This window comes from Halostagnicola bangensis, assembly GCF_054653435.1.
On record NZ_BAAIGG010000002.1, the window covers coordinates 2,864,257 to 3,094,942 of the forward strand.

At 57.4% G+C, this 230,686-nt stretch carries 193 protein-coding genes, 3 tRNA genes and 9 pseudogenes (2 of these 205 running past the window's edge); 107 read left to right on the forward strand and 98 right to left on the reverse strand.

Translation table 11 applies throughout. The annotated features are described in order from the left end of the window. Positions 1 to 2,254, reverse strand: partial view of a tRNA(Met) cytidine acetyltransferase TmcA gene (gene tmcA, locus ACYQ14_RS16115; protein WP_459889378.1) — the 5' portion only. Its footprint begins 74 nt before the window's first position; only the first 2,254 of its 2,328 coding nucleotides appear in the window; it begins with the start codon at positions 2,252 to 2,254; the stop codon falls past the left edge of the window. A gap of 300 nt (positions 2,255 to 2,554) precedes the next feature. Between tmcA and rpl7ae the strand changes: the two genes are divergently transcribed. The 8 genes from rpl7ae to ACYQ14_RS16155 all read left to right on the forward strand — a co-directional run bounded on the left by rpl7ae (position 2,555) and on the right by ACYQ14_RS16155 (position 6,981). Next, complete coding sequence (gene rpl7ae / locus ACYQ14_RS16120) at positions 2,555 to 2,917, forward strand: 50S ribosomal protein L7Ae (RefSeq protein ID WP_049952968.1); 363 nt, start codon at positions 2,555 to 2,557, stop codon at positions 2,915 to 2,917. Positions 2,918 to 2,928: 11 nt separating this feature from the next. Further along, the gene (locus ACYQ14_RS16125; protein WP_050050710.1) at positions 2,929 to 3,153 is read left to right on the forward strand and encodes a 30S ribosomal protein S28e; all 225 of its coding nucleotides are present in this window, start codon (positions 2,929 to 2,931) and stop codon (positions 3,151 to 3,153) included. A 2-nt stretch (positions 3,154 to 3,155) separates the two neighbouring features. Continuing rightward, positions 3,156 to 3,587 carry a 50S ribosomal protein L24e gene (locus tag ACYQ14_RS16130; RefSeq protein WP_459889379.1) on the forward strand — a complete coding sequence of 144 codons (432 nt, stop codon included), beginning with the start codon at positions 3,156 to 3,158 and terminating at the stop codon, positions 3,585 to 3,587. After that, on the forward strand, positions 3,584 to 4,048 hold the full coding sequence (ndk, locus tag ACYQ14_RS16135; RefSeq protein ID WP_283835362.1) for a nucleoside-diphosphate kinase: 465 nt from the start codon (positions 3,584 to 3,586) through the stop codon (positions 4,046 to 4,048). Before ACYQ14_RS16130 ends, ndk begins: the two co-directional genes overlap by 4 nt. Positions 4,049 to 4,345: 297 nt before the next feature. After that, the gene (locus ACYQ14_RS16140) at positions 4,346 to 4,705 is read left to right on the forward strand and encodes a DUF7344 domain-containing protein (RefSeq protein ID WP_459889380.1); all 360 of its coding nucleotides are present in this window, start codon (positions 4,346 to 4,348) and stop codon (positions 4,703 to 4,705) included. Between the two features lie 280 nt (positions 4,706 to 4,985). Further along, on the forward strand, positions 4,986 to 5,588 hold the full coding sequence (gene sod / locus ACYQ14_RS16145; protein WP_283835365.1) for a superoxide dismutase [Mn]: 603 nt from the start codon (positions 4,986 to 4,988) through the stop codon (positions 5,586 to 5,588). A 154-nt stretch (positions 5,589 to 5,742) separates the two neighbouring features. Further along, positions 5,743 to 6,009, forward strand: a complete 267-nt coding sequence (locus ACYQ14_RS16150; protein WP_283835367.1) for a DUF5827 family protein — start codon at positions 5,743 to 5,745, stop codon at positions 6,007 to 6,009. A gap of 135 nt (positions 6,010 to 6,144) precedes the next feature. Beyond that, positions 6,145 to 6,981, forward strand: coding sequence for an ATPase (locus ACYQ14_RS16155; protein ID WP_459889381.1), 837 nt, complete (start codon positions 6,145 to 6,147; stop codon positions 6,979 to 6,981). An 11-nt stretch (positions 6,982 to 6,992) separates the two neighbouring features. Here the strand turns inward: ACYQ14_RS16155 and ACYQ14_RS16160 are convergent, their stop codons facing one another. Beyond that, positions 6,993 to 7,577 (reverse strand): MBL fold metallo-hydrolase, encoded by a 585-nt coding sequence (locus tag ACYQ14_RS16160; RefSeq protein WP_283835371.1) that lies wholly within the window; start codon positions 7,575 to 7,577, stop codon positions 6,993 to 6,995. A gap of 244 nt (positions 7,578 to 7,821) precedes the next feature. Between ACYQ14_RS16160 and ACYQ14_RS16165 the strand changes: the two genes are divergently transcribed. The 3 genes from ACYQ14_RS16165 (at position 7,822) to ACYQ14_RS16175 (ending at position 10,528) form a co-directional block, all read left to right on the forward strand. After that, the gene (locus ACYQ14_RS16165) at positions 7,822 to 9,021 is read left to right on the forward strand and encodes a helix-turn-helix transcriptional regulator (protein WP_459889382.1); all 1,200 of its coding nucleotides are present in this window, start codon (positions 7,822 to 7,824) and stop codon (positions 9,019 to 9,021) included. A gap of 84 nt (positions 9,022 to 9,105) precedes the next feature. Beyond that, positions 9,106 to 9,180: transfer RNA gene (locus ACYQ14_RS16170), tRNA-Glu, on the forward strand. A gap of 220 nt (positions 9,181 to 9,400) precedes the next feature. Further along, the gene (locus ACYQ14_RS16175; protein ID WP_459889383.1) at positions 9,401 to 10,528 is read left to right on the forward strand and encodes a tyrosine-type recombinase/integrase; all 1,128 of its coding nucleotides are present in this window, start codon (positions 9,401 to 9,403) and stop codon (positions 10,526 to 10,528) included. Here ACYQ14_RS16175 and ACYQ14_RS16180 read toward each other — a convergent pair. Then, entirely contained in the window at positions 10,525 to 11,841 is a 1,317-nt protein-coding gene (locus ACYQ14_RS16180; RefSeq protein WP_459889384.1) for a site-specific integrase, read from the reverse strand. The two genes, ACYQ14_RS16175 and ACYQ14_RS16180, sit on opposite strands and share 4 nt — an antisense overlap. Positions 11,842 to 12,480: 639 nt before the next feature. On the opposite strand from ACYQ14_RS16180, the gene ACYQ14_RS16185 reads away from it, so the two are divergent. After that, positions 12,481 to 13,653: an MFS transporter gene (locus ACYQ14_RS16185; protein WP_459889385.1), complete on the forward strand. Its 1,173-nt coding sequence runs from the start codon at positions 12,481 to 12,483 to the stop codon at positions 13,651 to 13,653. Between the two features lie 56 nt (positions 13,654 to 13,709). Then, positions 13,710 to 14,279: pseudogene (locus ACYQ14_RS16190) on the forward strand (DUF7983 family protein); the annotation flags it as partial. Between the two features lie 151 nt (positions 14,280 to 14,430). Here the strand turns inward: ACYQ14_RS16190 and ACYQ14_RS16195 are convergent. From ACYQ14_RS16195 to ACYQ14_RS16215, 5 genes are all read right to left on the reverse strand, one after another. Continuing rightward, positions 14,431 to 14,871, reverse strand: coding sequence for a hypothetical protein (locus ACYQ14_RS16195; protein ID WP_459889386.1), 441 nt, complete (start codon positions 14,869 to 14,871; stop codon positions 14,431 to 14,433). Positions 14,872 to 14,999: 128 nt separating this feature from the next. Further along, a complete protein-coding gene (locus ACYQ14_RS16200) occupies positions 15,000 to 15,545 on the reverse strand; it encodes a winged helix-turn-helix domain-containing protein (RefSeq protein ID WP_459889387.1) in 546 nt (181 codons plus the stop codon). A 225-nt stretch (positions 15,546 to 15,770) separates the two neighbouring features. Continuing rightward, positions 15,771 to 16,244 carry a hypothetical protein gene (locus tag ACYQ14_RS16205; protein ID WP_459889388.1) on the reverse strand — a complete coding sequence of 158 codons (474 nt, stop codon included), beginning with the start codon at positions 16,242 to 16,244 and terminating at the stop codon, positions 15,771 to 15,773. A gap of 525 nt (positions 16,245 to 16,769) precedes the next feature. Further along, the gene (locus ACYQ14_RS16210; protein WP_459889389.1) at positions 16,770 to 17,222 is read right to left on the reverse strand and encodes a hypothetical protein; all 453 of its coding nucleotides are present in this window, start codon (positions 17,220 to 17,222) and stop codon (positions 16,770 to 16,772) included. A gap of 532 nt (positions 17,223 to 17,754) precedes the next feature. Continuing rightward, positions 17,755 to 18,108 (reverse strand): hypothetical protein, encoded by a 354-nt coding sequence (locus tag ACYQ14_RS16215; protein WP_459889390.1) that lies wholly within the window; start codon positions 18,106 to 18,108, stop codon positions 17,755 to 17,757. Positions 18,109 to 18,641: 533 nt separating this feature from the next. Here ACYQ14_RS16215 and ACYQ14_RS16220 point away from each other — a divergent pair. After that, a complete protein-coding gene (locus tag ACYQ14_RS16220) occupies positions 18,642 to 20,681 on the forward strand; it encodes a phospholipase D family protein (protein ID WP_459889391.1) in 2,040 nt (679 codons plus the stop codon). 95 nt (positions 20,682 to 20,776) lie between these two features. On the opposite strand, the gene ACYQ14_RS16225 is transcribed toward ACYQ14_RS16220, so the two are convergent. The 5 genes from ACYQ14_RS16225 to ACYQ14_RS16245 all read right to left on the reverse strand — a co-directional run bounded on the left by ACYQ14_RS16225 (position 20,777) and on the right by ACYQ14_RS16245 (position 28,643). After that, positions 20,777 to 22,420 carry an ATP-binding protein gene (locus tag ACYQ14_RS16225; RefSeq protein ID WP_459889392.1) on the reverse strand — a complete coding sequence of 548 codons (1,644 nt, stop codon included), beginning with the start codon at positions 22,418 to 22,420 and terminating at the stop codon, positions 20,777 to 20,779. Further along, a complete protein-coding gene (locus ACYQ14_RS16230) occupies positions 22,420 to 23,085 on the reverse strand; it encodes a DUF8166 family protein (RefSeq protein ID WP_459889393.1) in 666 nt (221 codons plus the stop codon). Before ACYQ14_RS16230 ends, ACYQ14_RS16225 begins: the two co-directional genes overlap by 1 nt. 73 nt (positions 23,086 to 23,158) lie before the next feature. Continuing rightward, entirely contained in the window at positions 23,159 to 24,424 is a 1,266-nt protein-coding gene (locus ACYQ14_RS16235) for a DNA double-strand break repair nuclease NurA (protein WP_459889394.1), read from the reverse strand. After that, the gene (locus tag ACYQ14_RS16240; protein ID WP_459889395.1) at positions 24,424 to 27,135 is read right to left on the reverse strand and encodes an AAA family ATPase; all 2,712 of its coding nucleotides are present in this window, start codon (positions 27,133 to 27,135) and stop codon (positions 24,424 to 24,426) included. Before ACYQ14_RS16240 ends, ACYQ14_RS16235 begins: the two co-directional genes overlap by 1 nt. Next, entirely contained in the window at positions 27,132 to 28,643 is a 1,512-nt protein-coding gene (locus tag ACYQ14_RS16245) for a metallophosphoesterase family protein (RefSeq protein ID WP_459889396.1), read from the reverse strand. Before ACYQ14_RS16245 ends, ACYQ14_RS16240 begins: the two co-directional genes overlap by 4 nt. A 233-nt stretch (positions 28,644 to 28,876) precedes the next feature. Between ACYQ14_RS16245 and ACYQ14_RS16250 the strand changes: the two genes are divergently transcribed. From ACYQ14_RS16250 to ACYQ14_RS16260, 3 genes and pseudogenes are all read left to right on the forward strand, one after another. Then, positions 28,877 to 29,824 carry a DUF4268 domain-containing protein gene (locus tag ACYQ14_RS16250; RefSeq protein WP_459889397.1) on the forward strand — a complete coding sequence of 316 codons (948 nt, stop codon included), beginning with the start codon at positions 28,877 to 28,879 and terminating at the stop codon, positions 29,822 to 29,824. A 169-nt stretch (positions 29,825 to 29,993) separates the two neighbouring features. Further along, positions 29,994 to 31,079: an endonuclease NucS domain-containing protein gene (locus ACYQ14_RS16255; RefSeq protein WP_459889398.1), complete on the forward strand. Its 1,086-nt coding sequence runs from the start codon at positions 29,994 to 29,996 to the stop codon at positions 31,077 to 31,079. Between the two features lie 62 nt (positions 31,080 to 31,141). After that, a pseudogene (locus tag ACYQ14_RS16260) lies at positions 31,142 to 31,473 on the forward strand (DUF7961 domain-containing protein); the annotation flags it as partial. A gap of 134 nt (positions 31,474 to 31,607) precedes the next feature. On the opposite strand, the gene ACYQ14_RS16265 reads toward ACYQ14_RS16260, so the two are convergent. After that, entirely contained in the window at positions 31,608 to 32,240 is a 633-nt protein-coding gene (locus tag ACYQ14_RS16265; RefSeq protein WP_459889399.1) for an HNH endonuclease, read from the reverse strand. Beyond that, the gene (locus ACYQ14_RS16270; RefSeq protein WP_459889400.1) at positions 32,221 to 32,379 is read right to left on the reverse strand and encodes a DUF7563 family protein; all 159 of its coding nucleotides are present in this window, start codon (positions 32,377 to 32,379) and stop codon (positions 32,221 to 32,223) included. Before ACYQ14_RS16270 ends, ACYQ14_RS16265 begins: the two co-directional genes overlap by 20 nt. A 425-nt stretch (positions 32,380 to 32,804) precedes the next feature. Between ACYQ14_RS16270 and ACYQ14_RS16275 the strand changes: the two genes are divergently transcribed. Continuing rightward, on the forward strand, positions 32,805 to 33,080 hold the full coding sequence (locus ACYQ14_RS16275; protein WP_459889401.1) for a PadR family transcriptional regulator: 276 nt from the start codon (positions 32,805 to 32,807) through the stop codon (positions 33,078 to 33,080). Between the two features lie 93 nt (positions 33,081 to 33,173). Continuing rightward, positions 33,174 to 33,482 (forward strand): hypothetical protein, encoded by a 309-nt coding sequence (locus tag ACYQ14_RS16280; RefSeq protein WP_459889402.1) that lies wholly within the window; start codon positions 33,174 to 33,176, stop codon positions 33,480 to 33,482. 251 nt (positions 33,483 to 33,733) lie between these two features. Here ACYQ14_RS16280 and ACYQ14_RS16285 read toward each other — a convergent pair whose 3' ends face one another. After that, positions 33,734 to 34,204, reverse strand: a complete 471-nt coding sequence (locus ACYQ14_RS16285; RefSeq protein WP_459889403.1) for an ArsR family transcriptional regulator — start codon at positions 34,202 to 34,204, stop codon at positions 33,734 to 33,736. A 63-nt stretch (positions 34,205 to 34,267) separates the two neighbouring features. Between ACYQ14_RS16285 and ACYQ14_RS16290 the strand changes: the two genes are divergently transcribed. After that, positions 34,268 to 35,098 (forward strand): DUF8170 family protein, encoded by an 831-nt coding sequence (locus ACYQ14_RS16290; RefSeq protein ID WP_459889404.1) that lies wholly within the window; start codon positions 34,268 to 34,270, stop codon positions 35,096 to 35,098. Between the two features lie 457 nt (positions 35,099 to 35,555). Here the strand turns inward: ACYQ14_RS16290 and ACYQ14_RS16295 are convergent, their stop codons facing one another. The 3 genes from ACYQ14_RS16295 to ACYQ14_RS16305 form a co-directional block, all read right to left on the reverse strand. Further along, positions 35,556 to 36,677, reverse strand: a complete 1,122-nt coding sequence (locus ACYQ14_RS16295) for a competence protein CoiA family protein (protein ID WP_459889405.1) — start codon at positions 36,675 to 36,677, stop codon at positions 35,556 to 35,558. A 217-nt stretch (positions 36,678 to 36,894) separates the two neighbouring features. Beyond that, positions 36,895 to 37,137, reverse strand: coding sequence for a DUF8139 family protein (locus ACYQ14_RS16300; RefSeq protein ID WP_459890098.1), 243 nt, complete (start codon positions 37,135 to 37,137; stop codon positions 36,895 to 36,897). Positions 37,138 to 37,889: 752 nt separating this feature from the next. Continuing rightward, positions 37,890 to 38,069: an HNH endonuclease gene (locus ACYQ14_RS16305; protein ID WP_459889406.1), complete on the reverse strand. Its 180-nt coding sequence runs from the start codon at positions 38,067 to 38,069 to the stop codon at positions 37,890 to 37,892. A 67-nt stretch (positions 38,070 to 38,136) separates the two neighbouring features. Between ACYQ14_RS16305 and ACYQ14_RS16310 the strand changes: the two genes are divergently transcribed. Next, a complete protein-coding gene (locus ACYQ14_RS16310; protein ID WP_459889407.1) occupies positions 38,137 to 39,903 on the forward strand; it encodes a homing endonuclease associated repeat-containing protein in 1,767 nt (588 codons plus the stop codon). Between the two features lie 26 nt (positions 39,904 to 39,929). Here ACYQ14_RS16310 and ACYQ14_RS16315 read toward each other — a convergent pair whose 3' ends face one another. Further along, the gene (locus ACYQ14_RS16315; RefSeq protein ID WP_459889408.1) at positions 39,930 to 40,151 is read right to left on the reverse strand and encodes a hypothetical protein; all 222 of its coding nucleotides are present in this window, start codon (positions 40,149 to 40,151) and stop codon (positions 39,930 to 39,932) included. Between the two features lie 525 nt (positions 40,152 to 40,676). On the opposite strand from ACYQ14_RS16315, the gene ACYQ14_RS16320 reads away from it, so the two are divergent. After that, on the forward strand, positions 40,677 to 41,066 hold the full coding sequence (locus tag ACYQ14_RS16320) for a DUF7344 domain-containing protein (RefSeq protein ID WP_459889409.1): 390 nt from the start codon (positions 40,677 to 40,679) through the stop codon (positions 41,064 to 41,066). 362 nt (positions 41,067 to 41,428) lie between these two features. On the opposite strand, the gene ACYQ14_RS16325 is transcribed toward ACYQ14_RS16320, so the two are convergent. Both ACYQ14_RS16325 and ACYQ14_RS16330 read right to left on the reverse strand, forming a co-directional pair. After that, a complete protein-coding gene (locus ACYQ14_RS16325; protein ID WP_459889410.1) occupies positions 41,429 to 42,055 on the reverse strand; it encodes a DUF8108 domain-containing protein in 627 nt (208 codons plus the stop codon). Positions 42,056 to 42,316: 261 nt separating this feature from the next. After that, positions 42,317 to 42,673: a DUF429 domain-containing protein gene (locus ACYQ14_RS16330; protein WP_459890100.1), complete on the reverse strand. Its 357-nt coding sequence runs from the start codon at positions 42,671 to 42,673 to the stop codon at positions 42,317 to 42,319. Between the two features lie 31 nt (positions 42,674 to 42,704). Here ACYQ14_RS16330 and ACYQ14_RS16335 point away from each other — a divergent pair, with 31 nt between their 5' ends. After that, positions 42,705 to 43,292 carry a DUF3267 domain-containing protein gene (locus ACYQ14_RS16335; protein ID WP_459889411.1) on the forward strand — a complete coding sequence of 196 codons (588 nt, stop codon included), beginning with the start codon at positions 42,705 to 42,707 and terminating at the stop codon, positions 43,290 to 43,292. Between the two features lie 317 nt (positions 43,293 to 43,609). Here the strand turns inward: ACYQ14_RS16335 and ACYQ14_RS16340 are convergent, their stop codons facing one another. From ACYQ14_RS16340 to ACYQ14_RS16360, 5 genes are all read right to left on the reverse strand, one after another. After that, complete coding sequence (locus ACYQ14_RS16340) at positions 43,610 to 46,456, reverse strand: DEAD/DEAH box helicase (RefSeq protein ID WP_459889412.1); 2,847 nt, start codon at positions 46,454 to 46,456, stop codon at positions 43,610 to 43,612. A 363-nt stretch (positions 46,457 to 46,819) separates the two neighbouring features. Continuing rightward, positions 46,820 to 49,360 (reverse strand): DEAD/DEAH box helicase, encoded by a 2,541-nt coding sequence (locus tag ACYQ14_RS16345; RefSeq protein ID WP_459889413.1) that lies wholly within the window; start codon positions 49,358 to 49,360, stop codon positions 46,820 to 46,822. Positions 49,361 to 49,542: 182 nt separating this feature from the next. After that, positions 49,543 to 51,789 (reverse strand): DEAD/DEAH box helicase, encoded by a 2,247-nt coding sequence (locus tag ACYQ14_RS16350; RefSeq protein ID WP_459889414.1) that lies wholly within the window; start codon positions 51,787 to 51,789, stop codon positions 49,543 to 49,545. Next, the gene (locus ACYQ14_RS16355; protein WP_459889415.1) at positions 51,764 to 53,107 is read right to left on the reverse strand and encodes an ATP-binding protein; all 1,344 of its coding nucleotides are present in this window, start codon (positions 53,105 to 53,107) and stop codon (positions 51,764 to 51,766) included. Before ACYQ14_RS16355 ends, ACYQ14_RS16350 begins: the two co-directional genes overlap by 26 nt. Then, positions 53,104 to 55,608 carry a TerB N-terminal domain-containing protein gene (locus ACYQ14_RS16360; RefSeq protein WP_459889416.1) on the reverse strand — a complete coding sequence of 835 codons (2,505 nt, stop codon included), beginning with the start codon at positions 55,606 to 55,608 and terminating at the stop codon, positions 53,104 to 53,106. Before ACYQ14_RS16360 ends, ACYQ14_RS16355 begins: the two co-directional genes overlap by 4 nt. 358 nt (positions 55,609 to 55,966) lie before the next feature. On the opposite strand from ACYQ14_RS16360, the gene ACYQ14_RS16365 reads away from it, so the two are divergent. Next, positions 55,967 to 56,179, forward strand: coding sequence for a KTSC domain-containing protein (locus ACYQ14_RS16365; RefSeq protein WP_459889417.1), 213 nt, complete (start codon positions 55,967 to 55,969; stop codon positions 56,177 to 56,179). 52 nt (positions 56,180 to 56,231) lie between these two features. Further along, entirely contained in the window at positions 56,232 to 58,118 is a 1,887-nt protein-coding gene (locus ACYQ14_RS16370) for an ATP-dependent nuclease (protein ID WP_459889418.1), read from the forward strand. Between the two features lie 111 nt (positions 58,119 to 58,229). Here the strand turns inward: ACYQ14_RS16370 and ACYQ14_RS16375 are convergent, their stop codons facing one another. Next, positions 58,230 to 58,451 carry a hypothetical protein gene (locus tag ACYQ14_RS16375; RefSeq protein WP_459889419.1) on the reverse strand — a complete coding sequence of 74 codons (222 nt, stop codon included), beginning with the start codon at positions 58,449 to 58,451 and terminating at the stop codon, positions 58,230 to 58,232. Between the two features lie 534 nt (positions 58,452 to 58,985). Here ACYQ14_RS16375 and ACYQ14_RS16380 point away from each other — a divergent pair. Beyond that, a complete protein-coding gene (locus ACYQ14_RS16380; protein WP_459889420.1) occupies positions 58,986 to 59,375 on the forward strand; it encodes a DUF7344 domain-containing protein in 390 nt (129 codons plus the stop codon). Positions 59,376 to 59,408: 33 nt separating this feature from the next. On the opposite strand, the gene ACYQ14_RS16385 is transcribed toward ACYQ14_RS16380, so the two are convergent. Then, entirely contained in the window at positions 59,409 to 60,212 is an 804-nt protein-coding gene (locus ACYQ14_RS16385) for a DUF429 domain-containing protein (protein ID WP_459889421.1), read from the reverse strand. 132 nt (positions 60,213 to 60,344) lie between these two features. Between ACYQ14_RS16385 and ACYQ14_RS16390 the strand changes: the two genes are divergently transcribed. The 4 genes from ACYQ14_RS16390 to ACYQ14_RS16405 all read left to right on the forward strand — a co-directional run bounded on the left by ACYQ14_RS16390 (position 60,345) and on the right by ACYQ14_RS16405 (position 66,860). Continuing rightward, a complete protein-coding gene (locus ACYQ14_RS16390) occupies positions 60,345 to 61,544 on the forward strand; it encodes a homing endonuclease associated repeat-containing protein (protein WP_459889422.1) in 1,200 nt (399 codons plus the stop codon). A 635-nt stretch (positions 61,545 to 62,179) separates the two neighbouring features. Next, positions 62,180 to 64,972, forward strand: coding sequence for a UvrD-helicase domain-containing protein (locus ACYQ14_RS16395; RefSeq protein WP_459889423.1), 2,793 nt, complete (start codon positions 62,180 to 62,182; stop codon positions 64,970 to 64,972). Between the two features lie 493 nt (positions 64,973 to 65,465). Continuing rightward, positions 65,466 to 66,455 (forward strand): hypothetical protein, encoded by a 990-nt coding sequence (locus ACYQ14_RS16400; RefSeq protein WP_459889424.1) that lies wholly within the window; start codon positions 65,466 to 65,468, stop codon positions 66,453 to 66,455. 186 nt (positions 66,456 to 66,641) lie between these two features. After that, positions 66,642 to 66,860, forward strand: coding sequence for a hypothetical protein (locus ACYQ14_RS16405; RefSeq protein WP_459889425.1), 219 nt, complete (start codon positions 66,642 to 66,644; stop codon positions 66,858 to 66,860). On the opposite strand, the gene ACYQ14_RS16410 is transcribed toward ACYQ14_RS16405, so the two are convergent. After that, positions 66,857 to 67,063, reverse strand: coding sequence for a hypothetical protein (locus tag ACYQ14_RS16410; RefSeq protein ID WP_459889426.1), 207 nt, complete (start codon positions 67,061 to 67,063; stop codon positions 66,857 to 66,859). The two genes, ACYQ14_RS16405 and ACYQ14_RS16410, sit on opposite strands and share 4 nt — an antisense overlap. Before the next feature lie 99 nt (positions 67,064 to 67,162). On the opposite strand from ACYQ14_RS16410, the pseudogene ACYQ14_RS16415 reads away from it, so the two are divergent. The 5 genes and pseudogenes from ACYQ14_RS16415 to ACYQ14_RS16435 form a co-directional block, all read left to right on the forward strand. Continuing rightward, positions 67,163 to 67,918, forward strand: a pseudogene (locus ACYQ14_RS16415) (RNA-guided endonuclease TnpB family protein); the annotation flags it as partial. A gap of 82 nt (positions 67,919 to 68,000) precedes the next feature. Beyond that, entirely contained in the window at positions 68,001 to 68,954 is a 954-nt protein-coding gene (locus ACYQ14_RS16420; protein WP_459890102.1) for a hypothetical protein, read from the forward strand. 428 nt (positions 68,955 to 69,382) lie between these two features. Continuing rightward, positions 69,383 to 70,063, forward strand: coding sequence for a hypothetical protein (locus ACYQ14_RS16425; protein ID WP_459889427.1), 681 nt, complete (start codon positions 69,383 to 69,385; stop codon positions 70,061 to 70,063). Positions 70,064 to 70,279: 216 nt separating this feature from the next. Beyond that, positions 70,280 to 70,435: pseudogene (locus tag ACYQ14_RS16430) on the forward strand (HNH endonuclease); the annotation flags it as partial. A gap of 198 nt (positions 70,436 to 70,633) precedes the next feature. Then, a complete protein-coding gene (locus tag ACYQ14_RS16435) occupies positions 70,634 to 71,068 on the forward strand; it encodes a hypothetical protein (protein ID WP_459890122.1) in 435 nt (144 codons plus the stop codon). Between the two features lie 96 nt (positions 71,069 to 71,164). Here the strand turns inward: ACYQ14_RS16435 and ACYQ14_RS16440 are convergent, their stop codons facing one another. Together ACYQ14_RS16440 and ACYQ14_RS16445 are read right to left on the reverse strand one after the other, a co-directional pair. Beyond that, a complete protein-coding gene (locus ACYQ14_RS16440) occupies positions 71,165 to 73,678 on the reverse strand; it encodes a phospholipase D-like domain-containing protein (RefSeq protein WP_459889428.1) in 2,514 nt (837 codons plus the stop codon). Beyond that, on the reverse strand, positions 73,675 to 75,582 hold the full coding sequence (locus ACYQ14_RS16445; RefSeq protein ID WP_459889429.1) for a hypothetical protein: 1,908 nt from the start codon (positions 75,580 to 75,582) through the stop codon (positions 73,675 to 73,677). The genes ACYQ14_RS16440 and ACYQ14_RS16445 overlap by 4 nt, the downstream gene beginning before the upstream one ends. 859 nt (positions 75,583 to 76,441) lie before the next feature. Between ACYQ14_RS16445 and ACYQ14_RS16450 the strand changes: the two genes are divergently transcribed. Continuing rightward, positions 76,442 to 76,792: a hypothetical protein gene (locus ACYQ14_RS16450; protein WP_459889430.1), complete on the forward strand. Its 351-nt coding sequence runs from the start codon at positions 76,442 to 76,444 to the stop codon at positions 76,790 to 76,792. Between the two features lie 747 nt (positions 76,793 to 77,539). On the opposite strand, the gene ACYQ14_RS16455 is transcribed toward ACYQ14_RS16450, so the two are convergent. After that, positions 77,540 to 77,662 carry a hypothetical protein gene (locus ACYQ14_RS16455; protein ID WP_459889431.1) on the reverse strand — a complete coding sequence of 41 codons (123 nt, stop codon included), beginning with the start codon at positions 77,660 to 77,662 and terminating at the stop codon, positions 77,540 to 77,542. 362 nt (positions 77,663 to 78,024) lie between these two features. Between ACYQ14_RS16455 and ACYQ14_RS16460 the strand changes: the two genes are divergently transcribed. Both ACYQ14_RS16460 and ACYQ14_RS16465 read left to right on the forward strand, forming a co-directional pair. Next, entirely contained in the window at positions 78,025 to 78,258 is a 234-nt protein-coding gene (locus ACYQ14_RS16460; RefSeq protein ID WP_459889432.1) for a HalOD1 output domain-containing protein, read from the forward strand. A gap of 415 nt (positions 78,259 to 78,673) precedes the next feature. Beyond that, positions 78,674 to 78,868 (forward strand): DUF8065 family protein, encoded by a 195-nt coding sequence (locus tag ACYQ14_RS16465; protein WP_459889433.1) that lies wholly within the window; start codon positions 78,674 to 78,676, stop codon positions 78,866 to 78,868. 1,150 nt (positions 78,869 to 80,018) lie between these two features. On the opposite strand, the gene ACYQ14_RS16470 is transcribed toward ACYQ14_RS16465, so the two are convergent. Then, positions 80,019 to 80,468 carry a MarR family transcriptional regulator gene (locus ACYQ14_RS16470; RefSeq protein ID WP_459889434.1) on the reverse strand — a complete coding sequence of 150 codons (450 nt, stop codon included), beginning with the start codon at positions 80,466 to 80,468 and terminating at the stop codon, positions 80,019 to 80,021. Between the two features lie 385 nt (positions 80,469 to 80,853). Here ACYQ14_RS16470 and ACYQ14_RS16475 point away from each other — a divergent pair, with 385 nt between their 5' ends. From ACYQ14_RS16475 to ACYQ14_RS16505, 7 genes and pseudogenes are all read left to right on the forward strand, one after another. After that, a complete protein-coding gene (locus ACYQ14_RS16475; protein ID WP_459889435.1) occupies positions 80,854 to 81,060 on the forward strand; it encodes a hypothetical protein in 207 nt (68 codons plus the stop codon). 344 nt (positions 81,061 to 81,404) lie between these two features. Further along, a complete protein-coding gene (locus ACYQ14_RS16480) occupies positions 81,405 to 82,508 on the forward strand; it encodes an IS630 family transposase (protein ID WP_459887771.1) in 1,104 nt (367 codons plus the stop codon). An 18-nt stretch (positions 82,509 to 82,526) separates the two neighbouring features. Further along, positions 82,527 to 82,724 (forward strand): annotated as a pseudogene (locus ACYQ14_RS16485) (DUF8008 family protein); the annotation flags it as partial. 320 nt (positions 82,725 to 83,044) lie between these two features. Continuing rightward, the gene (gene mntA, locus ACYQ14_RS16490) at positions 83,045 to 83,455 is read left to right on the forward strand and encodes a type VII toxin-antitoxin system MntA family adenylyltransferase antitoxin (protein ID WP_459889436.1); all 411 of its coding nucleotides are present in this window, start codon (positions 83,045 to 83,047) and stop codon (positions 83,453 to 83,455) included. Between the two features lie 38 nt (positions 83,456 to 83,493). Beyond that, entirely contained in the window at positions 83,494 to 83,892 is a 399-nt protein-coding gene (hepT, locus tag ACYQ14_RS16495) for a type VII toxin-antitoxin system HepT family RNase toxin (protein WP_459890104.1), read from the forward strand. A 133-nt stretch (positions 83,893 to 84,025) separates the two neighbouring features. Then, on the forward strand, positions 84,026 to 84,394 hold the full coding sequence (locus tag ACYQ14_RS16500; RefSeq protein WP_459889437.1) for a DUF234 domain-containing protein: 369 nt from the start codon (positions 84,026 to 84,028) through the stop codon (positions 84,392 to 84,394). A 283-nt stretch (positions 84,395 to 84,677) separates the two neighbouring features. Continuing rightward, on the forward strand, positions 84,678 to 85,562 hold the full coding sequence (locus ACYQ14_RS16505) for a DUF4330 domain-containing protein (protein ID WP_459889438.1): 885 nt from the start codon (positions 84,678 to 84,680) through the stop codon (positions 85,560 to 85,562). A 74-nt stretch (positions 85,563 to 85,636) separates the two neighbouring features. Here the strand turns inward: ACYQ14_RS16505 and ACYQ14_RS16510 are convergent, their stop codons facing one another. Further along, positions 85,637 to 87,466 carry a PKD domain-containing protein gene (locus tag ACYQ14_RS16510; RefSeq protein WP_459889439.1) on the reverse strand — a complete coding sequence of 610 codons (1,830 nt, stop codon included), beginning with the start codon at positions 87,464 to 87,466 and terminating at the stop codon, positions 85,637 to 85,639. A 227-nt stretch (positions 87,467 to 87,693) separates the two neighbouring features. Here ACYQ14_RS16510 and ACYQ14_RS16515 point away from each other — a divergent pair, with 227 nt between their 5' ends. The 5 genes from ACYQ14_RS16515 to ACYQ14_RS16535 all read left to right on the forward strand — a co-directional run bounded on the left by ACYQ14_RS16515 (position 87,694) and on the right by ACYQ14_RS16535 (position 95,314). After that, entirely contained in the window at positions 87,694 to 88,848 is a 1,155-nt protein-coding gene (locus tag ACYQ14_RS16515; protein WP_459889440.1) for a DUF4330 family protein, read from the forward strand. Between the two features lie 313 nt (positions 88,849 to 89,161). Next, positions 89,162 to 91,663 carry an MFS transporter gene (locus ACYQ14_RS16520; RefSeq protein WP_459889441.1) on the forward strand — a complete coding sequence of 834 codons (2,502 nt, stop codon included), beginning with the start codon at positions 89,162 to 89,164 and terminating at the stop codon, positions 91,661 to 91,663. A gap of 233 nt (positions 91,664 to 91,896) precedes the next feature. Beyond that, complete coding sequence (locus ACYQ14_RS16525) at positions 91,897 to 93,018, forward strand: DegT/DnrJ/EryC1/StrS family aminotransferase (RefSeq protein WP_459889442.1); 1,122 nt, start codon at positions 91,897 to 91,899, stop codon at positions 93,016 to 93,018. A gap of 295 nt (positions 93,019 to 93,313) precedes the next feature. After that, entirely contained in the window at positions 93,314 to 94,063 is a 750-nt protein-coding gene (locus tag ACYQ14_RS16530) for a class I SAM-dependent methyltransferase (protein ID WP_459889443.1), read from the forward strand. A 249-nt stretch (positions 94,064 to 94,312) separates the two neighbouring features. Further along, on the forward strand, positions 94,313 to 95,314 hold the full coding sequence (locus tag ACYQ14_RS16535) for a GNAT family N-acetyltransferase (RefSeq protein ID WP_459889444.1): 1,002 nt from the start codon (positions 94,313 to 94,315) through the stop codon (positions 95,312 to 95,314). A gap of 151 nt (positions 95,315 to 95,465) precedes the next feature. On the opposite strand, the gene ACYQ14_RS16540 is transcribed toward ACYQ14_RS16535, so the two are convergent. From ACYQ14_RS16540 to ACYQ14_RS16605, 14 genes are all read right to left on the reverse strand, one after another. Beyond that, complete coding sequence (locus ACYQ14_RS16540) at positions 95,466 to 96,203, reverse strand: class I SAM-dependent methyltransferase (protein WP_459889445.1); 738 nt, start codon at positions 96,201 to 96,203, stop codon at positions 95,466 to 95,468. Positions 96,204 to 96,370: 167 nt separating this feature from the next. Then, positions 96,371 to 96,550: a hypothetical protein gene (locus tag ACYQ14_RS16545; protein ID WP_459889446.1), complete on the reverse strand. Its 180-nt coding sequence runs from the start codon at positions 96,548 to 96,550 to the stop codon at positions 96,371 to 96,373. Positions 96,551 to 96,552: 2 nt separating this feature from the next. After that, positions 96,553 to 97,626, reverse strand: a complete 1,074-nt coding sequence (locus ACYQ14_RS16550) for a glucose-1-phosphate thymidylyltransferase (protein ID WP_459889447.1) — start codon at positions 97,624 to 97,626, stop codon at positions 96,553 to 96,555. A gap of 228 nt (positions 97,627 to 97,854) precedes the next feature. Then, on the reverse strand, positions 97,855 to 98,805 hold the full coding sequence (locus tag ACYQ14_RS16555) for an NAD-dependent epimerase/dehydratase family protein (RefSeq protein WP_459889448.1): 951 nt from the start codon (positions 98,803 to 98,805) through the stop codon (positions 97,855 to 97,857). Between the two features lie 277 nt (positions 98,806 to 99,082). After that, a complete protein-coding gene (locus tag ACYQ14_RS16560) occupies positions 99,083 to 99,817 on the reverse strand; it encodes a hypothetical protein (RefSeq protein WP_459889449.1) in 735 nt (244 codons plus the stop codon). A gap of 1,223 nt (positions 99,818 to 101,040) precedes the next feature. Continuing rightward, entirely contained in the window at positions 101,041 to 101,901 is an 861-nt protein-coding gene (locus ACYQ14_RS16565; RefSeq protein WP_459889451.1) for a hypothetical protein, read from the reverse strand. Between the two features lie 2 nt (positions 101,902 to 101,903). Next, the gene (locus tag ACYQ14_RS16570) at positions 101,904 to 103,067 is read right to left on the reverse strand and encodes a glycosyltransferase (protein ID WP_459889453.1); all 1,164 of its coding nucleotides are present in this window, start codon (positions 103,065 to 103,067) and stop codon (positions 101,904 to 101,906) included. 222 nt (positions 103,068 to 103,289) lie between these two features. Next, on the reverse strand, positions 103,290 to 104,237 hold the full coding sequence (locus ACYQ14_RS16575) for a glycosyltransferase (protein ID WP_459889455.1): 948 nt from the start codon (positions 104,235 to 104,237) through the stop codon (positions 103,290 to 103,292). A gap of 328 nt (positions 104,238 to 104,565) precedes the next feature. Continuing rightward, positions 104,566 to 104,907, reverse strand: coding sequence for a hypothetical protein (locus ACYQ14_RS16580; RefSeq protein WP_459889457.1), 342 nt, complete (start codon positions 104,905 to 104,907; stop codon positions 104,566 to 104,568). Between the two features lie 147 nt (positions 104,908 to 105,054). Further along, positions 105,055 to 105,834, reverse strand: a complete 780-nt coding sequence (locus ACYQ14_RS16585; RefSeq protein ID WP_459889459.1) for a hypothetical protein — start codon at positions 105,832 to 105,834, stop codon at positions 105,055 to 105,057. Positions 105,835 to 105,968: 134 nt separating this feature from the next. Beyond that, on the reverse strand, positions 105,969 to 107,012 hold the full coding sequence (locus ACYQ14_RS16590; protein ID WP_459889461.1) for a glycosyltransferase family 4 protein: 1,044 nt from the start codon (positions 107,010 to 107,012) through the stop codon (positions 105,969 to 105,971). A gap of 169 nt (positions 107,013 to 107,181) precedes the next feature. After that, positions 107,182 to 107,688 (reverse strand): glycosyltransferase family 4 protein, encoded by a 507-nt coding sequence (locus tag ACYQ14_RS16595; protein WP_459889463.1) that lies wholly within the window; start codon positions 107,686 to 107,688, stop codon positions 107,182 to 107,184. Between the two features lie 138 nt (positions 107,689 to 107,826). Next, positions 107,827 to 109,275: a sugar transferase gene (locus ACYQ14_RS16600; protein WP_459889465.1), complete on the reverse strand. Its 1,449-nt coding sequence runs from the start codon at positions 109,273 to 109,275 to the stop codon at positions 107,827 to 107,829. Between the two features lie 280 nt (positions 109,276 to 109,555). Next, positions 109,556 to 111,370 (reverse strand): ABC transporter ATP-binding protein, encoded by a 1,815-nt coding sequence (locus tag ACYQ14_RS16605; protein ID WP_459889467.1) that lies wholly within the window; start codon positions 111,368 to 111,370, stop codon positions 109,556 to 109,558. Between the two features lie 365 nt (positions 111,371 to 111,735). On the opposite strand from ACYQ14_RS16605, the gene ACYQ14_RS16610 reads away from it, so the two are divergent. Beyond that, the gene (locus ACYQ14_RS16610; RefSeq protein ID WP_459889469.1) at positions 111,736 to 112,284 is read left to right on the forward strand and encodes a VanZ family protein; all 549 of its coding nucleotides are present in this window, start codon (positions 111,736 to 111,738) and stop codon (positions 112,282 to 112,284) included. 115 nt (positions 112,285 to 112,399) lie between these two features. On the opposite strand, the gene ACYQ14_RS16615 is transcribed toward ACYQ14_RS16610, so the two are convergent. Continuing rightward, positions 112,400 to 112,639 carry a hypothetical protein gene (locus ACYQ14_RS16615; protein WP_459889471.1) on the reverse strand — a complete coding sequence of 80 codons (240 nt, stop codon included), beginning with the start codon at positions 112,637 to 112,639 and terminating at the stop codon, positions 112,400 to 112,402. A 343-nt stretch (positions 112,640 to 112,982) separates the two neighbouring features. Here ACYQ14_RS16615 and ACYQ14_RS16620 point away from each other — a divergent pair. The 6 genes and pseudogenes from ACYQ14_RS16620 to ACYQ14_RS16645 form a co-directional block, all read left to right on the forward strand. After that, positions 112,983 to 113,594 (forward strand): annotated as a pseudogene (locus ACYQ14_RS16620) (ABC transporter permease); the annotation flags it as partial. A gap of 211 nt (positions 113,595 to 113,805) precedes the next feature. Next, the gene (locus ACYQ14_RS16625) at positions 113,806 to 113,958 is read left to right on the forward strand and encodes a DUF2080 family transposase-associated protein (RefSeq protein WP_459889473.1); all 153 of its coding nucleotides are present in this window, start codon (positions 113,806 to 113,808) and stop codon (positions 113,956 to 113,958) included. A gap of 3 nt (positions 113,959 to 113,961) precedes the next feature. Next, positions 113,962 to 115,254, forward strand: a complete 1,293-nt coding sequence (locus ACYQ14_RS16630) for an RNA-guided endonuclease InsQ/TnpB family protein (protein WP_459889475.1) — start codon at positions 113,962 to 113,964, stop codon at positions 115,252 to 115,254. Positions 115,255 to 115,325: 71 nt separating this feature from the next. Then, positions 115,326 to 115,490: pseudogene (locus ACYQ14_RS16635) on the forward strand (ABC transporter permease); the annotation flags it as partial. A gap of 287 nt (positions 115,491 to 115,777) precedes the next feature. Further along, positions 115,778 to 116,281, forward strand: a complete 504-nt coding sequence (locus tag ACYQ14_RS16640) for a hypothetical protein (protein WP_459889477.1) — start codon at positions 115,778 to 115,780, stop codon at positions 116,279 to 116,281. Between the two features lie 215 nt (positions 116,282 to 116,496). Then, complete coding sequence (locus tag ACYQ14_RS16645) at positions 116,497 to 116,868, forward strand: hypothetical protein (protein ID WP_459889479.1); 372 nt, start codon at positions 116,497 to 116,499, stop codon at positions 116,866 to 116,868. Between the two features lie 78 nt (positions 116,869 to 116,946). Here ACYQ14_RS16645 and ACYQ14_RS16650 read toward each other — a convergent pair whose 3' ends face one another. Beyond that, positions 116,947 to 117,564, reverse strand: coding sequence for a DUF2391 family protein (locus ACYQ14_RS16650; RefSeq protein WP_459889481.1), 618 nt, complete (start codon positions 117,562 to 117,564; stop codon positions 116,947 to 116,949). Positions 117,565 to 117,967: 403 nt separating this feature from the next. Between ACYQ14_RS16650 and ACYQ14_RS16655 the strand changes: the two genes are divergently transcribed. Then, the gene (locus ACYQ14_RS16655; RefSeq protein WP_459889483.1) at positions 117,968 to 120,400 is read left to right on the forward strand and encodes a hypothetical protein; all 2,433 of its coding nucleotides are present in this window, start codon (positions 117,968 to 117,970) and stop codon (positions 120,398 to 120,400) included. Positions 120,401 to 120,510: 110 nt separating this feature from the next. Here ACYQ14_RS16655 and ACYQ14_RS16660 read toward each other — a convergent pair whose 3' ends face one another. From ACYQ14_RS16660 to ACYQ14_RS16680, 5 genes are all read right to left on the reverse strand, one after another. After that, positions 120,511 to 120,960 (reverse strand): CBS domain-containing protein, encoded by a 450-nt coding sequence (locus ACYQ14_RS16660; protein ID WP_459889485.1) that lies wholly within the window; start codon positions 120,958 to 120,960, stop codon positions 120,511 to 120,513. A 108-nt stretch (positions 120,961 to 121,068) separates the two neighbouring features. Next, positions 121,069 to 121,401: an AzlD domain-containing protein gene (locus ACYQ14_RS16665; protein WP_459889487.1), complete on the reverse strand. Its 333-nt coding sequence runs from the start codon at positions 121,399 to 121,401 to the stop codon at positions 121,069 to 121,071. 5 nt (positions 121,402 to 121,406) lie between these two features. Beyond that, positions 121,407 to 122,174 (reverse strand): AzlC family ABC transporter permease, encoded by a 768-nt coding sequence (locus ACYQ14_RS16670; protein ID WP_459889489.1) that lies wholly within the window; start codon positions 122,172 to 122,174, stop codon positions 121,407 to 121,409. Positions 122,175 to 122,402: 228 nt separating this feature from the next. Continuing rightward, positions 122,403 to 122,741 carry a DsrE family protein gene (locus tag ACYQ14_RS16675; RefSeq protein WP_283835497.1) on the reverse strand — a complete coding sequence of 113 codons (339 nt, stop codon included), beginning with the start codon at positions 122,739 to 122,741 and terminating at the stop codon, positions 122,403 to 122,405. A gap of 60 nt (positions 122,742 to 122,801) precedes the next feature. Beyond that, positions 122,802 to 123,977, reverse strand: a complete 1,176-nt coding sequence (locus tag ACYQ14_RS16680) for a sensor histidine kinase (RefSeq protein WP_459889492.1) — start codon at positions 123,975 to 123,977, stop codon at positions 122,802 to 122,804. Positions 123,978 to 124,192: 215 nt separating this feature from the next. Here ACYQ14_RS16680 and ACYQ14_RS16685 point away from each other — a divergent pair, with 215 nt between their 5' ends. From ACYQ14_RS16685 to ACYQ14_RS16695, 3 genes are all read left to right on the forward strand, one after another. Then, complete coding sequence (locus ACYQ14_RS16685) at positions 124,193 to 124,768, forward strand: HVO_2922 family protein (RefSeq protein WP_459889494.1); 576 nt, start codon at positions 124,193 to 124,195, stop codon at positions 124,766 to 124,768. Positions 124,769 to 124,967: 199 nt separating this feature from the next. Then, positions 124,968 to 125,141: a DUF7556 family protein gene (locus ACYQ14_RS16690; RefSeq protein WP_459889496.1), complete on the forward strand. Its 174-nt coding sequence runs from the start codon at positions 124,968 to 124,970 to the stop codon at positions 125,139 to 125,141. A 128-nt stretch (positions 125,142 to 125,269) separates the two neighbouring features. Beyond that, a complete protein-coding gene (locus ACYQ14_RS16695) occupies positions 125,270 to 125,782 on the forward strand; it encodes a cupredoxin domain-containing protein (RefSeq protein ID WP_459889498.1) in 513 nt (170 codons plus the stop codon). Between the two features lie 167 nt (positions 125,783 to 125,949). On the opposite strand, the gene ACYQ14_RS16700 is transcribed toward ACYQ14_RS16695, so the two are convergent. After that, positions 125,950 to 126,219 (reverse strand): hypothetical protein, encoded by a 270-nt coding sequence (locus ACYQ14_RS16700; protein ID WP_459889500.1) that lies wholly within the window; start codon positions 126,217 to 126,219, stop codon positions 125,950 to 125,952. A gap of 159 nt (positions 126,220 to 126,378) precedes the next feature. Beyond that, positions 126,379 to 129,168, reverse strand: coding sequence for an AAA domain-containing protein (locus ACYQ14_RS16705; RefSeq protein ID WP_459889502.1), 2,790 nt, complete (start codon positions 129,166 to 129,168; stop codon positions 126,379 to 126,381). A gap of 128 nt (positions 129,169 to 129,296) precedes the next feature. On the opposite strand from ACYQ14_RS16705, the gene ACYQ14_RS16710 reads away from it, so the two are divergent. The 5 genes from ACYQ14_RS16710 to ACYQ14_RS16730 all read left to right on the forward strand — a co-directional run bounded on the left by ACYQ14_RS16710 (position 129,297) and on the right by ACYQ14_RS16730 (position 135,193). Further along, a complete protein-coding gene (locus tag ACYQ14_RS16710) occupies positions 129,297 to 129,968 on the forward strand; it encodes an ABC transporter ATP-binding protein (protein WP_459889504.1) in 672 nt (223 codons plus the stop codon). Beyond that, on the forward strand, positions 129,965 to 130,789 hold the full coding sequence (locus ACYQ14_RS16715) for an ABC transporter permease (protein ID WP_459889506.1): 825 nt from the start codon (positions 129,965 to 129,967) through the stop codon (positions 130,787 to 130,789). Before ACYQ14_RS16710 ends, ACYQ14_RS16715 begins: the two co-directional genes overlap by 4 nt. Positions 130,790 to 130,851: 62 nt before the next feature. After that, a complete protein-coding gene (locus ACYQ14_RS16720; protein WP_459890106.1) occupies positions 130,852 to 131,328 on the forward strand; it encodes a universal stress protein in 477 nt (158 codons plus the stop codon). Between the two features lie 305 nt (positions 131,329 to 131,633). After that, the gene (locus tag ACYQ14_RS16725; RefSeq protein WP_459889508.1) at positions 131,634 to 134,105 is read left to right on the forward strand and encodes a DNA topoisomerase VI subunit B; all 2,472 of its coding nucleotides are present in this window, start codon (positions 131,634 to 131,636) and stop codon (positions 134,103 to 134,105) included. Then, positions 134,102 to 135,193, forward strand: a complete 1,092-nt coding sequence (locus ACYQ14_RS16730; protein WP_459889510.1) for a DNA topoisomerase IV subunit A — start codon at positions 134,102 to 134,104, stop codon at positions 135,191 to 135,193. Before ACYQ14_RS16725 ends, ACYQ14_RS16730 begins: the two co-directional genes overlap by 4 nt. A gap of 10 nt (positions 135,194 to 135,203) precedes the next feature. Here ACYQ14_RS16730 and ACYQ14_RS16735 read toward each other — a convergent pair whose 3' ends face one another. Further along, positions 135,204 to 135,482, reverse strand: a complete 279-nt coding sequence (locus ACYQ14_RS16735) for a toxin-antitoxin system TumE family protein (RefSeq protein ID WP_459889512.1) — start codon at positions 135,480 to 135,482, stop codon at positions 135,204 to 135,206. Continuing rightward, the gene (locus ACYQ14_RS16740) at positions 135,482 to 136,336 is read right to left on the reverse strand and encodes a polysaccharide deacetylase family protein (RefSeq protein ID WP_459889514.1); all 855 of its coding nucleotides are present in this window, start codon (positions 136,334 to 136,336) and stop codon (positions 135,482 to 135,484) included. Before ACYQ14_RS16740 ends, ACYQ14_RS16735 begins: the two co-directional genes overlap by 1 nt. Before the next feature lie 205 nt (positions 136,337 to 136,541). On the opposite strand from ACYQ14_RS16740, the gene ACYQ14_RS16745 reads away from it, so the two are divergent. Continuing rightward, complete coding sequence (locus tag ACYQ14_RS16745) at positions 136,542 to 136,976, forward strand: hypothetical protein (RefSeq protein ID WP_459889516.1); 435 nt, start codon at positions 136,542 to 136,544, stop codon at positions 136,974 to 136,976. A 61-nt stretch (positions 136,977 to 137,037) separates the two neighbouring features. On the opposite strand, the gene ACYQ14_RS16750 is transcribed toward ACYQ14_RS16745, so the two are convergent. After that, positions 137,038 to 137,805 (reverse strand): MBL fold metallo-hydrolase, encoded by a 768-nt coding sequence (locus ACYQ14_RS16750; RefSeq protein WP_459889518.1) that lies wholly within the window; start codon positions 137,803 to 137,805, stop codon positions 137,038 to 137,040. Positions 137,806 to 137,867: 62 nt separating this feature from the next. Next, a complete protein-coding gene (locus tag ACYQ14_RS16755; protein WP_459889520.1) occupies positions 137,868 to 138,605 on the reverse strand; it encodes a fumarylacetoacetate hydrolase family protein in 738 nt (245 codons plus the stop codon). 672 nt (positions 138,606 to 139,277) lie between these two features. Here ACYQ14_RS16755 and ACYQ14_RS16760 point away from each other — a divergent pair. Then, positions 139,278 to 141,530, forward strand: a complete 2,253-nt coding sequence (locus ACYQ14_RS16760) for a PQQ-dependent sugar dehydrogenase (RefSeq protein ID WP_459889522.1) — start codon at positions 139,278 to 139,280, stop codon at positions 141,528 to 141,530. Positions 141,531 to 141,574: 44 nt separating this feature from the next. On the opposite strand, the gene ACYQ14_RS16765 is transcribed toward ACYQ14_RS16760, so the two are convergent. After that, the gene (locus tag ACYQ14_RS16765) at positions 141,575 to 142,423 is read right to left on the reverse strand and encodes a sugar phosphate isomerase/epimerase family protein (RefSeq protein WP_459889524.1); all 849 of its coding nucleotides are present in this window, start codon (positions 142,421 to 142,423) and stop codon (positions 141,575 to 141,577) included. Between the two features lie 257 nt (positions 142,424 to 142,680). On the opposite strand from ACYQ14_RS16765, the gene ACYQ14_RS16770 reads away from it, so the two are divergent. After that, positions 142,681 to 144,984 carry a PQQ-dependent sugar dehydrogenase gene (locus tag ACYQ14_RS16770; RefSeq protein WP_459889526.1) on the forward strand — a complete coding sequence of 768 codons (2,304 nt, stop codon included), beginning with the start codon at positions 142,681 to 142,683 and terminating at the stop codon, positions 144,982 to 144,984. 81 nt (positions 144,985 to 145,065) lie between these two features. Here ACYQ14_RS16770 and ACYQ14_RS16775 read toward each other — a convergent pair. Further along, a pseudogene (locus tag ACYQ14_RS16775) lies at positions 145,066 to 145,308 on the reverse strand (UbiA family prenyltransferase); the annotation flags it as partial. Between the two features lie 193 nt (positions 145,309 to 145,501). Here ACYQ14_RS16775 and ACYQ14_RS16780 point away from each other — a divergent pair. Both ACYQ14_RS16780 and ACYQ14_RS16785 read left to right on the forward strand, forming a co-directional pair. Next, positions 145,502 to 145,576 (forward strand) — tRNA-Glu (locus ACYQ14_RS16780). A 577-nt stretch (positions 145,577 to 146,153) separates the two neighbouring features. Beyond that, positions 146,154 to 146,423: a PadR family transcriptional regulator gene (locus tag ACYQ14_RS16785; protein WP_283835471.1), complete on the forward strand. Its 270-nt coding sequence runs from the start codon at positions 146,154 to 146,156 to the stop codon at positions 146,421 to 146,423. A 128-nt stretch (positions 146,424 to 146,551) separates the two neighbouring features. Here ACYQ14_RS16785 and ACYQ14_RS16790 read toward each other — a convergent pair whose 3' ends face one another. Next, a complete protein-coding gene (locus ACYQ14_RS16790; RefSeq protein WP_459889528.1) occupies positions 146,552 to 148,573 on the reverse strand; it encodes a PAS domain-containing sensor histidine kinase in 2,022 nt (673 codons plus the stop codon). A 152-nt stretch (positions 148,574 to 148,725) separates the two neighbouring features. On the opposite strand from ACYQ14_RS16790, the gene ACYQ14_RS16795 reads away from it, so the two are divergent. Next, entirely contained in the window at positions 148,726 to 148,953 is a 228-nt protein-coding gene (locus ACYQ14_RS16795) for a DUF5795 family protein (RefSeq protein WP_459889530.1), read from the forward strand. Between the two features lie 68 nt (positions 148,954 to 149,021). Here ACYQ14_RS16795 and ACYQ14_RS16800 read toward each other — a convergent pair whose 3' ends face one another. Continuing rightward, entirely contained in the window at positions 149,022 to 149,858 is an 837-nt protein-coding gene (locus ACYQ14_RS16800; RefSeq protein WP_459890108.1) for a UbiA family prenyltransferase, read from the reverse strand. A 417-nt stretch (positions 149,859 to 150,275) separates the two neighbouring features. Between ACYQ14_RS16800 and sucC the strand changes: the two genes are divergently transcribed. Beyond that, the gene (sucC, locus tag ACYQ14_RS16805) at positions 150,276 to 151,427 is read left to right on the forward strand and encodes an ADP-forming succinate--CoA ligase subunit beta (protein ID WP_459889532.1); all 1,152 of its coding nucleotides are present in this window, start codon (positions 150,276 to 150,278) and stop codon (positions 151,425 to 151,427) included. Beyond that, entirely contained in the window at positions 151,424 to 152,293 is an 870-nt protein-coding gene (gene sucD, locus ACYQ14_RS16810) for a succinate--CoA ligase subunit alpha (RefSeq protein WP_459889534.1), read from the forward strand. Before sucC ends, sucD begins: the two co-directional genes overlap by 4 nt. 110 nt (positions 152,294 to 152,403) lie before the next feature. On the opposite strand, the gene ACYQ14_RS16815 is transcribed toward sucD, so the two are convergent. Next, the gene (locus tag ACYQ14_RS16815) at positions 152,404 to 152,895 is read right to left on the reverse strand and encodes a pyridoxamine 5'-phosphate oxidase family protein (RefSeq protein WP_459889536.1); all 492 of its coding nucleotides are present in this window, start codon (positions 152,893 to 152,895) and stop codon (positions 152,404 to 152,406) included. A gap of 168 nt (positions 152,896 to 153,063) precedes the next feature. On the opposite strand from ACYQ14_RS16815, the gene bioB reads away from it, so the two are divergent. After that, a complete protein-coding gene (bioB, locus tag ACYQ14_RS16820) occupies positions 153,064 to 154,230 on the forward strand; it encodes a biotin synthase BioB (RefSeq protein ID WP_459889538.1) in 1,167 nt (388 codons plus the stop codon). A 30-nt stretch (positions 154,231 to 154,260) separates the two neighbouring features. Then, complete coding sequence (bioU, locus tag ACYQ14_RS16825) at positions 154,261 to 155,355, forward strand: (S)-8-amino-7-oxononanoate synthase BioU (RefSeq protein WP_459889540.1); 1,095 nt, start codon at positions 154,261 to 154,263, stop codon at positions 155,353 to 155,355. 77 nt (positions 155,356 to 155,432) lie between these two features. On the opposite strand, the gene ACYQ14_RS16830 is transcribed toward bioU, so the two are convergent. Both ACYQ14_RS16830 and ACYQ14_RS16835 read right to left on the reverse strand, forming a co-directional pair. Next, the gene (locus tag ACYQ14_RS16830) at positions 155,433 to 155,606 is read right to left on the reverse strand and encodes a DUF1059 domain-containing protein (protein WP_283835462.1); all 174 of its coding nucleotides are present in this window, start codon (positions 155,604 to 155,606) and stop codon (positions 155,433 to 155,435) included. A 548-nt stretch (positions 155,607 to 156,154) separates the two neighbouring features. Further along, positions 156,155 to 156,417, reverse strand: a pseudogene (locus ACYQ14_RS16835) (glutathione S-transferase N-terminal domain-containing protein). Positions 156,418 to 156,594: 177 nt separating this feature from the next. On the opposite strand from ACYQ14_RS16835, the gene ACYQ14_RS16840 reads away from it, so the two are divergent. The 3 genes from ACYQ14_RS16840 to ACYQ14_RS16850 all read left to right on the forward strand — a co-directional run bounded on the left by ACYQ14_RS16840 (position 156,595) and on the right by ACYQ14_RS16850 (position 159,427). Continuing rightward, positions 156,595 to 158,229: an ABC transporter permease family protein gene (locus ACYQ14_RS16840; RefSeq protein WP_459889543.1), complete on the forward strand. Its 1,635-nt coding sequence runs from the start codon at positions 156,595 to 156,597 to the stop codon at positions 158,227 to 158,229. 65 nt (positions 158,230 to 158,294) lie between these two features. Next, positions 158,295 to 159,050 carry an ABC transporter ATP-binding protein gene (locus ACYQ14_RS16845; protein WP_459889545.1) on the forward strand — a complete coding sequence of 252 codons (756 nt, stop codon included), beginning with the start codon at positions 158,295 to 158,297 and terminating at the stop codon, positions 159,048 to 159,050. Positions 159,051 to 159,121: 71 nt separating this feature from the next. Continuing rightward, on the forward strand, positions 159,122 to 159,427 hold the full coding sequence (locus ACYQ14_RS16850; protein ID WP_459889547.1) for a hypothetical protein: 306 nt from the start codon (positions 159,122 to 159,124) through the stop codon (positions 159,425 to 159,427). Between the two features lie 16 nt (positions 159,428 to 159,443). Here ACYQ14_RS16850 and ACYQ14_RS16855 read toward each other — a convergent pair whose 3' ends face one another. Together ACYQ14_RS16855 and ACYQ14_RS16860 are read right to left on the reverse strand one after the other, a co-directional pair. Continuing rightward, positions 159,444 to 162,113, reverse strand: a complete 2,670-nt coding sequence (locus tag ACYQ14_RS16855; protein ID WP_459889549.1) for a heavy metal translocating P-type ATPase — start codon at positions 162,111 to 162,113, stop codon at positions 159,444 to 159,446. Between the two features lie 133 nt (positions 162,114 to 162,246). Continuing rightward, a complete protein-coding gene (locus ACYQ14_RS16860; protein ID WP_459889551.1) occupies positions 162,247 to 163,047 on the reverse strand; it encodes a sulfite exporter TauE/SafE family protein in 801 nt (266 codons plus the stop codon). Positions 163,048 to 163,253: 206 nt separating this feature from the next. On the opposite strand from ACYQ14_RS16860, the gene ACYQ14_RS16865 reads away from it, so the two are divergent. Next, the gene (locus ACYQ14_RS16865; protein ID WP_459889553.1) at positions 163,254 to 164,675 is read left to right on the forward strand and encodes an MATE family efflux transporter; all 1,422 of its coding nucleotides are present in this window, start codon (positions 163,254 to 163,256) and stop codon (positions 164,673 to 164,675) included. Between the two features lie 31 nt (positions 164,676 to 164,706). On the opposite strand, the gene ACYQ14_RS16870 is transcribed toward ACYQ14_RS16865, so the two are convergent. Genes ACYQ14_RS16870 through ACYQ14_RS16880 form a run of 3 tightly spaced genes read right to left on the reverse strand, consistent with a single transcriptional unit; the run spans position 164,707 to position 168,678 of the window. After that, positions 164,707 to 165,540, reverse strand: a complete 834-nt coding sequence (locus tag ACYQ14_RS16870; protein WP_459889555.1) for an undecaprenyl-diphosphate phosphatase — start codon at positions 165,538 to 165,540, stop codon at positions 164,707 to 164,709. Between the two features lie 58 nt (positions 165,541 to 165,598). Further along, the gene (gene glmS / locus ACYQ14_RS16875) at positions 165,599 to 167,503 is read right to left on the reverse strand and encodes a glutamine--fructose-6-phosphate transaminase (isomerizing) (RefSeq protein WP_459889557.1); all 1,905 of its coding nucleotides are present in this window, start codon (positions 167,501 to 167,503) and stop codon (positions 165,599 to 165,601) included. Positions 167,504 to 167,505: 2 nt separating this feature from the next. Next, positions 167,506 to 168,678, reverse strand: coding sequence for a sugar phosphate nucleotidyltransferase (locus ACYQ14_RS16880; protein WP_459889559.1), 1,173 nt, complete (start codon positions 168,676 to 168,678; stop codon positions 167,506 to 167,508). A 119-nt stretch (positions 168,679 to 168,797) separates the two neighbouring features. Between ACYQ14_RS16880 and ACYQ14_RS16885 the strand changes: the two genes are divergently transcribed. The 5 genes from ACYQ14_RS16885 to ACYQ14_RS16905 all read left to right on the forward strand — a co-directional run bounded on the left by ACYQ14_RS16885 (position 168,798) and on the right by ACYQ14_RS16905 (position 173,348). Further along, the gene (locus ACYQ14_RS16885; RefSeq protein ID WP_459889561.1) at positions 168,798 to 169,649 is read left to right on the forward strand and encodes a TatD family hydrolase; all 852 of its coding nucleotides are present in this window, start codon (positions 168,798 to 168,800) and stop codon (positions 169,647 to 169,649) included. 131 nt (positions 169,650 to 169,780) lie between these two features. Then, the gene (locus ACYQ14_RS16890) at positions 169,781 to 170,359 is read left to right on the forward strand and encodes a DUF2150 family protein (protein ID WP_459889563.1); all 579 of its coding nucleotides are present in this window, start codon (positions 169,781 to 169,783) and stop codon (positions 170,357 to 170,359) included. A gap of 103 nt (positions 170,360 to 170,462) precedes the next feature. Beyond that, a complete protein-coding gene (locus tag ACYQ14_RS16895; RefSeq protein WP_459889565.1) occupies positions 170,463 to 171,089 on the forward strand; it encodes a GNAT family N-acetyltransferase in 627 nt (208 codons plus the stop codon). A 179-nt stretch (positions 171,090 to 171,268) separates the two neighbouring features. Then, the gene (locus ACYQ14_RS16900; protein WP_459889567.1) at positions 171,269 to 172,951 is read left to right on the forward strand and encodes an acyl-CoA mutase large subunit family protein; all 1,683 of its coding nucleotides are present in this window, start codon (positions 171,269 to 171,271) and stop codon (positions 172,949 to 172,951) included. Between the two features lie 76 nt (positions 172,952 to 173,027). After that, the gene (locus ACYQ14_RS16905) at positions 173,028 to 173,348 is read left to right on the forward strand and encodes a hypothetical protein (RefSeq protein WP_459889569.1); all 321 of its coding nucleotides are present in this window, start codon (positions 173,028 to 173,030) and stop codon (positions 173,346 to 173,348) included. Positions 173,349 to 173,405: 57 nt separating this feature from the next. On the opposite strand, the gene ACYQ14_RS16910 is transcribed toward ACYQ14_RS16905, so the two are convergent. Together ACYQ14_RS16910 and ACYQ14_RS16915 are read right to left on the reverse strand one after the other, a co-directional pair. After that, entirely contained in the window at positions 173,406 to 173,987 is a 582-nt protein-coding gene (locus ACYQ14_RS16910) for a hypothetical protein (protein WP_459889571.1), read from the reverse strand. Between the two features lie 193 nt (positions 173,988 to 174,180). Beyond that, positions 174,181 to 174,765 carry a thymidine kinase gene (locus tag ACYQ14_RS16915; RefSeq protein ID WP_459889573.1) on the reverse strand — a complete coding sequence of 195 codons (585 nt, stop codon included), beginning with the start codon at positions 174,763 to 174,765 and terminating at the stop codon, positions 174,181 to 174,183. A gap of 135 nt (positions 174,766 to 174,900) precedes the next feature. Between ACYQ14_RS16915 and ACYQ14_RS16920 the strand changes: the two genes are divergently transcribed. Continuing rightward, the gene (locus ACYQ14_RS16920; protein WP_459889575.1) at positions 174,901 to 175,557 is read left to right on the forward strand and encodes a hypothetical protein; all 657 of its coding nucleotides are present in this window, start codon (positions 174,901 to 174,903) and stop codon (positions 175,555 to 175,557) included. A gap of 102 nt (positions 175,558 to 175,659) precedes the next feature. Here the strand turns inward: ACYQ14_RS16920 and ACYQ14_RS16925 are convergent, their stop codons facing one another. Continuing rightward, on the reverse strand, positions 175,660 to 176,595 hold the full coding sequence (locus ACYQ14_RS16925; RefSeq protein WP_459889577.1) for an HhH-GPD family protein: 936 nt from the start codon (positions 176,593 to 176,595) through the stop codon (positions 175,660 to 175,662). 108 nt (positions 176,596 to 176,703) lie between these two features. Between ACYQ14_RS16925 and ACYQ14_RS16930 the strand changes: the two genes are divergently transcribed. Beyond that, on the forward strand, positions 176,704 to 177,027 hold the full coding sequence (locus ACYQ14_RS16930) for a ribbon-helix-helix protein (protein WP_459889579.1): 324 nt from the start codon (positions 176,704 to 176,706) through the stop codon (positions 177,025 to 177,027). A 44-nt stretch (positions 177,028 to 177,071) separates the two neighbouring features. On the opposite strand, the gene ACYQ14_RS16935 is transcribed toward ACYQ14_RS16930, so the two are convergent. The 3 genes from ACYQ14_RS16935 to ACYQ14_RS16945 form a co-directional block, all read right to left on the reverse strand. Then, positions 177,072 to 177,431, reverse strand: a complete 360-nt coding sequence (locus ACYQ14_RS16935) for a DUF7344 domain-containing protein (RefSeq protein WP_459889581.1) — start codon at positions 177,429 to 177,431, stop codon at positions 177,072 to 177,074. Positions 177,432 to 177,530: 99 nt separating this feature from the next. Then, the gene (locus tag ACYQ14_RS16940) at positions 177,531 to 177,947 is read right to left on the reverse strand and encodes a HalOD1 output domain-containing protein (protein WP_459889583.1); all 417 of its coding nucleotides are present in this window, start codon (positions 177,945 to 177,947) and stop codon (positions 177,531 to 177,533) included. Then, the gene (locus tag ACYQ14_RS16945) at positions 177,829 to 178,485 is read right to left on the reverse strand and encodes a helix-turn-helix domain-containing protein (RefSeq protein WP_459889585.1); all 657 of its coding nucleotides are present in this window, start codon (positions 178,483 to 178,485) and stop codon (positions 177,829 to 177,831) included. The genes ACYQ14_RS16940 and ACYQ14_RS16945 overlap by 119 nt, the downstream gene beginning before the upstream one ends. A 337-nt stretch (positions 178,486 to 178,822) precedes the next feature. On the opposite strand from ACYQ14_RS16945, the gene ACYQ14_RS16950 reads away from it, so the two are divergent. Next, positions 178,823 to 179,386 (forward strand): DUF7344 domain-containing protein, encoded by a 564-nt coding sequence (locus tag ACYQ14_RS16950; protein ID WP_459889587.1) that lies wholly within the window; start codon positions 178,823 to 178,825, stop codon positions 179,384 to 179,386. Further along, a complete protein-coding gene (locus ACYQ14_RS16955; RefSeq protein ID WP_459889589.1) occupies positions 179,376 to 179,651 on the forward strand; it encodes a hypothetical protein in 276 nt (91 codons plus the stop codon). Before ACYQ14_RS16950 ends, ACYQ14_RS16955 begins: the two co-directional genes overlap by 11 nt. 251 nt (positions 179,652 to 179,902) lie before the next feature. Here the strand turns inward: ACYQ14_RS16955 and ACYQ14_RS16960 are convergent, their stop codons facing one another. From ACYQ14_RS16960 to ACYQ14_RS16970, 3 genes are all read right to left on the reverse strand, one after another. Then, entirely contained in the window at positions 179,903 to 180,739 is an 837-nt protein-coding gene (locus tag ACYQ14_RS16960) for a hypothetical protein (protein ID WP_459889591.1), read from the reverse strand. Between the two features lie 271 nt (positions 180,740 to 181,010). Further along, positions 181,011 to 182,915 (reverse strand): Hef-associated nuclease, encoded by a 1,905-nt coding sequence (gene han, locus ACYQ14_RS16965; RefSeq protein WP_459889593.1) that lies wholly within the window; start codon positions 182,913 to 182,915, stop codon positions 181,011 to 181,013. A 118-nt stretch (positions 182,916 to 183,033) separates the two neighbouring features. After that, positions 183,034 to 185,286: an NADP-dependent malic enzyme gene (locus ACYQ14_RS16970; protein WP_459889595.1), complete on the reverse strand. Its 2,253-nt coding sequence runs from the start codon at positions 185,284 to 185,286 to the stop codon at positions 183,034 to 183,036. A 190-nt stretch (positions 185,287 to 185,476) separates the two neighbouring features. Between ACYQ14_RS16970 and ACYQ14_RS16975 the strand changes: the two genes are divergently transcribed. The 3 genes from ACYQ14_RS16975 to ACYQ14_RS16985 all read left to right on the forward strand — a co-directional run bounded on the left by ACYQ14_RS16975 (position 185,477) and on the right by ACYQ14_RS16985 (position 188,202). Continuing rightward, positions 185,477 to 185,977 carry a Mov34/MPN/PAD-1 family protein gene (locus tag ACYQ14_RS16975; RefSeq protein WP_459889597.1) on the forward strand — a complete coding sequence of 167 codons (501 nt, stop codon included), beginning with the start codon at positions 185,477 to 185,479 and terminating at the stop codon, positions 185,975 to 185,977. Between the two features lie 91 nt (positions 185,978 to 186,068). Then, positions 186,069 to 186,536: an FAD synthase family protein gene (locus tag ACYQ14_RS16980; protein ID WP_459889599.1), complete on the forward strand. Its 468-nt coding sequence runs from the start codon at positions 186,069 to 186,071 to the stop codon at positions 186,534 to 186,536. Between the two features lie 322 nt (positions 186,537 to 186,858). Further along, positions 186,859 to 188,202: a YncE family protein gene (locus tag ACYQ14_RS16985; RefSeq protein WP_459889601.1), complete on the forward strand. Its 1,344-nt coding sequence runs from the start codon at positions 186,859 to 186,861 to the stop codon at positions 188,200 to 188,202. A gap of 298 nt (positions 188,203 to 188,500) precedes the next feature. On the opposite strand, the gene ilvD is transcribed toward ACYQ14_RS16985, so the two are convergent. The 3 genes from ilvD to ACYQ14_RS17000 form a co-directional block, all read right to left on the reverse strand. Next, positions 188,501 to 190,225, reverse strand: coding sequence for a dihydroxy-acid dehydratase (ilvD, locus tag ACYQ14_RS16990; protein WP_459889603.1), 1,725 nt, complete (start codon positions 190,223 to 190,225; stop codon positions 188,501 to 188,503). Positions 190,226 to 190,309: 84 nt separating this feature from the next. Then, the gene (mobA, locus tag ACYQ14_RS16995) at positions 190,310 to 190,930 is read right to left on the reverse strand and encodes a molybdenum cofactor guanylyltransferase (protein ID WP_459889605.1); all 621 of its coding nucleotides are present in this window, start codon (positions 190,928 to 190,930) and stop codon (positions 190,310 to 190,312) included. Positions 190,931 to 191,100: 170 nt separating this feature from the next. Further along, positions 191,101 to 192,681 (reverse strand): oligosaccharide flippase family protein, encoded by a 1,581-nt coding sequence (locus ACYQ14_RS17000; protein WP_459889607.1) that lies wholly within the window; start codon positions 192,679 to 192,681, stop codon positions 191,101 to 191,103. Between the two features lie 538 nt (positions 192,682 to 193,219). Here ACYQ14_RS17000 and ACYQ14_RS17005 point away from each other — a divergent pair. Then, positions 193,220 to 194,185 (forward strand): beta-ribofuranosylaminobenzene 5'-phosphate synthase family protein, encoded by a 966-nt coding sequence (locus ACYQ14_RS17005; protein ID WP_459889609.1) that lies wholly within the window; start codon positions 193,220 to 193,222, stop codon positions 194,183 to 194,185. A gap of 787 nt (positions 194,186 to 194,972) precedes the next feature. Here ACYQ14_RS17005 and ACYQ14_RS17010 read toward each other — a convergent pair. Then, positions 194,973 to 195,057: transfer RNA gene (locus tag ACYQ14_RS17010), tRNA-Ser, on the reverse strand. Between the two features lie 118 nt (positions 195,058 to 195,175). Here ACYQ14_RS17010 and ACYQ14_RS17015 point away from each other — a divergent pair. After that, entirely contained in the window at positions 195,176 to 196,126 is a 951-nt protein-coding gene (locus ACYQ14_RS17015) for an AAA family ATPase (RefSeq protein ID WP_459889611.1), read from the forward strand. A 172-nt stretch (positions 196,127 to 196,298) separates the two neighbouring features. Next, positions 196,299 to 197,957 (forward strand): outer membrane protein assembly factor BamB family protein, encoded by a 1,659-nt coding sequence (locus ACYQ14_RS17020; RefSeq protein WP_459889613.1) that lies wholly within the window; start codon positions 196,299 to 196,301, stop codon positions 197,955 to 197,957. A gap of 104 nt (positions 197,958 to 198,061) precedes the next feature. On the opposite strand, the gene ppc is transcribed toward ACYQ14_RS17020, so the two are convergent. Beyond that, positions 198,062 to 200,752 (reverse strand): phosphoenolpyruvate carboxylase, encoded by a 2,691-nt coding sequence (gene ppc, locus ACYQ14_RS17025; protein WP_459889615.1) that lies wholly within the window; start codon positions 200,750 to 200,752, stop codon positions 198,062 to 198,064. 418 nt (positions 200,753 to 201,170) lie between these two features. Here ppc and glmU point away from each other — a divergent pair, with 418 nt between their 5' ends. The 5 genes from glmU (at position 201,171) to ACYQ14_RS17050 (ending at position 208,784) form a co-directional block, all read left to right on the forward strand. Then, on the forward strand, positions 201,171 to 202,352 hold the full coding sequence (gene glmU, locus ACYQ14_RS17030; RefSeq protein WP_459889617.1) for a bifunctional sugar-1-phosphate nucleotidylyltransferase/acetyltransferase: 1,182 nt from the start codon (positions 201,171 to 201,173) through the stop codon (positions 202,350 to 202,352). A 280-nt stretch (positions 202,353 to 202,632) separates the two neighbouring features. After that, the gene (gene glmM / locus ACYQ14_RS17035) at positions 202,633 to 203,991 is read left to right on the forward strand and encodes a phosphoglucosamine mutase (protein WP_459889619.1); all 1,359 of its coding nucleotides are present in this window, start codon (positions 202,633 to 202,635) and stop codon (positions 203,989 to 203,991) included. A gap of 165 nt (positions 203,992 to 204,156) precedes the next feature. Continuing rightward, positions 204,157 to 205,836 (forward strand): alkaline phosphatase family protein, encoded by a 1,680-nt coding sequence (locus tag ACYQ14_RS17040; protein ID WP_459889621.1) that lies wholly within the window; start codon positions 204,157 to 204,159, stop codon positions 205,834 to 205,836. Between the two features lie 100 nt (positions 205,837 to 205,936). Continuing rightward, complete coding sequence (locus ACYQ14_RS17045; RefSeq protein ID WP_459889623.1) at positions 205,937 to 206,599, forward strand: helix-turn-helix domain-containing protein; 663 nt, start codon at positions 205,937 to 205,939, stop codon at positions 206,597 to 206,599. A gap of 487 nt (positions 206,600 to 207,086) precedes the next feature. Next, the gene (locus ACYQ14_RS17050; RefSeq protein ID WP_459889625.1) at positions 207,087 to 208,784 is read left to right on the forward strand and encodes a right-handed parallel beta-helix repeat-containing protein; all 1,698 of its coding nucleotides are present in this window, start codon (positions 207,087 to 207,089) and stop codon (positions 208,782 to 208,784) included. 71 nt (positions 208,785 to 208,855) lie between these two features. Here the strand turns inward: ACYQ14_RS17050 and ACYQ14_RS17055 are convergent, their stop codons facing one another. Then, positions 208,856 to 209,935, reverse strand: a complete 1,080-nt coding sequence (locus tag ACYQ14_RS17055) for a polysaccharide deacetylase family protein (RefSeq protein ID WP_459889627.1) — start codon at positions 209,933 to 209,935, stop codon at positions 208,856 to 208,858. A gap of 399 nt (positions 209,936 to 210,334) precedes the next feature. Between ACYQ14_RS17055 and ACYQ14_RS17060 the strand changes: the two genes are divergently transcribed. Beyond that, positions 210,335 to 211,975 carry an oligosaccharide flippase family protein gene (locus ACYQ14_RS17060; RefSeq protein ID WP_459889629.1) on the forward strand — a complete coding sequence of 547 codons (1,641 nt, stop codon included), beginning with the start codon at positions 210,335 to 210,337 and terminating at the stop codon, positions 211,973 to 211,975. Positions 211,976 to 212,250: 275 nt separating this feature from the next. Here ACYQ14_RS17060 and ACYQ14_RS17065 read toward each other — a convergent pair whose 3' ends face one another. The 5 genes from ACYQ14_RS17065 to ACYQ14_RS17085 form a co-directional block, all read right to left on the reverse strand. Then, on the reverse strand, positions 212,251 to 212,487 hold the full coding sequence (locus tag ACYQ14_RS17065) for a hypothetical protein (protein ID WP_459889631.1): 237 nt from the start codon (positions 212,485 to 212,487) through the stop codon (positions 212,251 to 212,253). Then, positions 212,484 to 214,466, reverse strand: a complete 1,983-nt coding sequence (locus tag ACYQ14_RS17070) for a sugar-transfer associated ATP-grasp domain-containing protein (RefSeq protein WP_459889633.1) — start codon at positions 214,464 to 214,466, stop codon at positions 212,484 to 212,486. The genes ACYQ14_RS17065 and ACYQ14_RS17070 overlap by 4 nt, the downstream gene beginning before the upstream one ends. A 300-nt stretch (positions 214,467 to 214,766) precedes the next feature. Then, positions 214,767 to 215,843, reverse strand: coding sequence for a glycosyltransferase family 2 protein (locus ACYQ14_RS17075; RefSeq protein ID WP_459889635.1), 1,077 nt, complete (start codon positions 215,841 to 215,843; stop codon positions 214,767 to 214,769). Beyond that, on the reverse strand, positions 215,843 to 216,070 hold the full coding sequence (locus tag ACYQ14_RS17080) for a hypothetical protein (RefSeq protein ID WP_459889637.1): 228 nt from the start codon (positions 216,068 to 216,070) through the stop codon (positions 215,843 to 215,845). The genes ACYQ14_RS17075 and ACYQ14_RS17080 overlap by 1 nt, the downstream gene beginning before the upstream one ends. After that, the gene (locus ACYQ14_RS17085; RefSeq protein ID WP_459889639.1) at positions 216,067 to 217,350 is read right to left on the reverse strand and encodes a polysaccharide deacetylase family protein; all 1,284 of its coding nucleotides are present in this window, start codon (positions 217,348 to 217,350) and stop codon (positions 216,067 to 216,069) included. Before ACYQ14_RS17085 ends, ACYQ14_RS17080 begins: the two co-directional genes overlap by 4 nt. A gap of 260 nt (positions 217,351 to 217,610) precedes the next feature. On the opposite strand from ACYQ14_RS17085, the gene ACYQ14_RS17090 reads away from it, so the two are divergent. Continuing rightward, positions 217,611 to 219,104: a hypothetical protein gene (locus tag ACYQ14_RS17090; protein ID WP_459889641.1), complete on the forward strand. Its 1,494-nt coding sequence runs from the start codon at positions 217,611 to 217,613 to the stop codon at positions 219,102 to 219,104. A gap of 82 nt (positions 219,105 to 219,186) precedes the next feature. Continuing rightward, entirely contained in the window at positions 219,187 to 220,173 is a 987-nt protein-coding gene (locus ACYQ14_RS17095) for a glycosyltransferase family 2 protein (protein WP_459889643.1), read from the forward strand. 123 nt (positions 220,174 to 220,296) lie between these two features. Here ACYQ14_RS17095 and ACYQ14_RS17100 read toward each other — a convergent pair whose 3' ends face one another. Next, the gene (locus ACYQ14_RS17100) at positions 220,297 to 220,440 is read right to left on the reverse strand and encodes a hypothetical protein (RefSeq protein WP_459889645.1); all 144 of its coding nucleotides are present in this window, start codon (positions 220,438 to 220,440) and stop codon (positions 220,297 to 220,299) included. Between the two features lie 242 nt (positions 220,441 to 220,682). On the opposite strand from ACYQ14_RS17100, the gene ACYQ14_RS17105 reads away from it, so the two are divergent. Continuing rightward, entirely contained in the window at positions 220,683 to 221,876 is a 1,194-nt protein-coding gene (locus tag ACYQ14_RS17105; RefSeq protein ID WP_459889647.1) for a PKD domain-containing protein, read from the forward strand. Between the two features lie 87 nt (positions 221,877 to 221,963). Here the strand turns inward: ACYQ14_RS17105 and ACYQ14_RS17110 are convergent, their stop codons facing one another. Continuing rightward, the gene (locus ACYQ14_RS17110; protein ID WP_459889649.1) at positions 221,964 to 223,292 is read right to left on the reverse strand and encodes a polysaccharide deacetylase family protein; all 1,329 of its coding nucleotides are present in this window, start codon (positions 223,290 to 223,292) and stop codon (positions 221,964 to 221,966) included. Between the two features lie 297 nt (positions 223,293 to 223,589). On the opposite strand from ACYQ14_RS17110, the gene ACYQ14_RS17115 reads away from it, so the two are divergent. Both ACYQ14_RS17115 and ACYQ14_RS17120 read left to right on the forward strand, forming a co-directional pair. Continuing rightward, positions 223,590 to 225,284 (forward strand): asparagine synthetase B family protein, encoded by a 1,695-nt coding sequence (locus ACYQ14_RS17115; RefSeq protein WP_459889651.1) that lies wholly within the window; start codon positions 223,590 to 223,592, stop codon positions 225,282 to 225,284. Positions 225,285 to 225,534: 250 nt separating this feature from the next. Then, on the forward strand, positions 225,535 to 225,921 hold the full coding sequence (locus ACYQ14_RS17120) for a hypothetical protein (RefSeq protein ID WP_459889653.1): 387 nt from the start codon (positions 225,535 to 225,537) through the stop codon (positions 225,919 to 225,921). 32 nt (positions 225,922 to 225,953) lie between these two features. On the opposite strand, the gene ACYQ14_RS17125 is transcribed toward ACYQ14_RS17120, so the two are convergent. Continuing rightward, positions 225,954 to 226,544, reverse strand: coding sequence for a DUF7344 domain-containing protein (locus ACYQ14_RS17125; RefSeq protein WP_459889655.1), 591 nt, complete (start codon positions 226,542 to 226,544; stop codon positions 225,954 to 225,956). Between the two features lie 388 nt (positions 226,545 to 226,932). Here ACYQ14_RS17125 and ACYQ14_RS17130 point away from each other — a divergent pair, with 388 nt between their 5' ends. Then, a complete protein-coding gene (locus tag ACYQ14_RS17130) occupies positions 226,933 to 227,925 on the forward strand; it encodes a DUF1616 domain-containing protein (RefSeq protein WP_459889657.1) in 993 nt (330 codons plus the stop codon). An 816-nt stretch (positions 227,926 to 228,741) separates the two neighbouring features. Here the strand turns inward: ACYQ14_RS17130 and ACYQ14_RS17135 are convergent. Continuing rightward, a protein-coding gene (locus ACYQ14_RS17135; protein ID WP_459889659.1) for a hypothetical protein crosses the window boundary here: on the reverse strand, positions 228,742 to 230,686 show its 3' portion. 32 nt of this gene lie beyond the right edge of the window; the window shows 1,945 of its 1,977 coding nt (coding positions 33-1,977); its start codon lies beyond the right edge, outside the window — the gene reads right to left on this strand; it ends in the stop codon at positions 228,742 to 228,744.

Below are 230,686 nucleotides of genomic sequence, written 5' to 3' on the forward strand. Positions count from 1 at the left end.
CGAGGGCACGTCGGCACTGGCTCGCCGAGTGGTACCCGAGTCGATCGGCGACCGACTCCCACGCCAGTCCCTGCAGGACTCGAGCGACGAGCAGCCGTTCGTCGCTCGCAGACAGGTCGTCCGGCCGCGAATCTGAGAGGAGAGAACGAAGGACGAGTTCTCGAAACGGTCCGGGATCGACGTCGAATCGCCCTGGACCGTACGCGGCCCCCGCGACCACCCGCCACTCGTGGTCGGACAGTTCGAGTTCGGGCGACGCGTCGACCGTTCTGAGGACGCCGCGGATAACGTCGGAATCGACGGCGGTGAGCGAATCCGAGCACAGCGCCGGGAATCGTCGGGCGAACCAGCCGGCATGACGTTCGGCGAGCGCCTGTCCACTATCACTCGCGGGCGAAATCATGAGGACCGAATGCTCGCCGCTCGCGTCGTTTCTCGTCGTCGAGACGTGAACCGCGTTGAACCCGTTTTTCGCCCAGAACTCGAGAAGCCCCGGCGTCGCACCGAACGCGGTACCGATCCAATCGATATCGGGCTCGAATTCGTCGCGGATGCATTCGAGAAGTTTCGATCCCAATCCCCGGGAACGCACGGCGTGGTGGGTTGCGATTCGGACGACGCGAACTCCAGCTGGCTCGCCAGCGCTCTCGTCACGAAGCTGGCTGGTGAGGATATCGGGGAGCATGTTCCCGCGAACGCGGCTCCCTTCGTACATTTTCGAACGGGTCTCACTCGAGAGGTTCCCCTCTCGCGCGAGCAGTGCGATACTGACGACGTGGCCCTCGTAGACCAGCGCACGCGCCTCGAGGTTCGGCGCGTCGAGCAGGCGGGCAAGATCGTTGGGCTCCGTCCGATAGTGTGCGAGGACGAGCAGGCCGAACGCTTCGCGGAGCAAGGATTCGTCCGCCAGCAGATCTGCTGGCTCGAGTCGCCGGTACTCGACCGTCTCCGGAGCGGCGTTCGTTACGAGCTGATCGACGGGCGGACGGGCGTCGAGTCCGAGGGCGCGAAACGACCAGACTTCGATCGGATCGCCGGCGGCGTAGCGGATCGGGTCGGCCATCGAGCGGTCGGTTACCTCGTGTCTGCTTTCCTCGAGTCGATCGCGAAACCGAACGGAGAACCCGCGGCCCGCGCCTTCGTAGCCGTGTATCGTGGTCGTAAACGCGACGCGGTCGGCTTCGAGAAATCGCTCGAGCACCGAGACAGGGAGGGCGGCGGCCTCGTCGACGATCGTGATTTCGGGGTGGAAGTCCGTCGGGCGGTCGGCCCCTTTGTTCCGTCCCGAAATCGTTTCGATGGCGGCGTCCGGCTCGAGAAAACGAATGCGACCGCCGACGTTCGTTCGGACCTCGGAATGGTGGCGTTCTTCGCGGGAACTGTCGACGCGATCCTCCTTGTCCCTCGCTCCCCAATCGTCCTGTGATCCGTCGACTGATGCGACGAGTTCCCGCGCCCGGTCGAACAGCTCGGTCGTGTTTCGGGCGTCGGGTGCGGTGACGAGCACGTCCGTTCCATCGAGCGCAAAACAGCCCGCCGCGATCCCCGCCGCGCTGGATTTGCCGCGGCCTCGATTCGCCTCGAGGACGACGGCCCGCTCGGTCTCGAAGAGCGACTCGAGCGCGGCGACCGCATCGACCTGATCACCGGTGAGACAGGCCTCGTAAGCGGCCGTCGGAAACCGTTGATCTGGTGGGTGCTCGATCGGTCCCGATTTCGTAGACCGTTTCGGAGCAGGCTCGAGCAGGCCGTCGTCTTCGACCGTCTCGCTGTCGAGGTTGAGAACGGCGATTCCTGGATGCGCACGTATCGTCTCCGCGAGTCGTTTGATAAAGTGGCCCGTCACGTCCTCGAGTGAGTACGGCGGAACTGCGAGCGAACGGGCGAAGCGACCGCGGCGGTTCGGCCACTCCTCGAGCGTGGGGGTGAGCAGTATCAACAATCCACCGCCGTTGACGGCCCCGACGATCCTCCCGAGGGCGTTCGGCTGAAGATCAGCGTGGGCGTCGAGAACGATCACTTCGTGGGTCGTTCCGAGCAGTTCGTCCGCGCCGACCTGTGGACGGTGTTCGCATCGAAGCCGGTCGTCGGGACCGACGAGGGTGGTCTCGCTGATCCCGACTTCGAGGGCGGCGAGGATCGAGTCGAGCACCTCGTAGCCACGTTCGCGCTCACCGGAGAGAACGATCGCCCGTCGTTCGTCGGTCGCGCTGGCCTCGCGGTGAAGCGCACTCGCGAGGGAGACGCCGTTCATGTATCGAGTGTGACGCTCGCGGGGGTAAAACCTCCCGACCCCGGGTTGTTGTCTCGACCGGCTCAGTGCTTGCGAGTAGCTGGCACAGTCCCGTTCGTTTGAACACGCTTTTAAGGGGGGCTACGCTACTCGAGTGTACACCCTACGCGGGGTTGATGATGCTCCTAGCCCCACAGGACTTTTGCCGGATCGACCGGCCCGGGATGTCAGGGGATCGGATACGAACCGACACACCGACAGCGACCCAGCGCCCGGATGGCAGGGGAGCGAGAGCCCGCGCGTAGGAGAGGTGAACAACCAATGGCAGTTTACGTAACTACAGAAATCCCAGCCGACCTCGCCGACGACGCCCTTGAGGCGCTCGAGGTCGCACGAGACACAGGACGTGTAAAGAAAGGAACGAACGAAACCACCAAAGCGATCGAACGCGGCAACGCCGATCTCGTCTTCGTCGCGGAGGATGTCACCCCCGAGGAAATCGTGATGCACCTCCCCGAACTCGCAGACGAGAAGGGCATCCCCGTCGTCTTCGTCGAAACGCAGGACGACGTCGGACACGCCGCCGGGCTTGAGGTCGGCTCAGCCGCCGCGGCAATCGTCGACGCCGGCGAGGCCGGAGACGACGTCGAGGACATCGCTGGGAAGATCGAGGATCTCGACTGAGGTGACTCAAGATGAGTGCTGAAGAGGGAGAAAGCGGCTCGACGCCCGCCGAAGTTATCGAAGTCGTCGGCAAGACCGGAATGCATGGTGAGGCCATGCAGGTCAAGTGCCGAATCAAGGAGGGCGAGAACCAAGGTCGCATAATTACCCGAAATTGCCTCGGACCGGTCCGCGAAGGGGACGTACTCCAGCTCCGCGAGACCGCCCGCGAGGCCGACTCGATTGGAGGACAGTAACAATGGTCGAGAAACGAACCTGCGATTACACCGGCGAAGAGATCGAGCCCGGAACGGGCATCATGTACGTCCGCAAGGACGGCAGCGTGCTCCACTTCGTCGACTCGAAAGCGGAAAAGAACTACAAGCTCGGTCGCGAACCGCGTGACCTCGAGTGGACCGAGGAAGGTCGTCGCGGCAAGAGTCCGGCACAGGCCGAGACAGCTGCCGACGAAACGACCGAAACCGACGAGGACGGGACGAGCGAGGACGAAGACCTTTCCGAGGAGTCCGAACTCGAGGCAGATGAGGACGACTCCGAGCCCGAAGAGGGCGAAGACGATGAAGCCGAGGCTGGCGAAGGTGAGGCCGAAGAAGCCGACTCGGACGAATCGTCCGCCGAAGACGAGGAAAGCGCCGAAGACGACGGCGCGGAAGACGAGGACGACCAATGAGCGACCACGAACGCACGTTCGTGATGATCAAACCGGATGCGTTCGCTCGCGGTCTCGTCGGAAACGTCGTTTCCCGTCTCGAGGACCGCGGCCTCAAGCTCGTTGGGATCAAGGTCATCAACATGCCCGAGGAACGCGCAAAAGAGCATTACTCCGAACATACGGACAAGCCGTTCTTTGATGATCTCATCGAGTTCATCACGGCCGGTCCGGTCGTTCCGATGGTCTGGGAAGGCCAAGATGCAACTCGACAGGTCCGCCAGATGATCGGCGAGACCGATCCGCTCGAGGCTGCCCCGGGAACGATTCGCGGAGACTTCGCACTCGATCTCGGTCGCAACGTCGTTCACGCGGCTGACCACGAGGACGAGGGCGCAAACGAGAGAGAGATTGCGATTCACTTCGACGACGACGAACTGATCGACTACGAGCAACACGACGCAAGCTGGTTGTACGAATAACCGAGCCGCTCGGTAGCGCCGGTCGTTCGTTTTCCGAGTTTTATTTTTCGGACCACATCCAAATAGAGGGATGTATTGACAAGTCATATTGGACACAGTACACGTCGTCGAAACCGAAAGTAGTTGCCGGACGCGCTATTCGACAACTCACGTGGTCAATTCTTCCAAAACCTCTCTCGACAGGAACTGTCCAAATTTAAATATATAATATTGTCGAATAGCGTAACATCTAATGTGTCGGCTGCAATAGGGGCTAGTGGTGGTTTCGAATGGTAACGTACGGTAGGTGGTTACTGGATGGGTAAGACAGAACGTGAATCAACGGCCGTTGAAACGACAGCAGCACCATCGATAGATCTGGTATTCGATCTACTTTCGGTCCAGCGACGGCGATATGGACTGTATCATCTCGCCGATCAGGACGATGGAATTGCGACGTTCGACGAGTTGGTTGACAATATTTACACACGAGAAGACGATCACGGAGAAGATCACCGGTTGCAGATACAAACATCGTTACAACACGTTCATTTGCCGCGCCTCGAGGATGCGGGAATTTTGGAGTACGATACTCGAAGCGATACCATTCGCTACTGGGAACAGCCGACGCTCGAGGAGTGGCTCGAGCATGCCCGTCACAAGGAGTTCCTCGACTAGGGCGTGTGTGTGTGTGCGTGACGCCGACTCTGCGGCAGACATTGATGTCCAGCCTATAACGTTGCCAGCACGTTGACGTTACCAGTTCTGTCACTCATGGGCCTATCGTACACTGTGTCCGACACGTTCCCTGAAAGCTTTAACAGAACGACCGTCGTTGATTTCGTCAGGAGTGACCATCTGTGATACCGCTACCGAGCTTATCGTGGGATGTGGTATCATTTCACTCCTTAAAACTTAACAGGTGAGCGGCCGACAGACCAGTTAGAGGTGTGCAATTATGACTGATCACGAACTTCCACCACTTCCATACGATTACGACGCACTCGAACCATCGATCTCCGAACAGGTCGTGACCTGGCATCACGATACCCACCATCAGGGGTATGTCAATGGCCTCAATAGCGCAGAAGAAACACTCTCGGAGAACCGCGAGAGCGGTGACTTCGACTCGACGCCGGGTGCACTCGGCAACGTGACTCACAACGGCTGTGGCCACTATCTCCACACGCTGTTCTGGGAGAACATGTCCCCCGACGGTGGCGGTGAGCCAACCGGCGACCTCGCCGACCGCATCGAAGAAGACTTCGGCTCCTACGAGGGCTGGAAAGGCGAGTTCGAAGCTGCTGCCGGCGCAGCGGGCGGCTGGGCGCTACTGGTATACGATCCCGTCGCAAAACAGCTTCGCAACGTCGCCGTCGACAAGCACGACCAGGGCGCACTCTGGGGCTCGCACCCGATTCTCGCGCTGGACGTCTGGGAACACTCCTACTACTACGATTACGGACCGGACCGCGGGAGCTTCATCGACGCGTTCTTCGATGTCGTCAACTGGGACAAAGCAGCCCAAGAGTACGAAACCTGTCTCGACCACTTCGAATAAGTCTCCAGTAACACCATCCATTTTTGTGACGTAGTCCGTTTACCCGTAGCAGGTGGTTCGTCGTATCCAGCCGAACGTTTCGCTCTCGGAACCAACCCGTACTTCTCGGCAACAAACCATACAGTTTACCCGCGAGACTGACCTACGCCGACGTATGCCTGTCCCAAAATCAGAGTTCGACAGCTTACCACCTTGTGACTTTTACACGCCGACGGAGCTCCTCGAGGAGGATCAGATGTATACGATTTACGAAATCGCGCGTCTCCTGCAGGGGCTCGACGCGGACGCGGATATCGACCGAGACACCGAAGATATCCTGCTCGATTGGGCGATTCCGTGGGTTATGACGAACGCCGCCGAACTCGTCGTCGCGGAGCCGCGCGACGAAGACGAACCGGGCTATTACGGACTGAAAGACTGATCACGTCGGCCGACAGAATTCGAGGTACGTACGCTACAGTATGACCCAGTTACGACGACTCGAGTCATCCTCTCGCTGTACCTTCTCGTGTCGAATAGGCGATCAGGAGATGGCAACGGGGTGTAGTCGGCAACGATGATTTTTCTCATCGTTGGCGCGGATCACGTGGACGCAGGAAAAACCACGTTCTCGACCGGCCTCGTCCAACGAACCGGTGGCGTTGCCTTCAAACCTCGAGCGGGCAACGACTACTGGTTCGACCACGACGATTGTCTCGACGCGCTCGTCGACGGCCGACTGTACGGGAAGGATGCGGCGAAACTGTCCAGAGCGGAAGACGACGACAGACCTCCTGAAGCCCTTAACCCCGTTCACAGACTGTGGCAACCAGCTCCTGACGGCTCGGCAGGGATACTCGGACGAACCGATAGAGAGTTCGTCGTCGATCGAGTCAACCGGCCCGATGACGACGAACCGCTGTTCGTTCGCAATGGGACTGCCGACATCCCCGATGCCGTTGCGGAGGCGCTCCCGTTGTCCGATTCGCCGACCGTCGAGTCGGTCGAGGAACTCAACGAACTGATGCAGGGAACCTATACTTCGGCGTTCGAAACGCTGGCGAGCGAAATCGCGTCCGCCGAACTGGCCGTGGTCGAATCCTACGGAGACATCGCCCAGCCGCTCGAGGCGCTCGGCGAGGACCTCGTTTCGGCGGTAGCCGTCGTCGAACCCGGTCGGGCACGGATCTATCGCGGCTCTCGGTTCTGTCGGGCCTGTACGGTGGCCAGTTCGAGTCCGGGCGAAGGAACGCTCGAGAAACGCGTTCCCGACGTCATCGGATCGATCGATCCCGTCGCTCGTGTGCCCTTGTCTCCACTACCGAAGAAACAGCGCCGGGACCCAACGGCGATTGCGACGGCGTACGAGCCGGCTTACAACGCGCTTCTCGAGGCGGCCGAAGATCGTTCGTAAGCGGGCCGGACTCACTCGGCTTCGTCGAGGACGATCCCCGCCGTGAGTTCGACGTGTTTGTACGGCCGGTCGGTGACGCTCGGTCCGTGGCCCGCGTGCATCGCCTGAAGATCCTCGTCAATGCGGTCGAAGACGTCGTGGATGCTCAACACGAGCTTTCCGTGATCTCCTTCCGGCAGGTCGGTCCGTCCGTAGCTCCCTTTCTGAAAGATGAGATCCCCCGCGAAGAGAATCCCCGGCTCTTCTGCGTAGAAACAGAGGTGGTCGTTTTTGTGGCCCGGTGTGTGCATCGCGACGTACTCGTGGTCACCGAGCGTAACGATCCCTTCGTCCTCGATTTCGTGATCGACACCGTCGACCGACGAATCGAATCCCCACGCATCGACCTCGAACGCGTCTTTGATCGCCTCGAGATTTCCGACGTGATCTTTGTGGGTGTGGGTGAGGATGACGGCGTCGAGATCGTCGACGCGAGATTCGATCTCGGAGACGGCGTCGAAGTTTGCACCTGTATCGACCACGACCGTTCGTTCGCCCGTCACCAGGAACACGTTGCTCGTAAATGCGTGTACGCCTTCGGCGAGATTATCGACCATACCGGGAGTATGGGTTGATCCATGTTGTGTATGTCGACATCGGCTGTTCGATTGGGTCACCGATTACGGTCCCGGGCAGACGGGCGGCCGTTCTCGGCTGAATCACTGTCTCGGCGGTCAGTGATGTTTCTGAGCCGGTTCCGAATGGGTCGAGTTGGATACGACGAGCATGAATAGGATACGATGAGTGTACACAGACTGCTATTCACAAGGATTTTTAGCACTGGCACGTAGTAATAGACGAATGACTCGGTCGCCTTTGATTGGACTTCTCGTCCTCTTCGTCGTGGTAGGAACGCTAAGTGGTGGTGGGACGCTGCTGCTGAGCGGTACGACGGCAGCAACGGCCGGAGAGAGCGAACACACGGCGACCGAACAAAGCGTCGAACCGAACACTGGTTCGATGGGGACCAGCCAAGAGTTCGATGACACGGCTTTCGAGGTGACGATTCACGAGAACGGCAGTGCGACCTGGACGTTCAAGTACGAACGCGCACTGGACGAGGACGACGACGAAGGAGACGAGGTTCAGGCGTTCGAAGACTGGGCAGACGAGTTCGAGTCTGAAAACACCAGTCTCTACAGAGGATTTCAGTATCAGGCAGAAAACCTGACCGAATCCGGTGTCGAAAGCTCCGACCGGGAGGGGATGGCGACGAACTTCGAGCGCGAAGCCTACGTCGACCAGGAAGGAATTAGCCAGACCGGAAACAACACGGGCGTCGTCGAAATGTCGTTCGTCTGGGAAGGATTTGCGGCAGTCGACGACGACGGAACCGTCCGAGCAGGCGACGTGTTCGACGAGTGGGTCCTCCTCGAGGATCAGCGACTTACCGTCAGTACCGACGATTCCCTCGAGTTCCAATCGGTGCACGAAGACGGCCGGTACAACCGGGAGTTACTCGCAGATGCGAACAAGGTCACCTGGTCCGGTGAAATGGAGTTCATCCCTGGCGAGCCACGCATCGTTCTCGACAATCCGGAGGAGTCCAACGAAGGCGGATTCTTGAGTTCGTTCGACACGTTCGAAGACGGTACTTTCAGCCCGCTCTTGGCGATCATTATGATTATCGCTGTGCTGGTCGGCATCGGGACATTCGTCCGATTCCGTGATACGGACGACGAAGCGGTAAAATCGACCGCCGGGGAAGAACCAGGGCCGACGGAAGCGGGTGCGACCACCACTGAGCCAACAGAGGAGCTCCAGGAAACGGAACTTCTCACCGACGAGGACCGTGTCGTGAACCTTATCGAGGAAAACGGTGGCCGCATGAAACAGGTTCAGATCGTCGACGAAACTGGCTGGTCGAAATCGAAAGTCAGCATGCTCCTTTCGGAGATGGAAGACAGTGGAACCATCAGCAAACTCCGCGTCGGCCGAGAGAACATCATCAGTCTCGAGGGCCACGAGCCGGAGGCGACGAAGTCGCCGTTCGACGAGTGAGCGAACTCCGTGCATGCTACTTAACGCCACTCCTGTATCGAAACGGAATCCTTAAACAACAGTCGGCAGTAGGAATATGTACGCGCTCCGATGGTGTAGTCCGGCCAATCATATTGCCCTCTCACGGCAATGACCTGGGTTCGAATCCCAGTCGGAGCATCCCCACCTTCCTCCCGTCCGGTAGTTTTCAGCCGTGAACAACTAGTGAATTAACTCATGTTCATGGGCAATGCGGTTCAGAAGACGTATCGAAGTCCACGCCCTCTTGCGATTCGCCTGAAATCCAGGGCAATGAAGTTCACCGGGCACAATCCAACGCCGTCTTGCGATTGGCAAAATCGACGGGCAATGACCTGGGTTCGGAACTGGAGGGCAGGCAATGAATAACGCCGACGAGGCAACTACCCCCCTCGACGGGGTCAAAGTCGTCACGGAACCCTCGGAAAAATTACTCAACCAGCGACAGCTCATAGACTACCGAACGCAGCGCGAACAGTGCCTCGAATGGCTGCTGACGTTCGGCAAAGACCCGTCTCACGCGGAAGGATACGCGAAGACGACGGTCAAGAACCGAACATACCGAATGGACATGTTCTACCGCTGGGTCTGGCAAGAAGAGGGCGGGTACACGTCTGGGCTTACCCTCGATCACGCTGACGGATACCTGAAACACCTTGCTCGCCAAGAAAACTCAAACGCACACAAGAGCGCCTGTCGAAAGGCGGTGATGATGCTGTACAAATGGCGACGACACGAGCGCGGCGGCGAGGAGTGGGAGCCAGAAATCACGTTCTCTCGCAGGAACCAATCGACGACACCGCGGGACTACCTCACTCGGGAGGAACGTCCGAAAATCCGGAACGCAGCGCTCGAATACGGGAGCGTTCCAAGCCGAAAGAACGTGTACGGTGACGAGCGTGACCGGTGGCGATCGTACCTCGCCCAACGGTTCGAGAAACCGAAATCCGAACTCACTGAGGACGATTGGGAACGGGCAAACAGTTGGAAGATCCCAAGTATGGTCTGCGTCAGCCTCGACACGGGGCTCCGTCCGATCGAAGTCGAACGAGCCCGCACGAGATGGGTCGATCTGGAGAACGCAGTACTGCGAATCCCGCGCGAGGAATCGTCGAAAAACGTGGGTAACTGGATCGTCAGCATGCAGGACCAGACCGTCGAGATGTTGGAGAAATGGCTCGAACAACGCAAAATCATCGATAAGTACGACGACACCGACGCACTGTGGCTGACGAGACGGAGCAACCCATACCAGTCAGCGTCATTACGGAGCTTACTCCACAACCTCTGTGAGATCGCCGACATCTCGGTCGAGAACCGACAGATGAGTTGGTACTCAATCCGACACTCGGTTGGCACGTACATGGCCAGAGAGGAAGGGCTCGCAGCGGCACAAACGCAGCTCCGACATCGATCCCCTGAGACAACAATGAAATACGACCAGGCACCGGTAGAGGACCGCAAAAACGCGCTGGATCGAATGGGTTAATCAGCAGTTTCGGGCGAGTCGTCGTCCGACAGTATTTTTCGAGTGATGTCGACTTTTGCCTCGGTCGTATCCTCAATATAAGTGTCTGCGTGCAGTGTCCCCCCGCCGAGATCTGTTAAGACTGCATCCGTGCCACCCGACGTTGTCGATCCTTCATCTGCAGTCGTGGTGTCAGTGTCTTCGGCGTACGGGTTATACTCTGGATCCTCGGCTGCTCGCTTCGCTTTCCGACGGCTTTTATCGAGAGTTTGTTGTCGCTCCTCGGCGGCCGAGTTTCCGTACGTGGATGCGGTCGTCTCGAAGACCTCGTGGCGTAGTTGATCGTTCGTCTGCGTGAGACTTCCATCGGATTTCATGTGCCGACCCAGCGTGTGTCTCAGACTGTACCACCTCACTTCTCGGTCCTCGGTCGGCACGTCAGCTTCTTCACAGAGCTTTCGTAAGAGGTTACAGAGACTCCCCGATTGATACGGGTTCCCCTCCCTGTTGAGCCAGAGTTTGTTGGATCCGTCATACTTTTCGAGATGTCGCCGTTCTCGGATCCATCGACTCATCCCATCGCATGATTCCTCGGAGAGCGAGATTATGTATTTTTCTCGCTCTTTCGCGGCCTGTTCGCGGGGGACCTTCAGAATCTGTTGTTCGGGCTTGTACCAGTTGACCTCTGCCTCCTGGATCTCTGCCGGAATGAGCCCGGCGTCGTATCCGACGCTGATGAGCGTCCAAATCTTGGTACTCTGGTCCGCTCGCTGCCAATCTTGTCGCGTAACATCCGTTTTCGGTTTGCTCAACCGCTGTGCGACGAGACCGTGTATCCGATCACGTTCCTCCGGCGACGTTTCGTAGTACGACGGGAGTTTACCGTACGATTTCGAGACGTTCAGTAACCGGCCAACCTCCTCGTATGTGAATTCGGCTGCTGACGTGTGGGGTCCATCAGAGAATTTAACTCGCGGACGCCACTGGAACTCAAGCGTCCCCTCGTGGTACTGCCACTCAAAGTATTTTGCCAGTGCGTTAGTGAATTTCCGTTTCGAGGCATCGGTGTAATCGCCGCCGTCCACTTTTTGTATTTCGTCGCGCGCCAGTAGTAACAGTAACTCGTCGGCCTGATCAGTGGTGAGACGGGTCTTATCCTCCGGATCGAAAGATTCGATCGCAGTTCGATGTAGCTGGTCGAGACGGCGGTAGTAGTTATCCGCGTTCGCTTTCGACAACGGATCATGTTTGAGCGGAGACTTTCCCTTCTCAATCATCCAATTGTAGAAGGCCTGCCGTTCTTGTTGTACGGACTCCGCATCTTTTCCTAACATTTCGACTAATGGTTCGCTTAGTCCCTTGTTTTGTTGTGATGCACTCATCTGTGGAGTGCATAGGTTAAACTAGTCGTCACTTATAAAGGATTGCCCCTAGAGAGCATGTCATAGAACGCTTTGCACAGACTTCGGAAAGAGCAGCAGAGCCGAAGGTGTTACCGGAGCAGCTACCCAACCTTTGGATAGGCGTCAGAAACAATCTGCTGAATATAGAGGATGGATGCCCACGACGACCCCGTTTGTTTCACGCTGAAGGCGCTGAACCATCCGCTCACTACAGGTGCTTATTGAACGCTGGACGGTTTGTCAGCCCTGATAGACTTTCAAAATCGTGTTGAATACAATGCGCGAATGTTGCACAGCCTGAGTTGGGATCTGCGGGGTTTGCGATCGGTTATCACAGATTAGTTGAGGGACAACATCCAATCAATTTCCATGATGAATGTCTGGAAAGGACTTTATATGCAACAGATGGTTTGAAACAAATGGTTCAAAGTTGTTTTATTGATTGTCAACCTATGTCATGTACTTATTATCTATATCTGTTCAGAAATTTTGATTTTATAGGTGGGAACAATTGAGAATCAAGTAAGATAAGTAGTCTTCTGTTCTTCTCAGATAATAGGCCTGTTAATAATGCAGTGGCGATATCGAGAAACGGTTCTTACTCTATGTACGCTGGCATTTTTTATCACCACGATGGGGCGTTTGGGGATTAGTCCGTTAATTCCCGAAATTTCCGAAACATTTTCTGTCTCAAATACGATCATTGGATTGTCACTGACTGGGATGTGGTTCGCGTATGGTCTTGCTCAGTATCCAAGCGGACTATTCGCAGACCGATTCGGGGAACGCCGAATAATTTTTCTCTCTGTTGGAGGATCAGCAATTGTTATATTTGCCGCTTCAGCGTCGCCTTTCTTTGGATTGTTTTTCTTGGCAGTGATGTTACTTGGTGGAGTCGCAGGACTTCACTACAGTGTTGCAACGACACTGCTCTCACGGACTCACGATGAGGTCGGTACTGCGATTGGCGTTCACAATTCTGGAGCAACGGTTGCTGGTTTACTCGCACCTCTTGTCTTCGTCTGGATTGCGGTCCGATTCGGGTGGCGAGTTAGTATCGCTACTGCTGGGTTACTTGCTGTCCCGATAGCAGTTCTTTTTGCATGGAAAATCCGAGAGATGGAACCACGTCATTCAAAAACACCTTTTCGGGAACGAGTTCTAGGTTCCGAAATTCGAGGAATACTCACACGACCATCAATCTTGTTTACACTCATTATTGCTACAATTTGTGAATTTGTATGGCAGGGGACAGCGACTTTTCTACCAACATTCTTTGTGGAATACCATGATGTTTCTACGACCTTTGCTGGTGGTCTCTTTTCGGTTTATTTTCTCATCCAAGCGTTCGGTCAAATCAGCGTTGGCGCTGTCTCTGATCGAATTGGATGTGACAAAACTATTGCCGGTTGCATGCTGACTGGCGTCATCGGATTCTGTGTTCTCGTAATGAGGTCTGATCTTCTTTCATTTATGATCGGCGTGACGTTTATTGGTGTTGCTATGAGTTTTGCTTCAGCCCTTCTACCCAGGTTTCTAAACGTTTTTGCAGTTCAAGAGGAAAATATTGGTCTTGGTCTCGTTCGGACCATCTACATGATTGTTGCGTCTTTAGGTTCGGTGATGGTAGGACTATTTGCTGATTTGTTTGGGTGGGAAGCTTCGATCACTTTTCTCGTGGTCTTACTAGCAAGCGTGTTTGTTGCACTTTCGGTTAATTGGCTGCTTAGATTCGGATATTAATCTTCTATTGGTGAAATTGATTGCTACTCCGTCACCTCTCCACCTATACTTACCGCGAGTTTTATTCGGATGCGTTACTTCTCATCGACGCGCTCGAACGTCACGACGTATCCGATCTGTCCGAACTGGAGACTGACGCACTCGTGAATCTCTACACGCTGTGCTCTGACGTCCAACGAAACGCCAACGGGTTCCGACAGAACACCGCCGACGTGTTGCTCGACAGACTCCATCACAACCAACCGGTCCACGGCCAGTACGGGTCCGTCCAGCGAACGTCCCGCCGCAACCGTTCGCTCAAGGGCAAAGAGGAAGTACTGGCCGCGCTGGGGAATGAAAGAATCGATCGGGAACGTGTGACGAGCGTCGATTCGAGCAAGGTCGATGAGGCTCTAAAGGTGACGGAACTCCCGGAGTCGGCCGTCTACGAGATCGACGAGAGCGAATACGTCCGGAAAGCCGAGGTCGACGAGGACGTCAAAGAGTCGCGTCTCCAGGGGCTGAAAGACCGCTTGGCAGCGAGCGAAGAAAAAGAGACCGACGATCTCCGACGCGAAATTGAAGCACTCGAAGACCGTATCGATGATCTCACGAGTTTCAGTACCGGATCACAGTTACAGAACTGATTCGATTCATCGATTTGTGCTTGATAGTAATAAACCGGTTCAAATGCCTGCGAGCGTTGCGTGTGCGCAGCAGGAACGGCCAGCTATTCTCTGCTCTGAGCAGAGGCCGTTCGAACCGCGCATCGTTTCGGCAACCGGACCGGTATGTGCGTCATTCAGAGTCGTCAAGCCGGTCGGCGAGCGCGTCCATCAATTCCCACAGGAGACCGGACACCGATCGTGCACCGAACGAAACCGGCTCATGGGTGTATGTGTCATCCGCGTCATCGCGTTCCTGATAGTGGAGGAGTCCATCGACGTGGGGGTTTGGTTCACAGTGGAATCCGCAGTCGAACCCGTCCGATTCGCTGTAATGGATGGTGTAGTACGCCTGTATCGGGGTCCGCATCCAGGCATCGTTCGTACGGTCGGCCGCTTCGGGACCGGGTGACGGATCCGGGATCCACGTCACCCGGAGAGACGCGGTCTCTGCTGTGCGACCGAACCACGATGGACCGAGCGTGGCCCGTAATTCCTGGTACTCGTCCGGTGGTTCCCCCTCAATGGACCGAACGGCAGGGTGTCGCGCCAGTTCGCCACGTAACTCGCGCAAAATGCGGTGTCGATCACGACCCGGATCCGAACCCCCATCGAAGCGAACACGTCCTCGGGAGGAATCAGGCGTAGCGCGTCGGGGGGCGCCAGTGTCGGACTGGTTCTTTGACGCATTCCGGTCGCCGGTCATACGGTGACCGACGACGGGTCAGACGTCCAGGTGTCGTAGTTCTTGATCGCGTCCTGCACGAGCGAGAGGCGATACCGGGCGAGTTCCCAGTCGCTTGCTGCCCGCGTCAGTTCGTATGCGAGCTCAGCAGAGACATCGTCCATGGCTGCTTGTTCACGGAGTGCGTCGGGGGAGTCAGCGTTATACTCGGCTTTCCACTCTGCGATATCTTCTTTCAACGCCGCTGCCTGTTCTGAGAGTTCCCGTTTTGTCGTGTCTTCGAGAAACTCCCGGACGTCTCGGAGTCGCGTGTACAGCGGATCCGGATAGTAGTGGCGGACCCCGTCCTGCTCGGTCGCCATCACGACACCAAGATCGATGAGTCGACGGAGATGGTCCCGCGCGGTATTCGGAGAGACGGCTGCCTCTTCAGCGATCCAAGAGGCGGGTCGGGACTCCGAAAGCGTCATCGTGACCGACTTCACCCGATCAAACGCCGACGCGTGCTCTTTCCACGCCCCTACCCATTCTGTCTCGTCGCCGGACGTATTTTCGGGCGGCATACGCTACAGTAGCCGCTTGAGCATAATAATTCTACCTCTCCTCAAATTATTGCGCACGGCCTGCTAGTGTACTAGTCATGATTTCTGGCTGAGGACCTTGTCAATATTGTCGACTTTCCTTAGCTAAAATCGATAGCCCGACTGGTTCGTCAACGCACGCCATGGCCCAAAAGGAAGGTAGAGAATGCTCATTACTTAACGTGCAACTGGCCTGGTCGTGTTAACTTAGTCGGTGTTTGCGTATTCCGGGCCGAGCACGCGTGCCCAGAGATCCTGTTTGGATCGTTTACCAGTCCCGTCCTCTTTGTCCTCACGGGCAAGTCCAGCAGTCAGCTGCAGCAACTTGAACAACTCCGTTATTGCTTCTTGCCCCAACTCGATTACATCTGGCCCCATGGCGACGTGATGAACGGGTCGTGGATGTTCGTAAAACGTATCGTACACGTCATCGGTGATCCACTTGAGATCCTGCATCGACTCCGGGACGTCACCAAGTATCTGAAGGCCGGATAACCTGGCTGAACAACGCGAGCATCGTTCCTCAATGTAACCGATTTCACAGCAGGTTTGGACAGAGATCAAGCCCTGAACTACCTCCTGAAAGTCATGGTATGCCTCCGGGGCTATGCCCTGTTCGACGAGTTTTTCATGATCAATATCTCTGCACTGCACCGGTTCGGAATCACGTGTGTCTGTCATATTCGCAAACCGTTGTAATCTACACGCTATTTAAAAGGTAAGCCCTCAGCTGGTATCATTATCCGATCAAACCGCCATAATACCGCTACAAATCAAGATTGTCCACTCAATATTCCTCCTTCCGAAATACAATCCAAAAATAGTGGGGTGGAATAAACTAGTGGTGTCTCTAACCGAGAACTCAAAACAGCACCTAGTAGCAGAGCCATCCCCGAGTTTTTCAGATATCATTGAAATTTTCCGGTGAACGAATAGCGCAAAACCCATGCTGATGTATGGGAACGCGCGCGCCAGCACATCGATCGAGAGCAAAAACAATGGAATCCTTGAAATCATCAACAATAACCGAGATTTACCAACTCACAGCCCTCTCCGTCTGAGAAACCAGGGCCACTAGGAAGGACGCTCGAGCAGAGATCACCGCAACTGCTGCGACTGTTTATTCCCTGTCATGCGTAGCTTTGACTTCTTTGGAGCTCCGGTTGTGTTCGTATGTTGCTGACTCGTGGCATTTCCCGCCAGTCGTCAGTAAGGGTAGTACTTCGGCTCGAGATCGTACAGCGAGACGCTACTGTTCTCATCGAAAACCTCAGTCCCTGACTCAGCGTTGTCTACCACACTGCGCTCGTCACTACCCGATGTGGGTTCGTGAAGATCGATCAAACGATAGACGGCTTCCCCAGACCATCCACATTCGCAACTCGCTCGCGCGTGCGCTCCATTGTACGGATCAAGTGCCGGCTCGATAAGCTTCAACTCACTGCTGCACACCGGACACCGATCATCGATTGCTGAGTAGCTGTGGCCGCCGATCGCTCGGAGATGATCCGCATCCAAACCGTGTTCAGTGAGCACAGCCTCAAGAGCGGTTTCGAGATCGTCAAGGAACTGCTCATGATCTGCCTCGTCAGTGGGTACCGCTACTTCCTCGAGTTGGAGGGTTAACTGGCATCCTGTCGCCGATTTGTCGTACCTCATGTAACAGGTTGGTAGTCTCCCTCACTTAATGACTTGCAAAAGGGGGACGCCCCATGGAGTGTGAACAAGTAGACACTCGAGACAGACCGAAGACGATCACCGACCATTCTCAGAGAGGAAAGGTCGCCGAGTTACACGTCTGTTGTAACTAGTTCGATTGCAATTCAATCAACTCAGTCGTTAACTGCTGAAGTTCGTCTTCTTCACCAATCGCGGTTAGCCACCTTCAGGAAGTGCCTCGACTCCAAATCGCGCGCATGCGATTGCACCGACAACGGCACCGATCAAAATTCTCGCTTCAAGCCAACTGCAGATCCTCCTTGATGACGGTCCCAGCAGAGCCAACGAACTCACCTCCTCGTTAGACATCCAGGTATGTATCAAGGGCTCCGTGATACTCAGTTTCCTCCGCTATACACACAGGTATTGTGAATTGCCTCAGGGCTTGACCCCGAGGCACTCGCCTCGACCCGCCTATAGAATTTCAGAAAGAGTCGGATGGCAATTGTTCGGCTGAGGTGGGCGGTACTGTTCAGTACTGATTTTGGACTTTATCGATCTTGCATTGGACACAGAGATCATCAGCAAAGCACGAGACACTGTCGTACGGACAGTCGTATTCCTCTACGTGAACAGACTGACGGCGTTTTTCCTGCCGCCAAACACTTTCCCAGTCGTCGATATTCATATCGGCAGACGTGAAAACGACGTTATCGTCTCGATCCACGATTTTTGCTACCGTCACCGAGTATTGGTTCTCTTTGACGATGTCAATCGCACCCTCGTATGAGCTACAACTGAGTACCTCCGTTCCAGATTCATCATCTAAAAGCCGAACTCGGATTGATCCGTCGTATTCTTCCGTTGGATCCAGCCCAGAAGTCATGGTGCATAGTTTCGAAATAGTGTCTAAAAAGTTGGGATCCGAGCACACCGCAAGGTTGAATCGATGACAGCGTTCCTTCTCGGGACGGCAGCACTCAATCGGAACCACGAGGTTCCGGTATCAGCCGCTCTACTCTGAAATATTCCGGAGGAACGACCGAACGCTGTTGAGGACTTCCGACTGTTCGTCGACAATTGATTGCAGTTTCTGATGTACTTCCGTGTAACGTAATGTTCACCGAGGATGCGGCGGCTCACGTTCATGCGATCGCTCACGATATCTACTAGGATATCTTCGGAGAGAAAATGGATGATGCTCCCATGGCGAATGGCGTGGAGACTGACCGCTTCTGGGCATTTTGCGTTCACCTTCTCTTCACAATCGGGACAGGACTCGTCGCTCTCACTATCAGCAGTAGTGCACAGATTCGAGGTTCCTATTCTGCCTCGTACAGACCCCTATTTACTGGTTTCCGGTAGGATTTTTGTCTTGAGTCCTACTAAGCTATCTCTGCTCGGGACTCATGTTAACGTATGGCAATCGACCTTCAAAATCTCTCTACAGAAGACACTCACCAACTTGTTGAACTGAAGAGCTACCGCACGTTTAAGCAACTCTTCACTGACGTCACTGCACTTCGCATTATCTCATTCTGTACGACACCACAGTATCTCATCGAGACAATCGACGACATCGCACCGAACGCAAAGCTCGAAATAGTCATCGGAGATGCGACGACGTATCGTAAGCAACTCAAAGACAGTGTTGAACTGGCCGATCGCCTCGAGCAGTTCCGTCGAGACGGACAAGTCACGATTTTCGAGTGCCCGAACCGGAACGTCCACGATAAGCTCTACCGACTTTCGTTCCCTGATAACGAAGTCACCTGGCTCATCGGTTCAGTTAATTTTTCGAAGAACGGGTGGAGTCGTCAGCACAATAGCACGACAGTTCTCGAAACGTCGGCTAAGTCACGTATCGATAAAGACCTGACAGCCTATTTCGACAGCATCCAGAGAGCATATGCCGAACCGTTCATGGAAGATTTAACTGCTGCTATCGACGAGACGGATGTTGAGGAGCGTCGAGCGGTCATCGAAACGTGGCTTGACGTCGGAACGACTGAGCAGACACCTGAAGCAGAATTCCTTGCCGAGGTAACCGACCATATCGATGAAACAGTCGACGCTGATTCGATTGCAGTCTCTCTCGATGAAGGTCCCGCTGTGAGTCAGGATGATGAACCGATATCAGATACTGTACCTATTGACGGGCTTCCAGACCACCGTGTCTCGCTCTCACTCGCTCATCTTGACCAGACGGCCCGAGACGAAATTACAAAACAGTTCACCGCCGCTGGTGGGAGCGTTACGAAAAACACGCTCACGCTCACGCCAGGTGTCTTCCAAGACGTCTCTACACGACGGTTTGGCGTTCCTCCAATGCGGTATCGTGATGTTGATGGTCACCCTGAACTCCGGTTCCACGCTGATGGCCGTGTCTACGACCTCTCCGAACCGCTTCCTGACGACCCCGCAGCAGTCGATGCTGCGTTGGCTCACTTAGAATCGTACTTTGACCTCGTTGCCGAGTACGGACGAACGAACAACGCAGATCCCCTCCGAGCAACGCTTTTTGAAGCGTTGCTCTGGATGTTTTGGGCTCCCTTCGCCACGCGCCATGCTGAGTTCTATCGATCTGCTGGGCTTGAGGAACTGGACAAGACCTTACCAATGCTGTACATTCATGGCGACCCATCTTCCGGCAAAGGGACATTCGCCCGATTCGCGCTGTCATTACTTTCCCGTGGGCGCGTTGATCGCCCTATCGACGCTGATGACATCACCGTACGGAAATTGCGTCTGCTACGAGCAGCCGATACGTGTTTCCCACTCATCGTCGACGATATCAAAGCCGATCGAGTGAACTCACTCACCCTCCTCCGGAACTATTGGACCGACCATTGGGAGCCCGATATGCACTTCCCACGATTCTGCTTCATCTCGAACGACAAGCGGCCAGAAGGTCCCGAACGCGAACGGATGCGTCTCCTTCACTTCGATGTCCACTTCGATCCGTCTGATCAGGAGGGACAGGCAAAGGTCAACCGTCTTATTGCGACTGATAATCCGCTGTTCTCCTGGTTTGCGTACCAATACCTCCGTACTGACCTGAGCCTGCAGCCGTCAGGAACGCACGCACCACCAATTGTCGAGATCAGGGACGTCATGCAGGAGCTCTATGCATACGCTGGACGCCCACTTCCTGAGTATTTCCCCGACGTCCCTGCAGAGACAGTGCATGACGTGGGTCGTGATCGGTGGGAAGAATTGCTCACCTCTGACCGAGTAACTGTTTCGACTGTCGATGAAGGACTTCAAATCCGTTTTGATAAGGAAATGCGCTTCGACTACACTGAGTACATCAGAGCAATTCCGCTGTACTGTCGGCCTGACCGGCGTGGCCTTGACGTAATCATTCGTGAACCAGTAGCATTCGAAACCTGGCTGGGAGGTGAACCCTGGGTTCAGCAAACACCGTTCCAACGGATTACCCAGCGTTTCACTAAGTGAACCGCCTCAGGATTACGCCCCAAGGCATTCGGACCGTTCCGCCTGTAGAGTGTCGTGAGTTCGTCGGAATCGCCTATTATTAGGGCCGAACGCGGTTAATCAAGGCTCTGAACACCAGTCGAATCACCTCCACCGAAGTCAGCTTCTTCAGACCGTGAGGGTTCGCGCTGTCGCTGCTCATAAGCTTCACGCCAGTCATCAATTATTGGACGACTCTCGGCACCGTGCTCTGTGCATCGACGCCGGACTTGAACGAGTGCCGGTGTGTTCATGGCGTCGCCGGAGACAATTGCTTGCCCAGGCGTCAATCCAGGTAGTTCACGGGTGACATCCTCACCAGCGGCCTCGACAGACTTCTTGATCGCGTCTTGGTCATTCGGATTCCGAATCTTCATTGAGATCTGTGTCCCGCACTGCGACAGTACGTCCGGGTCAATCTTTGACGGCCGTTGACTGATGATTCCGAGTCCGAACCCGAACTTACGCCCTTCGGACGCGATCGTCCGCATGATCCCAAGCGATGGGGCATCGCCGGACGCAGGGGCGAACCGATGGCCTTCCTCAAACAGCGCGAAGACCGGATGATCGACTTCAGAGTCACGTCCTCGCACGTCGTTGAGGCGCTGTCGGTACAGTCGCCGCACGAGAACCGTTGTGATGAGTTGCTGATCCCGTTTGTCCAGCGTGTCCATCTGAAGGACCGTACACTGACCAGGGTCTACGATTTCGTCCAGGGGAACGTTCTCTTCAGGGTGGAACAAGTCGTTCCGTTGGATCGACCGTCGAAGCCGCCACTCTAACGCTCCGACACTGGCGTCATCCGAACCGAAAATTTGCTCCATCTCGTGGATGAGATCATCGACTCCCCAGGTACGACTCTCTTGGTTCTGTATCGAACGCCACGCTGTCGAGAGCCGTTCTTGCATCCTGTTGCTCGGATTATCCAAGATCGCCATGACATCCCCGATCTTCAACTCGGAAATTCGAACACGGAGCCGATCCGGATCGTAGTACACGACGTCCGGCTGGTACCCGTCTTCTCCCTGGAACGCCTCGTGACCCTGCATTTCGCTCAGCGTATCATATTCGCCGTGTGGGTCAAACACCAGTAATGATGCGCGGGAACTGGGCCGCATCATTTCCTCAATCAGGACGGATGCGGTGTATGATTTCCCGCTGCCAGTCTCTGCGAGAATCGCCAAGTGTGTCGAGACGAATTCCTCAATAGGAACATGGATGTTTGTTGCTTCCTCCGCTCGATTTAGTAACCAGCCAATGTGTGCGACGCCTCCCAACTCAGCCACGTTGGCGCGGTCGGTTTCACAACCGAGGTTTGGCAGCACCGTTTCGAGCTGAGGGTCCGGTGCGATAGACAGTGGCGTTCCCGGATCAGGAAGTTGCCGCGGGTTGGCGAACGTCGTCATATTCGTATCGTAGTACCCGATAACCGTCGCTGTCAAACGGTACAATTCCGTGTCGTCGTTCGGGACACCGAGTGTCGCCGCGACCGTGTCTGGCGCAACTCCTGGATCAGCGAGGAAACCCTCCGGAAGGCCCCTGATTAACTCACGGTTCGTCACGCGAGCAAACACCGATCGGGTTTCGTTCTCGACCGAGACCGAGTACGTGATGAACTCACCTGTCTTGATCGTCCTCTCCGCTGGTGCAACGAAGACAAATTCGTTTGGTCCGTCCCCAGGGCCGGCGACCGTCCCGATGACGTTCGAGCGGGCCGCCATTAGACTACCCCTCGCTGCTGGCGCGCCTGCCATTTCACGTTCTGCTCAACCACGTCTAATACGCGCTGACTCGAATCGTCCTCCGGAAGCATTCTACGCAATCCGTCGATGATCGTCACGACTACTTCTGACCCGAAATCACCTGCAATATCTACGAGTCGATCCATATACGCCAACTGTATTTGCCCGTCGACGCGGTGGAACGCTTCAACGAAGTCCCTCGGACAGTGGTACACCGTGTCGTCGACTTCCAGCGTCCATCGCGGCATTTGGTGACTTGGATCCGTAATCGCCCGGTCGTCAGTGATGACCGCAGTGCCGAGCAACGCAATCCCGACGAGCGTCGTTCGCTCCTCAAGGTATCCTGGAGTGAACTGTGCCTGATCATCTTGAGCTAATCGTGGCCCAGTTCGCCCCTGATCTGGATCTACTAACTGCGTGTCGTAAATCACGCCGACAATCGCGTGTTCAGTCCCGTCCACAGTCTTCTTCATGAAGACCGGTTGCCCAAACTCGCGTTCGTGCAGTTCCGGCGGTCGGTCGCAGTCCCGCTCCTTGTACACCTCCGCGACGTAATCGAGGTGGCTGTTCGAGGATACGATACTCCCAATCCGGACACACGAATCGATGTCCGGTGAATCATTAGGTGTTGATGCGTTCGTCATGGTTTTCGAGAGGTGTTATTGCGTGTTGCTTGCTCAATGTGGGCTACCAAGCCAATGTGATGCACGATCATAGTCATCGGCGGCGGAGTTCCTTGCTGAGTGCTTTGGCGTTCCATTCAAGCGGGACGTCGTTTGAGTCAGCCCACCGCTGGACAATCCGATGGAACTGTTGCCGGTCTTGGTGGTCAAGTACAGCGTCACTATCGGCTTGCTGTAAGATTTCGGGGTATCCACGCCCGACACCAGCCTCAGCCCGTACGATCTCGACAGTATACTCGTACATCGAATCGTACCCCTCAGGCCCGTCGCGGCGGCACAGCCATCCAGGGAACTCGATCCGATCGAGCCCAGCACCAGGTGGGACGTTCAGGTACGAAAATAGGATATCATCTTGGAACTCGTACCGTTTGCCTTCGTATGTCGTCTGTAACGCGTCGATGCTCCCGTCGCGCTTCGAGATGAATGGGATCGTCGTATCGCCCCATGGACTCATCAACTCGGTCAAGGCATGCGCGTCCGGAATGACACGGTCAGTCTCGAACTTATCTTGCAACAGGAGTCGCGTCATCTTCACCAGTTCAGTCGCGCTCGAGCCCGCGACGTACCCGACCAACGGTATCTCATGGTGGTGACTCGCTGCGATCACCCGGCTCAACGTCGAGATGTATCGCTCGCGTGTCTCCGGCTTCAACGGATTCGCAAACGATGCGATCAGCGGTCCGTCATAGAACACGACCGGCGTGTGCTCGATGTCACCGGCATCACGAGCAGCTGCCAGGTCCACGAGTTGTTCGACGAGCAGTGATCCCTCGTATTCGAATCGGTGGTGACCGACGAGTTGCGAATCAACGAACCGGTAATCCCCATCCTCCGATTCCTGTGTGATCTCGTTGGGCGTCAACAGCTGCCCGTCGACACCTCGGTCGAGTCGCCCGTCGGTGTGATGGTAATTGACCGCCCAAGCTGCCTGTACGTACGCCAACGGTACGTTGAACTCCGTAGTCGGCGGGAGTTGCGACCCGTCAACAGCCAACACTGGCACATCACTGAGAATATCGCGCGCCCACTCGTTAATCTCCTCGTGATTTTCCCACCCATCACTTTCGGAATGTGGGGAAACAAGACTACTCGCGGAATTGAACTCGTCGGTCGGGTACGCTCCGGGATATGATGCTCGCTGCAACTTGTCACGTATCTCCTCGCTTGTCCACTCATCAGGAAGCCGCTGGAACACATCCTGATACCGTTCGACGATCCCTGTACCATCGTGCAGATACGCTTCGATCGTCTCAACGCTGGACTCCAACTCGGCAGCAACCCCGTGTTTGTCTATCGTCATTAATTCACGGTCACCTCTGATGACTGCTGGTCCTTCTCCACGGTGACTGTGTAATCCGTCATCGAATCGAACGTCTGATCGTGACTAATGACCGTGAGCTGCTCGAAGCTTTCCAACTGCTTCAATTGCGTAACCAAGTTCCGCTTCTTCTCTCGGTCCAGATTTGCCGTCGGCTCGTCGAGGAACGCCACACCGACCGACGCCAACTGTTCAAGGATGGCGAGTCGCACTGCAAGCGCAGCCGCCATCTTCTCACCACCACTCAGCGTCGAGAACGACTTCCGCACATCTGCATCGTGCACGACGATCTCGTAATCGCTCGTCCACTCCAGTGTCTCCGCGGATGCGCCACGGATCGTCCGGAACAACTCGTTTGCTCGCGTCCCGATCCGGTCCGTGATGATCTCACGCATCTTCGGCCCGGCTTCCCGCACGTTCTCACGCACCCACGTGGCGAACTGCTGATCTGCCTTCAGTTCCTTCAACTGCTGAAGCTTCTCTTGGCGCTCCTCCAACTTCGCTTCTAACTGCTCAATCTCTTCGCGTACTCGCTCCAAATTCTCCTCCTTTTCCTCAAGTGTTCCTTTGGCACGTTGGATCTCGCCATTGAGATCATCGATCTCTGCATCAAGTTCCTCAAAGCGTTCTTCATCAAACGACGTTCGTGTCTCCTCCAGTTCTGCTTCTATCTCTTCGAAGTCGGTTTCGAGTTCCTCAAGATCGTCTTCTAACTCGTCGACTCTCTCCCGACGCTCCGTAACCTGCGATGCCTGCTGCTCGTGCTGCAGATACGTCTGATACGCCGACTCCGTCTTCTCCATCGTTTCCTTTATGTCGTCGATCTCCTCATCCAACCCTTCAAATTCAGCTAACTCATCCTCAATCTCTTCAAGCGCCGACTGTTGTTCTTCTAACTCAGCGCGCTTTTCTTCCAACTCTTCCGGCGCATCCGCATGCTCGCCCACCCGGAACTCTGCCTTCCGATACTCGTCATACGCCTCTTTCAGGTCATCTCGCTCGGCTTCGAGGGCCGGGAGTTCCTCCAAATCATCTTCTAACTCTGATAACTTCTTCTCAGTCTCCTCTTTCTCCTCGCGGAGACTGGCGAGGTCATCTTCTAATGACTCGACCCTATCCCGGTGAACAGGGAGCTTATCAGCGCGCTGTTTGACTTCATTCGCCGCTTCCTGACGCTCACGTAACTCCCCGAGCTCTTCAGTAAGATCAGCGCGCTCCGCTTCAATCTCCTCAATTCGCCCTTCTCGCTGCTCGATCGTCTTCGACCGGTGTTCCTCGGTTAACGGCTGAGTACACGTCGGGCACGGCGCATCAGCATCCGTATCACGCAAGCGCTCTAATTGCTCTTCGAGTCGGTCCTGCTCGCTCTTCAGTTGCTTCCGACGTACCTCTTTCTCGTTAATCTCCTCCCCGATCTCGTCCGGATCAGTCGTCTCCTCCCACTCCTCTTCGATTTCAGAAATCGTTTCTTCTAACGATTCAATCTCCTCTTCCGTCTCCTCGATATCCACAGTGAGACCCTCGATCTCCTGCTGGAATTCTTCGACGTCGTCTTCACGATCTTTCAATGACTCAATCCGGTCATCCAGTTCCTCATACCGTTCCTTCTCAGTTTCAAGTGATTCCAGCGTCTCTTTTGCTTCCTTCAGCGTCTCCAACTGCTCCTCAAGCTGGTCAACTTTGAACTCGATCGATTGAATCTCCTCTCTCTGCTCGTCACGTTGCTCCTCAAGTGCGTCCCGCTCTTTCTCATCCTCTTCTAACTCGTTCAGTCGCTCATTCGCATCCTGATACTGCTGATACCCGTCACGATTAGCCTCGCACTTCTCTTGGGCTTTCTCGGCAGCTTCAAGTTCCTCCTCAGCATTTTCCAGCTGGTCTTCTGTCGCCTCGATTTCCCGATCCAGAGACTCAACCTCGTTTTCAAGAGATTCAATCTCTTCCTGTACAGCCTCTAACTCCTCGTACTCCGCTTCCTTCTCTGACAACTCACTCTCCTTCCGCTCGATACGCGCCTCAATGTTATCGACTTCTTCAGTCAACGATTCCGCTTCTGCTCTCTCCTCTGGCAGGCTCTGCACCTCACCAGTGAGCGTATTGATGGCGCTGCGAAAGTCTTGCTGTTGGTTCTCAATCGCGTCCGGGATGTCTTTGAGTTGCTTCCACGATTCTTCGTACGCATCGAGATTCAGCAACGCGTCAAACGTCGATTTTCGATTCCGGGCCGTCTGCGAAAAGTCAGACAGAAACCGCGTCTGCGGTACCCCGATGCATGATTCCCACAGACTCTGCAACTCATCCCCGTCCTCAATGCTGAACCGAGCGCACACCCAGTCCATCAACTGGCTTTTCGAATCGATGTCAAGGTCTACCCACTCATCACTTTCAGTGTCGTAGCGATGCACCCCGTAGTTCGACCGGCCAACTGACCTCGTTACTCGGAACCGCTCTGTCCCGTTTTCCGTCGGCGTGTCGAACGTGACCTCGACAGTCCCCGAACTCGCGCCTTCTCGAACGAAGTCCTTGTTGTTGAATGGCAGCGAATCAAACAACGCAAACCCGATCGCTTCCTGAATCGTCGATTTCCCTGCCCCATTCTCACCGAGAATCGCCGTTACACCGCCCTCGATCGGTACCTCTGTCCGGCCTTTGTACGACTTGATGTCTTCTAACGCGACTTCCGTGATTCTCATTCGTTCACCACCCCTGTTGCCTCATCAGCCTCAGCAGGTGACTCCTCTCCTGCAGTTCCTGACTCAGTTCCCGCAGCGCCACCATCCGCGAACGGATCCTCATCAATATCGAGGACTACATCGTCGGCTAACTCCGGGAACAAATTCCGGCGCGCCGAACTCACCGAATCTTGAATGTCCTCGACCGCTTCCTCTGCTTGTGCCATCTGATGTGCGTCCCCCAGCACGTCAGCCACATCCGACGCGTTCTCAGCATACATGGACTCCTGTGCAATCGTCTCAAACACGCTATCCTCCAACGCAGCCGTGTTCAACTGCCCGTCTTTGAACACTTCTCCCTCATCAATCTCCGAAATGAGTTGCTGCACGTTCGCAGTCCGAATCCCCGTGTTCACCTGAACGTACAACGCATCACACGTCTCTTCCGCGTATGCCGCCAGCTCATCTGTTCGGAAGTCCCCGCGACTAAACTGCAGCGTCCCCGTGAACCGCAGATCAAGAATCGGATCTCGTGGTTCACCATGTGCTGTATACTTCGACTGCTTACAGAACTCCTTGACCGCTGACTGTTCGCTTTGTACGTGCTCCTGGAACACCGACTCTAATTCGCCTGGTGACTCATACGGCGTCACATCGAACTCAATACGGTAGTACGGCCGGCGCTTCGACTCGTGGTGCACCACTTCGAAGTCAACTAGATTGTCGTCTTCGGACGCGTTGGGACTCAGACTCGCTGAATAGTATCCGTGTTCCCAGTCATTCCGTCCTTCACGCGTACTGTGTGCCTCCGGTGAACCGGGGTTGTAGATCCAGTCACCGGCGTCGTATCGCTTGTGAATATGCCCGAGTGCGAGGTAATCCACGACCTCCTTCACATCTCGCAGCTCCGCGTGCGTCACCGTTCCACCCAACGTCGGCACCTCGTCTTCCATCCCGAAGTGCGCAAGCAACACTGTGAACGCCGGTTCACCATACTTTTCGTTCGTTGCTTGGATCCCGTTCGCCACTTTCTGGAGTGCCTTCCCGGCTTTCGCCCCACGCCACTGCAACCCGAACACACGAACAGGCCCATCAAACCCTTCTGCCTCGATATCGTAGAACCCCGCGTACTCACCCGGATCATCGGGTTCGTACGGTTTGAATCGAGCCGTATCCGGATCTGCGTCCAGATCGGCTTTCAGAAAGACAACCTGACCACGCTGGTGTAGATAATTCAGCCACGTTACGTTACGCGGCGTCAAATTCTCGTCGTGGTTCCCACGCGAAACCAGAACTGGAACATCGTCCGATATCTGGTCAAGTTCTTGCTCGGTCTGATGGAAAACTTTTGGTCGAAGGTCCCGAGAGTGGAATAGATCCCCTGGTAACAGGATCGCGTCCATCTCGCGCTCCTCAACCATTTCTCGAAAAGCGGTGCCTGTAGATGACACCATGTCGTCCTCACGTTGGTTCAGTCCATACTGTCGATGGCCGAGGTGTGTATCCGCTATGTGTCCAAATGTTAACATTGTGGATGAATCCAAGTCAGTCAGTATTCAGTCAAGGCTATTACCAAATCACGTGACTGAGCATCTATGGCTACATGTGTCCGGACACCTATTAAACATCAGACAACCAAAGTGAAAGTGAAAATCAGTATTTGCGATAGAAATGGGGGCGTAGATATTCGTAACGAGTCTATCGAGAGGTTAATAGGAATAAACACCAGTATCCCTATACCGATTTCCGCGAAACAGTCACTATGGATACCAGTGACCTCCAGCAAATTGATGAAGTCCCGTTACGTGAGGTGTGGGACCACGAAGAACAGGATTTCACACCATGGCTCCTCAAAAACGTGGATCAACTCGCGTCGCTGATCGGCATCGAAATCGAGGACGTCAATAGAGAAACGGCAGTTGGAAACTACACCGCTGATCTTGTCGGGACAGAACCCACAACGAGCGATCCGGTCGTGATCGAAAACCAGTTCGGACCAACTGACCACGACCACCTCGGGAAGTTACTGACGTATGCCGCCGGTATTGACGCGGGATTCGTCGTGTGGGTTGCTGAAGGATTCCGAGACGAACATCGATCCGTTCTCGACTGGTTGAACACCCGTGACTCGGCTGGGGCTCGGTTCTTCGGTGTCCGACCCCGCATCGTCAGCGTCGGTACCGACGACGCTACTCTCGGGTTCGAGTTCACAGTCGTCGTTGAGCCGAACGACTGGGAACGAGAACTCCGTGATCCACTTTCCGATCGGGAACAAGGATACCGGGACTTTTTCGCCGCTCTCGTTGAGGCCTATGCAGATCACCGTCCAAGTTGGAATCGGTTAACCCCGCAACCACGGTCGTACTTGACGTTCGGCGCGGGAATCAGTGGCATCTCGTTCGGATGGGTGTTTCACGGTGAGACGGAATTCTCCGTCGAATTATACATCGATGCTGGCGATGCCGAACAGAACGAAACGATCTTCGAAACGCTCAAAGAGGACCGGACGACCATTGAATCGAATCTCGAAACCGACGTCGTCTGGGAACCGCTTCCCGACGGGCGGGCATGCCGAATCAAAGTTCCACGATCAACCCTCGCCCCCGTTGAAGAACTAACTCCACAAGAACAGAATGAACTGATCGACTGGGGAACGACTCAGATGGACGCGTTCCGTGACGTAATCGAATCCCGGCTCACCCAACTCTAACACCACAAATTCAAACCGTTAGTATCGACGACGCACCTGTCGAGAATGAGTACTCGCATTGGTTCGAAACCTCCAGATCTCCTGAGCCATCAACTTCACGTGCACCGCTCACCGTAGAATGACTCGAATAGACGTGAATCACTAAGTGTGACTTATCCGTGGTACACGTATGCCGATTGAGTTCGGGTTATGGCGTATCGACGATGACAAGTTCACTCGCATCCCGAGCGGGAAGCTCGACGAGGAAGCACGACTTGAGAAACTCCTAAAGACAGATCCAAATCTACTCGGCCGGAACTTACTGATCATCGGACAACAAGTTCGCACTGCGAGTGGAAAACGCGTGGACCTCCTTGGAATGGACGCAGATGGTGATCTGCACATCATCGAACTCAAACGTGACCGCACACCACGAGACGTCATCGCGCAAGCACTCGACTACGCCTCTTGGGTCCGAACCCTCACCTACGATGATCTCACCGAGATTTACAGTGACTTTGACGCTGATCGAGAACTCGAAGAAGCGTTCAGCGACAAACTCGGGTCACGACGACCAGACGGTGAATCCGGAATCCCGGAAGACGTTAATCAAGCACACACTCTGACGATCGTCGCCTCCGAACTCGACGCCGGCACGGAGCGAATCATCGAGTACCTCGCTGAAGAATACGGTGTCCCAGTAAACGCTGTCCGATTCAATTACTACGAAGACGATGGCCGCGAATACATCGGGCGCAGTTGGCTCATCGACCCACACGACACCCCCGAACCACCTACGAAACGTGAAGCATGGAACGGACAAGACTACTACGTCTCCTTCGGCGAGGGCGAACACCGTTCTTGGACCGACGCGCAAGAATACGGATTCATCTCCGCCGGACAAGGCGAATGGTACAGTCGAACCCTCGACCAACTCTCCATTGATGACCGTGTCTTCGTCCACATCCCCGGCGAAGGCTACGTCGGCGTCGGAACCATCACGCAAGAGAAAACCGCAGTCACCGACTTCCAAATCGGTACTGACAACGGCCCCATCAACATCCTCAAAACGGACCTCGACGCTCCGCACATGGACGAGAACAAAGACGACAACTCACTCCGAGAATACCTCGTCGGCATCGACTGGATCGACACGCGATCCGCCACAGACGCGTACTGGGAATCCGGCATGTACGCCAACCAAAACACCGTCACCAAACTCCGCAACCAGTACACTATCGAACACCTCCACCAACACTTCGACATCGACGAGTAGCACCGTCAAGCAAACAGTTTGGAACAACCTGTTTGTGGAACTGGCTTCGATAATCTGTCTGAGAGTACCTTCCGGTCGAGATGTGGGAGTGGCAGAACGAAGACGCTATTCGGCGGTGTAATCCTGAGAGTCTCTCCGGGCGCGATTTCGGGTGTTCGGGTACGATGTGGACGTGAAGATGTCGCGGGACGTCTCTGCGTTTCGCCCGGCGAACCTGCTGGATAACGACCCTGACGACGATATCACCGTGATGGTCTGGCATTGAGACAACGAGGACGCGCTGATCCTGTTAGGGTGGGAACATACTGAAACGCTTAAATCAAAGGTCGAAACGCAAGAAGCGTACTCAGGTGACGAACCGGAAAAGCTAGCGCACCTCGCAACGCGACCGATAGTTCAAAAACACGTCGCATTTGACCAATCTCCGGGACTAACTCTCGTGTAAGTCCTTCTGGCCACAAGGTGAAGCTATGACGGGAAGTCGAGTTCTCTGGGTTCTCTACCAAGGCCGAAGAGAGATATCGTCAGTCATGGGCCAAGTCTCGAGAACTTCCGGTACATCCGCTTCCATCGTCGGAAGGCCGTTTTCGCAGACTTGATCCCGGCAAGCACTTCCGTGAGTGTCGAAGGTTCGGCTTCGGCGTCCGTAATCGCCGTCGGTGCGACCGCGTTCCTCGAGTGAACGGCGTCGTGACATGGTTTACACACCGTGACGAGGTTCTCGAGTCGGTGAACCCCACCGCGTGACTTCGGAACGATGTGGTGGGCGTGTAATTCGACGTCACCATACGGGCCGCCTCGGCGACGGCAGTTTTGACACTGATGGTCATCACGGGCGTACACTCGCCGTCGACGGCGGTCCCAATCTGGTGGGTAGTCCTGTGTCGATTGGCGAACGACCCCCGCTGGTGTCTGGTTCTCTTCAACGGTGACAGGGGCATCGAGGACATCCTCCAGGTCGACATCGTCGGGATCAACTGTCTCACCCTCGGTAGAGAGGTCCAGATCGACGACGTCCTGAAGCTCTGCAACACTCTCGAGGTCGGTCGGGTCGACACCCACCTCCTCGAGAAACTCACGTACTGTCGTGGAATCGTCGTCACGAACTCGTTCATCCTCGGGATGACCGCGGGTCGAACCGCTAGACGGTTCGTCGGTCATGGTCCTCGAGTGCCTCACCGTTTACTAGTTCTGTCGTGCCCATACACTCCCGGCATCCGTGTACGACGCCGTCGTTATCGCCGAAAACTCGCTCAAACCGCGCCGTGACGTGTGATCTACAGGTTTGACATTCAGGCATGGTTGTCCCTCCAGACACCCGCGGTGTCTGCTCGTCTGAGTCGATCGTATTCTTCAACGAATTGTTTGAATTCCTTGTACTTACAATTAGTTCACTCCGGGTAACATTCTCTGTGCCGTGAACGACAGGGATTATTCACTATCGGAAGAGAGCTACGCCAGTGTCTCGAGACGTTCGTCATGGTCGAGGATCGCTTGAACAATGTTGGCATCCTGGAATAAACGGTACTTAGAATATAGTTGGGGAGCCACTCCGGTAATGTCGTCCCCTGTCCGTATCGGTAGTTCGAGATCGAAAGCAAGGGGATTTCTACATTATTTTCACCAGAATAAGACCGTTTTCGAACGCTGATTTTCACACAGTAGCTACATATGACCTAATTCGGAAAAGAAGCCAAATACAGCATCGTTGAAGACTCTTGCAGGATGAACGACCTCACTGGTTTCCAACGCGACCTGTTGTACGTGATCGCAGGTGCCGATCAACCGTCCGGTCAAGATGTCAAGGACAATGTCGAGAGGTACTATGAGAGCGAGATCAATCATGGCCGCTTGTATCCGAACCTCGATACGCTGGTCAACAAGGAACTCACTGAAAAGGGGCAGCTCGATCGCCGGACAAACTACTATGCGATCACTGACGCAGGGAGAGAGAAAATCCAAGAGCGACGAGAGTGGGAGAACCAATACACTGATTTCTGAAATACAATCGTATTCGGCCGGGCTGTACGTTCTCCTATACCTACTCTTTTGTTAAAAAGAAGGCTTATAGAGGCAGAATAGATTTATCGATGTATGTCCACCGAGAATGACGAGAGCTTGCCACATCTCGTTACCATCGTCGGTAGAAACGTGCCATCGAACTACGAAATTACCGTTGACGGCAACATCGAACTGGTGGGTACTGACCCACTTGAGGAAGCCACGGTCGTCACAGACCACGCCGCCGAAGGTGCAGTGGATACCGGCGTGATGCGGTTCCGGTTCTCCGGTCAGATGGCGAACGTGCACGTGACCGACTGGAACGCCGTCTCTGCACCGGAATCGTCCAGCACACCAGAAGTCCACATCAACTACGGCGTCCCCGACCGACAAGAGAACTAACCAGCGACGCAGACACCTCTTTTACTCTGCTGTATCTATCCTCTGTATCTTGCACGCCGCTCTTAGCAGATCCCGGATAGATCAGACTACAGTGCGTTCATTCTTTCCCCTGTACTGAGCAATCACTACGGAGTCCAATAGGCCTGTGATCGATCCTATGACACGCTCTTACCAAGGAATTGGACCACTTCCGTTCGAATCGGTTGGTAAGGCGGGAGCGGCGAGACACCCTCTATTGATGGATTTGGGCCCTACTCTAGCTCTTCAGGCGCTGGTTCCTCGAATTGGAGCGCCTCTTGGACGGCATCAGGAAGCGATGGTCGTGGAGCCGTTTCGTGCCGGCGAACCTTCTCTGATTTGCTCGTCTCTTCGTAGACTGCTCGGGCAACCGGAACACCACGAAGGAAGTTATGTTCGTACAGTACTTCGACACCACGTTCGGTCGGTCCCCAAAACCGAGACGGCAGATCACGTGTGGATATGTTCGGCTCGTGGACGTAGACGTCCAAGAGACCGGCCTCTTGAAGCGTCTCGAGTTGATCGAGAATCGCTCCCTCATTTTTCTGGATCATGTAGGTGAGTTCGGCAAGCGACGCAAGATGGTGAGGATGGCCCAGCAGACACTGGACGATCAGATGGCGGGTCTCTTGGGAGAGTAGCTCCCGCATTTCGCGTTGCTCGGCGAAAGGATCGTCGAAGACATCGTCCGCCGTATGGCTCATAGTGGACTGTAGCATAGCTCTGCATTTAACGATTTGGGACAACTAAGTGAGTAGATCGCCAGAATGACTAAGTCAATCAGAAGACGTATCACTGTACCAGTTATTGTGCGAAATATGACGACTCCATCTGTACCGCCGAACGCCGGACAAATCATGGGTGCTGTCCGTCGCGCTCTGCGCAATGTTGATGTCACACCGGCAGAAGCGATGGATATTCTCTCGTGGGCGCAGGACGAACTCCCTGCCATCTACGAGCGGGACCAGACGGCATATCTCGTCTTGGGAAGTTATCGGTCCCCCTATATCCGCCGGGTTCGGTCGGTAAGTGATCGACTCAATCGCCGCTACGGGACCTATGCATTCCTGATCGGTGATCTGGACGATATCGATGTCTCACGACTTCCCGAGTTTCGCGTGAAGTTTCATCTGACAGCGGCACTCGCCGACTACATCACGACCGTTATCGAGCAGGATGCAGGCGGCGAGATTAACGAACTGGGCAAACTTTCGGAGACAGAATATTTCAGGAAGGCGTATGTTCTGCCGCGAGGCTACCGGTGGGACACAGAACCAAATCTTCGAGACAGGGAAAATGTCCTCGCTGCAGCGGCTCAAATCGAGGCCGCAACTGGTGCTGACGAGGAGACGACACAGTCCGAGCTATCGAAACTTGTCGACCGAGCCTCTGCGGCTGGGATCGATGTGACTGTCGAGGACCTCACAGAGTGGCTTGCCGATCATGAATTAGCGGTTCCCACCTACAGTTGGGTTCAGTTGAACGATTTCAGACTGTTCGAGTTACAGGATCGGTGCTACCCGTGGCTAACCGAAGATGAGTTGGTAGAACGAACAGATGAATTACCAGGTTCTCCGAGACCACAGTGGGAAGAATGATTGTGAACTACCCCTGCCTACTCAGCCGCTGGCGCGGCTTCCTTGAGGCAGGGGCTTCCTGTTTCAATGACACGACTTGCAGGCACACAACGAGTGTCCACAGCGGTCGCAGTCTCCACAAGCGTTGCTTTGGAGTGAACGGCTCTGGTGAATCACTAGGCGGCGGTGATTTACCGGGGAAAACCTCATCACTCGAGGCATCACGCTGGAACAATCGAGATCGCGTCTCAAGGTATCTTGTGGTGACCAACCAGTTGACCGATCTCAGAGAGACAGCTAGACACTCTATCTCGACGCAGTATGGCGATTCACCAAAGCCCTATGAAGGTAAGCCGTCCGATTTGCTAATGGTTCACGCCAGAAACCGACCATATTATCGAGTTACACCGTAACGACCACTGAGCGATTTCAAAAAGGAGAAGGTGGGTAGTCCTTTCGCGCTGCCTTGATTCGGTTTTTACTGGGGGTTTGTGACGCCGCAGTCAGGGCAAAATTCGTACCAGGATCCTTTTGTATGGCTTCGATGCTCGCACTGTCTCGGGTCTGCTTCCAGTGTTAGAAGGTCCCAGTCAGGATCTGGGTGTTCACTGAAGAAGAGGTCGGTCCGTCCATATCCGCGGAAGTCTGTGAGCAGATGGACGGGGCAGTGCTGACAACCATGCAGTTCGACCCGAGTATAACCGTCATAGACAGATTCCGATGACTGCCATTCGTGGAATCCTTTCGGCCCTAGACAGGAAGCGACTTCAGGCCGGTCCGCAAGTGCCTTCTCCAGAACCCCATCCACGTACCGTTGCTTCAGCGATTCTTCAAAATAGCCGCGTAGAGATCGGGTAATAAGCGTGTCCCTTAACACTTTGAGTGGAAGGTCAGGAGTCGTGATCTCATCCGAGTCGTAGATGTATTCGTCAGCTTCCTCATCGTAACGCCGTCGAAGGGTACAGGGCCGACTCGTACAGATCTCATAGTCTTCCTCACAGGTTAGGACGTATCCTGGGACGGTTCCCCAGCTGTGTTCCTCGGTATGATTGTAGCTTTCACAGTTCAAAAAATGTCTAGCAGCGTTGTTACGGACGCTGTATCCAGATCCATCCCGTGCGGCGAAGGCATTACTGATAACTGTGTAGTCAAGTTCGTGTTCTCCAAAATCCGCAGAGGAGAGCCAAACAACAGAATATCCAAGTGAGAGATAATCGTGTGTCGTGGTCCGGACGTCCTTGTCATGGTGCTGATGCTGGACCTCGACGGCGAGACCATTCCCGAAGAACGGGTTCTCTCTTGAGAATTCAACCAGTGCGTCTGCCCGGCGAGTACGGTTTCCGCTACCGCTGTCAGAGACATCGATATCGACCTCTGCAGCGCACCGGTCAGCTTGGCCGGCGAATGTTTCTTGAAGTGTTGCGACAGCGAGTGCAACGCACCGGGCATGAGTCGCTGATTCGCCGGTGGACGTAGCTGAACACGAGTTACCAGCGGTCTCATTGAAGTGATAGAAGTGACGGGCCCGTTTTGTGCCACCGCGGGCATACAGAGTGCCACCGCACTCTGGGCACCGGACCGGGACCTGGTTCGGGACCATGGCAGGGACCACGGTCTTCCCATTTCGCAAAGCCCGGAACGGCATGTTACTATATTGTTACACGGTGATAGTATGTAACTGCCGGTCAGGTCAGTGCCCTATACCGGAAAATGATCTTTGGAGACCCGAGGATTACACCCCTCTGCTGGTAGTTTTCCTGTGCTGGTGGGATACAAAGTTTGAGTTCAGCCTCGCCGAGAGATCCAGACATCCCTCCTCACGACCAAGACGTGTCCTTAATCGGCGGCCGTAAATCTCGCCAGCGGAAATCAGCTTCCCCACCGGGATCAAGGGCGACTCGATACAAATGAGAATCCCGCATCTCGGCAGTGACCGACCCAGCATCATCAGCCAGTACTGCAACAATCTGACCGTGTGTACCGTGATACTGTTCGTGATCCGAATCGGTCTCATCAGGAATATCAATCCGGACGCGATCACCTATCGAGAACCGCTGCATGCCCGAAGTAAACGATACCGAAGAGCGTGTCATAGAAAGCGTCACGTACGAAGCAGTAAGGTGCGGAAAGTGTGTCTAACACAATCGCAACCCTGCGAGACGTAAGTGTTCGTTGCTCTGTGTCTCCGGATCCTCATTGCAATCACCAACTACGAGCGAGGAGTTGATCCAGGACGTGAGAAACTCAAGCTATGAGTTAGATTCTATGACACGCTCTTCGTCCGGCTGTTGCACTCTCTAATCATCACCGCGGAAACGATGCCGCTAGCCACAACACCATCTATGAGATTCATTCTACCCCACCGCCTCGCATCAATCAGACGTTCACGGTCGAATTCACTGTCAAGAACGTTGGTAAGCAGATCGTTTGATCTGACCGGGGAATTCGAGCTCGATACACTCAACCAACAAGACGCAGTTGGCAAAATAGCTGATGAACTGAATCGTTTCTATCAGCTCTTCATTTTACCAGGTGATAAGTGAGGTATGGAAAAAACCGGCAGCACATCTTCTATCCGAAACAACCCTCTATTTTGGTGAATAGACGTAGGTTGCCATTCGTTCAGACGGCATGCATCAACAGGTCTCTCGAGGCTGACGATAGAGTGGCCACAAGTTGTAAAGGTCACCGCAGGAACTCACTGTGCTCAAAATACTCCGCGTTCAGGATCGCATCTGGAAGCGCGATTCATTCACCATCTTGCTCAATAACCGTTCCTGCAGCAACTTGCTTTGCGTCTCAAACGACGGATTCACCTGCAACCGGTAATCCCGATCGTGTACAGCCCACGGTCGAATGCAGCATGATGCGTCTTAGTCAGCGGGAGTACGTTCGTCAAATCCGCCCGGTACTCCGGGTAGTCACTCCACGATAACACATGCGCCATGTCCAACAACCGAGACCGTGTCAGGGCCTGTTGAAATCCGATCATGGAGTACACAGAGACCAGAAGAGGCGTTGAATAATTTTATTATGTTCTGACAGGGTTCTCAATTGTAATGGACACGATCCCCTCGAAAAACCGTCTCATTGAAGGACTCCAATCCTTCAACAAGGAAGTAGACGGCGTACCGACTGTTCGCGGAATGAGAAACGAGGGTCCTTATTCGCCTCACTACTACAAAGAGAAGTTCGGTAGTTGGCACGATGCATTACAAGCAGCGGGCATCCAACCGACACACGGAGTTGACCCAGATGTTGACCGAGAAACGCTCATAGAGGAACTCAAGAAGGTTGGCGGGGTAACGAACCGGCCACCGCGTCGTACCGATGTCGATGAGCACGGTAAGTATCCATACACGCTCTACGACGAACAGTTCGAGTCTTTCATTCATGCACTCAAGGCAGCTGGGATAGAGCCTGATGAGAAGCAGTATCGATTCAGCTCGGTCGAAACTCCTGAAGAAAAGAGAGGATCCGAAAACATCAAGAAACTCCGGAACAATGGTCCTACGCCGTCCTCAGAACTACCGCAAGGCCGGAGTACTAAAGATCGACAGCGCGGGGTATGGAAGTTCACCATCAATTCCGGCTCCACACAACCAGCAGACTCGATCTATTACATGCATGATGAACACGCACCCGAGTTGGTTATCCGCCGGTTCTTCCAACACAACCCCCACGTATTGGAATATCGGGATGCCCACGGCATCAAAATGGAAATTAAAAACCACCAGCCATCGTGGAAAGAAACCGGGAGGGAAATCGTCGACGAACTACTAGAAGAAGGATTGATCCCGCAATCTACGTTCGAAAACCTGGTCGTGATACGAGTTCACGAAGAAGACAAACTGAAATACTGTTTCGATAGTTCTGTATCCACATTAGTTGATATAGATCAACTTCCGGTAGCAGAACTGAATCATGCGGGTTCTCACCCAGTCTGGGGATTTTCGAGAGACAATGAACGGCTATGGCAAAAACTCACAGAAGCGGACGGACTATTATTCAGTACCCGGCCAAGTGTGTTCACCCACTACGTCCCGGTTCTCGAAACGCTCGAAAACACGGATGTCATGACGGAACTGTGGGTCGAATATGAAAACGGGGTCCGGAGCGGAGGAATTGACAAGCCATGGCCGTACCTGGTACTCGGGAAGGACGTACAAGAAACCAGCATCCCTGAAGAGGATCTCACCGAGGAAATCGAGACTAACCTCACTGGGGAATCAATACAACGACTCGACAACGAATCCTTGAATCCGCTTTTGAACAAGTACGGGAACTTCGAGTCATACATACGCAACCATGATTCATCGTCAGCTCCTTCCCAACCCAATGGTGATATCGAGGATACTTCGTCAGTCGAAGACGTTCTCAACCTCTTGTTCCAGATAACCCCAAAAGATATCCCCCTCTCCGAGGCAGACATAGACCTTGATGAAGTAAACCGAGAAACGCGTAATACTGCTTTCAAAGAGGGGATTAACGAGGTTTACAGAGGGTGTGCAATTTGCGGTGACTTGTTCGAATCTCCAACCGGCAGTACAGATTTGCAAGCCGTTCATATCCTGCCAACGGACCACGACGGGCCAAACTTACTCCAGAACGGACTCGGACTCTGCTCACATCATCATTGGTCCTTCATCAACGGTTGGTTCGAAATCGATACAGATTACGAAATCCGTGTCCGAGAACATCCCAAACTCCACGGTTACGACGAGTTGCGACAATACGACGGAGCGTACTTGCACGTACCCACAGACGGATCACTCCAACCACACCCATACTACTTACAACAACGAAACCAAATCCACGAACTCTAATTGTATAATTCGTCCTACAGAGACCACTAGGCTTTCGAAGACCAGTACCAGTTGTAAACGACGAACACGTCCGGCCCGGGAGACTCTCGACTCGACACGTTTGCAAACGAACCACGATGCCACCCGACGAGCTCATCTGTCGTTGGGTGTTGTTCGTCGACGTAGTGAAGAATCGCGTTGAGGGTGTTGACGTAGTTCGTTCCGCCGCCGAACATCGGGACGATCGAACGGAGGCGATCTATAGACATACAAAGATAATAATATTAATTGACTATGGCTCTTTCTTTGAATAACAAAATACTTCAGAGGAGACTCAGCGATATGAGCACAGCACCCTAGTTGGCTCCTTATACCTCTATAGACACGGTTGATTTCGGGGAGGTGGATCGGGGTTGATATAGTGTTAATGAGCGCTGGTTGCCCTATCCTAGGTCGCAGCCATACATTTAATTGCTCGGTGAATAAATTCCATGGCCGTATAGTTAGTATTCAGAAATACAAGCGCTTTTTATGATAACTCTCCCATCCCGAGATAGCGCGGTCACCCAAAACGGGTCCGGCGATGCAACGCCGGAACGCCGCGCTGCCAACCATGACAGCAATCAAACCTACGCAGGTCAAGAGTGATAACTCTGTCCGACCGACAGGCAACGACCAACCTCTTGGCTTCAACGAAGAGGGACAAACCGCCCACCGCAGTGTGCGGCAACTCGAACCATCCGCAAGAACGAGCCCACAATCGACTATCGACACTTGGTCACCGGAGGACAGTCATGAGTAACGAGATCAACGATCTCTTAGAGGTCCTCAAATCCGAACGCCGTCGCATCGTCCTCGACGTCCTCTCGGAGATCCAACGAGAGGAATCAAACGACGAAGTGACCGTTCACGCACGCGACCTCGCTCGTCAAGTCGCAGCGATCGAAGCTGGTGTGGACTCCGCTGTAGTCGGTCAGTCGGCCCAACGCAAAGCCAAGATCGGACTCCATCACACGCATCTCCCGGTGCTTGCAGAGCACGAGATCGTCGACTACGATCAACAGAGCAAGAACGTGTCCACGACCGATCGGACACCGGTCGTGGCTCAGGTGATGCAGAGCATTGAGGAGACTATCGAGACCGCTAACAGCGACATGAGTAAACCCCCTGAGATGGATCGCTGATTTCGGGTCAGTCGCGTAGTGTCTCACGCAGAGCTATGGGCCAGGTTCTCAACGTAACTGCGTTTCGCTTCGGTACACCATTTGCATCGGTAACCCACGCGTATCTTCCGGTGGATCCGATGGCAACCGCTGGAACTCATCGTGAGGTGCACACGCAGTGAGCGATAGTGCGATCGCATCCAACACATCATCAATACCGATCTTGTACACTGAACCTTGAAGCTCTCCAGCGATTGTTCGCCAGTCACCAGCCTCGTATTCAGAAACGGACTTCAGCGGCTCTGTTGAAATCCTCAGGAAGTTATAGGTTTTACGTATCGTGCTGCATACAGAGAAGGGATTCCTCACAGTCCTATCCTAGATTATATCCTCTCCAGCAATTCAGCTTTTTTATTCTTGTATTCATCATCAGTTATAACTCCTTCCTCATACAAATCCTTAAGATTTCGAAGCTTCTCAGAAACATCCACTATTTGTTCCAGTTCCTCAGCATCCTCCGCAAGTGCTTCATTTGAGCTTAGCGCGATTCTCTCTTTGTTCTTCTTCTTGGACAACTTCTCATAGGCTATGTTACCAGCACCAAACGTCCATAATCCAGTCACCAGGCCAGTTAATGCATGACCACCTATTGACCCTCCTTTAGAATTTTCCATCACTACTCGGCAATTTTCTTGATCTATCTCCCTGACCTTCCAACCTTCTGCTTGTCTATCTTCAACTTCTTGTCTTAGATCAGACTCATTTATCACACCTAAGTCAGTCTCATTACTTGAATTGACATCTTCTACAAGTTGAGAGAAGGATTTGGTGATCTCATCTTTTGAACCTTCATACCCACAATTATCACAGTAATAGTCGAAAGGAGTGAAAAAGCGCCCGTTTGAAAAGTCGAATATGCTATCTCTTGTTCGGTATATTTGATCTTTTCCACATTTGGGGCAGGGCTTGAACTGATCATGTTCACCGGGGTCACTCTCTAATTCGAACATCTTTATTATGAGATGGTATGATCATATCTAAGGTCTTGTGGTGATCTACTGAGTGGTTGGTTCAGTACAAGCCTCCGGAAAGATCGATTTCGATTTGTCACATACAACAAAATATTTGATATACTATTTACGGCCTGACAATCACCTTGATAACTGTTTATCCTGTAGTGACCGATCACTAACCTTCGCAAATTACCTCTCAATCTGTGCCATATTCGCGCTGTATATTCAGCACGGGGTTTGTATCAGAGTTGAATGATTTCAACAGAGCCACTTCAGCGTAGACAACCGTTCTTCAACGCCGGCAGCGGTATGTTTGCTGTGTTCAAGCGGAACTCCGTTGAAAGCGCGAAAGCAGACCTCCGGGTGGCCTTCGACGAGTGTATCTGCATCACCATTACTCAGAAGTAGGTCCTCAACTTCGACGATCCCATTCGAGATGCTGGCTGCTTGCTGTGTCAACCCTTTCCCAGTGAGGGAGTTGTTTTTCGAACTCACGTCGGCATACTCCGTCCCTTCTGATGCTAATCTCGCGGCTTCACGTGCTGGTGCTGTGAATACTGAGTGAATCTTAATAGATGAGACCAGACTCCAGCGGGTTCTTTTGGCAACTAATATTTGTCATATGGGTTTATTGTTCGGTAAGAGAATGGACTCTCCACCAGACCCACCCGATGGTTACGGTTCTCCTGAGGCCTACGATGAGGGCGACACTTGGGTTCACCTTACAAAGATACTATGTGGAGTGATGCTCGGCGTGATTGCGTGGTGGATGGTTGGATACTCGGTGTATGTAGAAGCGACTATACATAGCGTTTCTTCCCCAATAATCGGCGGCATCATGACGATGCTCGTCTTTCTAACCAGCGTTGTATTTCTTCCAGCACATGAGTACCTCCATGCAGTTGTGAACCGGTGGTACGGGTACAATCCACAGACCACGTGGGAGTTCCCTAATCCGAACGTCACCGTCCGAGGGGAGTTCGTGCAGCGGTCTCACTCGATGGTTGCACTCCTTGCACCGTTGGTTATTATCTCACCGACTAGTTTCGCCATTGCACAGTTGGTCTCGAACCCGTTGATAGCGCTCTTCTTTGGATCAGTTTTCATTTTGAACACAGTGGGGTCAGGTGGTGACCTCTACAACGCGTGGTCACTCTATCGCCAGCCTAGAGGGACCTGTTGGTACATGCCGTCTGAAGGAATGGAAAGCTACGTCTACCCACTGAAGTCTTGATTATTTTGGTCTGGTGACGACCTCCATCGGGTTCTATGATGGTCTCGTGGTGGGCACTGTCGAAGTCCGACCTGCAATAAAGGATCGCGGATCTCGAGATTTGAATCACCAGACAGTGTCGGGATTTCTCCACATGGCAATTTAACTAACTTCAGTTGCTCTTGAGTAGCACATTGTCGATGTAGAGCCATCTTTCGATTCTATACTAAATCAACCGAGAGTAGAACCCGGTCGCTTAGTCGTTAGACTGTTAGTCTCTGTTCTGACGTTGCCGTGGAGAACTGTATCAATAACCTCCTACGGAAGAACGTCAACAGTTATCGAACAAACTCACTCCGGATCGCCTCTGCAACGATCTCTTCAACTGACCCATGTCCCTCGGAATTCTCGGCAAGAGTCGTGGAAACCTGGTAGAGGCCACTTCCAAGGTTTACGGTGAGCATCTTAGATCCAGTGGCCAGATCAAGATGGGTGTAGATTGCTTCCTCGACAAACTGCGTCACTGAATCAGCTCCACTGCCAACGTACTCTTCCTCGATTACACGTTCGATATCTGGTGGGAGGCTCACATCGAAATCATCGTCAGAAGTAGTCTCTGGGGCAGAGCCATCCAATTCAGAGGACACATATTTACCGACGACTTCATCCGTGAACTCGTCGATTGACGTGTAAGCTGCTGTCTCCAGTTCCTGTTCGACCAGATAATTGAGGGCCGGCGAAATCTCGATTTCAATAGCGTGCGTATTCATACTCGACTTTGACGTTTCTGATGATTTTGAAGACTGGGACATCGATTCCGACTTATTCCCTGTCGACACAGTATCCTCTTCCGGTTTTGATGCTGCTGTGCGGGGATGCTTTTTCATCGCTTCAGCGACCGGACGAGCCTGCCGATCAAGAACACTTCCATTAAACGTTTGAAGAACAGGCTGTTCAGTGTTCTCATCCTTGCTAGACGAGATCAAATTGCACAGTTCACGAAGGAACCCTTGCGCTACCTCATCTTCCACGATCTCGTCGATCGACCGGTTATCTCGGAGTACGCCACCGACTCCGTGCTGTTCGAGCATTAAGAGCGTCTCACTCGTTGGTTCGTCTGCAACGTCGTACCCTGGGAGTTGCCGGAGACGAGCCCCGAGTGCCCGGAATTCACTGGCACGTCGCAGTAATCGGCGTCCGTCTTCTCCAGGAAGCAACCCGCGCCGGTCTGACGGGAGCGTCACTACCTGGTAGAACATCGCCTCTTTATCGCCGTGAGGATTTCGTAAGACACGCCCGATGCGTTGGATGAGCGATGCGTTGACACCTCCTTTCGAGAGGTTGATCGCTACCTCTGCGTTCGGTAAGTCCACTCCCGTCCCGAGGACGTTTGCAGGACCCACAATGATTCCGCGGCTTTTCTCCTTAAACGAGGCAATTTCTGCAAACTGCTCCGAAGCCCCGCTTTCTGGAACGAGGACGAGATCCTCGCCGTAGCGATCCTCGAGCACGTCACCGATTTGATCGGCCTGCTCGTAACTCTGAACGAGCACAACACATTGCTGTTCAGGCGCGTGTTGACCAATCAACTCGACCAGCGTCTGGATAGGCGGATGCAACTGCCACCGTTTCGGCCGTCGCGTGAACGCGTCAGTAGCGAGTCTATCGAACGCATCTGATGCGTCTCGAGCATCCGCCCCTTCCTTCGACTGACTGAACGAACGCAGATCCGTCAGCGTTTCAAACCCCGCCGGTACGTTCGACGGCACATCACCGTCGAGCTTATCAACGCGAATCTTGTGCTGCTCCGGGTCGTACACCTTCCTGATCGAAGCTGTCGATTCGACCACTCCGTCTTGAGACGCTGAATCAGCTGCGTGAGCGTAATATACATTCCACCCGAAATCAGCGACAACACCAGCGTCTCTGGCTTCGTCAACGGAGAATCGCTTACACTCGTGTAGGTGCTCTTCTAACACGCGTTTCACCGCAGAGTCACCTTGCCACGAAGTGTCAATTGAACCAGACATAGCGAGGATCGCATCGCTCTTCCCCGCTAATTCTTCCAAGACCGGCTGCCACCCGCCACTTCGCCCTCCACGAGAATACTGATGTGCTTCGTCAAGTACGACTAGATCATACCCACCTAACGTGTCCATCTGAAGCAAGTCAGGAGCTGACCGGAACTCGATCGGCCCCCACGAAAACTCCATCGTCCGTCCCTTCGTCTGCGTACGTTCCCGTGGAATGTTCAGGTGCTCGTCGAACTCACTCTGCCACTGCTCAAGAATCAGTTCTTGTCCAGCAACGACGAGCACCTGAGCATACTCACCATTAGGATCAACTGGGAGTTCGTCAGCGAGTGATTGCTGCTTTGTCTCTGCAGTGGTGTTCGAAAATATCTCCGCTGTATCATCTGGGTGGAGTTCCCCGTAGAGACCCGCAACAGCAGCTAACCCGAGAACAGTCTTTCCCGTCGCCGTCGCCATATCGACGTACCCTTTACAGCCGTGGTTGACCCACTCGCGGAGCGCGTCACGTTGGTGTTTCCACAGTGGTGTCGTCATGTGCGGCGCGTCAAGCCGCTCAAGGAACGATTCCGTCTGGGCGACCTCGTCCATCGTTTCCGTCAATACGTCCGCATACTCGACGATAGCAGGGTCAGAAAAGAGCTGCATCATCGCATCCGTGATGGACTCTGGGTCCCGCAGTGCTTGCCGAGTCACACTCTCAGACATCGACGTCGTAGCAAGCTTGTCAATCAACGCCTCAACAGCCCGATTGAGATTCCGGATCTCACTCTTCGAATCTAGGTGCTGCTCCAACTCGTATCGAAGCTCGTTCAGCCGAAACGCGAGTTCCCCCACCGAATCAGCCCCATTCTCCCGCCGATATTGCTTTACTAAACTCGGCAGGTCAGACTGAGCGTCAGCTAACTCAGTGAGTCCGTTGACATAGTGCTTCCCAGTTGCATCACCGAAATTCAGTTTCCCGATCGTACCGCCAAGATCATCACTCTTGTCTCCCGACCCGATCGAAACACCGAACAGCACGTCAAGCGCCGCTCGATCAATACGCGACGGCCACTCATCACGACTATACGGGACCAATCGTTCATCGTGGAACTGTTCCGAATCATCTACAGTCGACGTTTTCTCATCAGCCAGTTTGTCAATCCTTCTCATATTTGAGTGTTACAGTGCAAGCGTTCTGAAACCGATCACGAACATGGTGGTACACTGCAGAAGCGAGCCCTATACTCGCCCAGAGTTTGTGGTTCACTACCAAACTCTGTGCTGTCAATACAAATACCTTAGTGCCGAGCAAGCCACTTTCAAGCACAACAAATCAGTAGAAAGTGATAATGATTAGATCAGCCGGCATACCGGGAGACTATGACTGATCTCATGTGGTGGCCGTGTGCAACCCAATAGAGTCCTGTTCATTCGTCGGTTCGATTTCAGAAGTAGCGGACCATATCGTAAAACCGGAATCCCTACCCCCTAAGCATCGATCGCCGTCAGCTGCGCGCGAGCAGGGTAGTTTGCCTATTGCAACTCCGACAACAACTGTAGTGCGAGCTGTTTGTTGAGACTTCGATTCGCATTCCCGCAGTGGGGTGAATGAATACAAGATGGACATCCATCCCGGCAGTTACAGTCCTGAAGCAGTTTGAACGTCTTTTCTAACAGTACGTCAAGTTGATCGAATGCTTGTCGTGTCAGCCCGGCTCCACCGGGGTGGCCATCGTGAATAAAGATGGTTCCACCAGTTGTCTGCCCGTGACCGACAGTTGAAAGACCGCCGATATCGCCTCGATCACACAGCACCTCCATGGGAAACAGCGATATCAAAGCATGTTCGATCGCGTGGAGCGCACTGAGATACTCATCTTGTGACTCTGCTTGATCGATAATCCTCGCCTCGACGTCGCTGGGGACGGTGATGAACAGTCCTGTAGTTTCGATAGCTCGTGACTCCAATGGCTCTTCGAACTCACACTCCCGTGGAGTGCCGTCACTGGGATTGCTGTACAGCAAATATCCCGTGACCGTATCCTCTACCGTGAGTTTCCCTAACGTCGCCTGAGCGTCCATTGCATGCGTCTCAACGGATGACTGCCGGTACGTATCCTCAATAGCCACGGACTTCTCTCGAAGCGCACGCGTGTACTCTGCTGTAGACGTTGATTCGAGCAACGCTTGATCGGATTCGAGATCTAAGTCGACAACTCGATAGGTTTGTTTCTGATGGCGATAAATCGCGTCCGGGTGTGCATCCCGCACCGCAGCTCCAAACTCAAGCGATGCTAATTGCTCGTCCCGGTTCCGGTCAATAAGATCAATTTCGCGGTCATCGATCGCTCGAATATTTGTATTCCACTGGACATCTGAATCCGTGGCACGCCATTGAATCCGATCACCACTCTCTACACGGCGAAGGCGGTCATTGGCTTCTGCGTCCGTGACGACACCAGGCAGATCGGAGCCGAAATAGTCCTCGTCATCTGGCGATAAGAAATGGTCACTTGCCGCACAAACAACGTGATCCGGGCGAATCGCATCATTAGTAGGGTTGACAGCAGCCTGTTCAGCACCGGTCTCAAACAATTCCTCGGGCTCTCGGATCGTATACTGGTCCAGTGGATCGTCTGCTCCGACGAAAACAACGAGGCAGGCGTCCTCACCACGCCCAGCTCGACCGGCTCGTTGGAATGTACTCATTGACGTTCCCGGGTAGCCATCGAGCAAGACGACGTCGAGAGTCCCGATATCGATCCCGAGCTCAAGCGCGTTCGTACTCCAGACGCCACGAGCATCGCCGCTGCGAAGCTCCTCTTCAAGTTCGAGGCGTCGGTCCGTATTGAGTGCTGCATGATAGGCGTGGACGCTGTCCGCGAGATCGTGCTGGCCTCGTTCACGCAACATTTTGTCCGACCAGTCAACATACTGTTCCGTCCCCTGTCTGGCAGCAGTGAAGACGAGCGTCTGATAACCCCTGGTCACGAGATCGCTGAACAGTCGCACGGATTCGACGTGATTCGATTGTCGTTCCCCACCAACCACCTCCTGATGGGATGGGAGAGTAATTTCATCGGAAGGCTCCGGTGATCCGTCTCGCTCCGCTTGTGAGTCAGTCGTCGAACTCGGAGCAGTCTCAATAGCGGCTGCGATCTGCTCAGGTGGATGTTCGTCATGGCTAGCACGGACAGTACCGTCTGAGTCGACAGCCGGATCCGGAATCGATCGGTCTTCGTCGCCATCTTGTTTGAGCGGTGGATTCCAGAACAGCCAGTGACGGTCGCCCGATGCACTCCCATCGTTATCAACAAGTCTGAACGTGGTTTCGTTCTGGCCAGTGACAGTTGCTGCATGCTCGACGGGGTTCCCAACCGTTGCTGAACAACAGATGTACTGTGGAGACGCATTATAATGGTCACACAACCGATTGAGCCGTCGAAAAATCAACGAGGCATGACTCCCGAAGACCCCACGATACATATGGACCTCGTCGATGACCACGGTATCCAACTGCTGGAATAACCACCGCCAATGATCCCTCCCGTGAGCATACGGGAGGAGACTAAGATGGAGTTGATCGATCGTTGTGAGAAGAACATCCGGCTGAGAACCCTTGATTTCCTGCCGAACCGTTCTCGATGTTTCTCCTGTTTGAACACCTATATCGATCGAAGCACCAAACCCTAACTCAGTATCGAACGCTTCGAACGTGTCGGCTTGATCATTAATGAGTGCGCGGTACGGGGCGATGTAGAGTGTTTTTCCTGTGTTTTCGATCGCTCTCTCGATACCGGGAACGACGTATGTGAGGGTTTTGCCAGATGCCGTTGGCGTTGCGACAACCACGTTCTCACCAGACTGGACAGCCTCAATGGCCTCAACCTGATGCGAATACAGACTCGAGATTCCGGACTGTCGAAGTGCAATCGATAACGGGTTAGAAACGTCGATATCAGCTGTCTCCGCAGATTGTCCCTTCTCAACCTGTTGATACGTGATCTGTCCTGCGTAATAGCCTCGACCCCGTAACCATTCGACCGTCTCCTCAATACTGGGTCGATCCTTCATCTACCGGTTCTTGTCGATTGCTGCTTGTGAAGTTTAGTGATTTGATCGACGATACCGCAGCTATCACCAGAGGATCGAATCGACGAGAAAGTGAACAGAAATCCATCATCTATAATATTTATTAGAAGGATGAGTAATCTAAAAAGGCGAGATCTGTATGATGCCGATTACTCTGAGAAAAATCAGTTCTTGCTCACAATCGCTTTGACCTGATTCAACGCACCTTCAATATCCAACCGGTTAGACGCATAATTCGAATTTAGGAGTTCTTCTGGCAAGTATCGGTCGTGTTTATCGATAATCTTGTTCTCGACGGTCTCCGCTAACTTAGCTGGTTCAGGAGGCTGTAACGACGCTATTTCACAAAGCTCCTCTAATAGCTCCGGAGACTGGCAATTCCGGACCTGTAACGTCATACCCGCCTTTGATGCTTGATAGCCTCTTTCTGCAAGAAGCAGATGTATCGTATTCACGATACGGTCACCAGCCCAAACGAACAGAATCGTGTGCTCTCCCTGCTGAATTAGATTTTGGATCTCTAGGTCTAGCCGTTCAAAATGCATTCGACCTTCTTCAAGCAAATTCACTGCTTCCGTATCCAAGTATCTCGGCACCTCCGTGCTGGTATATGTGCTGTACATTTCTTCACGAACGCGAGTATCGACGAGGGCACCTTCCCCGCCAAACTTCGGTACCTTCCCCCCAGGAGCTGGTTTCAAGAACGCAATTTGCTTCTCTTGATCCACCGACTCGACTTCCCAACGCTGTCCACCAAATATCAGCAACTTACCATCCACCAAAGGACTCGTAACCGGGAGTGTCCCGATCGTTTTCTCATTAGCGACGAGACGGTACTCATCCGGACTCCAGAACGCGGCATAGAAATCGTAGTGCCCGGTGACCTTCTCGCCGGTCAACCCCATTATGAGATCACCATCACCCGCTTGATTGAGTAGATCCTGGTCTGCAAGCCCCCGTAGCAACGATTTAAACTGAGGAATCGTGATTTTATCAAACGGCTCCGTTTGACACAAAACACGGTAGGCAGTCTCTGTTCTGATCCCACCATGCTCAGCAACGAGTGAGAGAAGTTGTTGAATCAACGTCGAGAGTTCCAACGCATCCAGATTCGGTGGTTCGTACCACTTCTCAAGTAATAAGTCAACCATCGCAATCGTCTGAACGAGTTCAGGGCGTAGTGTATCCTCAAGTGGTGTCGAATCAGTAATCTCCGGCTCTTGAACATACACTCGCAAGACTGCAGGGTTATCTTTCCGTCCAGATCGGCCTAATCGTTGCCGCATACTGGAAACGGACGGCGGTGAACCGATTTGGCCGATGCTGTCCATCCATCCAATATCGATTCCTAATTCGAGCGTACTGGTACAGATAACCGTTGCAGGTGCTTTCGAGTTTTTCAGCAGTCGTTCGCTTTCTTCCCGAATCTCTTTGGACAGACTTCCGTGGTGTGCGTAGAATTCGTTCGGAACACCCCTATCCTCTGAGACTCGCTTTAGCAGATCAGTGTAGAGTTCAACATCCATCCGACGATTTGCGAAGACAAGATTGTCCTGTCCACGAAGGGTTGTGAAGATCTGCTCGGCAATACCAACAACTGTCCCCGAGGGGCCATCCTCGTCTTCTTCGTTACTTCCGTTGTTCTTATTTTCGTACCCTTTTACCAGAAGCCGGATTTCCTGTTGGTTACCATCAGGCTCAATAATCTCAACTTCGGAGCCTGCTTTCGGACGCAAGAACTCTGCGGTCATCACATGATCCCCGATTGTGGCAGAAAGCGCAACACGCGGAATCCACTCGCCTTTGGCTTTCTCAATACGATGGAGAAGGGACTGAACCTGTTTCCCTCTGGGTGTCCCGATGAACGCGTGTATTTCATCAATTACGACGTAAGAGACGTTCTGTAAAGCTTGATGGAACACCGATGGTCGACGAACAAACAGCGCCTCCACTGACTCTGGGGTGATTAGAAGAATCCCGTTCGGCTCGTCGAGAGCTTTGTGCTTCTTGCTCGAAGAGACGTCTCCATGCCATCGGTGAACGGGTAGGTCACAAGCATCACAGAGCTCTTGGAGACGGTCATACTGGTCGTTGATCAGTGCTTTCAACGGGGAAATATACACAACGTCGAACCCCGAACTGGGGCTCTGAGACGATTCACGCTGAACCGTAATCTCTGAGAGGATCGGTAGGAACGCAGCTTCGGTTTTTCCTGACGCGGTGGGTGCTGACAAAATAACGTCCGAATCACCGTCTAATACGACAGGGATCGCTTGTTCCTGAATTGGGCGAAGAGTCTCCCAACCTTGCTTCCAAACCCATCGCTGCATCGACTCGTGAAGAAGCTCGAAGGACTCCGTCTGACGAGACCTGTCTTCATCATCACTAGAGTTTGAAGTTGGCAAGATCATCACCCTCGTCGTCCCCAGCGGACTCTGAATCCTCGGCCTGAGATGGTTCAATACCATCTGATTCAACCTGGATATCCCCGATCAACTCTTCCCACGAAACCTCGGGATTCTGCTCTAAGATAGCGAGAAAACTGAGGAACTCTTTGATCGTGTTTCGAGGAGTTTGGAAGTACGCGGCCCCGATTTGGTCATTACAATGGCGCATAAACGCCTCTACTGCTTCATCCGGGATAACATAATTATCAGGATCCCCGCCAGCGTGAATATGACGAAGCTTCTGGAGAAGCACGAACATATCCTCCTGTGTGAGACTGGAGAGGCGGATGACTGGTCCACTCATATCCACTAGTTCATCCGAAGCGAACGTGCTTTCAGCCAGCCGCGTTTTCAACGCGTCATAACTGTACAGACCGCGCTTTGTATCGGTGAGGAAATCCGGTGTTCCCGCAAGGAGAAAGCCAAGACCGACCGTTTGGCCTTGCAGCCCGTCATTCACAATCGATAGCAGCTTCTCATAGTTGCTTTTCCGCGCCCCTGTGTGGGACAGTTTGTAGAGGTTCACCATCTCGTCGAGGTTGATCAACAGCCCCTCATAACCTGCCAAATCAACGAATCGAGCCATCAGCTTCGTCATTTCATACCAGTTCGAATCGTCAATAATCGGAACGCGTGTATCCAGAACCTTCCGCGCCTCTGTTTTCGTGTCGTACTCACCACGTAACCACCGTAACGCTGCATGTTGCAGCTCATCATCGTTCTCCTGATATCCTTTCCAATATAGAGCAATGATGTCCGTGAACGCATACCCTGCAACAAGTTCTGAAAGCTCGTCTAACCGGTCCCGGATGACTTCTTCAGTCGGGACATCTTGGCTGCTCGCTTCACGATTAGCCTCCGCAATGAATCGTTCAACAATACTTCGAAGTGCTCCACCGTCCGGTGTTGCGCGCGTCGAAAGGTTTTGAGCTAACTGTTGGTAAAGCGCGCGACCATGCCCTGACGTTGATCGGAAGCGCCGATCGGGTGTCAAATCTGCATGCGCCGTGACGAGCCGTTTCTCCAACGCAATTGACCGCATCAAATTGAGGAAAAACGTCTTCCCTGACCCGTATTCCCCAATAATGAACCGAACTGCGGACCCTCCGTCAGCAATCCGATCTAAGTCGTCAGTTACGGCCTTCACCTCTTTCGAACGCCCGACTTGGATATGTTGTAAGCCACGCCGGGGTACAAGACCCGCTTGGAGGGACTGAACGATTGCATCACGGTCACGGGCCCGAATCGTTGCTGCTTCGAGGTCAGACTTATTGTCGCTCATTCTAATATCTCCCCGGATACTTCTTCATTGACCATTATCTCATCAGCTCCTTCAATAACGGGTGTTTCGACCAGTTCGAATGCATAGTCATTTATCACTTCCATTGCCGCTCCAGGGAACAACCCTTGTTCACGAGCCAACTCTTCCACCTCCTCACGATCCCACTGCTGCTTCTGCGAGAGGGCAGCGAGGAACAGACGGTGGTCCTCATCTAACGGCTCTACCTCGCTGTCCGTAGAGCTCGGCTCTGGATCAGGGGACTGATCCTCTAGTGACTGGGACTCCTGCTGTGCATCTTCTTCCTCTTCATCCTCGAAGATATCGGCGAGGAACGCACTCACCTCCTGACTTTCTTCGAGAGTCCTCCTCACTCGATCCTGATCTAATTCGATTCCAGATGTATCCGGTTCCTCCGCCTTCGGTTCCTCCGCAGTCTCCGGTTCAGGAATTTCGTAATCCTCACTGGTGGACTCTGGCTGTTGGATAGTCACTGGCTCGTCATCTGCTTCGGATGAACTCGTCTGAAGCTGATGAACGTGCGTGTGGACTACGCCTTCATCTAATCCCAACATTGGATATATCTTCGATAGCTCCTGAATCTCGTCCAAATCAATATTCCCATCGGAGCACGCAAGAGCGGTTAGAAAATTCGCAATCTGCGGCTTTTGTTCATCCGGAAGATCCTCAGCACGCTGCCGGACACCGTGCAGAGTCGGCGAATCAAGAACGAGCCACTTCCGATGGGCTTCCAGTCGTAACCGGTCAGACTCACTTAATTCGAGGAACGATCCGAGGTTTTCTGCGAGGTACTCCGTTTGCTCAGGTGCTACCTCATCGTTAGCTAATACAACTTTGACGGCAAGCTTTTGAATCAGTCTGATACCTTCTGAAACCGCAGACGTCTCAGCACTCGCCTCGGGTGGCAGCCGGTAGATCACTGCGGGATCACCCCATCCGCGAGAGGGGGCAGAAAACCGGGTGTCAGGCTCCACACCAAACCCGAGCTTTTCAAGCAAATTCGCCAGTCGACGCAGATCACGCTTCCGAACATCTCCACGCGAGTCGACAGGCCAATTTTCAAGTAACAGATCGAGGTCCGTCTCGGTCATCTCTGAGTCACTCAGCTCGGTTTCAATCGCCCGGATACAGTCAGTCAGTGGCTCGGATTGATGATCATCGAGAAGCGATTCGGGAAGGAATGATACTGCCTCTAAACTGTCTCGGTCATCGCTTTTCCCGACGTGTCGAGAGTACGAGTCTAAATCATCACAACACTCGTTAGCCAACTCCTGCATGGCATCTAGCGGCTCCGACAGGGCAGCAATATCCGGCAGACCATCAATCTCGACCTCCCCCAAGTCCGGCAGTGAACGACTGGCAGACCTGTAGCTAACCGTGAGAGGTTCTGTATCGAGATTCTCCAGCAATCCCTCCTCAAAGCGTTCTTCGTACTTTGCAAAGAAGAGCGACTTGAACTCCTCCTCGCACCGCTTCCCTGGCGTCCGCGAATACGTGTTCGACGATTTCTCAAACCACTCAAACGCAACTTCAGGATCTAACGGTTCCTCATTGACTATCTGGCGACCAATCCTCACCCGTTCTCCTAATGGAATCTCTCGTCCCCGGCTCGTATGAGACATCTTCGTAAGAGACTCAGGGTCGTACTTAGCGCGCACCGCATTCAAAAACCGTGTTGCGTACCCCGGGAAGGAACTCTCATCACCATATACTTCCAGCAACTCCTCCACCTCGGCGAGAATGCGTGGAATCTCAGAACGCGCCTGACTCGAATGCCGTGCATCAAAGAGTACCCGTCGTTCGAGACCATAGAAAAACAGGAACACGTACCCGATATCTACGTCGGGATCACGCCGACCATTTGCCAACCACTCAAGATACGTCGCTCGACAACCCGAATCAATACTCGAATACGACGGCCAATACGACATTCGAGTCCCATCCGGATCAGACGCACTAGCATCAACATCAAGCGTCGAATCGATCAGACACGCATCTACTCCGCGAACCCCATCAACCGAACTTAGCTCCGTCCCAATGTAAACCATCCCACCAGGAATCTCATACCCATTGATTGAGACCTCCTCTCCCGGCGGAACCCACGCTTTCGAAGACTGATCAAACATCTCTTCCTCGTCGAGTTGCGACCCAACCGAAACCTCGCCTCCATTACCGACGGACACCTCCATAGTGAAACCAACCGAGGTATTTGCGCTTCGGCGTTCTGACTCCGACGGAGTCTCATTCGGCTTTGCTTCATTTACCGATTCGGACTCTTCAGTGTATTTAGCAGTGAATTTGCTCTCGTCCATCAATAAGTACCTCACCCCCTCCACAAACCCAATCAGGCCAGGAATCAGCGTCCAGAAAAATAAGAGATAGAGGACACCCCAACCGTATGATCGTAGATAGAACCGATGAGCGCCAAACAAGCCAAGAAAAATGGCGAGCAAGGCCGCTATCGTTTTTGATTTCGATGTCATCTCTTAGACCCACCCTGATCTGAGAACGGTATTGAACACCCAAGCGTTTCCAATGCGCTAGCCCCATCCATAGTTGCTGTAAGAGTTTAAACAGCAAGACCATCAATCCTTCCCAATTTCCGAGTAGAATGACCGAGGTAAATCTACGACCACGTCGACGGCGACCTCAGCTTCGCATACACCATCTACGAGACAAATCAAATACAGTGAAAATCAAGCAGTCATCAAAGCATCCAACACTGAAGCCGTCGAAAACAACGTTCTCCCGTACTACCTCGCCCTACACAGTAACCGGAATTCTAGACAAATTATTATTTAATAGATAGAACTAAATGACTATTCTGCCACATCATGCAGTATGAAGCGGGTCCCTGTATCCTCAAGTAACCTCAGCAGTGTTGGGTATGACGAGTCGAACCAGATTCTAGAGATTGAGTTCGACGGTGCAAGAGTCTACCAGTATTTCGATGTCCCCCCACGGATTCACCAGGAACTCATGAATGCCAATTCGCACGGAAAATACTTCCATCGGAATATCGAAGATAAATATCGCTACGATCAGGTCAAATGATGCGCAGCGATTTATTGCGTGTCCAAGCTTCCCGAATTGAGGGGGCGGAGCCGTGAGTGACGGACTGACGCACGTTTCACGACTCTCAGTTGAGAACATCGGGAAATTTGAGGACTTAACACTCCAACTGACCCCGTTCACACTCTTGGTGGGTCCTAACGACGCTGGAAAAACCACTCTCTTAGAGGCATTACAGACTGTATGCAATCATTCGAAGCTGGACATTGAACAGATTCGGCGTGATGTGACACAAGACACTGGAAGAGCACTCGACGCCTCAATCGAGGCAGTCATTGAAAACCCGCCGGACGATCTGGCAGACCGTGCCAATCTTGAGGAGGATGATGCTGCAGGGCTGAAGATGGAATGGGAAGTAATTGGAGATTCAGAAGAGGATGTTTATTTGGAGTCTCCAGACCACTATCTCAGAGAACGGGTTCCCGAAGATGAGCGGCTCCACGAATGGAACTATTTAGCGGATAAAGAACGAGAAATCTTGGATGATTACGATATTGACCCGGGGAGTAACGCCGATGAGCGGGAAGAACAGTTCGAGGAATTGAAGGCTGAGATCCTTGAACATCCCGAAGACACTAGTCTTGATTGGGTCTCTTGCGGAACCAGAGAATTCGGCCGTTTAGCTCCAGCCAGTGAGCAAATCGATACCGAGGATGTAGACAGTCCAATCAAGTTACTCTCAAAACTACTCCGTCAAGAAACCAAATCCTTCCTCTATGCCGAGGATGAGGATGGTGAGAAGAGTGGAGTTGACGAACTTGTCGAAATTGAAGAGCAAGCAACAGATGCGCTTAACGAACGACTCGAAAGCCTCTCCGACAGGATGGAACGATACCTCCCCGGTCTGGATCAGATCACAGTGTATCCTGATTGGAGTTTTGTCAACGGAGCAGATCTCTCCAATATTGTGCTTCGCCGGGATGGTGAACAGATCCCGCTTCAAGAACTGGGTGGCGGAACTAATGCCCGCTCAGCCCTCTCAATGCTTGAATGGAGCGCAGAGGCCAATGAAGGAAAAGAATCCGTCATCCGGACGATGGATGAACCGGATCACCGCCTCCATTTTGACGTCCAACGGAGACTGATCAATCTTCTCCGGAGCGACATCTCGGATGAAGATAGTTATCTCTCTCAGTGTATCGTCTCGACTCATAGTTTGATTATGGTCGATGGTACTCCCTTACACGAAGTGGTATATCTCCCTGAAGAAGTGGATATGAACGACGAAAGAGCTCCACTAGTTTCGAAAGATGAAGTAGAGGCTGAGGATTTCATGGGCAACATCATGGCAGGTTTGGGACTCTCTGCTAGCTGGGTCTATCTCGAACGAGCGATGATTGTCGTAGAGGGTGCAACTGAACACAAATATGTCGAAGAACTATACCACCGAGTCACCGGTAGTACCCTTGTAGAGGATGGAGTCCAAGTCTGGGATAGTCAGGGGTGTGGCCATATCGTAAAAACCCTTGAGCGCCTTCGGGATAGCGGGCGAGCACGAACATTCGTCATCCTGGATTCCGATGCAAAAGAGCGGACCTATTCTGAGGATACTCTCGAAGACCATCTTGAGGATATGTACGAAGTGGGAGGTTCGGAACCAGAACTCGGCTGGGTCGGTGACAAGGAACTTGAAGACACGTGGGAGAAAGACGACTTAGCCCGACTCGCTGAAGAACATTGGCCGCGTGCAGATGGCAATGACTGGGCTGAAATCCATTTTCAGTCAGTAGACGAGGCGGAGAAACCGAGTGGAGAAATCGTTAATATCATTCAAAGTGGCTGCGCGCGCAATATTCAAGACTGCCCCAGTGTGACAAAACCTAACATAGGACTTAGGATGGGGAGATTAGACGATGTGGAACACCCAACAAAGATTGTCGATCTTATGGAGCATGTTCATGAATACTGTAACCGGAACTGAGAGGTGAGTGTGGATTGCCTCGTTAGCCGTGATGCTTCGAGTATTGTCTATTTGCCCGTCTGCGAGCGAAACCCCACCGCGTTATCGCACCGCGACACGCCGTCCCGGTTATTAGCCTGTAAGCGCCACCTCCGCTGCGTATTCCAGGTTTAGAGTCCGGAGGCTGCGGTGATCACCGATGGTGTCGTACAATGCCTGGACGTAGATGTCGTGAATGGTCGCTTCGAGTTCGTCTGCCGTCGGCTGTTGTTCGTCGACGTAGTGAAGAATCGCATTGAGGGTGTTGACGTAGTTCGTTCCGCCGCCAACATCGGGACGATCGAACGGAGGCAATCTATAGACATACAAAGATAATAATATTACTTGACTATGCTCTTTCTTTGAATAATAGAATACTTCAGAGGGGACTCAACGATATGAGCACAGCACTCTAGTTGGCTCCTTATACCTCTATAGACACGGTTATTTCGGGGAGGTGGATTGGGGTTGATATAGTGTTAATGAGCTGACTGCCCTATCTTAGGTCGCAGCCATACATTTGATCGCTTGATGAGTGATTTCCATGGCTGTATAGTTAGTACTTAAAAATACAAGCACTTTTTATGATTAGTAACCCATCCAGTGATAGCGTGGTCACCCAAAACGGGCCCGGCGCTTCAGACGCCGGAGCACCGCGCTGCCCATCAATGACAGCAACCAATCCTACGCAGGTCAAGAGTGATAACTCTGTTCGACCGACGGGCAACGAGCAACCTCTCGACCTTGATGACGGCAGACAATCCACCCACCGCAGTGTGCGGCAGCACAAACCATCCACAAGAACGAGCCCACAACCGACTATCGACACCTGGTCACCGGAGGACAGTCATGAGTAACGAACTCGACGACCTCTTGGAGGTCCTCAAATCTGAACGCCGTCGCATCGTCCTCAACGTCCTCTCGGAGATTCAACGAGAGGAATCCAACGACGAAGTGACCGTCCACGCACGCGACCTCGCTCGTCAAGTCGCAGCGATCGAAGCTGGTGTGGACTCCGCTGTAGTCGGTCAGTCGGCCCAACGCAAAGCCAAGATCGGACTCCATCACACGCATCTCCCGGTGCTTGCAGAGCACGGGATCGTCGACTACGATCAACAGAGCAAGAACGTGTCCACGACCGATCGGACACCGGTCGTGGCTCAGGTGATGCAGAGCATTGAGGACACTATCGAGACCGCTAACAGCGACATGGGTGAACACCCTGACATGGTTCGCTGATTTCGGGCCAGTCACGTAGTGTCTCACGCAGAGCTACGGACCAAGTTCTCGGCGTAGCTGTGTTTCGCTTCGGTACACCATTTGCATCGGTAACCCACGCGTATCTTCCGGTGGATCCGATGGCAACCGCTGGAACTCATCGTGAGGCGCACACGCAGTGAGCGCTAAGGCGATCGCATCTAACACATCGTCAATACCAATCTTGTACACCGAACCTTGAAGCTCTTCAGCAATTGTTCGCCAGTCACCGACCTCGTATTCAGGAACGGACTTCAGCGCAGACAACCGTTCTTCAACGCCGGCAGCGGTATGTTTGCTGTGTTCAAGCGGGGCTCCGTTGAACGCGCGAAAGCAGACCTCCGGATGGCCTTCGACGAGTATATCTGAATCACCGTCACTCAGAAGTAGGTCCTCAACTTCGACGATCCCGTTCGAGATGCTGGCTGCTTGCTGTGTCAACCCTTTTCCAGTGAGAGAGTTGTTTTTCGAACTCACGTCGGCATACTCCGTCCCTTCTGATGCTAATCTCGCGGCTTCACGTGCTGGTGCTGTGAACACTGAGGATGATCGAGATCCGATCACGGTTCTGGCGAGATCGTCACACCGTCGAGAAATCTCCCCGCCCTCCTCAACACACGGACACGAATCTGATTCGAGTGAGTTACAGAGTCCGATCGGGACATCGACAACAATACGTTGCGCCGATTCGCCATACTCATCCCAAACCTCACGGATCTCCTCGAACACGTCGACCGTGGGTGTAGTCTCAGTCTCAGAATACACAAGTGCAACCCACGCACCGGACGACCAATCAACGCCAACGTACTGTGACCTCATTTCGGATAAGTCATTATCGCTAACTGACTTCTATCTATGGCCAGTCACTCAGTGCTCTTAACACCTAGTTTCAAGCACAACAAGTTAGTACGACATGATGATGGACGAACCGATCAGCAAATCAGGGACGGCATGACTGGTACTGTGGGCTGTCCCGGAGACACGTGTTCCTTCGAGGGATCGATTGCAGCGGTAACCAACCACATAGCGGAGAATAGCGACGCGGCGCATAGTTGGGAGGTACTCGGATACGACGATGCTGATCACTACCGTTACGATGCCCACTGGGAAGGAGGTCGGAAATTACAGGAAACTGCTCAGGAGACGAGGGACTACGGCGAATTCGACACAGCGATCGAACAGTTGGAGGACGCACTGTATCACTACCAGCGTGCGAAGTTGTTTTCAGACGACACAGCACCCATCGACGACCAACACCGAGAGGTGCTCGAAACGATCAACGAGGTCAAAACTAGTAAAGAGGAACAAACAATCACCAACCTCCTTGACACAGCCGAGAACGCCATCGACGACGGCGACGAGGCACATTTCGAAGCCGACCATGACTCGGCAGCACAGGCCTACGAAGAGGCTAGCCTTTCGCTCCAACAGGCCATGACAGTAGCGACTGAACTGGCTCCCGATCGAGTACCGACCATCGAACGACACCTGCGAAGAGTCCGAGTACGCCAACAGAGTCTCGATCTGTCCGAAGCCCACCGGACGATCCGGGGACTCGTTACTGCTGCCCGCGATCACGCCGCTGCAGGCGATCGTGCATTTCAGGAATCAGAATACGAAGTCGCACTAGAAGAGTATCAGAACGCAACGGAACAGTACGAATCTCTCGCAGACTCGTTCGAAGTATTCTCGTTCGACGAGCAGACGGCTGACTCGACAGTGTGTGATGTTTGTCGCCACCGATTCGACACTGAACTTGTTTCCTGGGAGATCAATCTCGGTGTCTCGTTGCAGGTCTGCCCATCGTGCGCGAGATTCGGATCGGACGGGAACCTCCCGAGTCCACGAGACGTCACAACCGAACACCGGGCAGTCGTAGAAAACATCGAGCACATTCGAGACGGTGACGTTGGGTTGGAATGGACGTCTGACGGAACCATACAGGCAGACGAGACAGCAGACGGGAACTCTGGTAGCACTGAGCGAGATACACAACAGATGCTCGTACAGCTAATAGGGGTGTGCCAGCAACTTGGCCACAAACCGACTGCAGAGAAACTGGACGAACAGACAGACTTTGGCTACCTCGCGTATCGAGATGAGTTCGGCAGCATTTCAGACGCGCTTCAAACCGCTGGTTTCGATGTTTGAATTGTCTCCCAGTTGGAACTAGCAGCGTTTCCCAATCAGTTCCCTGACGTGCACTCCAACTCCATCACGTACTCGCCGACGATGGACTGTCGACTCTCACGTCACGATTTTTCGATCGCGTTGGGAACATCATCAATACCATTTGGCAGATGACCGTCGGCGCTGATTTTGAGTTTCAGAAACGGAAGGACCCAAACCATCGGGAACAGATCCCTCCAACCGCTATCTCTCCAAAGTAATCAAAATGGCACACACGAACGGCCACGTGTCGGAACGGTTCGCTCGAGTACTCCGGCTAGAGCAGCCCCCAACAGCACTCTTCGCCCCGACCGTCGTTTAGCACGTGGCCATTCAAGCATGGGTGAGCCAATATGTCTGACCTGCTTCCACGATTGACGACCCACGATATAATCGAAACAACACACGGCGGACGATTGACTCAGGTTTCTTCAAATATCCCTTGTTTTTACCTTATTTACTCTCCCGTACGCCCCCTAAAATTCTGAAGACGATGGAGTCTGCCTAGTTATTAGGGTCAATAGACTGGGATTGGTGGAGGTTGCTGGAACGTGCTAGTGCTCTCTTTGCCAAAGAAGCTATCTGACATCAATAGAAATTGAATATCAATTGCGGTTATGGATTCATCTATAATATTTGTGGCCTCGGTAGTCTTGGTTTCCACGTTAGTGATTGTTTGGCAGTTAAATAGAACAGTTAGAAGCGGAATAGAGCGTGTTGGGTCCAAAGTCAACACGATTAAAAATGAAGTGGAACCGTTCATCGGTGATCCAGTAGCAGAAAATTCGGTATCCAGCACGCACCAACGGTACCTCACACATCACAAAAAAATAGAAGTCACACGCCAAATAGAAGAGATTCGTTCTGAGTATCCGATCACCAGAAGTCTAAAGTGGAAACTCCTGCTTCTCCCGAGCCTTCACCAACAACACAGAAACATCACTGAATGTCTGAACCGTGTAGAGAACTGGGTCACCCGGTCGGACGAATACAACAAGGAATTCGTAGAACGCCAACTCGATCGCTCACAACCGTTCTTCGAAGAGATCGGCGAAGAAGCCCTGTCACTAGATACTCAGCAGCGGCGAGCTGTGGTACGAAACGACACGTATAACCGCGTTATTGCAGCCGCCGGAACAGGCAAGACGTTGGTGTTGACTGCACGCGTCGCCTATCTCGTTAAAGAACGTGGTGTTCCACCTGATCAGGTTGCTGCGATTACGTTCACAAACAAGGCAGCTGAGGAGATGGAAACACGGTTAGAAGAAGAATTTTCCATCACCGATGTAACAGTCGATACGATCCACGGGTTCGCCTTAGATGTAGTACAGGAAGGATCTAACGTGTATATGGACGTGGCAGATCAAGAATCGGTAGAAAACTTCGTTCGGAGAGAACTTACAGATCACCTTGTTTCACCGGAATCAGATCTTCACTACCACTACTTGCAATTCCTTTCTCACTACGATGAATCGTACGTGACCGAGTTCAACTCCGATTCTTGGGAAGAATACGTAGCAAGCCGCCAAAGCGAGTCCTACAAAACACTAGCAGGAGAACGCGTTGCGTCCCGCGCAGAAAAAACGATCGCTGATTTCTTGCTTACACACGGAATTGAGTACCAGTACGAAGCATTAGTCGACGAAATCTCTGGAAGTGACGACAAATCCCGGTACACGCCCGATTTTCACCTCCCTGACCACGAAATTTATATTGAACATTGGGGCTTGGATGAGGGCGGAGAAGTCGCCCCTTGGTTCTCAGTGAGTAGCGAGGAATATATTGAAGACCTTGAATGGAAACGGAACGAATTTTCGAAAATCGATCCTGTGTTGGTGGAGACATACGATTTCGAGTATCAACTCCATCCCGAGCACATCAGGACAGTGCTTGAAGACCGACTGTCAACTGCTGGTGTTGATGTTGAACCATTGGGGATGACAGAACTTAGTGACTATCTTAAAGAACAACACAGAGACTCAAAGATCAGAACAACATTCAGAGAGTTCATCTGGTCTGCGAAAACCTTCGACATCCAACCTAATCAGATCAAATCACGGCTAAACCCCGAAAACCCTCGGCAGTACCACTTCGCGCTATGTGGTGCCATCCTGATGGAACATTACGAAAAGTATCTTGGTCGGAATGATATGGTCGATTTTATTGATATGATTGACAGGGGAACAACAACCCTCAGTTTACGACCAGAGCTTGGTGATGAGTACAGTCATATACTGGTCGATGAGTTCCAAGATGTGTCACAACGACAGATAGAGTTCATCAAGCGGCTTGCAGGGCCAAACGATGCGCGGCTTTTCTCTGTCGGAGATGATTGGCAGAGTATCTACGGGTTCCGCGCAGCTAACGTCGAACTCTTCACCCAGTTCGAACAAGAATTCGGTCCGGCGACTACATCGGATCTGACCCAGAGTTATCGTTGTCCCCCACAGATCGTTGATGCCGGAAATCTGCTGATAGCGAAGAATCAGAATCAGACGAACAAACGAGTTACTGGGCTGGACTCAAACACGAGCGTTGACCCCATTAAGTGGCATGCAATCCCTGACAGTGAAAATCGAGAAGAAATGTCAGGAGCATACGCTGCTGAACAAGCTAAAACGTACATTTCAGAGGGCGCGAACCCGGACGAAATCTTGATTCTATGCCGGTATGACGATGCAACCCAACACCTAGACGCGGTCAAAACCGCACTCGCTGATCGAGGCATCCCGTACTGGAGCAAAAACGAACGTCACCACCCTTCCCAGACACCCGATTGGGCCGAAGACGAATTCGAGTATGATACTGGTGTCGATGTTCAGTCTATTCATAAAGTGAAAGGAAAAGAGGCTGAACACGTCATTTTACTTAACGCGGTTGAGGGAGACATGGGATTCCCTGATCTAGACCGTGGCAACGAACTAACACAGCCAGTTAATGAGCCTAATGTCGATCCGATAGCAGAAGAACGGCGGCTCTTTTATGTTGCATTGACTCGGGCAAAAACCGACTTGTTGATTCAAACCCAACGCGACGAGGAATCCCGGTTCGTTGAAGAAATACAGGCCTTCGCCACTGAAATCACGCTTCCAACTCCGTCAGGCAACTACGCCGACCGTGGTCACGACGAATTTGTAGCGCGAGTAATCCTGATCTCGAAAACCGCCGGGCAAATCGAACACCAAGCTGGAGAACTGTACGACGGTGATCAGACACTTTCGTTCACATCGTGGGCCGACGAGAATCCACCAACTGTCGAAGAAGGTTCTTGGTACGAATTTGAAAACGTTACCATCCAGCGCGTGAACAACGAACCCCAACTCGTTATCCACGGAGAGACCGAACTAACTGAACTCCAAGAACAACCGCCGGAACATGATCATACCAGCACAAGCGACGCTCCGACATAATCGTCTCCTCAAGTATCGTGTTACATCCACGCGAGCGCTGCATTATGCTATGCGAGGTACTCCGGGTTCAAGCTATCCTCCGGAAGCGGGAATCGCTCACCGACCCGGTTACAAACCGTTCGCTGCAACAACTCGCTTTGCGTCTCAAACGACGGATTCACCTGGAACCGGTAGTCCCGGCCGATCGTGAACAGGCCACGATCAAACGCCGCTTGATGCGTCCTGCTTATTCCTAGAGACGGGACCGCGTCCCCGGGATCAGCGCGGGACGAGTACTCTGTCGTGTGGACTAAGCGGGACGTGCGAGGGGTGCTCAAGGATACGTTTCCGGAATATGGGCGGCGATCGGTACGCTGAAGACCTAGTTCTAACCTACAGTGACGGACTGCTGTGACACAGATACTGGTGGAAGACAAAGTGCTGTACGGCAAGGGTTTTTAATACAAATCGTAGGAGTGTATCGTTTGTTGAACTAGTTCATGCTGATCCAAACATGAGTGAGAATATTGACAGCGTACCAGAGGAGAACAACCCAGAATCGGGTGATAGCGTGGATGCGCTTGAAGAACAGTACCAGGTAAACAAGGTTCTCCAGAGCGAGACAGACATACAGGCTGAAATCGTTGCAGCCGGATGGACGGACGAACTCAACACCGACAGGACCGCGGATATTTGCCTCCAGTTATCAGTACCCGGCACGACCGAGTATTTTGTCTTCATCAAACGACTTGCGGATCAGAGATACGGCGGCGATTTCGTCGAATTATGCCAACGGCTCGGACACCCGCCGCAAAAAGACCTCTCGGTACTCCGTGGAACCACCGTCAGTACCGAGATTGAGCAGGGGAGTAAACACGAGTTCGTGATCCTCCACGACGGAGAAAGCCGAATCCGGACCAGGGTTATCGACAAGGACACAGTGCCAACCCTCCAGCCAACGTTACCTGACGATCTTGCGATGTCACTCTCGCGGCTCTATACGTATCGACTTGCGAATCCCGGTGAAACCGGCGAGCAAGTTCAAGTCACTGATTTAGACGTGGTTGATGGAGAGTTAGTCCTTCACCTAGAACGTCGGTGGGGAACAATCACGGTTCCAGTGGAAGACGGACCAGGAGATGAAACACCGTATAATCGCCTTGTTGAAAACCTCGGTCAGGGAAGCGTCAAAGAGATCGAAGGAACCGTTATCCATACGGTCCATACCGAAGATATTGAAGACCCGATAAATGGGCGTTTTTCCGACCTTGACCGCGAAAACATCGAAACCATGTACGGCGATTTTCTCTTGGAGGTTGAGGACCACGCAGGGAAGTGGGCGGTATTCGCCTCTGAACCGAAACGAAGCGGAAGCATATTCGCGTTACCTGGACTGGTAGGTGGCGGAGCGTTACTTCTCATCGGATTACTTCTGGCAAACCTGTGGACCGGGGTCCTCGGAGTAGTAGTTCTCCTCTTCACATTCGCCTATTTTGGTGACTGATATTTCCAGTCCAAACGTTCGGAGTGTAACCCAGACATCAACTTGGACCGACTGAATACGATTCCCGGTCCAGCCGTCGGCAATGTTTATCCGCCCAGTCTTCAACGCAACTGGTATGGATGCCATCGGAGGTCAGGTTATCATGGGCGTACGGCAGTTGGCCGGCGATACCCCCGACGAATTGGCATGGAGGGCCCCGTCGACACGACAACGGTCGTGCTCGAGTTCGGTGACGGGTCGCTGCTCATTCCAGTCAGTGACGCCGAGGGCAACGAACCGGGTGTCTTCCTCGAGAATGGTGTTGATGCATGTTCTGTCCGGCTGATTTTGTTCGATACAGTGTTGTATAGGGTTAGGGGCGCAGTGAAGTCGGTGAAAGAGAAGGCGAGATCCCTGTTTCGTTAGTCCGTAGAGATCTTGTCACTGATTTTGTCCCGCATCTCAGTGGTCCGGGTCGGTTCGTCTGGGTATTTGGCTTGGTAGTCTTCTACGTCATCTACAGCTCCGGTGCAGTTCTGGCTTTGTAGATGCCCCTTCTCAATGGTCTCGAGTTCTGTACCGCACTCCTGGCATTTGATCGGGCCAGGACCATATTTGGTATCACTCATATTCGCTTGCTATCTGTTCGTACTATTCAATATTCTTGTGACATAGAATATTACCAACACGTATTTATCACCCATTCAGGATTACTTTGAGCTTGTACAGAACTCGTATTCGTGTGCAAAGACGAAATCGAGACAGCCAACGCACCAGGCACCGAGACCGCAGGTGTTGACTTCGGAATCTGTAACTTCGCCGCTGTTGCGTACAGCACCGAGGAAGCCGACCTGTACCCCGGCAACCGCTTGAAGCAAGATGGGTACTACTTCCCGAAGGAGATTGCCAAGTGCGACAATTCTGGTGGCGACGAAGCCACGCGGCTTCATCACAAGTGGTCGGAGCGCCGGACTCACTTCTTCCACAGTCTCGCCAAACACATCGTCCAGCGGTGTGTCGAGAAAGATGTTGGCCGCATCAATGTCGGGGACTTGGAGGGGGTCCGTGAAGACGAAGATGGTGAGTCGAAAAACTGGGGCAAGCACGGCAATCTTGACCTGCACGGGTGGGCGTTTGACCGCTTCACAAACATCCTCACGTACAAGGCGAAAGTCGAGGGGATCGAAGTCGTAGAAGTTCCAGAGGGCGACACGAGCAAGACGTGTTGTGTGTGCGGTACGGAAGACGATAGTCAGCGTGTTGAACGTGGATTGTACGTCTGTAAGGAGTGCAATGCGGCGTTCAACGCAGATGTGAACGGGGCGGAGAACATCCGTCTCGACCTGAACCAAAGTAACTCCGAGTCTTCGGCCAGTTTGGGCGGGGATAGGAGTACCGGCTGGTTGGCACAGCCCGGAGTCTACCTTCATGACTTGTCCCACGGATTCTCACCGAGGGAACAAGTGGTAGACTGCAAACCCTAATATCCCAATCCAACGGTGTGGTACCGTGGGATTCACGCGTCTTCAGGCGCGGGAGGATGTCAATCAGCAAGTGTTGTTCGAGATGAATGTGTCGTATCTTGGGCATCCGTATTTCGTGACGGGGAACGCACTTTTCAACGCGATTGCGCGGCGTGTTGACGAGCGGACGCGACGGGCGTTGCACGTGAGTCACGGTGTGTTCGTGCCGGGTGAGTACGGTGAGTACCCGGATTCGCATTCGGAGTCGGGGTACGCGGGGAAACTCGGTCGGTCGCTTCCTCCGGTCGAGTCATACGACGATTTGTTTGTGTTCCGGGATGTGGCCCACCGGTGGCTGTTAGATTCACGGCCGCGGGATGCGCATAACGTGCATGACGTAGAACGCCACGGTGATCGGATCGCGTTTGCGCCGGCGTGCTTTTTCGGGCGACCGCCGGAGCAGCGGAATTCGAAGCGATCGATGCAGTGGTTCGTACACTGCTACCTGCATGGCAGGCGGGGCGACGATGCTGGTGTCCCTGTTGGTGACGACGTGCTTGACGGGATTCGGGTTGGCGGGGCGCGCAACTACGGGTTTGGTGAACTGTCGCTGGCAGACTCACAGGTCGTTGATCTCGATGCGCTCGAGTACAGCCGACTCACGGATGCGGAGTCGAATGCGTACGTCCTCGAACTCGTGTCGCCGTACGTCCTCTCGAGTGAGTGCCCGGCTGGGGATGACCAGTCAGTGCCGTGGTGGTGGGATGCAAGTTCGGAGACGACATCGCCGATGATCGAGACAGGAACGGGTGCGACGGATGGGCGGCGTGATGACGGGTTGCGGCGACGGGAAACACGGTTCATTGACGGTGGGGAGACATATCGAGTCGAAACGGTCGATCATGGGCAGGTGGTCGGGTACGCGGGGAGTGAGCCGGTGGAGACGGCGCGGAACGGGGTGTTGCGCGTCGGGACGCATGCGAAGTACGGATTCGGTGAGTGTCGTGTCCGGCCGGTTAGCGATAGTCGAGTGGAGCTAGCTGGGGGTGGTCGGTAATGGCGTTGGAGTCGGGTATGGCGAGTAATGTGCGGCCTGGTGAGTGAGGGCAGCTGGGAACACCCGATTTCCGGTGGACTCTGAACTACCAGTCCAAATATGATTTCGGACGGATTTCGTTACTACAGTTAGAATAAATCATATTTATGGGCTTTTCTGAGCACCCAAGGGTTTAAAAATATTCGCCCTATATAGGAGTTTTCAGTCGGTATTGCACCATATTTTGAACATGTATCGCCGGATTGGGATGCGAAATTGTCGCTAGAAAAGACATATGTATTAGAATGGTGTGTGGTAACTCACAGGTGATATAACGGCACCAATGAACGAGGAACGATCATTGAACGGGCGTTCACAGATCCCCAGTCCGCTGGACAAGTTAGTCGGTTATCTGAACGCGGTCCATGCCGCTGTCAGACGGGGGCTTAATGGCTGACCTTGAGTTCGTCGCGTTCGATATCGAGACGACCGGGTTCGATGTGGATGACGTGGTGACGACGGTCGGGATCGAATTACCGCTTGGGTGTCAAGTGTTCCTGCAGGCGGACGAGGAGACACTGGACGGTGACCTGGCTGCGTTGGAGGCGGTTGTTGGGGACCGCTGTGGAACGCACGTGAAACTCTCAGTGTACGCGTCGGAGGCGGCGTTGTTGGAAGCAGTTGGTATGTTCGCGCAGGAGCGATTACATGGTGAGGATGTGCTACTGGTCGCGTTTAATGGCGAGCGGTGGAAGGGAGGGTTTGACTTACCGTTTTTGCGGACGCGACTGGCAGCGACGGATGTAGAGTGGCCGTTCCGCGACATGCCGTACGCGGACTTGTTGCCAGTCGTGACGCGGCGGTTCAATCTCGTCGTGGATGATGAGAAACAGTCGAGCCTGCCAGCATCATATGAGACGCTTGTCGGGGGAGATCTCAACGAGCGGGACCCATTCGATGACAGCGCTACAGCGGTGACGGCGTTCGAGAACCAGCAGTACGCTGACCTCGTGACGCACAACGTCGTTGATGTGTTGCGAACCGGGGAATTAGGCCAGTTGACGCGGCGGTACTGCTCGAAATCGGATTACTCGTTGAAATCACTAACACCGACGGTTCACGACACATAGCCTCACAGGTCGAAATTTGAAGCGATACGTCATGGAGTGCCGGGGAGCGCGGACAATGAATGCGGATTCACGATATCGAATGAGTGAGTTACAGACACGACGGCAGAAGATTCGAGGTGTATCGAGTATGATGACGGTGCGATGTACTGGGAGGGCAGGGACGTGAGTCAGTGGGATCATGGGGCGGATACGGTGGATGCGGCGACGCGCGCGGTAATGTTGGCTAAACGCGGGAATCGATGTCAGTGGTGTGGGGCGCGTGGCCCGCCGTACGGCATAGCGATACTGCACGTCCATCACATTAAACGCGATCCGAGTGATGTGCCGGTGGATGACCCGATGAACTTAGCGGTGACGTGCCGAGGGTGTCATAATTGGTTCCATCATCGGCCAATGATAACGGACGCCCCGGTCCCCCTGACACGCGAAGATATGCAGGTGTTGTTGCCGCATGACGTGTTGTTGTTGAACGTGCTGGACGAGATCGGGCCAGCACCGTTCCGTGACGTATTCGTACGAATGAAAGTATTGTTGTCGGAGACGGCGATACGGGAGCGGTTGTGGGTGCTAATGGGGTTAGACCAGGTCGTGTCGGGACGTGACGAGCAACTCGTCGATCAGGATGCAAAAAGCGGGGCATGGGGGTTCCCAGGAGATGTGGACGTGTCGGCACGCGAGCACGTTCCGGATGACCGCGCGTTAGCGTTCCAACGCGCTGAAGACGAGTTAGTGCGACGCGCACTCGACCGCGGCTGTGACCGGGAACTTGTCGGGTCCGTGTTCGGGGTGACGCGGCGGAACACGTTCCACAAGCAGTACCGGGCGGCAGCGTACGCGTTCCCGCTTGATGAATTCAATCGTGGTGGTCGGCCCGTTGAACAAGATGATACGACGGACGAAGAGGTGCCTGAGGGAGATTTGGGACGTGTTGAAACGTGGGGTGGCGAGCCTGATGAGACGTACAGTGATTTGGATGAGTTGTTGAACGGGGATGCGAGCATGTGAGACAGTGCTCGTGAACAGCTGTTCGGGTAATTGTGTGTTCGACGGTTAGAACGCGGGTAACGGAATCCAGGAGAATTACATAAGCCGGTGGCGCTGTCACAGGGCTGCTAAGGATTTGATGTCGTCGAGTTCTTTTTTGATAGTCACTGTCAGCATTAGTGAACTCATGAGTTCGTAGGTAACGAGTGCGTCTTCGGCTTGAATCACGTATCCTGCTACTGCTGAGGTCTCATCCTGCGACGTGTCTGGATGCGGTGTTGCTCCGTCGAAGAATGCGCCTTGGCTCGCAAACCGTTGAATGAGCAGATAGAGAAGCAGTGCTTGAATCCCGCGGCCAGATAGTTCGATTTCGCTGTCGTCGTCACCGAGTTCAACTGTGAGATTGCTGAGGAGCGTGTTTACTTGCTCGATGAGTGGTGCGCCTGTCAAGAGATGCTGGCCGATGTACGGGTGTATGTCTATGAAGACAGAGACCAGGCGGCTGGCAAGCCTGTTCTGTGAACGGAAGACGGTGTAGTCTGAGTGGTGATCGAATTCGAGGACGATGCCAGGGTGCAGGAAGAGGATCTCGCAGAGTGATTGCCACGTTGGCTCGTCTATGATAGGTTGGTCATGATGTCCGAATAATAGTTCTTGTACATCCGGGTTCTGCTCAGCTTGATTGATTATCCCATTCACCCGCTGAACCACCTGCGTCAGTGCTGTAAGCCACGCGTTGATCTCGGATTCGCACGCTTCGAATAGGTTCTCCGTGTCGATACGGTCTGTGTCTAAGCGACCGAGTCGCTCGAGTGCAAAACACAGTTCAATTGTTTCCCAGAACGTCTGGGTGTGGTCGGTAAACGCGTCGAGTGTCGCTGGCTCCGGCCGGTCCGTGACTGTCAGCGCAGCCAGTGCTTGTTTACGATGGTAGGACAAGTGGTCCTCAACCAGTGCGTGGAGTGATGGCAGCGATCGATCTCCTTCGGTGATCTTTGGCGGTGGGCGTTCACCGTCTGGGTCGTTCTGTGAGCGTGTGTCTGTCTGAGGGCTGTCGTCACCTGCTTGCTTTGCTCGTTTCTGTAATTCGGACAGCGCGATGTCAAAGACGTTGACGGCTGCAGTGTCCGGGTTCTGCAGCACTTCTCGCAGTAATGTGTTCGAGCTCTGGGTGCCGGCACTCTGCGTGATCTCTCGGAACTCACGGTAATATGCCTGCATCTCTTCGACGACGCGCCGTGGATTACTGGTAGTCCCGGCGACTGTGACAGTAACGACTGTGCCGGTCCACTGTTCGCGCTCAGCTGCTGTGAGCAGGAGTGTCACCTCTTGAGGACTCTCATCGTCGGGGACCTCGACGGTTTTCTCAGCACCAGTGTCCGTGTGTACCCGGATTTCCGGGTTGTCTGACAGTCCAGCGACGGTCAAGATGAGCTCAGTGTCGCCTTCAGAGCCAGGCTGAGTGACTCGTGCATCCTCTAACCGAACCCCTCCTTCCTTGGTTGGAGTGCGTGTTTCCCAGTCTTCGTAGCTTGCCGATCGCAGGTCCAGTTCTGCTGGATTAGCGACTGGTTCTGACACAGTGAACCGGAATGCTGACGAGTCAAAAACTGCCTCTTCCAGTGTTTCTTCATCGGTTTCCTGGGCGACAGTCACTAAGCCAGCTTCGACGTTCCCGTGTGATGCCGATGCTGTCAGCGCGGTACTGGTCATGTTCGGACTGCCGTAGAGACATGCCTGGCCCCATTCGCCGTCAAGTATCATAAATTTTGCATGCACCCATCGAGTTGTTCGGTCCGGCTGTAGTCGGCGCACAGAGTACTCGAATGGGGAAAGCGTCTCTGCTAACTCGTCTACGGTGAGGGCAGTGCTTTCCGGTTCGACCAGTAATTCGAGGTGGGTGGCATCCAGTCGCTCTGCAAGGTCACGAAGTACAGTCGGCGACCCGAAATACGGCGCGTACAATCGGGCTCGTTCAATCTCACGAGTACCGTTATCTGTCACTCGGTCAAGCAGTTGCGTAATGATCGGGTCGTGGAGGTTCGACACAAACCAAGTATTCCGGTCAGTCTCATCGACAGTAGAACTCTCAATCTCGTCGAGCCATGCGAGCGTCTCTGCTGTTTCGGTGATGTAAGTTCGGGCGTCTTGCCCGGTGATGAAGTCCTCGTAGTCGAGTAATTCGGTGTAAAAATCACGGATGGATTTCGCAACGAAGTACGATTCGCCAAGCTGCTCTGTTTCGTCCTCGGCGGTTGGTTTTTGAAACCCGTCTGCGAACCCGATCTGGGCGGCCTTACAGTATTCTTCGAGAGTGAGGTTTGCAGAACTTACCGAGTAGAATACGCTTCGTTCTGACGCGAACAGATTCACTTTCGGGTGAAACACTCCTGGTGACTGGACTGGCTCTAACAGGTAGTCCGTTCCAATTGGGGCTTCACGCCAGTCAGCACTCGTGATTTCTCGCTCATATCGGTTGCCGTCAACAAGGACGAGCGGTAACTCACAGTTCCGGCGTTGTAACCGCGGACGCACGTAGCTACTGTAGAATTGTGGATCAAACGGATACGTCGTTTGAATCGCTTGCTGGATACTCCATCCATGGCCATCCAGTATATCTAAGAGATTCACGCGTCATCCACCTCCACGAGCCGGGACAACACGTCGGAAGCAGCTGGAGACGGTGCATACCCGTCTTCTGTCGTCGTCAGTAGCCCGGCATCGCGGAGCAGCGTGTTCATCTCACTAAAGCGAATGAGCGACGACCGGGCGGTAAACGGTCGGGACCCACGTTCGACATCTGCTTCCAGACACAGCCGTTCATCCTGATCGAAGGACACAGCGCGTTTGAGGTTCCCCGGACTCAGCCGACTGTAAAATACTTCTAAATGGGTTTGTACCACCTTTTCGTGCAGCACTTTCCGTGCGAACTCAGATAATGGCAGTTCCTCGTCAGTGGCTTCGACGAACCGAGTTAGCTCTGAGAGCGACGTGTACGGCGAGTCGAACCGGTTATACGCATAATTGTACAGCCACTCACGTTCTGATTGCACCTGTTTGAACCGAGCCACAACCAACAAGAGTAATGCAACCGACCGCGCTAAACTCGTTGTCCAGGCTTCCAATTGAGCTTGCTCGTCATCAATCTCGTCGTGCAGCTGATTCAACGACGAACGAAGCGATTGCCCCAGTAGAGCCTCATTCAAATGGGTCCCACCGGCTACAGCCGGTTCTGCTTTCCACCCTCTGGACACGACAGACTCAATGTTTGCCATCGCTTCGCCGACCGTCACTGTCTCAGCCGCGGTGTCCTCAGGCACAGTAATGGACAGATCATTCCGTTCAGCACTCCCGTACAGCATCAAATCACGCACCGCGTTAACTGGCTCAGTCGTCTCTTCACTCTGTGTCGTTGAAACACCACTGGCCACTGCTGAGAATGCTGCAGACATACCGGGTTCGTCTGTCACCGCTGTCAGGAGTGTTTCGTAGTCGGCTCGCGGAGGTATGCGTGCATTCAAGAACGTACACGCGGCTTCTAACTGCCCTTCGATAGCGAGTCCCGCATAACTCTGCAACCAGTACAACCGCATCAACTCTCGATACTGATTGAATCGCTTCGCATCACTCGCAGTCAAGTGCAACTGATCGTCGTCATCAGCAGTATACAACTGCCAGAATCGACACAGGAAACACGCATAGGCCGCTCGCATCTCGTGAAACCCGCGGAAATACCGTTGATACAGCGAACTTGCCCCGGCCTCCTCGAACTCACCTTCTTCTATCGTCGTTTTCAGATGATTAAGAACATCCAATTCAAGATGGTCGGGAAACCCATCTGCCAATTGGACTGTCCCTGATTGCTTGTTGCCGTCCCAGTTCACAAATCCGAGCATGATCTTTTGTAGCGCTCGCCGCTCTGACTCGAAGTCATCCTCCAGATACACTGACTGATTCGCAAAGTCCCGTGCAATCGCCTCAAAATCACTGCGTTCAGCCCGCCCGTTGCGTGCGCACGAAAGAATTCGGTCCCCTTCGTCACCAACGGTTCGATCAACAATCTCTGCGAGTTCGCGTCCAGCTCCAGTCAACTCGAAATCCCCTCGTTTTAACAGATGATTCTGTAGTTGGTTCTGGTAGAACTGAGCGTACGCGTGGCCATCATTCTTCAACAGTTCCAACTCGTCGAGATCAAACTCCTCAAACTCCTCACGGTCAAAGTTGAACCGAGAGTTGCCGTCCATCCCGCGGAGCGCTTCTCCGCCTTGGTCCGTTTCTAATTGCCGGTACCGACTAGCAAGACAGAACATCTTCTCAACGTTTTTCACCCGCTGATATCGATTGTCTGCATCTGCATCCAGTTCCTCTAATGCCCAACAGAAAATCGACAGGTATCGAAGTCGGAGCGTGATCGATGTAATCGACCCATGGGCGAACAGATTCCGAAACCGATTCCGTGACCGGTTCGCATTCAACGGATCCGCGGGCATTCCCCGTTCATCGATCTTCGCGCTCCAGCGGGGCTCGATCGGCATACACCATTATCTATAATCTGGAGTGAAATATTTTCGGAGCGGTTTTTCTGGGAAATCATCACCGGTAAATGTAAATGACTTTGTGGATCGAGGATCGTCACGCGTATAATGCAGCCGCAGAGCCCGGCAAGGTGCGAGTTTTGGTCACTACTCATAGCGCTAAGATACAACCAACACATGTCAATGACATAATTAAACAAGTTGCGAGAGACGCAGGCGTACAGAGACCATTGCGTCCCGTGAACCCCTCAGCAGACGAAGAAATCAAAGAATGGTTTGTCACGTCACACCGGGTCCGAAGAAATGCGATTACTCATTGGTCAACAACATAGGCGAGTTAGATATCCACCAAGTACAGTGACTCTCGGGACACGACAGGATCGACAGACTATGCAGTACGTCGAGGATGACGACGAGTAAATACGCGAGGATTACCAGCGAGGTGTGAGCGAGTGAACACCCCTGACTGTGAGTGCAACACTCTCGCTCTCCTGGCGATAGATGGGCGAGCCGGCGCGGAAACTGGGCGACCCCCGCACTTGACCACTGTCAAAAAAGTAAACACACCAAGCCGACCGGCGACTGAGAAAAGCAAACCCAAGCACCAGCGCAACCCACACACCCGGGGGGTAAATCCCCCATCCCTACACCAACACACACTTTCGAGCGAAAAAACCATGTTATTTTACAGGCTGAAATATGGCTTTGAACGCTGTTACCTGGTGAAAAAGTATTTTAGAGCGTTTGCGACCTTAGAGTGAATGTGACCGTGTTCAAACACCCTAAATCCCATGGGTAGAACGGTGGGATTTAGCCCCGAGCAGTTATGGTTGAGCGGCCAGTAACTACACTTACAAACATGACAAACAACGTAATCGTATGGGTGACTGCGTCTTCAGACCACGCTGCAAACAATCAAATCGACGAATGTTTACGGTACGTTCTTCGGCAAATTGAAGGGATAAACAACTTCAAGAAACCGGATGTGAGAAAGGCAAAACAGGCTGTGAACGAACTCGTCACGGCCGTAGCGATCCCCGATCGGGACACTGGGAAGGAGGTGCACGTCACCGTTACACGTAACGACGGCACCGATCGCAATGGGAAGAAGCCGAGTAAATTCGCGTGGGATTCGACCGGGCCTGACGGTAACTGTTCGGCGATAGTGATCCCGGCCGGCAAGGACGTCCCATCGGAACAGATCACGTAGGTACTCCAACGCGGCGCGGATTTACACTTGGCGCGAGACGGCGTCTCGTTAGAAGCCCGGAATGACATCGAGGATCACATCATGCACGTGATTAGAATCCTGACGGGCACCGACCACTCCTCGGACGCGCTCAACCAAGGGATTCCACACGCTGGTGGACGTCCACCGATCGGTTGCAAGGTCGAAGATGGCATGTTACGGCCTGGTGACGACTTCGAGCACGTGCGCAGGGTGTTGTTGGATGTGCGCGATGGCCAGAGATCGAAGCGGCGAGCTGCGCACAAGCTTGATTGCGCCCGGAAAACGATAACGAACGCGCTTGAACGGACGGATTTGTACGCACTCGACCAGTAACGGTGCAATCACACCACCCGGTACGGTCGTGTTGCCAGTCTGACCCCCGTAATCTCAATACGACCATTCCACTCCTTCGACCTTTTTCGTTCCTCCCGAGACACCTCTCACGCCAGTAGTACAACGGTGCTGTCAATCTGCTACCCGTACCCTCATCATGGTTGTTCTGCCCCTCTTTCTCTCACCCCGGTGATGGGATCGATGCTCCCTTCCCCCCTGTTACACTCGGGACACCCCTCCCTTCACAATGACGGGTGGTCCAGGGTGGCCCGACCACTCAAATTCTGCTTGGACCACTAAAACCGCAGTAAGTGGGAGGGGTTGTCCCGGGTGGTCCAAGTGGTCTGAGGGTTAATGTGAGAGACGTGTGAACCGGAGGATGTGAAATGACCGTTACGAGAGACGATCGATTTCGTTGATGTGCTTGCAGAGATCGAAGACGACGACATGGAAGTGAGCGATCGGGCACGCGAGGCATGCAAGCACGCTCCCGTCGATTAGAAAGTAGTTTTGCATTTCTAATCGGTTACGGAACGAGATAGAAACACGAATCCTTATTTGAATGACTTTCGAACGACCTCATGCGCGCGAAAGCGCGTATGAGAGGGAGTCTGGCCTGCAAGCAAGCCTCCCTCTCGCCGCGGCTCCCGTACGGGAGCACCAGATAGTAGATACCGCGATGGTTTAGATGTGCCGACGTCGTTTGATGACCGCTCCCTGGGGACCCACCAGAATGAAAAACGAACAATGAATATCACAGTAACATGTAACGAGTGTCACTCGACAATAACACACTCCCCAGAGGAAGACGGAACGAACGCGAACATCGAATGCCAAGACTGCGAATCCGTGTACGCAGTCACAGTAACCAAAATACAATGAGTGCCAACGACTCAACCAGTGTTACGACGGCAATCGTTGAGTCAGTCGCCGACCGGGAGGACTGCGACCCTGACGACTTACCACCACTGCACAACACTGTCGATACCGAAGCTGTCGAGGCGCTCGAAGGCGACGCGCAAATCGTATTCAAATACGAAGGATACGTTGTATCCGTGGAGGAGAGAGGGTATGTGCGTGTTTTTCAGGGGGTTCGACAAGGGCGCGAGTGATCACTGTCGAGTCCGATTCGTCGGGAACGAAAAGGGGAGATTGTGGTTCGACCAGTCAAGCGCCCGTCCGAACTTCGAGGCGCACTTGTATCCGAGAAGACGGAACATGAGAAGTCGGCCACGGAACTGCTCCGTGAAGAGCGCGAGGACCACCGTCGCAGCGAAGTTGTCAACGTGAATCGAGCCCCCTCTCTTATCCCTCAAGAGTTCAACAATCATGATGACGATGAGAAACGAATACTTTAGAACACCACGCGCAACAGAGGACGCTTGGCGAGGTTTCACTCGCCGATTCAGCGAATTTACTGAACAGGACGAGATGAGAGACGCGATTGAGAGGCACCGCGAATCAATCAGACAAGAGCACAACTGAGGAAAGCTAACGTTTTCGGAACCGGCGAAGAAAACACCACCTATGGATGAGTTGAGTGAGGAAGAGAAAATCGAGACGTACGAACGCTACCTTGCAGGAGCAACCAGCGAGTCGGAAGCGAGGGAGAAACTTGGTGACAGTGTGATCGACGGAATGCGGGAAGACCGGGAAGCCTTTGCGGCAGCGACCGAGATTGACACCAGCGATTTCCTACAGCAGGATGACGACGACGCGTAGGTTCCTGTGATTTTGTTAGAGGTCGGAGAGGAGCGTTAACACTGGGGGTGTAGCTATAACACTCCCCGTAACACTACACGGAAGATGCCCAGAACGAAGGTCCAAATCACTGAATCAGAGGTTACTAACCGGAACGGGGAGACTCGAGAGACGAGACAGTACCGAGTAACCATCCCAAAAGACACTGTTGAGTTCTTCGGACTAGAACAAAGCGACGAACTCGAATGGTCCGCCGGGAGCGCAGCGAACAAGATGGAAGTCACAATCCACAAACGAAGTGAGTGATGGTGTGACAGTGATTGCCGAACAAAAAACACTAATCGCCGAAGGATACACTCGACTCTCACAAGACAGCGATCGGTCAATTCCGCGCCAGAAAGAGGCCATCAAAGCGTAGAAGACGAGATCAATACCCGCGAAGAACACCCACCGGTCGACTAAACAAGATCTACAATGACGTGTGGTGGTCAAGCGGATTCAGCACCGAAGGGCGCGGTGAATCAGTCCTCGGTAATTGGTCTTCGATTCTCAAATTGGGGTTTCCGGGTAGGGTGCATGGGAGAGGCAGTTCACCCAACCCACCACGTCGTCGTAGGGATGGGGGACCAAGTTGTCATTGTTGTCACCGGCAACTCCCGCAGGAAGGAGCGGCACGACCGCCGGGGGTCCCAGAACGGCGGCCAGGCGACCACCGAAAGAATGGCCGAGTCACCCCGCGGGCGCGGAGCTGCGCGGTACGTGGTGGTGCGGTGAGAAGCTGTTCGACCGGGTTCGTATCCCAACGCGGTCGGGATTCCCGCATCTTCAGGTGGGAAAGTATGTCAAACTTTGAAGAGGGAGAGGAGGGCTCGTTTCACGAGTTTCTCGCCGTCCTCAGTAAGCTCCTGTTCGAGTGGTAATGAGTCCACTAGGAGGGATCGTGTGGAGCGCCCATGGCATAAGGGAATTCGTTTTGTCGAAACTGATCCCTGAGAGGTGTTTGTCTTTGAGTTCTGGTGAGTAGTGATCGTAGTCACCGGCGCTTGTCCCGATACACATTACTGTACAGTCACTGGCGCTAAATGGGTGTTTTCGTGTGAGAGAATAACGACAGGACGTTGTTAGGGCACCGGTTGCATCAACCGTCCAACAGATTGTCTCTATCGGATATTTACTTATCGTCTAGCTCGGCTTCTAACTCGGTAATCTCGGCGTCAAGCTCGGCTTCGTCCACGTCTTCCGTTGGAGTTCCTACGTATTCTTTGTCTTCGAATATTCTCTCAAGTTGGTCGAGGCTGGCGACGTATCGGTGAAGGTCTTCACGGTGATCGAGCGCGTGGTAGTGGCTGTCCCGAGTTTTCCCGATGAAGCCGTCGTTGTAGAGCCGGGTGAGCGTTGTGGTGACGGTGCCATGGGGGAGTTCGAGGTGGTCTTCGAGTTCTTTGGGTTTGAAACCGAGTTCGGTGTTGTCGTAGAGGAATGCGATTATGTCGGATTTGGCTGTCCCGGGCGTGAGTTCGACGTCGGGTTCGTGGGTGTCAAGGTGGACAGGCATGGTTGTGTCCCAATGTAGCTCCTTGTGTCTTATTGTAATTTCGGTGAGGTTCGGGGTTGGCCACATTGGATAATACGTTGAAATTGAGAATGAATACCCAATTGCCGAGAACTGGAATGAAAAAAATTCTTGATCGGCTCAAGAACGGCGAAACCGACATAGTATGAGGCCGACGGGAAGCGCAGGTTTGCCCGAGACTTCGACGATACGATGGAGCTCACCATGGCGTGCCGATCGAACAACGTCGAACTTCACGACGTCGGGACCGGACCACTCGATTTAGATGATCCGCTTAGCGTTGCAATCGAGCTCGTGCAGGCGGTGAGCGAACACGAAGCGATGCAACGATACATCGAAAATCAATCGATGAAACCAACAAGCGGACTGACGCCGGATATTATCACGGCGAGCCCCGGCAGCACTCTTGTTCGCCGAGAACAAGCAGTATCTCGTGGCGGACGAGGACGAGGTCGGTGACGTACGTCAAGTGTTTGAACTTCGAGACCAAGGACTGTCCTACAGAGAAATCGCCGAGGACGTCCCGTGGAGCCCACCAACAGTGGGTAAGCTCATCGACAGACGAGACGAGTACGAAGCGGTCGCGGAAGGCGCGAAGCTCGGATACCAACTGCAAATCGTCGAAGGCGAGTCCGCGTAACTTGTCAACGACGTTGGTTCAATGTTTATGAGTTAACTCATAAGTTAACATGCGAGATTACACCTGAATCTCTTGCCGTGAACACGTATTAACACGTGATTTGAGTGACTGTAGCAACAGATAGTAGTACGGTTTCTTCGTTCAGAATCATAGGTGAAACTGAATCGGGCAGATCGGTAACTACGTGTGCGAAGTAACCGCTGCGGAAAGCCGCAGCATCTGCGAGCGAAGCGAGCAGTTCCCCGCCGAAGGGGGGTGAAACCCCGCGACGGTGGCCTTTTGGCATCATCAGAACCGCTTAATGAGTGACGGAAGTTATGGGCATGGGCTGAGATGGGCGAGTAATGGGAGGAGACCGGCGAGGCGATCTCGTTCGTCATCTGAGTGAGGGGGAGTTGGATCGTCTGCTGGACGAAGCAGACGATCCAAAGATAATCAAACGGCTCACCTTTGTCAAACGTCTCTACAAGGGTGCAACGTACGAGGAAGCAGCCGACGACGTTGGTAAATCTGCGTCGACTGGAAGTCGCTGGGCACGTCGATGGAACGATGGCGGACTAGGTCAGTTGACACCGAACTTCGGGGGCGGAAGGCCCCCGAAGGTCGGTGACAAGGAACAAGAGCGTCTTCTAGAACTTCTCCGGGAGGGACAGCCCTGGAAAGCACAGGAAGTTCATCAGCTTCTGGACGAAGAGTTCGATGTTGAGTACCATCCGGATTATCTCGGTCGATTCCTCCGGAACCTTGGACTATCCTACGCGAAACCACGTCCAAAACGCCCCTCTCGGCCAGAGAACGCCGATGAAATCCTCGAAGAACGCGTCGCAGACGCGTTCGACGAGGAACCAGAGACAGCACATAACAAGCGTCCTGATGATGAGGACGAAGGCTGGGTTCTCGACGACGATATCTGTACAGATGGGGGAACTGTCGTCGGTTTTTGTGACGCTTCGCATCCGCAACCATACGACAATTCGCATCGACTGTGGTACGTCGATGATCCGACACTGGAACGACCGCTGGTGAAGCTTGACGAACCAGCGGTCGGGTGCTATACGCTTAACGGTGAAAGTGTCCTAACGTTTCCTGAAGATCAATCGAAAGAGAACATCTGTGCCCTATTGGAGGAGGTCCGCGAGCAGAATCCGGGAACGCGGATTCTGCTCGTCTTGGACAACTTCTCGTCTCACATCTGTGAACACACGCGCAAGCGCGCACATCAACTTGGTATCGATCTCGTTTTTCTTCCGGTCGGCTCACCGCATCTCAATCCAATCGAGCAGGTCTGGAAAGTGCTCAAACGGAACGCTTCACCAATTGTCGTGGCGAGCGAGAGCGCGTTCCGCACTCTCGCTCGCCGTCTCTTCAACACCCTTACGAATCGACTTGGATTCGCCAAGTCCTGGATCGACCAGTTCCTCAGTCCATATTTGCAAAAGTTATCTTGATCATTATGCTTTTGTGAACGCCAGGAACCCGGCACGAGCGAGACCTACGCGAAGAAACTCGTCCCGAGAACCATCGACGCGATACTTGAGCTCTCCAAGCACCGCCTCGCGGTCCGCAAGCGAACCGAACGAAAGAACGGCCTCGAGTACACCGAACGCAGGGTGATCCTCCCCACCGATGCCGACATCCCCGGGGAAACGACAGACGGAGACTAAGCGCCGGTGACAGTTGGTGTCCTCGGATGACCGGGGACAGTGACTCACAGGACGCCTCGAGAGAGGTCGAAGGGCGTGCTGGGAAGCGTATCCCACAGCAAAAACGCGGGTGTAGGCGGGTGGGCTACCGGTGGGTCTATCGCTCGAGTGGTCGTCGGTGGTCATGGCTGCGGACGGTAGCAAATACAGTGCCCGAAGACGACGGCTGTCCACAGATCATGGGGCGCAGGCAATCTTCGGTCGATGTGGAGGAACTGGTTTATGTGATCACGACGTATATCTAACTGAAAATGAACTCGACACCCTCTGCGAATCACCAAGTGGAAGAGGTTGTTACGCAGGTTGTCGAAGAGTATCCAGTCGAACTTGCTGTTCTCTTCGGATCGTATGCAAGAGGGACAGAGACACCGGAGAGTGATATCGACGTTGCAGTGGCTTTCGACGGTGATCGGTCCCCACAGGAACGACTCGAGTTGCGAATCGACCTCGTCGTCGAATTGACGAAAGCACTCGAAATGGATGCGGTGGACGTCGCAGATTTTGAGTCGATTCGACCCGGTATCGGAATCGCTGCTCTTCAAACTGGAACCGTCCTCGTCGGTGAGAACGATCAGGTTCAACATCTCCTCGGCGACCTCGAGCAGGAAGTGACCACTGATGGGGAAACACACGAAGATCGAATGCGACGATTCGACTCGATACTCGAGCAACTCGAGGCAAACGTAGCGTGACGGTTTCAGACGAAGGCGAGGCGCGTATTTTGCAGAAAGTGGAGTATGTTCAGGAATCGATGACAGTCTTAGCAAGAAAACAGTCTCTCGACGAAAGTACGTATCGACACAGTCGAGAACAGCGAGCGATCGTTGAACGAGAGTTCCAGACGGCAATCGAAGCGTGTCTCGATATCGCAGCTATTCTGATTACGTCCATCAACGAACCGATAGCCGAGACAAACGCGGGACGGTTCAGACAACTCGGAGAGAGCAATATTTTGTCACAGCGAACCAGTGAGCAAATGCAGAAAGCAGCTGGGTTTCGAAATATTCTCGCACACAACTACGGTGAGGATATCGATGATGCCGTTGTTTACCACCACCTCCAGAACGAACTCAAATGGTTCGTCCAGTATCTCCGTGAAGTTCGCGAGTGTTTGGAAAATAACCAGTGAAACTGGTGGGCGTCGATGCGGGACCTGAACGACGAGATACCTTGTTCGTCGAGAGTGTCGAGATTTCAGGGACAACTGAGCAAGAAAACGAGAGTACTGAAGCGGATCCAGTGACAGCTGGCCTCCACGGCTAATGGTTTCCACATTTGATGAGGTCTGTCAACAGGCGGTCCAGACAGCTTCGTTTCCGGTCGAGTGCTCGCGTGTCGGTCGGTGGTGGGACAAGGAAGCGAAAATCGATGTCGTCGGACTCAATCCACAGACGAATACGCTGTTGCTCGGCGAGTGCAAGTGGACCAATACTCCTGTCGGAACCAGTTTGCTAACCGATATCGAAGCGCTCGAACCGGACGTGCGATGGAACGGCAGTGATCGCACTGTTGAGTACGCGCTGTTTTCGCGTTCTGGGTTCACCGACGAGTTGGAAACGCTTGCAAACGAACGTCCGGACCCTCATCTGTACTCTCCGGGAGAACTCGCTGCTGTCTTTGCGTCGGATTGAGCTTGTGTCTCTGCCTGTTGTGCGGCCAACAAACCATAGACGCGCTTTTGGATCTCTCGAAGAATCCCCCTCGCGGTGAGACGGAACCGAGGCCCGGACGAAGGAAAACTCCCTCCCAACGTCGCCGGTAGGCGTTCGCTAATTATGGTGATCGAGAGTGGCGGTACGGTATGTCACCGCTCAGCCCGTCACCACGCGGGACGCGCCGTTGTCGAAGCGCCGGCAACCAAACTCCCGGTCGTTCGATGCCGCGACCGCTGACACCACGCGACTCGAGAGAGCCATGCCACTGATCGACGACAATGGGAAGCTCTTCGGCGCGGTGAACATCATCGACGCGCTCGTCGTCTTGTTACTCGTCGCCGTGCTCATCACGGGAGTCGCGATCATCTCGGGCAGTGGTTCGGACGAGCCCGGGGAATCGCCCGAATCGGAAACGAGATACGCGACTATCGAACTCGGCGAGCAACCCGAATACGTCCTCGAGGACCTCGACGAAGGCGACGTCCTCGAGACCAGCGGCTGGGACGGGGACGGCACAACCGCGGACGGAACGGTAACGGGGATCTACGACACCGCCACGGTCGAAACCGAATCGAACGCCTCGCTGGCAAGCGGCGCGAACGCCTCGCTCGCGGACGGTGCGAACCTGACGATCCACCTCGAGATCGGGGGGGTCGCCACCGAGGACGATCACGGGAGAGAGCGCTTCGAGGTCGACGGCGAGCCGATACTACTCGGCACCGCCCTCACGCTAGAGGGCGGCACCTACGTAACCAACGGCACGTTGACCGCCCTTGAGCGGGACGAATCCACTACCGACCTCGAAACGACCACGACCGAGGCCGAACTCGAGGTCCGGAACATTTCCCCCGCGGTTGCGGCCGAACTCGAGGAGGGGCTCTCCGAAACCGCAAGGGGTGAGACGGTAGCGACGATCCAGTCTGTCGAAACCGAACCCGTAACTGTCGTCGTCGAGAGCGATGACGGGGAGCTTCACGAACGGGAACATCCCCGGAACGAGGACGCGACGATAGCGGTCGAACTACAAACCACGGAGACCGAAGCGGCGCTCTCCTATCAGGGCGATCGACTTGAGATCGGCTCCGCTCTCATCCTCGATTTCGATCGGATAACTGTCGACGGCGAAGTGACGGAGTTCGAGTAAACCCACGCCTCGACGGGAGATACCGACAGCGATTGAGAAGCTATCGTGCGACAGAGACATCCAGTGCAGAGTGGCTACTCCGATTCCGATTCGCCCGTCGAAAGACGGCGTTTTATGACATACCCTACGCCGCCGAGGGTTGCCAGCGAGCCGGTGAGTCCGAATCCCGGTATCGAATCGCTGTCGCCCTCCTCGAGGGTTAGTTGCTCGGTAACCGTATCCTCCGCCCCGGTATCGTCGGTGACGGTGAGCGTGACGTTGTAACCGCCAGCGCTGTCGAAGGCGCGGGAAGCGGTCACTCCTGACGCCGAATTCCCGTCGCCGAACTCCCAAGAGAAGTCGATGAGGTCACTGGCGGGCGCACTCGAGTCGCTCGCGTCGAACGCAACCTGTTCTCCTGTCTCAGGTGAAGACGGGGTGTATTCGAACGACGCGGTCGGTGCTGCTGACTCCGACTCATCGGATTCGTCGGACTCGTCATCGCCTTCACCGTCGCGTTCGTCTTGATCTTCGCCCCCGTCGTCGTCCGGATCGCCGGTTCCGTCGTCGTGCTCGTCCTCCCCCTCGCGTTCGTCCTCATTTCCTTCGCCGTGTTCGTCCTCTTCGCCTTCGTCGTGCTCGCCTTCCTCTCCGTCTTTCTCCTCGCCGTCGTGTTCGTCCTCGCCCGATTCCTCGTCATCCCCGTCTGCATCGTCAGACTGAACGGCCGTAATCGCGATTTCGTCGACGAGCATCTCGCGACCGTGATCGTTCTGGCCCGCTCCGATACGAATTGAGCCGGTGAACTCGGCAACGTCAGTCGCGATTTGCCAGTCGCCTGGCTCCTGGCTGTCGTATCGCCAGGCTTTCGCTCGGACCGAACCGGTTCCGTCGAACTGGATCCTGAACTCGACCCACGTGCCGATAAACGCGTCGTCGATGGTCTCCTCGGCGGGCGAGGCGAGACGGGACGACGTGAACGAAATCGCATCACTCGAGGGATCGATCAAAAACCACAGTTGGTCCTCGCCCGAGATACCGAATCGATAGTTGTAGGGCGCGTCGGACACCGCTTGATAGACGCCCCGGACTTCGAACTCGTCGTGCGTATTGAACTCGCCGGCACACTTCCACTCGAGTCGACCGACGCTTCCCTCGCCCGCTTCGGAGTCGGTCAGTCGAGCGGCGGTTTCGGTCACGACTCCGTCATCGACGGTCGAGACGTCACCGCCAGTCTCCCAGTTACCGAGTCCGTCCTCGAAATCGTCGAACGTCGGGTCGCCGACACACTCCGTTTCGCCGGGAACGTGCAGTTCAACCGTATCGACGAGCAGTTCGCGCCCGTGGTCGTTCTGTCCTGCAGAGGCGCGAAGATAGCCGGAAACGTCGTCGGCTTCCGTCGACAGTTGCCAGTCGTCGGGTTCGGACGTTCCTCGCTCCCAGACTTTTGCACTCGCGATGCCGGTGCCGTCAAATGCCAGTCGGAACTCGACCCACGAGCCGATAAATGCGCTGTCGATCGTTTCTCCGGAGACGGAGGTCCAGGTGGTGTCGCCGAACCCGATGGCGTCGCTCGAGGGATCGATTTTCAAGAGGAATCGATCGTCGCCTTCGATACCGAACCGGTAGTTGTACGGCGTGTCCGAAACGGCTTGGTAGACGCCGCGTAGTTCGAACTCGTCGTGCGTGCTGAACTCGCCCGCACACTCCCACTTGATCCGACCGACGCTGTCTTCCTCGGTTTCGGCGTCAGTGATCCTGACGGCGGTATCGGTTTCTACACCCTCGGTCGTCCTCGAGACGTCTCCGCCGACATCCCAGTTATTCAGCCCGTCTTCAAAGTCGTCGGCTCTCGCCGGGCGATCACAGTCATCGGGAACGGTCCCTGCCACAGTCCCCGAAACGGTTCCTCCGACAATTGCCATTGCACTGACTCCAGCAACCGACTGGAGAACGCTCCGTCGACTCCTCTGTCCTTGGTGGTTTTTCTTCCCCCATCCACACATAGCGAATCGACTATCATGGTGCATGATAAGTCTTAACACTCCGACAATCGATCCTCGAGTCCGCTCGAGCGAACTCAGGCCTCGTAAAAGCCGGAGGTCTTATTTACATTCGCTGGAGAGAAGGTTCTAATGCAGAGTGAGTCTTCGTGAATGTCATCGACGAAGACGGGAATCTCTTCGGTGCCATCAACGTCGTCGACGCCCTCGCCATCGTCCTCGTGCTCGCGGTCCTCGTCGCAGGCGTCGCGGTCGTCGGCGTCCTCGGAATCGGCGACTCGAGCGAGCCCGATGAATCTTCGAGCGACCCCGACGAAGACCTCGAGACCAGACACGCCACGATCGAACTGGGCCACGAGCCATCCTACGTCGTCGATCGAATCGACGAGGGCGATACCGTCACGCACGAAGACAGCCCACACAACCTCACGATTACGGACGTCTACGTCACGCCGGACGCGACCAGCAACGGCGAACCCACCGTCACGATACGAACCGAAATCAACGGCGAACTGACAGACCCCGATGACGACTCCTCGAGCATCCAGTACGCCGGCGAGGAACTCCGCGTCGGAACCGACCTCCAACTAACCACGGCCGAGTACACCACGCAAGGAGAAGTGACGGACATCGACTTCGACAACCCGGCCCTCGAGACCGACACAACCCCGGTCCTTCTCGAAACGACGGTAGACGACCGAACCGCAGCCGAACTCGAGTCCGGCGACACGGTCGCGCTCGGTCCGCACGAAACTGCCACCGTAACCGCCGTCGATCTCTATCCAACAGGCGGCGATCAGTACCGGGCGTTCGTCGGAGCCGAACTCGAGACACTCACCGAGGGCACCACGCCGACGTACGGCACCCAACCGGTAACCATCGGAACCCAACTCACGCTCCAGACCGACGCCTACGACCTCGAGGGCGAAATTCGCCAGCGAGGAACCGACGAGCAGGCCGGCGAGCCGACGACGACCCGGGCCACGATCGAACTCGACTCAGTTAGCCCGACAGTCGCTGAGAGCCTGGGGGTCGGACAGACCGAAACGGTCCGCGGGGAGACATTCGCGACGATCGAGTCCATTCGAAGCGAACCCGCCGAGGTCGTCCTCGAGAGCGACGACGGGAATATCCACCTCCGCGAGCATCCGACGAACCGAGACGTGACCCTCGAGGTCGAACTTCGGACCCTCGAGACCGACACGGGTATCAGGTTCCACGGCGACCAACTTCGAGAGAACGAATCGATTACCCTCGAGTTCGACCGGATCGATGTGAACGGGACGGTTACCGAATTCGAGTAAGAATTTCGCCACCAACGCGGTCCTTTATTCGTCTCCCTGCCCCTCGGGAGTCTCGCCCGATCATGCCATGCGTGCGCTATCGTCGGCCTCAAATCGTCTCGCCATCGGTCTGAGAAACGCCTCTCTCTCGATGCCGGATGGAGGGCCGACTGGTGAAGTGCCTCGAGGTCAAGCCCCGTGGCATTCGCCTTGAAGATCTGTAAGTCACGTCGCGTTCTCGAAGACGTGACTGTCACCGCCTCGAGCCCCTCTCGAATCTCAGAATGCTAACTGCGGGGAAAGCATAATCACGCCGCGTCAGGTCGTAGGTGTAATGGCCGAGGATCCGGGCCCCGCCGAGGTTGCCACCGCGGCAGCCACCTTCCGTGAGGAGCGCGTCGACGGCGAAGAGACGCTCGAGACGCTACTCACCGTCGACGACGAACACGAGACGTGGGTGTTCGACGACCTGCCCGTCGATTCGGGGACCTTCGGCGAACTGGTCTCTCGAGGGATCGTGACCAAAACCGACGGCGAGTACCGAGTTTCGAATCGCACGGGGGTTCGAGCTGGACTCGAGGGGGAGGAGGTGGTCGGCGACGATGGCGAAAACGACGACGGTGGCGAAAACGACGGTAGCGAAAACGACAATGGATTCGAACTGCGGGCCCCGATCGCGTTCGATCCGCGGGCCGCGCTGGCCCTGGGCGGTGCGCTCGTGGTTCTGTTCTTCATGCGGATCGTGAACTACCAATCCGTGTTTCAAGGTGGAGAGGTCGTCTCGCCGGAGAACGATCCCTACTACTATCGCCACTGGATGGAGGAGTTGTTGAGCGAGTCCGACGGCGTAACGGATTTCGGCGTGATCGCTGATATGCCGGGCCGGGCCGCAGACACGCGGCCGTTCACGCACGCCGCGAACTGGTTTTTCGCGGAACTGGGGGGCGGCGGTCAGTGGGCGGCGGACGTAGTCGCCGCTTGGTTACCGGTCGCGATGGCACTCGTCCTCGGGGTCGTCGTGTACTGGCTCGCGATCGTCGTCACCGACGACGTTCGCGTCGGCGTCGCGTCAGTCATCTTGCTTGCACTGACCCCGATTCACGCCGTCTACTCCGGAATCGGCTTCCTCGAGCATCGCCCGCATCAGTATCTCTGGCTCGGGGTGACTCTGCTCACCCTAGCGTGGCTTGCCGTCGATCTCGAGTCCTGTCGAGAGTCTCGGACGGAACAACGGACTTCATCGCGGATCCCGGGCCTCTCTCCTGCGATCCGCGCGCACCTCCGGTCGCCCTGGACGTGGGTCGCGGCGGTCGTCCTGGGGATCGCGCTGACCGTCTCCGCACACACGTGGGGTGGCTCGGTGTTGCTGTTCATCCCGGCCGCAGCCTACGTCGGCTTCAAAGTCGCCATGGATGCGCGAGCGGATCTCTCGCCCGCGCTCGCGAACGCGCCGGTGATACTCGGGCTCCTTATCGCGGGCGTGTGTTCCGCTGGCTTACACGTTCGCTGGGGATGGCACGACTCGTTCATCGCGATTATTCCGATGCTCGTCTTCGCCGGAGCCCTCGGCGTGATCGGGCTCGGCGAACTCTGGCGGCGTCTCGAGTGGCCTGTCGGAAGATTAGTCGGCCTCGAGGGCGTGTTGGTTGCTGGTAGTGTACTTGCGTTCAGTTATCTGCGCCCGGAGAACTGGGCGACCCTTCGGGCCCGTGCCGACGACGTCGTTTTCAGGGAGGGTGCGACTGAAACGGCGTCGCTGTTCGCGTTGGATCAAGCGGTGGTTCAGGGGCCGTTGGCGCAACTCGGCGTTCAATTTTACGTCGCAGTCGTCGTGTTGGGGTGGGCCTGTTGGATCGCGTATCGACGGTACGAGCCGGCCTGGTTGTTGCTTTCGACGTACGTCGCGTTCTGGCTCGCGATGGCTACGTTCCAGGTTCGATTCGCGGCGCAGTTGGCGGTACCGCTCTCCGTGCTTGGCGGCTTCGGACTCGTGTATCTGATCGCGTGGCTCGATGTCGGTCGCCTCCCGGCGCCGTTTCGCGAGCCTGATGAAACGACCAAACGGAGAAGGCGCGACCTCACCGCCGACGGTGGAACGAAAACACCGTCTATCGTCCTGCCGCGTGACCTCTCGACGGTAGCTCACCTGGCCCTGATCGGGCTGATTATCTGCGGGATGAGCCTGGTCTTCGCGCCGTCGTTTGCCGCACAGACGGCCTACGACGACGCGCAAGTCGAGGCGACGATCGCGATCGACGAGCATGCCGAGGACGTCGACCGAGAGTATCCCGAGAGTTACGTGCTGAGTCAGTGGGGCGACAATCGGATGCACAACTACTTCGTCAACGGACACGCTGACGGGTACAGCTACGCCGACAGAAACTTCCAGGAGTTCCGAACCGACGACGATCCGGACGGCTGGTATGACCAGTTCGAGGACGACGATGTCGGCTATGTCGTCTTGACCGATTCTGCTGGGGAGTCTCCGGACGGTTCCGCACAGGCAACACTGCACGAGGAACTCGGCGCAGGCGGCCACGAAAATGACGGGCTCGAACACTACAAACTACTCTACGCTGACGACGACGCGACGGCGTTCGCGATCGTTCCGGGTGCGACGCTTGAAGGACCTGTCGAGGCGACCGACCACGTCACGGTGAGTACCGAAGTGGAGGTCGACGGGGAAACCGTCGAGTACGAGCGGGAAGTCGACGTCAGAGACGACGGGGAACTCGAGGTCGTCGTCCCGTACGCTGGCGACTACGCGGTCGACGGGACGGAAGTGACCGTGGATGAAACTGCCGTTCTCGACGGGGAAGTCGTCGAATTCGAATGAGACGGGCCGACGAACCGTACGGAACGGCGGGGAACCGACCAATCGAGCGCGGCGTTCTCCCAGGGGATCGACGGCGAGCCAAGCCAGAGTGGATACACCGCGACCACGCCCTGTCCCTGGGTACGTTCGTGCCAACGGCAACCCGAACTCGGAGGGGCGGCCCGAGTCCCGTCGGCCGACACATAACACTTCGTGAATTAGGGTTAAGCCCGTCTCTGACAATCTTCTTGAATATGAGTTCCCGCGTGCCGCTCTACAAAGTCGAGAACGTAATCGGAGACGAAGTCCTCGAGCCGATCGGAGACGTGTTGCAATCGGGTTGGCTGACGCTTGGGCCCTGGACGGAGAAATTTGAGGAGCGCTTTGCGGCCCGTCACGACGCGGCCCACGGGGTCGCCGTCAATTCGTGTACCTCGGCGCTTTACGCCAGCCTGCGCGCGGGAGGCATCGGTCCCGGTGACAACGTGATCGTTCCCGCGATCACCTTCGCCGCCACCGCGAACGTCGTCCGACACCTGGGTGCGGAAGTGATCGTTTGCGACGTCAAAGACAACGGAAATATCGACCCCACCGTACTCGGTGATCTGCTCGAGCGATACGACGTTTCCGCAATCGTTCCCGTCCACCTCTACGGACTTCCCTGTGACATGCACGAAATCGTCGCGCTGGCGAGGGAACACGACGCGACGGTGATCGAGGACTGTGCGCACGTTCCGGGTGCCGAACTCAATGGGAAGGCGGCGGGGTCGTTCGGGAAGGCGGGCTGTTTCAGCTTCTACGCGACGAAGAATATGACGACCGGTGAGGGAGGAATGATCGTGACGGACGACGAGGAGGTTGCCAACGAGGCGAAACGAATCAGAAATCACTATCAGACGAAGTCGCCGGCAGAGAAACGAGAAACCTGGGGGTACGACGTCGATGGGATCGGGCTCAATTTCAGGATGAGCGAAATAGAGGCGGCGATCGGTCTCGGTCAGTTGGACCGCCTGGAGTCGATGAACGAAAGCCGTCGAACCGTTGCGAACGCCTATATCGATGCGATAGAGGAGATTCCGGGGATAACGTGGAACGGCGGAACGCCCGAAAAAACGCACGTGTTCCACTTGTTCGTCGTTCAGGTGCTCGAGGACCATCCGTTGGACAGAGATCAGGTGTACGACCGCCTCTCAGACGCCGGAATCACGACCGGCGTCCATTACCCACCGATCCCCGCACTGTCGTCGTACTCGGCGGTCGAAGGCGAGTACGGAAACGCCGAACGGTTCGCGGAGCGAATCCTTTCGGTCCCGATGTATCCGGATATGAGCGAGGATACCCAACAGCGGGTAGTTCGGGCGCTCGAAGCAGTCTGACTCGTTCGCGACGGAACGGACCGGCACCCGGTGTCTGCGACGGGTCGAGTCGGCCGGGACGTCGTCGAAATTCGATCGTCCGAACGTGTGGCTACGAAAGGTGGGCGAAAGGAGGGACTAATACGAAAATTTCCAGGAAAATCGCTCCGATAGCGTCGCCTCGGCGAAGAAATATATCAGTTTTCGTGGTCCCCGGGGTACTTTTTTACCGGTTGTTATGGTACGTCGTTTCATGGTAAAAGTACATACTCTGTTGACATATTGGATTTCGGTTATTAAAACGGGTACGTCCCTGGTGAGGAGGGGAGGCGATGTCTATCAGGAAGAAGGGCTCCGAGCGGTGCTCAAGAAAATCCCGCCGACGGTACGATCCTTCGCGGGCACCGTTTTCCGCGATATCAAAGCGATGTTCGTTGATTCGGAGGAGATTCGAGAAATCTGGGTATCGAAGGAAGGCAAGTACTCGCCGGAGTACTACGCATCGAAGGGAATCGACGAGACGAGCGAACTCGTTTTAGACGTCATCGAGTCCGCCGCCGAGCCGGACGACCACATTTTAGAGATCGGGTGCAGCTCGGGACGGCACCTCGCCCACCTCTATCACAACGGTTACGAAAATCTATCGGGGATCGAAATCAACGACAGATCGGTCGAGGTCATGGGCGAACATTTCCCGCAACTGTCCTCCGACGCTCGGATTCACACTCGTGCGGTCGAAGACATCGTAGAGTCGTTCGAAGACGGTGAATTCGATGTCGTCTACTCCGTAGAAACGCTCGAGATAATTCCGCCGAAGAATGATTGGGTCTTCGGCGAGATAGCACGAATCACCGACGACGCGCTGATAACGGTCGAAGAAGAGCCGGCGAATCCGACCGGACGCCCCATTCAGAACCGTCCGGTTCGAGAAACCGACGGGTTCCCCGTCTTCCGAAGACGGTGGAGCGATATTTTCTCCGAGTACGGGTTTGATTCGAACACCGTGGTCGAACAGGATTCGGTCCCCGAAGACACTGTTCGTGTGTTCCGCCGATCCGACTCGTAAAGCGAGCAGGGTGGGTAACTCCCTGATTCTGTCGCGTCGCTTTCCGATTCGGACCTACAAATCGCGACGGGGGCTCTGTATCGTTTTGTGGTAGGCGGTCACAGATCCGTCGGAATGTAGTGGTTACGAGCGCAATCGATCCCGCTACTCTAGTCGCCGTATTCGCCACCGCGAACAACGTTCTCCTGTAGACGAATATCCTCGTTCATGGTATACAGGTTTTATTAGCGGCCGTCTGGAGGGGCTCGTATGCAGATTCTCGAGTCTCCCGCCGATTCGACGTGGAGATCGGTCGCCGAACAGTGCGATTATGCGACGTTTTTTCACACCCCAATCTGGGGGAACATCGTCTCGGAGACGTTCGACGAGTACTCGAGTGCGCCGATCGGAGCAGAGTTGGACAACGGGACTCGCGTCATATTACCCCTCGTGAAAAAAAGCCGAGTCGCGACCAAGTATGGCGTCTCTCGAGAGATCACCCACCTCGATTCGACGTTCGCGGGGTGTTACGGCGATATTATCGCAGACGGCCCGTTGACCCCGGAGTGGACCGACGTGTACGACGCGGCCCTTTCGAAGGGTGACACGCTGACCGTCGTGGACAACCCGTTCGCGAACGACCGGTCGAACATCGGAACAGAACTCGGCGACGTGGTCGAAAAAACGAACGATTTTACCCAGGTTACGGATCTACGGACCGACTTCGAGACGTTGTTCGAGGAGTTTCAGAGCGACGTGAGAGAGAACAGCCACAAGGCACGCGAGATGGGTGCTTCGGTACAACCCGTGACGGAGAAAGCGCGATATCGGGAGTATTTTGCCGTATACCAAGATTCGCTCGAGCGGTGGGGCGAGGATGCGACGAACGAGTACCCGTGGGAGTTATTCGAAACCGTGTACGACTACGCCCAGCGACACGACGAGAACGTCAAGCTCTGGGGGACGGTGGTGGACGGTGACCTCGCGTACGGCCAACTCACGTTTTACTGGAACGACCACGTTGTCCCGTGGCACGCCGCCTCGAACAGCGACTATTTTGCGTACAACCCGTCGGATCTACTCGACGTGGAAGTTATCAGAGACGCCATCGAGCGCGGCTACGACTGGTACGATTTCAACCCGAGCGGTGGACACGAGGGGGTCGTATCGTACAAGAGTAAGTTTGCGACCAGGAGACGCGATGTCACGCGTTGGCAACACACCGCGGCGAAATTACGCTACGCAAAGAAAGTGTTCGAGACGATCCGGTAGGCTTCGTGGCGGTACCGAGAAACGATTCGAGGGCTACAACCGGAGTACTGTATCAAACAGCCATCTCGTCTCAGAGAGATGGAAGTAACATCAAATTCCAGATCAGTCGCGCAGATGTCGACAACCCCATTCGAAACATCACGATGAATCCCTAGAGCGTTTTCGCCACGTAGTACGGCCACGGATCGGTATAGACCGAAAAGCTGTCCTCTTTCTTGATAACGTCGACGGGCTCACAATCGCAGTTGATAAGTTGGCGTTTCTGATGGAGCGGAGTACTGTAGTAGGCGTCGCCGCTCCCGAACTCGTGGTCGTCCGATTTGTAGTTCGACAGGGCGTTCTTGGCAGAACGGTTTTTCGCCCAGAACTTCGCCAACTCGACCCATGTCCCCGGGGAAAACGGCCGCGCCCGAAGGAGAGTGTAGTACAACGAATTTCGGGAACTAAACGCGAACGTCCCCCCCGGTTTCAACACGCGACGAATTTCTGCCAGCGCCGCGTACCGCCCCGTCTCCGGCGTGATGTCATCGAGGCCGTTGAACGAAAAGAGAACGTAATCGAACGTGGAGGTCTCGAAGGAGAGGTCGGTGGCGTCGCCCACTCGAACCTCGAGATCGGGAAACAGCGAGCTGGATTTTCGGATCATCGGTTCGCTAACGTCGACGCCGACGACGTCGAATCCGCGGCTCACGAGTGCCTGCGTCGTTCTCCCCGCGCCGCATCCGAGGTCCAACACGCTCGCACCGTCCCTGGTGAAATACCGATCGACGACCGTCTTTTCCTGATCGAACAACCCTTCCTCCGCGAGGGCGGCGTATTTGTCGAGAGCGCCGTCGTGAGAGTAATACTCGTCCACGTTGCCCCTCCACGTCTGCCTCGAATCGGACATACCCCAGCCACCATATCAGCACTAAAAAAGCTATGTCGTGACTGCAACGGTAGTTCCGACATTACACGCTCTCCGACGGCCCAACGGGACGGTAATACGTTGTTTCGGCCGGATGCTCGAGGCGTGAATCGGCGGCCGTCCGGAGTAGCGTTTGAATACCCCGGATATCACAGCCGATACTGATCGAGGTGTTCGATGAAGTGTTCGCGGTCAGCCTCTGACAACTGGTCGAACCCGAGCGTTTCCTCGCACTCGAGGCCCGGACAGGTCATCAACACCGCTTCCTCGAGTTCGTTTGCCGCCACGATCGTTCCACAACTGGGACAGGTGAGAGCGATGATTCGCATGGTCAAAGTGTGATAATCGAGTTCTCCCCGACGGTCAATCGTGGACTGTCGGCGGGCATACCGTTCGCACTTTTCACCGTCGACCCGCGCCCGAGCAGGCTGTTAACGACCTCGTTTTCGGTCGTGATTTTCGAGTCCCCGATGATCACGCTGTTCTCGATGTGAGCGTTCCGAACGGTCGTTCCCGGGCCGATCGAGGTATAGGGGCCGATGGATGCACCGTCGCCGATTGTGGTCTCACCGGCGATCGAAATTGGGCCTCGAAGGACGGTGCCATCTTCGACGGTCGCTGATTCGTGAACCTCGACGCCGTCCGGTATTTCGGATTCGTCGACTCGTTCGTCGGCTCGAGCGGGTCCGTTCGTTTCGAGGAGGTGACGATTCGCTTCGAGAACGTCTTCTGGTTTCCCGACATCCATCCACCATCCGTCGACGACGTGTGACCGGATCGTGAGTCCGTCCTCGAGCAGAAGCTGGATGGCGTCCGTTATTTCGAGTTCGCCGCGCCAGGACGGTTCCAGGCGTTCTATTGCATCGAAAACCTCCCGCGAGAACGCGTACACGCCGAGTACGGCCAGGGAACTCGGCGGGTCGTCGGGTTTCTCGACCACTCGAGTCACGTTCCGCTGGTCGTCCACGTCCGCGACGCCGAACCGTTGTGGGTTATCGACGTTCCCGAGTGCGACGCTTGCAACCGCCTCGCTGTTCGCAAACCCCGTTACGAGTTCGGAGAGATCGTCCTCGAAGATGTTGTCGCCGAGGTACAGGACGAAGTCGTCGCTCCCGACGAACGCTCTCGCACAGCCCACGGCGTGGGAGAGGCCGAGCGGATTGCCCTGGATGATGTAGGTGATGTCGACACCGAACTCCGAACCGTCGCCCAGAAACCGCTGTATGCGCTCACGGCCTTTGTTGCCCAGAACGACGCCGATTTCGGTAATTCCCGCCTCCCGAAACGCCTCTATGCCGTACTGAATCACCGGGGAGTTAGCAACCGGGACGAGCTGCTTCGGTCTGGTATTCGTGATCGGACGCAGCCTCGTCCCTCTCCCTCCCGCTAACAGCACGCCTTTCATGGTCTGGCTGTCCACAGCTCCTGTGATAAACCTAGCCTCGTGCTTCAGGAGACGATAGACCCGTTCTCACCGAAAGCGCCCTCGGACTGTGGATGAACGGAGACCGCATTACATCCCCGACGTGCTGTCTCGCGCCCGTTGGGGTTCGGGCGGAGGAAACCGACCCCGACGTGAGGAATCCTGCCCCTTAGCGGGGGAAGAATGCCGATCGCTCCTCGTCTGTGTACGTCAATCGCTCCTCGTCTGCGTACGAGCGAGCACCCGAAACCGATCAGCGAGTTCCCTGACTCCCTGGTCGATCGAATACGTCGTCTCGAAGCCCTCCTCTCGAATCTTTTGGTCCGAAACGACATAGGAGAGTTGGTTGAGCTGTTCGGCTTCGGTGTAGCCGATTTCGACGCCCGGAAAGTATCGTTCTATCGCGTCGACGATATCGCGAAGCCTCCCGTTCTGTCCCACGACGTTGTACGCCTCTCCGTCGCCGAGGTTCGTTGAAGCGAACAGCATCGACTCGACGGCGTCTCCGACGTGAAGGTACGGTCGTTTCTGGTTTTCCGCCCCCTCGTACACCGTCAGGGGTTGGCCCGTCGCCGCGAGATACGAGAATTTGTCGACGACGGTGTCGAACCGCATCCCGGTCGACCAGCCGTATACCGTTCCGAGGCGGAGTGCGGTCACCGACAGCTCCCCCTCGTACTGTTCTAGCAGTTCTTGTTCCGCCGCCAATTTCGCCTTTCCGTATGGGGATTCCGGCTCGCAGTCGAAGTCCTCCTCGATTTCCTCGTCGGTCGGCCCGTAGACCGAACACGACGAGACGTTGACGAAATCGTCGACGCCCGCGTCTCGAGCCGTTCGGTAGATGTCCATAGTCGCATCGTAGTTGACCTCCCACGTCTTTTCCGGGATGTCGAACGTTTCCGTGGCGTTCGTGATAGCGGCGAGATGGAAAACGGTGTCGACCCCTTCCATGATCGATTCGACCGTCTCGAGGTCGCAGACATCGCCTTCGACGAACTCGTACTCAGCGTGGGCGGGCAGGTCCCAGAGGGAGTGATACCGCGGTTGGCGAAGGTTATCGAGAATCCGGATCCGCTCGCCGGCGAACGCCGGATGGTCCGGGAGTTCCCTAATCAGCCGCGATCCGAGATAGCCGACGCCACCCGTAACGAGAACGGTCATTTCGCATCACTCATACCCATACGGCCACTGCAAAGTACAAAAGGGTTCTACCGTTTTTCACTGGCCTGAATCGACGATCCGTCGAAGCCGCCGAACAACGTCGACCGTCCGCGGGTGTTGCTCGTATCGGAAGCTTACAACCCCTCCACGGTCCGGTCGGTTCCGGTTTCAGCCCGGAACCGAGCCACCCAGCTTTCCTCGAGTACTCGCTTCAAACCGTTGTAAATTCGCGGACGGCTCGCTCATCAGTCGCTGGTCGCTCACTAACTGCCGGCGGTCACTTACCGGTGGCTGTCGCGGACTCGCTAATGACGTCCTGTAAATCGGGATGATCGAGTAACCGCGTCATCTCGTCCGACAATTCGTCCGCGTGATCGACGGTCGCTACGGTTTCTCGGATCTCTTGCCAGCGTTTGTGACGAACGAGGACGCGAACCGGGACCTCGTCCAGTTCCAGTAGTTTCGCTATCGAGAGTCTATTTCTACAATCGTCCAACACGAAGGTGCCGTCCCGAGCGATGTTTACCCGAATTTCATCGTACTCGGGCGGCCCTTCTTTCATCACTCGCGCCGATTCCGGAAGCTCAGCCTGGGTTTTGTACCCGTTGGTGACGATCGAGTCGTAGAGGTCGTCGACCGAGCGCCGGTAGCGCTCTAACTTCGACGCCGATACGCCCGACGTCCGCTGAGACTGGTAGTACTCGGTTTCGGTCCAGTCTTCTCCCTCGAGAAGGTACGAGCGTATCGCTCGATAGAAGCCGTACCTCGAGAAGGGGGCCAGAACGGGTAGGTCGCCGTCCATTCGGTCGACTAATTCCTTGTAAGTCGCGAACGACGTATCGACGATCGTCCTGTCCCAGTCCCCGCCGATGACGTGTGTCCCCCTGGTTATCAGATCATCCTTGATCGACGGGACGATTAGGTACTCGATTTCATCCGGGTCGATCCACAGTAGCCGATACGGTTCGGGTGAACTGTCGTTCCAGCGGAGGTCGTATCGGACGTGACGCAATTTTGTCGCGGGTATCTCGAGTGCGCTGTTCGCGTACCTGAGACCAGAATGTACGAGAGAATGAGCTCCCTTCGAACGGAAAATAGTGAAGGCGCGACGTGGTAATCGAGCTGGCGGCGTCGGCATCACTCTGCCAGAGATCAACGTAATACATAAATCATTTTTCACCATTTCGAAAAAGTAACGTACTGATAGCCGTTCGAACCCGCTTCCCCTCAAGTCGAACGGCACGCGAAGCGGCTTTGAAAGTACGCAACGACCACCGTCAACCGGCTCGACTTATCCGTACAGCGTCCGCGGTTGGAAAATCCGAAGAGTGGTGAATCTTCGGCGTTAGGAAGTGCGAAAGCTCACCTTCGTTACTCGACCTCAACTTTGTCACCTATTTTCGGCTCGTCTCGAGGAATGTCTGGGTGGTCGATGTACCGTTCCGGTACGTTTAGGCTGTCGAGCGAATCGGTGCGATAAAATTGCTCTCTGATGTGCTGCCACCGCCGATGTCGATACCGTATTCGGACGGGGACTGATTCGACATCTAAGAGTCGCGCGACCGTTCGTCGGTGATTTCCGTGGTTCACCATCCACTCCCCCCTTCTCCCTATACTCACGGTGATAACTGAAGAATCGTCGTACCCGTTAGCCGCGACGTTTTCATATAAGGCGTCTAACTCCTCGAGATAGGTACGGAAGTTGTCGACAGTTTGTGGCCCGTCCAGTCGTCCGAGGGACTGTCCCGATCGTAACTTCCGGACGGCAGTTCGGTAATATTCCGTCTCTTCCCACGCTTTTCCGGCTTCGAACCGTTCTCTCAATTCTTCCCAACTCGAATTCCCTTCCCGCCAGTGCGTTTTTTGGAGGTCCCAATCACCCGACAAGACACCGAACTGTGGTGATCCCTCGGGAACGTGTCTCGAGCCGAGACTGTAATCGATTCGTTTCGGATCGATAGACACTGTTTCGGTCGGCGTGGGCGCTAGCGCTTTGTACCGCATCGCGTATTTGGCCCTGAGAATCTCTCTGGTGATTCGCGACATCGTGTATCGACTCGAGGAGCGTATCAACGGAATTGGACCCTCCTCTCTGAGAATCTTCCTCGCCCTCGCCACCAACCGGAACGCCATATCAAGGGTGTGGTACCTCTTCGTTGAAAGCTATTCTCTCTAAACGATCCACTAACGATCCGATACAACCCGCCAACAAGCTAATACCGGCCCATTATACGCCTACAGACCATCGCTACAGGACCCATTCAGGTGACGGACGTCGGGGTGCGAGGAATAGCGCTCAATTTCGGCGCTTCTCTCACTCGCGTCGTGATCGGCGACCTTCTTGCGTAGGCGTTGCCATTTTTCGTGCCTGACGAACACCCGAACGGGTATTCGACGGATGTCTAAAATTTTCGATAGCATTAGCCGATGTTGGCCTGCGCCGCCCTGGATGAGCGTCCCGTCCCTTCCGATGCAAAGTATCACTTCGTCGACCTCCGGCGGTTTGAGACCCGTTGGGTCGCTCACTAACTCCCTTTGAGTGCGGTAGCCTCCGTCGCTCATGCGTTCGTACAGGTCGTCGAGGTACCGGAACCGCTCGTGGATGTTCTCCGGACCGTATCGTTGTGAGTCCCAGCGCTCTTCCTCAGCCAATGATGCGTATCTGGCGTAGAATTCGGTCTCCTCCCACGGCGTATGGTTCTCGAACCGTTCGACCAGGAGGCGGTATAGTTCGTAGTTCTCGAGTCTGAAAACGGCGCGGTGACCGTATACAGCTTCGACGTCCTCGTAGAACGGCAGATAGTCGTCGACTCGAGCGATATCCCAGTCCCCGCCCAGCACGTACGTCCCGTACGTCCCGATATTCGAATAAAACCTCGGGGATAGTATGTGTTCGACGGTAGCCGGATCGACGTGAATCAAGCGATACGGTTCGGGTGCAGCCGATCCGTAGCGGGCTCTAAACCGTACCCGTTGATACGTGTCGCGGGCGTACATCCGTCCAGCATCCTGCAGATGGTTCGCGACTGAGTGTAGTAGCGGGATCGATCCGTCGTTCTGTAATTTTTCGTACGCTCTGTCGATAGTGCCGAGCATCTCTACGCTAACAGTTCGTCGTATCGGCGTTCGAGCTGGTCGATCAACTTCTGGATATCGTGATCGCGAGCCACGTTATCGCGACCGACACGCCCCATCTCCTCGAGTTCGTCTTCGTTGGCTCGACACCATCGGAGGGCGTCGGCGAGTTCGTCGACGGTACCCGGTGTCACGAGTCGCCCAGCAGCGCCGTCTTCGACGATGGAGGGAATATCAGCGTGAGTCGTGGACACGACGGGCTTGCCGCTGGCCTGTGCTTCCAACAGGACGGTCGGCGCTCCACCCTCGGAGTCGCCGGATTCTGCCCGTTTACTGGGAGCCAACACCAGATCGCAGTGTTGAATCTCTGCGAGATACTCCTCGTACTCGAGAAAGCCGGTGAACGTGACCTGATCGCGAACCCCTCTCCGGCTCGCGATTTCCTCGAGTTCCGCTTGCGTACATTCACCCGAGTTCGTTTCCGCGTCATCGGATTCCCCGCCGACGATTCGAAGTTCGGCAGCCGACTCTCGAGCGAACGCGTCGGCGAACGCTTCGATACCGTCGGGAATTCCCTTCTTCTCGGTGAATCTCCCGGCGGTGAGAATTCGCCATTCGCCGTCCGGCTCGGGATAGTCGGGAGTGATTCGGTCCGTATCGATCGCGATGCGCTGGAGACCGATTTTTTCCTTCGGACACCCCAACGAGAGCAGTTTCTCGCGCATGGATGGCCCCTCGACGAGAAAGAGATCGCCCGTCTCGAAGAGGCGCTCGTACTGGCGTCTCATCGAGTCGTTCCGATGGACCAGTTCAGAAATGTCGTAGCCGTGGAAGGTTGTAACCAGGGGGCGTTCCGGTGATCGGTGCTGGAGGAGTCCCACCGCATTCGGGCCGAAGTTCGCGTGGATGATATCGGGGTCGGTTTTTTCGGCCACGTGTCGATAGTACGTCTGGGTGAGTCCGCGGAGGTTGAGTTTTGCGAGACCACCGTACAGCCAAAACCGGGGACTCCACTGGGGCAACTCGAAGAAGAGGTACCGCGGTTCGAACGGAAACAGATCCAGATTCCGGGCATCCTTCCCACAAACGAACGGTTCGTATCGTTTGTAATTCGACAGATACTGATAGATGAATGTCTCCGTCAGGGGGAGGTAAGATCCGACGAAGTGACCGACTGTTCTGGACATGGTCCGGTCGTTCCATGTGGAGGTAATTAAGTAGTGGGTGGTAACAGCGCTGGATCTGTCTGAATGACGGAAAAAACCTCACTCGGTTGTTCAAGCTGCCAGAACCGAACTCATGTGGGGAGAGAGCGCATATTTCACACCGCACTTCGAGCGGTGGTAGTACGAATCTACCAGATAATATATTTTTAGTGCAGTGATAAATCGGGGATCCACCGGCACTGATTATCGACCGTACCGTACCAGTCGCCGTTTTATCCGCTGAATCGGCCGATGGGTTCGCTTTCCCCCAAAGGCGGCTACCAGGTAGACGTAGTACGGTACTTCGAGCGGGCGCTGACGGATCGCTCGCCCGAAATGGCGTCGGGCAGCGCTGTACCGACCATTTCGCATCGCGGCCCGGCCGAGGTGGTACTCGAGGGAGGCGTCTACCGTCGTCCAGTCGATGTCGTCGAACTCCGCTGCGATCGGTCGAACCACCTCTCGAAATAGCGGGGCCGTCACCTCGGTTTTTCGGTCGTAATCGTGGCTGAGCTGTCCGTTCGGTCGGTTGTGACGAACGACGAGCGGTTCGGGAACGGCGAGAAAACGACACCGCAACGACAGCCGGAGGAAAAATTCCCAGTCCTGCCAGCTCGGAAATCGCTCGTCCAGCCCGCCGACGCGTTCACAGAGTTCGCGCTCGATCATCGCGACCGAAAACGTCTCGAGGAAGTTCCCGTACAACAATCGTTTCGTCACCGCTCCCTCGACTTGTGGAGTGAGGACGGCGTTCGTCTGCATGTTTTCGTCGACGTGTTCGACGCCCGTGTAGACGACGCCGACGGATTCCGGTGCTCTTCCGAAGGCGTTTGCCTGCTTCTCGATTTTTCGTTCGTCCCAGCAGTCATCATCGTCGAGGAACGCGACGTACTCGCCACGTGCTTTGTGAAGTCCGGTATTGCGCGCCACGTTCGCACCCCGATTCGCACCGTGACGGACAATTGTGACTGCCTCGAGCGACGGGTCGAATTCGGAGAGCACGTCGGAAGCGGGAACCGGTGAACAGTCGTCGACGATTACGAGTTCGACTCGATCATACGTCTGCTCGGCGACGGTCTGTACGGCTCGGCGGAGCAGTTTCGGGCGATCGTACGTCGGAATGACGACGGTGACCAGTTCCGCTTTGCTCATCGAGTCGACTACGATTGTACACTCCCTTTGTTATGGGAATCATTTCTCGTCTTTCGGGCGAGATTACCGTTCTCTGCTTTCTATCTCGGGGTTCGCTGAGTAACTCGCACTTATATCGCGGTTCGAAATATGCCGCAAGTACTCCCGAGCAACCGATCACAAATCGATCGATGGACCGAAATCGACTCGTTGTACGCCATCTGTCGCATCTGTTTGCCGTGACCTGGGCGGGTCCAGCCAGGTGAAGGCAATCCAACTTGGCGAAGTCTACTTACGAGGGGCCGTTGAAGCCCACAAAATGTGGGTACGTCCCGGCGTGTTGGTCCAGTTATTCGTCTTTTCGTTCACCGTTGTGAGCGTCGTCTGGGTGTTGCGATCCAATCTCGAGGCGAGCGTTCAGTTCGCCAGCTTCTTCGTTCTGTTCGTGCTCGTCGTTTTGCTCACGTGGCCGATCACCGATCCGCTCGAGGAGTGAGCGATACCACCGCGTGAGAACGGGTGCGGCAACGATGACAAGGAGAAAATCGAACAGGACACGATGTCTCGTCGTCGTCCCGAAATTGCTGCTAAAGAGTCCGTAGCCGACGATCCCACCGACATACGTGAAGACGAGAATCGACGTGACGACCGTCTTTGTCTCTCGCCGATGAAGCGAACGAACAGCGCTCACGAACAACACCATCACGATCACGTTGTACGCGCCGGCGGCGAAGTGGATCGGTGAGTCGACGTGTAACGGGAACGGTGCAAACTGGAAGTGGATCGACGTTATCGGAATCGAAAGCGCGACGTCGAGCCACGAATCGTACGCGAGACCCTAGAGATACACCGCGTTTCCCCCGCTTCGAATTTCGCGCTGGTCGTTCAGCGTTTCGAGCGGGAAGTACCGACCGAACAGAACGGATTCCAGAGTAGCACACAGAAGCGCCACGGATGCGTCCCTCCAATCGAACCGACGGTCTACAGTCCGGGCCAGCAGTCGAGTCCCGACGCCTCCGAGCGCCGCAAGGACGAGAAGTAACGCGATTTCAGTCCGAACCAGGTACACCAATCCGACTATCGGGACCGCCAGTGTGGCTGAGCGGATCGACGTCTCGAGAACGCATCGAACGACGAGAGCGAGCGCGGTGAATGTCAGTACTAATACGAAAGCGTCTCGCATGGGAACGGAGGTAAAGAAGGCGGGCAACGGCAAGAACAGGACGAAGATGGTTACGGCGTTCGTCCCGTTTACCGACGGATAGAGGTGGTTTGTGAGGGAGGCCGCCGGAATTGCGATGAGTACCGCGAGGAGACTGTTGAATACGATCAAAATCTCGACGGACGGTTCGAAGAGGAGGTACAAGAACGCCTGAAACGTCGAGAACGCGACGACTTTTTCGGAGGCGTCGGTGGGAGTTCCCTCGAGGAGATCGATCGCCGTCGAATGAAAGTCGATGATATCCCATTGGTATGAAACGAGCGGAATAATCAGTAGACCGATACCCAGGTGCACGAAGAAGGCAACCGGTGCAACTCGTCTGTACAGCGGATCGTCGTAGATCACCACCACGACGACCAGTAACAGAAACGCTGTTACTATCGACGCGAGCAACATCACGGTTCCACGCCGCGTCGATGTAACTCCGGGCGTCGCTGGCGCGTGACGAAACCCCAATCACTATCGAAAGTTCGCATGGTCAATCGACAATCGGTCGAAAGGGTGAGTTATCGGTGCGGCCGATTCCGAATTCATACGACTCCCTCGTGGATCGCTCGTTCGAACCGTTCGACGAACACGTCCTGCGTATAGCGGTTTTCGACGATAGCTCGGCCCCGTTTGCCAAACCGCTCCCGCTTTGGGGGGTCTTCGGCCAGTTCTCGAATCGAGTCGCAAAAGCCCGCGATGTCGGTTGGGTCGTGCAGGAATCCGTTCTTGCGCTCCGTTACGGTGTAGTTGATTCCCCCGACCGCGCTCGCAACGACCGGAAGGCCTGCGGCCATCGCTTCGACGACGGTTATACAGAGCCCCTCGTAGTGAGAAGGTTGGACGTAAACGTCGACCGACTGAAGGAACTCGGGCAGATCATCGACTCGACCGAGCAGTTCGACATTATCGATACCCAGTGATTCTATTTGACGCTCGAGTTCGCCCCGCTTCGGACCGTCACCGGCGATTCGGAACGTGATATCCTCATCAGCGAGTTCGTCGGCGACGGTGAGCAAGGTAGCGTAATTCTTTTGCTCGGAGAGGACGCCGACGCTCCCGACGACTATGTCATCGCTGTTGTGGTGGGTTCTGGCCTGGAACTCGCTCAACGAGATGCCGGCGATCGGGAGCGTTTTAACGGTTTCAGGGGGGAGATCCAACTCTTCGCGAAGCATCTCCGCGACGGGTTCGGAGTCTGCGAGTGCCACGTCGCTCAAGAGACTCGTCGTCCCGACGATTCGTTTTCGCAACGGCGTCTTGAACCGTTCGTTGTGCTGCCAGGTAGCGACCGTCGCCTGCCGGTTGACGATTCCGGCGAGTCGAGCGACGAGCACGGAATGATAGAGCGACCCGATGATAACGTTCGCGTTAGCAACGGTCGATACCAGCCGTGAAATATCGTCCAGACTCCGGATCTGTTTGCAATCGAGTATCGTCGCCTCGGGGATCCGTTGCCGGACGAACGACTCCTCGTACCCGATGAGAGTCACAACCGTTATTTCGTATTTGTCTTCGCTTAGCCCGTTGAGCAACCGGCACATGCCGACCTCTGCACCACCCGTGTGAAGCGCATTGATTATGTACACCAACGACGTCTTATTCGTTTCATCTCGCGACCGCGATGGGAGGGTCGACGGCGTCGTGCCGTCGCCTTCGCCGACCCGTTGAGTACGAGCAGACGTGCGGTTTTGTGACCCGGAATCAAACCAGTGCGACCGGAACCGAGCGAGTAGGAAAGAGTAGTTCATGGTCGCGTTAGTGAGCGATCACATTCAGGTGATCAGTCGCTTGATCGACCGTGCTGTCCCACGCGTACCGTTCGTCCACCGGCTCGACGGGCCGGTCGAACGCGATCCACTCCTCGAGACTCTCCGCGAAAGCTGATCCGGATTCCGTGCCGACTAACGCTTCTCGCCCCTCCAGGAGCTCACGAAGCTGGGTGAGCCGAGAGCACACGGCCGGGACACCCGATGCGATCGCCGCGAGGACCGATCGTGGAACCCCCTCGGACCGACTCGGTAACACCAGAACGTCGCCGCTCCAGTACATCGCCGGCATCTCGTCGTACGGCACGTGACCGAGAAAATTCACGTCGTCGTCGATACCCAACTCGGCGGCTTGTCGCTCGGGATCCGTCCGAACCGTCACCACGGTTACGTCGTGACCCATCTTCGCCTGGTCTCGACTCATCGCGTGGACGTGGTAGGGACCGCCACCGTTCGCGTCGGGATAACTCTTCTGCGCCACGCGCAAAATCCGCATGGGTAGGTATTCCCGAGTCGGTATTATGTTATTCAGTCCGAAACAGCTATCAGACGATCTGTCCGTGTTCCCGGAGACCGTTACGGGTCTCCGTAAACGTCTGTTACTGCGGGTTCGAGCGCCGTCGACGGGCACGGCCTATCGAATCGTCTGCAGCGTATCGACGAAGACTTTCCATACCTGCCGGATAACTATCTGCAGATCGAATCTGAACGACTGGCGGCGAATGTACTCGAGATCGTAGCGGAGCTTCTTGTCCGGCTCCGTGCTCTTCGCGTCGTTTATCTGTGCCAATCCCGTCAATCCGGGTTTGACGAACCAGCGTTTGCGCCAGGAAGCCGTCTGTTGCTCGAGAACTTTTTCCTCGTCGGTCCACGTCGCCCTCGGCCCGACGACGCTCATTCGCCCCAACAAAATCGCCACCAGCTGTGGCAGTTCGTCCAGGTGCGTCTTCCGGAGAACCTGTCCGATTCGAGTGATTCGATCGTTCTCTCCGTCCGCAGAAGGTGTCGCGGCTTCTCCGGCCAGTTCCATTGTCCGAAACTTCGTCACCGTGAACGTCTCGCCGAAGCCAGCCGTCCGATCCTGCGTGTACAACACCGGTCCGCGACTGTCCAGCGCGACCGCGAGTGCAATGATCGCCATCAGCGGGGCGAAGAGGACGATTCCGACGACAGCGAACGCCACGTCGAAGATCCGTTTGAACAGGTAATCCTGCGGATCCCACGGCTCGAGGTCCACGCTCACTAACTCGCCGATGTCGCCGTCCGAAACCAACACGCTGTCGACGTATTCGCGGTGAACCTTCGCATCGACCCCATGCTCGAAACAGGTGTCAAGCGCCCCGAAGAACTCCGCCCGATCGGGCTGGTGAAACGCCAGTATGACCGTGTCGATGTCGTAGTCGACCAATACGTCCTCAGTTCTCGAGAGGCCGCCGATATGACGAAGATCGTCCAGCGTACCGGACTCGCCGGCGGAATTGTCAACCCCTCGCACGCCACCATCGGAGGCCATCGCTAGCCGTTCGCGTTCCCCACTATCGGTCAGCCGCGATGCGAGGACGTTGGTCGGACAGAGATACCCGAGCACCGGGGTATCGAGTTGCGGTGTGATTTGTTTGATCTGGTCTGGGTCGTCACCGACCACGAGCGTTCGACCCGGATGCCCGTTCGGACGGTTACGCGTCCGAACGAACCAGATCGGCAGCAATAACGTTAGCAACCCGACGGTCATCACGAGCGTCGCTCGAGGCAACCTGTGAGACCAGTTGAAAAACCCGAACGTCGCCATCACCAGTCCACCGGTTATCACGCGTTTGTGGGTGAGAAAAATTGTTTCGAGGGCTCGGCGTGGTCGAGGTTTGTACAGCGGAATAAGACAGCAAAGCATGACACCAGAGCAAAACAGAACGGCCCACACCAGCGACCCTCCGGTCAGCGTCACCACGTCTAATCGATTAAACACCGGAACGTACGTCGTAAAGAGGTGCTGTGCAAATGAGTGGTTAGCGAGGAGGACAGCGGTGCTCGAGAGGAGAATCACACCAACGGCGCTCGTCACTCGATAGTGCCACCCGGTCAGCATTCACCTTGGATACTGGATAAAAACGGATAATAATACCCCGTATCGTGTGATCGTCGAAAGTTGATATTTACGTGATACTACTCGTCCCCCTCGAGGAATACAGCGCAGTTACGGGGAGAAATATCGTCCTACAGTTGTCCTACGAACCGCGTGACGTAGCCGTGTTTGGAATCCTTGCCAAGTCACTCGTGTAGTAGTGCTCCCGAACGGACCGGTGGTCCCAATTACGGACCGTTCGATTCACTCGACCGAAGGAAACGCTCTCGTCGATAGCAGTGGATTATCTGCCGACCTGTACCGAATAGAGCGAGGCGTAGGTACCAGCGTTCGAAAGCAGTTCCTCGTGGGATCCTGATTCGCGAATTGTCCCGTCTTCCATGGCGTAGATCCGGTCGGCGTTCGTTACCGTCGAGAGCCGGTGGGCGATCACGAGCATCGCGTACTCCCGATCCATCCGTTCGATGCCCTCGTGGACGGTCTTCTCCAGGGACGTATCCAGATCGCTGGTCGCCTCGTCCAATATCAGTAAGTCCGCGTCTTTGAGCAGCGCTCGAGCGATGGCGACTCGTTGTCGTTGACCGCCGGACAGTTTCACCCCCTGGTCACCGAGCACCGTGTCGTATCCGTCCGGAAGATCATCGAGGAATTCGGTCACCTGTGCGATCTCGCAGGCCGAACGAATCGCCTCCCACGAAGCGTCTCGATTGCCGACAGTCACGTTTCGCCGAAGCGTGTCGTTGAACACGTGCGGGTCTTGCCTGACGACCGTTACTCGAGAACGCCACTCGCGGATATCGAATTCGTCGATCGAGATGCCGTTCGCGGTGATCTGCCCGCTGTCGGGCTCGTACAGTCGACCGAGCAGCGAGGCAACCGTTGACTTGCCGGCACCCGATGGCCCGACGAACGCGACGAACTCGCCCTGGTCGAACCCGAACGAGACTTCCCGGAGGACGGGTTCGTCCTCGGAACCGTAACGAAATTGGACGTCATCGAACTCGGTTCGCTCGATCGGGCTCGGCACCGGCTCCGCGTCCGTATCCGGTTCGCTATTCCGCTCGAGTTCGTCGATGAAATTTTGCGTTCGCACCAGATGCGGTAGTTCGCTTTCAACCCGGTATACGTACTTGTTTAGGTTACTCACCTTCGGTCCGAGCTGGAACATCGCAAAGAGGAAGACGCCGAGTTGACTGAGATTCATCGACGAAAAAGTCAGCGCGAGATAGATCAAGACGAAGACGGTAATCGCGGTCGTCAGTTGGTAAAAATTGGTGATCGCCTCGCTGTTTCGTTGGAGCTTGATTCGGTTCGTCTCGAATTGCTCTGCGGCGTTTGAAAACCCGGCTCGAAGCTCGTCGACCATGCCAAACAGCTTCACTTCGCGCACTCCCTGCGTCCCGGCCTGGGCGTTCGACTGGATCCCCTCTTTCGCATCGGCCACCTTGTCACCCAACGAATACCCGGTGTCGAGGACGGTGCGGAACAGCAACGTAACGCCGCCGAGCAACACCACCGTCAGAACAGTCAGCGCGGGAGAGAGGATCATCGCGATCGTGAGGTACATCGCTGCCAGTAGGCCCTGTTCGAGGACGTTGATCGCGTATCGAATGACTCTTCCTGCGTACTCAGCCTGCGTGACGATCGCGTTGAGGATGTCATCGGATCCCTCCTCGTCGAAGTACGCGATTTCCGCATCGAGCGCGTGGTCGAAGGATACCTCCTGCAGGTGTCGGACGTATTTCGTCTCGATCGCCGCCTGAAGCCAGCCCACTACAAACGACGTTGTGTACCTGACGGACATCACCACTGCGACACCTGCAACGAGATAGCCCAGCGAGAACGGAACGCCGAGGAACTCGTAGAAACCGAGGAACGCCCCGAGGATCCCATCCGCATCCTCGGCCGGCGTTTCGGCCTGTGCGATCTCGACGATCGGCATGAGAAAGCTGAGACCGATCCCCTCGAGCAAGGCTGCAATTACGGCGAGAACGACGATGCCAGTTGCAAACACTGGCTGGAACGTCGCCACTCGATACAGCGCCTGACCTTTCTCGAGCCAGGTGAGATCTACGGGAGGGGTATCAGTTTCTGACATTGAAGAGAGCAACCCGGGCGAACTCGCGGGACGGGGTACTGTTTACTCCCGTAGCGGAGTATAAAAACCCGGTCGTGTTTTTAGAATTCTGAAACTCAGGAGAAGCCCCATCCTGAAGCGTAACACTGGCGATTGGCGATTTGGATACCACTTCGAGAGAGACATCAATTGGAATCGGTTCTCCCCGTCGAGCGAGATCGGATCGAGATCGCGACGACTGCTCACGGGATGAATTGGACCACCGCCGACTGTATCGAAGCGCCCGACTACCGACTTCTACGGACGAACTACCACGCGGCCGAGACAGTCAGGTTTCTGCCAACGAACTCGTAACTAAACCTCGCTCGAGCGAACGCGGCGCTACTGTGTCACTGCGCGTTCCGCTCCTCCCCGAACCGATCCGCTGGCTTCCAGCTGGAGTCGTCGCCGGGTTGATCTGGTACTGGTCGCTCGTGACCGCGCCGCCGGCCAGTCTGGCACTCGAGATGGCGGTCCTCGCTCATATACCGCTCGAGACGATGACCACCGCTGGCCAGCCGCTCGAAGGGGGACCCATAGCCGGTACCAGGGCCGCGACAGCGAGCGGCTTTTCCGTCTCGTCGGAGTGGATCTCTCGAGGCGCGGCCCGCCATGCCGTCGCCTACGCAACGCTCGCGCTCTGTCTCGTGTACGCGCTCGCCGGTCGCGGGGGGTCGCTGGCCCGCACGGTTGTCATCGCCTTCGTCCTCGCGACTGGCTACGGGATCGCCATGGAAGTCGGCCAACTGTTCCAGCCCGACCGCGTCGCCTCGCTCGCGGACGTGGTAATCAACGCGCTCGGAGCGACGGCCGCGCTGAGCTGGTACGGCCTCGAGCGTCGGGTGACGTTCGTCCCGCTCGCGGAGTTCCGTCGAGAGAGTCGCCAACCTGCCTGACGGAGAACTGCCGCACCGATGCTCGAGACGTGTTTTATCGGATCTGCCCCATTAACAGAATCAGCGCGCTGTTCCGAGTTCAGTAACTCGCCGCCGTCGACTCACCGCCGCCAACTCACCGCTTGGTATCACGCTCGAGGACCGACTGGTCGCCGTCTCGAGTCGACAGCTCGACGGACTCTTCCTGATCGAACACCGCCGCGAGTGCGAGTCCGGCGACCGCGACGAGGATGAGCGCTCCACCGAATACCGTTATGACGGAGAGTCCGCTGTAGAACAGACTGCCGACCAGGATCACGGCTCCGAGAACCTGAACGAGCAAGAGGACGTCGTAGCGCAGTACCATGCTGTCCATACACGATAAAACGCGCCGAGATACGATAAATAAACCCTCCGGAAAACTGCTTTCTCAGACGATCTGAGCTTTTTAGCGTCGGATTGCAAAGAAAGAGAACACTCGTTCCGGACTCGACTCAGTTTCAAATCGATCCAGTTTCACTTCGGTTGGGTTCCTTCAGCCTGTCACGCCTGGTTAAATTCTACAATAAATAATCTGGAATATTGAATCTGGTATGCATCTGTCTACACTGGAACTAGCGGGGAGAACGAATGGGGTTGTGGTTTTCTCACGCTGACTGGTATTACGATCCCCTCATCTCGGTGCTAACAGCATATTTGTGCCGTCTCTACCGAGAGTACTGTATGGATGTCGGCTCATTGCAGGTGTCGTTGCGATAGGGTTTATCCACGGTGTGCTCCCGGATCACGGGTGGCCGATTGCTGCGACCTACGGGTTGAACCGGTCGCGGACGTGGCTCTATGGGACAGCAGCAGCGCTCATTCTCGGGGTTGGACATCTGATTAGTAGCGTCGTTCTGGTACTGGCGTACTTTTGGTTCAGTCGCTTCGGTGAATTCGCTGAAGGCCCGTGGATGGGGTATCTCGCGGGGACCATGCTGATTCTACTGGGTATTCACGAATATCGGAATGGTGGACACGGGGCGGCACACGATCACACCCCCGACGAGTCTCACCAGGACCACGCCCATGCTCACACTCACGATCATGATCACAGCCATTCGCCCGACCACAGCCATTCGGGAGAAACCTCCCAGCGTGGGACGATGACTCGGATTCGAGAGCGACTGTTCAGCGGAGGGCACCGTCATTTGAGCGAAGAAGACGCTGAACGGGGATTGATGGCCCTCGGGGCGACTGCTCTCCTTTTGGGATTTGCCAACGAAGAACCGATTCAAATTCTGGCGATCTGTGCGGGGACGGTCTACTGCTTGGAGCTGATGCTCGTTTACCTGAAAATAGGCGCTAATGCCCCCTTCCTCAGCGAGCGCCGAAGGCGCGAGCAGGGAGGGGATACAGCGTCCCCAGAAATCGGAGATTTCTGGTGTGCGAACGAGACGGAGTCTCGTCAACGCCACAAGAGTTTCTTGGACTGTTCTACAGCAGGCCCGCAGGCCCACGCTATCGGTACCTTTATGTTGCAACAGAGTATATACAGAGTTAATGGATCGGCACGAAATCGAGGGCTGCGAAGTGCTCGACCGAGATGTTCGCCCGGTCGGAAACGGCGCGCACGTGCTCGTTCCCAAGCGGTGGATTGGAGCGGACGTGAAGGTCGTCCGCGTTTCCGAACCCGACGTCGATTCAGGCGAGTAGATCATGCGCTACAACTACAGGTATCGACTCAACCCGACCGACGAACTCCACGAACGGTTAGCGTGGACTGTCGATACCTGCCGACAGGTCTACAACCACTTTCTGCACCGACTTAACCGCGAGGACGGCACGTCGGCCTACGCCGAGCAGTCGGTTCTTCCCGACCTCAAGGACTGGTGGACCGATCTGAAACAAGTCCATTCGAAGGTGCTGCAGAAGGTCGTACAGCGGCTGTACGACAACCTCTCGACGCTGAAAGGGCGGAAAGACAATGGCTACCGCGTCGGCGAACTCAAGTGGAAAGGCCCGCAGGAATATCGCTCGATCAAGTACAGTCAAACCGGCTTCGAACTCAACAACACGAGTGGCCGTACTGTACTTTCTCTTTCCAAAATCGGCGATATTCCAATGGTCTACCACCGCGACGTTCCCGACGACGCAACGATCAAAGAGGTCGTCGTCAAACAAGAACCGACGGGCGAGTGGTTCGCCGTGCTCGGGATCGAAACCGAGGACGAAGCCCCAGAGAAGCCCAAGAAACTCGAGGACTGTGTCGGGATCGACGTGGGTATCCTCAAGTACGCACACGACACCGACGGTACGGCCGTCGAACGTCCCGACCTGTCCGACGAACGCGACCGGCTGGAACGCGAGCAACGGAAACTCTCACGCAAAGAGCACGGATCGGCGAACTACCGCAAGCAACAGCGTGTCGTCGCCAAACGTCACGCCGATCTGCAACGGAAACGCCGGGACTTCTTGCACAAGCTCTCGAACCACTACGCTCGAGAGTACGACCTTGTGGCCGTCGAAGACCTCGACGCCAAGGGGTTGATGGAACTCCCGTCGAACAGCCGCAACCGTGCCGGGGCTGCGTGGGGAACGTTCCTCCGGATGCTCGAGTACAAGTGCGAACGCGAAGGCACGCACTTCGTGGCCGTCGACCCGGCCGGAACGACCAAAGAGTGTGCGGCCTGCGGTGTCTCGACGGACAAGCCGCTGTGGGTCCGCGAACACTCCTGTCCGTCCTGTGGCTTCACAGCGGACAGGGACTGGAACGCGGCCTACAACATCTTAGTACGCGGACTGAAGCAAGTAGGGACGGGCTGTCCCGAATCAACGTCCTCAGAATCGCAGAGCGATTCTGATGGGCTGCGAAAATCGCTCAGCGATTTTCGAACGCCTGCGGAGACTGCGCTCCCTACGGGGACCGATTCGGTTCCTGCAAAGCGCGTCGTGGAAACAGGAAGCCCCATCTGCTCACGGGCGCAAAGCGCCCGTTCGCATGGTCCGTGAGACCGAAGGTCTCACGCTACCCTCAAGGAGCGAACGGCGTCGGCCGTGAGCGAGTAGGGTGGGGAGGAAGTCACTCGTTAGTAGTTATCATTGCAATTCTCATTCCGACGCTCCTCCTGATCGCTGGCTATGAACGCCACCGGGAAACAGTTGAACGATATACGCCATACCTGCCGTTGCTGACAGCGACGGTACTAGTGGGCATGGGACTGGCGTTCATTATTGGAATCTTCTAAGGAATCCTGTTTCTGACCGAGATACTCTCTTTAGTATCAGTCTGTTTCTACTTGTCACTATGCCTGATGAATGGGATTTCAACAGAGCCGCCCGACGGCCACTATTCGGAGCATCCTCCGTTCAGGCGACGAAGTACGCCTATGGTGGTTAGGGCTGATGAAAGATAGCCCAAGTAATATGGCGCGTGCTCTCGTCGGAGAACAGCAGGATACCCGAACCCGGACGAATAGGACTCAACGGCGTCTCGCATCGAGCGCGCGAACCACCGGTAGAACAGGTGACTCACATGCATCGACGAACGGCCATCGGCGTGATCACAGGCACGGGTCTCACAGCCCTCACAGGGAGCAACGTCGACAGGAACGATGAGCAGGTGACCGGGCCCAGCAGTCCCCCCTCGGATCTCTCTCGAGGTGATTCTGACACTGCGGCTGAGCGCGACGACGACACCGCGGAATCGGACGTGAGCTTCGAGCTGGCCCCCTACGAACTGAGCCGGTGTGGCACCACCTGCGGCGAAGCGACTACGACCGTCACCCATACGGGCAACACGGACGCGACTGGCGTCCATGTGACCGTGCAACTCTCCGCCGATGGCGCTCTCCTGTGGGAGACCGACGAAACCATTGATCAGTTCGAAGCCGGGGCTTCGATTACCCGGACGGAACGCGTCGACCTCGGTTTCAGCGATCTCCTCGCTGTTCGAGAAAACGACGGTCGGGTCACCATCACGACCGTGATCGAATCGGATCAACAGACGGAGCGGATCGTCCGCGAGAAAGAGATGTAGCCCGTTCTTCCCGGTCGATCTTCATCACGCTTGGAAGGGCTACGCGGAACGAGACACAAGGCGCGTGGGAAGGATCCGAATGAGACGAACGACTGCAAAGAGCGCAGGCGTGTCTACCGGTTGCGCTTTCGACTCGCCCCTCGAGCGATACACTGGCTTAAATTCATCAATTACGCATCCAAACGTTCTATAGGATTGGTTCGACACATTCTGCTATGGTCAACCTCCGGGCGGTGAAGCTCGCGATCGTCGTTTTCGGCTTCCTTCTCGTGGCCCTGATCGCCGGACAGGTCCTCCGTCGGCTCACCTGGATGCTGACGTGGGGGCTGACGATGGCGATTCTCCTCGCGATGGCCTACGGCGCGTACGAAATATGGTCCGGCTGGACGGCCGGCGGCGAGGACGAACACCCTCACCGCACTCGAGAATCGACCACCTCAAAGTCGACTGCAACCAGCACCTTCGACTCCGTCGACGACGCCAAAGCGGCCTACACCGACGACGCGTTATCCGACGAGGAGTTCGAATCGGAACTCGAGGATATCATGGACGCCGATTCGAGGGAACTCGAGCGCGACTATAACTGACTCATGTCTCGAAGATGAGCGGGCACAACCACCTACGCAAAGGGGACAACTATCTACGCAAACGGATTCGTTGCTCCCTCACGAGCGCTGTTCGATGAGATCCTCCCCGCGGCTTTCCCCCGGCAGGATATCGCCGAGCGTGGCCCCGACCGCAGCAGCCGTCCAGATGACGGCGACCCGAGCGAACGCCTCGAGCCGCGTCGGGTCCTCGGCGTGGAGTCGCCCCCAGAGGAACATCGAACCCAGCGCGACGGCGAACGAAATCAGCAGGATGCCGGTCAATCGCTTTGGAAGCACGCCGAACAGTAGTCTGGGTTTGACCTGTCGGATGTCCGTGTAGTGTAACAACCCGGCGACCAGCAGGACGGTACAGAGGATATTCACCAGCAAGAAGACGGGGACCGGTCCGACCGCCGTCGACACGAACCACTCGGCGATTTCGAAGACGCCGTCCTCGACGAGCAGGGGCAACGAGAAGATGATCCCCCCGACGAACCCCTCGGCTACGTCCCGAGTCGTGTACTTCTTGATCCGTTCCGAACCCGGAACTCCCTCGAGCATGCGTTTGACCGACTGAACGTCCCGTCGCTCGGATGGACTGGAGACGGACTCCTCGAGTTCCTCGAGTTGGTCCAGAACGTCGCCGATTTCGTACTCGCTCGATAGCTTGGTCTCGCTCAATCCCTCCTGTGACATATGGTGGTGTTTCGAAAGCTCGAGGAAATAGGTACGTGAACTGCATCGTGGCCTCCCTCGGGTAGGCGAGGGGCTGTCACAGCCGAAACGGCAGCCATCTAAAACGGCGTTCGAGCAGTAGATCGCTCGAGCGCAACGATGTCTGTATATTCGATACACGCAAGATATTCAATAAGTACTGAATATAAAGATATATTATAATAATCGCCCAGAGAGTATTTCAATAAGCCATCGAAATAGGTCGAAACATAGTATCGGTGTCGTTTCGATGAATGCGAATCCGCCATCCACCCTGCAAGCCACCCTCTCCAGAGTCACCACTATGCTCACGAACGTCTGGTCCCGTTCTATTCGGTTGCGTCGTGCGTCCCAGTTTGCGGAACACGCTCTCGTTGGATTGATCGTGAGTCTCGTGGTGGTCGGGGCGGTGCTTGGTGCCGGGACTATCGGGATGGGGGCTGCAGATAACGACGGTGAATCCTCGCTCGAGGGGTCCGAAGAGGCATTCGACGGGCCGGCGGACGAAACGACGGCTACGCTCGCGAGCGCATCAGACCCGCAGGATGACTTCGCCGTCGTTCAATTCGAGAACAACACTGTCGTAAGTGGGCAGGCAACGAACAACACCCCTGAGCAGGCTTTTATCACGCATAATGACGACTACCTCGTGCTCTCTACGTGGGACGACGATAACCCAGTTCTCCAACTGGGCAGCGAGCCAGTCGAAGTTGGTGAGGAACACGACGACAAGCCTGGAAGTCATATCGAACGTAATGAAGACGCTTCGCCGGACTTGCAGGTAGTGGATAGCTCGATCGGCATTGAAATCGATCCCGAAGACGGAACAGTACGGACTGACGATGACCAATCCGCACCCATTGTCACCCGCGGCGAAGGTGATCCGATCATTTACGATAATCACGACGAAGCCGTTCTTGAACCCGAAATAACCAACGTTAACGAACCCGCTGAAGGAGAGGATCTCATCGTTAACACGACGATCACCAATCACGGCTATAGCAACTACGTCGGCGACCGAACTCTCTCTTGGGGGGACGAGTCTGACAGCCAGGTCGTGAACGTAAACCCTGGCAACTATATCAACGAACCGTTCGTCATTGAAACGGAGGAAGGCGATAGCTCGATTACTGAAGTAGAACTCGAGATCGATGGAGTAGACGACACTCGAGATATCGATATCGCCGAAGCCGAAGTCGTCATCAACGAAATCGGCACCACCACGGCTATTGCGGGTGAGGAACTGGATATCGGCGTCGAAATTGAACGCATCGGAGACGTTCCGGTGGACGATATGACCGTCGAGTTCATCGTCGAGAACGAAACCGTCGAAACGGACGACCTCGAGATCGACCCCGGCGGTACGACGGAAGGTGAAATTTCCTACGAAACGAGTTCTAGCGACGTTCCGGAGATCGATGTCGCAGTCGAAATCCCGGAGATAGGCGAATCCGCGGAGACCGAAGCGATCGTTCTCGATGCCGACGACCACGAAGACAATATGGGAGTCGGAATTCCAGAAATTGAAATCGGAAACCTTAGTGAGGAACTCGAGATAACCGGTGAGTTCGAATATGACGATGATATACCGAACGGCGAAATGGACATCCCAACGGAGTTCCTCGTCAACGGAACCGTCGTCGAAGAACGCGACGTGACTATCGACGAATCGCCGTACGAGGAAACGTTCACGTACGATCTCACCGAGAGCAAACTCCCCATAGAGAACGTCTCGCTCGAGACGCCCGGCGGCTCCAACGTCACGGAGTTCGACCGAAACGTGACCCTCGAGTTCAGCGACCTCGACGAGACGTTCTCCTCGAGCGAGCCGCTGTCGACGACGGTGAGCATCGAAAACGATGGCGAAGTACCCGAGTTCCAGAACCTCACCGTCGGAGTCGAGGATTCGGATACTGTCGAATCGGATGCCACCCAGAGCGAGGAGTTCCTGCTCAACGCATCCGAAACCGTCGAGCACTCGTTCGAGTTTCAGTTGACCGCCGACGCGTCGTCGGGCGTCGAACTCACCGCGAATACGAGCACCGTCTCGGAGACGGTGACGACGAACAGATCGGTCTTCGAGGCCGCCGACGTCGAGTTACGCGGCGCTGATGACCCCGATTCGGAGCTCTCTATCGCCGGGAACGTGACGAACACGGGAGAGCTATCGGATACGCAAACCGTCCAGTTCGTGTTTGACGGTGAGACGGCGGCCGAAGAAGAACTGACACTCGAGCCCGAACAGACTGAACTGGTCTCGGCCGTCGTCGATTCGCCGGAGGAAAGCGGCGAGTACGCCTACGGGATTACGACCAACAACGAGTCGCTAAATGCCTCCACGGCCGCGGAACGGACGGCGACGATCGAAAATCAACCCGATCAGTCGCTGCTCGATCGGATCTCGCCGGTACAGTTCGGACTGCTCGTGATCGGACTACTTGCAGTCCTTGGTCTTCTCCTCAAATATCAGGACGATCCGGAGGCGTTTCAGGCGCGCGCCGCCGCGCTGACGGCCAGAGCACATCGTAGCGTACAGCGGGTCATCGGCGGGGGTGACACGGTCGTGATCGAGAACGGACTCTCGCGCGATGCGACGGTCCGGCTCCGGGTACGGGACTCGGACGAGGTCGTTTTCCTCGAGGATATCAGCCTCGCCGACGGGGAACAGCGCGAGTTCAATTGCCTTCCCGATAACGGCGGGTTCGAGGTCGGCGCGGGCGTCGATGATATCGACTCTCACGCGGAAGTCTTCCAGGAGAAACCAAACGGCGTCGGGGTTCGCCTCGAGCCGGACGGCATCCACATCCTCGAGCAGTAATTATAGGGTCGTTCGTAATTCTCTCCCAGCGTAGATACTCTATCGCCGATTTCGTCCCCTGAACCTCGTTCTCTGCTCAGACTGGCTGAAAATAGGTACGAACATCCCTATTAGAAGTCCTCTCGAGGCCATTTCTCGCGTCGGGGCTGGCTTCGCTGTCTGATCTGTTGGATGTCTTTCGTCAACTCTCCGTAGTGGTCGATCAGATCCTGCGTCGTGAGGATTCCCTCGATTTCGAGGCCCGAAACCACGACGAGTTTCTTGATCTCCTCGTCTCGCATTCGCGTTGCGGCGAGGCGAAGCGTCTGCGTCGGTTCGACGGTCACGACCGGATGGCTCGCGACTGCCTGCGTCGGGATCTCCGCGAGCGGCTTACCCGTTTTGTACGTCGCGAGGACGATGTCCGTCTCCGTAACGATGCCGTAGGAGTTTCCGTCGGTCGTGATGACGACGCTTCCGATCCCGTTCCGGAGCATCCGTTCTGCAACCGCCTCGAGGGACGTGTCGGCCCCGCAGGTGATGACGTCCTCGGTCATCACGTCGGTGACTCGAGCGCACATGTGGTGTTGTTCAAAGCGAGGTCGCTTAATCGACAGGGCCGTTTCGCGAATTTCGACGACTTCCCTCGTCCAAACTAATTTCGGGAACCGAGTCCGCGTCCGCGTCCGTTATATCCACTGGAGGAACCAGAGGACGGCCATTCCGACGCCGACGGTCAGGAGCATGTTCTCCGTGTACCAGGCGACGACGAACGCAACCAGCCCGGCCATCAGCTGCTCGTTTCTCGGCGAGAGGACCAGAAGTCCATCGAGGTAGGCCAGATCGGGGGTGATCAACGCGGCGAAGACGGCGATCGGAACGAACCGCAGTACGGTACTGATCGCGGGTGGGATGTCCCCTAACCGTTGGATGCCGAGCAAAAACACGCTTCGAAGAATGTATGTTCCGATGGCGATGCCGACAATGGCGATCCAAATGATGGTCGAGTCTACGTTCGCCATCGGAGTTACGCCCCACCCGGTCCGGTACGTAGTCGGTCGAATAGCGTTCCAGCGGCGATGCCGGCTCCCGCGGCGACGAACAGCCCGAGGTTGAACGGAATCCCGGCGGCGGGCACCGCCACCATCCCGGAGGTTACCGCGACGAGGACGGGGCCGCGCCGTTTGAGCGCCGGTGCGAGCAACGCGATAAAAATGAGCGGAATAGCGAAGTCGAGATTCAGTCCGTCGCCGATGGACATTCCCGCTACCGCACCGACAGCGGTCGCACCGACGAACGAGATAACGAACGGGACCGTCAGCCCGAGGTAGTACCACCCCTGATGGACGGTCGCGCGGTCGCCGGCCGAGCTATCGGAGGGGTCGTCGGCTTCGTCATCGGCAGGATTGGCGCTCGAGTCATCGGCGGGGTCGTCGCTGAACTTTGCGATAGCGAGGGCGTAATTGACATCCGACAGCGCGTATCCCATGGTCGCTCGCCAGCGGGCGGGGAGCTCGCGAACCGTGGGTGCGAGCGAGGCTCCGTACATCATGTACCGAAGGTTGAGAACCAGAACCGTCGTGAGGACGACCGACAACGCCGCGTCCGCGCGCAGTAGGTCGACCGCGGCCATCTGGGCGGCCCCGGCGAAGACGAACAGGGACATCGCCGTCGCCTGCACCGGCCCGATCCCGACCTCGACGGCCGTCGCTCCGAACAACAGCCCAAACGGGATGTTTGGCGGCAGCGCAGGCGCAACGTCACGAACGCCTGATACGAAGTCGGATTCCTCCATACCGTAGGCAAGAGATTCAGCGACTATAATGATGAGTTTCGAGGAACGCACGAGACAGTTAGTTGATAATATCTGGAGTTCCGCCCTCGAGACGGTTCCAAAAATACGTCTGGGACACCTATATCTCGAGCAAACCGCCCGTATCTCCCGAGGTCGCCGCGCGAAGATCGGGTTCTCGAGCGTCGCCGACTCGGCCGGCCATTCCACTGGACTCCGAGTGTCGAACGGCTACGGCCGAAGGTAGCCGTATCCTTCTTCTTGCAGTCGGGTCACCTCGACGGCCCCTTCGGGAACGGTTTCGACGCCCTCGAGGAGATCCGACTCCTCGAGATCCATCATTTCGAGCGTGTTCGAACAGGCGCGGACGGAAACGCCGTCCTCGAGTAACGCTTCCACGTCTTCGACGGAATCCCCGTCGGCCGTGACGGTCGCGATTCCCTTGGACTGGACGACGATCGCGACGTCGTCGATACTGTCGGTTTCGTCCTCGAGAAGGTTTCGTGCGATTGCGAGCGCGGTCTCCTGTTCGGCTTCGTCTCCAGAGAGGAGGTGAACGACGGTCTGCATATCCGGACGGATGGCTATCTGTGGTGAGTAGCTGGTGCTTGCAGGGACAGCCGTTCCCGTTCAGGCGCTTCCGTCTCGAGAGTCGTCCTGATCGGCGGCGACCGCGGGGAGTGTCAACGAAAACGTGGCCCCCTCGTTGTATTCGGAGTCGACCCAGATCTCCCCGCCGTGGCGCTCGACGATCCGTTTACAGAGGGCGAGCCCGATTCCGGTCCCGGCGTGTTCCTCGTGGGTGTGAAGACGCTGAAAGACGTCGAAAATCGCTTCGTGCTTGTCGGACGGAACCCCGATACCGTTGTCGCTCACGGACACCCGCCATTTCGAACCCGTCGGCTGGACCGAGACGCGAACATGCGGCGGCTTGTCATCAGTGTATTCGATGGCGTTGCTCAGCAGGTTCTGGAACACGTGTCGCAGTTGTCGTCGATCACCCATCACGCGGGGGAGCTTCCCCAGTTCGACCGTGGCATTGCGTTCGTCGATCCGAAGCTCGAGGTTCTTCAGGACGGTACCAAGCACCTCCTCGAGATCGACGGGTTCCAGCGGCTCGCCTCGCGTTTCGATGCGAGAATACTCGAGCAACGCGTCGATCATCTCTTTCATTCGCTCCGCGCCGTCGACCGCGTATTCGATGAATTCCTCGCCGTCTTCGTCGAGGTCGTCGCCGTATCGGCGCTCGAGCAGTCGGAGGTAGCTCGTGATCATCCGGAGGGGCTCTTCGAGGTCGTGGGACGCGGCGTAGGCGAACTGCTCGAGTCGCTCGTTCGACTCGGAGAGCTGGGTTCGTGTCTTCCGAAGCTCCTGATTTCGGCGGGCGACCTCGCGCGCTCGCGTTTTCGCTCGTGCGTCGTGAGAGCCGACGCTGAATCCGGCGACGCTGCTGAGTGCCGAGAGGATCAGGATACTTCTATCCGGGTTGTTGAGGCTGTCGGCGGGTTGAACGTGGTAGATCGCGAGAATTCCGAACATGATCCCGATTGTTCCGAGACACCATCGTCCGATCACCGGGTAGAATTCCGGATCGATATCAGTCCGTGGCAGTCGATATCCACCCCAGAACAGGCCGAACCCTGGGATAGCAACAAACAGAGAAACGAGCAATACGTTCTGGAGGGGGTCGCCGTCGATAGTTTGGATGAGCCCCCATCCGACCGCGAGGACGACGTATAGTACGCCGAGGGCCATGATGGTTCGTCGACCTCCGACTTTCGAGATGACGGGAGTCCCAGAACCCATTGTCGCTACTCGGAAGGGTGCTATTATAGGGGTTTTTCTAGCCAAAAATGAAATATCAACTATTGTCGGGGAGCGACTATTCGGGTTTCATGCCCCACCGAAACCCCTTCGATCCGGTTGGATATTGCGGAGACGTGGGGAGAACACGTACCGACCGTGAACGTTCAGGCTGCGGCGCAACTGGCCTATTTGAGCTGGTTCGGAGAACACTCCCTATGGCCGACGAACTCCTTTCGTTCGAAACGACCAGTTCGCGAGCGGACGTTGCATCGATGTTACACGCCATCGCCGATGAATTCGACAACGGTGAGACGCTTCGGGTGAGCCTCGGCGATCAATCGGTATCCCTCGCCGCGGCTGAGTCGTACTCACTCGAGTTCGAGATCGAACGCGAACCGGGCGACGACGAGGACGATTCCGAGGACGAAATCGAACTCGAGATCGAAATCGAGTGGCGAGAGCCACACAACCTCGAGGATCGTACCGATACCCCTTCGGCGGATGAACGGGAACGAGATTCCGAATCAGAAGAAACGGCGACTCGAGAGGCTGGGACCGTCTCCGACGATGAACAGACACGGCAGGCTAGCGAGAGTCTGGGAACGTTCCAGTTGTTCGAGGACCGTGCAGGCGAGTGGCGCTGGCGGCTGGTTCATCGAAACGGAAACATCATCGCGACCAGTGGGGAAGGGTATACGACCAAGCAAAATGCCAAAAAGGGCATTCGAAGCGTGCTCCGGAACGCCCCCAATGCCGAGGTGACCGAGCAGTCCGATTCAATGTCCGGCTGAGGATGACCGCCCTCGAGACCGGAACCGAACGCTCCGTTTTCAAGCGAACCGTCTCGTTGGGCGACGACTGACGAAGCGATCAAATGCGTTTGTGTCGCGACCAAATGCGTCCGTGTCGCGACCGAATGCATCTTCGGAATGATCCGATACGATCCAGGATTCACGGAGAGCTTATATTGTGTGCTACTATATACCACCCATGGGCAGAAATGGTCCTCGAGAGTCAGACGCCGCGAGAACGGAACGGGAGGTGCGGGCATCGGTCGACCACGGGCACTCTATCCCTCGTTTTCGACTCGACGAACGGACCGAAGACGGTGCGTGGCTCTCGGTTCAGTGTCCTGCGGTCGTCTCCTTACAGGAGTGGCACTGACTACTAAAACCGCGATAGGAACCCCGAACTCATCCCCGAGACGGATCCCAATCGAGTGAAACCCGCTCGAGAACCATCCCCGCAACTGACGGCCGTTGGGTTTTGTTCGGTGACAGGGTTTGTTCGGTATGAACCGAGCTACGAGTCTCTCCCGTCGTCGGACGATCTTACTGTTCGGCGGGATTGCGACCGTCACGAGTCTCGCAGGCTGTGGAGGACTGGGCGAGGACGACACCGAGGAGGACGATGATGAATCCCCACTGGTCGACGACGAGGAACCGGCCGGAGACGCCAGCGATTGGGAAGACGTCTCGGAGATCATGCTCGAGGCCGAGGAGTCGGGTTGGACCGGCGTCGAACCGGAACTCATCGACGGTGACGAAAACCCAGCCCTCATGCTTACGGCGGGCGAATCGTACGAAATTACGTGGGAGAACGTCGATGGAAACCAGCACAATATCGCGCTCAGGACGGACGCGATGGAGATCGTCGAGGAGTACCAGACAGAACTCGTAAGCGGGACCGGAGAAACCCAGACCCTCGAGTTTGAGGCCACGACGGAGATGGATCTCTACGTCTGCGAGGCGCATACGGAAGGGATGACCGGCTTTGTTGAAATCGTCGACGGCGAAGCGGAGTGAATCAACAGCCTCACGATAGTAGCAAAGTGAGAGTTCTCCTCGAGTCGGTCGATTTGTTCGAGGAACCCGAGCCATTTGAACCGTAGCCGGTGGTAGTCCTACGGGATTTCGATTCGTCGTGACTGTGAACGGTCGAGAGCTACAGCTCACGCAGTTCTCACTCGGGATCACCCAAGTAAAGACCAGATGCCACCAATAACGCCAACCGCGGCGAGACCAGTCATAATCCACACTAATCGGTCATCAGGAGCCGAATCGGTTGAAGGCGGGGAGATGAACACCTCGTAGGCAACCCCGATGACCATTCCAATCCCACTGATTACTAAGAGAACGGGGACAAGTGCGACACTACCAGCGAGAATACTCGAGAGTCCCATCAGTCCAAGAACACCACCACAAACGGCTAACGATACATAGTAGAGGGTCACCGTATTCATACCTCCAATTTGTTGTTCTTCTTTTTATATGTTCCCTCGGTATTGGGGATTGAGTATAGAGAGACGGATGCATTCGCAGACGTCCGTTCCGCAACGTCACAACTAGTCGTTCTCCGAAACGAAGGGAGTGTTCGACACCATTCGAGACTGCCAAAACGATTATTGACGGGCCCACTCGAGCATCCGCCGATATACCGGGTCGGCCTCGAGCGCGTTCGAATCGCCCACGAGCACGAGCGCCCGTTTCGGTCGCGTCAGCGCGACGTTGATCCGGCGATAGTCCTCGAAGATCGGCCCCTCGAGCGTGTCTGTCGCGGTGAACGAAACGATGATGACCTCCTGGCTCGAGCCCTGGAATCGATCCACGGTATCGACGGCGACCTCGTCGGGGACGTGATTCGAAATGTTCGAAACCTGTGCCCGAAATGGCGCGATGACGCCGATATCCGAGCGCTCGAGGCCGGCTTCTTCGTAGCGTTCGATCAACTCCGAGATCCGAACAGCTTCCTCGTCGTCGGTATACTGACCGTCGTCGCCCTCGACGGCAACGAAGCTAACTGGGTCCCGAAGCTGGGGAAGAAGTTTCTCGCGGGAAACGCCCTCGAGGTCGTCGAGCGTTCGCGTCGCGACCTCGGGCTCTGCGGGGCGAAGTTCGCCATCGTAGAACTCTCGAGAAGCGAAGGCCTGAATCCGCTGGTTCATCCGGTACTGCCGATCGAGCATGATGCCCGCATCCGGGTGTTCCTCGACGAGGCGCTCGAACAGCGATTCGGTGAGGTCGTTCTCCGCTCGCACGACCGGCGGAAGCTGTTCGTGGTCGCCGACGAGGACGAACCGATCCGCCAAATTCGCCGCGGCGTAGGTTCCGGGCTCGGTCAACTGCGCGGCTTCGTCGACCAGCGCCACGTCGAAGGCTTGTTCTTTCATGACCCGCGACCCGCAGGTCGCCGTCGTCGCCGCCACGACCTGCGCGTTCTGTAACTCGGCGACACGCTCCTCGGGATCGCCCGCGTAGTCGAGTCGGTACGCCTGCATGTCCTCGCGGACGCCGCTCTCGGAGCCGACTCGAACCACGTCGGTCGTGTTGATCCCCTGCTCGAGAAGCGCCTCGAGGGCGTTGTCGACCGCTCGGTTCGTAAACGCCGAGAGAAGCACCCGCTCGCCGCGCTCGACCATTGCGCGGATCGCTCGAGCGATGGTGTAGGTCTTGCCCGTCCCGGGCGGGCCGTGGATCAACGCGCAATCCTGTGCGCCCACTGCCTTTCGAACGGCTTCGTCCTGGGCCTCGTTGTTGTCGATGAACGTCTCTTCGGGATCTTCGAACTCGGGTTCGGCTCGCCCGAAGAGAACGTCCTTTCGGCGATCGCTTCCTTTCAATAGGGCGTCGTGGAGCGCCACGAGCAATCGGTCGGTCGTGATCTCGGAGGGATAGACGTCCAGTCGCGTGACTTCGACCGGCTCGTCGGTCGAGAGGACTATCTCGTCGTCGAGGCGCTCTATTCGGGCAAGCTCCGAATTGCCGCCCACGGGATGGCCATCGCTCGCCAACACGAGATCCCCCTCTCGAAGCTTGGAGGTGACCGTACCCTGCTGTCGGGCCCGAAGCTCCCACCGCCCGCCCTCGAGTTCGCGGCGCTCTACGAACTCGAGGTCGATAATCGCTCGGTCGTCGTCGGCTCGTTCCTGCGCGCTCTGTTCCCAGAGCTTGGCGTACTCCTTGTGGACTTCCCGGCGTTCCTCCTCGATCGCGCGGTAGAGCCGATCGAAGTACTCGAGTTCGTCCTCGGGGAGCGACTGTCCGATCTGGCCAGCTTTCGACTCCTGGTCGAGGCGACCCGAGACGACCATGCAGGTGTCCTGTTCGAAGCAGTACTCGCACTTCGCATCAGCCTCGTATCCGGTTGGTACGTCCCCGGAAACCTCCATCGCCGCGATCTCGTTTCGAACGCGGACGACGAACTTCAGTAGGCCGTCGCCCATCGTGAACTCCTTTGCGGGTGTCAGATCGCCGGTTTCCTCGTTCCGATCCAGCGCCGAGTTTTTTGTGTACAACAGCGTTCCCATGTCGATGTCGCCGCCGTGTTCCTCGAGCAGGAGGGCATAACAGGCGGCCTGAACCTTGTCCTTGAACCGGGGATCCTTGCGCAGGTTTTTCCCGGTCTTGAGTTCGACCGGAGCGCCTCGACGAACCGCGTCGGCTCGGCCGCGGATGCCGAACGTCTCGCTGATAAGCAACTGCTCGGATCGCCAACTGCTCTCCTCGGGCGAAAACGCCCGTTCCGAGTTATCGGCGGCTGTCGCCGCCCTCCCTTCCCCCGTCAATCGACCCTGCTCCAGCCAGCCCTCGATCGCGGCGGCGTTGTCCCGAACGTCCTCGGCGACGGCTTCGGGCGTTTCGCCGAGCAATCCGAGCTCGAGCCCGCGCTCGTCGATTCGCTCGTCGATTGCGGCCTCGAGGTCCCTCCCGCGGAGCAGGTCGCCGAAGACCTCGTGGACGATGGTCCCCTTGAGGACGGGGTAGTTAAGCGGCACGCCGGAGAGCTTGTTGAGATAGTAGAGACGCGGACACTCGACCCAGTTGCGGACGGCCGTCACGTTCACCAGAAAACCCGGCTCGACGACGACATAGGAGTCGCCCGTCGTCGAGTACTGGGTTTCGCCCTGATACTCCTCGGATTCGGCGTTCGTCACGAGCAGTTCCATCCCCTGCTCGAGCAGTTCCGCCGACTCGGTCCACTTGCCCCAGAGGGTGACCGTCATCGCCTCGGAGCCCTCGAACGAGCCGGAATCCTGGTCCTCGAGATCACCGGAGCGTTGGCCCTCGAGCGGGTTCGACGACCGCTCGAGGCGATCGAACCGGAGCGGAACCTCCGCGAGGTCGCTCTCGCCGTAGCTCGTCGTCACCGTTCGCACGTCGACCTCGCCCGCGACGGTACCGCGTACGTTCACGGATTCGTGAAGGGGGTGGCGGTGAAAAATGCTGTCGGTCGGGGTTCGTCCCACATGGGATCCGGCGGGTAAGGTATCTGGATCCCGAACACGTCGTTTTTGACTGAACGACGAGTTAGCAACGCACAATGGGGCCAAAACTCGAAGCCGATTCGCTCACTCGGATCGTCGACGGCGATCCGATCGTCAATTCGGTATCGCTGCGCGTTCGGGAATCTACCGTCGTCGCCATCGTCGGTTCGTCGGGGTCCGGCAAGTCCTCGTTCCTCCGATTGCTCAACCGGCTCGACGAACCGACTGCCGGGACGGTGTACCTCGACGGAACCGATTACCGAGAGATCGAGCCACAAACGGTGCGCCGGCGAATCGGGCTGATACCGCAGGATGCCGTCCTCAGCCGCGGAACGGTCTTCGAAAACGTCTCGCTCGGTGCACGAATACGGGACGAGCCGATCGACGGCGTCCGCGTGGGGGCGCTCCTCGAGCGGATGGGGCTCGAGGGGTACGAGGACCGTCCCGCCGAGGAACTTTCCGGCGGGGAGCGCCAACGCGTTTCCATCGCGCGAACGCTCTACGTCGAGCCCGAGGTGCTCCTCCTCGACGAGCCGACCGCGCACCTCGATACGGCGATCGAGGCCCAAATCGAGGATCTGCTGGCCGAACTGATCCGCGAGGAATCGCTGACATGCGTGCTCGTCACGCACGACACCGCACAGGCGAGGCGACTCGGGGAGCGCATCGTCGAGTTCGACGACGGGAAGATCGTCGCGGAGGGGACGCCCGAGGAGGTACTCGAATGACCGACGCAGCCCTCGAGACGTTCGTCGAGCAGGCTACGGACCCGGTTATCCTCACGGGCTTCGTGCAGATTATCGTCGCAACCGCGCTCGCCGCGATCGTACTGGGCGTCGTGTACGCCCGGAACCTCGATTTCGGCCGCGAAGCCGTGACGACGTCGGGTCGCGGGTTGATACAGGTCGTCGCGGCGGGGGCGGTTATCGGCGTCTTACTGGCGGCCCACCTCGCGTGGGCGACAGTCGTGCTCGCGTTCATGATCTGCGTCGGCGGCTGGATCTCTCACAAGCGCGGCGGTGCGATCCCCGGCGTGTTCCGTACGTCCGTCATTTCGATCGGATTCGGTGCCGGACTCGTGATCGTGATGATGACGCTCGCGGGTGCCATCGAGACGACGATGCGCGACCTGATCGTCATCGGAAGCATGATCATCGCCAACGCGATGAAGACGAACTCGCTGGTTTTGGATCGCTTCACGGGGGAATTGGCCTCGAACCGGGCGGAGATCGAAGCGATGCTGAGCGTCGGCGGGTCGCCCGAACAGGCGATCAACCAGTACGTGTCGACGAGCGTCTACGCTTCGATCATCCCGATCCTCGACAGCATCAAGAGCCTCGGAATCGTCCAGATCCCGGGACTGATGGCGGGAATGATCATCGCCGGCTCGAACCCGATATACGCGGCCCAGTATCAGTTTGTGATCATGCTAATGATCTTCGCTGCCGGGGGTTTGACGGTCGTGATGAACACGATCCTGATCAGCCGCCGCGTCTTCACCGACGCGAAGCAACTCGACAGCGAGGTTCTCGAGGAGATCGACGCCTGAAACTCCGCCACTCACTCGACAACGTTATTACTGTCGGGCGTAGTATGTCATCATATACCACGATGTACGATCGAATCCTCGTCCCGACCGATGGCTCGGCAGAGGGTGAGCACGCACTCGAGTACGCCATCGAGCTCGCGCGAACGCACGACGCGGCGATTCGTGCGGTGTACGTCGTCAACGCCGCGAGCTACGGGGGGCTGCCGATGGAGACCGCGTGGGACGGCATCAGTGACGCCCTTCGGGAAGAGGGCGAGACGGCCGTCCGGCGGGTGAGAGAGCTCGCACCGGAGGACGTCCCCGTAGAAACGATCGTGCTTGAGGGGTCGCCCAGTCGGGTTATCGTCGACGAAGCCGCACCCGAGCAGTGCGATCTCGTCGTGATGGGAACCCACGGCCGCGGCGGCATCGATCGATTATTGCTCGGGAGCGTTACCGAGCGCGTTGTCCGCCAGTGTCCGGTCCCTGTCCTGACCGTTCGCCTCGATGCGGACGAACAGGAGCCGTCGGCGGCCGAGGCTCAGGCGACCGTCGAGTGAGGAGATAACGGAGAGAATGAGGAGATAACGGAGAGAATGAGGAGATAACGGAGAGAATGAGGAGATAACGGCGAGGTCGAACGCGCCGCGTCCTCGAGTGCAACTAGTAACTTATCAGTAGGATGACTCGAGTTGCGTTATAACCGGTAGCAACCGCTCGTCGCAGTTCCGAAATCCTCGAACGCAGTCGCTAAGAGCATCGAACAGATCCATCAAAAAGCAACTCCGCCCCGAAACAAATCGAACGAATCACTTTCACCGCGGTAGCGCACAGCTTTTAGCCCCGCCGCTAATAAGAGGAAACGATGACGTCGTTCCAGTCGACACTCGGCGAGGAGGAGGAGGGGATCGCCGAAGAGCTGGCTGAAAACCAGCGCGCGATCTCCATCGCCGAGTTCTTCGAGAAGAACAAGCACATGCTCGGCTTCGACAGCGGCGCTCGAGGCCTTGTGACGGCCGTCAAGGAGGCCGTTGACAACGCACTCGACGCCGCGGAAGAAGCCGGTATCCTTCCAGATATCTACGTCGAAATTCAGGAGGATGGAGATTACTACCGGCTCATCGTCGAGGATAACGGACCGGGATTAACCAAGGAATCGTTACCGAAGGTCTTCGGAAAACTGCTCTATGGCTCCCGGTTCCACGCTCGGGAGCAATCGCGCGGACAGCAGGGGATTGGTATCTCAGCGGCGGTGCTTTACTCCCAGCTGACCAGCGGGAAACCCGCCAAGATCACGAGCCGAACGCAGGGCTCGAGCGAGGCGGAGTACTTCGAACTGATCATCGACACCGACGACAACGAACCCGAGATCAGCGTCGAAGAAACCGCTTCGTGGGACCGTCCCCACGGCACCCGCATCGAACTCGAGATGGAGGCGAACATGCGGGCGCGAAACCAACTTCACGATTACATCAAACACACGGCGGTCGTCAACCCGCACGCCCGTCTCGAGCTCAAAGAGCCGAGCGCGCACTTCAAATCCGAACGGGCGACCGACGACCTTCCCGAGGAGACCGAGGAGATCCGACCCCACCCACACGGCGTCGAACTCGGCACCGTGATGAAGATGCTCTCGGCGACCGACTCCCACAGCATCTCTGGATTCCTCCAGGAGGAGTTCACTCGAGTCGGCAAGAAGACCGCAACCTCGGTTATCGACGAGTTCCGCGACCGACACTTCGGTCGAGAAATGTCGTGGGAACCGCCGGAGGCAACCGAAAGCGCCGACGTTGCCGGTGCAATCGAGTCCGCGACGGCGAACAAAGGTGCGACCGCGACGGCCGACTTCGCAGAGACCATCGCGACGACGGTCAGTAACCGCGAACGAATCGCCCACCACAAGCTGGTTGATATCGTCGAATCCGCGGCCGAAGCGACCGAAGACGACCACGGAACGACCTTCGGCGACACGGTGTGTGAGAACGCCGTCGAGGCGGCGTGGCGCGAGATCGTCGGACTGTCGAACGAAAGCGACGACGACGGCACCTCATCGACGGACATTGAATCGGACGACGACTCCCGGATCACGGCCAATATTTACGCACTCGCCGACGACGCGACGAGTACGCGAAAGGACGACGAAGTGATTCACGCCTTCGCCGAGCGGCTGGCTGGCAAGTTCGAGGACGCCGAAGACGTGCGCCATCGATTCACCCACGGGGAGCTCCAATCGGCCGTCGACCGCGCCGCGGAGCTGACCGAGGAGTACGACGAGGCCGCGTTCGGCGACACCGCTCGAGAGAACGTCGTCGAGAAAATCTGGGCCGCCATGCGAACGGTTCCGGACGATCCGCCGCTGGTTCGGGAACTGGCGGAGAGCCGGGACGCCTCGAGCCAGCTGGTCGACGGAATGCGTGCAACCGACATCATGGCACCGCCGACGCGGTGTCTCTCGCCGATCACCGACGAACTCATCGAAGCCGGTCTGCGAAAAGAGTTCGACGCTGACTTCTACGCGGCGGCGACCCGCGACGCGGAAGTTTCGGGCGGCGATCCGTTTATCGTCGAAGCGGGGATCGCCTACGGTGGCGACCTGCAAGCCGAAGGGAGCGGAGACGTACTCCGCTTTGCGAACCGCGTGCCGCTGGTCTACCAGCGCGGTGCCTGTGCGACGACCGACGTGGTCAAACAGATCGGCTGGCGAAACTACGGGCTCGAGCAACCGGGCGGCTCCGGGATTCCGAACGGCCCCGTCGTGATCATGGTCCACGTGGCGTCGACGAACGTACCGTTTACGAGCGAATCGAAAGACGCCGTGGCGAACGTCCCCGAAATCGAAGACGAGATCGAACTCGCCATTCGCGAAGCGTCTCGAGAACTCAAGAGCTATCTCAACAAGCGCCGTTCGATGGAAAAACGCCGGCGCAAACAGAGCGTTCTCGGTCAGATCCTCCCGGAGATGGCCGAAAAGGTCGCCGAAGTGACGGGCAACCCCGAACCGGACATCGACGACGCCGTCGCTCGGATCATGAACAACGTCCTCGTCGAGCGCGAACTCGAGGAGAACGGCGACGGTCAGGCGGTCTCGGTCGTCGTCGAGAACCACACGAATACAACCGAGTCGTTCGAGTTAACTGATATCGTTTCGGCCGAGCCGCGCGGGCTCTCCGACGGCGCGACCGTCGTCGAGATGGACGGCGAGTGGTTCGTCAAGTGGGACGGCGACGTCTCGAGTGGCGACGAAGCGGTTCTCGAGTACGAGGTCGACACCGACGCCTCGTTCGATCTCGACGTCAGTGGCGTAGAAAGCGAGAAACTCACCGTGACAGACCAATGAGTACGGACACCAACCAGGAAGCAAGAGAACAGTTGATCGACCTCGCCGCGGAGTTTTACGATCAGTTCGAGACGGGAGAGATTCCGAGTATGTCCCTCCCGACGCGGACGAAGAGCAACATCGAGTACGACGAAGAGAAGGGGGTCTGGGTCTACGGCGATCGAACCTCGACGCGGTCGGCGAACTCCGTTCGAGGCGCGCGGAAGCTCCTCAAGGCGACGTACACGATCGAGTTCCTCGCGGATCAACTCGAGGAAGACCGCTCCTCGACCCTGCGTGAGTTGTACTACCTCTCCGAAAGCTGGGATAACGACAACGCCCAGTTCAACGATCAGGACGAGTCGAACGGCCTGGTCGAGGACCTAGAGATCGTCTCGGGGGTCACCCGCGAAGACTTCCACATGCGTCCGGAGGAATCCGGCGCAAAGGTGATGGGGCCGCTTCACATCCGCGAGCAGACGAAACGCGGCGATCGCGACATCCACTGTCAGCTCGACGTGGGACAGGGCGGGTACCAGATCCCGAACAACCCGGACATGATCGAGTTTCTCGACAACGACGCCGAGTTCGTCCTCTGCGTGGAGACCGGTGGTATGCGCGATCGACTCGTCGAGAACGGCTTCGACGACGAGTACGACGCGATCGTCGTCCACCTCGGCGGCCAGCCCGCTCGGGCCACCCGCCGACTGACGAAGCGGTTCCACGACGAGCTCGGTCTCCCCGTGGTGGTCTTCGCTGACGGCGACCCGTGGTCCTACCGGATCTTCGGTTCGATCGCCTACGGCTCGATCAAGTCCGCCCATCTCTCGGAGTACCTCGCGACGCCGGAAGCCCAGTACATCGGGATCCAGCCCGCCGACATCGTCGAGTACGACCTGCCGACCGACCCGCTCTCGGATTCGGATATCAACGCCCTCGAGAGCGAACTTTCCGATCCCAGATTCCAGACCGACTACTGGGAAGAACAGATCGAACTTCAACTCGAGATCGGGAAGAAGGCCGAACAGCAGTCACTCGCCGCTCGCGGACTGGACTTCGTGACGGAGACGTACTTGCCGGAGCGACTCGAGGCGATGGACGTTATCTAGGCCGTCGTACTCACGGCGGGTTTTCTGCCGTATTGATCTCGGACAGCGAATCGGCCTCGTACGCTCGTCGCCAGAGTTTCAAAACCGGTCGTGCGACCAATCGCGGTTCTTCGACGATATTGCACGATCGCTCGCCGACGTGGGATTGTGAGTCTGGAGGCGCGTGGAACTGTTTTGCGGGCGAATGCGGGTTTGGATGGTGATCGAATCGCCAGTTCACGTCAGCTAAATTCGTGTAGTGAAACGAGTACGCGCCGGACGTATACCAGACGACATCGATTCGAGGCATCACGGGGTCGGGGACGGATTTCGTTCTCGAAAGTCATCCGCGACCGTTTGCATTCGCTCGAACTCGACACCGTCTCGAGAGAGCATATGCTCGAACAGGTTCTCAAGGCACGAAATCCGATGGGCCTGTCCAATCACTTGCGGGTGGAGCGTGAGAACGTAGACTCCGTTATCGACGTTTTCGACCATCCAGTCGAACTGGTCGCGCCACTTCCGGAAGATCATCTCTTCGTCGGTGTAGCCCATCCGGTGGGGGTTCGCCCACGTGTAGGTAAACGGCGGGAAGTCGTCGCGCTCCCACGACGGCGGGAGTTCGACGATATCGGTTGGCTCACCGCGTTCGTACGGTGCGTCCTCGGGCGCTCGCCAGCCCCGGCGGAGGTAGTGCGGTTCGAAATCCGCGGCCATCACGCTCGAGTCCCACTCGAAGCCGAGTTCGAGCAGGATATCGAGCGTGTGCTCGGAGAAGTCCCATGCGGGCGAGGCGTAGCCAGTTGGGCGCTCTCCCGTCAGCGCGACGATGCTCTCGATGCCGCGTTCGATGTCCGCCTTCTCGGCCTCCCTGCTCTCGTAGCTCGAGGGACCGCGGTGGGTCCAGCCGTGGTGTTGGATTCCGTGACCCGCGTCGGCGACCGCCTCGCAGGCCGTCGGGAAGCTCTCGATCGTGTGCCCCGGAATGCACCACGTCGAGGGCAGATCGTAGTCGTCGTGGAGGCCGAGCAGTCGAGGTGTTCCGACGTCCGCGCCGTAGACTCCTCGAGAGTGTCGGGTCGGCATGTCCCAGGCGTCGAACGCCCAGAGCCACGTCGAGACGGCATCGAAGTGATACGAGACACAGACCGTTGCGTTGGTCATGTCCGACCGTCGACCCGGAAGAGAATATAGCTATACTGCCGGCTGTACCTCTGTGAAGATTCTCGAACCCCGGGCGGCGTGAATCCCGAACGACGTACAGCCGGCAGTATATCACGACCCGCGGATGAACGCAGGTGTTCGCGATAGCGCGCGAGTCTCCGACATCCAATCACTTACCTGCATGGCGACCCGCCGATAGACACGAATGCCAGCAGCAGATTTACAGTACCCGGAGCCGGGTGCTGACGAAGGCCATCCGCCCGTCCAGTGTGATGCGTGTCGGTCCGCCTTCGAATCTGATAGTCAACGTGCCATCTCGTTTCTCCTCTTGGACCAACTCACGATTCCCGTTATCAGCTGTGACGACCACCTCGAACGGTTCAGTTCGGTCTGTGGGTTGACAACCGACGGGTCGGTCGATCTCCTGCATCACCACCCAGCCGGCGGAATCCGTTGTCCCGGCTGTCGTCTTGCACCGCACAACGCGGCCCAACCCATGATACCGGTTCAAGATGGGGCAGTCATCGTCATGGCGTGTCCCGAACACCAATCGAAGATCATGCAACGGTTCCAGACAGGGCTCCAGACCAAACAGTTTCTCACCTCGAGCGTTAGCTCGACTCCGAACACGTCGCTGTAGTCGGTGTTGAATCCGAAGCAACTACCTGAAACGAACGTCCGGAACAGGAATCCGGAGTCCCTCAGTCGATCGGTTGCGGTTCCTTGAGCGCGACAGCCGACCGCTCAGGATCCTCGAGAACCACGGGAACGTTGCGAGTCGCCACGTCGACGACGAAGGCCTCCTCGTCCGTCTCGAGCGAATCGAACGTATCGTAGTGAATCGGACAGACGAGCCGTGGGCTCATCCGCTCGGCGAGCGCCGCGGCCTCGCGTCTATCCATCGTGACACCGCCGCCGATCGGCGGGAAGAAAACGTCGACCTCCAGTTCCTCGTGGTACTCGAGGGCGTCAGTATCGCCCGGAACGAACGCTTGCACGCCGTCGATGGTGACCGCGTAGCCACAGCCTTCTCCCTCCGGATGGGGCGGCGACCCATCTTCGCGCATGTGAGGGCCGTCCGGTTCGTTGTAAGCAGGCGTCGTGAACAGATCGAGAGGTCCAAGGACGAACGATTCGTCGGCGCGGACCCTCTCGACGTCACAGGGGAGTTTCGCCGGGCGCTCGACGGTCCCCCGGCGTCTATCCCTCTCGCACCGGTCGTCTCCCCGGCCGTCTATCGACTCGTGGATAACGACCATCGCGTCGTCGCGAGCGACCCGCCGAATCGCGTCCGGATCGTAGTGGTGCTCGTGTGTGACCAGAATCAAATCGCCGTCTCGCGGGTCGGCCTCCTCGAGCGCGCCATCCCGAACGGGGTCGACGTAGATAACCGCGCCCGTCCGCCCCTCGAGTCGCACGGTCGCGTGGCCGAGCCAGTCGATCGTCACCGCGCCGTAGCTGACGGTCATGAACGGGTGTTCGGCCGACGCGTCGAAAAACGTTCGTCTCCGAGTGTATTCCGTCGTCCGGCTCAGGGAATTCGAACCGAGTGCGAGAGCGTTCCGACGCCTTCGACTTCGATTTCGACCTCGTCGCCGTCCGAGAGCGCGCCGACGCCCTCCGGTGTTCCGGTCGCGATCACATCGCCTTCCTCGAGCGTCTGGTAGGTCGTGATTTCGGCGATTAGCTCCGGAATCGGGAAGATGAGCTGATCGAGCGAGCCGTCCTGTTTCAACTCTCCGTTGACTCGCGATTGAACCGACGCGTCGTCGGGCACCTCGTCCGGCGTCGCGAGAACCGGTCCGATCGGGGCGGCTCCGTCGAAGGCCTTGCCCCGGACCCAGTTGCGCTCTTCGGACTGATCGTCTCGGTTCGAGAGGTCGTTGACGCAGGTGAACCCTGCGACGACATCCATGGCGTCGGATACCGGGACGTGCCGGCACTGCTCGCCGATGACGACTCCCAGTTCGGCCTCGTGGTCGATCCGGTCTTTTCCCGCCGGGACGGTGACGGTGTCACCGTGGCTCGAGACCGTGTTCGGCGGCTTCAAGAAGAGCATCGGACGATCCGGGAGATCCGATCCCATCTCGTCGGCGTGGTCGGCGTAGTTGCGTCCGATGCAGACGATCTTCGAGGGCTCCGTCGGCGGGAGCACGTCGATTTCGTCGCCGTCGAAATCGTAACTCTCGTTCGCGAAGTGGACGGTTCCGTTCTCGAGTTCGCCTCTTCGAACCGCACCGGCCGGGTCGCGGAATCGGACGTATTTCATACGCTGAGGTTCGGCGTAGGGATAGAAAAACGTTGAGAAGCCGGACGTTCGTCGAGACTTGATTCGGAGTGGTAATTGACGGGACCAGAGCAGGGGCCGAGGATACGTCTCGCGAACGTTGCGAGACGTGCGACCCACCGGAAGAGCGCGCTCTTCCGACCTCGTACTCGCTTCGCTCGCGCGAACGAGGACAGGCCTGCGTTGGATGTTGTGGTGTGGCCTGGCGGAGAAGGGGCGAACCCGCTGGCGCTTGCTTGGGCACCACAGCGAACTGAGAACTTTCGTCATCATTGCGGTCTCTCGAGTGATCAGAACGCAGTTTCGATTCGCGTTTCGATACCCCTCGAGAACCGGCGTAAGAATCCTCCTCGACCGGAGTATGCACCGCCTGACGATCACTCAATCCGGACGTGCGAGACGAAAACCAGCCGTTAAATCGGTGAAGTGTCCACAGCGACGCTGTTACTCGCGAAATCGTTGTCGTATCTTATTGGCCTCCCCGGAGACTGCGCGCGTAGGACGGGTGGACTCGCGGCGGGAGCCGGGCAATCGAATCAGGGCGCGACAACGATTTCACGATTGCTCCGGATCCGACTGCACGAACGCGATTCCAGTTCGACGCGCGGCTGTTTCAGTTGTCTGCGTCGCCCGTCCACCACTTCACGAGAGACCATGAATCCACCAACCGAACGCACCAACAGCGAGCACGCCAGGAGCACGGCACAGACGCGACGAACAGTTCTTTCGGCGTTGGCAGCCTCCGGAGCCGCGGCCGGCCTCGGAACCGTCGTCAGCGCGCAGGAAGCCGAGGCCGAACAGATTGTCCTTCTCGGGCCGACGCCGGGATGGATCGGCGTCGAACCCGACGAGATCGAGGACGAGGAGAACCCGACCCTCGAGCTAGAGGCGGGCCAGACATACGAGGTGACGTGGGAGAACAGCGACGGCTTGCCCCACAACTTCGCCATCCTCTCGGCGGACGGCGAACAACTCGTTCGCAGCGAGATCACCGAAGAGACTGGCGAGGTACAGACCGTCGAGTTCGAGGCCACCGAGGAGATGGCCGAGTACTACTGCGAGATGCATCCGGATACGATGCGCGGCGACCTCGTCATCGGTGACGCACAACCGGAAGACGAGGATCCGGAACCGCTCGAGGACATTCCCGTCGCCGGAAATTTCCCCGAGGGCGAACGCATCGGCCTCCAAAAGGTCGCGGAGGATCTCCCCGGCTTGACCGGCATGGAGTACATCGAGGGCGACGAAGAAAACCGGAACTTCATCGTCACACAGACCGGTCAGGTCTATATCCACTACGAGGACGAAGCGGCGGTCGACGACGACCTCGACGACGAAGCGGAAGACGACGTCGAGATGGACGACGAGGAAGACGAGTACGAAACGGACGACGATCTCGAGGAAGACGCCGACGAAGAACCTCGAGATCCTGATGAGGACGAAGAACCGGTCTTCGAAGACGACGAGGACGACGAAATCGACGACGAGACGGACCCAGAGGTCGGGACGCCGGATGACATGGAGCTGTTCATCGACCTCAGCGACCGCATCGTCGATCTCGGTATCCTCGATCTGCAGGACTACGACGAGCGCGGACTCCTCGGGCTGGCGTTCCACCCCGACTTTCAGGAGAACGGCCAGTTCTACGTCCGATACAGCGGCGAACTGCGCGAGGGGACGCCGGAGGACTACGATCACACCGACGTCCTCGCGGAGTTTCAGGTGAACGACGACGGCGAGGCAGACCCCGACTCCGAGCGGATCCTGATGGAGATCCCACAGCCCCAGGACAACCACAACGGGGGCGCACTCGAGTTCGGCCCCGAAGGCTACCTCTACGTCGCGATCGGCGACGGCGGCAACGTCCACGATATCGGACTCGGCCACGTCGAGGACTGGTACCCCGAAAACGAGGGCGGCAACGGACAGGATACCCAGGAGAACCTCCTCGGCGGGATTCTCCGTATCGACGTCGACGCGGAGACCGAGGCCGAAGCGAACGGACCGGACGACGGTGCGTACGGCATCCCCGACGACAACCCGCTCGTCGAACTCGACGATCAACTCGACGAGTACTACGCGTGGGGCTTCCGGAACCCGTGGGGAATGACGATCCAGGACGACGGCACGATATTCGTCGCCGACGCCGGCCAGCACCTGATCGAATCGGTTTACATCGTCGAGTACGGCGGCAACTACGGCTGGAACGTCAAGGAGGGATCGATCTGTTTCAGTCCCGAAACGCCGATCGACCCGCCCGCAGAGTGTCCCGATGAGACGCCAGAGGACGTTCGCGGCGGCGAACCGCTTCGGAACCCGATCGCGGAGTACCAACACCAGCGCGGCACGGAGGCGTTCATCGACAGTTCGGTCGTCGTCGGCGGCTACCGCTACGACGGCGAAGACATCCCCGAACTACAGGGTAAGTACGTCTTCGGCAACTGGAGCGCCGAAGGCGTCGTCGCCGCGGACGGCGAACTGTTGACCGTCACGCCGCCGGGCGACGAGGAACCCGAAGAAGTCGAACCCTTCCCGGAGCGCTGGGATCTCGAGGAGCTGGTGATCGAAAACGCCGAGAACGAGTCGCTCAACCGGTACGTCTACAACGTCATGCGCGACGAGGCCGGCGAGTTGTACGTCCTCACGAACTCGGACTACCGACCGGACGCCGAAACCGGAGAGATCTACAGAATCGTTCCCGAGGACGAGGGCGAAGATGTTCCGGCACCCGAAGACGCCGAAACGGTCGACGAGGACGCGATGCCCGACGAAGATGAAACGCCCGAGGAAGCCGACGACGAGACCCCCGAGGACGAGGAGATGCCCGACGATGAAGAAGTAGCCGAGCCGGACGACGACGCCGAAGACGACTACGAGGCAGACGACGGCAACGAGAGCGACTACTAACTGCCAGCCTCGCTCCGTTCCGCTGTCGGTCCCGTTCGACGTTGCTACACGTACTCCTTAAGCGCCGCATACGCCTCCTCGGCCGCCCGATTCGGTTCGTCGGGATAGGTGTACAGTTCGAGGGTGGCGAACCCGTCGTAGCCGACGTCGTCGAGCGCGTCGAAAATCGCGCGAAAGTCGAGGTCGCCCTCCCCGGGGATCCGGTGGTAGTGTTTCCCTCGTCTGCCGCCCACGATGTCCTCGAGGTGAATTCCCGTAATCGATCCGGCGCAGTCGTGGATGCTCTCGACGACGTCTTCGCCGTAGACGGCAGCGTGGCCGAGGTCGAGGTTAACGCCGAGGGACTCGCGGCCGACCTCCTCAATGAGCTCGAGCGTTTCTGCCGTGTTCTCGATCAGCAGCTCCGGTTCGAACTCAATACCTACCTCGACCCCGTTAGCCTCTGCATACTCGAGTATTTCCTCGAGGGACTCGAGGAGTAATGCCCGAGCGTCCTCTGGGAGTGTGCCGGGGAGCGGGCGACCCGTCGCGAGACAGACCGCCGGTGCGTCTACCGTACTCGCGAGGTCGATCGCTCGTTTGGTGTACTCGATGCGCCAGGTTCTCGCCTCCTCGTCGGCTCGGATGACGCTCGGTTCGAAAAACGACGACGGCGGCGCGTCGTCGTAGTATCCCATCGCCGTGTTGGCGTTGATATTCGAGACCGCGAGGTCGGTTTCCTCGAGCGCCTCGAGGAGCGACTCCCGGTCGGCGTCGGTAAAGTATGGAAAGTAGGCGTGGGGCTCGTCGCCGAGGATTTCGACGCCGTCGTAGCCGTACGCCCCGATGCGGCGAACCGCTTCGGGGAGGGGAAATCGCGTATAGGCGTTCGTCGAAAAAGCGAGATCGGTCATATCACCGGTACCACGGTGAGATACTAATTCGTTGGCCCGAAATCGCCTATTTCGTCGTGGAACGACAGTTCCGACCGGCGAACGTGGCCGAACCCACCACTGGGGCCCGATCCGTGGTCCGAACGAACGAAACTGCACAGCGAGCGGTAATAAGCGATGTATACCGTTCGAGCGGTTCCCGATCAGGGAAGTCTGCGTTTTCGTTCCAAAACGATGGCTCTGCTTATTCTGCCAGTTATCTATTGCTGATTGGCATCATGGCACAACGAAATAGCGATGCAAACAGTGAGAGCACGTGGGACGGCGTCCCGTTCGCCCCGACGCGGCGAACGGTGCTGAAATCCGCCGCGGCAACGGGCGTGGCCGCGTCGTTCACCACTATCGGAACGGCACAGGAGGGAGAAACGTTCGAACTCGACGGATTCTCCGAGGGCTGGGTAGGCCAGGCTCCCGACGAAATCGCCGAGGAGGAGAACCCAACACTCCAGCTCGAGGTGGGACAGACCTACGTCGTCGAGTGGACGAACGCCGACGGAACACCGCACGATTTCGTCATCTTGAATGCGGAGGGTGACGCGATCGACGGCACCGAAATCGTCACGGAGCAAGGAGAGGTCGTCACTTTCGAGTTCGAGGCGACCGAAGAGATGGCGGAGTATTATTGCTCGGTTCACCCGGCCGAGATGCGCGGCGACATCGAGCTGGCCGACGTCGAGGAACCCACCCCGGACGAGGAACCCGACGATGAGCTTCTCATCGAGAAGGGGCCGACGGTCGGCCTCGAGACCGTTGCAGAGGGACTCGACTCCCCGATAGATTTCCAGGTCGCGAACGAGGAAGCCGACCGGCGGTTCATCGTCGACCAGCCCGGACAGATCTACGTCCACGGCCCGGACGGCCTCGAGGACGAACCGTTCCTCGACATCGCGGATCGAGTCTCGATCGATGTCGATGACTTCGACGAACGCGGCTTGCTCGGTCTCGCGTTCCACCCCGACTTCCAGGAGAACGGGCGGTTCTACGTTCGATACAGCGGGTATCGTGGGACAGTAACGCCCGCATCCTACAGTCACACGTTCGTGGTCTCCGAGTTCCAGACCGGCGACGACCTCGAGACGGCCGATCCCGACTCCGAACGCCGACTGATGGAGGTTCCCCAGCCGCAGTTCAACCACAACGCCGGGCCGCTCGCGTTCGGCCCCGACGGCTATCTCTACGTCGCGATCGGCGACGGCGGCGACGGCGACGATACCGGACCGGGCCACCCGGAAGACTGGTACACCGAGAACGAAGGCGGGAGCGGACAGAACACTCGAGACACGCTCCTGGGCGGGATGCTCCGGATTGACGTCAACACCGAGGAGTTCGACAAGCCCTACGGCATCCCCGAGGACAACCCGCTCTACGAGATGGACCTCGAGGAGACGGAGGACGAAGAACCCGAAGAGGAAGAAGGCGTAGACGAGGAGGTCGACGAAGCTGATGCGGAACTCGAGGATGACGACGACGAACTCGAGGATAACGGGAACGGTCTCGAAGACGAGGACGACGAGGAAATCGAGGTAGACGAAAACGGCCGCGAGGATGAAGTCCAGGAAGAGACGACCGATGAGGAGGTCGAGGTAGACGAGAACGGTCGAGAAGAGGAAGTCGAAGAAGACGACGAGGAGGTCGAAGACGAACCCGAACTAACTGGCGAACCTGGGCACGCGGAGTACTACGCCTGGGGAATGCGCAACCCGTGGGGGATGTCGTTCACCGACGACGGCGAACTGCTTGCCGCCGACGTCGGACAGCTGCTGTTCGAAATCATCAACCACGTCGAGCGCGGCGGCAACTACGGCTGGAACGTCAAGGAAGGCGTTCACTGCTTCAGCACCGACAACCCCGGCGAGCCGCCCGAAGAGTGTCCCGACGAGACGCCCGAGGACGTACGCGGCGGCGAACCGTTGCTTGATCCCGTGATCGACTACCCGCAAGAGTACGACATCCAGAACATCGGTAGCGCCGTCGTCGGCGGTCGAATGTACACCGAAGGCGGCCTCGAGGACTTGCAGGACGGATACATCTTCGGCGACTGGAGCGAGAGCTTCGAGGAGCCGCTGGGCAAACTCTTCGTCTCGCACCCGCCCGACGGATGGCAAGACGGGGACCGGCCGACGGACGCCGGAGCCGAGTCCTTCGCCGATCAGGTTCCCGAAGGCACCGACCATCCGCTGTACGAGGAGGAACTCTGGGAGGACCTCTGGCCCGTCGAACAGCTTCGTATTGACGCCGACGACGACCTCGTCCGCGAGGAGGACGAACTCGATCGGTTCGTGCTCGCGTTCGGTCAAGACGCCGAGGGCGAGATATACGTCCTCACCACCGAGGAAAACTTCCCGAGCGGCGGCACCGGCGAAGTCCACCGTCTCGTTCCAGCCGACGAAGACCCGGCGGAACCGGTCGACGAAGCGCCGGACGACGAAATGGACCCCGACGACGAACCCGAAGCGCCAGATGACGAAGATCCGGTCGACGAACCCGAAGCGCCGGAGGAGGATCCCGAAACGGGAGCGTAAAACGGCGTACCTAAACGCACAACGACGGAATCCACATATTATTTTTTGCGGACCTGACGCGATAGTGGCCTTCGAGTGGCATCAAGTAACGTCGAACACTCGAGACAGGCCGATGCCCGGAACCAGAAAGACTGCAACCGCCAGCGCCCACTCGAGCCCGGCGGCGGCGGCAAACGCCGCGTCGAGGAGCACGAGGCCGAGGATGCACGCGCCGACGGCCGGCCCAATCGTCGACGGGGCCGGATCCGTGTACGCGCGTCGGAGCGGCCCTCCGACTCACCAGTAGAAGCCTCCGGCGAATACGATGGCTGTCGCGGTCTCGAGGAGGACGCCCTCCCGCGTTTCGTCGAGGGGTGATGGTGTGTGACTCGCGGCGTTCGGCCTCGGACGAACGCCCGGTGCGTCACTCCCTCCCATTGGAGGAGCGGAACGGAACGCTTTTTACTAGCCCCCGGCAACGATTGGGTGTAGCTTCACGAGGCCGCACCGAACGACGGTACGGTGACGAAGCGACAGAGCTCCGTTGGTGTAGTCCGGCCAATCATTTCGGCCTTTCGAGCCGATGACCAGGGTTCAAATCCCTGACGGAGCACTCTTCTGAACGAACGAAGTGAGTGAACGAAGGAAGCGTACGCTCTGGGATTTGAAGTAAACCGAGGTTCTGCGAGCGGAGCGAGCAGGTTCTCGGGAGTGGTTCAAATCCCTGACGGAGCATTTTTCGACGAACAAATTCGTGAATCGGTACTGTGACATAGGATTTGAATGAGACCAGTCACGCGGAGCGGGCGGTGAAACTTGAACCACCTGATTCCGAGACGATTCACATCCCGTTGCAGTGTTGATTGTACAGGTCAGTTCCCCTACGTTATTCCTTCGAACCAGTTTCGGAACGGACTGTATGACCACGACACGAATCGTCGGCCCCTAAGCACGGGCTATCCCACGCACCTGCGGAGTAGAGTGTACCTAACCGGGGTTGACAGTAATGGAGGAAGCAACGAACTGGCCCACAGATCGATAATATGGATGCGCCGAGATGGGATTCAATCACACAGTCACTGTCAGCGTAGATTACCCGTTGATGTGCTGTGCTTAACAACTCGAACGATTCCCTACGATCCCGTACGAAAATAATAACAAATACTAGATCAGTGGCAGGGATTCGTGGAATGAACGATCTCACCGGGTTTCAACGAGACTTGTTGTACGTAATCGCCGGCGCCGATCAACCGTCAGGCCAGGATATCAAAGAGGAAATCGAGAAGTATTACAGTTCAGACATTAACCATGGTCGATTGTATCCGAATCTCGATACGATCGTCAATAAAGAACTCGTCGAGAAAGGGCAACTCGATAGGCGAACGAACTACTACGCCATTACAGACGCTGGCGAACAGGAGATAACCGAGCGCCGCGAGTGGGAATCGCAATTCATGTGAGAGATCGTTCCAGTCGGTGATAGCCCACTCGCCGATCGGTCTTCCCACCGGTAGTCCCGTTAGTGAGTGGAGTCTCTGGATAATCCTCTGGTGTGCCAATCTAGTCGGCCCTGTACGAATGCGTTCCGTCAGTCGTCCCGCTTTGGAATCGTAACGGAGAACGTTGACCCGGTTCCCGAAACGGATTCGACTCGAATGTCCCCGCCGTGGCGGTCGGCGATCTTTTGACAAAGTGAGAGGCCGATACCCGTTCCCGAAAACTCCGCATGCGAGTGAAGTCGCTCGAAAATATCGAACACTTGATCGACGTGTTCGTCACTAATACCGATCCCGTTATCGTCGATCGATATCCGCCACGCCGTCGATCGTTCCGAAGCCGTGATCTCGATGCGGACCGGCTGTTCGTCCTGATAGGTCATGGCGTTCGAAAGCAGGTTCTGAAAGAGCGCCTCGAGTTGTTTTTCGTCCCCGACGACCGTCGGAAGCGGTTCGACGACCATCTCCGCATCGGTTTCTTCGATTTGTACCGTGAGGTTCGTCCGAATCCGATCGATGACCTCGTCGAGATCGACGGCTTCGAACGGGTCACCGCGCGTCTCCACGCGGGAGTACTCGAGGAGTCCGTCGATCATGCCTTGCATTCGTTCCGCGCCGTCGACGGCGAACTCGATGAACTCGAGCGCCTCTTCGTCCAGTTCGTTCTCGTATCTCGACTCGAGAAGCGTGAGATAGCTCGAGACCATGCGAAGCGGCTCCTGAAGGTCGTGAGACGCGACGGAGGCGAACTGTTCGAGTCGCTCGTTCGACGCCGCGAGCTCGTCGACGGTTTCGTTGAGCCGGTGCTCGTACTCGGCGCGTTCGATTGCCGACGCGAGAATCGTCGCGACGCTCTGGACGAAATTGATGACGTGGTGGGTAAACCTCCGAGGTGCCGTATCGTGGACGCCGAAGACGCCCCACGGATCGTCAGACGGGCCGATTACGACGGTTATTCCGCTTCGAATGTCGTGATCGGAAAGCAAGGAGTTGTCATCGAACCGATCCTCCTCTTCGAGGTCCTCGACGATGATTGGCCGAGCAGTATCCAGCGTGTAGCCCGCCTGTGAATCGGCGGGAAGAGGAGAGAGCGTTTCGCTTCCGACGAGGCCGTCGTCCCAGCCGGCTCCGTCGCGAAGCACTAGCGTGTCACTGTCTGTATCTAACTCGAGGACTTCACAGTGAGACGTGTCGAGTGCCGCCGTAACGAGGTCGACGGTTTTCTCGAACAACTGGTCGAGTTCCGAGGACTCGAGGGCTCGCTGGCCGAGCAAGGCAACCGTTTCCTGTTGGACCGCTTTCGCCGAGAGTTCGCGTTCCGCCCGCTTGCGATCCGAAACGTCTCGAAAGAGGCCGACGAAGTACCGATCCCCGTCGTACGTAAAGTCGTTTAGCGAGATACCGAGCGGAATCTCGTAGTCGTCTTTGTGCTGGCCGGGCAGTTCGACGTACGTCCAGTTGATATGTTTTTCACCGGTCTCGAGGTATCGACTGAGCGCCGTGAGGTGATTCTCGCGGAGACGTTCCGGAATGATCTCGACCTTGCTGGCACCGACGAGCTCTTCGGGTGTGTACCCCAGAATCCGTTCGACCGCCGGGTTCGCGTACTGCAACACGCTGTCCGAATCGAGGACGATGATTCCGTCAGGCAAGGCTTCCGCCAGCGCCGCGAACGTCTCGCCGGACGCGAGTTCGGTCTGGGACGGCGAACCGGTCTTTCCCTGGCGTTCCGTGATTGCACCGAGGACCGCTGGGCGACCGCCTTCGGTCGTGCTATCTACCCGACGGAGAGAGAGGGTACACGGAAAGACACCGTCGACCGTCTCGAGTCTAACCGTCGTCGTTACCGACTCCCGAAATTCGGAGACGAGTTCGTCAATCGTCTGTCGGCCGGTAAAATCGCCGTTTTTAACGAGGGAGGTGAACGGATTCCCGACCAGTTCGCTCGCTGTCTCTCCGACCATCGAACAGAACTGACGGTTGACCGTTGCGATCGTTCCGTGCTCTGTCAACTGGAAGCTGGCGACATCGATATCCGAGAGAAGCCCTTCGATAACGGCGCTCGGATAACCGGTTGTAGAACTATTATATGAATTGAAAGAACCCGGGCCCATTATCTAATCTCGAGCAGTAGCTGGCTTAAAAACTCCGATATGGAGCCATAATACATAGGACCATAATGATAATATTATTATATAGTTAGTGTCTCTGACGAATCGGTCGGGGCGTTGAAAAGCTTACGGGGTTTGCACACAGACGAGTGAGCATGACTGCAAATCGAGTCGTTCAGGGGCGAATGGTCAACGCGCAAAAACTGGCGGAACTGATCGAGGACGACTCCGTGATGGAAACCGATTCCATCGAAGAGGCGGACCGCTCCTGTCCGGAATGCGGGGAAAACGTCCTGAAAGTCGGCTACATGCCCTCGGTCACGGAGTTCGTGACCGGCTGGAAGTGCCAGGAGTGTGACTGGAGCAACACCGACAGGGACTGATCGAGTCGACTGTCGAACACATTAACCTCGGGCGCTCTCGTCGAGGTAGCACTCGTAGAACGGGACACTCACCAGACCAGAATGTCTAGAACGAGCACGCAACAGACGAGAACAATCTGTTCGCCGTCGACGACGAACCCGTAAAAGAGCGGCCCTCGATCGCGGGTTGCAAACGGAATGTAGCCGCCCACGTAGGCGTTAAAGGCCAACAATACGAGAAACGTCGAGGGGATCAAAGCGGCGAGCGCGGCGACGAGAACGCTCGAGGCGATAGCGACGTTCAATCCCTGTGAGATGAGTCGAGTTCGCTCCGGGTTGAACACGACCGGAACCGTTCTGATCCCTTCCTCTCGATCGCCCTCGATGTCCTTGATGTCGAAGATGATGGCCGCGACCGTTAACATAGCGGTCACGTAACCGGCGAGAAAGAGAAGCTCGGGTTCCTCGAGGACCTCGTAGTAGACGCCAACGCCGAGCGGAATGAGTCCCCAGGCGAGGCCGACGGTCAGGTTTTTCACGAGGAAGACTTTCTTGAGCCGAAAGTGCGAGTACGCGATTGCGACGAGCAACGGGATGACCATGTATCCGGCACCCGGGAGATCGAGGACGACCGCGACGCCGATTGCGACGAGGTAGAGTCCGACCCCGAGCGTTAACAGGAGCCGTCCGTACCGTTTCGTAAACGCCGCGCGATCGGGGACGTTGCGTTCGTCCTCCTCGAGATCGGTGAATCGGTTCAGGCTGTAGACGAACATGGTCGCGGCGAAGACGATGAACAACGGGATCGGATCGATCCGCAGGTCCAACAGGACCATCGTAACGAGTGCGATGCTCGTCGCAGAAAGCGAGATGTGAACGTTGCTGTGGACCAGCAAGAGCGCGAGTGCTTTCGGCTCGGAAAGAATCGAACCGAACCGCTCGAACGCCGTAGAGCGCGTCACGTTCTCGAGTAGATGCCGGTGAGGAGAACTGATTAATGCTGGGGTGATGGCAGGCTCGAGGCGGCCTATTTTCGTTCGGGGGTGTCCGATGATCGGGGACTAATTGTAGTGCGCTCCCAGTCGGCGCCAAACGCAAAATTGGCCGGTTTCGAGACAATTCGTGTCCAATGATAACAGGAATCTTCCGCAGGATCGTCCTCCCTCATAAATCCAAAAACGTGGTTCACACAATCAGATGATTGGAATTTTTTAGAATATCTCGGCGTGGGACCGATGGTATTGGCCTAATATAAACTTACGTGGGTGCGTGACAGGGCAACGGCTCTCGCGAGTGGAAACTGCCATGATTTAAGCGACGTGGGAACAGCCGTTCGAATGGATATGAAGCTACACGAGTATCAGGCGAAGCAAGTCTTCGCCGACGCCGGGGTCCCGACGCCGGAGTCGAAGCTCGCCTCCGACGTCGACGGCGTCGTCGCCGCGGCCGAGGAGATTGGATACCCAGTCGCGGTCAAAGCGCAGGTACAGGTCGGTGGCCGCGGGAAGGCAGGGGGAATCAAGCTCGTCGACGACGAGCAGGAAGCCCGCGAGGCTGCCGACTCGATCCTCGGAATGGATCTCAAGGGCTACCACGTCGACCGCGTCCTCGTCGAGGAGGCAGTCGACTTCACGAACGAACTCTACGTCGGCATCACGATGGACCGGGGCGAGGGCAAACCCGTCGCGATGGTTTCGACGAAAGGCGGCGTCGATATCGAGGCAGTCGCTGAGGAAACGCCGGAAGCAATCGCGCGCGAACACATCGACCCCTCGTTCGGGATGCATCCCTACCAGGCCCGGAAGGCGGTCTACGACGCAGGTGTCGATAGTGAGATTGCACGGGACGTCTCGAGCGTTCTTACCACCCTCTACCAGCTCTGGTCGGACCGGGACGGTGCCGACGCGGAGATCAACCCGCTGATGGTCACCAGCGACAACGACGTCATCGCGGCCGACGCCGTGATGAACATCGACGAGGACGCGCTGTTCCGCCAGCCCGAACTCGCCGAGATGGAAGACGAGGCAGCAAGTGGCGACGAACTCGAGCAGAAAGCCGACGAGTACAATTTCGACTACGTTCGACTTGAGGGCAACACGGGGATCATCGGCAACGGTGCCGGCCTCGTGATGACCACACTCGACCTCGTGGATCATTACGGCGGTGAGCCCGCCAACTTCCTCGACGTCGGTGGTGGCGCGAAAGCGGACCGGATCGCGAACGCGCTGGACATGGTGTTCTCCGACGAGAACGTCGATTCGGTCGTGTTCAACATCTTCGGGGGCATCACCCGTGGCGACGAGGTCGCCAAGGGGATCAACGAAGCCCTAGAGCAGTTCGACGAGATTCCGAAGCCGGTCGTCGTTCGACTGGCCGGGACCAACTGGGAGGAAGGCATGGAAATTCTCAACGAAGACCTCGTGACGGTCGAGCAGACCCTCGAGGACGCGGTTCAGCGTGCCGTCGAGTACGCTGATGAGGTGAACGAACAATGAGCGTATTAGTCGACGACGACACGCGCGTGGTGGTACAGGGCATCACCGGCGGGGAAGGCAAGTTCCACGCCGAACAGATGATGGAGTACGGTACGAACGTCGTGGCCGGTGCGGTTCCCGGCAAAGGCGGACAAGAAGTCGCCGGCGTCCCCGTCTACGACACCGTTGACGAAGCCGTCGAAGCGGAGAACGCTGACACGTCGGTCATTTTCGTCCCGCCGGCGTTCGCCGGCGACGCAATCTTCGAATCGCTCGATACGAACCTCGACCTCGCGGTCGCGATCACCGAAGGAATCCCGACCCAGGACATGGCTCGAGTGAACAAGCGACTCACCGAGACCGACACCCGACTCATCGGCCCGAACTGTCCCGGTCTCATCACCCCCGGCGAGGCCAAACTCGGCATTCTGCCGGGCAACATCTTCGCCTCGGGCGACGTCGGACTCGTCTCCCGTTCGGGGACGCTAACCTACCAGGTCGTCGATAGCCTCACCAACCGCGGTATCGGCCAGACCACCGCGATCGGCATCGGCGGCGACCCGATCATCGGCACCGACTTCGTCGACGCCCTCGAACTCTTCGAGAACGATCCGGACACGAAGGCAATCGCCATGTGCGGCGAGATCGGCGGCGAGGACGAGGAAGAAGCCGCGGCCTACATCGACGAGCACGTCGACACGCCCGTCGCCGGCTTCATCGCTGGCCGAACGGCCCCGCCAGGAAAACGCATGGGCCACGCCGGTGCGATCGTTTCGGGCTCCGGAACCGGCACCGCAGAGAGCAAGATCAACGCGCTCAACGACGCCGGCGTTCCGGTCGGCGACACGCCCGAGGAAGTCGCAGATCACGTCGAGAGCTTCCTCTAGTAGTCCGGACGCTCTTTGGAACTGGCGGTATTTTTTGCTCCGCAGTCACTCAACGAGCGAGACTGATGCGTTCGAACGGGGGTGAAATTGCCCCCATCTGCGACGAACACCTAGTTCTTCGCTGTCCGACGATTCTCCACGTCGCGCATGCGATCGCCGAAATCCCAGCCGTAGATCGCGTCGGGTTCGATGGTGATCGTGACCTCGTCGCGCTCGTCGCGAAGCAGGTTTCGTGCGAGCCTCGAGTCCATCCCGCCGAGGTAACGCCCGATGAGCGACCGGAGGACCTCTTTCTCCGGATCGGACTCGACGGTTGCGGTTCCGTGTCCGCGGACGCCCGTGTACGGAGGGTGATTCGTCGAAATCTCGAAGGAGACTTCGGGAGTTTCGGTGACGTACGTAACCACCTTCGCCTCCGAACCGGTCGCACACTCGAGGACCCACTCCTCGTGGGGATCGTCGCCGACCGCTCGAGAGCGATACCACATCGAGAGCATCCATGGAGCTCCCGACGGCGTTTGACACCCGATTCGAATCGGTACCGTTTCCTCCGAGAGAAACGTCGCTATCGCGTCGTTCGAGAGGTTTCCACGGACGTTCATACTTATCCGGATGCGGACAGCCAGTATAGTACCACACCCTCAAAAAGTAGGCCGACACCGCCGACTCGCTCGTCCACACGCGCAACCGAAACTTGAGGCCACCGACCAACCGTTCCTCGAGAGCGACTGTCCCCAAGAATTATATTACCGTTAACCGACCTAGGATTCGTGGTTTACGAGACGCAGAATCAGACGATCGACGACGCACTCGAGCGGGTGTTCGCCGGCGAACGCCTCGATCGAACCGACGGACTGGCGCTGATCGCCCAGCCGGTCGAGCCGCTCGCGGAGGCAGGGGCCGCCGTCCGGGATCGCTTCGGCGACGGCACCGTCGATTCCTGCTCGATCGTCAACGCGAAGGCGGGCAACTGTGCGGAAGACTGTGGCTTTTGCGCGCAGTCGGTCCACTTCGACACCGGCATCGATACCTACGACTTCCTCGGCCCGGAGAAGATCCTCGAGGCCGCCAAACGCGCCGAGCGCGACGGTGCACAGCGGTTCGGGATTGTCGTCGCCGAACGCGGCGTCTCGAAGGAGCACCGCCCCGAGGAGTGGGGGGAGGTCATAGAGTCGATACGCGCCGTTCGCGACGAGTGTGCCCTCGAGGTCGACGCCTCGCTGGGAATTCTCACCCCCGAAGAGGCCGAGATCCTCGCCGAAGAGGGGATCAATCACTACAATCACAACATCGAGACCTCGCCGCGATACTTCCCCGAGATCATCGATTCGCACAGCTTCGAGGAACGGGTACACACCCTCGAGGTCGCCAAGGAAGCGGGGATGGACCTCTGTGCGGGAGTCATCCTCGGGATGGGCGAAACCCCAACAGATCGCGTCGACGCGGCGATCTCGCTCCAGGAAATTGGCATCTCCTCGCTCCCGGTCAACGTGCTCAACCCCGTCGCGGGGACCCCGCTGGCCGAGCAGGGCGTCGAGATCAGCACGGAGGAGATCATCAAAACCGTCGCGGTCTACAAGCTGCTCCACCCCGAGTCCCGGGTTCGACTCACGGGCGGGCGCGAGGTCAATCTCGAGCCCGAGGAACAACACCTGCCCCTCGAGGCCGGTGCGGACGGCCTGCTCACCGGCGATTATCTGACCACCGAGGGACAGTCGGCCGGCGAGGATATCGAAATCATCGAGCGGGCGGGACTCGAGCCGAATCAGTCCGTCAACGAGTTCGATCCGGCGGAAGTGAAAGCTCGAGAGCGGCGGGCGACCGAGGAATCCGTCGGTGAGACGGCGGCAGGGACGGCCACCGAGACGGCGGCGGGAACGGCCGCGAGCGCGACGACCGACGCGGACGCGAGGAACGCAGAATCGAGCGACGACTAAGAGGCGACCGACCACACAACATACTCAACGATGAACGACACGACGTTTGCGGTGCTCGGAACGGGAGGAATCGGCCGACGAACGCTCGAGGTGAGCCAGCACAAAGACGGACTTACGCCGGTCGCGGCGTGTGATCGTCACGGCGTCGCGATCGACTTCGACGGGTTAGACGTCGACGAACTGCTCGAGGCGACGGAGGGGAACATCGACAGCGGGCCACAGAGTACTACTTCTCGAGACGACGACCCGCGAGACGAGACCCTCGAAACCGACGGCGGGGCAACCGCCACTCCCGGCGTCAAACAACACGGCGAGAACGCGGGCGTCGTCGCATCCGAGCAGGCCCGCCCCTCGGAGGATTCGATCCAGGATATCATCGACCACGGCGACGGCATCGACGCCGTCCTGCTCGCGCTGCCGAACTACGAACACGACTTCATCCCGCGGGTCGCCGATCGGTTCCTCGAGGGCGGGTACTCCGGCGTCATGGTCGACGTGCTCAAGCGTTCTCGAGTCATCGGAATGCTCGACGACCGTACAGAAGCATTTGAGGACGCCGGAATCACGTTCGTCTGCGGAGCGGGTGCAACGCCGGGGCTTCTCACCGGGGCAGCGGCGCTCGCCGCACAGTCGTTCGTCGAGATCGAGTCGGTCGACATCTGGTGGGGCGTCGGCCTGAAGTCAGGGTACGAAGACAATCGCGGAACGGTTCGCGAGGATATCGCCCATCTGCCGGAGTACGATATCGAGACTGCACGCGACCTCTCCGAGGCCGAAATCGAGGCGATCATCGACGATCACGACGGCGTTATCGAGTTTACGGATATGGAACACGCGGACGACGTCTTGCTCGAGCGCGCTGGGATCTGCGACGCCGAAGACGTCACCGTCGGCGGTATTCTCGATGTCGAACACGACGAGAAACCGACGACGACGACCGTCTCGGTGACCGGAACCACCTTCGATGGCGAGACGGGAACCAACACGTTCGAACTCGACGACGCCACGAGTATGGCGGCGAACGTCAACGGGCCGGCGATCGGCTACCTGAAGACGGGTGTTCGTCGAAACCGATCCGGTGAGTACGGCGTTTTCGGCCCGGCTGAACTGATGCCCGGGTTTTGATCGGGATTCAAGTAGCTGTTCAAAACCACTATAGCGAAGAGAGAAGAGAGACCTCGTGAACCGACTTCGGCCGGTCGTTAGACAACTTGTAGATGGTCCTCGTGAAGTTCCTCGTCCGAAAATTCCTGTCCGTGGACCTCCTCCATGTGTTTCTGAGCCAATTCGACCGCTTCCTCCTCGTTTTCCGACTGGATGATGAACCGGCACGTGTCCGATACCGACTCGCAATCGAGTTTGTGTGCTTTTGCCATCGGAATCACTCCCGCTCTTTCCGCGTAGAGCGCTGATTGGTACTTGTAGTGTGTTCACTGGTGCCAAGTACCAATAGACCTAGCACGAGCGATTACTTAATGATTGTCAACAGAATTATTTCACGTCCAGCTTAACGTGTTCATTGGCCGTAATAGATCCAGTTGGTTCTCGGCAGCTCTCTCGTCGTCTCCAATACGGAACGTCGAAGCCGTCGCCTCGCCGGAAGTCGCATCCCTGAACAAGGTGATGGTAGTGCCTTGTCCAGGTGGAAAACCCATGGTATTCGCCCTGACGGTCTCACGGTCACATCTGGAGTTCGGGCAATTGGGTAGGGGTACCGTACCGCTATCGCGTTCTGGCCCTTCGCGGGCCATCGGAGTACACGCAAGACTATTGTAACACTGTTTGCCAAGAACTCGCAAGGGTTGGCAACTCCGTCTTGAGGAGAGAAATTGCTCTCGAGGCAGAAAACCGCGTTGCTGATTCTCGTCGGCAAGTGCCGGCTTCTCTGGCGACAAGGGTGAAGCTCAGCTACCTATAGCCCCCCTCAGCTGTAGTGCGCCTCGAGGTATTCGATGATCTCGTCGCCGTCGTATCTGGCCTCTTCTCGTTTCGAGTCGACGAGATAGGGGATCTGGTCTTCGCCGCCTAGTTCGGTCATCGCCGATGGGTTTGTTCGTTGAGAACGTCGCCTCCCTCGTCGCCGGGCAGCCGAGGATTGTGGACAACATAGGAGAGCCCGAGATCGGTGAGTTTCTCGCGAACGTTCGTACTGTGCGGACAGCCTTCGGCCTGGTACAACTCGAGCATATCCCGACGGACGGCAACTACTTGGGTAAGCCTTGAGCAGGAAACAGACGGTACCCCCGCTCTCTCGTCCTGACTCGCCCTGACGACACTCCAGCGAATGACAAAGAATATGCATCTTCCACAGCAACGCTTTTGTTGTATCTGACATGAAGCCGTACGACTCACTCTAAAACGCGTATGAAGGGACACTGGATCGACGGGAGTGTCCTGATCGCCCGAACCGAGTGGCAACGCCTCCGGCGCGAATCCGACTCGGGACGGCTGTGGGCTGAAAGGCGCTTTCTCCTCGTCGCGCTTTTGGCCATCAGCGGCGTGCTCGGAGCGGCTTCCCACGCCGTCGGAACGACCATCGCGTCGCAAGGGGCGATCCCCGTCGACGAACTGGGAATCGTTGCGGGCCTTGCGTTCGTCTCGCTCGTCTGGCGGAGTTCACAGATCACGCATCGACGATTCGAGCGGCTGAATCCGGACTTCCTGTTGACGACCGTCTCCGCGAGGACAGGGGCGCTAGGCTTGGTTCTGTTCGTCTCCGCTCGAGTGGCTCTCTTTCTGGCCGGGCCGACACTGGGCGTCGCGGTCGGTACTGCGATCGGGCTTCGGTCACCCCTCGTTGCACTCACGATCACGGCGGCGATCGGCGGTCTGGCGGCGGTTGCGGTCGGCCTCGGCATCGTCGGGAGACTCGCCGCCGGGCTCGTCGGCCAGCGACTGACTCGAGGCGGGTTCTACAGGGATCTGGCCGTCGTGTTCGGCTGGCTACCGCTTCTTGTTGGCTGGCTCGTCTTACAGGAGACATCCGTGTCGCTCGCGCCACTGGTTGGACGTCTCGAGGCGCTTCCGATAACGTGGACCGTCGACCTCGCGTTCCTCGGCGCGACTGAACTGGGAGTCGATGCCCGTCGCGGACTGGGTGCTATCGCTGGGATCCTCCTTACAGTTCCAGTCCTCGTCGGTGCGACGACCGCGCTCGCTCGTCGGATCTGGGAGTGCGAACCGGACAGCTCGGCGAGTTCTCACGGTTCGCACTCGCTCCTCGAGGAGGGACGGATAGAGCGACTGCTCGGCGATCGCGTTTCTCGGTCCGCACTCACCGTCGCTCGAGAGCGCTGGCTCATGGAACGGCGCGTTCCGCGAGGCGTGCTGTCGGCGGGCTACGCGTTTCTGTGGTGTGGCGTCCTCGCGATACCGGCGTTCGTCCTCGGCGGGAGCGCGAACATCCCGCTGTTGTTTTTCGCGCTTATGATCGGTCTCTCGGTCGGGCTCGCCTTCGCATCCGATCCGGTCGGCACCGAGTACCGCGTCATGCCCATGCTCTTGACCACGGTCCCGGCGAGGCAGTTCGTCACTGGCCTCGTTCTTGCCTCGACCGTCGCCGGCGTCGTCCTTGCGGTCCTCCTCGCCCTGATCGGATTCGCGAGTCCAGTCGGAGTTCTCGAGACCGTCGTGATCGTCTTTGGTACCATCGCGATCAGCGCGTGTGCCGCTTCCGTCAGCCTCGCGGTGGGGATGGGTGTCGAGCGCTACGAGTTCGTCCCCGTCCCGTTTTTCTTCACCGACGCGCCGATATTTGCGGAGATGGGGTCGAAGGGGTTCCGCAGAATTGGAAGGATCTTCGTCGTCGTGTCGATCGCTGTGATGCCGGCGCTTCTGGGCAACCTCGAGCCGGTCTACGAAACCGCGGCGACGTTCGGCGTCCCGCCCGGATGGATCCAGTTCGGCTCGTTACTACTGGCGATCTGTCTCGCCGGTGTGATCGCACGCAACGCGTATCAGACGGCCATAGAACGATATCAGCAGTATCAGATCCGATGAGCCGATGAATACGACCGAGAGAACAGCTTCAGCGCGGACCAACTCTCCAAGAGAGTACCATCGAAATGAGTGAGAAACACGCCATTGCCACGGACGAACTGACCAAAGAGTACCTCGAGACGACCGCTGTCGACGCCCTCTCCCTCGAGATCGAGCCGGGAACGATCTACGGCTTTCTCGGGCCTAATGGTGCGGGAAAGACGACCACGATCAAGATGCTGACGGGACTGATACGGCCGACCAGCGGCTCCGGTCGCGTCGGGGGTGCCTCGATCACCGACCGCGAGGCGCTCATCGACCACATCGGCTACCTCCCCGAATCGCCGCCGATCCACGAGGAACTCACGGCCCGGGAGCAACTCGAGTACCACGGCGGATTGCGCGGCATGGAACCCCGGGAAATCGAGGAGCGAATCGACTCGTTGCTCGAGCGACTCGACCTCGCCGAAGACGCCGATAACCGAATCGTGACCTACTCGAAGGGAATGCGCCAGAAGACGGGGCTCATCCAGGCGATCATGCACGAACCGGACGTCGTCTTTCTGGACGAGCCGACGTCGGGGCTCGATCCGCGGGCGGCCCGAACCGTTCGTGCGGTCATCACGGAGTTGGCCGAATCCGGGACGACCGTCTTCCTTTCGACGCACTTGCTCCCGGTTATCGAACACCTCGCCACCGAGGTCGGGATCCTCTACGAGGGCGAACTCGTCGAAGCGGGAGCGCCCAAGGAACTCGTCGAACGCATGGAAACCGGCGAGGATTCGACGCTTGAGGACGTCTTCCTCGACGTGACGACGACCGACGAAGACCGATCCGAGTGACCGGCGCGGTCGGAAGCCATGACCAAAATATAAGTTGTTGAACGGCTTTTGTTCAACCAGCTGACCCGAAGATGATCGGAACGACACCGGACCGCGAAATCGTCGATTGGGAACGATCCGAGGACGATGGAACGCCGGTCTACACCATCGAATACAGCGACCCTGTCACCGAGCCGAAGGTCCAGTCCTCGACGCTGTTCGGGACCAGTACCAGCGGCCCGGTTCCGGCCGAAGACCGCAAGATTCAGCTGCCGGACGGCGAGGCGCTCCCGGCGAACGAACTTTCCTTCGACGCCGACGGAACGACGCTTTACGTCCGTCACGGTGGGGAGTCGACACTCGGTCGAATTCGTCGAACGTTGTTTCCGTGGTTGTAAACTGAGTACGAACGATCTATTCTTCCTCGAGCAGCGCTCGAGAGGAGTTCGTCACGACGAGCAAACTACTTGCACCCATCGCGACCGCGGCGAACAGCGGGTTGAGAAGACCCGTCACGGCCAGGGGAATCGCGATCCCGTTGTAACAGAACGCCCAGCCGATGTTGCCCTTGACGCGTCGGTCGGTCGCTCGAGCGAGTTCGAAGACCGTCTCAACCGACGTGAGATCGTCGTCGACGAGTGCGACGTCTGCCGCGTCGGCCGCCATCGCCGTCCCCCCGCCCAGCGAGATACCGAGATCGGCGGCCGCGAGCGCCGGCGCGTCGTTGGTGCCGTCACCGACCATGACCGTCCGCCCCGTTTGTTTCAGCCGCTCGACGGTCTCGGCTTTCCCTTCCGGCGGGACGCCCGCAAAGACCCGATCGACCGCGTCGTCCTCTCGGAATCGGCCCGCCGCTCGAGCGTCGTCGCCAGTCAGAACGACGACGTCGATGTCGGCATCCGAAATCGCGGTCAGCGTCTCGTGCCACTCCTCGCGGAGTTCGTCGCCGACGACGATCACGCCCTCGGCTGTCCCGTCGCGTCCGACTGCAACTGGAACCCGCCCCGTCTCGCGACCGCTCGCGATTCGTTCACGGATTTCCGCCGGAACGGTCCAGCCCAATTCAGCAAATAGGTCGGGGTGACCGACTACGATGTCCTCGCCGGCGACGACACCCGAAACGCCCTTCCGATGGCTTTCGAAGGAGTCGACGAGATCGTCGGACGGGTTCGTTCGGGCTGACTCGGGGTCGGAATCCGATCCCACGTTACCCTCGATCGAGTCCCCCTCCTCGCCCTCTATTCGCCGTTGCTGGCGTTCGTACGCCGTGAGTTCTCGCGATCGTTCCTCCTCCGCGAGGCGCTCCTGGGACGGTCCATCATCCGGAACTTCCTCTCGAGGCGTTCCGCCGTCCGTCATCCGATCCGGCCGATCCCAGGCGGTCGCGATAGCCTGGCCGATAGGATGGGCAGATCGGGACTCGAGGGCCGCGGCCTTCTCGAGGAGGTCATCGTCGATGTTTGGTCCGTCTCCGTCGCCCGAATCCGGTTCGATGACGCTCATCTCGCCCGTCGTCAGCGTTCCGGTTTTATCAAAGACGACCGTGTCGGCGTTGCGGATGCGTTCGAAGACGCTGTCGTCGAAGACGACGATGGAGTTCGCTAGCGCGTCCCGGATGCCGGCGGCGACCGCCAGCGGCGTCGCCAGCCCGAGCGCGCACGGGCAGGAAACGATCAGAACGGTCAGCCCGACGAGCAACGCGCCGGCGAAGCCAGCGCCGAGTACGAGGTAGACGGCGGTGACGACGACTGCGAGGACCAGGACGAGCGGAACGAAAATCGTCGCCAGTTTGTCCGCCAGCTTCTGGATGCCGTGGGTGCCGCTCTGGAGGTCCCAGACGAGTTCGGTGATCCGGTCGAGGCTACTTGTCGCGTCGGGACCGACGCGAACCGTCACCGCGCCGTCGGAGACCATCGAACCGCCCACGACTGCGTCCCCCTCGGCCTTTCGAACGGGCAGGGACTCTCCGGTGACGACCGCCTCGTCGACCGACGCGTCGCCGTCGACTACCTCGCCGTCGATCGGGATCCGCTCACCGGTGCGAACCAGCACGTGATCGCCTGCCTCGAGCTCCTCAAGCGGTACGTCTTCGGATCGGTCCTCGAGTTGGTCGGCGTCCGTCGATCCGCCGCGGCGAACCCGTCGAGCCTCGTCGACCTGTACGGAGGTCAGGTCCGAGAGTCGCTCGGTCGCCTGGCGTTTGAGCGAGGACTCGTAGTAGCCCCCGACGGTGACGATGACGATGATCGCGACGGTCACGTCGTAGTAGATGTGGGGGCCACCGACGATGATCGAGAGCGTACTGTAGAGGTAGGCACTGAGTGCCGCGATGGCCACGAGCAGGTCCATATTTGGTTGACGGGTCTTCGCGCTGACGTACGCACCCTGCAGGATCGGCTTGCCGGTGATCGCCAGGATGATCGTCGTCAGCGCGGCGATGACGAGGTAGAACACCGTCGCGCTCTCGCTGGCCAGCGCGCTCTCGATGAACTCCGTCGTCTGCTCGTCGTAGAAGAGGCCGCCGAAGTAGACCGGATAGATGAGGACGATGTACTGGAGCATTACCATCATCCCCATCAACACGCCGACGATGACCCGTCCCATCGCACAGTTGTCCGCCTGCCGACGGCTGAACGCGTCGTCGCGAGAATAGGCGCTGTAGCCGAGCCCGCTGATGGCGTCCTGTAGCTCTTCTTCGGAGACGGCATCGGGGTCGTGATCGATCCGAACCGTGTCCGTCACGTAACTCGAGCTGGCCCCGCTGACACCGTCGGTCGACATGGCCGCCGATTCGATGAACGCCTCGCAGGTCGCACAGTGCATCCCGTCGACCTCGAGAAACGTCGCGTCGTGGTCGTCCGGTATCTCCGTGCCGGGCTCGAGTTCCTCTCCGCCTTGTTCGGCCTCGTTCCGCCGCTCCCGAACGTCGGCGGCGTCGACGTCCTCAAGATCGCCGAGCGCGTCGTAAACGTCTCGACAGCCGACACAGCAGAACTGGTTGCCGTCGCCGTCGCTGACATCGACTCCCTCGGTCGGGAGGGCACAGAGCGTACAGCCGGGCGCGGGTGGGTCGGTTGCTGTCATCGGTGAGTTTGCGGTTCGATTAGTTCGTGGTGATTCGATCAGTTTGCGGTTCGTTATTTCGTGGCGATTCGGTTGGTTCGTGGTAATTCGGTTGGTTTGTGGTGATTCGGTTGGTTCGTGACGATCCGATCAGTTAGTGGTGCTCGTGACCTCCTGCTCCCGGAGCGTCGATACCGTCGTAAAACGGCAGTTCCGGGTGCGGAACGGGGTATCCGAGACTCATCAGTCCGTGGGCGAGCAACACGTAGCCGAGGACGACGAACGCGACGCCGAGCAAGCGGTGGACCCGGCGTCGGTGAACCGCGTTGACGGCGTCGATGACGGTTCCGTAGGCGAACACCGCGGGGATCGTTCCGATCCCGAGCGCGGCGAGTGCAATCCCGCCGCCCAGCGGTGAGCCAGTTGCGAACGCGTACAAAAACGCCGGATAGAGGATCGGACACGGGAGCAATCCGTGGACGGCTCCGAGCCCAACGATTCCGGGACCGTTCGCGAGCCGGTCAACGTGCGTAGCGAGCCAGGCACTCACCCGCTCGAGGCCGGGAACCGAGACGCCGCCAGTGGTCCGACCGAGGAGATAGTAGATGCCGGTCGCGACGATGAAGCCGCCGACGAGGACACCGATACCGCCGCGGGCGAGATCGACGACGGGCGTCAGCGAGTCGGCCGTCACGAACAACAGACTCCCGAGCGCGCCGAATGCCGCGCCGAGAAGGGTGTAGCTCGCCGTTCGACCGATGTTGAACAGCGCGTGCTGACGGACTTCGTAGGTCGAAAGGTGGCCGCTCGCTCGAGTATCCGACTGCCCGTCGTCCATCTTTCCCGCATAGATCGTTACCAGTGGCCCGCACATCCCGATACAGTGGGCTCCGGCGAGGACGCCGATAAGGAGGAACAACGCCACGTCGATGCCAAGGAATGTGAACGGGTCCATTGGAAATTCATCCTCGAGAGATCGCTCGTGCTCGACCTACCAACTGGAGGTGGTAATGGGTTTCGTTGTTTCCCATCGAATTGTAACGATATCGGAACAGGATTGCAACGATATCGGAACAGAATGGGTCCGAAACCGCCGATGGGACTTCCGGGTCACCTTTCCGCCAACTCAATACTTAATCCTCGAACGTTTGAATCCCAACCGTGTTCGTCGTCGTCCTGTCGCTGGCCAGCCACCGATTCTGGCGAGTCTGGAAACGCGTCTTTAGCCTGTCGTGGCCGGTGATGGCCGAACAGGTGCTCCGGACGTTGATGCGGACGACGGATCTGATCGTCGCGGGACTCTTTTCACCGGCCGCGGTCGCCGCAGTCGGACTCGCGGATATCTACGCTCGATTCCCGCTTCGGTTCGGAATCGGTATCGGCGACGGTGCGATCGCCCTCTCGAGTCAGGATACCGGCGCTGATGCGGACGCTAACAGAAATCAGGCGGTGACACAGGCGCTGTTGATCGGGCTTCTCGGTGGCATCCCGTTCATCCTGTTCGGGCTTTTTCTCAACGAGTACGCGATCGCTATTCTGGGTTCGCTCGCCGAAGAGGGCGCGATGGCGGACGTGATCGAGTACGGGAGCACGTACCTCATGATCATCATGGTCTCCGCGCCCGCGATCCACGTTAATTTCATCGCCGCGCGCTCGATCCACGGCACCGGCGACACGAGAACGCCGATGTACGTAAACGGTGTCGTTAACGCTCTCAACATCGTCGCGACCGTCGGGCTCGCGCTGGGCCTCGGCCCGTTTCCGGAACTCGGTGTCGTCGGAATCGCGCTCGCGACAGCGGTCTCGGACACGCTCGGCGCGCTTACCTTCCTATTGATTCTCTGGTCGCCGCTCAACGAGATCCAGTACGTCGTTCCGCGACAGTTGGTCATCACCAAACAGCTCATCCTCATCAGCTGGCCGCGAATCGCCGAGGGCCTCACCGAGATGTTCGCCGAATTCCCGTTTAACGCGATTTTGCTGGCGTTCGGCACCGAGGTCAACGCCGCCTACCACATCGGCCGCCGAATGTACCAACAGGTCGCCTCGCCGCTCGCCCGTGGCTACGGCGTTGCGGCGAACATTATGGTTGGGCAGTCACTCGGCCGAGGCGAACCCAAAACGGCGTTCTACAACGGCGCGGCCGCAACTGCACTGAGTACGCTCACCGTCGGCGGCTTCTGTCTCTTGCTCTTTTTCTTCGCCGAGCAGTTCGTCCTCGTGTTTACCGACGATCCGGCGACGGTTGGCTACGCGAGCGGCTTCGCGCAGGCGTACGCCATTGCGGCGGTCCTGATCGCCGCCTACCTCACCCTCGCCGGCTCGCTCCGCGGGGGGAGCGAGACGATCCCACCCTTTATCGCACGCGTCATCGGAACCTTCGTCTTCCTGCTTGGCTTTACCTACGTCTTCGGTGTCGTCCTCGAGTACGGCGTCGTCGCGGCCTACGTCGCGGTCGTCCTCGACTTCGTCTTCCGGGTTGCCTACCTCGGCGTCGTCTTCTATCGCCGTCGATGGATCGATCGGGGAACCTCAATGATGCGAGAACGCGGCAGTATCGAAGAGAATCCGGCGGAGGACTAACACGACCTGTCTGATCTGTAGCCGCCGCTTTTCAAGCCACGAGTAGCGTCACACCGCCTCCGCCGACGATCGCCAGTCCGCCGAGGCCGAAACAGACGATCCAGAAGGGGATTCGCTCGACGATTCGCATCAGGATCCCGATCGTCGCGTAGCCGACGACCGCGCTCGTGAGGACTGCGACTGCGGCCATCTCGAGGCTCACCCCCGGGATACCTCCCTCTGTAACGAAGATCAATGCGCCCGCGCCGATCCCGGTCGGAATCGAGAGGAGAAAGGAGAGACGGAACGCTGAGGGTGCTTGATATGACCGAAAGAGGAGGACGCTCGTGGTAACTCCCGAGCGGGAGATGCCGGGGAGTATTGAGAGTCCCTGAAAGCCGCCGACGATCACGGCGTCGCGAAACGTCGGATCCTCCCGATCCGCGAGATCCACCGACTTCGAGGCCAACTCCAGTACGCCGGTCAGGACGAGCAAGACGCCGATTGCGGCGATGAACAGGCCGCCGCTGAGTTCGCTCGCGATATCGACGGCGAGGAAGTAGATCGGAAGCCCGATCAGCCCGGTGGCAAAACACGCGACGACCACGAACGATGTCACCGCGTTCGGCCCGGTAAACGCCGACCGAGGTCGCCACTGGGGAACGGCCTCGAGACTCTCGAGGATTTCGTCGCGGTAATACAGCGTTGCAGAGAGCGTCGTTCCGAGTTGCAAGAACAGCGCGAGTTGCAGGGCGTGATCCGGGGAGATGTCCATCAGGGTGAGAAACAGCGAGAGGTTCCCCTGCGAGGAAACTGGGAGCCACTCGACGATGCCCTGGACGACCCCGGCGAGGATGGCGACGATGAGGTCCCAGTACTCGTTCATCGGAACCTCTCCCCCCGAGATCGGTCCGGTCCCCACCGCCCTGCCGACAAGTCGCCGGTCATTCGACGGTCACGCTCTTGGCGAGGTTTCGCGGCTTGTCGATCGATCTCCCCATCGTGTTGGCGACCCAGTAGGCGATGAGTTGTAACTGTACGTTCGCGAGGACGGCCGCGTAGCGTTCGTTGGTTTCGGGGATTCCCAGAACGTAATCCGCGTACCGTTCGACGTCGGACGCGCCGTCGGTGACGACGACCACCGGAGCGTCTCGAGCCTCGACCTCTTTGATATTCGAAATCGTCTTGCGTGCCGTCTGGCCGTCTCCCGTCACGACCGCGAAGACGGGCGTGTTCTCGGTGACCAGCGCGAGCGGACCGTGTTTCAGTTCGCCGGCCGCAAAGCCCTCGGCGTGTTCGTACGTAATCTCCTTGAACTTCAGCGCGCCCTCCAGTGCGACCGGGTAGTGCAAGCCGCGTCCGATGAAAAAGAACGCATCGGAGCCGACGAGTTCCTCGGCAACCGCCCGCGCGCTCGTTGTTTCGAGTATCGTCCGTACCTGATCCGGAACGCGGCGTAACGATTGGATCTCGTCGTGCGAGATCTGACTGCTCACGGCGACGCTCAGGACCAACAGTGTCAGCTGTTGGCTCGCGAACGTCTTCGTCGCCGCGACGCCGATTTCCGGCCCCGCTCGAATGTACAGCGCGTGGTCGCACGCTCGAGCGGCGGAGCTTCCCACGGTGTTGGTCACGGCGAGGGTCGTCCCGCCGGCGCGGTTTGCCTCGCGGAGCGCACGAAGCGTGTCCGCCGTTTCCCCGCTCTGGGTGATGCCGACGACGAGCGTGTCGTCGTCGACCGGAACGCGGTCAGTCGTGTACTCACTCGCGATGGTTGCGGTCGCGTGTATTCCCCGCTGTTGCAACAGCGACGCTCCGTAGAGGGCGGCGTGGTACGAGGTTCCGCAGGCGACGAACTGTATCGGGGCGGCGAACTCCTGCTCGACGAACGTATCGAGTTCCTCGAGCGTGACGGTCCCCGCCAGTTCGTCGACTCGACTGCGGAGACACTGCCTGAGCGCCGAGGGCTGTTCGTGGATCTCCTTGAGCATGTGGTGGTCGTACCCGCTTTTTCCCGTATCCTCGGCGTCAAAATCAACCGTTTTGACCGTCTTCTCGATGGTCGTTCCGTCTTCATCGCTAACCTCGTATCCGTCACCGTTGAGGCGAACGAACTCCTCGTCCTCGAGGTACACGACGCGGTCGGTGTGCTCGATGAACGCCGGTACGTCGCTGGCGAGGTAGTAGCCACCTTCGGCTCCGGCCGACTGTCCGTCGGCATCCCCGGCACGTCCGTCGCCGTTCTCCTCGATGCCGAGCACGAGCGGGGACTCCTTTCGCGTCGCGTAGACCGTCTCGTCGCCCTCGAAGACGGCCGCGATGGCGTAACTGCCCTCGATCCGGTCGATTGCCCGGCGGAACGCTCGTTCGTAGACGATGCTCCCCCCGTCACTCCGAACGCCGTCTGCGTTCTCGGCCGACTCGAGATACAGACTGATAAGATGCGGAACGACCTCGGTGTCGGTTTCGCTCTCGAAGGTCACGCCCTCAGCCGTTAGCTCGTCTCGAAGCGTCTGATAGTTCTCGATGATTCCGTTGTGAACGACCGCGACGCGCCCGCCGTCGTCGGTGTGGGGATGCGCGTTCGTGTCCGTCGGCGGTCCGTGGGTGCTCCAGCGCGTGTGGCCGATGCCGACCCCGGGTTCGCGAAGCTCAGATACCGAAAGCGACGAGACGAGTTGCTCGAGTTCGCCCTCGGATTTGTACACGTCGAGTTCCGCGTTGGCGAGCGCGACGCCAGCGGAATCATATCCCCGATACTCGAGTTCCGAGAGCCCGTCGAGCAGGATGTCGATCGCGTCGGGCGTGTTGGCGTCCGCCGAGCCGACGTAACCGATTATGCCACACATTCCTACCGGACCTCCGTCTCGGAGTCGATCGACCCGCTCACCGTCGCCCCCGCGTGGATCGTCACCTCGGAACCGACGATGGTCCCCGGCCCGTAGGTGACGCCGCCCTGGTCTCGCGTGCGATCGGCCAGTAACGCACCCAGCCGTTCTCCCTCGTGAACCGTCGTTTCGACTCGGACGTCACCAGGCCCGCCGACGACCGTCGATCCGGTCCCGATTTCGACGCCTCGGCCGGTGACGCAGTCGGCGACCGTCGCGTTCGCTCCGATCCGGGTATCCGAATCGATGACGCTGGTTTCGAGCGTTGCGTTCGACCCGACGGTGACATTGTCGCCGAGCGAGACGTACGGCCCGACGACCGCACCGGGGCCGATCACGCAGTCCGGAGCGATAATCGACGGCTCGACGATCGTCGCCGACTCGTGAACCTGTGCCGAGGGCGCGATACAGCTCTCGACGGTCCCCGTTTCGAACAGCGTTTCGGCGACCTCGAGGAGATCCCAGGGGTACGTCGCGTCTATCCATTCCCCGCTGGTTCGGGCCGCGTTGACGGTCTCTCCCCGCTCGAGTAGGCTGGAGAATCCATCGATCAGCGAGTACTCTCCGTGACACGAGTCGACAGTCGTCACGATGTCGATTGATTCCGGTTCCAGTACGTAGACGCCCGCGTTGAGCCGATAGTTTCTGTCGTCGGTCGGATTCTCGACGAGTTCGGCAACGGTGTCGTCCGAGTCGACGATGACGCCGCCGTATTCCGTAACGTTACTTGAGGAGATCACCGCGATTGTTCCGGCCGCATCCGAGTCGTGGCGATCGATCGTATCCTCGATAATCGACGCGTCGATGAGCTGGTCGCCGTTGACGACGAGCGACGTTTCGTCGACGGTCGGCAGCGCCGCTTCGAGCGCGTGGGCGCTGCCGAGTTGTTTGTTCTGGATCGCGTACTCGATCGGGACGTCCCGGTAGGTCGACCCGAAGTGGGACTGAACGGCGGTCCGTCCGTAGCCGACAACAACAGTCAGTCGCTCGATGCCGGCGTCGATGAGTTCGTCGAAAACGTGCTCGAGGATTGGCTTCGTCGCGGCTGGCAACATCGGTTTGGGGCGATGTCTGGTCAGCGGACGAAGACGAATTCCTTCACCCGCGGCCAGCACGATCGCGGATCGAACGCTCATTGGTCGGGTAGATGCAATCCTCGTGTGTATTTCTACTGGTTGGAATGTCGGACTGTCGCCTTCGTTCGAGTCGACAGCAAGTCGGTGACTTTTCACTCGAGGCGGGCCCATATCCGCACATGATCGACGAAGAGACGCCGGTACTGGACAACCACATGCATCTGGATCCGGACCACGGTCGCGGTATCGACGCCGTCGAAGACTTCGCTCGACTCGGCGGAACGCATCTACTGGTCGTCAACAAACCCTCGTGGTACCTCGGCGTCGAGGCAGAAACCGGCGAGGACTTTCGCCCGGTCTTCGAGCGAACGATCGAGGTCGTCGAGGAGGCCTCCGAGGTGCTCGATGGGCGAGCCTGGCCCGTCCTCGGGGTCCACCCCGGGCTGGTCTCGCGGCTGGTCGACGAGCGCGAATACGAACCGGAAGCCGCTCGAGACGTTATGCAAGGTGGGATCGATCTCGCCGCCGAGTACGTCGAATCCGGCGACGCGCTGGCGCTGAAGTCGGGGCGTCCTCACTACGACGTCGACGACGCCGTCTGGGACGCCTCCAACGACGTCATGCGCCACGCGTTCGACCACGGCGCGGCCCTCGAGTGTGCGGTTCAGTTGCACACCGAAGCGAGCGAATCGCTTCCGGAGGTCGCCGCGTGGGCGGAAGAGGCGGGACTTCCGGCTCATCGCGTCGTCAAACACTACGCCGCGGGTCGGCTCGAGGGGCCGACGCCGAGCGTCATGAGCGAGAAGGATCGACTCGAGGTCGCGGCCGAGCGCGGCGAGCCGTTCCTGATGGAGACCGACTTCGTCGACGACCCCGACCGGCCGGGTGCCGTGCTCGGGCCGAAAACGGTTCCCCGGCGGGTTCGCTGGCTGCTCGAGGAGGGCCTCGAAGATGCGGTCCGGATTGCCCACCTCGAGACGCCGGAACGCGTCTACGGAATCGATACGAAGGCGACGCTCGGAAACACGTAGCAGGCGCGGGCGTGGCTCGACCGTAGTTCTGCTCGAAACGTGGGCAGCGCCCGGCAAACTCGCGGTTTGACACTTCCAGGGAACGACTGATGTAGAGAAAGGCATTTCAAGCGGCCGGTGTAGGTGTGAGTATGAGCAATCCCCCGACGGAGTTTTATTCAGCAGAACGGTGGCAAAACTGGATCGGTCGTATCCAGGACGAGGATATCGATCCGGAAGACGAATCGTCCGCGCGCCTGCTCTTGAACCTGCAGGACGACACGGCGATCGCCATCGCGAAAATCGTCGCGGCCTACGACGACGGGGAGATCGATCAGGAGACCGCACTCGAGGAGATCCAGGACGTCAGAGAGATCGTCCTTTCGGAAGTCGACATCGACGATGAAGAGAAACTGATCCTCGTCGACGGCGTCCAGACGAGTCTCGTCTGTGTCTTCTTCGCCGCCGAGGAGTACGTCGCAGACGGCCCCGCAGAGGACGGTAACGTCAACGATTACGTCGGCGCGGCGGCCGACGCCGAAGCCGAGGAGGATCTCGATGCGGCGCTTGGCTACGCCGCACAGGCCGGGACGCTGATCATCGACGGCGAAGAACTCGACATGACGATGGCGGAGGAACTCGAGTACGGCCTCGTCACCGAGTGGATCAACGGCCTCGATAGCTTACAGAGCGCGATGAGCGATCCGGAAGTCGTCGAAGAGGACGAATAGCCACTCGATCTCGTTTCGTTTTCCAATTCGCGGTCGATATCGGTTCGAATCCCGCTATTGTCCCCCATAAACGCTTTAGGGTGCCGGTCACGTACGTCGAATCATGTACGTTCGGGACGCGAAAAACAGGGAGGAGGTCTGGCTTCTCGATCACATCGAGGCGATGGGTCTCGATGAAACGTCGTTTCGCTCTCGAGACTACGTCGTCGCGATCGACGAACAGTCGGGGGCAAAAGCGGGATTTGCCCGGATTCGCGTCCACAAAACCGACGTCGATTCGGAAGGCGGTGACACGGAGTCGCCCAAGGACGAACCAACCGAGTGCTGTGAGCTTACCAGTATCGGCGTCCTCGAGAACTGGCGCGGACAGGGCGTCGGCGCACACATTATCGAGCGCCTCGTCGAGTACGCGGGAGACGACGGCTTCGAAACCGTTTACGCCCTTACCGGCGAAGCCGACTACCTGCGGCAGTTCGGCTTCCACCGGATCGAAGAGAGTTCGCTTCCGGAACCGCTCGTCAACAGACTTGAGGAAAAGCGAAACGGAATCGACCCGGAGGCGATTCCACTCGTCCTCGACATCGAATCGTTCGAGCTTCCGGAACGGCTCAGGGAGGCGTTCAAGCGGGCAACCGAACGCGACGAATCGGCGGAGTCAACCGAAGAGTCCCCCGAAGACTTCGGGATCGATTCCGACTCGGCGACCTACAAGTATGATACGGGACGATAATACGCACATGAAGCAGGTAGGATACCCTCGAAAGAGGCAGGAAGATTGCGTTGACGGGTCGGTTCTCGATCAAGTGGCCGAAGTCTTCGACCGGGATCGAACGAAGCGAACCGGAACCGCGAGTGGCAAGTCGCGCGCGTTTATTAACCTTCAAGCCCTCCCCCGTCAAGAAATCCATAATGTTCGACCCTGACGATCTCGAGGAAATCCGCGCCGGGCGCGAAGAGTGGCAGGAAACCGAAGTCGAACCGGTGATCGAACGGTTCGGTGAACGAAAAGAGTCGTTTACGACGGATACGGGCGGACAGGAGGTCGATCGACTGTACACGCCCGAGGACGTCGCAGATCTGGATTACCAGGAAGATATCGGTTATCCGGGCGAACCGCCGTACACGCGGGGTGTCTACTCGACGGGCCACCGAGGGCGACTCTGGACGATGCGCCAGTACGCCGGATTCTCGACGCCCGAAGACACGAACGAACGCTACCACTATCTGCTCGATCAGGGCCAGACCGGACTCTCGATGGCCTTCGACCTGCCGACCCAGATGGGCTATGACTCCGACGCCGGGATGGCCGCAGGAGAGGTCGGCAAGGCCGGCGTGGCGATCGACTCGCTCGAGGACATGCTCACCGTTTTCGACGGGATTCCGCTCGACGAAGTGAGCACCTCGATGACGATCAACGCCCCGGCATCGGTGTTGCTCGCGATGTACATCGCGGTCGGCGACCACCAGGGCGTCGACCGAGAGGAACTCCGCGGGACGATCCAGAACGACCTCCTCAAAGAGTACATCGCGCGAAACACGTACATCTACCCGCCCGAGCCGTCGATGCGGATTATCACGGATATCTTCGACTTTTGTGCCGCGGAAACGCCGAAGTTCAACACGATCTCCATTTCGGGCTATCACATCCGCGAGGCAGGCGCGACCGCCGCCCAGGAACTCGCGTTCACGCTGGGCGACGGCATCGAGTACGTCGAGGCCGCGATCGACGCCGGACTCGATGTCGACGACTTCGCTCCCCAACTATCCTTTTTCTTCAACGGCCACAACAACATCTTCGAGGAGGTCGCGAAATTCCGCGCGGCCCGGCGAATGTGGCACGATATCATGGACGAGCGGTTCGATCCCGACGATCCGAAATCCAAGCAGCTCAAGTTCCACACCCAGACGGCGGGATCGATGCTCACGGCCCAGCAGATCGAGAACAACGTCGTTCGGGTTGCCTACCAGGCGCTCGCCGCGGTTCTGGGCGGAACCCAGAGCCTTCACACCAACGGCAAGGACGAGGCGCTTGCCCTCCCCACTGAAGAATCCGTCCGAACTGCACTCCGAACCCAGCAGATCCTCGCCCACGAGTCCGGCGCGGCCGACACCATCGACCCGCTCGCGGGTAGCTACTACGTCGAGAGCCTGACGGACGACGTCGAACAAGAGGCCTACGAACTGCTCGAGGAGGTCGACGAACGCGGCGGCATGCTCGAGGCGGTTGAACAACAGTGGGTCCAGCGCCAGATTCAGGATACGGCCTTCGATCGACAGCGCGAAATCGAGGAGAAAGAGCGAATCATCGTCGGCGTCAACGAGTTCGAGGTCGACGAAGATCCGGCGATGGACGTCGAGGAGGTCACCGAGGAAGACGAACGCCGAAAGGTCGAGGGGCTCGAAAACGTCCGTTCCGAACGCGACGACGAAGCGGTCGAGGCGACCCTCGAATCCCTTCGCAAGGCGGCGAACGGTGACGAGAACATCATGCCCTATATCATCGAGGCGGTCAAATCCTACGCGACCGTCGGAGAAATCTGCAACGTGATGCGCGATGAGTTCGGCGAGTACCAGGCCGGCGGCGCGGTATAACTCGGTTTTCCCCTCTCATTATAGACCATGGACAGGGCCCCGTAATGGCTTTTACCGGTCAGGTTCGATGTGATGTATGTCCAATAGTGATGGCCTTTCGATATTGCTCGAGGATCTGGAATCGACGAACTCGCTCGAGGAGCTACAGGCACACGTCATGCTGGCGAACGCCCACTTCGAAGACCAGCCGTCGATCGAACTTCCCGAGACGACTGCCGAAGCCAGCCCCCAAATTGCAGGAGACCTCGAGCAGTGGCTCGGGCGGCTTCGGGAACGACTCGACGACCTCGCGAGCGCACAGTCGGCCGCCAGCTATTCGATATCGATGAGCGGGGACTTGACCGGGCCGTCCGTTTCGGTGTCGGTCACGTTTCAGGTCGAACCGTCGACGGAATAGGGACTGTCGAATCTCGTCGGTTCGCTCGAAATAATCCACTCGAATAAATCACGCCAGCTATTCTTCGACCGCTTCGTCAGTGTCGTCGTCCTCACCGTCACCGGCCGTCGCTTCTTGCTCGTCCTCGCTTTCCGATTCGTCGTCGAACGACGCACTCGTCGCCGGTTCGAACTCCTCGATCGGCTCCCACTCTTCGTCGTCGTCGGATCCTCGGCGGCGGCGCAACAACTCGAGGCCGACGATGCCGGCGATCAGGAGAAAGATCCGCGGCAATCGACTCGATCCGCCTTTTTCATCGGCTTCGGACTCGGATTCCGCTTCGGATTCGGAGCCGGTCTCTTCTATCGTTTCACTCACCTCTTCGGTCGCCTCGCTGAGTGGCCCTGGTTTCTCGATATCCTCGAGCGGCGTCTCGTCGGTATCCAGCTCGCCGCTACCGATGAGGTAGCCGATCGCGACACCCAGTCCGATCAGCCCGCCCGCCAGCGGGAGCGCCCGGCCACCCATCGACCCAGACCCCTCGGATTCCTCGACCGCCTCAAGAATCGGTTCTCGCATCGGGGAATCCATTCCTTTACTGACTGCTTCCTTGACGAGGAGAGTCGATAGCGACTCGTCCTGTTGTTCCATGTCGGGCATAATTTGGCCGACAACATCCCTCTAAATAGTTCTGTCCAACGTTTCGATCGCATCGCCGTTTTCGGGCCACCGTAGCGCCCACGTACTCGACCGGAGTCGCGAGTAAGACGTGCTTACTCGAATTTGTTCGAGGTTGGGATGGCTTGAGTTCGGGTTCCTCGAGGGGTTTGCTCGAGAACATCGATTTCAGCGTTTAGTCGTCTCGAAGCGTGTGACAGTGACGACAGCGCGCCTCGTAGGACTCTTCGGCACCCACGAGAATGGTCGGGTCGTCGACGTGTGCGGGCTCGCCGTCGACGAACCGTTGATTTCTCGTTGCGGGTTCGCCACAGACCGCACAGATCGCCCGAAACTTCTCTACGTACTCGGCCACGGCGATCAGTTGCGGGAGCGGGTCGAAGGGTTCTCCGCGGTAGGTCTGATCGGTGCCGCTGACGATCACGCGTCGGTCATCAGCCGCGAGTTCTTCGCAGATATCAACCAGTGAGTCCGAAAAGAAGTTGGCCTCGTCGAACGCGACGACCGCCTCCCCGTTGCACTCCGCAAAAATGTGCTGGAGATCCGTCTCGGGGTCGATCGCTGTCGCATCCCAACTCCGGCCGTCGTGGGATCCGATGACGTCGTCTCCGTATCGATCGTCAATAGCGGGGGTGAACACTGCAACCTCCTGGCCCGCGATCTCCGCGCGGCGCAATCGGCGGAGGAGTTCCTCCGTTTTGCCCGAAAACATGCTCCCCGTGATGACTTCGATCCACCCGCTGTTCGTGATCGCGTGCATCGATTTCAACGGGGAAACGCGTCGTTAAGTGTGTTGTTAATTCGGTCCGCTCGGAACGTCCTGTAATCCGAATTAACTGAAGATGAATAAAGCCTCACATAACGAAACCGGAACATCCCGAACCCAGTGATTGTCATGAGCGTCATCCGGCAACCCGAGGTTCTCGGTCAAACGACGAGACGACGGGTTATCGGGGTGACCGCCGCAATTTTCACGACTGCAATCGAAGCCATCGCGATCGGATCGTGGTTCCTTCTCGTCGTCCTCGAGACGCGGACCGTCTCAACGGCCCTCGCCGGCATCGGGATTCTCTTCTGTGGCTCGCTTGTGCGGGCGTCCGTTTTCGGAGCGACGACGAGCCAACTCGGGGATGTCATCCAACCGCGTCGGCTCGGTACCGCAGTGTTCGTCACCGCCGGGTGGACCCTCTGGTTGCTGGTCGCCGAGTGGGTCGGCGGCGTCACCGGCGTTCTCGCGGCCGGTATCCTCCTCGCTACGATGTTGACGGCTCACTTTTCGCTGGAACGGCGAGTGTTTCACGGAGCCCGCCCCTCCAGTCGGCTCCCCCGCGTTCGGTGTGCCGTAGTACCCGCATTTCTCATCGCGACGGGTGCCACAGCATTGCTGTCGTCGGTCTGGTTCGTCGACTGGTCGGTCGTCTCACCGCCGATATCACTCGAGATGACACAGATCATCCTCCACATCGAGGCCGTTCAGGTCGGGTTCGCACTGTTCGCACTCGTCATGTTTCTTGCCCACCAACAGCGATTCACGATCACTCTCGAGCCGTGAGTCCGTGCGGATAGTCGGATCTTGCGCAGTCTGCGCTCGAGCGCTCAACGCCCGAACGTCCGCGGAACGCCCGTGCCCGTGTTCTGCCGCGATTCGGTCGATCTACAGTCGCGCGACGAGACCGTCCTCACCCTGCTCGAGTTCGACCAGCCCGTCGCTTTCGAGGTCGGTGAGAATTCCCCCGAGCCACTCCCGTCCGTGCTCTCCGTCGGGTGTGTAGTCGACGCGGATCCGGTGGCCGAGCGTGTCGATTGCGAGTTCGTCGTACTCCTGTAACGTCCCGATCACCCGCCCGCGAAACTGCCGTCGACTGCCGTCGAACGACGGCTGTGTGGGTACGTCGGGTGCCGTAAAGTCCCCTGTCGCGTACGCACCACACCGCTCTCGCCACGGACAGCCGGCTTCGTCACATCGCGGGGTCTGCTCGCAGGCCACCCCGCCGAGTTCCATGATCGCGTTGTTCCAGACCCGCGAACGGCCCTCGGGCATGAGCTGATTCGCCGCCTCCTCGAACGCGTCGTCGTCGTCAGGAATACCGAACGCTCGGTACGCGACGCGCTTGACGTTCGTGTCCACCACAGCGTCGCCGTTGTTGAACGCGAAGCTCGCGACCGCGTTCGCGGTGTAGGGACCAACTCCCATCAGGTTCTCGAGTTCGTCGGGCGTCTCCGGAAACTCGCCGTCGTACTCGTCTTCGACCTGGCCCGCGGCTTCGTGGAGGTACTTCGCTCGATTGTTGTAGCCGAGACTGTGAGACGTCCAGAAGCCGACGACTTCCGAGCGATCCGCGTCCGCGAGATCGGCCGTCGTCGGCCAGCGCTCGAGAAACTCCTCCCAGGCCTCGACGACGCGCCCGAGTTGGGTTTGCTGGCTCATCACCTCGCTGACGAGGATCTCGTAGGCGTCGTCGGTCTCGCGCCAGGGGAACGATCGGTGGTCGTCCTCGTACCACTCGATCAAGGCCGATCGAACGGCCGCTCTGTCGTCGGGAAGCGTCCACGCAGACTGTCGGTCCTGATCCGCTTCCGCGTCTGTCATCGCCGGTGGTTAGGGAAGGGACGGCTTAGGCGTGGTGATCTTCGCCCCGCTCGGCGATTGCGAGGCGAGCACGAAAGCCATATACGGCGTTCTCGAGTCCACCTGCATATGAGCCTCGACGATCTGAACGACGAAATCACGGAATCGTATTCGGAGCTGGGAGACGACCTCGACGTCGCGCTGGATCGCGAAACCAGAAACGAACTCGCACTGCTCGAGACCGCCTTAGAACCCGAAGCAACGGACGAACTCGTTCGTCGTGCGGTTCACATGCTCTTTCAGTCGACCGTCGAAACTGGAACCCTCGATTTCCACCTTCGTTCGGGGTACGACGTGACCTACGACGAATATCTATCCGGAATGACCTTCGAGGAGATGACCGGCGCAAACAACTATCCCTCCATGGACGACGAACGACGGTACCAGTTCTGACCGGCTCACCGTCAAGGAACACAAATCCTCCGAGAGTAAAACTATCAGTTCCCGTCCCCTTTTTCGGGGTGCCACAGAAATTCCATGACGCTGTTCGCGGTTTCCATCGACGCCGCAATCGCGGCCCTATCGTGCCTGATCGTGTGATCGTCGGAATCATAGTCGATCAATCCCGCCGCCATTAGGTTTGGGAGATGTGTCTCCTGAAGAGTCGTTCGAACGCGACTGATCTCCTCATCTGAGGGGTCGGTCGCAGCTTGCTCCCAGCGGGCAACCCGGGCCGCGAGCTCATCGAGTGCCACGGGGTTCGTGTGCTGTTTGAAATACTGAAGGACGAGCCGCTGGCGCGGATGTGCGATCAGACTGAAGGTGTCATCAATCGACGCATGGTCTTCGCGTCCCATACCAGTACAATACATGCCCCACGGACATACCTTACCTTCGGTAGCGAAGTAATATTCCCGGCCCAATATGGACTCTCGAAGGTACTGCTGGTGATGGATCTACTGCTTTCGGTAGTGCAGTCTACTCTCGTTTAATCTACGCTGATGGTTCGGCTGGATCGGTGACAGTAACGTACCCGTCACTCCTGACGATAACGTCGTATCCACAGCAGCTGAACTGGAGCTGACCATCCGAACGAGCCATCCCTGTCCGTGGTGGAAAATGAGTGCGTCTAATGCGTCCGGGTCGATCACCTCGTACAACGGGCGTTCGAGTTCGACTGGATCGACGTCTGCGCTAAATTCGTCCATCGGTCGGCGAATACACGATTGTCGAGACAGCCACTCGAGAGAGCCGTCAGGAATGCCCGCTGTTGTAGTTCGTGAGCAGGGTTTCAGCGATGAGCGCGGACGTCCCCCGACGGATCCGCTGGGAGACCGCACTGTCGCTGATATCGAACTCCATAGCGAGCGCATCCATTGAGGTCCCGCGCGGCACTTCGAAATACCCCTCTCTGTAGGCCTCGATGAGCGTCTCGTACTGGTTGGACGATAGCTGCCCACCGTCTTCGGGCAGCGCTGGATTGTACAACCGTCGCAACGTGAGCGGGATGTCGTGGGCCTCGCAGGCGTCACGAAACGCACTCAGGTCCTCGCGAGTTCTGAACTGCAATCGGAAGTCCCACACGTCGGCGGTGCCCTCGGCTTCCAGAATGCGGGCATCGTTCTCGATAAGCGACTGGACGAGTCCATTGATGTCGGGACTCCACTGGATTTCATAGAGGATCCGCGAGTCAGTCTGGGTGAGTTGCGCGACGTTCTTCGTTAACGGATCGTCTTCGAGTGTCTCCTCGATGTGGTCTGCGTTCTCAGCATCCACCCAGAACAGGGGGATGATCGCTTCGCTCAACGGGACGATTCGTTCTAATTCGATCTCGACGTTCGGGTACTTTTCAAGTACTCGCCCTAGCGGGAACGCATGGGCCGGGATACTGATGTCGGTAATGACGATCATAGCATGTTCAACTTGTGTGTTCGTGGCTGTCCCCCTCCCCTCGTGTTCGGAGTGGTCACAGCCAGGGAGTGGTATACTGAGGGTAGCGGCGGGTCAAAGTTATATCTTACCGATGGGGACTTCGCTTGCGAAGGTAGGAGCGTCGTTTCTTGTGTATGAGCCGAATTTACCCTCTTTCCGGGTAAGGGGCTTCGCCTGCGAAGGTGGTCCTTATCCCCGCTACGACTGTACAGTTTTACTACGGATGCCAGACGATCTCAACGGGGTATAATTGGAAATTAACGGAGATCCCGACGCAGCTAGTCAGGATCAGTCGACTCGAGACGAGCGAGCCACCATGTCTGATGATCCAGTTAACGAATCGACCAACGACGCATCGCTCAACCCGACAGAAGAACAAGCGGACGCGGCTGCGAAAGCAAAAGCGATCGATGATACAAATACCTCACCCGACCGCCGTGTCACCGACCGGGAAACGGCGCGTGACACGGCCGCCTCGCCAAGTGTCGTATTCGGTATCCTTGCGGACGAGCGCGGGCGATACACCCTCTACTATCTCACCGACCACGGTGGGAATGCGACCCACGAAGAAATCGCCAAGCAAGTGACCGCGTGGGAGAACCGGACGACCGTCGAGTTGGTAACCGAAGAACTGTCGAACCGCGTGTACGCTGGCCTTCATCACGCGGACCTACCGAAACTGGAAGACTACGGTTTCATCGAATTCGATCGGGAGACCGGCACGGTGACACTCACCGAGCAGGGCGAACACCTCGATTCCTATCTCGAGTTCGCCAAGCAGACGGAGGCCAACGACTACTTGCACACAGCCGGGCAGGCCTCGCTCGGCTCCGCACAGACGGTTGCGCAAATCGAGGAAGATCAGGACCATGACAACTGAACACCATCCCGAGACTGAGACCGAGACCGAGACTGACGGCACTGACCACACGTCCCCGACGAAGCGAGTACTGGCCGTCTGTCGGGACTGTGGGAGGCCGAGTACCGCGAAATACATCGCGGACGGCAGCATGCAGGTCGTCGGAACGGTGGGCTGCCCAAACTGTGGCGGGACGGACCTGCGAGAACTCTCAGCCGAGGAGGTCGTCGGAGGAACAGCTGATGAAGATGCGGAGCCAGAGCAGGAGACACCCTCATCTGGGTGACAGACCAGTGACTGACTGGCACTGTTGGTTGCTGTAGGCTCGAGACACTCCTCGTTTCGAGTGAAACACAACACCTCGCGAAAACGAACCGCCGGGATCGCGACCGGTCAACACAAAGGGGAAACCAGCTTCCTCGGGCTGGTCGCGAGCGCTCGTTCTTCGACGTGACTCTCTTCCCGATCGATTTCGTATGGCCTATCGTACGTACCCAGGTCCGTCACGCCGCGGGGATTCTGCACGTACCGGCCGCGTTAGCGGTTCGTTCTGGTTATTCTCCTCGAGGATCCGTAAACGATCGTCACCAGTACTGCCAGCCCGACGGTACCAAAGGAGAATCCATAAGCCGAATCGGTAGACTCCGACACCTCGCCCGAACTCTCCTCGTCGTCCCCCGGCGATTCTTCCGGCGGCGCGAGTTCGGTCGGTATCTCCTCGCCGCCGCCCGTCTCGGCGAACGTCTCCGCGTGACCGAACGCCTCGAGATCGCCGTGGTCGTAGGCATCGTGGTGGTCGCCGCCGCCGTCGATCTCGACGATGAGATCGGTAGCGGTCACTACTTGCGGATAACTGTCCGTCAGCATGACACCCGTCTCGTCGAACTCGAGCGTGGCCTCCGACGGCGGCGCATCCTCGGCCACCCGAACAGTGAGCGTGGCGTACTCGCCTGCGTTCGTCGTCCCACCCGCCGGCGGATCTCGATATTGTAACGCCTCGGCGATCGACCCGTCGTCGGCGATTTCTGTCCCCGTACGGACCTCGGTCTCTTCTTCCTCAAGCCACGTCCCGGCCTCGATATCGGTAACCTCGAGATAGTCCGGGTGGGCGAGTGCAAGCAACCGAACCGATTCGACCTGCGACTCGAGTCCGTAGCCGCCGTGGCTCTCGATATTTACGGTCACGGCGAACTCGTCGCCGGGATCGGCCTCGATCGTCTCCGGTTCGGGCGTCACGACCGCGGGACCGTCTCCGGCCGATGCGGTGTCGGCGAGTCCGACGGTTCCGAGCGCGAAAGCAAACAGTATCCCCGCTCCAAGCGCGATCGAAACGATTCTGTTGCCGGTCCCCGAGCTGTTGGCGAATCCGCTCATCGTTCGTCACTCAATCCCTCTCGATAAACGGATTGTCTCGTTTTGCAGACGGCGAAGTCCGGTACCGATTCGAATTTGAACATTGCGGACCCGAGGGCTGGCGAGTGCTCACGAATAGGCAGGGATTCGAGAGTTGGCGAGGGGTCGAGAGACGGGAGGTGCTCACGGGTCGGCGACCCAGGGAAGTCAGCTAGCGCTCGAGTCTTAACGAGGAGTGGCTGATCAGAATCGAAAAACGGGTCCGAGACGGGAGAAGTTCAGAAACGCGTCGTCAGTCGTCGATCGGTGCCGCGGTCGAAAGCTCCTCGTCGATGTCGGCTTCGGCCATCTTCTCGACGAGCGCGTCGATCACTTCCTCGCGTTTGCCCTTGACGAACTTGATCGAGCCGACGACGAGGTGGCCGCCGCCGGAGACGCCGCCGCCCGGCACCTCCTCCTCGAGTTCCGAAACCATAACGGGAATATCGAGGCGGACACCGTCGCTTCGGAGGACGGCGAAGTCCGGTCCGTAGCCGACCGTGATGACGGGATCGCCCGTCTCTTCGATCTTGCGATCGTGAATCTCGCCCGTCGTTTTACCCGGCGCGGGATAGGTAAATCGGTGGGCGTAGTTCTCGACGTCGATCCGGTAGAGGTGCGCGCCGTTATCGAGGTCCTCGTGTTCCAAGTGAGCCATCGCAGCGTCGAGTTGGTCGTCGACTTCGTCGCGTGCTCGGTCGGCGAAGAATTCGACGAGCTCTCGGTGGCGCTCCTCGTCGTCGCTGCCGATCTGGAGTAAGTCCTGAATCAGCTGGTCGCCAGAGTTGTATCGGAGCCAGAACGCGGCGTAGTCGAGTGCCTCACTTAGATCCTGCAGACGACCTTCGTCGTAGCCCTCCTCGTCGGCGAGCGCGAGGTAGTCGGTCATCGCGTCGGCTTTCGACCGATCCGAGAGTCCGGCAACGGCGGGGATGTGTCGGAGTTCGTCGGTCATCTCCGGGTAGATCATCCGCGCGAGCTCCACGCAGAGCATTCCCGTCGTGATCCGGTAGTCCTCGTCGTGGAGGTACGGATTGACGTGGGCATCGAGCAGGCCCTCGACTGATTCGGGGTCGGGGTGGTGGTGATCGATCGCGACGATCGGGATATCGTAGTGAGCCAGCGTCTCGTAGGCGGGAACGTCCTCCGCCGTCGAGCCGTTGTCAAGCATCAACAGGAGCGGAAGCTGTTGGCCGTGTTTCTCGCGGTCCTCGAGCGCGAAGTTGAGATCCCGCGTGGCGTCTTCCATCTCGTAGAACGGCGCTTTCGCGGGCAGCCGTTTGATCAGGTGCTGTGGCGCGTTGTCGTCCTCGTGGACATCGGCGATGAACCGCTCCAGTGCGAGCTGGACCGGAACCGCCGCACACATGCCGTCGCCGTCTGCGTGATGGCGAACGCGGATCGGCCGTCCTTCGAGAACCGTTCGGCGGAGCTTCGTCGCGACCTCCTCAAGGTTCGGTCGGAGCTTCTCGAACGCCGGCCAGTCGATAAGCGGTTCGACCTCGTGCGGTTGGGATCGCTCTTCGAGGGCCTCCTCGAGGCGTTCTCGGGCGTCGGCTTCGATCTCGTCGTCGAGTTTGGTGAGGCCGTCGACTTCGATCTGAACCGCGTCCTCGCGACGCTCGGGCGTGCCGGTGACGCGAACGATGTCGCCGACTTCGACTTGCGGGTAGGCCCGGACGCCGGCTTCCTCGAACGCCGCGCAGGGAACGACGCCGAATTCGTCCGTGACGTGGAAAATCGTCGGACCGCCGGTCTGTTTGACCTGCACGACCTTTCCTTCGAGGTGGATCTGGTCGCCGACGTTGGCCTCGAGTCGGTTGCTTCCGGTGAGCGTGTAGTCGTGGGAGACCTCCTCGATCGTGTAGGATTCGAAGTCGGCCGGCTCGAAGGCGATGTCGCCGTTCTCTCGAACGCTCTCGAGTTCGACGACGATCTCGTCGCCGACGCGGTAGGTACCCTCGAGGACGGATTCGTGGACGAGCCCGGAGACGGAATCAGAGACATCGACGAAGACGCCGTAGTCGACGATACCGTTGATTTCGGCCAGATATGGGCTTCCTTCTTCGAGATCCTCAGCGGTGCAATCAGCAGCAAGATCGTAAACGACGGAATCCCCGTCGTCGTCGCCGGGGACCCCGGCAGACTCGCGTGTCATCTTGACCCGGTATTTGAGATGGGAGCGTATAACCCTTGTCAAGACACGATACCCTCAGTGGCAATCTGCGTTCGGCAAATTGTTCCGAGGCCGGATTCTCGGGCCGTGAATCGTCCAGTTACTGCCGTTGTGCGTCGACGGTCGCGACTGCTGCGAGATTGACGATATCTTTCACCTCGTCATCCCGCTGCAGGACGTGGACCGGTTTGTCCATCCCGACGAGCATCGGACCGATCGCTTCCGCGCCGCCCAGTCGCTGGAGCAACTTATAGCAGATGTTTCCGGCCTCGAGGTTCGGCAGGACGAGGACGTTCGCCGGCTTCTCGAGGTCGGTGAACTCGTAGGTATCGGTCAGCATTTCTTCGACGACCGCGGTATCTGCTTGCATCTCACCGTCGACGGGGAATTCGACGGCCGGATCGTCCCGAAGCAGTTGAGCGGCGCGGCGCGGTTTTCGGGTCCCTTCGTTGTCCACGCTTCCGAAGTTCGAGTACGACAGCAACGCGGCGCGCGGTTCGACGTTGAACCGTTCAGCGAGCGACGCCGTGTGTCGGGTCACTTCGGCCAGCACCTCCTCGTCGGGGTTCTGGTTGACGGTCGCGTCGGCGAGGAAGACGACCCGATTTTTGAACGCGAGCAGGTAGACTCCCGCGGCGTAATCGGCGTCCGACGCCGTTCCGATGACCTGCAAGGGTGGTCGAAGCGCCGAGGGGTAGTGATGGGTCAATCCGGTCAACATCGCATCGGCGTCGCCGCTCTCGACCATCACCGAAGCGAAGTAGTTGCTCTCGCGAATCATCTCCTTGGCCTCGTTGCGAGTGACTCCCTTTCGTTTCCGTTCCTCGTAGAGGGTTTCGACGTAGTGGTCGTACGAGCCGTCCGTCGGATCAGCAACCTCCGGTTCGAAGTCGAGCCCGAGGTTCGCCGCGGTCGTCCTGATCTCGTCCTTGTCGCCGATCAAAACCGGTTCGGCGATCTCTCGCTCGGCGATCTGGTAGGCCGCCCGAATGATCTTCTCGTGTCCGCCCTCCGCGAGCGCGAGCCGCTTGGGCTCGCTCTGGGCTTTGTTCAGCACGATCCGCATCATCTCGCGGGATTTTCCGAGACGCGCCTCGAGTCGTTCGACGTACGCCTCGAGGTCGATATCCGTTCGTGCGGCACCGGTTTCCATCGCCGCGCCCGCGACCGCGGGTGCGACCTCGAACAGAACGCGGGGATCGAGTGGTTTCGGGATGATGTACTCGGGGCCGAACTGGAGCGGCTGGTCGCCGTACGCTTTGAGGACCGCGTCGGGAACATCTCGTCTCGCCAGATCGGCGAGCGCCTCGGCGGCGGCGACTTTCATCGCTTCGTTCACCTGCTTTGCACGCACGTCGAGCGCGCCGCGGAAAATGAATGGAAACCCGAGAACGTTGTTGACCTGGTTCGGGTAATCCGAGCGGCCGGTCGCCATGATGACCGTATCGTCGCGCGCGGATTTGGCTTCCTCGTAGCCGATTTCCGGATCGGGGTTCGCCATGGCGAAGAGAATCGGGTTCTCGGCCATCGACCGGACCATCTCCGGGGAGACAATTCCGCCCGCGGAGAGTCCGACGAAGACGTCCGCGTCGACCATCGCGTCGGCCAATTCTGTTCCCGGCATGTCGGATGCGAACTCCCGGTTGTACGCGTTCAGATCGCCAGCCTCGGCGCGTTCGGTCGTGAGGATACCGTCGATATCGCACATCGTGATGTTTTCTCTTTTGATGCCGAGCGAAACGAAGAACCGCGCAGTCGCGACCGCCGCCGCGCCCGCACCTGCGAAGGTTACCTCGAGTGACTCGAGGTCCTTTTCGATCAGTTCGACGGCGTTCAACAGCGCGGCACCGCTGATGATCGCGGTGCCGTGCTGGTCGTCGTGAAACACCGGAATATCCATTCGCTCGCGGAGGCGCTCCTCGATGCGAAAGCAATCGGGTGCGGCGATATCCTCGATATTGACGCCGCCGAAGGTCGGCTCCATCGCGGCGACCGACTCGACGAATGCGTCCGGATCCTCGAGGTCGAGTTCGATGTCGAAGACGTCGATATCCGCGAACCGCTTGAAGAGAACGCCTTTCCCCTCCATGACGGGCTTGGACGCCTGTGCGCCGATGTCGCCCAGTCCGAGGACCGCGGAGCCGTTCGACACCACGCCGACGAGATTCTCTTTTGCGGTGTACTGGTAGGCGTCGGCGGCGTCCGCCGCGATTTCGCGACACGGTCCCGCAACGCCGGGCGAGTACGCAAGCGAGAGGTCTCGCTGTGTATTCGTCGATTTCGTCGTTCGAATTTCGATTTTTCCGGGCGGTTCCTCGCGGTGATAGTCTAGCGCGTCCTCTTCGAGTCCCATGCGAACCCGTTCGAACTCACGAATTAAAAGTGCCTACCTACAATGTATGTGGAATGTGTATATCTGACATAGGTTCCAGTACGGCACTATTAATAATTAGATATCGGATGGGCGTTCGTCAGATTTTGCCGACACTCAGCCACCGATTCCATTCGGAACGTTTAGCAACCGCAAACCCGGAGGTGGGTACATGGGGCTGTTCGACGCGTTGTTTCGCTCGAGTGAGATACTCGGTATCGCCGAGGAAACGCTCGAGTTCGTACTCGAGTCCTCCGAGGAGACACACCCGAACGAATACATGGGGTTTCTCCGCGGAACCGAGGCGAACGCGCTCGGCCTCGAGCGAGACGGTCTCGTTATCACCGACATTCTCGTCGTTCCGGGAACCGAGAGCAACAGCGTCAGCGCGACCGTTCGCACGAGCATGATTCCGAACGACGTCAAGGCGCTCGGAAGCATCCACTCACACCCCAACGGTGTCGTTCGACCGAGTAGTGCGGATCTGGAAACGTTCGGCCGCGGCAGCGTCCACGTTATTATCGGCGCGCCGTATCGGCGCTCAGACTGGCAGGCGTTCGATTCGCAGGGACAGCCGACACAGTTGAACGTCCTCGACGTCGAACTGCCCGAATCCGAGGAGTTCTTCGATTTCACACAGGCTGACATCGACGAGGATATGCAATGGGAGTGATTCGAATCGACGAGTCGACGACGGCTGTATCGAGCCCGCAGTTTTCCGCCGAACGACCGCTCCGTTTCCCCGTTTCGGAGGTGAACTACCAGTGAACCAGGCCGACGAAACCGACGAATCGTCGCCGAAATCGCGGACCGTCGTTGCCCAGGGAACGTTCGACATTCTCCACCCGGGTCACGTTCACTACCTGGAACAGGCGGCGGCGATGGGCGACGAACTCGTCGTTATCGTGGCCAGAAAGACCAACGTCGATCACAAGGAGTCCCCGGTTTGTAGCGGTCGCCAGCGCCGAGCGGTCATCGATTCGCTCGAGGTGGTCGACGAAGCGGTTCTCGGTCACGAGGAGGATATCTTCCTTCCGATCGAGGAGATCGACCCCGACGTGATCGCACTCGGCCACGATCAACACCACGATGACGAGGCGATTGAAACCGAACTTGAACGGCGGGGAATCGACTGTACGGTCGAGCGAGCGGATCCGCGGGAGCCGAAATACGACGACGAACTGTTATCAACGCGGCTGATCATCGATCGAATTCTCGAGCGACGGGAGTGAGCGGGATACCGGTTCATCGCTGGGAATCTCGATAGAAGTCGGTAGTAATCGTTGAGAATCCTGATAGAAGTCCGTACTATAGCGTGCGCTGTTTCGACGGCGGGTGTCGTTTCGATTGTCGACACAGATATGGGCAATACTTGCCAACCTTTTCGACCAGTCTGGACGGAATTATCGTAACCGTGGTTCAATGCCACCCTCAGAAGACGGGGCAAATACGGTAGCGCTAATATTTGCCTCTTCCTATCCCGAACGCCAGAATTTGCCACGGAGAAGGGCTGAAACAAGCAAACTTTTGGGGGTGGAGTTCGGACTTTGGGTGATGACGGTTGATCCAATGAAAAGTCGACGAGCATTTCTCGCAGGAAGCGCGACCGCAGGTGCAATCGCGCTGGCAGGATGTTCGGACGAAACGGATGAGGAAAACGGTGGGAACGGTGACGACAACGGAGACGGTTCATACGAGATTTGGGGACTCGATCAGGGCCGAGACGACATTTACGTCTACCAGCCAGATGCTGACGAAGACGACGAGTTCGAACTCATCGAAGAGATAGACGTCAACGATCTCGAGGACGTGCCCGACGAAGGCGTCGTTCCGCACATGATCGACTTCAGTTCGGATTACGAGTACGCGGCAGTCGCTTGTACTGCTGGTGCACGCACGCTCGTCTTCCGAACCGAAGACTACGAACTCGTCGGTAACATCGAAACCGGTCCCGGCTCGCACATGGCCGTCTTCTCGCCCGACGACGAGTACATCCACGTGGACGTAATCGACGAGGAGACGATCTCACGAATCGACGCGAATCTCGAGGACGAGGAGTTCGAAATCGAAGCCGAACTCGAACTGCTCGAGGACGAGACGGTCCAGGACGCTGGAATCGAGTCGGCGAGCCCGATCTGCCACCAGTTCGACAGCAATGGGCGGTCGATTCACACGCTCGGACCGAGTTACCACGATTCCGGCCTCGTGATCGTCGACCACGACGAGTTCGAAGTCGAGATCGCCTATTCGCAGGACGAACTGCCGACCAACTGTGGGACGATGCCACATCCGGAGGAGGACAAGTTCTACCTCACCGCCGGACTCCCGTCCGATCCGGACGAGGGCGAAGACGGCGTCGGCGAGTTCTACGTCTACGACACCGCCGAGGACGAGATTATCGAGGAGGAACGAAGCACCGAAGGCGTCGACGCGCACGGTTTCTGGTTTACGCCCGACGGCGAGGAACTGTGGGTCCTCAACCGCGAGACCAACGACGGTATCGTCCTCGACCCCGAGGATGACTCGGTCATCGAAGAAATCGACGCGTACGGTCCGGCCCAGAGTGAGAACCCCGACGAACGGGACTCGCCCGACATCATGTGGTCCTCCCCGGACGGCGAGTACATGTTCGTAACCCTTCGCGGTCCCGCACCACTGTCCGGCGATCCCCACGCCGCAACCGGCGTGACGCCCGGCTTCTCCGTGATCGACGTCGAAGACCGGGACATCGTCGATGTCGTCGAACCAGAACCCATCGACGAGTTCGACGACGACGAGATCGAGGCCGCACAGGAAGACGAGGACGACGCGGAACCGCTTCCGGACTTCCACGGTCTCGGTGTCCGACCGATCGACGAGTTCGACAGCGAAATTCCGAACTCGCCGCCGTTCAACTAGAGAGACGAATCGCTTTCGGCATTTTCAATTTTTCAGGACGACTGGTGGTGGAAGCTGGAGCGAGTCGATCGCATGACCGGTTTCGACAAAATGCTCTATCGCGAGCTTCGAGGCCTCGGATTCGGAATGCTCGCTGGAGTTTCCCACCCGCCAATCACACTGTAGACAGTATTTACACATGAGACTCGAGTGTGTCTCTCTCCTACGCGGTCGAAAGTGCAGTGCAGGAATTCGAAAGTCTCGTTGAAGCGATGACGAACGACGACGATTTTGTCGACTCGCGAGGGTCCTAATCGGGCTACTCTTCTTTAACGCTCGGATTCGTCACGGCACCGTTCGACGCCGAGCCGAAATCACGCGTATACTTCGCGAGGACGCCGTTATCGTAGGGTTGATCCGGCTGTTCCCACTGCTCGCGTCGAGTCTCGAGTTCCTCCTCGGCGACATCGATCTCGAGATTACGTTCGGGAATGTCGACCGTCACCGTGTCGCCATCCGCTAACAGTGCGATGGGTCCGCCGACGTACGCTTCGGGGGCGACGTGGCCGATCATCGGACCGCGAGTACCGCCCGAGAACCGCCCGTCCGTGATGAGTGCGACATCGTCTTCGTGGCCGGCACCGACGACCGCGGCTGTCACGCCGAGCATTTCGCGCATCCCCGGGCCGGCTTTCGGTCCCTCGTTGCGGATGACGATCACGTCGCCGCTCTCGATGTGGCCCTCCTGTACGTAAGCCATCGCGTCCTCTTCGTTTTCGAAGATGCGAGCCGGGCCCTCGTGGTAAAACTCGTCGTCGCCAGTCACTTTCAGAACCGCTCCCTCCGGCGCGAGATTGCCCGAGAGGATCTTGATCGCACCCTCGTCTTCCTTCGGGTCCTCGATGGAGTAGAGGAAGTCGGCGTCGATCTCGTCGTCGGCCGGCAGATCGAGCGTTTCGAGTTCTTCTTCGATCGTCCGACCGGTGACCGTCTTCGCGTCGCCGTGGATCAGGCCAGCCTCGAGCAGTCGTCGGATGATGACCGGGACGCCGCCGATTTCGTGAAGGTCGCTCATCATGCGGTCGCCGCCGGGCTGAAGATCGGCGATCTTCGGCGTCTTCCGTGAAATCTCGTCGAAGTCCTCGATCTCGAGGTCGACGCCGGCCTCGCGTGCGAGCGCGAGTAGGTGCAACACGCCGTTAGTCGAGCCTCCGATGGCCGTCTGGACGGCGATGGCGTTCTCGAAGGACTTCCGGGAGATGATGTCGGACGGGCGGCGATCTTCCTCGACGACTTCGACGCCGAGTTCGCCGGCCCGTCGGGCGACTTCGTACCGCTGTTCGTCCTCGGCCGGTGCCGACGCGCTTCCCAGCGGTGCGAGCCCGATCGCTTCCGAAATCGACGCCATCGTGTTCGCGGTGTACATCCCGCCACAGGAACCCGCGCCGGGACAGGCCTGACGCTCGAGTTCGTCGAGTTCGTCCGCGTCCATATCACCGGTGCCGTACGCACCGACGCCCTCGAAGACCTGAACGATGCTGACGTCTCGGCCCTCGTGTTCGCCGGGCATAATCGACCCACCGTAGAGGAAGACGGTCGGAAGATCGGTCCGAATCGCGGCCATCATCATTCCGGGGAGGTTCTTGTCACAGCCCGCGACCGTAACGAGCCCGTCGATGCGCTCGCCGAAGGCGACGAGTTCGACACTATCGGCGATGACCTCTCGAGAGATGAGCGACGCCTTCATCCCCTCGGTCCCCATCGAGATCGCGTCGGAGATGGTGATCGTGCCGAACTCGATCGGCATTCCGCCACTCTCGTCGACGCTCTCGATCGCCGAGGCCGCGACATCGTCGAGGTGGACGTTACACGGCGTCACGTCCGCGGCGGGATTCGGAACGCCGATCATCGGCGAGCCGAGATCTTCGTCGTCGAAACCCATCGCTCGAAACATCGCTCGGTGGGGTGCCTTCTCGGCACCCTCGGTGACTTCACGGCTCTGTAACCGTTCGTCTTTCCCGTGGTCGAACTTATCGCTGCTCATACTCGAATCTGCACTCGAGGGGTCATAAGTTACCCTTTCTCGTTCGCGCGGCCGACGAGACTCGAGGCGGAACCGGCCACAAATTCAGCGTCGTTCTTCCGCTTCTCTGAGTGCCTCCTGTGTATCGATGCTCTCGAACGTCTCGGATGAGATGTCCTCGAGTTCCGCCTCCGGAACGGTAGCCCAGTCGATCTTCTCGAGTGCCGCCACGACGCGGTTGTCTTCGGAATCGATCGTCTCTGCGCAGGCTCGAGCCATCGCATCCGCTCGATACACTGCCTGCGTCGTCTGAAGCCAACCCGCCTCGAGCTCGACGACTGCCCCATCTCGTCCTCGAGCCCGCTCGAAGAGTTCCTCGAAAAGCGCCGGGTCGACCAAGGGCATGTCGCAGGCGACGACGGCGGTGTACTCGAAGTCGGAGTGCTCGAGCCCGGTGTGGATTCCGCCGACGGGACCGCGGTCCGGAACCGGATCGATCGCGAACTGAATCGACGCCTCGGCTCCCGACAGCGCCTTGCGGATCGCCGCCTCTTGCTCCGATCGACAGTTGATGACCACGTCGTCGGTTATCCGAGCAAGTCGATCGACGACGCGGCGAATCATGGGCGTTCCGTCGAGTTCTGCGACCGCTTTGTCCGCCTCACCGAAACGGGTGGAGTAGCCGCCTGCGAGGACGACGCCACCGAGAGAACTGTCGACTGACACGGCTATCGATTGGGAAACGAGATACATAACCTCTCGGTTCATCGAGTTCGTTCGACGAATCTACGCTTATGAGCAAGCTCGAAACGACCAGAGTGAACGAGAGCGGACGACTCAAATGAACAAAAGAGGAGTCGATATGTGGGACGCGCTTCCAACGGTGTGCGAACCGGTCAAAACTTAAAGTATCGAGTCAAGCCACTATCCCCATCACGATTCTGAAGCCGACGACAGACCGGCTGGGCCTTCGACCCGATGGGATCCGGGAACTGGGCGAGGACCTGAAAGATTTCCTTGAGGTCGAGAGCCCCGAACAGGACGGCGACAACCAGAAACAACATTAGTCCAACGGGCGGGACTACGAACATCGAGATCGGGACGAGCCCAATGAGCGGAACTGTAATCGGCGTCGCAAGCATGGACGCCAGCGCGAAGATCGGCACTGCCGCGACGACACCGGTCGCGATCACGCGAACGTATCGAGCGTCGGACACCGGATCGAAGCCGACCTGCCACGCGCTCCAGACGTGGAAGATAGCCATCGACCCGTAGCCGATGGAGGTTGCGACCGCCGCACCGTACATCCCGTACAGTGGAATGAGGGCGGTGTTCAGGATCACGTTGATACCGGCGGCCGATCCCGTCGCGAGGATCGGATACTTGAGTTCTCCTTTCCCCTGGCCGATAGCCAGAATCGGACGTGCTAACGCGAACCCGAGCGCGCCGGGAAGCAACAGCAACAACGGTTCGACTGCGGGTTCGGATTCGGGCCCCCAGTATACCGGAACAACATCGTGTGCGAGTGCGGCCATCCCGATCGCCATGATCGCCGTGAGCAAGAACGTGTATCGGGTCGTTTTTGCTGCCAGCGTAGAGACTCGTTCGTTTTTCCCCTGCGACCACAGTTCGGATGTCGAGTGGACAAAGACCGTCTGTAACGTAATCGGAGCGAACCAGAGGAACTCGGCGAAGACGAGCGCCGCTTTGTAGTGGCCGACCTCGTCCTGGGTTGCCAGGGCCTGGAGCATCATCACGTCGACGTGGTACAACGACATCAGCAGAAAGACGAGAACGATCGAGAGCGTGTTGAACGACATCATCTCCCGCTTGGGGAGCGTTCCGCCGTCAAACTCGAAGACGCTTCTGAGCGATTTATAAAAGTGTAACACGATGAGTCCGATCACGGCGGCCAGCCCAGCCGCGAGCGCTTGGCCGATGAGGGCACCGACGACGCCGTACCCGTAGTAGACCATCGGCAAGGCAACGACGACGAACGCGACGTTGTACAGAACCTTCAACGGCTCGGAATATTTCTCGAGGCCGAACCCCATCAGCGACTTTCGAGCGAACATCATGTACTGGGACGCGATTACCATCGCGATCATCGCGTAGGAGTAAAGCGTGAACTCGGGCCCCCAAACGAATTCGAAGACGCCCGCGTAGGTGACCAGACCGAGTATCGTCGACCCGATAACGACGAGCAGTGTCGCCAATCGGAGGTAAAATCCGATGACAGATCGTTCCCAATTAGCGATCGAACGCTCCTCGGCGACGTACTTTCGGACGCCGTCGGCGACAGCGGTACTCACGAAGATCATGATAATCGAGTGAGCAGATAGCACCGTCGCGTAGGCACCGTAATCGGCCGGCCCCATCCAGCGGTAGAGCAACGGCGACGAGATAATCCCCAAGAATAGCGTGATGAATTTTCCGCTGGCAACGGTGAGGATTCCACTCGTAATCGTTCGATTCACGGCACCACCATGTGATGTGCTAGATCCATATCATGTATTTGCGGGCAACGCACCGGATGGTCGAGACTGTCGTCGCGGACAGAGGAATCAATTCGATCCTTTGCTGTGTCAGCCTCCCTTCAGATATATCCCGCCCGCCAATTCGCCCGATGCTGTTGTCCGTTCGTATTCGATCCGAGTGAGATTGAAACGATGAGCGGCGCGATACACAGCATCCTACCGCGAGAACCTAGTTTATTATGTCTCGGTTAGTTCGGAACCATTGCGTTAACTCACTGTTAAACGCCGCAGTGACGGCACGGAACGAGATGAATTCCCAACATGAACGAGCTTCAGAGATCGTATTGGACACATCCCAACTAGCAACTGGCACCCGACGATGAAACACACCAAATCCATTCTCGAGAAAAATACCCGTTCGTTTCATTAGTCAACCGATTTCGGCGACATCGCTTCGGGTCGACGGCGCAGATTCCGATCGACGACACCCTTTGCCAACGTCGTAACCCCCTTCCCCGACGGGTTCGTAGCCGCCGCTATGGCGACCGTTAGCGCCGGCGCACGGCTCCACGTCGGCTTTCAAAACCTCTCGCTTGCACGCGACCGACTCTACGGCGGGATCGGGATCGGCCTTGAGGAGCCACGGGTCACGGTCACTGCCAAACGAGGAGATACCGTCACGGCGAACGAGTCGCTTCTGTACGACTACGCGACTCGAGCGGTCGAAATCCTGAACGTCCCCGGCGTTTCGATCTCGCTCGAGCGACGCCTGCCCCGACACGTCGGGTTGGGGAGCGGAACCCAACTCGCGCTTTCGGTGCTCGCGGCGACGGCGACCGCGTACGGACTCGAGCCGAAGATCCGACCGCGAGCGCCGGCGATGGGCCGGGGCGGCAGAAGCGGGATCGGAGTTGCGACGTTCGAAGACGGCGGCTTCGTCGTGGATGCGGGCCACCCCACCGGTCGGTTCACCACGGAACCGCCCTCGGAGGGCGACTGGACGGTTCCACCGGTCGTGGCCAGACACGAACTGCCGAGCGACTGGCAATTTCTCGTCGTCGTTCCCGACGCGTCGCCGGGCCGGAGCGGAAACGGCGAGGACGAAAGCATGCGTGCGGTCGTCGAACGCGCGGATCCCGCCGTCGCCGACGAACTCGCGAGCGTGGTTACCGGGAAGCTCCTCCCCGCCGCCGCCGAGGGGAGACTCGAGGCCTTCGGGGAAGCGATCGCCGAGATCGGGCGGAAGAACGGTGCCTGGTATGCCGACGCCCAGGGCGGCGTGTTTCGCCCCCCGGCGGGCGAACTCGTAGAGTCACTCGACGGCTGTCCCGTCGTCTCCGGAGTCGGCCAATCCTCGTGGGGCCCGGTCGTGTACGGCGTTACCGACGAGAGCCACGGCGAGGAAGCCGTGGCCGCGGCGCGTCGAGCGCTCGAAGAGCGCACGCTCGAGGGCGAAGTGATACTCGCCTCGCCGTCTCGAACGGGAGCGTCACTCGAGAGATAACGCGGGTCAGAAGAAGGCGATTCAGTTCCGTTAGGCGTGTGGGTTCGGCGTTTCGCTGTCTCCTTTCCCTGATCTCCTTGCGCACTCTCTCGAGCAGTACATGCTCTCGTTCTCGATCCCTGGACCGCTGAGGCGAACGATTTCGTCGTACGAAACGTCACCCCCACACTCCTTGCAACTCCCCCGTACACCGTCTCCCCACCAGTTCGCTACGTACCCCAATATTACCATCATTAGAATCCCGATAATGACGGCCACCACGAGCGCTTGTATCATGTGAATTCATCTAGTGATACTCTCCCGGATATTTCAACGTTCGTGTATGTGGGTAGGTTTATCGTACGAGTTTCCACCGGTTGCGGGTCCCATACCTGGTTGAACGAATCGGTGCGCCTCTCGATCATCCACAGGAGGGTATCGAAGACGAGAACGCGCCGAGAGGGAGAGTTGTACAACGTTGAGACGTGCTCGCGAGTTTGTTCGCGGAAGAACTCCGAGAGGGAGATTTGAACCACGGTCGGACGGTCCCGCTCACTTCGTTCGCGAGCTGCGACCTCCCTGATTCAAATCTCCTTATACGTTGGCTTCCGCTCACGAATGCGAGCACACGCTATGCGGTGCTCGCGAGTTTGTTCGCGGAAGAACTCCGAGAGGGAGATTTGAACCACGCGAAGACATGCTCACTTCGTTGTGCGTGCCTTCTCTCGTTCAAATTCCCGTAGTCGTTTACGGCGATCGGTTGACTCGCGCCGCTACGCGCCGCTCGTCGGAGTTGGTCGCCGTAGAACGCCGAGAGGGAGATTTGAACTCCCGTGTCCGTGGGGACAGCAGATTTCGAATCTGCCGCCTTGGCCGGGCTAGGCTATCTCGGCTCATCACATACTACCCGGGTAACGTTTTTACGGGTTTCGATTTTTCTCTCGAGCTGTATCCGGACAAACGTGACAACCAAACAGAAAAGCTTTGAGCGACGGATCACTGGATACCGCCATGGACCTCACACAGGCGAGCACTGAGTGCGAGTCGGTTCTCGAGGAGATCAGCGGCGCGGTGATCTGCGAGCGCGAATTCCTCGAGACGATCCTCGTCGGCGTCGTCGGCCGCGGCCACGTTTTGCTCGAGGATGTCCCCGGAACGGGAAAGACGCTCACCGCACGCAGCGTTGCGACCGCGCTCGGACTCTCGTTTTCTCGCATCCAGTTTACGCCGGACCTCCTCCCCGCGGACGTCACCGGCACGCACGTGTTCAACGAGCGCGAGCGCGAATTCGAGTTCAACGAAGGACCGATCTTCGCGAACATCGTGCTGGCCGACGAGATCAACCGCGCGCCGCCGAAAACCCAGGCCGCGCTTCTCGAGGCGATGGAAGAGGGCCAGGTCACCACCGACGGCGAAACGCGTCAGTTACCACAGCCGTTTTTCGTCATCGCAACCCAGAACCCCGTCGAACAGGAGGGGACCTTCCAGCTTCCGGAGGCCCAGATCGATCGGTTCCTCGTCAAAACGTCGATGGGGTATCCGGACGAATCGGGCGAAACCGAACTCCTTCGACGGCGGGCGGGTCGAGACGACATGAGCCCGAGCGTCGATCCCGTTTTGGAGTCGGAGACCGTCTCCGAACTCCGTTCCGTCCCGGAATCCGTTCGCGTCGACGAGGATCTCCTCGAGTACATCACCCAACTCGTCCGAGAAACGCGAGCGGACGGCCGGGTCGAAGTCGGCGTCTCCCCGCGGGGAACCCAGCGGTTGTTCGAAGCGTCGCGGGCTCACGCTACGCTGGTCGGACGCGAATACGTTACCCCCGACGACATCAAACGTGTCGCCGAGCCGGTGCTGGCCCACCGACTCGTTTTGACTCCCGACGCGACCATCAACGGCGTCGACAAATCGGCCATCGTCGAGAACGTTCTCGAGTCCGTTCCCGTTCCCACGCTCGAGTAAACGCCCGACATATCGCTCCGACTAGTGCCTGCGGTTGAGGACACGAATCTGCCGATACGTTCCCACCGAAACGCTAGTAAACAGTTTGGAACGATCTTTTTCGGCTTATTTCACTCACTGAAACCGAATTATTTCGGGTATAGAAATGAGCGTTAAATTTCGTAGTATGCGTATGGCTGGATGGAAGAGACGATCGGTGCTGGCCACTGGGGGAGCAATCGCTACCAGTGGATTGCTCGCTCCGGTCGGACTGAGTCGTGCAGAGGAACACTCCTCCGAACTATCGCTGGACGACTCGACTGGCTGGTCCTCGTATCACGGTAACCCCGGAAACACCGCCGCTGTTCCGACGGACGAACCGATTTCTGCGCCGGATACAGTCGCCTGGCGGTACGACGAGGAAGGTGATATCGCGGTACTCGATGGTGCAGTTTACCTCCGAACGGGCGGCGAAGTCCACGCACTCGAGGACGAAACCGGTGAGCGACGGTGGATTGCTGAGGGAATAGACGCGGCTGGAACGCCGGCGGCGCTCGAAGAAGCCGTCTTCGTCGGTGGCGACCGACTAACGGCGCTCGAGGCCTCGAGCGGCGACGTTCGCTGGGAGGAATCGTTCGACGACGACGAGGGAGTTCCAAGTCCGACGGTCGCGTTCGGCACGGTTTACGTCGTCGTTGGCGAGACGCTGTACGCGTTCGACGCGGAAACCGGCTCGCTCAGTTGGGAGCGATCCTCGGTCGAAGTGGAAACGACTGACGGCGACGAAACCGTCTCGTTTCGGTCGACGACTGTGGCCGTCGCGAACGACCTCGTCTATGCCGAGATCGGTAGTTCAGGGTTCGTCGCGCTCGATGCGACGAACGGGACGACGGAGTGGACCTACTGGTGGGGCTACTCCAACGAACCCCACGGGTATCTCGTCGCGACCTCAGAGCGGCTCTATACTGGACAAATATCCGACGGGGAGGAGTACCCCGTACTCGACGCACAAACCGGAGAACGGATCGCCTACACCTCCTATCGGTTCCCCCTCGCAGCGACCGACGACGTTCAGGTGCGAACGAATAGACACAGTGTTCGGTTATCGGAGTACGAATCAGGCGACAGCTGGTCCGTCGGCGGCACGACTGACGAATGGGGGCGGCCAGTGATCGTAGGCGAAACCGTCATCGTGCCCTCCCACTCGATGGCCGACGAGCCGGCAATTTTCGGTTTCGATATCGCGGACGGGAGCCAACAGTGGGCGCTCCGACTGACCGGCATCGATATCAACACGCTCGAGGGCAACACCTGGCCGAGCGACTCGTTCGTCGCCACCGAAGACACGATATACATCACGAGTCCCAGCCAGCTCGCCGCTATCCGTTCCTCACCAGAGGGCGACGAAGAGGGTGATGAAGAGCCCGGCGAAGAGTCCGAAGACGTAGAGTCCGAAGACGTAGAGTCCGACGGTGACTCCGAGGACGAACTCGAGAGCAACGAAAGCGCCGACGACGGCGATGGTGTCTCCGAAATCGCCGAGTCGACGAACGAATCCGAAACCGGCTCTTCTACGGAGTCGACCAACGAGTCCACGGATGATTCGGAGAACATCTCCGTCGACGACGGGAAAAACGGGGCCGACAACGAATCGGGGAGTGGGTCCGCGAACGTAAGTCAGAACGAGTCCACCGACGGAACCGAAAACGAGACCGACGGCGACGCCACGCCTGGATTCACCACCGGAGCCGGGATCGTCAGCGGAGCGCTCGGACTCGAGTGGCTCCGTCGACGGAGTAAAAGGGGCGAGCCGACGGCTCTCGATGCCGAATCCGACGAATTAAACGAATAAGTATCAGCGTCTTTCGACCGGTCGGCGGTGCCACGCTGGCTGACGGCGGACAGGCGTTCGACGCGATAACTGTTCAACGCCAGAGACGTTCGACACCGAAACCGCTATCCGGTGTTTTTCATCCCGGCCGCGATTCCCTTGACGGTCAATCGGAGCGTTCGCTCCTCGACGTCGGTTCTGTGGGACCGTTCCAGTAGATACGTCTGGAGAACGTTCAACGGATCGACGTAGGGGTTTCGTCGCTCTAAGTTCTCGCCCAACCAGTCGCGGGTGTGTAACTGGTCGCGCTGACCGATCGTCGTCACGTACTCGGCGGCCTGTTCGTACTCCTCGGAGACGCGCGGGAAGAACTCGTTCCGGAGATCTTCGTCCGCCAGATCGGCGTACTCCGCGGCGATCTCGAGTTCGGTTCTCGAGAGCGACAGGGCGGCGTTGTCGAGCGTCGATCGGAAGAACGGCCACTCGTCGTACATCTCTTGGAGCGTCTCCATCGAGCCACCGTCTTCGAGATAGGCACCGATCCCGTCTGCGAGGGCGTACCAGCCCGGCAGGATACAGCGCGATTGGGTCCACGAAAAGACCCACGGAATCGCGCGCAGGTCCTCGACGGTGCGCTCACCGCTTCGGGAAGCGGGTCGCGAGCCGAGATCCAGATCTTCGATGACCGTGATCGGCGTCGCCTGTTCGAAGTACTGGACGAACCCATCGCTCTCGAGGAGGTCTCGATACTCCTTGCGGGCGGACTTGGCCATCGTCTCCATGGCCTCGATCCACTCTTCGCGGATCTCCTCCTCGGGCTGGTTGATCGCGTTTCGTCGCGCACGCAGTTGCGCGTTGAGCATCTGTTCGATGTTTCGCTCGGCGATGCGAGGATTGCCGTACTTCTCGGCGATCGCTTCGCCCTGTTCGGTGAACTTGACCTGGCCCGTCACCGTGCTGTTGGGCAGTGCGAGCAGGGCTTCGTTCATCGGGCCGCCGCCGCGGGAGATCGAGCCGCCCCGGCCGTGGAACAGCCGCATCGTCACGTCGTGGTCCTCACATATTTCGCCCAATCGACGCTGGTTCTTGTACAGCGACCAGTTTGCGGCGAGAAAGCCGTTCTCCTTGTTCGAGTCCGAGTAGCCCAGCATGATTTCCTGAGTGCGCCCGCGGGCCTCAAGCGCCTGCGCGTAGGCCTCGTTTTCGAACAGCGTCCCCATAATCCGCCGTGCACCCGAGAGCGCGTACTCGGTCTCGAGCAGTGGGACGATATCCAGTCCGCAGTGTTCGGGCAGGGAAACGATTCCCGACTGGTCGGCGAGGAACAGGACTTCGAGGACGTGACTCGGTTCGTCGGTCATCGAAATGCAGTAGGTGTCGATCGCCTCGACGCCGTACTCGGTCTGCCAGTCGGCGAGTTCGTCGAAGAGGGTGAGGACGCGCGTGGAGTCCTCGGAGAGATCGTCGACGCCTTCGAGGTTGATGACCGTCTCCTCTTGTAGTATCGCGTCGGTCAGGAACTCGACACGGTCGTCCTCCGAGAGCCCGTGGTAGTCAACCCCTTCGCGCTCGAGGGCCTCGGCGATCGCGTCGGTGTGTTTGGCCTGGTGTTCTCGAAGGTCGAGGCTGGCGAGCGAGAAGCCGAACGTCGCGACCTGTCGGCGAATCGGATCAACGTGTGCGTCGACGACCGTCTCCGCGCCGTTTTCGCGGAGGCTCGACGCGATGATCTCGAGATCGGTTAACAGTTCCTCAACGTCGGCGTACCCGCCGGGACGAACGTCTCCGACTCGGTCGAGCCGTTCGCGCATGAGCTTGAGCTTCTGTCGGTACGGCTCGCCGGGATACCGGGTCTGGGCCGTCTGCGCGCTTCCGGGTAGTCGTTCGCGGTCCTCCTCGAGGCTCGCCTGGAACCGTCCGTCGACGTCGAGCCGGCTGCCGTCCTGGCTCAACACGCCGGACAGTCGTTTGAGCTGTTCCCGGTAGCGCTCGAGGACGACCTCTCGCTGACGTTCGAGCGTGTTCGCCGTGACCTCCGGCGTGACGTAGGGGTTTCCGTCGCGGTCGCTCCCCGCCCACGAGCGGAACTCGAACAGCTTCGGAACGTCGACCCGACCGTCGAGCTCCTCCTCAAGTGCGACGCCGAACTCGTCGTACACTTCCCCGACGACGTCGAAGAGGGTGTTTTCGAGGTACCACTGTACGTTTCGGGCCTCGTCTTCGGGTTCGGGCTGGCGCTTTCGAACCTGGGGCGTCTGCCAGAGGCTCGTCACCTCGGCGTCGATGTCCCGCCAGACCTGACCGCGTTCCTTGTCGGTCAACAGCCGTTCGTCGAGCGTCTCGAGGTGGTTCGAGACCTCCCGAAGCTTCGATTTGACCGTTTTCCGTCGCGCTTCGGTCGGATGTGCGGTGAACGTCGGCTCGATGAGCACGTCTTCGAGAATTTCCTGTGCGGTCTCGAGGTCTTCCTCGGCGAGGTCCTCAGCGACCGTCTCGAGGCTATCTTCGAGCGTGCCTTCCTGCGATCCTTCGCGAATCGATCGCACTCGCTCGCGTTCTTCGGCGAGATTGATGAGTTCGAAGTAGCTCGTAAACGCGCGGGCGACGATCCGCTGTTGGTGTGGCGAGAGTCCCTCGAGTTCGGTGACCAACGGGTCGCGACTGTCGAGGTCGCCGGAGCGATAGTCGATCGCGGTTCGACGACACGACTCGACCGTGTTGAACGCCCGCCGAGAGGTCTGTTCCTCGAGGACATCACCGAGCAACGCACCCAGTTCTCGAACGTCCTGACGTACGTCCCTGTTGTGCAGGTCCATAACATGGTTGTGACCGTCCCACTTGAAAAACCCGGTGGAATTAAAATCTTTACTACGATTATTGTTTGTACAATGGTTCGACGATAGTCGAATACCTGGGGAAGTTAGTTTGGAGCTGTTAGAGATCTGTATAGTGAATATAAACAGTTCTTACGATCTTGTTGAAGATATCTATAAGAAAATATTAGTTGGATATATTACTGATTGTGTTACTAAATAGGAGACAAACGAAAATTGGGTTCATTCCCACACCCGAAACGCTCACTCTGCCCGAACCCGCGGGTGACCTCGGGAGAAGGTTGCCAACGTATCCCAGGCTTCTTCGGAACCACTCCCGTCAGTCCATCTCGTCCTATTGGTAGGCTCGTTCTCATTATCGTGCGTATAAGGAAACTGGCGCTGTGTCCACCGACCGACCATGCAAACTATTGTTCTTGCTGCGGGGCAGGGGACCCGAATGCGACCGCTCTCTGAATCACTGCCGAAACCGATGCTTCCGGTCGGCGCCGGTTCGCTGGTATCGCACAACATGTCTGCGGCGGTGGAGGCCGGAACCGACGAACTCGTTCTCGTCGTCGGTTACGAAGGGGATGCGGTCCGCGATACGTTCGGTGACACGTTCGAGGGAGTCCCCGTCAAGTACGCGACACAGACCACCCAGGAGGGGACGGCTGACGCGTTACGGGCGGCGAGTACGCACGTCGACGGTCCGTTTGCGGTCCTGAACGGCGATATCGTCTACGAGAAAGACGCGCTCGCGGACCTGTTCGAGAAGGGGCCGAGCGTCGGTTCGACTCGAGTCGACAATCCGTCGAACTACGGCATCCTCGACGTGGTCGACGACACCGTAACGGGAATCGTCGAAAAACCCGAGGATCCGCCGGGAAACGTCGCGAACGCCGGTGCGTACGTGTTCCCCGAATGGGCGCTCGAGTGCCTGGACGTTCCCAAAAGCGACCGCGGCGAGTTCGAAATTACCGATATCCTTTCGCGAGTTATCGAGGACGCCGACGTGGGACACGTCGAACTGGACGACTGGCTGGACGTGGGACGACCGTGGGAACTGCTCGAGGCGAACGAATGGCGGCTGGGTGACCTCGAGACGGAACTGAACGGAACCGTCAATGCAGACGCCGAGCTTTCGGGTCCGGTCGTCGTTGAGGAGGGGGCGACCGTTCGTTCCGGCGTCGTCATCGAGGGGCCGGCGCTGATCCGATCGGGGGCGACGGTCGGACCCAACGCCTATGTTCGCGGCGCGACCCTCGTCGGTGAAGACGCGTCGGTCGGACACGGCGTCGAGATCAAAAACAGCGTGGTGATGGCCGGAGCGAGCGTCAGCCACCTCTCGTACGTGGGCGATAGCGTTATTGGCCGAAACGCGAACCTCGGCGCGGGAACGACCGTCGCGAACCTCCGCCATGACGACGAACCGGTGACACTGTCGATCCGCGGCGAGCAAGTCTCTACCGGCCGTCGAAAGTTCGGCGTCGTTCTCGGAGACGACGTCAAAACGGGGATCAACACGAGCCTGAACGCCGGCGTGAAGCTCTCGACGGGAGCGACGACGAAACCCGGCGAACGCGTGACTCGAAATCGATAACGACGAGACGAGTCTGAATGCAAACCTCGAATCGGTGACTGCGGGCCGGCACCGATAACGACGAGCCGAGCCAATACCGCCGAGTTACTCCTCGAGTCGTTTCGTTCGATTGCTTGGAAATACGCGATACACGCCTCATAGATTCGGTTGTCAGTCATTTCCGGCCATTCGCCACCCCGCTCTGGCGACAAACCGGTACACAGGTACAATCGACCCTATCAGCCCTTGTCTCCGGATTAGCAACCCCATAGTAAACCTCCGGACGACGAAGGAAGCTCCCATGTTCGGAACGAGTGGCATACGAGGAGCCGTCGGAGACGATGTTACTGCGGATCTCGCACTAGCTATCGGCCGTGCCGTCGCGACGGAAGGATACGAACGGGTCGTCGTCGGCCGCGACGTTCGAGAGAGCGGAAACGTGCTCGTCGACGCGCTTACGGCCGGGCTCAGAGAGTGCGGCTCGGACGTTCTCGAGGCAGGGGTCGCGCCGACGCCGACGATCGCCAGGGCGGTCGACTGGTTCGATGCCGATGCGGGCGTCATCGTTACCGCCTCGCACAATCCGAAAACGGACAACGGAATCAAACTCTGGTCCGCGGGCGGGACGGCGTTCGGTCCGGATCAGTGTGACGAGATTTCGACGAGGATCGAACTCGAGGAGTACGACGTCCAAGCGTGGGATGGCCACGGATCCATCGAGCGTGCCCAAGGGGTTCTCGATCGCCACGCCTCGGAGCTGATCCGGAGCGTATCGATCGACGAGCCGCCGAGCGTCGTCGTCGACGTTGGAAATGGAACCGGCTCGATCACCGCTCGAGTGCTTTCAGAGCTAGGCTGTGCCGTCGAGACGCTCAACGGCCAGCAGGACGGACGATTTCCCGGTCGGCCGAGCGAGCCTACCCGGGAAACGCTTTCAACCCTTTCGACCGTCGTCGCTGAAACCGATGCACAGCTCGGAATTGCCCACGACGGGGACGCGGACCGAACGGTTGCGGTCGACGAAACGGGATCGTTCGTTCCGAAGGATGTTCTGTTGGCGCTGTTCGCTCGCGACGCAGCCACGGCAGTGAAGGGCGATCTCGTCGCCGCTCCCGTCGATACGAGTTTGGCCGTCGACGACGCGCTCGAACCGGTCGGCGCGTCGGTGACCAGAACACGAGTCGGCGACGTTTTCGTCGCCAACCGGACGACTCGACCGGACGTCGTCTTCGGTGGCGAACCGAGCGGTGCGTGGATCTGGCCGGACGAGGCGTTGTGTCCGGACGGTCCCCTCGCGGCTTGCAAGCTCGTCGAACTCGTCGCTGACCGTTCCGGGGAAGGGCTCTCCGCTCTCGTCGGCGAAATCGACACCTATCCGATCCGTCGAACGTCGATCGATGTCGAACAAAAGAACGCCGTGATGGAGCGTGTGCGCGATCGAGTCGCCGATCAGTACGACGACGTAGATACGCTCGACGGCGTATACGTTGACAACGACGACGGATGGATCCTCATCCGTGCGAGCGGGACGGAACCGGTGATCCGGGTTACAGCCGAAGCTCGAAGCGGGTCCCGAACCGACCAGTTGTTCGACGATGCAGTTGATCTCGTCAATAAATCCGTCTCCTCGCCCGACGCGATCGAACAGTCTCCACGTTGATACGTTCGCTTTCATCTGCACCGCAGAAGGCGATTTTCCCGTTTAACAGTGAGATAATGAAGTAATCTGGCTGTCTCCCTCGAGGTGAGACGATACTCCGAATCGAGTCCCTGCGTCCCGCACCGACAATGGGAGAATTGACAACACAAACGACATTATAAATACATGACTAATGAGTTACACGAAGGCGATGACCCATCGGGCGAGAGCCCCGCGTCGAGGGGCATGGACACGCTCCTCATCGGTATCGACGCCGGATGCATACCGGTCTTCGAACGACTGTCAGAAAAGGATCTCATCCCGACCATCGACCGGCTCTGTTCGGACGGAATCCGTGCGCCGCTCGAGTCCCAGATCCCGCCGTGGACGCCGAGCGCCTGGCCGTCGATCTACACCGGTGTCAATCCGGGCCAACACGGCGTCGTCGGGTTCGTCGGGTACGACGGCTACGACTACCACGTCTCGAGCAACGAGGACGTCCACGAACATCCAATCTGGGATCTCCTCGACCGGCACGGGCGCTCGAGCGTCGTCGTCAACGCGCCGGTAACCCATCCACCGGACGAGTTTGACGGCGCTGTTATTCCGGGGTTTTTGGGTCCGGAAGATCCGCCGTGTCATCCCGACGGGCTCCTCGACGAGGTTCGGGACGAGATCGGCGACTACCGAGTCTATCCGAGCTATACTCGCGACGACGAGACGATTTCGGAGGACGAAAAGATCGGCGAGTACCTGAACCTCGTCGAAATGCGCGGGAAGGCATTTCGATACCTCGCCGACGAGTTCGATCCGGACTTCGGCTTCTTGCAGTTTCAGAAAACGGATACAGTCTTTCACGAATTCGCAGGAGACGAACCGAAAGTCGACGCCGTTTACGAGGCAACCGACGACCAGATCGCGAAGACGCTCGAGGCCTGCGACCCGGATCGGGTCTTCCTCGTGAGCGATCACGGCATGGGGCCGTACGACGGCTACGAGTTCAGGATCAACGAGTTCCTCCGCGACGAGGGGTACATCGAGACGACGACAGGCGGAAAGGGGATGCCGTCGTGGACGCCGATGCGCCGGCGCCTCCGCGAGGGAGAAGAGGTAGAGACCTGGGAACCGGGAGCGACCGCACGCGCGGCGTCGGTCGCCGCCCAATTTGGAGTCACCGCGAGCCGGGTCAGAGAAGCGCTCGAACGCGTCGGCCTCGCAGAGATCGCGATCAAGTACGCACCTGGCGGCGTCTCCCGTACGGCTAACGAACAGGTTGATTTCGCCGAGTCGAAAGCATACGTTCGTGCTCGGACCGAGCTCGGCGTTCGGATCAATCTCGAGGGAAGAGAGCCCGAGGGTGTCGTTTCGCCCGAAGCGTACAAAGACGTCCGTGAAGATCTCATTCGAACGCTCGAGGGGATCGAGACGCCGGACGGCGACCCGGTTTTCGAGACGGTCGAGCCTCGGGAGGAGTACTTCCACGGTGATTTCGTCGAACACACGGTCGACATCGTGACGATCCCGGCAGATTTCGAGCACGCGCTATCGGAGCAACTGGGTGGCGAGGGCTACTTCGGGCCAGCCGAGCCCTGGAACCACAAGATCGACGGCATCTTCGCCGCAGCCGGAAAGGGAATCGACGAGGAGGCGTCCGTCGATCGAGCGCACCTTTATGACGTTGCACCGACGGTGCTGGCCGCGATGAGCGTGCCCTACAGCGACCGAATGGACGGTGACATCGTTCCCGTCGTCGATTCGATCGACCCCGTTTCCTATCCGGCCTACGCGAAAACGGGTACTGAGAGCCAACCGAGCGCAGACGACGACGTGACCGAACGACTTGCCGATCTCGGGTATATGAACTAGTTCAGCCCCCTCAGGCCCTCTATTTCATTCAGTGAAACAGTGTTACTCTGTCTATAGATATGCCCAATCGATGGAGTGGCCGAATCAGGCAGGGATCTCAATGGGATTCATTTCAGAAGTCCATGTCGTTCACGACGACCTTCTGTTAGTGCCGACGATAAAACGTCATCCCGAGATCACGATTAAATACAAGTATAATACTGTAATCGATGGAGCGGAGATGTACTTCGTTTCCATCTTTGCTGAGGACTATTCGACGGTGGAGGAAACGATGGAAGGAGACGGAACGATTTCGGACCCAACCCGTGTTGCAACCTTCGAAAACCGCGCAATCTATCGTGTCACGTCCAATTTAGGGCGGAAAATCGTCCCTGATCAATGCATCAAACGCGGCATATACGTCTTTTCGATCATCAGTGGAGACCCGGGTTGGACCGTCCGAGTGCACCTACCGGATCGCGATGCCTTGGCAGATTTCCAACAGTATTGTCGAGACAATAACGTTTCGTTTCGGATAACACAGTTGTATGAGTCGACGGCGTCGGCCGACGAATCGTATCTGCTAACCGAACAACAACGAGAGATCCTTTCGATGGCGTACTACGCGGGATACTACAACATTCCGCGCTCGGTTTCACAGGACTACCTTGCCGACCGATTAGGAATCTCGAACTCGGCAGTTTCACAACGTCTTCGGCGAGCCGTTGCCGAACTCCTCAGCGCGATACTCGAGGACGGCCAGACGCCGCTCCAGTCCGATTGAGCGTTTCCGTGCTCGGTGGCCAAGGAATCGCTTTAGAGTAGCTATGCCGGCATGGAGCGACAGTAATACCACCTTCCTTGGTCCGCCCGCACGATTGATACTACGGGGCTCGCCCCTCGCGGATTGACTGCGATCAGCTCCCAAACGAATCGACTGCAATCTTCGCTACTGAAGGAACTTGTAGCGCTCTCCGGTACGATTGTACTGCTTATCGATGAACCGTCCCGTTCACCGAGGAAACGAAGTTGGTGCGAGCGTCGCAAGCAGAAATGGCGAGACGAGTTAGCAGGCAGGTAATATCTTACTCGTCGATGGCGTTGAGGAAGAAACCCGCTATTAATTATTGGTTTTCAACGAGACAAACTGTTTCATCCAGCGTGACTGTTGTGTCGATTTGTTCAGCGAATGATGATTTCTCACTTAAAGGCTGGATATCCGAATCCATAGATACTGGACCCCTTCATTACTCTTGTAAAAGTGAACATCAATGTCGAAACGAAGCGGTATGCAAAATACGAATCACGAAACACCCATTGATCCCACCTCATTACCACACACTGACACACAGGAGTCTGCTGGGCGGGGAATCGAATCCAACCAATCGGCCAAACAGAACTCGAGCAAATCCAGACGGTCGTTTCTTCGCGGGAGCGCCATCGCCGGCGTCTCCGCGCTCGGACTACTTACGGCGACGAGCGGATCCGCGACCGCGTTCCACGAGGGCTATAACAACGTCATAAACGTCGTCGACGCAGGGGCGGATCCCACCGGAGAGGAGTCAATTACGCCGGTCCTCAATAACATCCGAGCGGACAACACCGCGTTCAAGTTCCCAGAAGGCGAGTACTACATGGACGAGCAGTTCCGGCACACGAGGTACGAAAACATCGGCTTTTTCGGACATAACGCGACCCTCGTTCCGGCGAATTATCACGATTTCAACGGACCACAGTTTCGCATGTTTCGACTCGGGACGTCGCTTAACCCTGGGGAGCGGCTTCAGTTCGAAGGCTTTGATATCGATCAGACTGCCCCCGAAACCGGCATTCGAGTCATCGGAGCAAACGTTACCGATCGCCTCGAGGTTCGCGATATCACCGTCAACGGCACGCATGACAGCGGAACGTGGGGGCCGGCGCTGTTCGGAATCGTCGATTCGGACGGCGAGGGCATCGTCGAACGCTTCCGTGCACCGGACGGGGGAGTCCACTCCGATCGCACGCCCCATGCAGAAAACGCGTGGCGCGGCCCGATCGGGATCGAAGCGAACCAAAACGATGGTCACCTCGAGTTCAAAGACTGCGAACTCGACGGGTTCCCGAGCAACGGATTGTACGCCTCCGGGGGGTCCGGAACAACTGTCGTCAACGGCGGAACCTATCGAAATAGCTGTACTGCGAGCATCCGACTCGGCGGAACCAACAGCGAGATCAACGATGTGACGGTCGTCATCGACGAGACGCCGTCCTACAGCGCCAGTCAACGCGCTATTCGTCTCGAGAATGCCAACGGCATGACCGTCGACGGTGCGGACATAACGATCACGTCACCGAGTCCAACCAGTCACGCGCTATCGGTGATGGACTCGTGTGACGGCCTGCGATTCGAGAACTCGTCGATCGAGATGCGAGGGGATCGAGTCAATCACGGTATCGTCGTCTCCGGACAGGCCGGATACACTCACATCTTTGACGTCGATATCGTTCACGAAACGTCCGGCGGATATCCGATCTGGATCCGAGAAACTAACAATGACGATCGAGTGCTCACCGAACTGGTCCACATCTCGGGTCGGGCGGGAGCCGAAGGCGGGTTCCGCGACGGTATCCGATGCGGTCGGGACAACTGCCGGTTCAGTACCTTCACCGTCGAACAACCCGGTCGCGACGGTGTCGATCGAAACGCGTTCGTCGTGACGGGAGACGATACGGAGGTCTACCGCGGAGAGTTTTACGCGAGTCAGTATCCCTACATTGACCAGGCGGACAACAACAACGTTCGAAACTCCATCATGGACTCGGAGGATGGGTCACTCGAGGGAGTTCGCCTCTACTCGAGCGCCTCGAACCCGACGGTTCAGTACAACGAGGTTCGGAACGGAATCGACGATCTCGGCGCTTACAACGTTCGGCAGTGGCACAACACGGATATCGGTTCGTCGCCATACCTCACCGGAGCGCAGTAACTCACACTAACGCAGTCCGCGCGGAAAACACGGTTCGGAACCGGTACCAGAACTCACCGGCAACCAGCTCGTTACTCGTCAGCGTTCGCAGCGGCTCGAATGGCGTCACGGAGCGTGACAACCGTGAGATCGCGCTCCTCGACCCACTCGAGCGTTTCGCGGATCCCCTCTTCCGTGACTTCCTCCTTGAACGTGTGCGCGCCGATAATTCCGATCCCTTCCTGTCCGGCGACCTGGTCGAGTTGGTCCTGGACGGTCGCGGGTGTGGTGAACTCGATGAAGTAATCTCGATTCGTGTCGAACGGGTCGAAATCGTTCACGTCATTAATCATCGATCCGGGGTTTACGTTCGCGATTCCATCGTAGTACTCCTCGGCGAACTCCACGGCTCGGTCGTCGACGATATCGTACGGCGCAAGGAGCGTATCGACTTCGAACCCCATCGACTCGAGGTCCTGTTTGCAGTCGCCGAGGAACTCGTGCATGAGATCCTCGGGATACCGTTCGACCGCCTCGCCGGCCGCGAACGATTCGCCGATCGGTTCGTCGAACTCGATGTACGCTCCCGTCTCGTCCTCGGCGGACCCGGTAATGGTTCGTCGAACCTGATTATCGCCGTCCGTGATCTCGAGATCGAAGACCTGGTGGAACCCGTGATTTCGCGCTTCGGGATATATTCGCGTGTCATCGGGTTCGACGTCTTCGACGAGTTCGAACTCCCCGAGGGCGGTATGGGCGGTCGTGTGGGCCATGATCTCCCACCCGGCGTCGGCGAGCTCCTCGAGTTGTTCCTCGGTCATCCAGTCGTTGTCGTTGTAATCCTCTCGACCGACCCATTCCGTGACGATGCCTGCGCTGGCAGGTGCGTCGAACTCCTGGTGGACCGGAAACGCCTGCTCGTAATCCTCTACCGGTCCGTCGTCGTAGACGAAGACCACGGCTCCGCCGTCTATGTCCGGTACGTCGTCGTGGTCGTCCTCGGACCCGTTTTCGCCGGTGCCGTCCTCGGATTCGTCGTCTTCCGTCTCTCCGTTCGAGCCGTCTCCGCTCGAATCGTCTCCGTCTAATATATCAGTACAGCCGGCGGTCATCGCGACTGTCCCCAACCCAACTGCACCGAGAAAGCGACGGCGATTCGATTCTGAATCCATTTGCTTGTTCGAACCGTCGGTACTCGCACACCTACTTATATAGCTGTTAACGAATGAGCATGCGCTCGAGATGTCGTGTTGTTTCCCGGCGATACCGATTCCCTCGGTCACATTCTGAAACAAGACGATCGAACGGATAACCGATTCTGACGAGACTTGGCGATCATCGATTCCGAACGGACGGACCGTTATACCGATCGTTTTGGAATTAGAATGTACTGATTATCGAGACACGGGTTAGCACGTTTTCCAGGTATTTTACGCCAATTCAGGCCGTTATGACGGGTATAATAAGGGACGGCGGATTCCTGCGTCGACGTATATTGTGTCTGCACCGGAAAACGACCATGGGTGGGTGATGGAGACGACCAATCGGAACCGTCTCCGGTGGGATGACCTGTGAACAGGAGTCTCGCAAGCGGAGTATTCTCTGTTATTAGCGCGAAGGTTGTCGTCCTCGTTATTACAGCGGTTTCGACACCACTTCTGTACAGGCTCCTCGGGGTCTCGAGATTCGGTGAGTACTCGTTCCTCATGTCGGTCTTTGCGATCTATATGATCTTCGTGAGTGCGGGGGTTACCGACGGCGTTCGAAAATTCTTGGCCGAGGACCGCACTGAGCGAAACTGGAGTGAACACGTCGTCGGCTTTTATTTCCGGTTAGCCGTTTTTCTCGCCGCTCTGGGAGCGATACTGCTATTCCTGGCGGCTCGAGTGGGGTTCGTTAGCGTTGCGTTCGGCGACGAGCTATCGATTTACTTCTACGCGCTTGCCTTGCTCGTGATCACCGCCCAGTTTCGAGACTTCGCCAGAAAGACGCTCATGGGATTCGGTCTCGAGCGATACTCCGAGCCGTTGAAAATACTCGATACGGTCGGGTTCGTCGTCATCGCGATCCCGTTCGTCTATTTCGGCTTTGGTGTCTTCGGAGCGCTTGCGGGCCACCTGTTCGCGAGTATGCTGGTCGCCACTACCGGACTATTGCTCGTTCACCGTCGCGTATCGCTTTCCTGCTTTTTCTCTCGCCCGGATTCGGGGTTTCCGGTAAAGAAGATGCTGACGTTCAACTCGATGACGATCGCGCTCATCTTCCTTCTGATGTCGCTCTATCACATCGATATCGTGATGCTCCAGCGGTACACCGACAGCGCGATCGTCGGAAACTATCGGGCGGCGCTCACGCTCGCCGAGTTCCTCTGGTTCGTTCCGCTGGCACTCCAGACGGTGTTCGTCCACTCGACCTCCGAACTCTGGTCCCAGAATAGGCGCCGGCAGATATCGAACCTCGCCTCCAAAACGACGCGATTTACCTTCCTGTTGACCGCCGTGATGGCGGTCGGACTCGGAGCACTGGCGGACACTGTCGTCCCGATTTACTTCGGGTCCGATGCGATTCCGGCGATCACGCCACTTCTGTTGTTACTCCCCGGTGCGCTCGGATTCGCACTGGCGCGTCCGGTGCTCGCGGTCTCGCAGGGGAACGGACAACTTCGATATCCCGTCGGCGCAACCGCCGCTGCCGCCCTGATCAACATCGTCTTGAACTTCCTCTTGATCCCACGCTACGGGATGCACGGTGCGGCCATCGCGACGAGCGTGGGATACGGATCGATGTTCGCGTTCCATTGTGTGAGCGCTCGAGTCATCGGCTTCGATCCGCTCGCCGATGCGCGACTCGGCCGATCGGCGTTGACGACAGTTCTCGCCGCGTTTCCCATCGTCGGACTCTCTTCGGTGATCACGAACCCATGGCTCGCACTCGTGATCGTGCCGCCGGTCGGACTCGCGATATTTCTCACCTTCGGGCTTCTCGTGGGCGCGATGGACCCCGAAGAGCCCTTCGAAGTGTTACGTGCGTTCCCCGATCCCGTCGGTTCGATGGCTGAAACGGCCCACAACCGACTCGAGGGGCTGGGAATTACTGGTTTGCCGACGAACTGGTTACAGAGCCTGCTCTTTCTGGTCGGGTTATCCCTACTCATTACCGGCCTGTTCCTCGGGTTGTTCGGATCCGGCGTCGGAAGTCTGAGTTTCTGGTGAGGCGAGACCGGTCGTCAACAAGAGTGTTTCAAAGACGCTCACCGTCGGCCGGTCGCGTTTCCAGCCGGTTTTCCTTCGCGATTCTCCCGCGGAAAATCGACGGGCGACTGATACTGTCGGCTCTACGTCGTTCGAGATTCTCGTCGCCCGGGGGATGCGAAAATCTTCACAGCGGTACAGCCGACAGTAAGAATCGTTGCCGGCGTTAAAGCCAGTCGGTAAAATCGTCCACCGGTTGAACGGTTACGGGGCGAGACGACTCGAGCGGAGCCCGATTAACTCGGCGGTTTCCGTTCGCGGACGTGGCCGGTCGCCTCGATGAGCATGAAGGCGACAAACAGCGTCGGAATGCCGACGAAGATCAGTTCGGGGACGCCGACCACGACTGACTCTTCGGCCGTGATCGAGAGTCCGGCGGGAATCGGGACGGTAATCGTCTGCTCACTTCCAATCCACGCCCCTGGAAGCAAAAACCCGATCGCAAGAACAGAACCGAGGGCGGCCCGATTCATCGCTGGTTCACCTCCGAAAGGGCCTCTTCCTTATCCTCGCCGGGCGTCGCCTCATCGCCGGGAACCGTGGCACCGTCCGGACGAGAAGCGTGTTCGACGAGAGCCTCGTCGGAACCGTCAGAGATCGCATTCGCATCTCGCTTCCAGGCAGGGGCATCCCACTGTTTCGACAGTTCAATACCACTTTCATCCCAGTCGGATCTATCCCACCGCCTGGCAAGATCAATCTTCTCTTCGGGTGGCTTGAGGTCGAACCAGTCCGGCAACGTTTCGATGAACGACGTCCGTTCTAAGAGTCCGTCGAACGTCGAGTTCTGGATCCCGAGACCGGGTCGCGCGTTGATCTCGAGGACCATCGGACCGTGCTCCTCGTCGATGACGATATCGACGCCCGTATAGCCGAGGCGGGATACTTCGGCGGCTTTGACCGCGGTCGAGAGCACGTCACCCCAGTTCGGGATGGTGAACCCGTCGAGTTCGACCTTCGTATCCGGGTGTTCGTCGAACCACTTGTTCGTGCTCTGGTAGCCGCCCTGTGCGTCGCCGTTCGAAACGCCGAGACCGACCCCGACCGCGCCCATATGGAGGTTTGCCGCGCCGTCTGATTCTTCGGTCGGAAGGCGAGTCATCGCCATAATCGGGAATCCTTTGAAGATGATAACTCGAATATCGGGGACGCCTTGACCGGCAATCGAGAGCAAGTGATCGTCGGGATGGATCAGCCCCTCGATTACCGCGACACCTTCGAGGCCCATCGGATCGTACTGCCCTTCGATGATAGAACGGGTGTGAGAGCGCAACTGCTCCGACGTTTTGATGCCCTTCGACGTTTCGAAGTAGCCGTTTTTGGTTCGTCCGGTGACGACGATAATCCCCTCGCCACCGTAGCCGCTATCGGGTTTGATAACGAACTCGTCTTTCGACTCGAAGATTTCTTCTGCCCGCTCGAGTTCGTCGGGCGTTTCGACGAGAGCGTAGGTATCGGGCGTCGGAACCCCAGTGCCGTGGAACGCCCGTTTCATCGATGCCTTGTCGAGTTCCGGATTGAGATGTGACGGGTTGTACTCTTTGATCAACCGGTTTCGGCGATTCATCGCCATTACCGTCGACGTCTCGACCCGGGACGTGTCAGCGCCGAAGAATCCACGAATACGCGCTTTGGCGTTGTGCAACCGCGCCCACATCGAACCGCGTGCCACGCTAAACCGCGATCCGCTGTAGACGTTCGAAAATCGGAGATACTCTTTGATTCGCATATTCGACTGTGCGCCGAGGTACACGTTCGCCGCGAGGACAGCGGCCCACGTTTCGGGCGTATGCATCAGCCAGGTGATAACGCCCTCCTGGGCAATTATAAGGTACGCGATCACGATGACGACGAGCGTCCAGGTAAACCGGACGGCCGGCGCTCGCCACCCTCGTTCGGAAAGTTCTCGAGCGAACCGGTCCGCGTACCACGCCGTGACAATTGCAGGGAAGAATACCTGTAGCGCGTCCACCTGGTCCGGGAGAACGCCGGTATCGCCCATGACGTGAAACGTCGTGATGGCGATCGTTACCACCATGACGAGGCCACCGATTCGGTGGGCAGTTCCGAGACGGAACGGCTCGAGAATCAGGTACGTACAGAGGGCGACGAGAAAGATATTGACGAACAGTACCGTCCCCCAGAAAAGGCCACTCTCGACGAGGATGAACGCGAGAATAATTGGACCAAACATTCCGTACGTAACGAGTCCGACCTTGCTCCGCAGGACTGCAACGACGAGCCCGGCGACGAGTAATTCGAAGAAGATTCGGTACGGCTCGAGCGGCTGTTGTCCGAGATCGAGTCGGTAATTGAATTCGACACCGAGAATGCCGAGAATTAGTAACAGACCAGCTAATGGTGCATACTTGGCGATAGACGACCTCCACGAGTGGGAAAGACCCATTCGATTGGTCGTGAGTTTGTCGCCAGTTTGATTTTGTGTAGCCATTACTCTGAAAATTATAGATTGGATGAGGGAATTATTATAGTGCGCGTATAGAATATACGCTCACAAAAACTAATATAACAGAACGGTTCCGCTGGCCATCACCGTTTCAAATATCTAACTGACAGATATTAATTTATATGGAATAATATAATGATTATGGGTGGAGAAGAGGTCACACTATCATTGAGGGGATACCGTCGAAGACGACCCGCGATCTCTAGCAAAATCGAATTTTCGACCGGGACGGTTCCCCTTCACGGACGCTGAATCCGTCGGGACAGCCCCGTTTTTGCATCGTCCCTACTGATACTGACTTTCGAGGTGCTCGCTTTCGGCCATATCGAACACCATCGCGAACAACAATAGCGTGACTCCGAGCCCAAAGATCAGGAAACTCACGGTCCCGGTCAGGAGAATCGACCCGCTTTGGAGTATTGCATCGAACAGCGCCCACCCAATCCCGAGGGTTCCGACGGCGGCCGTTCCCGCCCCGAACAGGTAAAACAACGCGAGCGGGTGAAAGTCCGTCCCGAGATGCTTCGTTTTCAACCGCCAGAGAAAGTTCCCTAACAACATCAACGAAACCTTCGGAATGTACGTCGAGTATTCAATGCTCGACTCCTCGTCGCCGTAAACCGCCGGCATCGAAACGTCGGCGACGCGCATGTCGCTCGCGTTGAGTTTGACCAGCAAGTCGTTACAGTAGCCGTAGTACTCGTACAGGCTCTCGAGATCGATCGCCTCGAGTGCGTCGTGGGAGATCGCGGTATACCCGTTCTGTGGGTCCATCGTCTTCCAGTACCCCGAGGCGACCTTCGTCAGAAACGTCAACATCGCGTTGCCGACGAACCGAAACCGCGGCATCGCCGATCGATACTCGCGGTTGAGCAATCGATTCCCTTTCGTGTAATCGGCGGTCCCCTCTACGATGGGATCGAGTAGCCGTTGCATCTGCGAGAGGTCCATCTGGCCGTCCGCGTCGACGGTGACCGTCGCGGTTACACCGTCCTCGAGCGCGGCGAGATACCCCGTCTTGATCGCCCCGCCGGCACCCATGTTTTCCCGGTGTTGGATCGGCACGACACGACCGATCGACTCGTGAACGGTTGCTCGCTCGGTCAACGCTCCAGCACCGCCATCAGCCCGGAGGTGATCACTCCCAGGCGGTTCGCGAGCACCGTCGACACTGCGATTCGCACGCTTTGCCCGATCGGCACGGGCGGCCTCGAGAATCTCGTCCCAGGTTCCGTCGGTCGAGCGGTCGTCGATAACGTACATTCGGTCGACGTACGCTGGCATCTCGCGAATAACGTCGCCGACGAACCCCTCCTCGTTGTACGCGGGCATCACGATACCAACGGACGTTTCTCGGTACATCAGTATCCACCGAGGGAGTCGACGTCGGTTTTCGCTCTGTGCTCACCGAGCCCAACGCGGCTGTCGGAACTCGCGGCGACCTCGAGCTCGGGGGCGTTACCCTCGCGTCCAGCGCCGCGATGGTTCACGTGCGAATCGATACTTCCCCCATCGAGTTCGTCGGGGTGACGGCTGTCGTGTCGTTTGCCGGCATGGCCGCCGAGCGGCCCAGGGGAAGATCGGTTCATCGATCTTCTCGCAGTTCGGTCGCCGTGACGACGTCGATGTCCTGGTCGTCGATGTGCTCGAGGAGATCCTCGAACGCCTCGAGTTCCATTCCGTCGTCGCCTAACTCTTCGAAGCGAAGCACCGCGAGCTGGCTGTGTTCGGCGGCGTAATCGACGTACTGTTTCGTCACGTCGCCTTCGGTGCCGGGGAATACGCCGATATTGTGCGGATCCGTAAGCGGCAGTGCGTTCGGGCTCCCGCCGTAGCGAAACGCCTGTTCGTGGTGCTCTCGAATAGCATCGATCGTATCCGTTCCGAGTATGTTGCCAGGAACGACGAAGTGCTCCGCTCCGTCGTCGAATCCGCGGCTCTCGAGGTAGGATTTCGTCTGTTCGATCGCTCGTTCCTGTTCGTCCGCTTCGAAGTCGGGTAGTCGCTGTGACCCCGTTTGCGGCCGGGCGATCATCTCCCATCCGGCGTCGTTTAAATCCTGTAACAACCCGTACGTAAGTCGGTCCGTTTCCCCGACGGCGTCAGGAATAACGGCTTCGACCCCCACGAAGTCGTGTTCCTGCATCGGCTCGAGCGCCTCCGTATGGTGGCTCTCGAGCGTGCCATCGAACAGCAACAGCACCTTTCCTCGATCGGGACGCGAAACGGATCGAAGATCGTCGATTTCGCACTCGATGGATCCGTCTTCCCCGCCGCGACGGCGGGCCACGATGCGGATCTCCTGGACCGAACTGAGGTCCGTGTGCGAATCAAGTCCGGTGGTGCCGAGGTCGACCCGTACCCATCGGTCAGCCGGCCCGACCAGCGTCCGAGTGAACGAGTGAACGCTGTTCGAATCCGGGGCGAACAACTCGACCGTGAGGTGGAGCTGTTGACGGTCGGTGAACTTCACCGCGAGCGAGAGGTTTTGCTCGTCTAAATCAAGTCCCCCGGAAACCGTGGAGTATATACCCGCATAATCGCCCTCTTCGCCTGCGGTGAGACGGGCGGATTGTGACCCCGCGTACGGGTCGTCCGTTGCCGCCTCGAGCTCCCCGCCGTCGAGCAGTGATACCCAATCATCGAGATCGTCGAAATCCTCGACGGTCTCGCCGGGCAAGTGATCGAGTTCGTCCGCTTCAGTCTCCCCCTCTTCGGTATCGCTGTCGTCATCGTCGTTTCCACCATCGCTAGAGTCGTCCGATTGGAACGGAAGCGACTCACGCACCTCCGTAGCACACCCTGCAAGCCCCGCCGTCGCGGCGACGGCAGCCGTCGTTATGAACGATCGTCGGTTTCTGTTCGTCATCGACAGGGAAAACGAGTCAGCTCCCCTTTCTTATCCGTATGCTAAGCGCTTCGGCAGAGAGAGCAGTTCGGCGCACGGAACGGGCTTCAGACGCGATTAGCACCGTCATAAGTGGCAAAATACTCCGAAAGACATCACGTAATGAAAGATTGTTTGTTCTCGATGAAACAGTTGTTCTCTATCCATTCACGTAGTCAATAATTTCATTTTCAGTTACCGTTTATATATGTAAATCCCCCCTCTGGTAACGCCTCCATGCGATGCAAGGAGATTCACAATCACGTTCGCTTGGTAGAAGATCATACCTGAAAGGTTGTCTCGTCGGCGTTGGCTCGACGTTGGGAATCGCAGGTATTGGTTCGGCACAGCAAACCGAAGATCAGTATGAAACTATTGTCGATGTCGTCGACGCTGGTGCGGATCCGACCGGAGAAACGTCGATCACTCCCGTCCTCCGCGAGCACGTAGGCGATGATACTCTGCTCCGGTTCCCCGAAGGGCGGTACGCTATGGATTCACAGCTTCGTCTCACCGGGTTCGATAACGTCGGGTTCGTCGGTGACGATGCGACCATCGTCCCTGCGAATTATCACGATTTCGACGGTCCGCAATACCGTCTGTTTCGAATGGGAACGAGCTCGAACCCTGGACGAAACCTCCGATTCGAAGGGTTCGAGGTCGACCAGACTGCGGAAGAAACGGGCATTCGCGTCCTCAACGCCGAAGTCGAGGACGGACTCTACGTTCGAAACGTTATCGTCCACGGCTCTCACGACGCCGGAACATGGGGTCCTGGATTGTTCAACATTACCGATCCGGACGGGGAGGGATACGTCGACTGTTTCAAAGCACCTGACGGCGGCGTCCACGTCGAAGATACGCCGAACGCAGGGAACATGTGGAAAGGCCCGACCGGCATTCACATCAACAACAACCATCAGGGAACACTGATTTTCGCAAATTGCGTCCTCGGCGGCTTCCCGGGTAACGGCCTGTACGCCTCCAGCGAGAACGGACAGGTCGGCGTCGACGGTGGTTGGTTCGCAAACAGCAGCACCGCCTCGATCCGCCTCAGTGGCTCACACGGAGCGATTAGGAACGCGACGGTCATCGTCGACGAAAACCCGAACCACGCGCCCGGCCAGCACGGGATCCGACTCGACCGAGGGGATACGTTCGACATCGATAACGTCACCATCCACGCAGCTGAGCCGAACGGTGAGGCGATTCGGGTGATGGACGACGTCGATGATGTGTCGATCGAAAACACGGATGTCTACGTCGGACAAGGAGACAGTTCGGGTATTCGGATCGACCGAGGAATGGGAACGGCTAGCTTTACGGACGTCAACGTCGAAATCGACGGCAGCGCCTACGCGTTTCGACTTCTCGGCGAAGACGCAGGGGAAGTCTCCTTCCAAGACGTCTCCGTCACCGGTGACGCGAGCGGCACCCCGATCCAACACGCCGTCTACTGTGAACGAAACGACTGCGAGTTCAATTCGTTCTCCCTCGAGCAAACCGGTAGCAACGAACGGGGTGGACTGTACCTCAGCGGCTCGGAATATCTCGTCACAAACAGCGAGTTCGAGACGTCGAACACGTCGATCGCTATCAACGGTGCGGACGACGTCACGATAGAAAACACGGAAGCGCAGTCCGAAAACGGCAACTCCGTCTTCATCAGCAGTGATTCTGGCTCCGTGGAACTCGAGAACAACGAGTTCCCCGACGATGTCCGGGACGACCGGTGATTTAACGGGGGAGAGCAGTCCGAATTCTAACGAGGCTTAGCGGTGGCATAATAATCCGTTGGGGGACGGAATAACCGACGAAATGACTCGCGTTAGCGTAATTATTCCGACGTACAACAGAGCGGAAACCCTCCCTCGTGCGATCGACAGCGCGCTCGAGCAGACGGTCGACGACCTCGAAGTGGTCGTGGTCGACGACGGATCGACAGACGAAACGAGTTCGGTACTCGCGGCGTACGACGATCCGCGGGTTCGGCCGGTCGTTCACGCGACGAACCGAGGTGCGAACGCGGCTCGAAACACCGGTATCGATCACGCACAAGGTACGTACACCGCTTTTCTCGACTCGGACGACACGTGGATTCCCGAGAAACTCGAGCGACAGTTCGAGGCGCTCGAGGGGCGCTCGAGCGACTGGGTCGGCACCTACTGCGATTCGGCGTTCGAGTTATCCGGCGCTGATGGTCTGGTTCGGAGTACGGCTGCGAGCGCGCTGGCCGCTGGCGACGAAACGCCGACGACGGAAGGAAACGACGAGTTGATTGGCGAGATTTTCGCGGACAACGTCCAGCCGGGTGCGGGTTCGACGCTGCTCGTTCGAACGGACGTCGCGGACGATATCGGCGGGTTCACCGAGGATTTGGATCGATTTCAAGATCCGGAGTTCTGTATCCGGGTTCTCAAGGAAGGAAAACTCGCGTACGTCGACGAACCGCTGGTCGTTCGCGAAGAGACCGGTCACCCACCAGCAGCCGTCGTCAAAGAGGCGAGCCGTCAGTACCTCTCGATGCACGAAGAAACCGTCGAACATTTCGAAGAGCGAGGGTTCGATATCCGCTCGAGTCACGAACTCGTCATCGCAAAACGGTACTTTGCCGATGGAAAGCCTCTCCGCGGACTCTGGCACCTTCGAGCGGCCGACGCCTCACCCCGGAAGTACCCCGGTCTCTGCTGGGCGGCCGGCTCCGGTATCCGGCGTCGTCCGATTCCGATCGCAACGGCGGTTGGATTCGTCTTGCTCGCGGCCGTGATCGTTCAAACGCTGATCGCCCGTCGAGTGCTTCGGTAGTCGACACCATGTGACCAACTCTTGTCCGGGTTGGTCTGAACGAGTTGACGCCGCGTTCTCGTAGACCATCCGTTGGGAATCGACCGAACCAGCGTCCGTTCGACGCAAGCTCTTGCTGTGGCGTCACGGCTTTTTGACTCGAGTCGGCTGTTCCCCGACCTCGAGAAGCCGGTAGACAACTACGGGAACGATTTCCAGCGCATCGTTCGAATCAGATAGATCAGCGGGAAGCGGGCCGTTGGGCCGTCCGATCCCCGCCTCTTTCATCGGCTACAAAAGCAGTTCGAAGCCAACCGGGTGACGGCCCGCAGTTCGACGGTTCGACGAACGGTACGGCGTCTGTTATATACTTGTCATCCCTCCGGAGGACAACAGTTACATAATCAAAATCAGAGGATAAAATCCACCACAATACTATTTACATTTCATATTTAAATGTATTAAAATACTGTCTCTCACAGACTATACTCACGATAACAAACAAGAACCTGTCGAAAGCATCGGATGGAATGCTCCAAGATACGCTTTCGCGAAGATCTGCGCTAGCGCTTGTGGCCGGGAGTGCGATTACAGGTGCTGGTATTGCGACGACATCTGCAGACGACGAAGTGGATGGCGACGAATCCGTCTCTCGTGATTCACACGTCATTCTCGAAGGAACTGACCACGAAACTACGGTCTACACGACGGAAGCGCAGGCGGATGGACCGACCGTTCTCGTCGTCGGCGGCGTTCACGGGAACGAGGTCGCTGGATACGCAACTGCAAACGAGATCGCCGAGTGGGCAATCGACGCCGGAACGCTCGTCACGATTCCCGAAGCGAACGCGACAGCGGTCGATCAGCAAGGTCGTGCCGGCGCTGACGGTGTCGACCTTAACCGGCAGTTCCCCGAGAGTAGCGAGCCACAGACTGAACTCGCACGGGGACTCTGGGACGTCGTCCTCGAGAACGAGCCGGACATCGTTATCGATCTCCACGAGTCGACGGGTATCTACGCGGGCGATCCCGTCGATGGTGTTGGCCAGGCGATTTTCCGGTCGAACTCGCCCGATGCCACGACAACTGCACAGGACGCAGTCGACCACGTCAACGGCGAATACGTCGACGAGTCAGATCCATTATTCGAGATCGGCAACTTCACCCGTTCGGGGGTCGAGCCGAGCGGACTGCTCGTTCACAAAGCGACTCGCGATCTCGACGCCGACGCGTTCCTGGTCGAAACGCTCTCGACCGATCACGACCTTGAGACGCGCGTCGAGTGGCAATCAGTGATCGTCGAACGCCTGGTCGAAGACGCCCTCTTCCCGGAGGAGGAGCCGGACAATGGACACGGATCCGGTGATGATATCGACGAAGACGAAGAATCTGCCGACGAAGACGATGAGTTCGCCGAGGACGAGCAAACCGACGATGACGCCTCGGACTCGCCGACCGCTGAAATCGAGACCGATCCGGCGGGAGCCAAAGACCGCTCGCTCGAGCCCGGACAGACCGTCACGCTCGATGGGACCTGCGCCGAAACGCCGAACGAGGCAATCGAAGCATACGAGTGGAGCGTTTACAGCGACGATCAGTACGATAAAACTGGCGAAACGATAGACGTGACGATCGCCAAAGACGGCGAGTACTCGGTCGGCCTTCGCGTCGTCGACGAGACCGGCGCAACCGGAAAAACGAAGATAACCCTCTCGACGGAGTGAACCGCACCCCGGCGTAATTTTTTTGCCGAGTTCTGTGAGGAACAGGCACACAACCTCGCCTTTCAGGGCAGGGTGGATGTCAACGGATTAGTTGTCGAAGTGGACCGACGTTCGCATCTCCCAGAGTTCGTCGAACGTGATGACCTCGACGTCGGAATCGTCGATGTACTCGAGTAGCTCCTCGTAGTCGTCTTCGTCCATCGTATTATCCGCCTCGAACGTGTGGAAGTTCAGGATCGAACACTGGTTGTGTTCTTCGACGAGGTCGATACAGCGCGTCGCGATATCGAGGTCGTGACCGATCGTTCGGGGCAACGCAAGCGGATCGAAGCCGTAGACCCCCGTCGTGTTGACGTTCCCGGCCTGGTTGAAGCCGCCACAGTAGTGGTAGTCGGTAATGTACTCGAGGCTCGTTTGATCGAAGCTGTTGTGAGGGTAGACGATGTAATTCGCGCCTTCGAAGCCGTGCTCGATGAACCAGTTCTTGTCTCCGCCGAGTCGGGCCTCGAGGTCGTCTTCGTCTTCGACCTCGTGAAGCGGGCTGTGGGTCCCGTGGACGACGATTTGATCGCCCTCATCCTGTCGTTCTTGGAGCTGTGATACCGACATGATTCCGTCTCGCCCTTCCTCGGTCCACCGGGGGACCGGTGCCTGGACGGTCGAAAAGTCGTACTCGTCGTGGAGTGGCGATGCGGTCTCGTAGTAGTCGGTGGACCCATCGTCCCAGCACAGGATGACGTACCCCTGATCAGGGGTATCGTGTGTGCGGATATCGTCGATCCACACTTCGGCTTCGTCCATCGAGTGCAAGACGTGAAGTTCGATTCGATCTAACTGCCCGAGATCCGGTTCGATCTCGGTTTCCTCGAACACGCCGGGGCTCGATCGGAACCAGCCGACGTCCGGTTCGCGGTAGGTGATCTCACGAAGCGAGTAGATTTTTTCGTCGCCGAACCGATCGACGAGATGCACGTTGATGGTTATATTACCGGGTGTAGTCGTCCGAACGGCGAACGAAAGATCTCGATCCGTGAAGTCCTCGTCGTCGACGTCACGTTCGACGAGGATGTTGTCCTCACCGTCCGAGTTCAGCTTCAGACTCTGGTCGCCGGCGAAGGCGTGATCCTCGTCGGCCTCGCCTTCCCCTTCGATAACCTCCCACGGCTCGACGTCTTCGAAATCGTCGAAGGACTCTCCCGGGTCCGCGTACTCCTCCCGACTGTTGTATTCCGTTTCGAGTGGTGGAACGCCTTCCGAGAGGGCGGAGGCAGTCTGTTCGTCCGAGGACTCTCCATTCGAGTCGTCGGATCCGTTCGTAACGTCGTCTATCCGCTCGCTACAACCCGCAAGACCCGCGGCGGCGGCTGTTCCTGAGAGGGTAAGGATTCGTCGTCGCGTTGCTCGTCTACGTGACATTGCTGAGTCGATTGTACCGCCACAGGCCCCATTATTATAGATCCAATAGTCGAACGCTGGGCAGAGCGCGTCGACAGTTCGAGGGCGTCGCTATTGGGAATATGGGGAGTAATGAGGCTCACATTCGAGGACGGATCGATTTTCGGCCGTTTGAGCCCTTAACTAAGTCATAATTAATGGTCGCTTCACCGAAGTTTAGACAACGAGGTGCACGCTCTCGGGTGCTCACTGGACGGGGGTACCAGCCACAGTGACTGTCGAACGCCGCTCGCTCGTCCACTGAGGTGGTTATAGACGATGAACAAGGAACTCTTCGGCGTATTTGGCGGTATCGAGACGTTCAAGCGATTCAGATCGGACGACGAATTCGACGAAATCCTCGAAGGAAAAACGATAACCGCGGGGATCAGAGACTCCGGTCTCGGAGCACCCGGCTGGAGCGCGACGTACAGCGATGAAAACGGTATCTGTCTCATCTGGGGAGAAGCGTACGTCCCGGGCGAGGGGTCAAACGCCGCGCGCTGGCTACTCGAGCAGTATTCGATCGAGGGGGAAGACGCACTTCGAAACCTCAACGGGTCGTATCTCGCGGTTCTCGATGCTGATTCCACTGATCAGGCGTTCGTCGCCACCGATATGGTTCGGTCGCGGTCCTGTTTTTATACGGATGGACCCGGTGTGCGAGTCTTCGGAACCGATGCCAGCGAAGTCGGCCGAACGCTCGCCTCGCCCAAACTTCACCGGGACGGCGTACTTGATTTTCTTCACCTCGGCGTGACACTTGGGGAGAAAACGTGGGTCGAAGAGCTCTTCCGACTGCCGCTGGATAGCCAACTCACTTCGGATTCGGTCACCCAGTTAGACCGATTCGTCTACGAACCTCGGAACTTCGACTACGTTCAGGAACTTGCGGATCGGCTCGAGCGGGCGATCGACAGGCGGTCGAAACTGCCGGGAACGAGCGGACTCCTTCTTTCAGCCGGATACGATTCGCGTATCCTTCTGTCGCAACTCCCGGACATCGAACAGTGTTATACCGTGGGGTATCCCGAGGGACAGGAAGTCACCGGTGCAAAACGCCTCGCAGAGCAGTACGACGTAACTCATACCTCGTTTCCACCCGACGAGCGGTACTTGCGCGCACACGAATCGAAAGTTCGCTACTCGCAGGGAATCAAAGAATCACTGCATATCCACCACGCCGGATACACCGACCAAATAAGCGTCGATACGATACATCACGGGCTCCTCTGCGATACGTTTTTTCGCGGCCACTTTACCGAACAGGCCGGAATCGACGTACTCGGAAAGCGGATCTGCTTCGATCGGCTGAATTCGAACCCCGACCCGGTCGAAGTCCTGCTCGAGCGGTTCGGATATATCCCGGAAGCGAGTCTCGACCTCGCCGATCGGATGTCCTTCGATCACGATGTCGAAACCTACGTTAGAGAAACGGTCGGTGAGGCGGTCGACTCGATTGCAGACCGAGCCGATCAACCGCAGAACGAGCTTACCGGTTGTGGAATAGCGAACCAGCCGTCGATACCGTTTCACAACCACCTTTCGGATCATTTCTTTACGGGATTTCTGGCTACCGACGCCGAGCTAGTCGAGTGGCATCTACAGACTCCACCGGAGTATCGGACGACGGAAACGTTCCTTCGCGCGTTCAAACGAATCGACGAAAACGTGCTCCGACACCGTCCACCAGACAGGCCCCACGATACGGAACTCCTCAACGAAGCGGAGAGCTTCGTCCGGCGAAAGACCCCGTTTCTCTCCTCGTTCGATCCCCCTTGGCCGAACCGTGACGTTCTGTTTGACCAGTACGAGTTCGATCAACGCCTCCTCCCCGAACTCGAGTGCACTCATCCGCTTCCGGCGAGGCATAAACTCCGAATCAACGATATCCAACGCTGGCTGGGCATCTGGTCGGACAGAAAAGAGATGCTCTCACCCTGGTTGGCCCCGTCGAATACACCTTCTCTGTAGCATTTCGAAGCGAAGCATTCGTTCTGGCGGAACGAACGAAGCGTCGGACGAGTAAGATGGAGTAGGTTTCCGGGTTTGATCGCTTCGGTAACGGTTGAGGATTCGCAAGTCGACGATGTTGTATAATCCACTTAGAACAAAATTATTAACCATGAGGGAAGGTGTGAAACGGTCTATCTTGCTACCATTTCTCAAGAAACACCGTTGAAGCGTGGGAATACTTATACACCACGAAGATTTAACGTGAAACATGCGTCTGACGAGTGAAAAGGAACTGAAATATTCCGAACAAGGGGACCAGGATTCGGCAACGACAGCAACAGATTTTATCCCCGCGTCAGATCTTGTTCTACTTTCGGTACTTGAGGAACTGACGACCCCAGTTACTGTCGACGAAGTTGTCGATTCTCTCGTACATCCAGCAGACCCCTCAGTCAACACCTGGGCGGATGTCCACGAACGGCTCCACCAGGAACGACTCCCCGCGCTCGACGACGCTGGAGATATCGACTTCGATCCGGAACGTGGGACCATCACAGCTCTCGGGCCTGACCAACCGAACGATCAACTCGTTTCTCGAGCGTTCGTCGGGGCCGTTTCGATTACGCTGTTGGTTGTTCTGTTCGTTATTATCTAATCGTCGCTCTCAGTAGCGAGACCGCTACGTGGTTAGTTGAAAAAGCGGCGAGCAGTCATCAGGGTGAACAGCAACAGCATAAGTGCGCTGAGGCCGATTCCCGAGAAGACCGAGATAATCGGCATTTCGAACACCGCCCCCAGAAGTATTACGTAACAGAGGACAGTTGCGCCGATGTACCCGTCATCCCAGCCTCGCTGCTCGGCTTCGTTGTCAGCTGTCGGTTCGGTAACCGGGTCCACCTGAAGGTATCGGTCGACCTCGTCTGCGAGCGGTTTCCGTTCGACGATTCCGCGGTTCTGTTGGTAGTCGATTATTCCCGCCTTATCGAGTTTCGAGAGGTGGGACTGGTACAACGGAATGTACACGCGTTGGCGCTGGGTGGAAGTCAGTTCTTCAACGGTTGTTTCGTGTTCCCATGCCGCAACCTGTTCTGCAACGTCTCGCATACGGACTGGGCCTTCAGTTTGACGTAGATACTCCAGTACCAGCCGTCTGCGTTCATTTTGCAGTAGGTGGAATATTTCGTCTTTAGGGAAGGTATCGTTCTCCGAACTGCTTTCACCCTCGTTATCCATATCCGATTCCCCCTGTTCTTCCGAACTGATATATGTCGATTCCATCGTGGTGATTCTCACTAATCAGAAGGTGATAATAAAGGATTGGAACCGTACATCTTTTGAGAATCTATTTTCATTCAGTTCATCAATGCGAGTTTGTTTTTTGCCCATTTTATACTCTCGATTACGGGCCTGTAACGTCCAAATAACCGGACCATCCGACACTCGAGCTAAAAATTATTCCATGGTATCTCCATATGATCCGTACCGACATTACTACTGAATTTATGTACGTTCTTAATTTTGAAACGGTACAGAACCGGCGAAACACTTATAGCTCATATTACTGCCAGATACGTTATATGATTCCGAAAAGAGCCCTCTAAGCACCCCCTGATTTACCGGGCTTACAGGGGTGATAATAAACCGTGAGCCGACCGTAGATCGCCATATGAGTGACACCGACTGGTGGTTTCTCGACCTCGCACTTCTCGTTGCAGCTACTGGTGCCGTCGCCCTCGGCCTGTTTAGCGGTATTTCGGGCGCTATTCGGGTCCTGTTAGCGATACCACTCGTTCTCTTATTCCCCGGATACGCCCTCGTAGCGGCTCTCTTTCCCGGTGATGCGAGTGGAGAACAACACTCGTTCGACGAAGAACAAACGGGGTTCGATAAATCTGCACTGCTTAGCGGCGGTATTAAGCCCACAGAACGCTTCATTTTGTCAATCGCTTTCAGTGTCGCACTCGTCCCCGGAATTGCCCTCATTACGACCGTAACCCCATGGGGTGTGACCGTCGAACCAGTGCTTTTCGGGATTTCATTGTTGACGATCTGTCTCGCGCTCATCGGAATCCTCTCCCGGTATCAGCTTTCGCCAGCCCACCGATTCGCTCCATCACAGATACTCGTCCTCCCAATTATTACAGGTGATCAGTCGACCCCGTACAACCGAACAAATACGCGACCGTACAATATCGCGATTGCGTTTGGTCTCATCCTATTGGTTGCCAGTGCCGGATTCGCCGTTGCTAATCCGGTACAACCGGACGGGTTTACCGAGTTCTCCGTCGAAACATCGGACCTCGATGGTGAGACGGAAACGATGTACGAGTCGACGTTCACTGCAGGCGAGCCACAGGAAGTGCCGATTTCGATTACAAACCAGGAGAACGGCGACCGGACATACACCGTCGTTGCACTCATTCAACAGGTTGAGTACGGCGATGGTGGCGAGGTGACGGTCGAATCGGAAGCAGAACTCACCAACGAAACAGTGAGCGTTTCCGAGGGTGAAACGCACGAACAACCACTGGAGATCACGCCATCGGCGGACGGTGAACAACACCGACTGGTATTATTGCTTTACGAAGGTGATTCCCCGTCCGACCCAGCAGTTGATACCGCCGATCAATCGCTCCCACTTCCGATCGAACTCGAGTAAGTAGTAGACGTCTTATTCTTGCGTCTCGGCCCGTATTTGGTTGCACCGCGAGGTTCTAACGACGTTCAGACCCCCGTCTCATTATCACCATGTTATCGAAGCTGGCGAGATCTAACACATGGATAAGTGGGACGTAAAGAGGTTCTACGGCTCTGTTCTCTCACGGATGTCAAACGATCGATCAGCGCTTCCGGCACGATCAGTTCATCCGTGTGAGGAGTTGTAATACTGTCGGCTGTACGTCGTCACGATTCTCATCGCCTCGGGGGAGAGAATCTTTCCATAGGTACAGCCGACAGTCTACACTACCAGCTGTCAGACGTGCTCGGTACCCGCGATAGTGATAATCCAGACTATTCTCAGCAGAATTTAACAGTGATTGAAACCACTATAACGCCGGAAACAGATCCGAGCGGCGCAATTCCCAGCGGGATGGAATTCGCGAATACTATCCCGCACTCAGCTTCCGTGTGATGGACTTTCACTCCGAAGTGGCCAACACCTCACTCGAGGCAACGAATCCGATCAGTCACGGACTGGCCGCCTCACTGCGGAAGTGGAGTTCCTTGGCGCGCTCGAGACGAAAGAAAACCGATCTGCAGAAACGCCAATGTCCATTTCGGATTCTCTCACAGTTCGTCGACAGCCGCTCGTGGGACCGCTCACTCTCGCTCGCGGATCGGTACGAGAGTTGGAGTCGGTCGTTGGAAAACCCGACGAACGCGTTGTAACGAGAAAAATTCCGACGTCGAGGCGAAGACGGGACCGCCACTCAAACCTGGTTTCGATGTCCCAATCGAGGACATCACGCCGAGTTCAGTTAGTCGCCGGCGAAGCCGTACAGAACGTTACTTCGCCGTTCGTGTATACGGCTCCCTGGTCCGGTCGACAGAGTTGCTCTTGTGAGATGGATTTGGTCCGCTGTTCGCCGTCGAGGTCTTCGAAGTAGGTGGCATCGGTCGACTGCGCCGATCGATAGACGGTATAGTCGTGATCCGCCGCCCCATCGTCGGGGATCGTCGCATCCGTCGAAGATGGATAGGCGCCGGTTCGACTGATCACCGTGTGATACGGATGATCGGTGTGGAGCTGTTGTTCTGGAAGAATCTCGTTTCCGGACGGCGATCCGGTGTGCTCGCCGATCGCCTCGACCGCGGCCAGTTCCGCCTCGTCGTACGCGAGACGTTCGTGTTGATCGGAGAAGACCGGATTTTCGGCGTTGCTCTGGACGGCGACTATCATCGCGCCCGGATAGACGAGCGTAAACACCAGTAAGACACAAACCACGATCTCAGGCGAGAGGTTTTGTCTGAACGAACGAAGGCCGATAGCACCGAGAATCGCCATCGGCGCGAACAGGAACGCGAACCACCGAGTCGGAATGAAGTTTCGGATGCCGAACATCGGCAGGACGAGGACAAACACCAACATGATCGCCGCAGCGAGCAGTAGCGTAAAGACGGATTGCTCGGCGCGACGCCTGTGGACGACGTACAGACAGCCTGCAAACGTTACGCCGAGCAAGAGTAAAAATCCGAGCGCGTCCAGGTACGGAACGGCCTGCTCGAGCAACGTCGAGGACTGCTCGGCACCGTCAGCACCGCCGTCGGCCGACCCACTCGCGATATTGAGCAGGCCGGCACTTTCCTCGAGCGTGTCGGTGAAGAAAAGCAACACCGTCGCGAGGAACGAGTTCTCTCCGTACGGAGTAAGTGACCAGATGAAGATGGTCAACCCGAAATTGAAGACGACGAGTCCGAACAGGTTGACCGGTTTCTTCGCGCGAAAGACACTGGTATCAAGTCGAGTCAGACCCAGCGGTCCGATTACGAAGATAACCTGCGCGACGAACGCGGCCAACAACAGGACGAGCATGATGAACGTCGAAACTTGATGGGTGAGAATTATCGCGATCCCAAAGAGGATCAGGAGCGAGAAGTCGCGAATCGTATACTCGACTCGCATCACCCTGATCAGTGCGTACAACATCCCGAGGAAGAACACCAGACCAAGACTCGTCGGGATGAGGTGGAGCCCCCACATCGTGACGTGACTGGCGAACGCGAACAACGCGGCCGCCAACGTCGCCCATCGGTCCGACACGAGGAGATTCGCCGTCGCGTAAATGAGGAGTACCGAGAACGGCATGAGGATCCCCATCGAGAGATATAACGCGGTTCGAAGGGAGACGTCGTAGACGAGCGAACTCGCCACGACCAGCAGGTGATAGAGCGGCGACCCGTAGTGCTTGTCGTGGGAAATCGCACCCAACATCTCGGCGTCGTAAATCGCTTCGACGAACTCCATGTGGGTCCAGATATCGATGCCGATGTATCCCGGCGTCGCGTACAATGCGGTAAAGCGAAAGACCAGCGCGAACAGAACGATCTGGGTTAACACGATCCCGCGATGGAAATCCCGACTATCGGTAAAGACGATCTGACAGAGAATTAGCGTCCCGATCAGACTCGAGAGCGCGAAGAACAGGATCGTCCGTTCCCCCTGAAAAACGGTCAGAAAGACCAGAGACGAGAGTCCGACGAGAACGATCGACGGCAGTGCCATTGCGACGCTCGACGGGAGCGCCAGCATTTCGTTTACGTCGTCCTGTTGGTATAACGAGACGAGATACAGGACGCAGGCGAGACCGAGGATAATCGGCACCGTTTCGAGATAGATCTGGGAAACGAACAACTGGAGCGGCAACAACGCTAACGCGATCAACAGCCCGATGATCGCGGCGACCGTATCGAGTCGAAGA

Coding starts and splice junctions, on each gene's coding strand:
- ACYQ14_RS16885 (WP_459889561.1), top strand. CDS start 168,798: ATGATCGACGAAGAGACGCCGGTACTGGACAACCACATGCATCTGGAT.
- ACYQ14_RS16550 (WP_459889447.1), bottom strand. CDS start 97,626: ATGAAAGGCGTGCTGTTAGCGGGAGGGAGAGGGACGAGGCTGCGTCCG.
- ACYQ14_RS16215 (WP_459889390.1), bottom strand. CDS start 18,108: ATGACTTCTGGGCTGGATCCAACGGAAGAATACGACGGATCAATCCGA.
- ACYQ14_RS16575 (WP_459889455.1), bottom strand. CDS start 104,237: ATGAGCAAAGCGGAACTGGTCACCGTCGTCATTCCGACGTACGATCGC.
- ACYQ14_RS16860 (WP_459889551.1), bottom strand. CDS start 163,047: ATGGACCCGTTCACATTCCTTGGCATCGACGTGGCGTTGTTCCTCCTT.
- ACYQ14_RS16365 (WP_459889417.1), top strand. CDS start 55,967: ATGAAGCGGGTCCCTGTATCCTCAAGTAACCTCAGCAGTGTTGGGTAT.
- ACYQ14_RS16595 (WP_459889463.1), bottom strand. CDS start 107,688: ATGCGGATTTTGCGCGTGGCGCAGAAGAGTTATCCCGACGCGAACGGT.
- glmS (WP_459889557.1), bottom strand. CDS start 167,503: ATGTGTGGCATAATCGGTTACGTCGGCTCGGCGGACGCCAACACGCCC.
- ACYQ14_RS16525 (WP_459889442.1), top strand. CDS start 91,897: ATGAGTTCCCGCGTGCCGCTCTACAAAGTCGAGAACGTAATCGGAGAC.
- ACYQ14_RS16360 (WP_459889416.1), bottom strand. CDS start 55,608: ATGACATCGAAATCAAAAACGATAGCGGCCTTGCTCGCCATTTTTCTT.
- ACYQ14_RS16710 (WP_459889504.1), top strand. CDS start 129,297: ATGGGGCCAAAACTCGAAGCCGATTCGCTCACTCGGATCGTCGACGGC.
- ACYQ14_RS16730 (WP_459889510.1), top strand. CDS start 134,102: ATGAGTACGGACACCAACCAGGAAGCAAGAGAACAGTTGATCGACCTC.
- ACYQ14_RS16585 (WP_459889459.1), bottom strand. CDS start 105,834: ATGTTGCTCGCGTCGATAGTAACAGCGTTTCTGTTACTGGTCGTCGTG.
- ACYQ14_RS16350 (WP_459889414.1), bottom strand. CDS start 51,789: ATGATCTTGCCAACTTCAAACTCTAGTGATGATGAAGACAGGTCTCGT.
- ACYQ14_RS16565 (WP_459889451.1), bottom strand. CDS start 101,901: ATGCTCGGCACTATCGACAGAGCGTACGAAAAATTACAGAACGACGGA.
- ACYQ14_RS16345 (WP_459889413.1), bottom strand. CDS start 49,360: ATGAAGGATCGACCCAGTATTGAGGAGACGGTCGAATGGTTACGGGGT.
- ACYQ14_RS16960 (WP_459889591.1), bottom strand. CDS start 180,739: ATGAGCGGATTCGCCAACAGCTCGGGGACCGGCAACAGAATCGTTTCG.
- ACYQ14_RS16765 (WP_459889524.1), bottom strand. CDS start 142,423: ATGACCGATCTCGCTTTTTCGACGAACGCCTATACGCGATTTCCCCTC.
- ACYQ14_RS16870 (WP_459889555.1), bottom strand. CDS start 165,540: ATGAACGAGTACTGGGACCTCATCGTCGCCATCCTCGCCGGGGTCGTC.
- ACYQ14_RS16510 (WP_459889439.1), bottom strand. CDS start 87,466: ATGGCAATTGTCGGAGGAACCGTTTCGGGGACTGTGGCAGGGACCGTT.
- ACYQ14_RS16945 (WP_459889585.1), bottom strand. CDS start 178,485: ATGATCGTCATTACCGACATCAGTATCCCGGCCCATGCGTTCCCGCTA.
- ACYQ14_RS17070 (WP_459889633.1), bottom strand. CDS start 214,466: ATGGCTACACAAAATCAAACTGGCGACAAACTCACGACCAATCGAATG.
- ppc (WP_459889615.1), bottom strand. CDS start 200,752: ATGGACCTGCACAACAGGGACGTACGTCAGGACGTTCGAGAACTGGGT.
- sod (WP_283835365.1), top strand. CDS start 4,986: ATGACTGATCACGAACTTCCACCACTTCCATACGATTACGACGCACTC.
- ACYQ14_RS17105 (WP_459889647.1), top strand. CDS start 220,683: ATGCTCCAAGATACGCTTTCGCGAAGATCTGCGCTAGCGCTTGTGGCC.
- ACYQ14_RS16840 (WP_459889543.1), top strand. CDS start 156,595: ATGAAGGGACACTGGATCGACGGGAGTGTCCTGATCGCCCGAACCGAG.
- ACYQ14_RS16570 (WP_459889453.1), bottom strand. CDS start 103,067: ATGTCCAGAACAGTCGGTCACTTCGTCGGATCTTACCTCCCCCTGACG.
- ACYQ14_RS16985 (WP_459889601.1), top strand. CDS start 186,859: ATGACGGTTGATCCAATGAAAAGTCGACGAGCATTTCTCGCAGGAAGC.
- ACYQ14_RS16910 (WP_459889571.1), bottom strand. CDS start 173,987: ATGCCCGACATGGAACAACAGGACGAGTCGCTATCGACTCTCCTCGTC.
- ACYQ14_RS16285 (WP_459889403.1), bottom strand. CDS start 34,204: ATGAGCCATACGGCGGACGATGTCTTCGACGATCCTTTCGCCGAGCAA.
- ACYQ14_RS16140 (WP_459889380.1), top strand. CDS start 4,346: ATGGGTAAGACAGAACGTGAATCAACGGCCGTTGAAACGACAGCAGCA.
- ACYQ14_RS16675 (WP_283835497.1), bottom strand. CDS start 122,741: ATGCAGACCGTCGTTCACCTCCTCTCTGGAGACGAAGCCGAACAGGAG.
- sucC (WP_459889532.1), top strand. CDS start 150,276: ATGAAGCTACACGAGTATCAGGCGAAGCAAGTCTTCGCCGACGCCGGG.
- glmU (WP_459889617.1), top strand. CDS start 201,171: ATGCAAACTATTGTTCTTGCTGCGGGGCAGGGGACCCGAATGCGACCG.
- ACYQ14_RS17005 (WP_459889609.1), top strand. CDS start 193,220: ATGGCGACCGTTAGCGCCGGCGCACGGCTCCACGTCGGCTTTCAAAAC.
- ACYQ14_RS16715 (WP_459889506.1), top strand. CDS start 129,965: ATGACCGACGCAGCCCTCGAGACGTTCGTCGAGCAGGCTACGGACCCG.
- ACYQ14_RS16740 (WP_459889514.1), bottom strand. CDS start 136,336: ATGACCAACGCAACGGTCTGTGTCTCGTATCACTTCGATGCCGTCTCG.
- ACYQ14_RS16850 (WP_459889547.1), top strand. CDS start 159,122: ATGATCGGAACGACACCGGACCGCGAAATCGTCGATTGGGAACGATCC.
- ACYQ14_RS16930 (WP_459889579.1), top strand. CDS start 176,704: ATGAGCCTCGACGATCTGAACGACGAAATCACGGAATCGTATTCGGAG.
- ACYQ14_RS16270 (WP_459889400.1), bottom strand. CDS start 32,379: ATGCCTGAATGTCAAACCTGTAGATCACACGTCACGGCGCGGTTTGAG.
- ACYQ14_RS16605 (WP_459889467.1), bottom strand. CDS start 111,370: ATGTCAGAAACTGATACCCCTCCCGTAGATCTCACCTGGCTCGAGAAA.
- ACYQ14_RS16790 (WP_459889528.1), bottom strand. CDS start 148,573: ATGGGCCCGGGTTCTTTCAATTCATATAATAGTTCTACAACCGGTTAT.
- ACYQ14_RS16555 (WP_459889448.1), bottom strand. CDS start 98,805: ATGACCGTTCTCGTTACGGGTGGCGTCGGCTATCTCGGATCGCGGCTG.
- ACYQ14_RS16830 (WP_283835462.1), bottom strand. CDS start 155,606: ATGGCAAAAGCACACAAACTCGATTGCGAGTCGGTATCGGACACGTGC.
- ACYQ14_RS16445 (WP_459889429.1), bottom strand. CDS start 75,582: ATGCCGATCGAGCCCCGCTGGAGCGCGAAGATCGATGAACGGGGAATG.
- ACYQ14_RS17055 (WP_459889627.1), bottom strand. CDS start 209,935: ATGGATTCAGAATCGAATCGCCGTCGCTTTCTCGGTGCAGTTGGGTTG.
- ACYQ14_RS16735 (WP_459889512.1), bottom strand. CDS start 135,482: ATGCCTCGAATCGATGTCGTCTGGTATACGTCCGGCGCGTACTCGTTT.
- ACYQ14_RS16970 (WP_459889595.1), bottom strand. CDS start 185,286: ATGGGACTCGAAGAGGACGCGCTAGACTATCACCGCGAGGAACCGCCC.
- ACYQ14_RS16600 (WP_459889465.1), bottom strand. CDS start 109,275: ATGCTGACCGGGTGGCACTATCGAGTGACGAGCGCCGTTGGTGTGATT.
- ACYQ14_RS16410 (WP_459889426.1), bottom strand. CDS start 67,063: ATGAGTGATACCAAATATGGTCCTGGCCCGATCAAATGCCAGGAGTGC.
- ACYQ14_RS16645 (WP_459889479.1), top strand. CDS start 116,497: ATGGTCAACCTCCGGGCGGTGAAGCTCGCGATCGTCGTTTTCGGCTTC.
- ACYQ14_RS16400 (WP_459889424.1), top strand. CDS start 65,466: ATGAGTGAGAATATTGACAGCGTACCAGAGGAGAACAACCCAGAATCG.
- ACYQ14_RS16300 (WP_459890098.1), bottom strand. CDS start 37,137: ATGCAGCGGTTCTCGATAGGTGATCGCGTCCGGATTGATATTCCTGAT.
- ACYQ14_RS16890 (WP_459889563.1), top strand. CDS start 169,781: ATGAGCAATCCCCCGACGGAGTTTTATTCAGCAGAACGGTGGCAAAAC.
- ACYQ14_RS16325 (WP_459889410.1), bottom strand. CDS start 42,055: ATGTTCGAATTAGAGAGTGACCCCGGTGAACATGATCAGTTCAAGCCC.
- ACYQ14_RS16185 (WP_459889385.1), top strand. CDS start 12,481: ATGCAGTGGCGATATCGAGAAACGGTTCTTACTCTATGTACGCTGGCA.
- ACYQ14_RS17015 (WP_459889611.1), top strand. CDS start 195,176: ATGGACCTCACACAGGCGAGCACTGAGTGCGAGTCGGTTCTCGAGGAG.
- ACYQ14_RS16700 (WP_459889500.1), bottom strand. CDS start 126,219: ATGAATACGGTGACCCTCTACTATGTATCGTTAGCCGTTTGTGGTGGT.
- ACYQ14_RS16950 (WP_459889587.1), top strand. CDS start 178,823: ATGTCTGATGATCCAGTTAACGAATCGACCAACGACGCATCGCTCAAC.
- ACYQ14_RS16745 (WP_459889516.1), top strand. CDS start 136,542: ATGCCAGCAGCAGATTTACAGTACCCGGAGCCGGGTGCTGACGAAGGC.
- ACYQ14_RS17100 (WP_459889645.1), bottom strand. CDS start 220,440: ATGAAAGAGGCGGGGATCGGACGGCCCAACGGCCCGCTTCCCGCTGAT.
- ACYQ14_RS16880 (WP_459889559.1), bottom strand. CDS start 168,678: ATGAGCGTTCGATCCGCGATCGTGCTGGCCGCGGGTGAAGGAATTCGT.
- ACYQ14_RS16290 (WP_459889404.1), top strand. CDS start 34,268: ATGACTAAGTCAATCAGAAGACGTATCACTGTACCAGTTATTGTGCGA.
- ACYQ14_RS16405 (WP_459889425.1), top strand. CDS start 66,642: ATGGAGGGCCCCGTCGACACGACAACGGTCGTGCTCGAGTTCGGTGAC.
- ACYQ14_RS16435 (WP_459890122.1), top strand. CDS start 70,634: ATGGGGTTAGACCAGGTCGTGTCGGGACGTGACGAGCAACTCGTCGAT.
- ACYQ14_RS16770 (WP_459889526.1), top strand. CDS start 142,681: ATGGCACAACGAAATAGCGATGCAAACAGTGAGAGCACGTGGGACGGC.
- ACYQ14_RS16725 (WP_459889508.1), top strand. CDS start 131,634: ATGACGTCGTTCCAGTCGACACTCGGCGAGGAGGAGGAGGGGATCGCC.
- ACYQ14_RS17120 (WP_459889653.1), top strand. CDS start 225,535: ATGCGTCTGACGAGTGAAAAGGAACTGAAATATTCCGAACAAGGGGAC.
- ACYQ14_RS16385 (WP_459889421.1), bottom strand. CDS start 60,212: ATGAGGTCACAGTACGTTGGCGTTGATTGGTCGTCCGGTGCGTGGGTT.
- ACYQ14_RS16520 (WP_459889441.1), top strand. CDS start 89,162: ATGGCCGAGGATCCGGGCCCCGCCGAGGTTGCCACCGCGGCAGCCACC.
- ACYQ14_RS16380 (WP_459889420.1), top strand. CDS start 58,986: ATGAGTAACGAACTCGACGACCTCTTGGAGGTCCTCAAATCTGAACGC.
- ACYQ14_RS16305 (WP_459889406.1), bottom strand. CDS start 38,069: ATGATCGGATTTCAACAGGCCCTGACACGGTCTCGGTTGTTGGACATG.
- ACYQ14_RS16450 (WP_459889430.1), top strand. CDS start 76,442: ATGACAAACAACGTAATCGTATGGGTGACTGCGTCTTCAGACCACGCT.
- sucD (WP_459889534.1), top strand. CDS start 151,424: ATGAGCGTATTAGTCGACGACGACACGCGCGTGGTGGTACAGGGCATC.
- ACYQ14_RS16335 (WP_459889411.1), top strand. CDS start 42,705: ATGGACTCTCCACCAGACCCACCCGATGGTTACGGTTCTCCTGAGGCC.
- ACYQ14_RS16480 (WP_459887771.1), top strand. CDS start 81,405: ATGGGAGGAGACCGGCGAGGCGATCTCGTTCGTCATCTGAGTGAGGGG.
- ACYQ14_RS17075 (WP_459889635.1), bottom strand. CDS start 215,843: ATGTACCGAGAAACGTCCGTTGGTATCGTGATGCCCGCGTACAACGAG.
- ACYQ14_RS16280 (WP_459889402.1), top strand. CDS start 33,174: ATGTCCACCGAGAATGACGAGAGCTTGCCACATCTCGTTACCATCGTC.
- ACYQ14_RS16935 (WP_459889581.1), bottom strand. CDS start 177,431: ATGGGACGCGAAGACCATGCGTCGATTGATGACACCTTCAGTCTGATC.
- ACYQ14_RS17080 (WP_459889637.1), bottom strand. CDS start 216,070: ATGAACCGATCTTCCCCTGGGCCGCTCGGCGGCCATGCCGGCAAACGA.
- ACYQ14_RS16900 (WP_459889567.1), top strand. CDS start 171,269: ATGTTCGACCCTGACGATCTCGAGGAAATCCGCGCCGGGCGCGAAGAG.
- ACYQ14_RS17050 (WP_459889625.1), top strand. CDS start 207,087: ATGTCGAAACGAAGCGGTATGCAAAATACGAATCACGAAACACCCATT.
- ACYQ14_RS17125 (WP_459889655.1), bottom strand. CDS start 226,544: ATGGAATCGACATATATCAGTTCGGAAGAACAGGGGGAATCGGATATG.
- ACYQ14_RS16355 (WP_459889415.1), bottom strand. CDS start 53,107: ATGAGCGACAATAAGTCTGACCTCGAAGCAGCAACGATTCGGGCCCGT.
- ACYQ14_RS16200 (WP_459889387.1), bottom strand. CDS start 15,545: ATGCCGCCCGAAAATACGTCCGGCGACGAGACAGAATGGGTAGGGGCG.
- ACYQ14_RS16615 (WP_459889471.1), bottom strand. CDS start 112,639: ATGGACAGCATGGTACTGCGCTACGACGTCCTCTTGCTCGTTCAGGTT.
- ACYQ14_RS16625 (WP_459889473.1), top strand. CDS start 113,806: ATGGATCGGCACGAAATCGAGGGCTGCGAAGTGCTCGACCGAGATGTT.
- ACYQ14_RS16420 (WP_459890102.1), top strand. CDS start 68,001: ATGAATGTGTCGTATCTTGGGCATCCGTATTTCGTGACGGGGAACGCA.
- ACYQ14_RS16340 (WP_459889412.1), bottom strand. CDS start 46,456: ATGAGAAGGATTGACAAACTGGCTGATGAGAAAACGTCGACTGTAGAT.
- ACYQ14_RS16265 (WP_459889399.1), bottom strand. CDS start 32,240: ATGACCGACGAACCGTCTAGCGGTTCGACCCGCGGTCATCCCGAGGAT.
- bioU (WP_459889540.1), top strand. CDS start 154,261: ATGAACGACACGACGTTTGCGGTGCTCGGAACGGGAGGAATCGGCCGA.
- ACYQ14_RS16920 (WP_459889575.1), top strand. CDS start 174,901: ATGAGCGTCATCCGGCAACCCGAGGTTCTCGGTCAAACGACGAGACGA.
- ACYQ14_RS16545 (WP_459889446.1), bottom strand. CDS start 96,550: ATGCGAATCATCGCTCTCACCTGTCCCAGTTGTGGAACGATCGTGGCG.
- ACYQ14_RS17065 (WP_459889631.1), bottom strand. CDS start 212,487: ATGAATCGGGCCGCCCTCGGTTCTGTTCTTGCGATCGGGTTTTTGCTT.
- ACYQ14_RS16905 (WP_459889569.1), top strand. CDS start 173,028: ATGTCCAATAGTGATGGCCTTTCGATATTGCTCGAGGATCTGGAATCG.
- ACYQ14_RS16955 (WP_459889589.1), top strand. CDS start 179,376: ATGACAACTGAACACCATCCCGAGACTGAGACCGAGACCGAGACTGAC.
- ACYQ14_RS16640 (WP_459889477.1), top strand. CDS start 115,778: ATGCATCGACGAACGGCCATCGGCGTGATCACAGGCACGGGTCTCACA.
- ACYQ14_RS16630 (WP_459889475.1), top strand. CDS start 113,962: ATGCGCTACAACTACAGGTATCGACTCAACCCGACCGACGAACTCCAC.
- ACYQ14_RS17115 (WP_459889651.1), top strand. CDS start 223,590: ATGAACAAGGAACTCTTCGGCGTATTTGGCGGTATCGAGACGTTCAAG.
- ACYQ14_RS17085 (WP_459889639.1), bottom strand. CDS start 217,350: ATGACGAACAGAAACCGACGATCGTTCATAACGACGGCTGCCGTCGCC.
- ACYQ14_RS17020 (WP_459889613.1), top strand. CDS start 196,299: ATGGCTGGATGGAAGAGACGATCGGTGCTGGCCACTGGGGGAGCAATC.
- ACYQ14_RS16750 (WP_459889518.1), bottom strand. CDS start 137,805: ATGACCGTCAGCTACGGCGCGGTGACGATCGACTGGCTCGGCCACGCG.
- ACYQ14_RS17045 (WP_459889623.1), top strand. CDS start 205,937: ATGGGATTCATTTCAGAAGTCCATGTCGTTCACGACGACCTTCTGTTA.
- ACYQ14_RS16220 (WP_459889391.1), top strand. CDS start 18,642: ATGGCAATCGACCTTCAAAATCTCTCTACAGAAGACACTCACCAACTT.
- ACYQ14_RS16795 (WP_459889530.1), top strand. CDS start 148,726: ATGACTGCAAATCGAGTCGTTCAGGGGCGAATGGTCAACGCGCAAAAA.
- ACYQ14_RS16425 (WP_459889427.1), top strand. CDS start 69,383: ATGGCTGACCTTGAGTTCGTCGCGTTCGATATCGAGACGACCGGGTTC.
- ACYQ14_RS16175 (WP_459889383.1), top strand. CDS start 9,401: ATGAATAACGCCGACGAGGCAACTACCCCCCTCGACGGGGTCAAAGTC.
- ACYQ14_RS16650 (WP_459889481.1), bottom strand. CDS start 117,564: ATGTCACAGGAGGGATTGAGCGAGACCAAGCTATCGAGCGAGTACGAA.
- ACYQ14_RS16240 (WP_459889395.1), bottom strand. CDS start 27,135: ATGAGAATCACGGAAGTCGCGTTAGAAGACATCAAGTCGTACAAAGGC.
- ACYQ14_RS16505 (WP_459889438.1), top strand. CDS start 84,678: ATGCCACTGATCGACGACAATGGGAAGCTCTTCGGCGCGGTGAACATC.
- ACYQ14_RS16320 (WP_459889409.1), top strand. CDS start 40,677: ATGAGTAACGAGATCAACGATCTCTTAGAGGTCCTCAAATCCGAACGC.
- ACYQ14_RS16255 (WP_459889398.1), top strand. CDS start 29,994: ATGCCGATTGAGTTCGGGTTATGGCGTATCGACGATGACAAGTTCACT.
- ACYQ14_RS16940 (WP_459889583.1), bottom strand. CDS start 177,947: ATGCGCTCGCTATGGAGTTCGATATCAGCGACAGTGCGGTCTCCCAGC.
- ACYQ14_RS16690 (WP_459889496.1), top strand. CDS start 124,968: ATGGGCAGAAATGGTCCTCGAGAGTCAGACGCCGCGAGAACGGAACGG.
- ACYQ14_RS16165 (WP_459889382.1), top strand. CDS start 7,822: ATGACTCGGTCGCCTTTGATTGGACTTCTCGTCCTCTTCGTCGTGGTA.
- ACYQ14_RS16660 (WP_459889485.1), bottom strand. CDS start 120,960: ATGTGCGCTCGAGTCACCGACGTGATGACCGAGGACGTCATCACCTGC.
- rpl7ae (WP_049952968.1), top strand. CDS start 2,555: ATGGCAGTTTACGTAACTACAGAAATCCCAGCCGACCTCGCCGACGAC.
- ACYQ14_RS16465 (WP_459889433.1), top strand. CDS start 78,674: ATGGATGAGTTGAGTGAGGAAGAGAAAATCGAGACGTACGAACGCTAC.
- ACYQ14_RS16315 (WP_459889408.1), bottom strand. CDS start 40,151: ATGTCTATAGATCGCCTCCGTTCGATCGTCCCGATGTTCGGCGGCGGA.
- ACYQ14_RS17040 (WP_459889621.1), top strand. CDS start 204,157: ATGACTAATGAGTTACACGAAGGCGATGACCCATCGGGCGAGAGCCCC.
- ACYQ14_RS16245 (WP_459889396.1), bottom strand. CDS start 28,643: ATGTTAACATTTGGACACATAGCGGATACACACCTCGGCCATCGACAG.
- ACYQ14_RS16180 (WP_459889384.1), bottom strand. CDS start 11,841: ATGTTAGGAAAAGATGCGGAGTCCGTACAACAAGAACGGCAGGCCTTC.
- ACYQ14_RS16500 (WP_459889437.1), top strand. CDS start 84,026: ATGGTTTCCACATTTGATGAGGTCTGTCAACAGGCGGTCCAGACAGCT.
- ACYQ14_RS16975 (WP_459889597.1), top strand. CDS start 185,477: ATGGGGCTGTTCGACGCGTTGTTTCGCTCGAGTGAGATACTCGGTATC.
- ACYQ14_RS17095 (WP_459889643.1), top strand. CDS start 219,187: ATGACTCGCGTTAGCGTAATTATTCCGACGTACAACAGAGCGGAAACC.
- ACYQ14_RS16160 (WP_283835371.1), bottom strand. CDS start 7,577: ATGGTCGATAATCTCGCCGAAGGCGTACACGCATTTACGAGCAACGTG.
- ACYQ14_RS16455 (WP_459889431.1), bottom strand. CDS start 77,662: ATGCAAAACTACTTTCTAATCGACGGGAGCGTGCTTGCATGCCTCGCG.
- ACYQ14_RS16845 (WP_459889545.1), top strand. CDS start 158,295: ATGAGTGAGAAACACGCCATTGCCACGGACGAACTGACCAAAGAGTAC.
- ACYQ14_RS17110 (WP_459889649.1), bottom strand. CDS start 223,292: ATGTCACGTAGACGAGCAACGCGACGACGAATCCTTACCCTCTCAGGA.
- ACYQ14_RS16855 (WP_459889549.1), bottom strand. CDS start 162,113: ATGACAGCAACCGACCCACCCGCGCCCGGCTGTACGCTCTGTGCCCTC.
- ACYQ14_RS16225 (WP_459889392.1), bottom strand. CDS start 22,420: ATGGCGGCCCGCTCGAACGTCATCGGGACGGTCGCCGGCCCTGGGGAC.
- ACYQ14_RS17090 (WP_459889641.1), top strand. CDS start 217,611: ATGCAAGGAGATTCACAATCACGTTCGCTTGGTAGAAGATCATACCTG.
- glmM (WP_459889619.1), top strand. CDS start 202,633: ATGTTCGGAACGAGTGGCATACGAGGAGCCGTCGGAGACGATGTTACT.
- ACYQ14_RS16230 (WP_459889393.1), bottom strand. CDS start 23,085: ATGACGAACGCATCAACACCTAATGATTCACCGGACATCGATTCGTGT.
- ndk (WP_283835362.1), top strand. CDS start 3,584: ATGAGCGACCACGAACGCACGTTCGTGATGATCAAACCGGATGCGTTC.
- ACYQ14_RS16685 (WP_459889494.1), top strand. CDS start 124,193: ATGGCCGACGAACTCCTTTCGTTCGAAACGACCAGTTCGCGAGCGGAC.
- ACYQ14_RS16235 (WP_459889394.1), bottom strand. CDS start 24,424: ATGACGATAGACAAACACGGGGTTGCTGCCGAGTTGGAGTCCAGCGTT.
- ilvD (WP_459889603.1), bottom strand. CDS start 190,225: ATGAGCAGCGATAAGTTCGACCACGGGAAAGACGAACGGTTACAGAGC.
- ACYQ14_RS16540 (WP_459889445.1), bottom strand. CDS start 96,203: ATGTCCGATTCGAGGCAGACGTGGAGGGGCAACGTGGACGAGTATTAC.
- ACYQ14_RS16150 (WP_283835367.1), top strand. CDS start 5,743: ATGCCTGTCCCAAAATCAGAGTTCGACAGCTTACCACCTTGTGACTTT.
- ACYQ14_RS16130 (WP_459889379.1), top strand. CDS start 3,156: ATGGTCGAGAAACGAACCTGCGATTACACCGGCGAAGAGATCGAGCCC.
- ACYQ14_RS16470 (WP_459889434.1), bottom strand. CDS start 80,468: ATGTGGCCAACCCCGAACCTCACCGAAATTACAATAAGACACAAGGAG.
- ACYQ14_RS16680 (WP_459889492.1), bottom strand. CDS start 123,977: ATGGGTTCTGGGACTCCCGTCATCTCGAAAGTCGGAGGTCGACGAACC.
- ACYQ14_RS16785 (WP_283835471.1), top strand. CDS start 146,154: ATGAACGATCTCACCGGGTTTCAACGAGACTTGTTGTACGTAATCGCC.
- ACYQ14_RS16205 (WP_459889388.1), bottom strand. CDS start 16,244: ATGACAGACACACGTGATTCCGAACCGGTGCAGTGCAGAGATATTGAT.
- han (WP_459889593.1), bottom strand. CDS start 182,915: ATGACACGCGAGTCTGCCGGGGTCCCCGGCGACGACGACGGGGATTCC.
- ACYQ14_RS16155 (WP_459889381.1), top strand. CDS start 6,145: ATGATTTTTCTCATCGTTGGCGCGGATCACGTGGACGCAGGAAAAACC.
- ACYQ14_RS16695 (WP_459889498.1), top strand. CDS start 125,270: ATGAACCGAGCTACGAGTCTCTCCCGTCGTCGGACGATCTTACTGTTC.
- ACYQ14_RS16460 (WP_459889432.1), top strand. CDS start 78,025: ATGAGTGCCAACGACTCAACCAGTGTTACGACGGCAATCGTTGAGTCA.
- ACYQ14_RS16275 (WP_459889401.1), top strand. CDS start 32,805: ATGAACGACCTCACTGGTTTCCAACGCGACCTGTTGTACGTGATCGCA.
- ACYQ14_RS16670 (WP_459889489.1), bottom strand. CDS start 122,174: ATGGAGGAATCCGACTTCGTATCAGGCGTTCGTGACGTTGCGCCTGCG.
- ACYQ14_RS16815 (WP_459889536.1), bottom strand. CDS start 152,895: ATGAACGTCCGTGGAAACCTCTCGAACGACGCGATAGCGACGTTTCTC.
- ACYQ14_RS16665 (WP_459889487.1), bottom strand. CDS start 121,401: ATGGCGAACGTAGACTCGACCATCATTTGGATCGCCATTGTCGGCATC.
- ACYQ14_RS17130 (WP_459889657.1), top strand. CDS start 226,933: ATGAGTGACACCGACTGGTGGTTTCTCGACCTCGCACTTCTCGTTGCA.
- ACYQ14_RS16915 (WP_459889573.1), bottom strand. CDS start 174,765: ATGCACGCGATCACGAACAGCGGGTGGATCGAAGTCATCACGGGGAGC.
- ACYQ14_RS16390 (WP_459889422.1), top strand. CDS start 60,345: ATGACTGGTACTGTGGGCTGTCCCGGAGACACGTGTTCCTTCGAGGGA.
- ACYQ14_RS16720 (WP_459890106.1), top strand. CDS start 130,852: ATGTACGATCGAATCCTCGTCCCGACCGATGGCTCGGCAGAGGGTGAG.
- ACYQ14_RS16535 (WP_459889444.1), top strand. CDS start 94,313: ATGCAGATTCTCGAGTCTCCCGCCGATTCGACGTGGAGATCGGTCGCC.
- ACYQ14_RS16760 (WP_459889522.1), top strand. CDS start 139,278: ATGAATCCACCAACCGAACGCACCAACAGCGAGCACGCCAGGAGCACG.
- ACYQ14_RS16395 (WP_459889423.1), top strand. CDS start 62,180: ATGGATTCATCTATAATATTTGTGGCCTCGGTAGTCTTGGTTTCCACG.
- ACYQ14_RS16125 (WP_050050710.1), top strand. CDS start 2,929: ATGAGTGCTGAAGAGGGAGAAAGCGGCTCGACGCCCGCCGAAGTTATC.
- ACYQ14_RS16755 (WP_459889520.1), bottom strand. CDS start 138,605: ATGAAATACGTCCGATTCCGCGACCCGGCCGGTGCGGTTCGAAGAGGC.
- ACYQ14_RS16250 (WP_459889397.1), top strand. CDS start 28,877: ATGGATACCAGTGACCTCCAGCAAATTGATGAAGTCCCGTTACGTGAG.
- ACYQ14_RS16925 (WP_459889577.1), bottom strand. CDS start 176,595: ATGACAGACGCGGAAGCGGATCAGGACCGACAGTCTGCGTGGACGCTT.
- ACYQ14_RS16895 (WP_459889565.1), top strand. CDS start 170,463: ATGTACGTTCGGGACGCGAAAAACAGGGAGGAGGTCTGGCTTCTCGAT.
- ACYQ14_RS16295 (WP_459889405.1), bottom strand. CDS start 36,677: ATGGTCCCGAACCAGGTCCCGGTCCGGTGCCCAGAGTGCGGTGGCACT.
- ACYQ14_RS16310 (WP_459889407.1), top strand. CDS start 38,137: ATGGACACGATCCCCTCGAAAAACCGTCTCATTGAAGGACTCCAATCC.
- ACYQ14_RS16210 (WP_459889389.1), bottom strand. CDS start 17,222: ATGAGGTACGACAAATCGGCGACAGGATGCCAGTTAACCCTCCAACTC.